This window comes from Allobaculum sp. Allo2, from assembly GCF_022701175.1.
GTDB lineage: Bacteria > Bacillota_I > Bacilli_A > Erysipelotrichales > Erysipelotrichaceae > Allobaculum > Allobaculum fili.
In genome coordinates this window covers 2,037,727-2,261,760 of the sequence record NZ_CP078088.1, presented here as the reverse complement: position 1 = coordinate 2,261,760, position 224,034 = coordinate 2,037,727, and the positions used below count along the sequence as shown (strand labels likewise).

General features: G+C 50.9%; 244 protein-coding genes, 3 tRNA genes, 42 pseudogenes, 1 riboswitch and 1 other annotated feature (1 of these 291 only partly in view). Of the genes and pseudogenes, 195 read left to right on the top strand and 94 right to left on the bottom strand.

Annotated features, from left to right (window positions below; genetic code table 11):
• Positions 1-101: 101 nt before the first annotated feature.
• The 4 genes from KWG61_RS12935 (at position 102) to KWG61_RS12920 (ending at position 2,336) form a co-directional block, all read left to right on the top strand.
• Positions 102-245: a hypothetical protein gene (locus KWG61_RS12935; RefSeq protein WP_242744162.1), complete on the top strand. Its 144-nt coding sequence runs from the start codon at positions 102-104 to the stop codon at positions 243-245.
• A 5-nt stretch (positions 246-250) separates the two neighbouring features.
• Positions 251-724 (top strand): inositol monophosphatase family protein, encoded by a 474-nt coding sequence (locus KWG61_RS12930; RefSeq protein WP_242744161.1) that lies wholly within the window; start codon positions 251-253, stop codon positions 722-724.
• Positions 607-870, top strand: a complete 264-nt coding sequence (locus tag KWG61_RS17790; protein ID WP_367614389.1) for an inositol monophosphatase — start codon at positions 607-609, stop codon at positions 868-870. Before KWG61_RS12930 ends, KWG61_RS17790 begins: the two co-directional genes overlap by 118 nt.
• 410 nt (positions 871-1,280) lie before the next feature.
• Positions 1,281-2,336 carry a transglutaminase domain-containing protein gene (locus KWG61_RS12920; RefSeq protein ID WP_242744160.1) on the top strand — a complete coding sequence of 352 codons (1,056 nt, stop codon included), beginning with the start codon at positions 1,281-1,283 and terminating at the stop codon, positions 2,334-2,336.
• Positions 2,337-2,509: 173 nt separating this feature from the next.
• On the opposite strand, the gene KWG61_RS12915 is transcribed toward KWG61_RS12920, so the two are convergent.
• On the bottom strand, positions 2,510-2,683 hold the full coding sequence (locus KWG61_RS12915; protein ID WP_242744158.1) for a hypothetical protein: 174 nt from the start codon (positions 2,681-2,683) through the stop codon (positions 2,510-2,512).
• 95 nt (positions 2,684-2,778) lie between these two features.
• Here KWG61_RS12915 and KWG61_RS12910 point away from each other — a divergent pair, with 95 nt between their 5' ends.
• The 26 genes and pseudogenes from KWG61_RS12910 (at position 2,779) to KWG61_RS12790 (ending at position 17,264) form a co-directional block, all read left to right on the top strand.
• Positions 2,779-3,036, top strand: a complete 258-nt coding sequence (locus tag KWG61_RS12910) for a hypothetical protein (protein WP_242744156.1) — start codon at positions 2,779-2,781, stop codon at positions 3,034-3,036.
• Positions 3,037-3,264: 228 nt separating this feature from the next.
• Entirely contained in the window at positions 3,265-3,504 is a 240-nt protein-coding gene (locus tag KWG61_RS12905) for a hypothetical protein (RefSeq protein ID WP_242744154.1), read from the top strand.
• A 26-nt stretch (positions 3,505-3,530) separates the two neighbouring features.
• A complete protein-coding gene (locus tag KWG61_RS12900; RefSeq protein ID WP_242744153.1) occupies positions 3,531-4,079 on the top strand; it encodes a hypothetical protein in 549 nt (182 codons plus the stop codon).
• A complete protein-coding gene (locus tag KWG61_RS12895; protein ID WP_242744151.1) occupies positions 4,022-4,813 on the top strand; it encodes a hypothetical protein in 792 nt (263 codons plus the stop codon). The genes KWG61_RS12900 and KWG61_RS12895 overlap by 58 nt, the downstream gene beginning before the upstream one ends.
• 206 nt (positions 4,814-5,019) lie before the next feature.
• Positions 5,020-5,361 (top strand): NUDIX domain-containing protein, encoded by a 342-nt coding sequence (locus KWG61_RS12890; protein ID WP_242744149.1) that lies wholly within the window; start codon positions 5,020-5,022, stop codon positions 5,359-5,361.
• 245 nt (positions 5,362-5,606) lie between these two features.
• On the top strand, positions 5,607-5,975 hold the full coding sequence (locus KWG61_RS12885; RefSeq protein ID WP_242744146.1) for a hypothetical protein: 369 nt from the start codon (positions 5,607-5,609) through the stop codon (positions 5,973-5,975).
• A gap of 357 nt (positions 5,976-6,332) precedes the next feature.
• Positions 6,333-6,947 (top strand): hypothetical protein, encoded by a 615-nt coding sequence (locus KWG61_RS12880; RefSeq protein WP_242744144.1) that lies wholly within the window; start codon positions 6,333-6,335, stop codon positions 6,945-6,947.
• A 682-nt stretch (positions 6,948-7,629) separates the two neighbouring features.
• The gene (locus KWG61_RS12875) at positions 7,630-7,905 is read left to right on the top strand and encodes an FHA domain-containing protein (protein ID WP_242744142.1); all 276 of its coding nucleotides are present in this window, start codon (positions 7,630-7,632) and stop codon (positions 7,903-7,905) included.
• Complete coding sequence (locus KWG61_RS12870; protein WP_242744139.1) at positions 7,898-8,230, top strand: hypothetical protein; 333 nt, start codon at positions 7,898-7,900, stop codon at positions 8,228-8,230. The genes KWG61_RS12875 and KWG61_RS12870 overlap by 8 nt, the downstream gene beginning before the upstream one ends.
• Before the next feature lie 8 nt (positions 8,231-8,238).
• Positions 8,239-8,574 (top strand): hypothetical protein, encoded by a 336-nt coding sequence (locus tag KWG61_RS12865; RefSeq protein WP_242744138.1) that lies wholly within the window; start codon positions 8,239-8,241, stop codon positions 8,572-8,574.
• Positions 8,575-8,612: 38 nt separating this feature from the next.
• Positions 8,613-9,452 carry a hypothetical protein gene (locus KWG61_RS12860; protein ID WP_242744135.1) on the top strand — a complete coding sequence of 280 codons (840 nt, stop codon included), beginning with the start codon at positions 8,613-8,615 and terminating at the stop codon, positions 9,450-9,452.
• A 45-nt stretch (positions 9,453-9,497) separates the two neighbouring features.
• Entirely contained in the window at positions 9,498-11,312 is a 1,815-nt protein-coding gene (locus tag KWG61_RS12855) for a hypothetical protein (protein WP_242744133.1), read from the top strand.
• 239 nt (positions 11,313-11,551) lie between these two features.
• A pseudogene (locus tag KWG61_RS17785) lies at positions 11,552-11,794 on the top strand (FHA domain-containing protein); the annotation flags it as partial.
• Positions 11,795-11,937: 143 nt separating this feature from the next.
• Entirely contained in the window at positions 11,938-12,141 is a 204-nt protein-coding gene (locus KWG61_RS12850; RefSeq protein ID WP_242744131.1) for a hypothetical protein, read from the top strand.
• Positions 12,138-12,965, top strand: coding sequence for a hypothetical protein (locus KWG61_RS12845; protein WP_242744129.1), 828 nt, complete (start codon positions 12,138-12,140; stop codon positions 12,963-12,965). Before KWG61_RS12850 ends, KWG61_RS12845 begins: the two co-directional genes overlap by 4 nt.
• Positions 12,935-13,606 carry an FtsK/SpoIIIE domain-containing protein gene (locus KWG61_RS12840; protein ID WP_242744128.1) on the top strand — a complete coding sequence of 224 codons (672 nt, stop codon included), beginning with the start codon at positions 12,935-12,937 and terminating at the stop codon, positions 13,604-13,606. The genes KWG61_RS12845 and KWG61_RS12840 overlap by 31 nt, the downstream gene beginning before the upstream one ends.
• A complete protein-coding gene (locus tag KWG61_RS12835; RefSeq protein ID WP_242744126.1) occupies positions 13,576-14,148 on the top strand; it encodes a hypothetical protein in 573 nt (190 codons plus the stop codon). Before KWG61_RS12840 ends, KWG61_RS12835 begins: the two co-directional genes overlap by 31 nt.
• An 89-nt stretch (positions 14,149-14,237) precedes the next feature.
• On the top strand, positions 14,238-14,501 hold the full coding sequence (locus tag KWG61_RS12830) for a hypothetical protein (RefSeq protein WP_242744123.1): 264 nt from the start codon (positions 14,238-14,240) through the stop codon (positions 14,499-14,501).
• A 56-nt stretch (positions 14,502-14,557) separates the two neighbouring features.
• Positions 14,558-14,836 carry a hypothetical protein gene (locus KWG61_RS12825; protein WP_242744121.1) on the top strand — a complete coding sequence of 93 codons (279 nt, stop codon included), beginning with the start codon at positions 14,558-14,560 and terminating at the stop codon, positions 14,834-14,836.
• Positions 14,833-15,087 carry a hypothetical protein gene (locus tag KWG61_RS12820; protein ID WP_230266752.1) on the top strand — a complete coding sequence of 85 codons (255 nt, stop codon included), beginning with the start codon at positions 14,833-14,835 and terminating at the stop codon, positions 15,085-15,087. Before KWG61_RS12825 ends, KWG61_RS12820 begins: the two co-directional genes overlap by 4 nt.
• Positions 15,088-15,196: 109 nt before the next feature.
• On the top strand, positions 15,197-15,490 hold the full coding sequence (locus KWG61_RS12815) for a WXG100 family type VII secretion target (protein WP_230266751.1): 294 nt from the start codon (positions 15,197-15,199) through the stop codon (positions 15,488-15,490).
• 103 nt (positions 15,491-15,593) lie between these two features.
• Entirely contained in the window at positions 15,594-15,878 is a 285-nt protein-coding gene (locus KWG61_RS12810; protein ID WP_230266750.1) for a WXG100 family type VII secretion target, read from the top strand.
• Positions 15,875-16,057 carry a hypothetical protein gene (locus KWG61_RS12805; protein ID WP_230266749.1) on the top strand — a complete coding sequence of 61 codons (183 nt, stop codon included), beginning with the start codon at positions 15,875-15,877 and terminating at the stop codon, positions 16,055-16,057. The genes KWG61_RS12810 and KWG61_RS12805 overlap by 4 nt, the downstream gene beginning before the upstream one ends.
• Positions 16,032-16,313: a hypothetical protein gene (locus KWG61_RS12800; protein ID WP_242744119.1), complete on the top strand. Its 282-nt coding sequence runs from the start codon at positions 16,032-16,034 to the stop codon at positions 16,311-16,313. The genes KWG61_RS12805 and KWG61_RS12800 overlap by 26 nt, the downstream gene beginning before the upstream one ends.
• A gap of 5 nt (positions 16,314-16,318) precedes the next feature.
• Entirely contained in the window at positions 16,319-16,798 is a 480-nt protein-coding gene (locus KWG61_RS12795; protein WP_242744118.1) for a hypothetical protein, read from the top strand.
• 229 nt (positions 16,799-17,027) lie between these two features.
• Positions 17,028-17,264: a DUF4176 domain-containing protein gene (locus KWG61_RS12790; protein ID WP_242744116.1), complete on the top strand. Its 237-nt coding sequence runs from the start codon at positions 17,028-17,030 to the stop codon at positions 17,262-17,264.
• Positions 17,265-17,336: 72 nt separating this feature from the next.
• Here the strand turns inward: KWG61_RS12790 and KWG61_RS12785 are convergent, their stop codons facing one another.
• From KWG61_RS12785 to KWG61_RS12775, 3 genes are all read right to left on the bottom strand, one after another.
• On the bottom strand, positions 17,337-17,762 hold the full coding sequence (locus KWG61_RS12785) for an HTH domain-containing protein (protein ID WP_242744114.1): 426 nt from the start codon (positions 17,760-17,762) through the stop codon (positions 17,337-17,339).
• A 209-nt stretch (positions 17,763-17,971) separates the two neighbouring features.
• Entirely contained in the window at positions 17,972-18,202 is a 231-nt protein-coding gene (locus KWG61_RS12780; RefSeq protein WP_242744112.1) for a hypothetical protein, read from the bottom strand.
• An 8-nt stretch (positions 18,203-18,210) separates the two neighbouring features.
• Complete coding sequence (locus tag KWG61_RS12775; RefSeq protein ID WP_242744111.1) at positions 18,211-19,974, bottom strand: peptidylprolyl isomerase; 1,764 nt, start codon at positions 19,972-19,974, stop codon at positions 18,211-18,213.
• Positions 19,975-20,708: 734 nt separating this feature from the next.
• On the opposite strand from KWG61_RS12775, the pseudogene sufC reads away from it, so the two are divergent.
• The 9 genes and pseudogenes from sufC to KWG61_RS12730 all read left to right on the top strand — a co-directional run bounded on the left by sufC (position 20,709) and on the right by KWG61_RS12730 (position 27,903).
• Positions 20,709-21,523 (top strand): annotated as a pseudogene (gene sufC, locus KWG61_RS12770) (Fe-S cluster assembly ATPase SufC).
• A 4-nt stretch (positions 21,524-21,527) separates the two neighbouring features.
• A complete protein-coding gene (locus KWG61_RS12765; RefSeq protein ID WP_230266742.1) occupies positions 21,528-22,316 on the top strand; it encodes a SufD family Fe-S cluster assembly protein in 789 nt (262 codons plus the stop codon).
• A pseudogene (locus KWG61_RS12760) lies at positions 22,255-23,600 on the top strand (aminotransferase class V-fold PLP-dependent enzyme). The gene KWG61_RS12765 and the pseudogene KWG61_RS12760 overlap by 62 nt, the downstream one beginning before the upstream one ends.
• Positions 23,590-24,027 (top strand): Fe-S cluster assembly sulfur transfer protein SufU, encoded by a 438-nt coding sequence (gene sufU, locus KWG61_RS12755; RefSeq protein WP_230266740.1) that lies wholly within the window; start codon positions 23,590-23,592, stop codon positions 24,025-24,027. Before KWG61_RS12760 ends, sufU begins: the two are co-directional and overlap by 11 nt.
• Positions 24,005-25,433 (top strand): annotated as a pseudogene (gene sufB / locus KWG61_RS12750) (Fe-S cluster assembly protein SufB). Before sufU ends, sufB begins: the two are co-directional and overlap by 23 nt.
• A 237-nt stretch (positions 25,434-25,670) precedes the next feature.
• Positions 25,671-25,952: a 5-formyltetrahydrofolate cyclo-ligase gene (locus KWG61_RS17780; RefSeq protein ID WP_367614388.1), complete on the top strand. Its 282-nt coding sequence runs from the start codon at positions 25,671-25,673 to the stop codon at positions 25,950-25,952.
• A 70-nt stretch (positions 25,953-26,022) separates the two neighbouring features.
• Positions 26,023-26,673 (top strand): GDSL-type esterase/lipase family protein, encoded by a 651-nt coding sequence (locus KWG61_RS12740; RefSeq protein WP_230266737.1) that lies wholly within the window; start codon positions 26,023-26,025, stop codon positions 26,671-26,673.
• 406 nt (positions 26,674-27,079) lie between these two features.
• A complete protein-coding gene (locus tag KWG61_RS12735) occupies positions 27,080-27,757 on the top strand; it encodes a hypothetical protein (protein ID WP_242744109.1) in 678 nt (225 codons plus the stop codon).
• Positions 27,754-27,903 (top strand): hypothetical protein, encoded by a 150-nt coding sequence (locus KWG61_RS12730; protein ID WP_242744108.1) that lies wholly within the window; start codon positions 27,754-27,756, stop codon positions 27,901-27,903. Before KWG61_RS12735 ends, KWG61_RS12730 begins: the two co-directional genes overlap by 4 nt.
• Before the next feature lie 148 nt (positions 27,904-28,051).
• On the opposite strand, the gene KWG61_RS12725 is transcribed toward KWG61_RS12730, so the two are convergent.
• Positions 28,052-28,258 carry a cold-shock protein gene (locus tag KWG61_RS12725; RefSeq protein WP_230266735.1) on the bottom strand — a complete coding sequence of 69 codons (207 nt, stop codon included), beginning with the start codon at positions 28,256-28,258 and terminating at the stop codon, positions 28,052-28,054.
• Between the two features lie 663 nt (positions 28,259-28,921).
• On the opposite strand from KWG61_RS12725, the gene KWG61_RS12720 reads away from it, so the two are divergent.
• The 4 genes and pseudogenes from KWG61_RS12720 (at position 28,922) to KWG61_RS12710 (ending at position 32,821) form a co-directional block, all read left to right on the top strand.
• Positions 28,922-30,619: a cellulase family glycosylhydrolase gene (locus KWG61_RS12720; protein ID WP_242744107.1), complete on the top strand. Its 1,698-nt coding sequence runs from the start codon at positions 28,922-28,924 to the stop codon at positions 30,617-30,619.
• 356 nt (positions 30,620-30,975) lie between these two features.
• Positions 30,976-31,128: pseudogene (locus tag KWG61_RS17775) on the top strand (leucine-rich repeat domain-containing protein); the annotation flags it as partial.
• Positions 31,129-31,134: 6 nt separating this feature from the next.
• The gene (locus tag KWG61_RS12715) at positions 31,135-32,352 is read left to right on the top strand and encodes a leucine-rich repeat domain-containing protein (protein WP_242744106.1); all 1,218 of its coding nucleotides are present in this window, start codon (positions 31,135-31,137) and stop codon (positions 32,350-32,352) included.
• A gap of 385 nt (positions 32,353-32,737) precedes the next feature.
• Positions 32,738-32,821 (top strand) — tRNA-OTHER (locus KWG61_RS12710).
• 144 nt (positions 32,822-32,965) lie between these two features.
• Here KWG61_RS12710 and KWG61_RS12705 read toward each other — a convergent pair.
• The 12 genes and pseudogenes from KWG61_RS12705 to KWG61_RS12650 form a co-directional block, all read right to left on the bottom strand.
• Positions 32,966-33,928, bottom strand: coding sequence for a hypothetical protein (locus KWG61_RS12705; RefSeq protein ID WP_242744103.1), 963 nt, complete (start codon positions 33,926-33,928; stop codon positions 32,966-32,968).
• Positions 33,925-34,140, bottom strand: coding sequence for a hypothetical protein (locus tag KWG61_RS12700; protein ID WP_242744101.1), 216 nt, complete (start codon positions 34,138-34,140; stop codon positions 33,925-33,927). Before KWG61_RS12700 ends, KWG61_RS12705 begins: the two co-directional genes overlap by 4 nt.
• Complete coding sequence (locus KWG61_RS12695; protein ID WP_230266731.1) at positions 34,124-34,651, bottom strand: RNA polymerase sigma factor; 528 nt, start codon at positions 34,649-34,651, stop codon at positions 34,124-34,126. The genes KWG61_RS12700 and KWG61_RS12695 overlap by 17 nt, the downstream gene beginning before the upstream one ends.
• A 35-nt stretch (positions 34,652-34,686) precedes the next feature.
• Complete coding sequence (locus KWG61_RS12690; protein ID WP_242744100.1) at positions 34,687-35,535, bottom strand: hypothetical protein; 849 nt, start codon at positions 35,533-35,535, stop codon at positions 34,687-34,689.
• 290 nt (positions 35,536-35,825) lie between these two features.
• A complete protein-coding gene (locus KWG61_RS12685) occupies positions 35,826-36,047 on the bottom strand; it encodes a hypothetical protein (RefSeq protein WP_242744099.1) in 222 nt (73 codons plus the stop codon).
• On the bottom strand, positions 36,044-37,183 hold the full coding sequence (locus tag KWG61_RS12680; protein WP_256460695.1) for a homocysteine S-methyltransferase family protein: 1,140 nt from the start codon (positions 37,181-37,183) through the stop codon (positions 36,044-36,046). The genes KWG61_RS12685 and KWG61_RS12680 overlap by 4 nt, the downstream gene beginning before the upstream one ends.
• Before the next feature lie 38 nt (positions 37,184-37,221).
• Positions 37,222-37,629 (bottom strand): homocysteine S-methyltransferase family protein, encoded by a 408-nt coding sequence (locus KWG61_RS16500; RefSeq protein WP_256460694.1) that lies wholly within the window; start codon positions 37,627-37,629, stop codon positions 37,222-37,224.
• Positions 37,626-38,276, bottom strand: a complete 651-nt coding sequence (locus KWG61_RS12670) for a cobalamin-dependent protein (RefSeq protein ID WP_242745706.1) — start codon at positions 38,274-38,276, stop codon at positions 37,626-37,628. The genes KWG61_RS16500 and KWG61_RS12670 overlap by 4 nt, the downstream gene beginning before the upstream one ends.
• 309 nt (positions 38,277-38,585) lie before the next feature.
• Positions 38,586-39,163: pseudogene (locus tag KWG61_RS12665) on the bottom strand (dihydropteroate synthase); the annotation flags it as partial.
• 122 nt (positions 39,164-39,285) lie between these two features.
• Positions 39,286-40,182: a homocysteine S-methyltransferase family protein gene (locus tag KWG61_RS12660; protein WP_242744097.1), complete on the bottom strand. Its 897-nt coding sequence runs from the start codon at positions 40,180-40,182 to the stop codon at positions 39,286-39,288.
• The gene (locus KWG61_RS12655) at positions 40,172-40,492 is read right to left on the bottom strand and encodes a vitamin B12 dependent-methionine synthase activation domain-containing protein (protein WP_242744096.1); all 321 of its coding nucleotides are present in this window, start codon (positions 40,490-40,492) and stop codon (positions 40,172-40,174) included. The genes KWG61_RS12660 and KWG61_RS12655 overlap by 11 nt, the downstream gene beginning before the upstream one ends.
• On the bottom strand, positions 40,489-40,842 hold the full coding sequence (locus KWG61_RS12650; protein WP_242744095.1) for a hypothetical protein: 354 nt from the start codon (positions 40,840-40,842) through the stop codon (positions 40,489-40,491). The genes KWG61_RS12655 and KWG61_RS12650 overlap by 4 nt, the downstream gene beginning before the upstream one ends.
• Before the next feature lie 138 nt (positions 40,843-40,980).
• Between KWG61_RS12650 and KWG61_RS12645 the strand changes: the two genes are divergently transcribed.
• The 7 genes from KWG61_RS12645 to KWG61_RS12615 all read left to right on the top strand — a co-directional run bounded on the left by KWG61_RS12645 (position 40,981) and on the right by KWG61_RS12615 (position 45,363).
• A complete protein-coding gene (locus KWG61_RS12645; protein WP_230266726.1) occupies positions 40,981-41,430 on the top strand; it encodes a DUF4430 domain-containing protein in 450 nt (149 codons plus the stop codon).
• Positions 41,420-41,833 (top strand): hypothetical protein, encoded by a 414-nt coding sequence (locus KWG61_RS12640; protein WP_242744093.1) that lies wholly within the window; start codon positions 41,420-41,422, stop codon positions 41,831-41,833. Before KWG61_RS12645 ends, KWG61_RS12640 begins: the two co-directional genes overlap by 11 nt.
• Positions 41,834-42,201: 368 nt before the next feature.
• The gene (locus KWG61_RS12635; RefSeq protein ID WP_242744090.1) at positions 42,202-42,378 is read left to right on the top strand and encodes a hypothetical protein; all 177 of its coding nucleotides are present in this window, start codon (positions 42,202-42,204) and stop codon (positions 42,376-42,378) included.
• On the top strand, positions 42,339-43,022 hold the full coding sequence (locus tag KWG61_RS12630) for a sugar-binding protein (RefSeq protein WP_367614387.1): 684 nt from the start codon (positions 42,339-42,341) through the stop codon (positions 43,020-43,022). Before KWG61_RS12635 ends, KWG61_RS12630 begins: the two co-directional genes overlap by 40 nt.
• Positions 43,023-43,601: 579 nt before the next feature.
• Positions 43,602-43,934, top strand: a complete 333-nt coding sequence (locus tag KWG61_RS12625; RefSeq protein ID WP_242744089.1) for a hypothetical protein — start codon at positions 43,602-43,604, stop codon at positions 43,932-43,934.
• 77 nt (positions 43,935-44,011) lie between these two features.
• Positions 44,012-44,674: a CHAP domain-containing protein gene (locus KWG61_RS12620; protein ID WP_242744087.1), complete on the top strand. Its 663-nt coding sequence runs from the start codon at positions 44,012-44,014 to the stop codon at positions 44,672-44,674.
• Positions 44,650-45,363 carry a hypothetical protein gene (locus KWG61_RS12615; protein WP_242744085.1) on the top strand — a complete coding sequence of 238 codons (714 nt, stop codon included), beginning with the start codon at positions 44,650-44,652 and terminating at the stop codon, positions 45,361-45,363. Before KWG61_RS12620 ends, KWG61_RS12615 begins: the two co-directional genes overlap by 25 nt.
• A gap of 214 nt (positions 45,364-45,577) precedes the next feature.
• Here KWG61_RS12615 and KWG61_RS12610 read toward each other — a convergent pair whose 3' ends face one another.
• The 4 genes and pseudogenes from KWG61_RS12610 to KWG61_RS12595 form a co-directional block, all read right to left on the bottom strand.
• A complete protein-coding gene (locus KWG61_RS12610) occupies positions 45,578-46,567 on the bottom strand; it encodes an aspartate-semialdehyde dehydrogenase (RefSeq protein WP_242744082.1) in 990 nt (329 codons plus the stop codon).
• 38 nt (positions 46,568-46,605) lie between these two features.
• The gene (locus KWG61_RS12605) at positions 46,606-47,919 is read right to left on the bottom strand and encodes an aspartate kinase (protein ID WP_230266721.1); all 1,314 of its coding nucleotides are present in this window, start codon (positions 47,917-47,919) and stop codon (positions 46,606-46,608) included.
• Entirely contained in the window at positions 47,920-48,177 is a 258-nt protein-coding gene (locus KWG61_RS12600) for a hypothetical protein (protein ID WP_242744080.1), read from the bottom strand.
• 42 nt (positions 48,178-48,219) lie between these two features.
• Positions 48,220-49,046: pseudogene (locus tag KWG61_RS12595) on the bottom strand (homoserine dehydrogenase); the annotation flags it as partial.
• 107 nt (positions 49,047-49,153) lie between these two features.
• Between KWG61_RS12595 and thrC the strand changes: the two are divergent.
• From thrC to KWG61_RS12560, 10 genes and pseudogenes are all read left to right on the top strand, one after another.
• Positions 49,154-50,524, top strand: a complete 1,371-nt coding sequence (thrC, locus tag KWG61_RS12590; RefSeq protein WP_367614213.1) for a threonine synthase — start codon at positions 49,154-49,156, stop codon at positions 50,522-50,524.
• On the top strand, positions 50,476-50,622 hold the full coding sequence (locus KWG61_RS17770; RefSeq protein WP_367614212.1) for a hypothetical protein: 147 nt from the start codon (positions 50,476-50,478) through the stop codon (positions 50,620-50,622). Before thrC ends, KWG61_RS17770 begins: the two co-directional genes overlap by 49 nt.
• A complete protein-coding gene (locus KWG61_RS12585) occupies positions 50,619-50,876 on the top strand; it encodes a hypothetical protein (RefSeq protein WP_242744077.1) in 258 nt (85 codons plus the stop codon). Before KWG61_RS17770 ends, KWG61_RS12585 begins: the two co-directional genes overlap by 4 nt.
• Positions 50,837-50,956: pseudogene (locus tag KWG61_RS17765) on the top strand (homoserine kinase); the annotation flags it as partial. The gene KWG61_RS12585 and the pseudogene KWG61_RS17765, both read left to right, overlap by 40 nt.
• Before the next feature lie 134 nt (positions 50,957-51,090).
• Positions 51,091-51,489, top strand: a complete 399-nt coding sequence (locus KWG61_RS12580; RefSeq protein ID WP_242744074.1) for a hypothetical protein — start codon at positions 51,091-51,093, stop codon at positions 51,487-51,489.
• A complete protein-coding gene (locus KWG61_RS12575; protein WP_242744073.1) occupies positions 51,482-51,733 on the top strand; it encodes a hypothetical protein in 252 nt (83 codons plus the stop codon). Before KWG61_RS12580 ends, KWG61_RS12575 begins: the two co-directional genes overlap by 8 nt.
• Positions 51,715-51,909, top strand: a complete 195-nt coding sequence (locus KWG61_RS12570) for a hypothetical protein (RefSeq protein WP_242744070.1) — start codon at positions 51,715-51,717, stop codon at positions 51,907-51,909. The genes KWG61_RS12575 and KWG61_RS12570 overlap by 19 nt, the downstream gene beginning before the upstream one ends.
• Positions 51,815-52,225, top strand: a complete 411-nt coding sequence (locus KWG61_RS17760) for a DUF1461 domain-containing protein (RefSeq protein WP_367614386.1) — start codon at positions 51,815-51,817, stop codon at positions 52,223-52,225. Before KWG61_RS12570 ends, KWG61_RS17760 begins: the two co-directional genes overlap by 95 nt.
• Positions 52,144-52,470, top strand: coding sequence for a DUF1461 domain-containing protein (locus KWG61_RS12565; protein ID WP_242744067.1), 327 nt, complete (start codon positions 52,144-52,146; stop codon positions 52,468-52,470). Before KWG61_RS17760 ends, KWG61_RS12565 begins: the two co-directional genes overlap by 82 nt.
• The gene (locus tag KWG61_RS12560) at positions 52,380-52,664 is read left to right on the top strand and encodes a DUF1461 domain-containing protein (RefSeq protein WP_367614385.1); all 285 of its coding nucleotides are present in this window, start codon (positions 52,380-52,382) and stop codon (positions 52,662-52,664) included. The genes KWG61_RS12565 and KWG61_RS12560 overlap by 91 nt, the downstream gene beginning before the upstream one ends.
• 390 nt (positions 52,665-53,054) lie before the next feature.
• Here KWG61_RS12560 and KWG61_RS12555 read toward each other — a convergent pair whose 3' ends face one another.
• The 4 genes from KWG61_RS12555 to tnpB (KWG61_RS12540) all read right to left on the bottom strand — a co-directional run bounded on the left by KWG61_RS12555 (position 53,055) and on the right by tnpB (KWG61_RS12540) (position 55,373).
• Positions 53,055-53,264 (bottom strand): transposase domain-containing protein, encoded by a 210-nt coding sequence (locus tag KWG61_RS12555; protein ID WP_242744064.1) that lies wholly within the window; start codon positions 53,262-53,264, stop codon positions 53,055-53,057.
• Entirely contained in the window at positions 53,261-54,412 is a 1,152-nt protein-coding gene (locus KWG61_RS12550; protein WP_242744062.1) for a transposase, read from the bottom strand. Before KWG61_RS12550 ends, KWG61_RS12555 begins: the two co-directional genes overlap by 4 nt.
• 38 nt (positions 54,413-54,450) lie before the next feature.
• Positions 54,451-54,894, bottom strand: coding sequence for a hypothetical protein (locus KWG61_RS12545; RefSeq protein ID WP_242743428.1), 444 nt, complete (start codon positions 54,892-54,894; stop codon positions 54,451-54,453).
• A 92-nt stretch (positions 54,895-54,986) separates the two neighbouring features.
• Positions 54,987-55,373: an IS66 family insertion sequence element accessory protein TnpB gene (gene tnpB, locus KWG61_RS12540; protein ID WP_230268547.1), complete on the bottom strand. Its 387-nt coding sequence runs from the start codon at positions 55,371-55,373 to the stop codon at positions 54,987-54,989.
• A gap of 337 nt (positions 55,374-55,710) precedes the next feature.
• Between tnpB (KWG61_RS12540) and KWG61_RS12535 the strand changes: the two genes are divergently transcribed.
• Positions 55,711-56,292 (top strand): nucleoside triphosphate pyrophosphatase, encoded by a 582-nt coding sequence (locus KWG61_RS12535; RefSeq protein WP_230268268.1) that lies wholly within the window; start codon positions 55,711-55,713, stop codon positions 56,290-56,292.
• A 238-nt stretch (positions 56,293-56,530) separates the two neighbouring features.
• Here the strand turns inward: KWG61_RS12535 and KWG61_RS12530 are convergent.
• A tRNA-Thr gene (locus tag KWG61_RS12530) sits at positions 56,531-56,604 on the bottom strand.
• Between the two features lie 461 nt (positions 56,605-57,065).
• On the opposite strand from KWG61_RS12530, the gene KWG61_RS12525 reads away from it, so the two are divergent.
• From KWG61_RS12525 to agaF, 17 genes and pseudogenes are all read left to right on the top strand, one after another.
• On the top strand, positions 57,066-57,839 hold the full coding sequence (locus tag KWG61_RS12525) for a hypothetical protein (protein ID WP_242744060.1): 774 nt from the start codon (positions 57,066-57,068) through the stop codon (positions 57,837-57,839).
• On the top strand, positions 57,826-58,137 hold the full coding sequence (locus tag KWG61_RS12520) for a hypothetical protein (RefSeq protein WP_242744058.1): 312 nt from the start codon (positions 57,826-57,828) through the stop codon (positions 58,135-58,137). The genes KWG61_RS12525 and KWG61_RS12520 overlap by 14 nt, the downstream gene beginning before the upstream one ends.
• Positions 58,138-58,294: 157 nt before the next feature.
• Complete coding sequence (locus KWG61_RS12515) at positions 58,295-58,963, top strand: discoidin domain-containing protein (RefSeq protein WP_242744056.1); 669 nt, start codon at positions 58,295-58,297, stop codon at positions 58,961-58,963.
• Positions 58,964-59,173: 210 nt separating this feature from the next.
• Positions 59,174-59,347, top strand: a complete 174-nt coding sequence (locus KWG61_RS12510; RefSeq protein WP_230268265.1) for a hypothetical protein — start codon at positions 59,174-59,176, stop codon at positions 59,345-59,347.
• Positions 59,348-59,431: 84 nt separating this feature from the next.
• Positions 59,432-59,938 carry a CBS domain-containing protein gene (locus tag KWG61_RS12505; protein WP_242744054.1) on the top strand — a complete coding sequence of 169 codons (507 nt, stop codon included), beginning with the start codon at positions 59,432-59,434 and terminating at the stop codon, positions 59,936-59,938.
• Entirely contained in the window at positions 59,935-61,029 is a 1,095-nt protein-coding gene (locus KWG61_RS12500) for a DHHA2 domain-containing protein (protein WP_242744052.1), read from the top strand. Before KWG61_RS12505 ends, KWG61_RS12500 begins: the two co-directional genes overlap by 4 nt.
• A gap of 365 nt (positions 61,030-61,394) precedes the next feature.
• Positions 61,395-62,603, top strand: coding sequence for a peptidase T (pepT, locus tag KWG61_RS12495; protein WP_230268263.1), 1,209 nt, complete (start codon positions 61,395-61,397; stop codon positions 62,601-62,603).
• A 727-nt stretch (positions 62,604-63,330) separates the two neighbouring features.
• Positions 63,331-64,501 (top strand): annotated as a pseudogene (locus KWG61_RS12490) (NADP-dependent malic enzyme).
• Entirely contained in the window at positions 64,494-64,910 is a 417-nt protein-coding gene (locus KWG61_RS12485; protein ID WP_242744049.1) for a patatin-like phospholipase family protein, read from the top strand. The pseudogene KWG61_RS12490 and the gene KWG61_RS12485 overlap by 8 nt, the downstream one beginning before the upstream one ends.
• Entirely contained in the window at positions 64,871-65,002 is a 132-nt protein-coding gene (locus tag KWG61_RS16495) for a hypothetical protein (RefSeq protein ID WP_256460693.1), read from the top strand. The genes KWG61_RS12485 and KWG61_RS16495 overlap by 40 nt, the downstream gene beginning before the upstream one ends.
• On the top strand, positions 64,999-65,190 hold the full coding sequence (locus tag KWG61_RS12480) for a hypothetical protein (protein ID WP_242744047.1): 192 nt from the start codon (positions 64,999-65,001) through the stop codon (positions 65,188-65,190). Before KWG61_RS16495 ends, KWG61_RS12480 begins: the two co-directional genes overlap by 4 nt.
• A complete protein-coding gene (locus KWG61_RS17755; protein WP_367614384.1) occupies positions 65,163-65,447 on the top strand; it encodes a DUF6363 domain-containing protein in 285 nt (94 codons plus the stop codon). Before KWG61_RS12480 ends, KWG61_RS17755 begins: the two co-directional genes overlap by 28 nt.
• Before the next feature lie 13 nt (positions 65,448-65,460).
• A pseudogene (gene rpoD / locus KWG61_RS12475) lies at positions 65,461-66,650 on the top strand (RNA polymerase sigma factor RpoD).
• Positions 66,651-66,804: 154 nt separating this feature from the next.
• A pseudogene (locus KWG61_RS17750) lies at positions 66,805-67,592 on the top strand (HAD hydrolase family protein).
• 194 nt (positions 67,593-67,786) lie between these two features.
• Entirely contained in the window at positions 67,787-68,656 is an 870-nt protein-coding gene (locus KWG61_RS12460; RefSeq protein ID WP_230268258.1) for an aldose 1-epimerase family protein, read from the top strand.
• A gap of 1,182 nt (positions 68,657-69,838) precedes the next feature.
• On the top strand, positions 69,839-71,050 hold the full coding sequence (locus KWG61_RS12455; RefSeq protein WP_230268256.1) for an SIS domain-containing protein: 1,212 nt from the start codon (positions 69,839-69,841) through the stop codon (positions 71,048-71,050).
• Complete coding sequence (agaF, locus tag KWG61_RS12450) at positions 71,050-71,481, top strand: PTS galactosamine/N-acetylgalactosamine transporter subunit IIA (RefSeq protein ID WP_230268255.1); 432 nt, start codon at positions 71,050-71,052, stop codon at positions 71,479-71,481. Before KWG61_RS12455 ends, agaF begins: the two co-directional genes overlap by 1 nt.
• A gap of 251 nt (positions 71,482-71,732) precedes the next feature.
• On the opposite strand, the gene KWG61_RS12445 is transcribed toward agaF, so the two are convergent.
• The 6 genes from KWG61_RS12445 to KWG61_RS12425 all read right to left on the bottom strand — a co-directional run bounded on the left by KWG61_RS12445 (position 71,733) and on the right by KWG61_RS12425 (position 76,549).
• Complete coding sequence (locus tag KWG61_RS12445; RefSeq protein ID WP_242743364.1) at positions 71,733-72,743, bottom strand: transposase; 1,011 nt, start codon at positions 72,741-72,743, stop codon at positions 71,733-71,735.
• Between the two features lie 17 nt (positions 72,744-72,760).
• Positions 72,761-73,090: a transposase gene (locus KWG61_RS16490; protein ID WP_256460690.1), complete on the bottom strand. Its 330-nt coding sequence runs from the start codon at positions 73,088-73,090 to the stop codon at positions 72,761-72,763.
• Positions 73,091-73,127: 37 nt separating this feature from the next.
• Positions 73,128-73,571: a hypothetical protein gene (locus tag KWG61_RS12440; protein WP_242743366.1), complete on the bottom strand. Its 444-nt coding sequence runs from the start codon at positions 73,569-73,571 to the stop codon at positions 73,128-73,130.
• A gap of 91 nt (positions 73,572-73,662) precedes the next feature.
• Positions 73,663-74,049 (bottom strand): IS66 family insertion sequence element accessory protein TnpB, encoded by a 387-nt coding sequence (tnpB, locus tag KWG61_RS12435; RefSeq protein WP_230268547.1) that lies wholly within the window; start codon positions 74,047-74,049, stop codon positions 73,663-73,665.
• Positions 74,050-74,297: 248 nt separating this feature from the next.
• Positions 74,298-75,461: an AraC family transcriptional regulator gene (locus KWG61_RS12430; RefSeq protein ID WP_230267504.1), complete on the bottom strand. Its 1,164-nt coding sequence runs from the start codon at positions 75,459-75,461 to the stop codon at positions 74,298-74,300.
• 812 nt (positions 75,462-76,273) lie between these two features.
• Complete coding sequence (locus KWG61_RS12425) at positions 76,274-76,549, bottom strand: hypothetical protein (protein ID WP_242744045.1); 276 nt, start codon at positions 76,547-76,549, stop codon at positions 76,274-76,276.
• 591 nt (positions 76,550-77,140) lie between these two features.
• Between KWG61_RS12425 and agaB the strand changes: the two genes are divergently transcribed.
• The 26 genes and pseudogenes from agaB (at position 77,141) to KWG61_RS12305 (ending at position 98,494) form a co-directional block, all read left to right on the top strand.
• On the top strand, positions 77,141-77,617 hold the full coding sequence (gene agaB, locus KWG61_RS12420) for a PTS galactosamine transporter subunit IIB (RefSeq protein WP_230267503.1): 477 nt from the start codon (positions 77,141-77,143) through the stop codon (positions 77,615-77,617).
• A gap of 30 nt (positions 77,618-77,647) precedes the next feature.
• Positions 77,648-78,445, top strand: a complete 798-nt coding sequence (locus KWG61_RS12415; RefSeq protein ID WP_230267502.1) for a PTS sugar transporter subunit IIC — start codon at positions 77,648-77,650, stop codon at positions 78,443-78,445.
• Positions 78,446-78,467: 22 nt separating this feature from the next.
• A pseudogene (locus KWG61_RS12410) lies at positions 78,468-79,378 on the top strand (PTS system mannose/fructose/sorbose family transporter subunit IID).
• Between the two features lie 968 nt (positions 79,379-80,346).
• Positions 80,347-80,751: a C1 family peptidase gene (locus KWG61_RS12405; RefSeq protein WP_242744043.1), complete on the top strand. Its 405-nt coding sequence runs from the start codon at positions 80,347-80,349 to the stop codon at positions 80,749-80,751.
• Between the two features lie 36 nt (positions 80,752-80,787).
• Positions 80,788-82,769 (top strand): annotated as a pseudogene (locus tag KWG61_RS12400) (lectin like domain-containing protein).
• A 305-nt stretch (positions 82,770-83,074) separates the two neighbouring features.
• Entirely contained in the window at positions 83,075-83,278 is a 204-nt protein-coding gene (locus tag KWG61_RS12395; RefSeq protein ID WP_242744040.1) for a hypothetical protein, read from the top strand.
• 193 nt (positions 83,279-83,471) lie between these two features.
• Positions 83,472-83,630: a hypothetical protein gene (locus KWG61_RS12390; RefSeq protein ID WP_242744037.1), complete on the top strand. Its 159-nt coding sequence runs from the start codon at positions 83,472-83,474 to the stop codon at positions 83,628-83,630.
• 81 nt (positions 83,631-83,711) lie between these two features.
• Positions 83,712-84,428 carry a glucosamine-6-phosphate deaminase gene (nagB, locus tag KWG61_RS12385; protein WP_230267497.1) on the top strand — a complete coding sequence of 239 codons (717 nt, stop codon included), beginning with the start codon at positions 83,712-83,714 and terminating at the stop codon, positions 84,426-84,428.
• A gap of 309 nt (positions 84,429-84,737) precedes the next feature.
• Positions 84,738-85,484: a class B sortase gene (locus KWG61_RS12380; RefSeq protein WP_242744036.1), complete on the top strand. Its 747-nt coding sequence runs from the start codon at positions 84,738-84,740 to the stop codon at positions 85,482-85,484.
• Positions 85,485-85,923: 439 nt separating this feature from the next.
• Positions 85,924-86,091, top strand: a pseudogene (locus KWG61_RS17745) (zinc-ribbon domain-containing protein); the annotation flags it as partial.
• Positions 86,092-86,199: 108 nt separating this feature from the next.
• Positions 86,200-87,027 (top strand): hypothetical protein, encoded by an 828-nt coding sequence (locus tag KWG61_RS12375; RefSeq protein ID WP_230267494.1) that lies wholly within the window; start codon positions 86,200-86,202, stop codon positions 87,025-87,027.
• An 824-nt stretch (positions 87,028-87,851) separates the two neighbouring features.
• Entirely contained in the window at positions 87,852-88,406 is a 555-nt protein-coding gene (locus KWG61_RS12370) for a zinc ribbon domain-containing protein (RefSeq protein WP_242744033.1), read from the top strand.
• A 199-nt stretch (positions 88,407-88,605) separates the two neighbouring features.
• Positions 88,606-89,025 (top strand): hypothetical protein, encoded by a 420-nt coding sequence (locus tag KWG61_RS12365; protein ID WP_242744031.1) that lies wholly within the window; start codon positions 88,606-88,608, stop codon positions 89,023-89,025.
• A 175-nt stretch (positions 89,026-89,200) separates the two neighbouring features.
• Positions 89,201-89,701: a glycosyltransferase gene (locus KWG61_RS12360; RefSeq protein WP_242744030.1), complete on the top strand. Its 501-nt coding sequence runs from the start codon at positions 89,201-89,203 to the stop codon at positions 89,699-89,701.
• The gene (locus KWG61_RS12355; RefSeq protein ID WP_242744028.1) at positions 89,643-90,275 is read left to right on the top strand and encodes a glycosyltransferase; all 633 of its coding nucleotides are present in this window, start codon (positions 89,643-89,645) and stop codon (positions 90,273-90,275) included. Before KWG61_RS12360 ends, KWG61_RS12355 begins: the two co-directional genes overlap by 59 nt.
• A gap of 3 nt (positions 90,276-90,278) precedes the next feature.
• Positions 90,279-90,584 (top strand): FAD-binding protein, encoded by a 306-nt coding sequence (locus tag KWG61_RS12350; protein ID WP_242744026.1) that lies wholly within the window; start codon positions 90,279-90,281, stop codon positions 90,582-90,584.
• A gap of 20 nt (positions 90,585-90,604) precedes the next feature.
• Positions 90,605-91,144: a UDP-N-acetylmuramate dehydrogenase gene (murB, locus tag KWG61_RS12345; RefSeq protein WP_242744024.1), complete on the top strand. Its 540-nt coding sequence runs from the start codon at positions 90,605-90,607 to the stop codon at positions 91,142-91,144.
• 176 nt (positions 91,145-91,320) lie between these two features.
• Entirely contained in the window at positions 91,321-92,298 is a 978-nt protein-coding gene (locus tag KWG61_RS12340; protein WP_242744022.1) for a cell division protein FtsQ/DivIB, read from the top strand.
• The gene (locus KWG61_RS12335; RefSeq protein ID WP_242744020.1) at positions 92,270-92,419 is read left to right on the top strand and encodes a hypothetical protein; all 150 of its coding nucleotides are present in this window, start codon (positions 92,270-92,272) and stop codon (positions 92,417-92,419) included. Before KWG61_RS12340 ends, KWG61_RS12335 begins: the two co-directional genes overlap by 29 nt.
• A 128-nt stretch (positions 92,420-92,547) precedes the next feature.
• Complete coding sequence (locus KWG61_RS12330; protein ID WP_367614211.1) at positions 92,548-92,892, top strand: Asp23/Gls24 family envelope stress response protein; 345 nt, start codon at positions 92,548-92,550, stop codon at positions 92,890-92,892.
• A gap of 29 nt (positions 92,893-92,921) precedes the next feature.
• Positions 92,922-94,567 (top strand): annotated as a pseudogene (locus tag KWG61_RS12325) (DAK2 domain-containing protein).
• A gap of 309 nt (positions 94,568-94,876) precedes the next feature.
• Positions 94,877-94,984 carry a glutaredoxin domain-containing protein gene (locus KWG61_RS17740; RefSeq protein ID WP_367614210.1) on the top strand — a complete coding sequence of 36 codons (108 nt, stop codon included), beginning with the start codon at positions 94,877-94,879 and terminating at the stop codon, positions 94,982-94,984.
• Between the two features lie 130 nt (positions 94,985-95,114).
• A complete protein-coding gene (locus KWG61_RS16725) occupies positions 95,115-95,309 on the top strand; it encodes an ArsC/Spx/MgsR family protein (RefSeq protein WP_305138076.1) in 195 nt (64 codons plus the stop codon).
• 58 nt (positions 95,310-95,367) lie between these two features.
• Complete coding sequence (locus KWG61_RS12315) at positions 95,368-96,186, top strand: ROK family protein (RefSeq protein ID WP_242744018.1); 819 nt, start codon at positions 95,368-95,370, stop codon at positions 96,184-96,186.
• Positions 96,187-96,704: 518 nt separating this feature from the next.
• Entirely contained in the window at positions 96,705-97,493 is a 789-nt protein-coding gene (locus KWG61_RS12310; RefSeq protein WP_242744015.1) for a metallophosphoesterase, read from the top strand.
• 230 nt (positions 97,494-97,723) lie between these two features.
• A complete protein-coding gene (locus KWG61_RS12305; protein WP_242744013.1) occupies positions 97,724-98,494 on the top strand; it encodes a hypothetical protein in 771 nt (256 codons plus the stop codon).
• On the opposite strand, the pseudogene KWG61_RS12300 reads toward KWG61_RS12305, so the two are convergent.
• Together KWG61_RS12300 and KWG61_RS12295 are read right to left on the bottom strand one after the other, a co-directional pair.
• Positions 98,484-99,457 (bottom strand): annotated as a pseudogene (locus tag KWG61_RS12300) (L-lactate dehydrogenase). The gene KWG61_RS12305 and the pseudogene KWG61_RS12300 overlap by 11 nt on opposite strands.
• Before the next feature lie 351 nt (positions 99,458-99,808).
• Positions 99,809-100,687 (bottom strand): S1C family serine protease, encoded by an 879-nt coding sequence (locus KWG61_RS12295; RefSeq protein ID WP_242744010.1) that lies wholly within the window; start codon positions 100,685-100,687, stop codon positions 99,809-99,811.
• Positions 100,688-101,582: 895 nt separating this feature from the next.
• Between KWG61_RS12295 and KWG61_RS12290 the strand changes: the two genes are divergently transcribed.
• The 6 genes and pseudogenes from KWG61_RS12290 (at position 101,583) to KWG61_RS17735 (ending at position 105,528) form a co-directional block, all read left to right on the top strand.
• The gene (locus tag KWG61_RS12290; protein ID WP_242744008.1) at positions 101,583-101,861 is read left to right on the top strand and encodes a hypothetical protein; all 279 of its coding nucleotides are present in this window, start codon (positions 101,583-101,585) and stop codon (positions 101,859-101,861) included.
• Positions 101,862-101,896: 35 nt separating this feature from the next.
• Positions 101,897-102,280 (top strand): hypothetical protein, encoded by a 384-nt coding sequence (locus tag KWG61_RS12285; protein ID WP_242744006.1) that lies wholly within the window; start codon positions 101,897-101,899, stop codon positions 102,278-102,280.
• A 96-nt stretch (positions 102,281-102,376) separates the two neighbouring features.
• Positions 102,377-103,315 carry a hypothetical protein gene (locus KWG61_RS12280; protein ID WP_242744005.1) on the top strand — a complete coding sequence of 313 codons (939 nt, stop codon included), beginning with the start codon at positions 102,377-102,379 and terminating at the stop codon, positions 103,313-103,315.
• A 127-nt stretch (positions 103,316-103,442) separates the two neighbouring features.
• Positions 103,443-103,718 (top strand): hypothetical protein, encoded by a 276-nt coding sequence (locus KWG61_RS12275; RefSeq protein ID WP_242744003.1) that lies wholly within the window; start codon positions 103,443-103,445, stop codon positions 103,716-103,718.
• Between the two features lie 254 nt (positions 103,719-103,972).
• The gene (locus KWG61_RS12270; RefSeq protein WP_230267472.1) at positions 103,973-104,137 is read left to right on the top strand and encodes a hypothetical protein; all 165 of its coding nucleotides are present in this window, start codon (positions 103,973-103,975) and stop codon (positions 104,135-104,137) included.
• Positions 104,138-104,455: 318 nt separating this feature from the next.
• Positions 104,456-105,528 (top strand): annotated as a pseudogene (locus tag KWG61_RS17735) (NADP-dependent isocitrate dehydrogenase).
• 250 nt (positions 105,529-105,778) lie between these two features.
• Here the strand turns inward: KWG61_RS17735 and KWG61_RS12255 are convergent.
• From KWG61_RS12255 to KWG61_RS16480, 4 genes are all read right to left on the bottom strand, one after another.
• Positions 105,779-106,039 (bottom strand): hypothetical protein, encoded by a 261-nt coding sequence (locus tag KWG61_RS12255; RefSeq protein ID WP_242743998.1) that lies wholly within the window; start codon positions 106,037-106,039, stop codon positions 105,779-105,781.
• The gene (locus tag KWG61_RS12250; protein WP_242743996.1) at positions 106,036-106,179 is read right to left on the bottom strand and encodes a hypothetical protein; all 144 of its coding nucleotides are present in this window, start codon (positions 106,177-106,179) and stop codon (positions 106,036-106,038) included. The genes KWG61_RS12255 and KWG61_RS12250 overlap by 4 nt, the downstream gene beginning before the upstream one ends.
• Before the next feature lie 201 nt (positions 106,180-106,380).
• Entirely contained in the window at positions 106,381-106,734 is a 354-nt protein-coding gene (locus KWG61_RS16485; RefSeq protein WP_256460884.1) for a citrate/2-methylcitrate synthase, read from the bottom strand.
• Positions 106,735-106,787: 53 nt separating this feature from the next.
• Positions 106,788-107,705 carry a citrate/2-methylcitrate synthase gene (locus KWG61_RS16480; RefSeq protein WP_256460692.1) on the bottom strand — a complete coding sequence of 306 codons (918 nt, stop codon included), beginning with the start codon at positions 107,703-107,705 and terminating at the stop codon, positions 106,788-106,790.
• 152 nt (positions 107,706-107,857) lie between these two features.
• On the opposite strand from KWG61_RS16480, the gene KWG61_RS12240 reads away from it, so the two are divergent.
• The 33 genes and pseudogenes from KWG61_RS12240 (at position 107,858) to KWG61_RS12085 (ending at position 133,257) form a co-directional block, all read left to right on the top strand.
• Entirely contained in the window at positions 107,858-109,780 is a 1,923-nt protein-coding gene (locus KWG61_RS12240; RefSeq protein WP_230267466.1) for an aconitate hydratase, read from the top strand.
• Positions 109,781-110,094: 314 nt separating this feature from the next.
• A riboswitch (TPP riboswitch) is annotated at positions 110,095-110,201 on the top strand.
• 438 nt (positions 110,202-110,639) lie between these two features.
• Positions 110,640-110,859: a binding site (T-box leader), on the top strand.
• Between the two features lie 164 nt (positions 110,860-111,023).
• A complete protein-coding gene (locus tag KWG61_RS12235) occupies positions 111,024-112,148 on the top strand; it encodes an ATP phosphoribosyltransferase regulatory subunit (protein WP_230267464.1) in 1,125 nt (374 codons plus the stop codon).
• Positions 112,145-112,779, top strand: a pseudogene (hisG, locus tag KWG61_RS12230) (ATP phosphoribosyltransferase). The gene KWG61_RS12235 and the pseudogene hisG overlap by 4 nt, the downstream one beginning before the upstream one ends.
• Positions 112,772-114,094 (top strand): annotated as a pseudogene (hisD, locus tag KWG61_RS17730) (histidinol dehydrogenase). Before hisG ends, hisD begins: the two co-directional pseudogenes overlap by 8 nt.
• Before the next feature lie 3 nt (positions 114,095-114,097).
• A complete protein-coding gene (locus KWG61_RS12205) occupies positions 114,098-115,192 on the top strand; it encodes a histidinol-phosphate transaminase (protein WP_230267461.1) in 1,095 nt (364 codons plus the stop codon).
• Positions 115,185-115,762, top strand: a pseudogene (hisB, locus tag KWG61_RS12200) (imidazoleglycerol-phosphate dehydratase HisB). The gene KWG61_RS12205 and the pseudogene hisB overlap by 8 nt, the downstream one beginning before the upstream one ends.
• A complete protein-coding gene (locus KWG61_RS12195; protein ID WP_242745746.1) occupies positions 115,759-116,076 on the top strand; it encodes a hypothetical protein in 318 nt (105 codons plus the stop codon). The pseudogene hisB and the gene KWG61_RS12195 overlap by 4 nt, the downstream one beginning before the upstream one ends.
• Positions 115,977-116,402 (top strand): imidazole glycerol phosphate synthase subunit HisH, encoded by a 426-nt coding sequence (hisH, locus tag KWG61_RS12190; RefSeq protein ID WP_242745696.1) that lies wholly within the window; start codon positions 115,977-115,979, stop codon positions 116,400-116,402. The genes KWG61_RS12195 and hisH overlap by 100 nt, the downstream gene beginning before the upstream one ends.
• On the top strand, positions 116,399-117,199 hold the full coding sequence (hisA, locus tag KWG61_RS12185) for a 1-(5-phosphoribosyl)-5-[(5-phosphoribosylamino)methylideneamino]imidazole-4-carboxamide isomerase (RefSeq protein WP_242743988.1): 801 nt from the start codon (positions 116,399-116,401) through the stop codon (positions 117,197-117,199). Before hisH ends, hisA begins: the two co-directional genes overlap by 4 nt.
• Positions 117,129-117,883, top strand: a pseudogene (gene hisF / locus KWG61_RS12180) (imidazole glycerol phosphate synthase subunit HisF). Before hisA ends, hisF begins: the two are co-directional and overlap by 71 nt.
• Positions 117,880-118,143: a hypothetical protein gene (locus KWG61_RS12175; protein ID WP_367614209.1), complete on the top strand. Its 264-nt coding sequence runs from the start codon at positions 117,880-117,882 to the stop codon at positions 118,141-118,143. Before hisF ends, KWG61_RS12175 begins: the two are co-directional and overlap by 4 nt.
• Entirely contained in the window at positions 118,059-118,232 is a 174-nt protein-coding gene (locus KWG61_RS17725) for a phosphoribosyl-AMP cyclohydrolase (protein ID WP_367614383.1), read from the top strand. Before KWG61_RS12175 ends, KWG61_RS17725 begins: the two co-directional genes overlap by 85 nt.
• A complete protein-coding gene (locus tag KWG61_RS16720) occupies positions 118,222-118,401 on the top strand; it encodes a hypothetical protein (protein ID WP_305138075.1) in 180 nt (59 codons plus the stop codon). The genes KWG61_RS17725 and KWG61_RS16720 overlap by 11 nt, the downstream gene beginning before the upstream one ends.
• Complete coding sequence (locus KWG61_RS16715) at positions 118,365-118,517, top strand: phosphoribosyl-ATP pyrophosphatase (RefSeq protein ID WP_367614382.1); 153 nt, start codon at positions 118,365-118,367, stop codon at positions 118,515-118,517. The genes KWG61_RS16720 and KWG61_RS16715 overlap by 37 nt, the downstream gene beginning before the upstream one ends.
• Before the next feature lie 497 nt (positions 118,518-119,014).
• The gene (locus KWG61_RS12165; RefSeq protein ID WP_242743985.1) at positions 119,015-119,659 is read left to right on the top strand and encodes a hypothetical protein; all 645 of its coding nucleotides are present in this window, start codon (positions 119,015-119,017) and stop codon (positions 119,657-119,659) included.
• Between the two features lie 389 nt (positions 119,660-120,048).
• Positions 120,049-120,769 (top strand): annotated as a pseudogene (locus KWG61_RS12160) (response regulator transcription factor).
• A gap of 174 nt (positions 120,770-120,943) precedes the next feature.
• The gene (locus KWG61_RS12155; RefSeq protein WP_242743984.1) at positions 120,944-122,011 is read left to right on the top strand and encodes a hypothetical protein; all 1,068 of its coding nucleotides are present in this window, start codon (positions 120,944-120,946) and stop codon (positions 122,009-122,011) included.
• 88 nt (positions 122,012-122,099) lie between these two features.
• Entirely contained in the window at positions 122,100-123,389 is a 1,290-nt protein-coding gene (locus tag KWG61_RS12150; protein WP_242743981.1) for a sensor histidine kinase KdpD, read from the top strand.
• A 198-nt stretch (positions 123,390-123,587) separates the two neighbouring features.
• The gene (tnpB, locus tag KWG61_RS12145; protein ID WP_230268547.1) at positions 123,588-123,974 is read left to right on the top strand and encodes an IS66 family insertion sequence element accessory protein TnpB; all 387 of its coding nucleotides are present in this window, start codon (positions 123,588-123,590) and stop codon (positions 123,972-123,974) included.
• 91 nt (positions 123,975-124,065) lie between these two features.
• The gene (locus KWG61_RS12140; RefSeq protein ID WP_242743428.1) at positions 124,066-124,509 is read left to right on the top strand and encodes a hypothetical protein; all 444 of its coding nucleotides are present in this window, start codon (positions 124,066-124,068) and stop codon (positions 124,507-124,509) included.
• A 38-nt stretch (positions 124,510-124,547) separates the two neighbouring features.
• Positions 124,548-124,877, top strand: a complete 330-nt coding sequence (locus KWG61_RS16470) for a transposase (RefSeq protein ID WP_256460690.1) — start codon at positions 124,548-124,550, stop codon at positions 124,875-124,877.
• A 17-nt stretch (positions 124,878-124,894) separates the two neighbouring features.
• Positions 124,895-125,905, top strand: coding sequence for a transposase (locus KWG61_RS12135; protein WP_242743364.1), 1,011 nt, complete (start codon positions 124,895-124,897; stop codon positions 125,903-125,905).
• A gap of 524 nt (positions 125,906-126,429) precedes the next feature.
• Entirely contained in the window at positions 126,430-126,660 is a 231-nt protein-coding gene (locus KWG61_RS12130) for a hypothetical protein (RefSeq protein WP_230268456.1), read from the top strand.
• A 259-nt stretch (positions 126,661-126,919) separates the two neighbouring features.
• Entirely contained in the window at positions 126,920-127,417 is a 498-nt protein-coding gene (locus KWG61_RS12125) for a glutamate racemase (RefSeq protein ID WP_242743979.1), read from the top strand.
• A gap of 275 nt (positions 127,418-127,692) precedes the next feature.
• A pseudogene (locus KWG61_RS12120) lies at positions 127,693-129,059 on the top strand (aminopeptidase); the annotation flags it as partial.
• Positions 129,060-129,257: 198 nt separating this feature from the next.
• A complete protein-coding gene (locus tag KWG61_RS12115) occupies positions 129,258-129,539 on the top strand; it encodes a gamma-glutamylcyclotransferase family protein (RefSeq protein WP_242743978.1) in 282 nt (93 codons plus the stop codon).
• Between the two features lie 434 nt (positions 129,540-129,973).
• Positions 129,974-130,213 (top strand): annotated as a pseudogene (locus KWG61_RS17720) (HD domain-containing protein); the annotation flags it as partial.
• A gap of 71 nt (positions 130,214-130,284) precedes the next feature.
• The gene (locus tag KWG61_RS12110) at positions 130,285-130,578 is read left to right on the top strand and encodes a hypothetical protein (protein ID WP_242743977.1); all 294 of its coding nucleotides are present in this window, start codon (positions 130,285-130,287) and stop codon (positions 130,576-130,578) included.
• Positions 130,548-130,748 (top strand): hypothetical protein, encoded by a 201-nt coding sequence (locus KWG61_RS12105; protein WP_242743976.1) that lies wholly within the window; start codon positions 130,548-130,550, stop codon positions 130,746-130,748. The genes KWG61_RS12110 and KWG61_RS12105 overlap by 31 nt, the downstream gene beginning before the upstream one ends.
• Before the next feature lie 103 nt (positions 130,749-130,851).
• Positions 130,852-131,943 carry a Cof-type HAD-IIB family hydrolase gene (locus KWG61_RS12100; protein WP_242743973.1) on the top strand — a complete coding sequence of 364 codons (1,092 nt, stop codon included), beginning with the start codon at positions 130,852-130,854 and terminating at the stop codon, positions 131,941-131,943.
• Positions 131,856-132,695 carry a thymidylate synthase gene (gene thyA / locus KWG61_RS12095; RefSeq protein ID WP_242743971.1) on the top strand — a complete coding sequence of 280 codons (840 nt, stop codon included), beginning with the start codon at positions 131,856-131,858 and terminating at the stop codon, positions 132,693-132,695. The genes KWG61_RS12100 and thyA overlap by 88 nt, the downstream gene beginning before the upstream one ends.
• Positions 132,692-132,949 (top strand): dihydrofolate reductase, encoded by a 258-nt coding sequence (locus KWG61_RS12090; protein ID WP_242743969.1) that lies wholly within the window; start codon positions 132,692-132,694, stop codon positions 132,947-132,949. The genes thyA and KWG61_RS12090 overlap by 4 nt, the downstream gene beginning before the upstream one ends.
• Complete coding sequence (locus KWG61_RS12085; protein WP_367614381.1) at positions 132,946-133,257, top strand: dihydrofolate reductase; 312 nt, start codon at positions 132,946-132,948, stop codon at positions 133,255-133,257. The genes KWG61_RS12090 and KWG61_RS12085 overlap by 4 nt, the downstream gene beginning before the upstream one ends.
• Positions 133,258-133,531: 274 nt before the next feature.
• On the opposite strand, the gene KWG61_RS16465 is transcribed toward KWG61_RS12085, so the two are convergent.
• From KWG61_RS16465 to KWG61_RS12055, 6 genes and pseudogenes are all read right to left on the bottom strand, one after another.
• Positions 133,532-134,053: a transposase gene (locus KWG61_RS16465; RefSeq protein ID WP_256460855.1), complete on the bottom strand. Its 522-nt coding sequence runs from the start codon at positions 134,051-134,053 to the stop codon at positions 133,532-133,534.
• The gene (locus tag KWG61_RS16460; RefSeq protein ID WP_256460689.1) at positions 133,957-134,889 is read right to left on the bottom strand and encodes a transposase; all 933 of its coding nucleotides are present in this window, start codon (positions 134,887-134,889) and stop codon (positions 133,957-133,959) included. Before KWG61_RS16460 ends, KWG61_RS16465 begins: the two co-directional genes overlap by 97 nt.
• A 38-nt stretch (positions 134,890-134,927) precedes the next feature.
• Positions 134,928-135,371, bottom strand: a complete 444-nt coding sequence (locus tag KWG61_RS12075) for a hypothetical protein (RefSeq protein WP_242743428.1) — start codon at positions 135,369-135,371, stop codon at positions 134,928-134,930.
• A 92-nt stretch (positions 135,372-135,463) separates the two neighbouring features.
• Positions 135,464-135,850, bottom strand: a complete 387-nt coding sequence (tnpB, locus tag KWG61_RS12070; RefSeq protein WP_230268547.1) for an IS66 family insertion sequence element accessory protein TnpB — start codon at positions 135,848-135,850, stop codon at positions 135,464-135,466.
• 246 nt (positions 135,851-136,096) lie between these two features.
• Complete coding sequence (locus KWG61_RS12065; RefSeq protein ID WP_242743967.1) at positions 136,097-136,306, bottom strand: hypothetical protein; 210 nt, start codon at positions 136,304-136,306, stop codon at positions 136,097-136,099.
• Between the two features lie 106 nt (positions 136,307-136,412).
• Positions 136,413-137,494 (bottom strand): annotated as a pseudogene (locus KWG61_RS12055) (6-phosphofructokinase).
• A gap of 353 nt (positions 137,495-137,847) precedes the next feature.
• On the opposite strand from KWG61_RS12055, the gene KWG61_RS12050 reads away from it, so the two are divergent.
• On the top strand, positions 137,848-138,390 hold the full coding sequence (locus KWG61_RS12050; protein WP_230268453.1) for a hypothetical protein: 543 nt from the start codon (positions 137,848-137,850) through the stop codon (positions 138,388-138,390).
• Positions 138,391-138,662: 272 nt separating this feature from the next.
• Here the strand turns inward: KWG61_RS12050 and KWG61_RS12045 are convergent, their stop codons facing one another.
• The 17 genes and pseudogenes from KWG61_RS12045 to KWG61_RS16455 form a co-directional block, all read right to left on the bottom strand.
• Positions 138,663-139,427, bottom strand: a complete 765-nt coding sequence (locus KWG61_RS12045) for a DUF1905 domain-containing protein (protein ID WP_230268452.1) — start codon at positions 139,425-139,427, stop codon at positions 138,663-138,665.
• Between the two features lie 82 nt (positions 139,428-139,509).
• Entirely contained in the window at positions 139,510-140,103 is a 594-nt protein-coding gene (locus KWG61_RS12040; RefSeq protein WP_367614208.1) for an ABC transporter ATP-binding protein, read from the bottom strand.
• The gene (locus KWG61_RS17715) at positions 140,100-140,369 is read right to left on the bottom strand and encodes an ATP-binding cassette domain-containing protein (protein WP_367614207.1); all 270 of its coding nucleotides are present in this window, start codon (positions 140,367-140,369) and stop codon (positions 140,100-140,102) included. Before KWG61_RS17715 ends, KWG61_RS12040 begins: the two co-directional genes overlap by 4 nt.
• Before the next feature lie 18 nt (positions 140,370-140,387).
• Positions 140,388-141,124, bottom strand: a pseudogene (locus tag KWG61_RS12035) (FecCD family ABC transporter permease).
• Entirely contained in the window at positions 141,117-141,353 is a 237-nt protein-coding gene (locus tag KWG61_RS12030; protein WP_242743965.1) for a hypothetical protein, read from the bottom strand. Before KWG61_RS12030 ends, KWG61_RS12035 begins: the two are co-directional and overlap by 8 nt.
• Positions 141,346-142,349, bottom strand: a pseudogene (locus KWG61_RS12025) (FecCD family ABC transporter permease). Before KWG61_RS12025 ends, KWG61_RS12030 begins: the two are co-directional and overlap by 8 nt.
• A gap of 2 nt (positions 142,350-142,351) precedes the next feature.
• Positions 142,352-142,654 carry a hypothetical protein gene (locus KWG61_RS12020; protein ID WP_242743963.1) on the bottom strand — a complete coding sequence of 101 codons (303 nt, stop codon included), beginning with the start codon at positions 142,652-142,654 and terminating at the stop codon, positions 142,352-142,354.
• On the bottom strand, positions 142,642-143,310 hold the full coding sequence (locus KWG61_RS12015; protein ID WP_242743961.1) for an ABC transporter substrate-binding protein: 669 nt from the start codon (positions 143,308-143,310) through the stop codon (positions 142,642-142,644). Before KWG61_RS12015 ends, KWG61_RS12020 begins: the two co-directional genes overlap by 13 nt.
• A 487-nt stretch (positions 143,311-143,797) precedes the next feature.
• On the bottom strand, positions 143,798-144,589 hold the full coding sequence (locus tag KWG61_RS12010; RefSeq protein ID WP_242743451.1) for a transposase: 792 nt from the start codon (positions 144,587-144,589) through the stop codon (positions 143,798-143,800).
• Positions 144,586-145,029: a hypothetical protein gene (locus KWG61_RS12005; RefSeq protein ID WP_242743450.1), complete on the bottom strand. Its 444-nt coding sequence runs from the start codon at positions 145,027-145,029 to the stop codon at positions 144,586-144,588. The genes KWG61_RS12010 and KWG61_RS12005 overlap by 4 nt, the downstream gene beginning before the upstream one ends.
• A gap of 273 nt (positions 145,030-145,302) precedes the next feature.
• On the bottom strand, positions 145,303-145,812 hold the full coding sequence (locus tag KWG61_RS12000) for a nitroreductase family protein (RefSeq protein WP_230268281.1): 510 nt from the start codon (positions 145,810-145,812) through the stop codon (positions 145,303-145,305).
• A gap of 187 nt (positions 145,813-145,999) precedes the next feature.
• Entirely contained in the window at positions 146,000-146,452 is a 453-nt protein-coding gene (locus tag KWG61_RS11995; RefSeq protein ID WP_242743960.1) for an NYN domain-containing protein, read from the bottom strand.
• Between the two features lies 1 nt (position 146,453).
• Positions 146,454-146,927: a hypothetical protein gene (locus KWG61_RS11990; protein ID WP_242743957.1), complete on the bottom strand. Its 474-nt coding sequence runs from the start codon at positions 146,925-146,927 to the stop codon at positions 146,454-146,456.
• 19 nt (positions 146,928-146,946) lie between these two features.
• Entirely contained in the window at positions 146,947-148,017 is a 1,071-nt protein-coding gene (locus KWG61_RS11985) for a hypothetical protein (RefSeq protein WP_242743956.1), read from the bottom strand.
• Between the two features lie 94 nt (positions 148,018-148,111).
• Positions 148,112-148,570 carry a GTP-binding protein gene (locus KWG61_RS11980; protein WP_242743953.1) on the bottom strand — a complete coding sequence of 153 codons (459 nt, stop codon included), beginning with the start codon at positions 148,568-148,570 and terminating at the stop codon, positions 148,112-148,114.
• Positions 148,567-148,989: a histidine phosphatase family protein gene (locus tag KWG61_RS11975; protein WP_256460688.1), complete on the bottom strand. Its 423-nt coding sequence runs from the start codon at positions 148,987-148,989 to the stop codon at positions 148,567-148,569. The genes KWG61_RS11980 and KWG61_RS11975 overlap by 4 nt, the downstream gene beginning before the upstream one ends.
• The gene (locus KWG61_RS16455; protein ID WP_256460687.1) at positions 148,986-149,210 is read right to left on the bottom strand and encodes a histidine phosphatase family protein; all 225 of its coding nucleotides are present in this window, start codon (positions 149,208-149,210) and stop codon (positions 148,986-148,988) included. The genes KWG61_RS11975 and KWG61_RS16455 overlap by 4 nt, the downstream gene beginning before the upstream one ends.
• Positions 149,211-150,001: 791 nt before the next feature.
• Between KWG61_RS16455 and KWG61_RS11970 the strand changes: the two genes are divergently transcribed.
• Positions 150,002-151,117 (top strand): hypothetical protein, encoded by a 1,116-nt coding sequence (locus KWG61_RS11970; protein ID WP_242743951.1) that lies wholly within the window; start codon positions 150,002-150,004, stop codon positions 151,115-151,117.
• Positions 151,118-151,510: 393 nt separating this feature from the next.
• On the opposite strand, the gene KWG61_RS11965 is transcribed toward KWG61_RS11970, so the two are convergent.
• Positions 151,511-151,586: transfer RNA gene (locus KWG61_RS11965), tRNA-Lys, on the bottom strand.
• Between the two features lie 294 nt (positions 151,587-151,880).
• On the opposite strand from KWG61_RS11965, the gene KWG61_RS11960 reads away from it, so the two are divergent.
• The 3 genes from KWG61_RS11960 to KWG61_RS11950 all read left to right on the top strand — a co-directional run bounded on the left by KWG61_RS11960 (position 151,881) and on the right by KWG61_RS11950 (position 152,991).
• On the top strand, positions 151,881-152,099 hold the full coding sequence (locus KWG61_RS11960) for a hypothetical protein (protein WP_242743950.1): 219 nt from the start codon (positions 151,881-151,883) through the stop codon (positions 152,097-152,099).
• Complete coding sequence (locus KWG61_RS11955; protein WP_242743948.1) at positions 152,066-152,308, top strand: hypothetical protein; 243 nt, start codon at positions 152,066-152,068, stop codon at positions 152,306-152,308. The genes KWG61_RS11960 and KWG61_RS11955 overlap by 34 nt, the downstream gene beginning before the upstream one ends.
• A 137-nt stretch (positions 152,309-152,445) precedes the next feature.
• On the top strand, positions 152,446-152,991 hold the full coding sequence (locus KWG61_RS11950) for a peptidoglycan bridge formation glycyltransferase FemA/FemB family protein (RefSeq protein ID WP_242743946.1): 546 nt from the start codon (positions 152,446-152,448) through the stop codon (positions 152,989-152,991).
• A 525-nt stretch (positions 152,992-153,516) separates the two neighbouring features.
• On the opposite strand, the gene KWG61_RS11945 is transcribed toward KWG61_RS11950, so the two are convergent.
• The 3 genes from KWG61_RS11945 to KWG61_RS11935 form a co-directional block, all read right to left on the bottom strand.
• Positions 153,517-154,752: a hypothetical protein gene (locus KWG61_RS11945; RefSeq protein WP_242743944.1), complete on the bottom strand. Its 1,236-nt coding sequence runs from the start codon at positions 154,750-154,752 to the stop codon at positions 153,517-153,519.
• A 65-nt stretch (positions 154,753-154,817) separates the two neighbouring features.
• Entirely contained in the window at positions 154,818-155,063 is a 246-nt protein-coding gene (locus KWG61_RS11940) for a hypothetical protein (protein WP_242743941.1), read from the bottom strand.
• A 64-nt stretch (positions 155,064-155,127) separates the two neighbouring features.
• Positions 155,128-155,640 carry a hypothetical protein gene (locus KWG61_RS11935; RefSeq protein WP_242743938.1) on the bottom strand — a complete coding sequence of 171 codons (513 nt, stop codon included), beginning with the start codon at positions 155,638-155,640 and terminating at the stop codon, positions 155,128-155,130.
• Positions 155,641-156,155: 515 nt separating this feature from the next.
• Here KWG61_RS11935 and KWG61_RS11930 point away from each other — a divergent pair.
• From KWG61_RS11930 to rplT, 10 genes and pseudogenes are all read left to right on the top strand, one after another.
• Entirely contained in the window at positions 156,156-156,602 is a 447-nt protein-coding gene (locus tag KWG61_RS11930; protein ID WP_230268287.1) for a hypothetical protein, read from the top strand.
• A complete protein-coding gene (locus tag KWG61_RS11925) occupies positions 156,562-157,062 on the top strand; it encodes a LamG domain-containing protein (RefSeq protein ID WP_242743935.1) in 501 nt (166 codons plus the stop codon). Before KWG61_RS11930 ends, KWG61_RS11925 begins: the two co-directional genes overlap by 41 nt.
• A gap of 5 nt (positions 157,063-157,067) precedes the next feature.
• Complete coding sequence (locus KWG61_RS11920; protein ID WP_242743933.1) at positions 157,068-159,779, top strand: alpha-L-arabinofuranosidase C-terminal domain-containing protein; 2,712 nt, start codon at positions 157,068-157,070, stop codon at positions 159,777-159,779.
• Between the two features lie 463 nt (positions 159,780-160,242).
• On the top strand, positions 160,243-160,629 hold the full coding sequence (tnpB, locus tag KWG61_RS11915; protein WP_230268547.1) for an IS66 family insertion sequence element accessory protein TnpB: 387 nt from the start codon (positions 160,243-160,245) through the stop codon (positions 160,627-160,629).
• Between the two features lie 92 nt (positions 160,630-160,721).
• Positions 160,722-161,165, top strand: coding sequence for a hypothetical protein (locus KWG61_RS11910; protein WP_242743428.1), 444 nt, complete (start codon positions 160,722-160,724; stop codon positions 161,163-161,165).
• Between the two features lie 37 nt (positions 161,166-161,202).
• Positions 161,203-162,135 (top strand): transposase, encoded by a 933-nt coding sequence (locus tag KWG61_RS11905; protein WP_242743932.1) that lies wholly within the window; start codon positions 161,203-161,205, stop codon positions 162,133-162,135.
• Positions 162,018-162,560, top strand: a complete 543-nt coding sequence (locus KWG61_RS11900) for a transposase (RefSeq protein ID WP_242745692.1) — start codon at positions 162,018-162,020, stop codon at positions 162,558-162,560. The genes KWG61_RS11905 and KWG61_RS11900 overlap by 118 nt, the downstream gene beginning before the upstream one ends.
• Positions 162,561-162,972: 412 nt before the next feature.
• Complete coding sequence (infC, locus tag KWG61_RS11895; RefSeq protein WP_230267834.1) at positions 162,973-163,572, top strand: translation initiation factor IF-3; 600 nt, start codon at positions 162,973-162,975, stop codon at positions 163,570-163,572.
• 15 nt (positions 163,573-163,587) lie between these two features.
• Positions 163,588-163,782, top strand: a complete 195-nt coding sequence (rpmI, locus tag KWG61_RS11890; RefSeq protein ID WP_230267835.1) for a 50S ribosomal protein L35 — start codon at positions 163,588-163,590, stop codon at positions 163,780-163,782.
• A gap of 27 nt (positions 163,783-163,809) precedes the next feature.
• A pseudogene (rplT, locus tag KWG61_RS11885) lies at positions 163,810-164,165 on the top strand (50S ribosomal protein L20).
• Positions 164,166-164,390: 225 nt separating this feature from the next.
• Here the strand turns inward: rplT and KWG61_RS11880 are convergent.
• Entirely contained in the window at positions 164,391-164,936 is a 546-nt protein-coding gene (locus KWG61_RS11880; protein ID WP_256460882.1) for a restriction endonuclease PLD domain-containing protein, read from the bottom strand.
• Positions 164,937-165,245: 309 nt separating this feature from the next.
• Positions 165,246-165,734 (bottom strand): thiol peroxidase, encoded by a 489-nt coding sequence (gene tpx, locus KWG61_RS11875; RefSeq protein WP_230267838.1) that lies wholly within the window; start codon positions 165,732-165,734, stop codon positions 165,246-165,248.
• A gap of 355 nt (positions 165,735-166,089) precedes the next feature.
• On the opposite strand from tpx, the gene KWG61_RS11870 reads away from it, so the two are divergent.
• The gene (locus KWG61_RS11870; protein WP_242743931.1) at positions 166,090-166,386 is read left to right on the top strand and encodes a hypothetical protein; all 297 of its coding nucleotides are present in this window, start codon (positions 166,090-166,092) and stop codon (positions 166,384-166,386) included.
• 212 nt (positions 166,387-166,598) lie between these two features.
• Here the strand turns inward: KWG61_RS11870 and purB are convergent.
• Both purB and purC read right to left on the bottom strand, forming a co-directional pair.
• Positions 166,599-168,034: pseudogene (gene purB, locus KWG61_RS17710) on the bottom strand (adenylosuccinate lyase).
• Positions 168,031-168,745, bottom strand: a pseudogene (gene purC, locus KWG61_RS11855) (phosphoribosylaminoimidazolesuccinocarboxamide synthase). Before purC ends, purB begins: the two co-directional pseudogenes overlap by 4 nt.
• Positions 168,746-169,670: 925 nt before the next feature.
• Here purC and purE point away from each other — a divergent pair.
• From purE to KWG61_RS11800, 10 genes and pseudogenes are all read left to right on the top strand, one after another.
• The gene (gene purE, locus KWG61_RS11850) at positions 169,671-170,147 is read left to right on the top strand and encodes a 5-(carboxyamino)imidazole ribonucleotide mutase (protein ID WP_305138094.1); all 477 of its coding nucleotides are present in this window, start codon (positions 169,671-169,673) and stop codon (positions 170,145-170,147) included.
• A gap of 204 nt (positions 170,148-170,351) precedes the next feature.
• A complete protein-coding gene (locus tag KWG61_RS11845; RefSeq protein ID WP_242743929.1) occupies positions 170,352-171,851 on the top strand; it encodes an AIR synthase-related protein in 1,500 nt (499 codons plus the stop codon).
• On the top strand, positions 171,833-172,297 hold the full coding sequence (locus tag KWG61_RS11840; protein ID WP_242743928.1) for a hypothetical protein: 465 nt from the start codon (positions 171,833-171,835) through the stop codon (positions 172,295-172,297). The genes KWG61_RS11845 and KWG61_RS11840 overlap by 19 nt, the downstream gene beginning before the upstream one ends.
• 125 nt (positions 172,298-172,422) lie before the next feature.
• A complete protein-coding gene (locus KWG61_RS11835; RefSeq protein WP_242743927.1) occupies positions 172,423-173,040 on the top strand; it encodes a hypothetical protein in 618 nt (205 codons plus the stop codon).
• A pseudogene (locus tag KWG61_RS17705) lies at positions 173,037-173,857 on the top strand (phosphoribosylformylglycinamidine synthase subunit PurQ). The gene KWG61_RS11835 and the pseudogene KWG61_RS17705 overlap by 4 nt, the downstream one beginning before the upstream one ends.
• A 278-nt stretch (positions 173,858-174,135) precedes the next feature.
• Positions 174,136-175,167, top strand: a complete 1,032-nt coding sequence (gene purM, locus KWG61_RS11820) for a phosphoribosylformylglycinamidine cyclo-ligase (RefSeq protein ID WP_230267845.1) — start codon at positions 174,136-174,138, stop codon at positions 175,165-175,167.
• Positions 175,164-175,742: a phosphoribosylglycinamide formyltransferase gene (gene purN, locus KWG61_RS11815; protein WP_230267846.1), complete on the top strand. Its 579-nt coding sequence runs from the start codon at positions 175,164-175,166 to the stop codon at positions 175,740-175,742. The genes purM and purN overlap by 4 nt, the downstream gene beginning before the upstream one ends.
• Positions 175,743-175,827: 85 nt before the next feature.
• Positions 175,828-177,360 (top strand): bifunctional phosphoribosylaminoimidazolecarboxamide formyltransferase/IMP cyclohydrolase, encoded by a 1,533-nt coding sequence (purH, locus tag KWG61_RS11810; RefSeq protein ID WP_230267847.1) that lies wholly within the window; start codon positions 175,828-175,830, stop codon positions 177,358-177,360.
• Between the two features lie 311 nt (positions 177,361-177,671).
• Positions 177,672-178,905, top strand: a pseudogene (purD, locus tag KWG61_RS11805) (phosphoribosylamine--glycine ligase).
• Complete coding sequence (locus KWG61_RS11800; RefSeq protein ID WP_230267849.1) at positions 178,905-180,572, top strand: formate--tetrahydrofolate ligase; 1,668 nt, start codon at positions 178,905-178,907, stop codon at positions 180,570-180,572. The pseudogene purD and the gene KWG61_RS11800 overlap by 1 nt, the downstream one beginning before the upstream one ends.
• A 175-nt stretch (positions 180,573-180,747) precedes the next feature.
• Here the strand turns inward: KWG61_RS11800 and KWG61_RS11795 are convergent, their stop codons facing one another.
• The 3 genes and pseudogenes from KWG61_RS11795 to KWG61_RS11785 form a co-directional block, all read right to left on the bottom strand.
• Entirely contained in the window at positions 180,748-180,999 is a 252-nt protein-coding gene (locus KWG61_RS11795; protein ID WP_242743921.1) for a hypothetical protein, read from the bottom strand.
• Positions 181,000-181,382, bottom strand: a pseudogene (locus KWG61_RS11790) (MATE family efflux transporter); the annotation flags it as partial. It lies immediately after the preceding gene.
• Complete coding sequence (locus KWG61_RS11785) at positions 181,379-182,146, bottom strand: MATE family efflux transporter (protein ID WP_242743916.1); 768 nt, start codon at positions 182,144-182,146, stop codon at positions 181,379-181,381. The gene KWG61_RS11785 and the pseudogene KWG61_RS11790, both read right to left, overlap by 4 nt.
• Before the next feature lie 262 nt (positions 182,147-182,408).
• Between KWG61_RS11785 and KWG61_RS17700 the strand changes: the two genes are divergently transcribed.
• From KWG61_RS17700 to KWG61_RS11765, 6 genes and pseudogenes are all read left to right on the top strand, one after another.
• Positions 182,409-182,522, top strand: a complete 114-nt coding sequence (locus tag KWG61_RS17700) for a LysR family transcriptional regulator (protein ID WP_367614380.1) — start codon at positions 182,409-182,411, stop codon at positions 182,520-182,522.
• Complete coding sequence (locus KWG61_RS11780) at positions 182,489-183,244, top strand: LysR family transcriptional regulator substrate-binding protein (protein ID WP_242743914.1); 756 nt, start codon at positions 182,489-182,491, stop codon at positions 183,242-183,244. The genes KWG61_RS17700 and KWG61_RS11780 overlap by 34 nt, the downstream gene beginning before the upstream one ends.
• Before the next feature lie 310 nt (positions 183,245-183,554).
• The gene (locus KWG61_RS11775) at positions 183,555-183,884 is read left to right on the top strand and encodes a hypothetical protein (protein ID WP_242743911.1); all 330 of its coding nucleotides are present in this window, start codon (positions 183,555-183,557) and stop codon (positions 183,882-183,884) included.
• Positions 183,881-184,399, top strand: a pseudogene (locus KWG61_RS17695) (serine protease); the annotation flags it as partial. The gene KWG61_RS11775 and the pseudogene KWG61_RS17695, both read left to right, overlap by 4 nt.
• 143 nt (positions 184,400-184,542) lie before the next feature.
• On the top strand, positions 184,543-184,959 hold the full coding sequence (locus KWG61_RS17690; protein WP_367614379.1) for a hypothetical protein: 417 nt from the start codon (positions 184,543-184,545) through the stop codon (positions 184,957-184,959).
• Between the two features lie 287 nt (positions 184,960-185,246).
• Positions 185,247-186,188 carry a magnesium transporter CorA family protein gene (locus tag KWG61_RS11765; RefSeq protein WP_230267853.1) on the top strand — a complete coding sequence of 314 codons (942 nt, stop codon included), beginning with the start codon at positions 185,247-185,249 and terminating at the stop codon, positions 186,186-186,188.
• A 106-nt stretch (positions 186,189-186,294) separates the two neighbouring features.
• Here the strand turns inward: KWG61_RS11765 and KWG61_RS11760 are convergent, their stop codons facing one another.
• The 12 genes and pseudogenes from KWG61_RS11760 to KWG61_RS11715 form a co-directional block, all read right to left on the bottom strand.
• Positions 186,295-187,122: a hypothetical protein gene (locus KWG61_RS11760; RefSeq protein ID WP_242743907.1), complete on the bottom strand. Its 828-nt coding sequence runs from the start codon at positions 187,120-187,122 to the stop codon at positions 186,295-186,297.
• A gap of 10 nt (positions 187,123-187,132) precedes the next feature.
• Positions 187,133-187,276, bottom strand: a complete 144-nt coding sequence (locus tag KWG61_RS11755; protein ID WP_230267855.1) for a hypothetical protein — start codon at positions 187,274-187,276, stop codon at positions 187,133-187,135.
• Positions 187,277-187,598: 322 nt separating this feature from the next.
• Complete coding sequence (locus KWG61_RS11750; protein WP_242743905.1) at positions 187,599-187,853, bottom strand: hypothetical protein; 255 nt, start codon at positions 187,851-187,853, stop codon at positions 187,599-187,601.
• Positions 187,854-187,927: 74 nt separating this feature from the next.
• Complete coding sequence (locus KWG61_RS16445) at positions 187,928-188,281, bottom strand: NPCBM/NEW2 domain-containing protein (RefSeq protein ID WP_256460881.1); 354 nt, start codon at positions 188,279-188,281, stop codon at positions 187,928-187,930.
• A complete protein-coding gene (locus KWG61_RS11745; protein WP_256460684.1) occupies positions 188,215-192,957 on the bottom strand; it encodes a right-handed parallel beta-helix repeat-containing protein in 4,743 nt (1,580 codons plus the stop codon). The genes KWG61_RS16445 and KWG61_RS11745 overlap by 67 nt, the downstream gene beginning before the upstream one ends.
• On the bottom strand, positions 192,851-193,105 hold the full coding sequence (locus tag KWG61_RS11740; protein WP_242743903.1) for a glycoside hydrolase family 55 protein: 255 nt from the start codon (positions 193,103-193,105) through the stop codon (positions 192,851-192,853). Before KWG61_RS11740 ends, KWG61_RS11745 begins: the two co-directional genes overlap by 107 nt.
• A 528-nt stretch (positions 193,106-193,633) precedes the next feature.
• A complete protein-coding gene (locus KWG61_RS11735; RefSeq protein ID WP_242743901.1) occupies positions 193,634-195,028 on the bottom strand; it encodes a Calx-beta domain-containing protein in 1,395 nt (464 codons plus the stop codon).
• On the bottom strand, positions 195,025-196,296 hold the full coding sequence (locus KWG61_RS11730) for an alpha-L-fucosidase (protein ID WP_256460880.1): 1,272 nt from the start codon (positions 196,294-196,296) through the stop codon (positions 195,025-195,027). Before KWG61_RS11730 ends, KWG61_RS11735 begins: the two co-directional genes overlap by 4 nt.
• Before the next feature lie 235 nt (positions 196,297-196,531).
• Positions 196,532-196,657: a hypothetical protein gene (locus KWG61_RS16440; protein WP_256460683.1), complete on the bottom strand. Its 126-nt coding sequence runs from the start codon at positions 196,655-196,657 to the stop codon at positions 196,532-196,534.
• Positions 196,658-197,110: 453 nt separating this feature from the next.
• Positions 197,111-197,572: pseudogene (locus KWG61_RS11725) on the bottom strand (DDE-type integrase/transposase/recombinase); the annotation flags it as partial.
• Complete coding sequence (locus tag KWG61_RS17685) at positions 197,473-197,955, bottom strand: IS3 family transposase (protein ID WP_367614290.1); 483 nt, start codon at positions 197,953-197,955, stop codon at positions 197,473-197,475. The pseudogene KWG61_RS11725 and the gene KWG61_RS17685, both read right to left, overlap by 100 nt.
• A gap of 10 nt (positions 197,956-197,965) precedes the next feature.
• On the bottom strand, positions 197,966-198,403 hold the full coding sequence (locus KWG61_RS11715) for an HTH domain-containing protein (protein ID WP_242743897.1): 438 nt from the start codon (positions 198,401-198,403) through the stop codon (positions 197,966-197,968).
• Between the two features lie 687 nt (positions 198,404-199,090).
• Between KWG61_RS11715 and KWG61_RS11710 the strand changes: the two genes are divergently transcribed.
• The 4 genes and pseudogenes from KWG61_RS11710 (at position 199,091) to KWG61_RS11700 (ending at position 201,228) form a co-directional block, all read left to right on the top strand.
• Entirely contained in the window at positions 199,091-199,378 is a 288-nt protein-coding gene (locus KWG61_RS11710) for a hypothetical protein (protein WP_242743894.1), read from the top strand.
• 217 nt (positions 199,379-199,595) lie between these two features.
• Positions 199,596-200,317: pseudogene (locus KWG61_RS17680) on the top strand (aminopeptidase).
• The gene (locus KWG61_RS16430; protein ID WP_367614378.1) at positions 200,215-200,799 is read left to right on the top strand and encodes an aminopeptidase; all 585 of its coding nucleotides are present in this window, start codon (positions 200,215-200,217) and stop codon (positions 200,797-200,799) included. Before KWG61_RS17680 ends, KWG61_RS16430 begins: the two are co-directional and overlap by 103 nt.
• Before the next feature lie 57 nt (positions 200,800-200,856).
• Positions 200,857-201,228: a hypothetical protein gene (locus tag KWG61_RS11700; protein WP_242743891.1), complete on the top strand. Its 372-nt coding sequence runs from the start codon at positions 200,857-200,859 to the stop codon at positions 201,226-201,228.
• On the opposite strand, the gene KWG61_RS11695 is transcribed toward KWG61_RS11700, so the two are convergent.
• Complete coding sequence (locus tag KWG61_RS11695) at positions 201,194-201,385, bottom strand: hypothetical protein (RefSeq protein ID WP_242743888.1); 192 nt, start codon at positions 201,383-201,385, stop codon at positions 201,194-201,196. The two genes, KWG61_RS11700 and KWG61_RS11695, sit on opposite strands and share 35 nt — an antisense overlap.
• On the opposite strand from KWG61_RS11695, the gene KWG61_RS11690 reads away from it, so the two are divergent.
• Together KWG61_RS11690 and KWG61_RS11685 are read left to right on the top strand one after the other, a co-directional pair.
• Positions 201,378-201,752, top strand: coding sequence for a hypothetical protein (locus tag KWG61_RS11690; RefSeq protein WP_242743885.1), 375 nt, complete (start codon positions 201,378-201,380; stop codon positions 201,750-201,752). The two genes, KWG61_RS11695 and KWG61_RS11690, sit on opposite strands and share 8 nt — an antisense overlap.
• Positions 201,749-202,642 (top strand): DUF2812 domain-containing protein, encoded by an 894-nt coding sequence (locus tag KWG61_RS11685; RefSeq protein ID WP_242743883.1) that lies wholly within the window; start codon positions 201,749-201,751, stop codon positions 202,640-202,642. The genes KWG61_RS11690 and KWG61_RS11685 overlap by 4 nt, the downstream gene beginning before the upstream one ends.
• A 167-nt stretch (positions 202,643-202,809) precedes the next feature.
• On the opposite strand, the gene KWG61_RS11680 is transcribed toward KWG61_RS11685, so the two are convergent.
• The gene (locus KWG61_RS11680) at positions 202,810-203,316 is read right to left on the bottom strand and encodes a C-GCAxxG-C-C family (seleno)protein (RefSeq protein ID WP_242743880.1); all 507 of its coding nucleotides are present in this window, start codon (positions 203,314-203,316) and stop codon (positions 202,810-202,812) included.
• Positions 203,317-203,620: 304 nt separating this feature from the next.
• Here KWG61_RS11680 and KWG61_RS11675 point away from each other — a divergent pair, with 304 nt between their 5' ends.
• A complete protein-coding gene (locus KWG61_RS11675; protein WP_242743878.1) occupies positions 203,621-204,223 on the top strand; it encodes a hypothetical protein in 603 nt (200 codons plus the stop codon).
• 122 nt (positions 204,224-204,345) lie between these two features.
• Here KWG61_RS11675 and KWG61_RS11670 read toward each other — a convergent pair whose 3' ends face one another.
• Complete coding sequence (locus KWG61_RS11670) at positions 204,346-204,816, bottom strand: winged helix-turn-helix transcriptional regulator (RefSeq protein ID WP_242743876.1); 471 nt, start codon at positions 204,814-204,816, stop codon at positions 204,346-204,348.
• Between the two features lie 287 nt (positions 204,817-205,103).
• On the opposite strand from KWG61_RS11670, the gene KWG61_RS11665 reads away from it, so the two are divergent.
• Complete coding sequence (locus tag KWG61_RS11665; protein ID WP_242743875.1) at positions 205,104-205,304, top strand: hypothetical protein; 201 nt, start codon at positions 205,104-205,106, stop codon at positions 205,302-205,304.
• A 21-nt stretch (positions 205,305-205,325) separates the two neighbouring features.
• Here the strand turns inward: KWG61_RS11665 and KWG61_RS11660 are convergent, their stop codons facing one another.
• From KWG61_RS11660 to KWG61_RS16420, 3 genes and pseudogenes are all read right to left on the bottom strand, one after another.
• Positions 205,326-205,547, bottom strand: a complete 222-nt coding sequence (locus KWG61_RS11660) for an MATE family efflux transporter (protein ID WP_242745685.1) — start codon at positions 205,545-205,547, stop codon at positions 205,326-205,328.
• A pseudogene (locus KWG61_RS11655) lies at positions 205,547-206,322 on the bottom strand (MATE family efflux transporter). The gene KWG61_RS11660 and the pseudogene KWG61_RS11655 overlap by 1 nt, the downstream one beginning before the upstream one ends.
• Before the next feature lie 334 nt (positions 206,323-206,656).
• Positions 206,657-207,696: pseudogene (locus KWG61_RS16420) on the bottom strand (3-deoxy-7-phosphoheptulonate synthase).
• A 480-nt stretch (positions 207,697-208,176) separates the two neighbouring features.
• Between KWG61_RS16420 and KWG61_RS11645 the strand changes: the two are divergent.
• The 10 genes and pseudogenes from KWG61_RS11645 to KWG61_RS11600 all read left to right on the top strand — a co-directional run.
• Positions 208,177-208,458, top strand: a complete 282-nt coding sequence (locus KWG61_RS11645; protein ID WP_242743873.1) for a hypothetical protein — start codon at positions 208,177-208,179, stop codon at positions 208,456-208,458.
• Entirely contained in the window at positions 208,398-208,946 is a 549-nt protein-coding gene (locus KWG61_RS11640; protein WP_242743871.1) for a hypothetical protein, read from the top strand. Before KWG61_RS11645 ends, KWG61_RS11640 begins: the two co-directional genes overlap by 61 nt.
• 193 nt (positions 208,947-209,139) lie before the next feature.
• Positions 209,140-211,142 (top strand): annotated as a pseudogene (htpG, locus tag KWG61_RS11635) (molecular chaperone HtpG).
• Positions 211,143-211,591: 449 nt separating this feature from the next.
• Positions 211,592-212,071 carry a queuosine precursor transporter gene (locus tag KWG61_RS11630; RefSeq protein ID WP_242743869.1) on the top strand — a complete coding sequence of 160 codons (480 nt, stop codon included), beginning with the start codon at positions 211,592-211,594 and terminating at the stop codon, positions 212,069-212,071.
• On the top strand, positions 212,020-212,268 hold the full coding sequence (locus KWG61_RS11625) for a VUT family protein (protein WP_242743867.1): 249 nt from the start codon (positions 212,020-212,022) through the stop codon (positions 212,266-212,268). Before KWG61_RS11630 ends, KWG61_RS11625 begins: the two co-directional genes overlap by 52 nt.
• Before the next feature lie 227 nt (positions 212,269-212,495).
• Positions 212,496-213,766, top strand: a pseudogene (gene tgt, locus KWG61_RS11620) (tRNA guanosine(34) transglycosylase Tgt).
• Between the two features lie 450 nt (positions 213,767-214,216).
• Complete coding sequence (locus tag KWG61_RS11615; protein ID WP_242743865.1) at positions 214,217-214,690, top strand: BspA family leucine-rich repeat surface protein; 474 nt, start codon at positions 214,217-214,219, stop codon at positions 214,688-214,690.
• Entirely contained in the window at positions 214,687-215,670 is a 984-nt protein-coding gene (locus tag KWG61_RS11610; RefSeq protein WP_256460877.1) for a BspA family leucine-rich repeat surface protein, read from the top strand. Before KWG61_RS11615 ends, KWG61_RS11610 begins: the two co-directional genes overlap by 4 nt.
• Positions 215,619-216,140, top strand: coding sequence for an InlB B-repeat-containing protein (locus KWG61_RS11605; RefSeq protein WP_242743863.1), 522 nt, complete (start codon positions 215,619-215,621; stop codon positions 216,138-216,140). The genes KWG61_RS11610 and KWG61_RS11605 overlap by 52 nt, the downstream gene beginning before the upstream one ends.
• A pseudogene (locus KWG61_RS11600) lies at positions 216,110-216,655 on the top strand (InlB B-repeat-containing protein); the annotation flags it as partial. The gene KWG61_RS11605 and the pseudogene KWG61_RS11600, both read left to right, overlap by 31 nt.
• Positions 216,656-216,937: 282 nt before the next feature.
• Here KWG61_RS11600 and KWG61_RS11595 read toward each other — a convergent pair.
• The 4 genes and pseudogenes from KWG61_RS11595 to hisS all read right to left on the bottom strand — a co-directional run bounded on the left by KWG61_RS11595 (position 216,938) and on the right by hisS (position 221,678).
• Positions 216,938-217,390: a hypothetical protein gene (locus KWG61_RS11595; protein ID WP_242743859.1), complete on the bottom strand. Its 453-nt coding sequence runs from the start codon at positions 217,388-217,390 to the stop codon at positions 216,938-216,940.
• Positions 217,391-217,392: 2 nt separating this feature from the next.
• Entirely contained in the window at positions 217,393-217,923 is a 531-nt protein-coding gene (locus KWG61_RS11590; protein ID WP_242743857.1) for a toll/interleukin-1 receptor domain-containing protein, read from the bottom strand.
• 367 nt (positions 217,924-218,290) lie between these two features.
• Positions 218,291-220,143 (bottom strand): annotated as a pseudogene (gene aspS / locus KWG61_RS11585) (aspartate--tRNA ligase).
• A gap of 182 nt (positions 220,144-220,325) precedes the next feature.
• A complete protein-coding gene (gene hisS / locus KWG61_RS11580; RefSeq protein WP_230267874.1) occupies positions 220,326-221,678 on the bottom strand; it encodes a histidine--tRNA ligase in 1,353 nt (450 codons plus the stop codon).
• A 790-nt stretch (positions 221,679-222,468) separates the two neighbouring features.
• Here hisS and KWG61_RS11575 point away from each other — a divergent pair.
• Positions 222,469-224,013: an ABC transporter ATP-binding protein gene (locus KWG61_RS11575; protein ID WP_242743855.1), complete on the top strand. Its 1,545-nt coding sequence runs from the start codon at positions 222,469-222,471 to the stop codon at positions 224,011-224,013.
• On the top strand, positions 224,003-224,034 hold the beginning of the coding sequence (locus KWG61_RS11570) for a hypothetical protein (protein ID WP_242743853.1). Its footprint extends 121 nt past the window's final position; only the first 32 of its 153 coding nucleotides appear in the window; it begins with the start codon at positions 224,003-224,005; the stop codon falls past the right edge of the window. Before KWG61_RS11575 ends, KWG61_RS11570 begins: the two co-directional genes overlap by 11 nt.

The window sequence follows — 224,034 nt, the reverse complement described above, 5'->3', positions numbered from 1 at the left end:
GAAACGGAACGGATCGAGTTTTTAAAGAAATACCACCACGATGTGCTTATGCTGAATCGGGCGGACGATGGAACTGCCGAATTCTGAGGGAGGATCAAGAGATGGACTATTCAAAAATTATCGACGCAGTTAAGGAAGCTGGAAAATTTGCGCACCAGGATCATCTGCAGATCGCAATGAAAGGGGAAGCGGATTTTGTCACGCAGGTTGATCTTTCGATCAGCGAGTTTCTGAAGAAAAACTGAAAGAAATGGCACCGGAAGCCGGCTTCTTTTCGGAAGAAGAAGAAGGAAGTCTTTCAGATCCCTGCTGGATTCTTGATCCGATTGATGGAACGACCAACCTCGTTTACGGGTTCAATATGAGTTCGGTCTCCTTAGGTCTGTATCAGAACGGCGAGATTGTGTTCGGCGTCGTCTACAACCCGTTTACCGACGAATGCTTTACGGCAGAAAAGGGAAAAGGAGCCTGGCTCAACGGATCCAAGCGCCTGCATGTGAGCAATCGGGAACTTAAGGATGCGCTGGTCGAATTTGGAGCCGGCTCTACGCATAAAGATCAGGCAGACGCCAACTTTGATCTGGCCAAAAAGTCTTTAAGGAATGCATCGATGTCCGCCGGATCTGCTCTTCCGCACTCGATCTCTGCTATATCGCGGACGGCCGCATCGACGGCTATTTCGAAAAGGTTCTTAAGCCCTGGGATATTGCGGCAGGCTCTCTGATTTTAAGCGAAGCCGGCGGTGCAGCCAGCAACTACGACGGACGCCCGCTTCAGTTTGCCAGACCGACTTCGGTTATTGCCGGAAACGGAAAGACCAACGCCCGCCTTTGTGAAATTATCCAGGAACACAGCCGCACAAAGGACTGAAAACAAAGGCTTTCGCCCTTTGAATTCCATTTGCCCTTAGACAGGCAGGAATAGACAATCCTTGAAAAAATAATCAGAAAAGACGATTTTTACCGAACCGGATTCGGAAAATCGTCTTTTCGTTTATTGAAACCGTCCGTCCATCACAGCCGCACGGATCGGAAAAGGGCGGCTTCGATTTTCTGTATTTTTACCCCTATCTCTATAGAAACGATCATTCTGAATAGAATGCTCTCAAAAGATACAGTGTCGAAAAAGCATTTCGTTAAAATAAAATCAAACGCTTCCTCAAATGGGCAGTGAGCCTCTGCATGGAGGCTTTCGAAGAAGCAGAACTGAGCAGAGAGAGAAGAGGAGGACAGGAAAATGAGAAGAACCGGAATGTACGATTACCACGGAAAAAAGGGGCTTTGAAAAGCCTGGCCGTAACTGGAATTGCCTGTTTATTATCCATTACCGTTCTGGCCACGCCGTATCTTTTTCGTTATTACGACAGCACATTTACCAGTCCGCTCGCATCCAGTGGAACTCCCGCGCTTCCCGCAAACGGCGGAAGCGGCGGCACATCCGGCTTAACGGCGCCTTCCAATGGCGGAAATGGAAACGGCGGGTCATCCGCAAGTGCCCCGACCAGCCCTTCTTCCCAGAATCCTGGCTATGATCTTTTAGGAACGGTCATTCAGGACAACCCGACTAATGCCAGACCGCTCATGAAAAGCAATGAATATTACTACTACAGTCTGATGTGCGCTGCAGATCAGGAGATTTATAACGATATGCTTTCGGGTCTGTACGCATTCGATCCCGATATTTCTGTGGTTACGGATGACAGCGATCACGTCTTTAATATTTATATGTGTCTTCTCAGCGAGCATCCGGAAATTTACTGGGTGGATACCGGCGGCAGCTATACCGTCATGGGGAATCAGACCACCTTCACGTACCGCTACAACCGGGCTTTGGATGCCGTGACGGCGATGAACAGGGAACTCGAACAAAAGCTGCAGACCGTTCGGAGTGAAATTGGCAGTCCGGCCAATGAATATGACCGTCTGAAAGCGGCCTACAGTTATGTCGTGGAACACGTGGAATATGTTGCCGGCGCACCGGATAACCAGAATCTGATCAGTTCCATGATGAACGGGGAATCGGTATGTGCGGGCTATACACAGATGATGACGTACCTGCTTCAGGACCAGGGCATTCAGGCATTTATGGTTACCGGCAATGTCTTTCCCAACGGCCCCCACGGATGGAACGTCATCCGAATCAACGGCAATTACTACCAGTGCGATTCGACGTATGGGGATCCCGTTTATATGAGCCAGAACGGCCAGACGGTATCGGGCGCAGCGGATTATGACTACATGATTACTTCGGATGAGTTCATGCTTAAACGCCGCTCGTATGATCCGACCGAGTATCACGCGCCTGCCTGCACCGATACGCAATACGATCCCAGCTAAAGACGAAAGCGCAAATTCGCAGGCAAATTCGTAATAACATGGATTTCGAAAAAGACTGAAAGTTTCCGTGCTTCAGCATGCAAAGGAAAGGAATCTGCATTCATGTATATCCAGAAAATCTGTGATACCCCGCTTTTCGCTTATCCCCTCGATGAGCATCATCCAAAAATCCGTCAGCTGCTTGAGGAGAAAAACTGATCCAGCTGCCGGATGGAAGCTTTGAAGTCTTTTCGCAGGAAACTAAAGGACAGGCGCATGGCCAGCATGCCAGCGCCGGCGATTACATTAAGATCGATGGCGCAGGCTATCCGTATCCGAACACGCGGGATTTCTTCCTCGCACATCACATTCCCGCAGCCAGGGAAGATACGTTTTTCAGAAGCCGGAGACCCGTCAGGCCTGGCAGGTCGGCGAGCCGTCAAACGATCTGATCGAGTATCTGGTGAAGCATGGAAAACTGGAAATTCATCCGGAAGATGAAGACCATTACTTTCAGGCGCAGCTCTGGGGAACCCTGGAAACGGCAGCCAAAGACGCTCTTGTTGTGATCTATGAAGCTGAGCGCAGCGAAAAGCAGGAGATTTTGTCCGTTACGTTCAATCTGCTGACCAGAGAAGAGTTTGAAAAAACGTACAGGGAAGTAAAAACGACTGAATTGCTTTCCAGGCTATACGTTTTTAACAAAATTCGGATTGCCTGAATCGTCCGCTGCATCGGTTTTCTCGTCCCTCTGGAGTCATTTTTCATAGGGGAGGAAGGAAAGCCGTCAGGCTGTGCGGCAGTTCAAAGGCAGTCTGCAGGCAACCAGTGAATTCGTTCGAATTTCAGGGTGCCGGATCCGAATGACAATTTTGAAAATCGCCAATTGGGTCTGGCCCCTTTTTCTGTGGATTCAGCCGTCCAGAATACCGGAAAGGGAACAGGAAAAATGATTGTGCGTACAGGCGGCAAGAAAGATCGGAAAGAGGCGTTCCGTATTTTCCTGCTCTCCTATCCAGTGTTTGCCTGTCGCGGCAATCGACTTGGCTTTTCTGGTGCGGTGTGTCGGAATAAAATGAATACCACAATTTCACATCATCCATTAGGGAATTTTAGACACACGATCGGTTTTCGTCTTTTATACTTGTGTAAGGTATTATTTGAGATTCTCATGGACTCGCTCTTTTGAGAATCGAGTGTTAGAGAGGTTTTTTCATGTGGAAATATAACTGCAAGCGGCAGCTGCTGATATTGTTCGGCGCTTTTCTGATCGGCTTTCTTACCACATATTTCTTCAGCTCCAGCGAACTGTTCTGGAGCATGGCGAAGGATATGCTTCCGGCTGACGTGCTGAAAACGGTCATGGAACAGCCGCTCCTGATCTCCCTTGCCGGCGGAATCGGTCTGATGGGCATGGCGAATGTGATTACGGTCGCCAATGTCGTTTCTGCCTATTACAGCGGTTCCATCTTCATCGTTCTGATGTTTCTGATGTTCATGCCCGACTGGGTTGTCCTGATCGGCATTCTCAGTCTTCCCGTTACGATCATCGTATGGATTTACGGCTGGGCCACGCTCAACCGTTCGACAAGCAAAGCCCTTCGCCAGGCCGATATTACCGGCGATGATGAAATCGTCCGTATTTACACGATTCATCACCCTCTGGATGAAAGCTATAAGGCACTGGGGAAAACGTTCGCCGTACGATGCGTACGATTCGTTTCGCGTTTGTACTCGGTCTGGTTGCGATTGGATGCTCTCTAGTCTTCATCGACAACTTCTGGATTCTGATTCTTCTGCTGACCGTCTGCATGGTCGCCATGCAGTTTCTGTCCCGCGTACGGATGCAGGCATTCAACTCGATTGCCATGCTTCTGTATCAGGAGTGCAATCCGGAAGCCTGCATGTCTGCGCTGCTCTACTATTCAAAACGCGGCAGCCACTACAAGCTGGCTAACCGGGCGCTCATGGCAAGCTGTCTGATTTATCTCGATGAGCCGGAACTGGCGCAGGACGTTCTGATCGCCTATCGCCGTCCGAGCTTCTCCGATCAGCTTCAGTACTATCTGCTCATGGGCAGCATTTACTACCAGCTGAAAGACGAATCCGGCGTTCAGCGCTGCATCGACGCCGTGGAGAAAATGCGTTTTCCGCGCGGTCAGATGGGCATGATGATGAAGGATTCGCAGCTGAGCATGCTGGAAAATAAGCTGAATCTGATGCACGGCGATTTCAACGAAAGCAAGAAATACTTTCTCATGTCTCTGAAAGCGTCCACTAGCCGCCTTCAGAGTGCGGAATGCGCCTACTATATTGCGCTGATCTCTTTTGTTCAGCAGGATTACGTACTGGCGAAAATGTATTTTGAAAAGACGATCAGTCAGGGCGGCAGCCTTTACTACGTTGAAAACGCGCAGAACTATCTCGCAAAAATTCAGCAGAGTCATCTGCTCGATGAGCCTGACGAGTACAGTTCGTCTCAGGAAAACGAAGCCTGATCAGACTTTCCGGATACAAAAAACGGTCATGCAAGACCGGTAAAACGATAGGACGTACGTCCGAGTGAAATCTGGAGGAAATTCTATGTCAATGGATCTTGGCTTTTCCTGCAAGAACAAATGGTTTCGCTATCGCGCTGCAGCCATCCTCATTGAGGATGGCTGTGCTCTTTGCGGGCAATGCCAGAAGCCCGTACTGCTATTCCGTGGGCGGCGCCGTCCAGCATGGAGAAACCGCGCAGGAAGCGGTCTGCCGCGAAGTGCTCGAAGAAACCGGCGTGGCGTATGAAGTCGATCGCCTGGCGATCATTCATGAAAGCTTTTTCTGCGATACGCAGTTTGGCCAGGAGCAGGAATGCCACGAAATCTGCTTCTACTTTCGGATGAAACCCAGAGGCAGCCAGAATCTGAACAGCCACAGCTATTCGCAGGGCGTCCGTGAGTATATGTACTGGCTTCCGATCGACCAGCTCGATCAGTACCGGGCATATCCTTCCTTTTACAGGATTACCTCAGTCAGGATCATTCGGAAATTCTGCACATCGTAACGGACGATCGGCCTGTCCAAAAGAGAAAGCAGACATCTGAAGCCCTGGGCTGCTGTCGGATTGAACGCGCCTCAACGCAATCGCTGTGTTTAAAACGGCCAGAATTCAAATCGAAAAATCTCCAGCTGATCCGCATTTCTCATCAATAGAGAATGCGGATTTTTTGGTCCGTTTCGTTTTCGTAGACGAAAAACAGGGACCGGCCAAAGCGATGCAGCAACATCACGAGCCGGCGTCCCGCGAAAATGTTCGAATTTTCCAGACCAGATACACAGGGAAGCGCAAAGAAAGAAGAGTTCGCAATACAGACTGACGGACTGGCTGAAGGCCATCAAAGCCAGAGATCCCGCCGCTATCCCGATCATTCCCTGCGCGGCTTGTCGAAGCGCCCGGCTGCTCGTCCAGGAGAGCGCCGCATACAGCCAGAGCAGAAGAATCCCGCAAAAAGCAAGCGGACAGAGAAACAGGTGCAGGCTGCTGAGCAGACCCCAAAGCAGGTTTACGCTCACATCCTGCCAGGGAAGCCATGCGCCAATCCAGCCGATTCCCCAGAACAAAAGGGAAAGCCGGGCCAGACGTGTTTCTTCGCACTGACGAAACACGCGATCCGTTAAACAGGCGTTGAACAGGCAGGCAAAAGGAATAAACCCGCCCGCACTCATCCATTTATGGTCGATCCAGACCAGACCCGTCAGATTGTCCCGCCAGGGATTGCAGGATAAACAGAGACCAAGCGCCCACAGACACAGAAGGAGGCAAAGTCCCCAAAGCCAGAAAGAAGAAGGTAAGCCGCGTCCATCCGAGCGCGTTTTTTATGCGACATGCTCTCATTATCGCTGTTTCTTTCGCCCGTGTCTTCCGGCTCCATCCATCTTTTGACTCTCGCATGACGTCGAAATCAATTCGGTTTTCCTTTCGTAGGCGATCGCTCGTATAACACGACGAACGCCACGGGAAAGGAGAGAGAAAAGATGCTGATGGAATGTACAGAAATTGTTTATGGACCGAATCGCCTGCAGGTGCGCGTCAAAGAGCGCGAACTGTATGACGAGCGGGTTATGGAAAATGAGGAGGATGAAAGCTTTCTTTCCTTAATTCGCCTCGATCCTGTTTCCTGCAGCGCGTACTACAGCCTGGAAGAGCGGATTTCTCTGCACGATTTTCTCGTGCAGAGCCATTTGGAAACCCGACTGGCGTGTCAGTTTCTGCATGGATTGCTTGAACAGGTTTTAAAGGCGATGCAAAGCCAGCCGGTTCTGCTTTCCGCCCGAACGATTTTTCTGTCCCTTCGCGGTGACGCGTTTTACTTTGTCCGGGCCCCGGTTCATTTTCGAGCCTGGATGAAGCGGCAGGAGGAACTGCTTCATTTGTATCGGGAACTGCTGGACTATTTCGATCCGAAAGCGAGCGCCGTCTGCGGGCTGCTGTTTCTGGCGGCGAATGGCCGGCTGGAAACGGATGCTCTTCTCCAGGAGCTTGAAACGCTTTTTCTGTCCAGAAACCGTCTGTTCGGATTTTGTCTGAAAAAGACATACCGCCTTATGTCCGGTCCAAACCGCTTTATCCGCTTCGCGGCGATGGGATGAGCGGTTTGGAAGAAAAGGACGATCTGGTGTGGACCGAGTCGGAAGAAGAGGATACGAATACGGATCCTCTGAATGAAGAGAAGACGTCCTTTGCGGCGTGCTCTCCTCTGTTTCCCCGGGCTGAAAAGGCAAAGCCCGAAAGTTTTGACGGAAAGCTTTCCCCGCTTGATTTTTCCCGGGAAGAAAGCGAAGGATTGCCATTCGATCCTTTTTCCGACACGTCTTCAAAGAGAAAGCGCATCTTCTCAAGCTTGAACCAAATCCGCAAGGAACCGATGATTCCAATCCGAAGAAAACAGAAAAACGGAAGAAAGCAAGGAAAACGAGAAAAGACGATCCGATATCTCACAGCGTTCCAGAAAGCAACACGCCTTTTGGCGGTTCGGTTTCGCTTTACGGTCTTGAAGAACCTTCCGCCCTTTCGGTGCGCGAAGAACCGCTTCTTACGCCTTACGGCAGCCCGCATGAGAGCCCGCTTGCCCCTCGTCCGCTCTGGCCCGATTCGGGGCATTCAATCCTTCATCCCAGCCCGATCTGTCAAAACGAGAAGAACAGGTATCCGAATCTGCTGTGCAGGATCAGAAACCAGAACGCAGCATGACGCCAAAAGAAATTCTTCGACTTCCAAATCCAGAAAAGGAGCAGTGCCTGCGAATCCGACGGTTTTGCTGGAAGAACTGGCGTGCCCTGCGTTTCTGGATCTGGAAGGAAGCGGCTGGACCTGGAGGGAGCGGACATTGTTGTTGGCCGTCGGGCAGACTGTCCCCTCGTTCTGATCGATCCCACGATTTCACTGACCCATGCCCGGCTGACGCATACGCAGGGAAAGTGGTACATCCAGGATCTGAAATCGACCAATGGCACATGGCTGAACGGAAAGCGGGTCATTCGGAAAATGCGCCTTCATGACGGAATGGAAATTCGGCTGGGCAGCCGGACGGTGATTTTCCATGAGTGAATCCTGGATCTGGATCGAAACGCTCAAGCAGACGCCGCATGGCCAGACCGATCTGGTAATGCATCCGCTCTCCCAAAAGAAAGCCGTGCGCAAAAGCGTTCCGATCGATGCGCCCTCCGTTGTTCTGGACGCTTTGCGACGGGAAAAAGACGTTCTGGAAAAGCTCGATTCGATGTGGACTCCTTCTTTAGTGGAGTATGGATCCGATTTGTATGCCCACACGCTGGTGGAAACCTGGTTTGAGGGCTGTTCGTTAGAGGAATGGCTGCACGAACGCCCCTCGCGAAAGGCGAAAAAGAAATCTTCCTTCAAATTCTTGCGCTGATCGAACAGGTGCATCAGGCCGGATATCTGTATCTCGATTTGAAAGGCGACAACGTCCTGGTCCACAACGGACATGCCGTACTGATCGATTTCAATGCCTGTCTGCCGATCGGGAGCACGCGTCCGGTCTTCGTCAATAAAGACGCGCTGCCGCCTGAAGGCGCGGACGGTGCACGCATGGATGAGCGAGCGGATCAGATCGGGTTGGGCCGTCTGTATCTGCATATGTTTGGACCTTCGCTCATTGCGTGGACAGCACTGAGTACCGATCCGAGACGGCGATTCTCGTCGTTGAAGGCCATGAAAAGGCCGTTAAGAAATCGCGAAAGAAAAGCGCGCTGCTGATCCTGTCCCTTTTTCTGGTCGCGTGCTGTTCGGTATTGATGCTCGTGCTGCCGATTGGAATGTCTTCCCAGGCAGGCGAAAATGAGCGGCTGGCGTATGCGCTCGACTCGTCGAACGGACTTCCCGAAGCCTCGGTTTTGTGCGCCCAGTATGCCAGACTTCTGGAAGAAAACCCGCAGCGCAAACTGAGCCCGGCGGAGTGGAGTGTGGCGGCCAAAGCGGCTTTGCGCGAAGAACATCGCAGTCTGGCCGGCTTCTGTATGGATCATCTGCCAGACGATACGAACTATTCGATCCGCTTTTCAAAGGCGATGCTGGAGCTTTTAGTGTATGGCCTGATCCCGCAGAAGCAGCTGGACGATCTGCTCGAAGAACTCCCAGACCAGAGCGGATGGCAGGAACCGCTTGAGCTTATGGCGCAGATGGTCGCCCTTACGCCGGATGCGGTCGCTCCAGATCGGCTCGAACGCCTTCTGGCAGAGATCGAAACTCCTGAACAGATGAGCGGAGAGTGTGCGCGTTCGCTCGTGTACATGCTGATTGGAAAACGGCAGAACGGACAGACCCTTTCTTTAAACGAAACGATGCAGAACGCTCTGGCCAAACGCGCCCCGGATCTCTGGAAACTGTATTTGCACTGGCAAAGCGCAGATTCAGACGATGCTGCTTCCATAGAGGAAATTCAGAAAGAGGATCTCTTTTCGATTTTCCTCTGGTTACGAATTCCGCTCTGGAAACCGATCGCCAGGAAGATGAGAAAAACAATTCGTTTTTGTGGAAACTATCCGATGACTTTTCCAGCCTGGAATGATTTTCGAGAAAACAAAAGCCGTCTCAAATTTTCGCTCTCGACAATTCAGGCTCGTATGAATAGATGAACCGCAGCCGTCATCAACGGCATGTAAAAAGGCAGGTGAATGAATATGACTGTGGTTACAACGGTGATGCAGACTTGCAGCGCCAGTCTTAGTCCAGAAAATCCTGCGAATTCAGTATTCGCTGAGGCGCGGGTGGTCTGTTATCCGCAGGTCGACCGGCACCGGTCGATTTTCTGTCTCGATGGTTCGCGTCTGCACGATCTGGATCTTCTTCTCGATGAAGGATTTCATGTTCTTTCCTATGAATTGCAGGATTCAGACGGACACATTCTGGAAAGCAGCGAAATCGCCCTGTCCAAAGACAGTCCCTTCTTGCTCAGCCCGTATTTACGCCTTCAGCGCATGTCTTCCGCCAGCCAGCGACAACTGCAGGAAGAAACGGAGAGTATCGACTGGCCGCTTTCCATGCCTCAGGCGCCTTTTGCTACGCCGGGCGAACGGATTTTATCGGATACCGAACTTTGTCTGAGACTGAATGACGACACTGGGCAATGCGTTCTGGAAATCGAGGATGAAGAGGGAAGGCGAGAAGTGTACGCTCTGGGCGATTCGTTTCGCTTCTCGCTGAAGTATCCGCATAGCCGGCTTCGGCTGATCCATGTACCGACGGGTGCCGCACTGGAATGGAGCGTCTATAGTCCTTCCCTCGAAAACAAGGACGGGCAGCCGGATGCTGAGCCGGATACCGGATATTCAGAGTCGTTCCATTCTCCAGCGGAAATCGAACGGCTCAGTCCGCTGGATGTATCCTGGGCAGCTGGAGGATTTTCTGCCAGTGAATTGTCTCGTCCCGAATCCGATTTTTCCTATAGTGAAAATACTTCTCAGGACGGCTCTCTGGAGGATGACTTGCCAGAGGAAGGAGGAAACGACAGTTCGGATTTTGCGGTGTATGAACATCCCGATACGCCTCAGCCCAATCCGCAGACGAACGGCACAGATCTTTCGGATCCATCCGTTTTAAATGTCGAGAATGCCTTCACGTATCAGGACGCACCTCTCTCTGATTCCAGCTGGAATTCTTCGGCTAGTTTTTCGTTTATGCAGGATCGGCCATTCGCTGAGCTGACCGCTTCGGTTTTTACGGATTCAAATTCCGCTTCTTCCAGCGTATCGCTTCTCGACGATCCGCTGCTGTATTCGCCTTTTGCGCCGACCGGACGACAAAATCCCGGAGCCGTTCTCAGCGCGGATCCGGAAAAGAGCCTTCGCCCTTCCAGCCGCAAATACGGGGATTCTCTTCTTCAGACCGCTTTGAAAGGAAATGAAAAAGCGTATAAACCCGGTGAGCTGATTTTTACGTCCTCCGCTCAGGATCTGAAAGTCGACGTTCAAAACGGGACGCTTGAAGCATTTACTGTACAGTCGCTCGATACCCAGAAAACGTACGAATCGCTCGAACAGGCGTTTGATGCAGAATCGAATTCTGCGTTTCAGATTCAGGCGGTTTTTCTGGACGCCAGACAGCAGAAGGTGGATCAAAGCTGGACCGTCATCGATTCGGGGAAGATGTTTCAGGAGCAGATCCAGCTGCCGGGGCTGCGTTTAAAACGCTTTTGTTCCCTCGATGAAAACGGCCGGATGATTCGCAGGGATGCGCTTCATCGCAAGGAAGTTATGCTTTGCCGAGGGTTTGTCCAAACGGATGGAACAGACATTATGCCCTGCGAAGCGCTCCGCCTGTATGTGGATGATCCTTCGGCTTCCTATGCCCTTCAAATCGATGGAAAAGAGCAGCCCGCAAAACTGAAGGAAGATGAGCTGGGGCAGCCGTATCTCGAACTGTACAGCGCTCGAAAAATCAGAGGGTCGAAGTATTCAAAGACGGTCAGAAACTCGACACGCTTACCCTGCATGTGAAACCTGCATCGGCCATGGGAGGACTGATTCTGGCCTGCGGACTGCTTGGCGGCTTTGCTGCGGATGGAAAACGCAGACGATTGCGGAACGCTTCTCTTCGTTGAGCCAGAACGGGCCGTTCTCTTCGAAGCGGCCAAGACAGACGAGAAGACAGACTCTACTATGGAGGCCCCCTTTTAGCTGTTCACGAATTCCATCCCTGGTCTGGCGGTTACCTGTGTCGGGTGAATACGCGCTTTATGGCGCTCGATTTGGATCCGGAAGGTTTTGCGTTCACGGCCTCCGCAGATTTCCCCTACGCTTCGCCGCTCCATTTTCGAATCGAGCTCGCAGGCCGTACGGAGGATGATGGAGAGATCTCTTCAGAGCCGGTTGAGACGGCCTTTGGAGCGGATTCGCCCGGTCTCTGGAAACTGGAAGATTTTTCCTGCAACGGAACGTATGTGAATGGTCAGCGCGTTGAAAAATCCTGTCTCTTAAATCGAGGCGACTGGATTTTTGCGGCAGGTGCTCTGTTTATGTTCTGGAATCGACTGCTGCTGGCTCCTCCGGCTTTTTCCGATGGCCCCAGTCGAGAAATGGCCAACGTACACAAACGAGATGCACCCTCGGGGAAAAGGAAATTGTGCCGTATGCCTTTCAATCTCCGGAGAAACCGGCGGAATTTGAACTGGAAGCGTTCGTTCGGGATGAATCCGACGAATATACGCGCATGCCCTCTCCCGCCGGAATGATGGTGATCAGCTCGCTGGTGTCGGCACTCAGCGGTGCACTGCTCAATCCCGGTGACTGGAAAACGCTGGGGCATCTCTTGTCGGGGCGGGAATGAGCGCAGCTGCATTTGGCGGATGGTATGGCTGGCAGGGCCGCAAGCAAAAGCAGAACATTTTTCGAAAAGCGCAGAAGACGCAGGAAAGCTATCTGGCGTACTTAAACCGGGTAGCAAACGAAATGGAAGAACGGCGCCAAAAGAAAACAAGCGCGTTTCAAAGCGAAGCGAAAACACTCTGTCTTCTCGAAGACACGCTTCGTCATGGATGTCTGCGAAAGGACTGGGCCATTCCCGCCGGCGTTCAGTTTTCCTCGTGCATCACGCTTCGAAAGCCGAAAATCAGCTGGCAGACCGAAAATCCCAAAGCCCTCGAAGCCGTCCATCGACTGGAAGAGATGTGCTTCAGCGCACCATCCTGGTCTTTTCTGGAACCAGGCAGGACGATCACGCTTTCGGATTTGGACGAATCGGCCCTGCTTGATCTTTTTCTCATATGGTGCCATATGGTCTATTCTTCCGGACGGCGTTTTGCGTGGATCGGTTTTTCTCTGGAGCAGATGCCGGTTCATTCCGCCTGCTTTTTCGAACAGACACCGCTCTGCTTTCCGCATGTGCAGGCATTTTCTCGTTTTGCCACTCTTCATCCGTCTTTGGAGTGGACGATCTGTTCGCGCCAGAAACTCTTTGCAAGCCAGCTTCCTGCAAATGCTGCATGTATTGAATTTCTTCCTTGTACTTGCAAGACGTCTCTTTCAAAACCCGAAGGGAGACGGCCCCGATTCGCCTGTCGCTGGATCGAACGCAAAAACGGCAGAAACTGCGAGCGAGCGGCTTTGGTCTGGCATCCGATTTGTTCAGTCTGCCGGTTCCCAGCACAGTAAACGAACCGCTCTGGAGCTCGAGCAATCTGAATTTGCGCATTGAACTGGCGCCAGGCGTGTTCTGGGACCTGGTTCAGGATGGCCCGCACGCGCTCGTTGCCGGAGCGACGGGAAGCGGAAAAAGCGAAGGATTAAGTACCCTGCTGCATTTGCTGGCATGGCAAAATCCGCCCTCTCGGGTTCAGTTCATTTTGATCGACTTTAAAGGCGGCGCGTTTGGCGGACCGCTTCTGGCGCTGCCGCATACCGCCGGGTTGATGACCAATCTTCAGGCGGCCTCGATTGAACGTATGGAAAAGGCTCTAGAAAATGAGCTGAACCGGCGCCAGAAAGTCATTGCAGAACAGATACAGCAGCAGGCGGCAGGAACAGAAACGGCGCCATTTCCTTTCAGCCATCTGTTCATCTGCGTGGATGAATTTGGTCAGCTGAAAGCCCGCTGTCCAGAGTTCATGAAATCGCTGCAGGAAACGGCACGAATTGGAAGAAGCCTCGGCGTCCATCTGATTCTTTCCACACAGAAACCGGCCGGTCTGGTGGACGAGCAGATCTGGGCCAATTCCAGAAGCCGCCTCTGTTTTTCCGTTCTGGATTCCGGAGATTCCAGGAAGTGCTCGGGCATGACGGGGCGGTGCATTTAAAGCAGCCGGGAGAGTTCATTCTTCAAGTGCAGGGAAGTGCAGAAAAGCGCGGGCGCGTCTTTTATCTCAAGGCGCCGGCGGATCAGAAAAGTTCCGTCGAATATCTCGATGAAAACGGCCTGTGGGCTTTGCAGCCAAGAAGAAGCCTGCAGGATCAGATCGGCGAGACGATTGCCGCCAGGGGACTGCCCCATGAATGGATTCTCTGTCCCGATCCGCTCGAAGAGAAAGAACACTCAGATCAGATTCTCATCGATGAAATCCATCGAACGATTCCGTTTCGACTGCCGTGCGGACCGATGGCCATGGCTGGAAAAGAAAAGACACTTCGACACGCTTTATCGCTCCTGGTATCGAAGGAAGAAAGAGCGGTTTATTCCACCCTGAATTTTGAAGGGGTCGATCAAGTCATTGCGCCGGAATGCCTGGACGCCCTGCCGGAAGAGATTGGTCCTGCGATTTTCGTCCTTGATGATCCCGCCGGCTTTGAATCCGCTATACGTCAGATCGATCGGCTGCCGCAAAAGCGGCCATCACTCTGATTCTGGTCTTTACGACCGTCCCTTATGCGCGGTCTTCCTTTATCGGCACACTCGACTGTCGCATTCTTTTCGATCTGGCCGATCGGGAAATGCGCGCTCTCTTTCTGGGAACCAGCGTACCGGGTCAGGTTAAGGAAAACGAAGCGATTGCGAGGATCCAAGGCGAAAAGAAGCGGCTGATTCTCGGTCAGAAAAGGGCGCAGCAGACCATTCGGCCCTGGTTTTATCGCCTGCCCGAATGCCGCCTGCGACTGAAAGCTGACGAGATTGAAGAAGAACCGGGTGATCTGTTCATGGCTATCGATCTTTCCAGTCGATCCCCTTTGTTTTATCGAGGGCAAAAACGACTCTGATTATCCTGACGCCGGCAATGGGGAAAGCCGCCCGTTGTTTGCAGCGAAGACTGTACATGCAAAATCCGACGGCGGTTCCATTTGAACAAAACGGATCCGCTTCAAACGGAACGAATTTTGAATGTCTGGATTTAAGCCGGGCGGATTCTGTCCAGATCCAGGCCGTTCTTCAGGAAAAAACGAGGCAGGGAACTGTGCTCCTGTTTGGGCACCCGGAAAACGAATGGATGTACAGTCTGGGCCTTCGCCTGCCGTATCCGTGTGAAGGCAATGCGCTCTGGATCGAAGACGGACAGGTTTTCGATGTGCAGACCGCCGCACTGGACGAGCCATGATTTTGCATCTGACCCTGACGGATCGAAAGACGTATCTTCTTCGAATAGCAAATCCAGCCTGTCTGGTGCTGAACGATCTGCTCGATTTTCTGCCCTTTCTTTCAGGCTATTCGCGCGCGGAAAGTGCCTGGTATCTCGAAGAAGAACACGGACTTGTGGATGGGGAAACGAGACTGAGCGATCTGCCGATCTGCGATCAGGATCATCTGCTTCTGTTTCCAATCACGTCCTGCGAATCTGACCGGAAATAAAAGCAGAATCCCCCTCAGCAAGAGCAGAAAACCAAAAGCGGCCGCACACAGCGGCCGGATAAATGAGAAAAACGAATGGGAACACGGATGTGTTCAGAAAGGATAGCGTATGCGAATTGTTGCGGATTTTAATGAGATTTCCCGGACCGGAAGAACGCTCAAAAGCCGGGCCGGCGAATACGAAACGCTGCTGAGCCAGATGATTCAGACGATGAATGAACTGCAGAGCCAGTGGCAGGGCGAAGACAGCGCAGCCTTCATGGCAAGACTTGAAGAACTGCGTCCGAAAATGCTGCAGCTGAAAAACGCGATGGACGCTTATGGCGACCGCCTGCTCCACGACGGGGAAGCGTATCGCGCACTGCAGGAAAATCGTACGCTCAATGCCAGAAGACTCGGCTGAGATTACGAAACACGAGACAGCTTCCAAAAGGACAGACTCATATGACCGAAAGGGAAGGTCTTCAGCTTAATCCATACATAACGAAAAAGAGGAGGAGAAAGTCATGTCATCGATTACCATCAGCGCGGATCAGCTTGAAAGCTGTGCCGCTCGCGTAAGCACTCTGAAAACCGAGATGGAAAACACGTTCAACAGTACGCGTTCCCTGATTCAGGGCATGAATGCCTACTGGCAGTCGCCTGCCGCAAACGACGCGTTCGCGCAGTTTGAACAGCTCAGCCCCATTTTTCCAAAATATATCGAACTGGTCAGCGCCTATTGCTCGTTTCTGAGCGACACCGCGATGAGCTATCGCCAGAACGAGGAAGCGCTTGGCGGCAAAGCATGAAAGAAGCGTATTATCGCTCGCTCTACTGGAGTCTGAGTCAGCTGAAAAACGCATTGCCATCTTCTTTGGAAAGCGCCGAGCGCGAGGCCGTTCTGCGGCGAATTCACCTTCTCCAAAACCAGATCCAGGCACAGATTCAGGAGCTGAACTGGAATGACCTTCGACACCCAGGACTTTAGAGCCCTTGCTGCGTCCATACGGGCACTGAAACAGTCAGCTTCCTTTACCAGTCCAATTCTCAACAGCCGCCACGCACAGATCATGAATTCTCTCGACCAGCTTGCGGCTTTCTTTGAGCGAACCGCCGATCTGATCGAGAACAACGAAGCGTCGCTGTACGATCGCCGCGTGGTCTATGTGGCCAATACCCCCGGCTGGAACACGTCCTTTGTCACCCATGGAACGGGTGCCGGTCTTCTGAGGGGAGAACGGTAAACGCCGTGATGGGTGCCAATTACGCGTATCAGGCCGGCGGCTGGACCTGGAGTCAGGACCATCTGTACGCGTATGCGAATTACGACTGGCTGTCGATCGGAATTTCGGGAAACGTTGGATTTCGACTGATGAAAAACAATCAGATCAATCCGCGGCTCAGTCTGCAGACGCAGGGACAGGCCCATCTCTTTGGAGCAGAAACCGCTGCAGGTGTGGATCTGGGGCTGTTTGATGCGTCGGTACGCGCCGCAGGAGAAGTCGGCTCGGTCCGCGGAGAGGCGAAATGCGTTTTCTCCGTCGACGAGCAGGTAATTTCCGCTCAGGCTGGGGCTGCCCTGGCACGCGGTGAATGCGAAATGGCTTTCGATCTGGCAGGCCTTACGATCACGATGGGCCTTTCCGGCTCGGTAGGCAGTGTAGAAGCCGGCTTTGAATACGCCAATACTCCGGGGTCTGGGGAGTCAGCGTTAACGGCGCGCTTTTAGCTGGTGCCGGTCTCAGCGTTCGCGTTGAATACAACTAGGTAAGTCGAAACCGGTTTGAGAGATTCACTACAGAGTAAATTTCGAAAGAGGAAACAGCTATGGAAAAAGAAGAAAGCAAGCCGCAGGATCGAACGGACACTTCAAAGTCGGAAAAACTGTCGTCACCGGGACTGAAGCCCTTTTGCCTCTGGGCAGCATCGTTTGCCTGAAGGAAGGGGATAAGCGGTTTATGATTATCGGTCGCGCCCAGCAGGATGTCACTACGGGCCGACTGTATGACTATGCGGCTGTTGGCTGGCCAGAAGGACTGATCAGTGCGAGGCAGACGTGCATGTTCAATGCACCCGCTATTCAAAGTCTGGTTTTTATCGGCCTGCAGGACGAAGAAGAAATCCAGTTTCGCAGGCAGATGGACCAGAAGTGGGCAGAACATCTCAAAAACTCTGTGTCCACTGCAGCATGCTGAACGGCGAAAAAACAGACAAAGCCGGCAGGCCTTTCCAGGATCTGGAAGCTTGCCGGCTTTACTTTACCTCTTTTAGGGTTTCTTCAGCTCTTTTGTATGCAGCTTTTGGGGAAGAGCATCCGATGCCTGCTCAGATTCGATACTTTCTGGCATCAGTGATACGGAGAATTCTTTTAGCGAATCAATCTCACGTCGTAAGGCCTCAGCTTCCGCCAGAGCCTTCTGATACTTCCAAGCCGGAACGGTATTGTTCTCGCGCGGTTCTCGCTGCTTTTGAAGTTTTTGAACGAGATTGTCGATTCTTCGCTGACCAATCCAATTCAGATCGTAGCCAGCTTTTTCAAAAACATCACGCGGATTCTTACCGCTCTGAACGTACTTCCAGAGCTGGTCCTTAAACGCAGGCGTAAATCGAATGGAGTGCGCAGACACAAAATCTGTGTTTGGATTTTCGCTCAGAACTTTCACCTGATCTTGTGTGAAACAGGAACGTGGCATACTTGATCTCTCCTTACCGCTCGCGTTGACGGTAAACCTGTTGTCGCATGTTCGGATCATCCGGGAAACCGATCGATTCCAGAGAGGGAGAGTGACAGGAATCCTTTTGCGAGAGTTTTCGCTTTCTTGCAAATCCGGATTTATCCATCCAGATGGGTACAAAAAAACAGCCCTCTTTTCAGAAGGCTGTGGGATTGGAAACGTACGATTTAGGCAGCTGCGGACTGGCTGTCATCGGATTCAGTAAGATCCGGACGGGTTACCAGATATTCTGGAGAGTTGGCTTTGAAGGCATCGAAGATTTCCTGATCGTGCACTTCGAAGGCATATTTCTTCAGGTAGTAAATCTGGCAGTCCTTGGCAACGGTCTGGTTGCTGGAAAGTGCGCTGATGATGTCCTTGAGGTTGGCGTCGTAATCGGTGGATACAACGGAAGCCACGTAATAGGTCACATCGTCGGTCGACGTGTCGCTGGTGAAGACCTGATCGAGCAGGCCGTCTTTGCTGGCGTCGAGAATGGCGTTGCGGAGCGTTTCCGGAAGGCCGCTGTCCTGCGTGGAAACGATCTGTTCGCTTCCGGTATAGGTGGCGTCGGCCTTGGCGTACTGCGCGCCGACCTTTCCGGCGTCTTCGCCTTTTTCAGGGCTTCGAGCGCCTTGTTGGCGTTGTCTTCGGAGTCGGTTTCAATAATGAAGGCTTTCACCGGATCGAATTCCTGAATAATTTCTTCTTTGGCATCGGTGAAGTACTTTTCTGTCAGCTTGGTGGACTGGATGTTGGGGATCAGAACTTTGTTGATGAAATCCTCAGCACTGTCGTAGCCGTTTTCCTTGAGCTGATCTTCAAAGCCGTCTACTGCGGTGTAGGTATCAAGCGTGTTCTGCGCTTCTTCCTTGATTTCATCGGTTACGCCGATTTCCTTGTCCGCAATCTTGCAATTGGCAATGGACAGGACGCCGTTGGTTCCGGAAATCTCTTTAAATACGTTATATTCGTCGCCTTTGGTAAAGGTCGTCTTGCCTACGGTCATCAGTTTCGCAGAAGATTCTGGAACGGATGTATTGGCCTGGCATCCGGCAAACGTCATGGATGCGCAGAGGGCGGCAAGCAGAAGCGGTGTTTTGTATTTCATCTTATTCACCCTCCTGAGTCTTTTTTCGCTGCTGGCGGCAGAAGACTGCTCGCTGGATTCTTTTGCGGCGCTTTCAACTTCGGCTTTCTTTGTTGTCTTCGCACTTTCAAAGGCGTCGAGCTGTTCCTTAATCGATTTTTCCATCTTTTCCTTTACGGAATCGTCTTCGTAGGTGATATCGAGCTTGGATGCTGCGTCTTCAACAGCGGCAGCTTCCAGTCCGTTTACGCTTCCGGTCAGGGAAGTCACGATGGCTTCGATCACATCTTCGTCGCCGCTGTCCATCATGGCTTTCGGATCGGTTTCGTTTACATACACTTTGTAGAGGGTAACCATTTCCATGCCGTCAGGCTGAACGGTGATCCAGTCGGATACGCCGCCTTTGGACAGGGATTTTGCAGCGGAGAGCACATTGGAATCGAGATCGGTTGTGTTCTCGTCAATGTAGCCATAGAAGCCGCCGTCTTTTGTGTTGTCGCTGTCGGAGTATTCCTCAGCAACTTCCGCAAAGTCTTTTCCTTCATCGAGGGCTTTCTGGATGTTGTCCTTCTTTTCCTGCGATGCATCGGAAAGAACGTCTGCGTTTGGTACCTGCATGGTGATGATCGAAATGGTTCTTCCGCTTTCCGGAACGAACATGCTCAGTTCATCAAAGTGTTCCTTGAGGTAATCGGCGTCAAGCTTGCGGATCTTTTCCGCCGTCATGGCGTAATTATAAGGCGCATCATCTCCTGTAAACCCGTAGGAAGCCAGCGTCTGAAGAATGGACTGACGGGTTTTGCCGGTGCTGTCCGACTTCATGTTGTTTTCAATGTTTTTGGCGATCTGTTTCGCGTTGGCTTTCATTTCCGAATCGGCTTCGACGCTCTGGTCTACAACCGCGTTGCGATACATGTTGTAGAGAACGTTCGAGGAGTTCGAGGAAAGCTCATCGTAGAGATCTGTACTGGTGATGTCGCCGAAATTCAGGGAGGCAACTACATCCTGGCCGTCGACTTTGCGGGAGTTTACGTTATCCTTGTTCAGATCGATGACGAAGTAAACAAGTACACCAATAAACGCGATCGCAATCAGTGTCACAAACCAGTATTTTCTTAAGAATTCTGACATTGCGTTTCGCTGCAAATCTCTTCCGGCTGCAGCTGAATCCTTTCTTTTTCTGTGATCCGGAAGAGAGGAAAAAGGCGGGCAATAGAACCGGTTCCTTTTGAGAATCAGTCAAAATTATACGAAAGGCCTCTATAAAAAGCAATGTACCGGCCAAAGAGGGAACAGGGATTGCCGATGTCCCTGTGTGAAGGCGATGTCCTGAATGGGCGCCTTTTTATGCTCATTCTGCGCTTTTGAAAAGCCTTTCGAAGTGCCTTTGGCTTTCAGACTGCCAGCCGAGCGTAAAAGGCGGATTAAAACCGGTTTTCCAAACGGGTAAAGTCCTCTATTTACTTTGCGTCCTGCCGGAATGCTTTCCGCCTTCCAGAAATGGATCCATATTATTAGACGAAAGTATTTAACGAGCAGTTTTAAGAAGACGTTCGGAAGCAGAAAGGGGCACGATCGTTTTTGAGACTGTATCTGCCCGTTTTGAGACTGTATCTGCCCGTAAGGAAATACGCTGATCCGCTCCATGCTTTTATTTACCCGCTCGCTTTTCAAAGGAAGAATGCGGCAAGTTACACCTCCTGGTGCGAGTGTAGGAAGCCCGGTTTTTATAAAGATGAAAAATAACTCACAAATACAGCTTGCCGGTTCGCTCTTAAAGGGGATAAAACGGTTTTAGAGTATACTGATTCTGTTAGTGAAATGAGGTATCAAAAATGTCAACATTGGAAATTAGAGATCTTCATGTCAGCGTTGAAGGCAACGAAATTTTAAAAGGCATTGACCTGACCGTGAACTCCGATGAAATGCACGCATTAATGGGTCCCAACGGCAACGGTAAATCCACCCTGCTTGCCGCAATCATGGGCAACCCGAAATATACAGTCACCCAGGGCAGCATTACGCTCGATGGAAAAACGTTCTCGACATGCCTGTCGACGAACGTTCCAAGGCAGGCCTGTTTCTGGGCATGCAGTACCCGAGCGAAGTCGCCGGCGTAACCAATTCCGATTTTCTGCGTACCGCGATTAACGCACGCAGAGAAACCCCGATTTCTCTGTTTCAGTTTATTAAGGGAATGGACCATGCGATCAATGAGCTTCACATGAAACCGGATCTGGCCCATCGCTTTCTGAATGTCGGTTTTTCCGGCGGCGAAAAGAAGCGCAATGAAATTGTGCAGATGCTTTTGCTGAAACCGACGATGACGATGCTCGATGAAATTGACTCCGGTCTGGACGTCGACGCTCTGCGCATTGTTTCGGAAGCCGTTTTGAAGGCGAAAGAAGAAGATCACATGGGCGTTATCGTAGTTTCCCACTATGCCCGCTTCCTGGACTATCTGAAGCCGACGCACGCTCACATTCTGGTCGACGGCCGCATTGTCGTATCCGGCGGACCGGAACTGATTCATAAAGTCGACAGCGAGGGCTACGACTGGATCGAAAAAGAGTACCACGTTCACGCCCGCAAGGAAGAAAAGCCAAACCCCGTCCTGCTCGAAAACTGCGGCGCCAAGAAAACGGAGTAGGCCCATGGAGAGGACATACAGAAACCGGTTTGAAGACCGGATCGATTTGCATGAGGATGTCCGTCTTGTTTTTGATGCGCATTCACAGGGCAGTATCCTTCTTTTCGTCGATGCGAAAGAAGATACCCTTTCTCTGGATTTTGAAGCCGAACCTTCAAGCCAGGTCCGCGTTTTTATTCAGAACGTAACGGAGCATGCCCTTCGACTCGATATCACGGCGCGCTCCAAAGCCGATTCGAACGTAAAAATCGGTCTGCTCGATCTGCAGGACGAACCCTGCGAAATTCATTTTGACGGGGATCTGATCGAACAGGGAGCCGATCTGGATTTCTATACTGCTCAGCTCTGCCTGCGCGACAAGTTCAAGAAAGGCGTTCTGAATCTGAACAACCTCGTGCCGCATACTTTTGGCAACATGCACAACTTTGCGGTCTGCTTTGACGGTGGCAATTACGAAATGGCCGCAGCCGGACGGATTGTCAAAGGCGCTTATGCCAGCGAATCCCATCAGGAAACCCGCGTTCTGACGATGGGCAAGGACCACAAAGCTGTAGCAATACCGATTCTTTATATTGATGAAAACGATGTAAAAGCATCCCATGCGCTGACCATCGGTCAGCCGGATGCCGAACAGCTGTACTATCTGCAGTCCCGCGGTCTGTCAACAAGACAGGCAGTCGGTCTGCTTTCCATCGGCTATTTCAAGCCGGTCATCTCTCTGATTGCAGACGATGACGTGCGCAGTGAAATTGAAGTTCAGATGGAACAGAGAGTTGGTCTATATGAATATTAAAGAAAATATTGAACAAATCCGTGCCGAGTTCCCGATCCTGAAGCGGACGATGAACGGTCATCCCGTGGATTATCTCGACAGCAGCGCAACGACCCTCAAGCCGCAGTGCGTCATTGATGAAGTCGTTCGCTATTACACATACCTTGGTGCCAACGCCCACCGCGGCGACTACGAAATGTCCGCCCAGGTCGATCATGCCTTTGAAGGCGCACGAAAGACTATGATGGAATACATTCATGCCGCCCGTAAGGAAGAAATTGTCTTCACGTCCGGAACGACCGAATCGCTGAATATGGTCGCGTTAATGGTCGTTCGCGAAATGCTCAAGGAAGGCGATGTTATCCTGACATCCGAAACCGAACACGCTTCCTCGATTCTGCCGTGGGAGCAGGCCGGCTGTGAAAAAGGCGTCGAGACCAAGTTCATGGAACTGACTGAAGACGGCCGTGTGACCATCGAAAACTTCCAGAAGGCGCTCGATGAAAATCCAAATGTAAAAGTCGTTGTCATCGCCCAGGTTTCCAACGTGCTCGGCTATGCTGCGCCGGTAGAAGATATGGGAAAAATCTGCCACGACAAGGGCATTCTCTTTGTGGTGGACGGCGCACAGTCCGTTGCCCATCTGCCCATCGATGTGCAGAAAATGAACTGCGACTTCTTCTGCTTCTCCGGCCACAAGATGTGCGGTCCGACCGGTGTCGGCGTACTGTACGGCCGCTTTGAACTGCTCGACAAGCTCACTCCGGTGTTCTACGGCGGAGAAAGCAACGCCCGCTTTTACAAAGGTTGCGATACGCTCGTACTGCGCAAGACGCCTTTGAAATACGAATCCGGCACCCAGCCGATTGAAGGCGTCATGGGTATGGCCACGGCAGCGCGCTATTTGAAAAAATCGGGCTTGAGGATATTCATGCGTATGAACTCGAACTCAAGAAGCATTTTGTCGAACGTGCCACCAAAGAGCTTAAGGACAAAATCAAGCTTTACAATGCCGATTCTCCAAGCGGCATTATCACCTTTAACGTCTACGACAAGGGTCAGCTGATCTTCCCGCAGGATATGGCCAGCTATCTTTCGTCCGCAGGCATCGCCGTCCGCTCCGGCCAGCACTGCGCCAAGCTGATGGGCGATATTATTAGGAACCGGGCACCGTCCGTGCCAGTCTTTATTTCTATAACGATCTTGAGGATGTCGACCGTCTCGTGGATGCCATCAAGGATGCCACCGTCGAGAAGTGTCTGGATATTTTCTTCTAGGAAAGGCGGAATTTACGATGTCGATTGATCCTTCTTACTACCGGGATATTATCCTGGACAACTACAGCTATCCCCATAACAAATCGCTTTCCGATGAGGCGGATTACCATTCCCGCCACATGGCCAGCGATTCGTGTATTGACGATATTACCGTGCAGGCCAAGTTCAAGGACGGAAAAATTGAAGACGTCCGCTTTGACGGAAAAGCCTGTGCGATTTCTACCGCGTCTACTTCCATTCTGACCGAACTGCTCAAAGGCAAGACGATTGAGGAAGCCCAGAACATCATCAACAACTACAACCAGATGATTCAGGGCAAGCCCTACGATCCGCAGGTGCTCGATGAAGCCGTCGTTTTTGAGGGCGTTTCGAAGCAGCCAAACCGGATCGGATGCGCAACCATCGGCTGGAAGGCGGTGCAGGAAATGATTGATGAAGAGGAGGCCGGCAAATGAGCGATCTGAAAAAGAAGAAGTGCAGGCGCTCCAGGATACCGACTACAAATACGGTTTTCACGACAGGGACACGTCGGTATTCAACACAGGCAAAGGACTGAACGAAGAAGTCATCCGTGAAATTTCGGCGATCAAAAAGAGCCGGAATGGATGCTGCAGCGGCGTCTGGATGCCTACCACTGCTTTGAAAAATGAAAACCCGGACTGGGGTCCGGATCTGAGCCATATCGATTTTGATGAGTTCACCTACTACATCAAACCGAGCGAACGGCAGGAACAGAGCTGGGACGAAGTTCCGGAAACGATCCGCGATACGTTTGAAAAACTCGGTATCCCAGAAGCCGAACAGAAATATCTGGCCGGCGTTTCCACCCAGTATGAATCCGAAGTTGTGTACCACAACATGCTCGAAGAAGTACAGGAAAAGGGAGTTATCTTCCTCGATACCGATTCCGCGCTTCGCGAACATCCGGATCTGTTCAAAAATACTTTGGAAAAATTATTCCGTATTCCGATAACAAGTACGCGGCGCTGAACACCGCGGTATGGTCGGGCGGCAGCTTCATTTACGTGCCAAAAGGCGTAAAGCTCGAAAAGCCTCTGCAGTCCTACTTCCGCATTAACTCGCAGGCTTCCGGTCAGTTTGAACGGACCCTCATCATCGTCGATGAAGGGGCGGATGTGCATTACGTGGAAGGCTGCACGGCCCCGATTTATTCCAAGGATTCTCTGCATGCGGCCGTTGTTGAAATTTACGTACACAAAAACGCCAAATGCCGCTACTCGACTGTACAGAACTGGTCGACCAACATCATCAACCTCGTAACCAAGCGTGCCGAGGTGCGTGAAAACGGTCATATGGAATGGATTGACGGAAACATCGGTTCGCATCTGAACATGAAATATCCGTCCTGCGTACTCGTGGAACCGTACGCGAAAGGCACGACGATTTCGATCGCCGTCGCCGGCAAGGAGCAGATTCAGGATGCCGGTGCGAAAATGATTCATCTCGCGCCGCATACGTCGTCTACCATTATTTCCAAGTCCGTAGCCCGCAGCGGCGGGAAGTGAACTACCGCGGCTGGGTCGTTCATGGAAAGAAAGCCGACTATGCGAAATCCAAAGTCGAGTGCGATACGCTCATTCTCGATAAGATTTCCCGTTCCGATACCATCCCGCTGAACCGTCAGCTCAATCAGACTTCCCAGATCGAACACGAAGCAACGGTTTCTAACATTTCCGAAGAACAGCTGTTCTATTTGATGAGCCGCGGCCTTTCGAGAGCCAAGGCGACGGAAATGATCGTCATGGGATTCCTGGAACCCTTTACCCGCGAGCTGCCGATGGAATATGCGGTTGAGCTCAACCAGCTTCTCAAACTGGATATGTCCGATTCGATTGGCTAGATTTTACGATGATCGACCGATCCGAATGGATAGAGAAAAGAAAGCAGATTTCGTCGCGCGATCTGAAAAACGAACAGATTGCGAGGCGGATTCTGCCTTTTTAAAAGCCTCTTCGTGCATCGGGTATTTTTATCCAGTACGCCAGGAAGCGGACATTTTCTCGCTGCGGGATCCGGGCTGGACCTTTGTCCTGCCGCGCGTACTCGATAAGACGAAGATGGCTTTTACGATTCCACAATTTTAAAACCCGGCGGGTTTGGCATCCCGGAACCCGTTTCCGATGAGGAAATTGTCCCGGACGTTCTTGTCATTCCTTTACTCGTATTCTGCGATGGATACCGGATCGGATATGGCGGCGGCTATTACGATCGCTATCTGGAAAAGCATCCCGAATGCCTGCGCATCGGAATTGCCTTCGATGAGCAGGAAGGTCAGTTTGAGCCCGAATCCTGGGATCAGCGGCTGGACTGGATCATCACGCCGACACGAACGCTGCACTACGATCGAAACGGCCAATAAATCCGTCAGACCGCCAGTTTGTTTTGTACAAATGCGTTTAGATGCGTTTGGAAGAAAGGAGAAGCACTGTATGGCAGACCGCAAAAACAGGAAACGGATCCTGATTTTCGGGGATTCCAATACGTGGGGCTGGGATCCGCAGACCGAGGATCAGCGGCATGACCGCTTTGTGGAGCGCCTTCGAAGCGACTGTCCCGAATATGAAATTCTGGAAGAAGGCATGAATGGCCGGGTGCTCGATGGGCCGGGCTATTTGGGTCCTGAATCCGGATCCGCCTCGATACGAAAAGCGATTGAACGAAATCTCCCGCTCGATCTGATTGTGATCGCTTTAGGAAGCAACGACGCCAGACGGATGTATTCACCCTCCATCCGCGTCTGGAAAGCGAATCTCGATGCGTTTTTAAACGCCTTAAACGCGGCGAGAACTCTGTGTCCGCATACGCCGGGGCTGCTGGTGAGTCCGCCTTTGTTAAATGCAGAGGCGATTGACAGGGAAATGCTTTCGACCTTTTCGCAAAGCGGTCAGCGCATTCTCGAACAGGCCCAGAGCGAGATCCAGAAAGCGGGAGAAGAAATCTGCTTTTATACGTTGATCAGCAGTGAGATCGGTCTGTATGGAGGCGGCTATGACGGCATTCATCTCGATGCCAGCGGGCATCTGCGACTTGCCAAAGCTCTGGAAGAGAAATTTCATACGATTTTTGCCGATTCGAAATGATTCTCGATCAACGCGATAAATGCGAAAAAGAATTTCACGGATTCTGCTCGAGCGCATTGTCCAACCTGTGACGGGCAAACGAGCGTTCAAACAGACCGGCGTGAAATATGCTGGAAAGGAAGACTGGACAAAAGTCCGGTCTGGCCAAGTGAACTGGAAAGAAGAATGAACATGAGTGTACTTGATCAAATTCATGCGTTCTGGGCACGGTTCTGTGATGAAGAACCAGCGCTTCTGAAGGCATTGCAGGAAAAAACTATGATCAGCTTTCGGAAATTCTCGATACGCTGAATTCGCTGTCCTATGAAATCAGCGGCGCGCATTTCTTTGTAGAAGATCGTGCGGAAGAGCCGGAAATGACCTTTGATACCGGTCCGGATAAAACGACGCAGCTGATCTGCGAAAAATGAAGGAACTTGCACCAGAGTCCGTAAAGAAAACCTGGATCATCAACGACACGCTGCCGCCGCTCTCGCAAAAGGCGATCGAAGCCTCTTTGCAGATTAAGGAGGAACGCTATTCGCTTTTTGACATGACGGTCTTTTATCAGATCGATGAGAAAAACCATTCTTTTGTCTGCAAAGTGTACTGCCCTGGCTTCTCGCTGGTCGACAATACCGAATACAAGCGGGAAATGTCGATCTATCTGGTGGAACTGGCCATTGGCGAGAAAGAACTTGAGGCGTATGTCGGGATCGTAGACTATGTCGACGAGCCGGAAAACGGCGTCGATTTCTGCAATCTGACGGAGCTGTATGAAGTCATTCTCGACACAGCGGAAAAACGGAAATGGCCGCAGTATGAACATCCGACCGATATTTATACCGTCTTCAAACCGCACGAAGATTTTGCGAGCGATTCGCTGCGCAAGGATATGAAGATTATTTTCACCACCCATCCTTCGCTGATCGAAGAATCGCTGGGAAATAAGAGCGATGTTTCGCTTGATATTAAATCCAGAGAAGGGAGTACGGCTACATTTATTACGCCAACCTGTTCGACGCTAAGGAAGACGCGTCGTTCCGGCAGGCCCTTTCGACTCAGATCGAAAATATTCTGGCGCCGCTTCACTGCGCCAAGGTGATCGGCGGAGCCATCGGCAAGTCCTATTCGTATATTGATCTGATTCTTTACGATGAGCCGATGTTCCAGAAGGCATTTGCGCAGATCCAGCAGCAGCTCAAAAGCAAAGTGGATCTGCATTACCGCAGCTTTGGACAGGAAGCCTAACGGACCAGCGGACCGCTCAATTCAAATGTAAAAACACTGGACAACAATAGAAAACACAAGGGAGAGCTGTCGACTCAGCGTCGATAACTCTCCCTTTTGAACGAAAAAGAGCGCGGATGCGCTCAATTTTTTCATTTTTCGGTTGTGATTATTCAGCAACAGGTGTCACGTTAGCTGCCTGTTTTCCACGATCGCCTTCAACGATGTCGTAGGTAACAGTCTGGCCTTCCTCGAGGGAACGGTAGCCTTTCTGGTTGATGGAAGAGTAGTGTACGAATACGTCTTTTCCATCTTCACCAGTGATGAATCCGTAACCCTTTTCGGCGTTGAACCATTTCACTTTTCCAGTGTTCATGTTTTACCTCCCGGAATAGATTGGAAGATTTTATTATTAAAAGAGAGCTTTTAATGCGAACCTGGAAAACGAAAAAGCTGCGAATATCCAGTTTCTAAAAATCAGTATGAAATCTATCCTTTACATCAGCAATTATATAGACTTTGGATAAAAAGGTCAAGCAGGTTTCTGTTTTCAACAAACACGAAATATGTCATTTAACAATGTAAAAAATACAAATATACTTTATATAAAGATCATATATCTATGGGGCATGCTTTCAAAAAACTTTCACTGCCTTTCGCAGGGCCGCTTGAGTGTAGAGAAAACGTTTAAAATCCGCTGTGAAAAGGCAAAGGTTTTTCCATGCGGCTGGCGATAAAACCGCGTGAGCTTTCCTCTGTTTTCAGCGCTGAAGGAAGGCGTGTCTTTTGATCGGGCACGGAATTGTCTCAGCGTGGCGAAAGGGTGTTTTCAGCCGCCTCGATATAATGGAAGCATGAAAAAACAAATCGTTTGCTGAAATCGATCGATCGAACCTTTGAAATTCTTCTTGCTTCGTCGATCGTACTTTCCTTGTCCTCACTGCCGGTCTGGGCCAATACGGACTCTTTCGACAGGTCTTTGGATGAGCAGACTCAGTCCCAAGGGACAGAGGAGGATGCAACAGACTCAAGTACACAAATGTACCGGCTGTATAATCCAAACTCTTCAGAACATTTTTATACGGCGGATCTTCATGAAAAGAACGCGCTGATCTCATATGGCTGGCAGTACGAGGGAATCGGCTGGTTTGCTCCGCAGAGCGGAGAGCCGGTGTATCGTCTGTATAACCCGAATGCGGGCGATCACCATTACACGCTCAATCTTCACGAACGGGATGCTTTGGTTCAGCTCGGCTGGCGATACGAAAAGATCGGCTGGTATTCCGATACCCAGAAACGCGTGCCGGTCTATCGCGAATACAATCCGAACGCGAAAAGCGGTGTGCACAATTTCACCACAAGCCGGCAGGAAGATCAGGCTCTGGTCCGCTTTGGCTGGAAGGCGGAAGGAATTGCCTGGTATGCGGAGAAGGAAGGCGTGCCGGTCGATCGCTCCTTAAAAGCGCTCCACGTTTCGGGAACGAAGCTTCTCGATGAGAACAATCAGGAAGTCGTTCTGCAGGGATTCAGTACGTTCGGACTGAACTACATGCCGCAGTACGTAAATGAAAATGTATTCCGCTTTCTGTATACCCAGATGAACAGCCGAGTGATCCGGCTGGCGCTGTACACCCAGGAATACGGCGGTTACTGCTCCGGTGGAAACCAGACCGAACTGAAGGCGATCATCGATCGCGGCGTGAAGGCGGCCAAAGCCACGGGGCAGTATGTCATTATCGACTGGCATATTTTGTCCGACGGCAACCCCAACCAGCATATCGATCAGGCAAAAGTCTTCTTTGATGAAATGTCCGCTAAATACGCCAGCGAGAAGCACGTTCTGTATGAAATCTGCAACGAACCGAACGGGACGGACTGGGCTTCCGTAAAGGCCTATGCCAATACGATCATTCCGATCATTCGCCGGCACGATCCCGACGCGGTCATTCTTGTCGGTACGCCGACCTGGTCTCAGGATGTAGACGTTGCCGCCCGCGATCCGCTTCAGGGCTATTCGAACATCATGTATACGCAGCACTTTTATGCAGCGACGCATAAGGAGCCGATCCGGGATAAGCTGAAAACGGCGCATGCGCTGGGCCTGCCGGTATTCGTAACGGAATTTGGAATTTCTTCGGCGGACGGCAACGGAACGATCGATCCGGCCTCTGGAAATGCATGGATCGCTTTGCTGAATGAATACGGAATCAGCCGCGTCGGCTGGGCGTTAAGCGATAAGAACGAAACGTCCGCGCTGTTCAAGCCCGGAACGACGACATCCCTCTCGCTGTCTGACCTGACCCCATCCGGAGAATGGTTTTATGAGACGTATACGCATCATTATCCAGCGCATCTGCCCAATCCAAATCCAGGACTGCCGCAGCCTTCGGATCCCGTTGAGCCGGATCTGCCAAAACCGGATACTCCGTCTTCCGGACAGAGCGGCTTTTTAAACTGGTCCCTGAAAACGATAAACAGCTGGTCAGAAAACGGGGAATACTACGTACAGTATGAACTGACGCTGACTAACAAGGAAAATCACGATGTAAACGGCTGGAAAGCGGAAATTCCATTGAATCAGGATTTCCGTGTGCAGAGCGGCTGGAACGCCGTATTCAGCCAGAACGGCCGTACGCTCATAGTGCAAAACGAAAGCTACAACGCGTCGATTGGCGCTGGACAGAGCATTGGCGGCATCGGAATAATCCTGCGATCCAGTCAGCTCTGGACCAGCTGAAATAAACAATAAACATACAGAAGCCATGGAACCGGTCGAAAACACGATCGAAGTTTCATGGCTTTTTGCAGTTTCAGGACGGAAAAATCAGAACGGGTAAAAACGGGGAAATAAGAAAAACCAGTCTTTCAGGAACAGTTTTTCTGCGCAGAAAAGAAGATTGGAAAAGGGGCAATGCAAGGGTCTTCTGTACGGCTGCTGGGAAATGCTAAATCGCCCGGATTGAAATCATCCCGTGTGGTGGATCATGTATAATAAAGGAAATCAAGCCATCGAATTGGAGGGAAAAACATGTTTATTCGCAATGAAGCTTTAGCGGAAGTGATTGCCGGCACTCTCCACAAAACCCCGAGACGCTGCAGAAAGAAGATCTTAAGGAACTGATTTCGCTCGACGCCTCCGATCGCGATATTGATACGATCGAAGGTCTGCAGTATGCCGAAAATCTCGAAAAGATCAATCTGTCCAACAATGCACTGACGAGCATTGAAGCGCTTCGTCCTCTGTCGAGCCTGGTGGACGTCAATCTGTGCGGAAACCGGCTGCGTGACATTGAACCGCTTAACGCCCATTACCAGATCAAACGACTCAACCTGTCCCGTAATAATCTGTACGTTATGGATATTTCCGCGGTTGGAAGCATGATCAACCTGGAAATCCTCAATCTGAGACGAGCCAAAATCGACTCGCTCGATTATGTAGAAAGCTGCAAGCACCTCAAGGAAATCCGGATCAATACCGAAAACGGACCGTTCAACTATTCGGTTCTGGGCATGCTTCCGGAACTTGTCCGTCTCGATATGTCGGGCATGCGCCGCTACTATATTGAAGATCTGTCTTTCCTTCGCCACATTGAAGAACTGAATCTGTCCACCAACCTGGTATCGGATATTTCTTCGCTCTCGGCGATGGAACACCTCAAGAAACTCGATGTTTCCAATAACCCGTATTTGAAAGACTACGATCCGCTGAAGGATTTCCCGTCGCTGGAAATTCTCAACCTCGACTACAACAATCCAAATGACTTTTCTTTCCTGGCCAAGCTGAAACATCTGCGCGTGCTTTCCATGGAACAGACCGGCTTTACGGATATGCGCGAGCTGAATCATATTAAGGAACTCCAGGTTCTCAACCTGTCCAAAAACGAACTCGAGCACGTCGACGAATTTACGAATGTCGAACACCTCAAAGTGCTCCATGCCGAGTTCTGTCTGCTCGATCATGTCGATTTCCTCGCGAAAGCCAAGGAACTCGAAGTCCTCGATCTGTTCACCAACCGCATCACAAGCATCGACTGTCTGCGCGACGATACCGAACTGGTGGATCTGAACGTGGGAAGAAACCAGATCCGCAGCATCGAGTGCCTGCGAGACATGCACAATCTGAAAATCCTTTCGCTCGAAAACAACAATATTTCCGACCTGTCTCCGCTGGAAGGTCTGAGCGAACTGTGCGATGTCGACCTTTACAACAACAACATCTCCGATCTGCGCCCGCTGGCCGATCTGACGTTCATTTCGTATCTGCGTCTCGATCACAACATGATCCGCGATCTCTCACCGCTTTCCAACCTGAAGTTCCTGCGCCAGCTGACGCTGAAAGCCAACTACATCAGCGATGTCAGCCCGCTCAAGGATCTGCCTCTGCTGCAGGCCCTGCGTCTGGAAGACAACCCGATTGCGGATACGTCTGCACTCGAGAAAATGGCCTTCTACGACAAATTTACGGAGTAATCCAGTTCATTCAAGACATTTGGTCCCTGAAGCAATTCGGGGACTTTTTTGCGCAGAGAACGCTGTGTTCGCCATCCGTTTGAAAGCGGGGAAGAAGAGAGACCGGCATTTTCTTTCGGAACCGTTTCGAACGGCACATGCGCATCTTCGCTGGTCCCTGGCTTTCATCTCGAGGCTTCGTTTCTCTCTGATCCTGCCTTCAATTCACCCTTCAATTCACCGCATCTGGGAAATTTTATAAATTTTTAAAAAGGGTTGCATTTCGTTTCAGGAGGAGTATGATTACACATGTTCGATGAACGCGGCGATCAAAAAACCTTCAAATCGTCAGTCAGTTTCAAAGAAATTGACACGTTCAAAGAACTGTGTTAAAGTATTCAAGCCTGAGGTCGTGGTGGAATGGCAGACACGCTACTTTGAGGGGTAGTGAGCTTAGCTCGTGTGCGTTCAAGTCGCATCGACCTCACCATTTGAAAATTCGCTTCCGCAAGGAAGCTTTTTATGCCTTGTCGGTCTGCCTGTATCCTGCAGGCGCTGACCCGACATGGACAAAGAAAAACGGTCCGGAGGAAAACCGTCTTCGAATTCGAAGAGGTTCATCCGGACCGTTTTGTCATTTTTCGGCCTGTTTCAAATATTCGGGCTGAATCGCGCAAAGATCAAAGGCTTCATAGCCGTCGTACGTCTGGCTCTTTACATAGAAACGATAGTACGGCATCAGCCAGGTACCCGTTGCATCGCTTTTCCAGATCCGCCAGATGCGATCGCTTTGCGGCGCTTCATAGCCTGCGGGCGTTTCAAATGCCCGAATGGCTTCCTCCAGACTTAAAACCGGATAGTCCGCTTCCCAGTCGGCGGTATCGAGCGGGTAGACAATGGCCTGTACGCCTCCCTTGTTTGCATAAATCGTAATGGGTCGGGCTTCGCTTGTGGAAAGCCGATCGCCTTCCGCTTTTTCTCTGGCATACACAATGAAGGTGTACGTCGTCTGCGGTTCCGTCGTACGGACGGGAATCGATTCAATGACCGGATTTTCGATTGGGAAAAGAGCGGAATAGCTTTGAACGATCTGTTCGATCTGGGCTTTTGCTTCGTCGAGGGATGACGCCGAGAAGGAAATCGCTCCGTTGACGAACAGTTCTCCCTGATCGCTGCCCACCAGATCCAGACGTCCCCAGGGCGTATCAGCCCAGATGGAGGAATTCATCAAATACGGATCGATATCGCCAATTGTCCATTGCGCGTCGATCTGCAGCGCTTTGGCAAAGGGTTCCAGCTTTTCGAGCATGCTTTCCTGATCGTCTGGGTTCAGGCGCCGCTGCTCTATGGCCTCATGCCAGCGATACACCGGAAGCGTTTCTGGCCATGCCTCGCTGGCGGCTGGATTTACGGTCTGTTCGTACCATCCAGCCGTGCCCAGACCGCCCGCATTCAGAACGGGAGTTTCACCGGAAGCGGGATTGGGCAGCGGCGTCAGATCGGCTGTGCGAACGTCCGGATTGGGACTGGCGGATGGAGTGGGCAGTACCCATCGATTCGAGTTGGGAAAGGAAGTCAAGGTAAGCAGAAGAATCATAGCCAGAGCCAGTCCCGAAGCCAGTACCGGCTTCCAGGTTCGATTAAAGAAGGACGGGCGTTTTTGATTTTCGCGTTCCTGCGTCTGGCTTCCCTTATTCTGGTCTGCTCTTCCTTCATTGCAGAAATCAGGTCCTGCTTCTGTTTAGAAGAGAGAACGGCCTTTTTCATCGTGCTGCGATATTCTTCCAGATACTTATCTTCTTCTGTCATGCAAATCCTCCTTTCCATGCTCCCTGGACAGGATGACTTTTAAATGCCCTCGACCGCGGGAGAGCAGGGAATAGACCGTTCCCGGGCGGCAGTTCAGAATCTGCGCGATCTGATCGGCAGAAAGGGATTCGTAATAGTGAAGGTAGAGGACACTTGCTTCTTTGGATGGAAGCGAGCGGACCAGATCGAGAATTTCATTGTTTTCTTCATTAGCGGGTGCCGGATCGTTTCGCGGATAGTCGGTGCGCATCTTCTGCCACCAGCTGCGATGGTAGTCCTTGCACAGATTGATCACCACCCGGTACAGCCACGCTTTGCGGTGGTCTCCATCGTGAAACGCCTGATCCGAGCGCATATAGCGAAGGAAGGCTTCCTGCACAATATCCTGCGCCTGGGCACAATCGCAGTAGCTCAGCGCCAGACGATACATGCCATCGCCGCACTCTTCTACTGCAGACTCAATTTCTTCATCGGTTTTCAGTTTCGCCTGCCTGGGCGGTTGATCGTGCATACGTACTCCTGTCTAAAATGGGCGGCCAGAGAATTCTAGATGGTCTGATAGCTTTCGAGCTGCAGAACATACCCGCGGTCGTCCTGGGTCAGTGTTCCGCCAAGAATGGCGGGGCAGCCGCCGATGGGGATGTTTCCGTCAAAACGGAGCTGGCTTCTGGAATTGGAGGTCAGCCAGAGAATCGGACGTCCCTGCTCGTCACGCGGGGCGTTCTGGCCAAGATTGCCGCTCACTTCGATGTACTGATCGAGCAGCGAAGGCGCGTTGGCGAGAACCGTCTCGACATCATATACCGTATTCGTATTTTCTTCTACGGGTGCCGAATACGGGAGCGCATTCACGCCGGAAGCCGAAAGCTGTTCGGCCGAATCGGCATTGAGGACGTACTCGCCGTTGAGTGCCTGCAGCGTTCCGGTAAGTCGTGCTTTGCAGGAACCGAAGTTCACGCAGCCCGTAAATCGCAGAGCGCTGCCGTTATCGGACAGGATGTATGTGGCGTAGCCGCCGTTTCCATCCGGCATCGCCGCCTGCGGCAGATTGCCGATGACCGAGATGCGCTGACCGATCAGCGAAGCGCCCTGAGCCAGAACGGTGTCGACGTCGTAGTCAGCGACCGGATCCGCAGCGGGCTGTTTGCTCGCTTCCTGTACGGAAGGAGCTGAAGACGCGCTGTCGTTTTTCTTTTGATCGGAAGCGTCGTTCTTCGAGTTTTTCTTTGCATCTTTTTCGTGCTTTCCTTTTTGGCTGTCGTCTGGCTTTGCGAAGCGCTCATGGACGAGCCGTCGCTCTTTGCGGCTGAAGACGGAGAAGACGGCGAAGCGCAGCCGATGGGCACAAGGGAAAGCAGACAGAGTGTGAGAACAGATTGAACAGGTTTCATACAAGAGAACCTCCTTTACTTCAAACACGATTAAGATGAGAGAATCCTTGCATAAATTTGGATATTTTTCTTTTTCGATTATTTCTTTGAAAAAAGGACAAAAAAGATATCGGACGGCTTCGAAAAGGAGCAAAAAGGGCTCTTGTTCCAGAGAAGCCGCAAAAACTTTAGCAGCGAGCAGGAAAAAGAAGAAAAACGCAAGAATCAGGAATCTGGCGCAATCCAAAAACAGCAGGAAAGTTCTGCAGGCGTTCTGTCGGTTCTCCAACATACGCCTGAGGGCTTTCCTGCTGTTTATTCTGTAAGCAGCGGTTCGAGCGCTTCAATGAGCGAGAGGATCAGCGAGACGCGTCGAAAGGGCGTCATCAGATAAAACCCGTCGCAGAATTTGGCCGCCTGTCGGGCTAAATCCTGGCAGACGCGCAGAGAAATGGCTTCGCATTCCTCCCGGTCCTTATTTTCATATAAAGCGGCCAGCTCATCGGGAATATCCATGCCGGTAATTTCGTTTTTCAAAAGAGGGCATTGCGATGGCTGACGATCGGCATCAGCCCGGCGTAAATCGTGCCATGAAGCTGTGCGCGGGCGGTTTGAAGATTTTCAATGGCCCGACGGGAAAAGATGGGCTGTGTCAGAAAGCCTTCAATGCCGTCAGCTTCCTTTTCTTTGGCGATGCCGAGCTGGACGTCAAAATTTCGGGCGTTCAGATCGAGCGCGGCCAGTTTATGAAACGGCTGGCAGAGCCCTTCGTCTTCGAGTGTCTGGACATACGAAGCGAGCGTACGGGAATTGAACGAGAACACCGCTTTGACTTCATCCCGGCTTTCTCTGGGCAGCGGATCGCCAGTGACGAGAAGCACCTGATGCACGTCTTCCATCGAAAGCCCCAGAAGCAGAGCTTTGATGGCGTTGAGGTTGCGATCCCGGCACGTCATATGGGGAAGAACGTCCAGTTCGGTTTCGCGATGAATTTTGCAGGCGAGCAGGGAGGAGTCCGCACGCGGCCGTCCAATCGGATTGTCCGCGATCGTAAGCATGTCGATGCCCGCCTGTTTCAGGCGAACCGTATCTTCTAAAAACGGGACGATATGATCGTTGGTGGGCGGATCGAGTTCGACCAGAATCGATTTGCGTCCGTTTCGCAAATTGAGATCCAGCCGGTCGGGATGCCGGCGGCGCTGCACCGATCCTCTCGAATCTTCCGGCGATTTGGCCGCAGAATCCGTTTTCTGGAGGGCGCAGTCCGCATCGAGCACGGCTTTGAGTGCCGCAATGTGGTCTGGGGTCGTTCCGCAGCATCCGCCAAGAATCCGAGCTCCTTCTTCCTGCATCGCCTGCATGGTCCGGGCAAAATAGTCCGGCGTTCCGCTGTAAATGGTGCGTCGGCTGGTCACAAACGGATAGCCGGCATTGGGCATGACGAGCATCGGCTTGGAATAGTCCGGCAGATCCTGCAGCAGCCGAAGCATGTGAGACGGTCCGCAAAGACAGTTCAGACCAATCCAGTCGATGGCGGGTGCCTGATCGGCTTTTTCCAGAAGCATCCTTGCGGAACAGCCGTTCGGACTGAGTCCGTCCGGACCAGCCGCAAAACTGATCGCAATGCGTGAAGCCGGACAGAGATCGCGAATCGCTTGCGAAATGTCTTCCATCTCGCGAAAATCCGGCTGGGTTTCCAGCAGAAAGTTCGTTACCCCTCGTCCAGAAAGAGACGGGCAAGCGGTTCAAACACCAGACGAGGATTTTCCTGTTTCGAAACCGGACCAAGATCCGCGAACAGCAAAACATCGCTGCGTCCGGATTTTTCGATCGCCGCGTTTGCGGTCTGTACAGCCTGATGAATCAGATGCGCCGTCAGATCGGGATTTTGGGTATACAGGCCAGGAACGGAAAAGGTACACGTCTTGATCGCGCTGGCGCCACCCTGCAGGTATTCAAGGTGAATGGCTTCGATGCAGGCAGGATCGCCCAGAAGTGCCTGATCGACCTGATCGGTGGGATTGTGCGTTTTCGCAGCATAGTACGTCCCGTAGGCGCCGTCAAACAGCACGGGATAGACAACGTCTTTCGCGAATTTTGAAGGCTGGGGATCAGTCATGTGCGGATGTCTCCTTTTGTCGGATTCTCGATTTTCCTTTTCAAAAAGGTTTCCGCAATCTGAACCGAAGCTCTCGCATCGGGCGCGTACCAGTCGGCCTTTATGTTTTTCGCGGCTTCTTCGGTCAGAACCGCGCCGCCGACCATGATTCTGGGCGGATTGTCGAGCGTGTGAAGAAGGGCGATGGTCTCTTCCATCGCTTTGAGCGTAGTCGTCATCAAAGCGGAAAGACCGACCAGACGAATGTTTCGTGAAACGACCGCATCCAATACGGCTTGCGGGGAGACATCGCGGCCCAGATCGATGACGGTAAAGCCATAGTTTTCCAGCAGCGTCTTGACGATGTTCTTTCCAATGTCATGGATATCGCCCTGCACGGTAGCCAGAACGATTTCACCGCGCGATTCCCGGTTTTTGCCGGACGCTTCGAGCGACTGGGCGATCACTTCAAAAACCGCCTGCGCCGCGCTGGCTGACTGGAGCAGGGAAGGCAGATACAGAACGCCTTTTTCATAATCCGTACCGACGCGATCGAGACACGGAATGAGCAGTTCAGACGTGAGTTCGATTTCGTCTTCGCCTTCGCGCAGAAGGTCTTTAGCGGCCTCGGCTGCCTCGCCGGAAAGACCTTTATAAATGGCATCCATCAGACGGGCGCGGGAATCACAGCCGCCAGACAGCGGTGCAGCATTCGCGCCGCTTGTCAAAGCGGATTCGGCCGACGGATTTACTGGGCTCGAAGTTTGAATCGACGCCGCAGCGGATGTCGCTGCCGGTTTCTGCGTTTCGAGAAACTGCCTTTGCGCAAATCGTTCGATGTAGCCGCGGCAGCCGTCATCGATCTGGCGAAGGACTTTGAACGCCGCAATCGTATCCATCAGCGGTTCCAGAGACGGGTTGATGATCGCAAAGTTCAGACCGCACTGCAGCGCGGCGCTCAAAAATGCCTGGGTCAGAATCGGCCGGCAGGGAAGACCGAAGGAAATGTTGGAAACACCAAGGATCGTTCGCGTATCGGGTTCTTTGTTCAGTTTTTCGATTGTTTCCAGACTGCATTGTGCCTGATCCTGCTGAGCGCTGACGGTCAGCGTCAGCGCGTCAAACCACAGATCGCCGTGGGCAATGCCGTATTTGGCGGCTTCCTGTTCCAGGCGACGGGCAATTTCCAGACGGCCTTTTGTACTGTCGGGAATTCCGGCATCATCCAGACAGAGGGCAACGACTGGCGTGCCGTATTTCTGGGCGAGCGGGAAAATGGAATCCATGCTTTTTGCGAACCGTTTACCGAATTGACGGCGCATCGGCCCGACGCCTGGCGCAGTCCGGCTTCAAGCGCTTTCGGATTGGAAGAGTCCAGAAGCAGGGGCAGATCGCAGACGCTTTGAATCGTACGAATGACCAGCGGCATCAGGCGAACTTCGTCCACATCCGGCGCGCCGACATTCACATCCAGAATGTTTGCGCCGGCTTCTTTCTGTTCAATGGCGAGGCGGGCGATGAAATCAAAATCTTCCTCGCTCAGCGCCTTCTGCATGCGCTTTTTCCCCGTCGGGTTAATGCGCTCGCCAACGACCTGAATCCCGTCACACAAAGTGAACAGACGATCCGAACAGATGGCGTCCAGCCGCTTTCCGGCTGGCCGCAGCGGGTGGTTTTTCAAGGCTTTTGAAAGCCGGGAAATGGTGCTGGGGTCGTCCCACAGCAGCCGCCGATGGCTACCGCACCGGCTTCGACGATTTTTCGGACAAAGCGAACAAAGTCTTCGTCCGAAAGATGGTAGTGTCCGCTGATCGGATCGGGCAGACCGGCATTGGGCTTGCACAAAATGGGCAGGCTGGTCACGTCATGAAGCCTCTTGACCAGATCGACCAGCTGATCCGGACCGAGGGAACAGTTCAGACCGATCGCATCCGCGCCCAGGGACTGCAGGGTAATGGCGGCACATTCGATGCTGGTGCCGGAAAAGGTCCGGCCGCTCTGTTCAAACGTCATCGTGACCGCAACGGGCAGCGAACTGTTTTCTTTTGCGGCCAGCAGGGCAGCTCTGGCTTCGGCTAAATCGCTCATCGTTTCAATGACAATCAGATCCGCGCCGGCACTTGCGCCGGCTTTGACCATCGCCGTAAACTGCGCATAGGCTTCGTCAAAGGTGACGCTGCCCATCGGTTCCATCAAAATGCCAAGCGGACCAAGATCGAGCGCGACTTTGGAGGAGGTTCCTGCAGCGGCATTTCGGGCGAGCGCCACGGACTGCTGAATGATGACTTCATACGATTCCGGTTCGTCCTGGAATCGATCCGGAGAAGCGCCAAACGTATTGGCGTAAATCACATTCGCGCCGGCTTCGATATACTGGCGGTGAATGCCTTCAATCACTTCGGGGAACAGAACGTTGTTTCGCTCGGGATGACGAAGCAAAGGCAGCCCGGCTTTCTGGATCATTGTTCCCATGGCACCGTCCAATACGATCAGTCGGTCCGGTTCAAACAGAGTCAGAAAGCGATTGGAAGTGTCTGTATTTTGGTAATCGGGAGATGTCGTTTCAGTTTTCATAGCAGCGAAGTCCTCCTTTAAGATATTTGCAGTCTGGGCGAAGCGGGCAGTACGCGCAGCCGCGGATTTTTGCAGGAAGGGGCGTGCGGCTCAGCCCGATGAATGCGGTAACGGATTTGGTCGGAACCATCATGCGGGAAGGCAGAACGTGTACGCCAATCGTCTGTGCAAGCTTTAAGAGTTCAGCCAGATCGCTTTGTAAAGAAAGCGGCAGATCGCCGTATCCGCACGAAAAGCGATCGCTGAAATACCAGCCAGGAAGCTTCTGCTGCAGCTCTTTTGTGCAGGCGTCGAGTTCTTCGTCGATCAAAGCGCTTCCAAGTGCGTCAAAACCAGAGCTTTCGCACTGTTCTGTACTTCAAATTGAGAAAGCTGCCGGTCAAAATCGCCAGAAAGCGTTGCCCCGAGAATCAGAACTTTCTCGCAGTGTGCAAGCAGACTCTGAGCCATACGGCCGCTCAGGACGATTCGCCCCTGATCTACAGAGATCGAATCTCCATTGCGTTCGAGATCAAAAACGCGAAAGATAAAGCGAAAATGCGTATTTTCCTGCAGCGGATGCCGCAGCTCTTCTAGCAGCGGTTCATAGCGCGAAACGGCCGCTTTGGGTACGTGACAATAGCGCAGGGCCGTCTGCTTCAAATTTTCCGTCCATTTCATGAATTCCATTATAATGAGCATGGTTTAAACAGGCTAACTCTTGTAGAAGCCGACGGCGTACGAAAATCTGCAGACGATGTCTGCAGAAGAGAGTGAATTTGTTCTGGAAAGCCGTGTCTTTGGAAAGGAATCTTCGTTATGAAAAAATCTGTCCTTCGCACATACGGTGCGGGTGTTCTTCTTTGTGCTTCGCTGCTTATGGGCGCCTGTTCGCATGCAGAATCCGCTGCGGATTCGTATGCGGTTCGTTCATCGTCCCTGCAGGAAAGTTCGAGTACCTCCCTTTCAAGTAATGCCCCGGTCAATGAGACGGTTACTTTTACCATGCATGTGATGCATCAGGATGGGACAGGCAAGCAGATTCAGCTCACTACGAATGCCTCCAATCTGGCCGACGCGCTTCTCGAGCAGGGATGGATTGCGGGCGAACAAAGTCAGTACGGCCTTTTTGTGACCGAAGTCGATGGGGAAAAGGCCGAAAAGGGTGCCTGGTGGAAACTGCAGATCAACGGCGAAGACGCCCAGACGGGCGTAAGTTCGATTCAGCCGGAAAACGATGCCGTCTACACATGGTCCTATGAGCAGTAAGTCCCGCACCCTGCTTTACGATGCCTGCTTTGGCGCGCTTTACGGCGCTCTGATGTTCGCTCTGAAAATGGCGATGGCGTCCCTGCCCAATATTGAACCGGTTACGCTGCTCGTTCTGGTGGCCGGCTGCTGTCTGGGAAAGAAAGGCTTTCTGGCGATCTGTGTCTATATCGTCTGCGAACTGCTCGTCTGGGGAGCCGGCGTCTGGAATATGGGCTATGTCCTGGTCTGGCCGCTTCTCTTTGACGTGGCCTATGCCTGCCGTCGCATCCGATCGATCTGGTTCTGGAGTCTGCTGGCTGGCGTTTTTGGCTTTTCCTTCGGGTTCTGGTTTGCGCTGATTTTTGACTGTTCAATGGCGTATCCGCTGCCTTTTCGTGGTGGGTGGCGGGTCTTCCTTTGATCTGGTCCATGGCGTGGCCAATATGGTCGTGACGTTTTTCTGTTTCTGCCGCTTCGCGGGCTGTGTAAACGATTCGACCGGCGCGCTCCGGCAGGGCGCCGCTAAGCCAGAAAAAAGCGATGTGCTGAATTTTTAATGTATACCTTTTGAAAAAATCATAAGGCAAAAGAATCAAACAAATTGGATGATAATGTCTTAACATAGGTTTTTAAAATGTCTATATATGGCGATTTATATGGCGATTTTTGGCGATGCCTTGGATTTTCAGTGGCTTCTTTGGTCACTAAAATGGAATAGTCAGAAAACGCTTACAGGTGTTGAAGAGGCGCACCTATACTAGGGGTAAGAAAAGCAGGAGGAAAAAGAAAATGAACACTCTGCGAAAACTTACTCTGGGCGCCGGCGCGCTGCTGCTTCTTGCCGGCTGCTCTACAACGCCGGCGGCCAAAACGCCGACCGACGCTTCAGCTTCGGAAGGAAAGGAAAAGCGGCCGTTTCCGCTGCCATTCCAAACCAGGCCACCACGCCGCACTATGATGTCGTAAAACGAGACGAAGCAGCGACGATCGACGGCAAGATCGACGAAGACGTCTGGTCGAGCGTACAGAATATCTCCGGATCCTTCTTCTATCCATGGGCAGATAAAGAAGCGCCGGTAACGGTATTCGAAGCGTACAACGACGGAACCGATCTGTACTTCATGTTTGAAGTTACCGATCCGGAAGTCCTCGTGGAAGAAGACTGGAAAGACGATGAAAGTACAGTCGATGCGGAAGACCGCGTAGAAATCTTTCTCGCGCAGGGACCGGTAGACCTGCCGACACCCAAAGGCATGCCGCTCTACTACGGTGTAGAAATCGACCCGAAGGGACGCGTTCATGACTATTCCATCGAGTACTATCGCCACTTTGACGGAACCTGGAATCTTGAAGGTCTTGAAACCGCTGGCGTACAGACCGACGATGGCTACGTTGTCGAAGGCAAAGTGCCGCTGAGCACGCTGAAAGATCTGAACCTTCTTAAGGAAGATGGAACGATGCGCACAGGCGTATACCGTGCCGAATTCTCGTCTCCGGAAAAAGAAGGCGACGATACCGTCATGGAATGGATTTCCTGGGTAGATCCAAAAACCGAAGAACCGGACTATCATGTCGATTCTTCCTTCGGTGAATTCCGTATCCTGAAATAGCACGATCTGTTCCAGACCGCAGACGGCCTGTCGTTTGAAATACATCCACAAGGCAGTCCTGACCGTTTTTCGGAAGGGCTGCTTTTCTTTGGTCGAGTTTAAAATCAGAAACCGGTTTGAAAAGGAAGGACGAGCCGGAATACACGTTTCGGATTCTGAACCGTATAACGGTACAGAAACCCGGAACGTTTTCTTTGGTCCTCTCAGAGGGTGAAAAAGCGGGTCTGATAATAAAGTTAAAAATAATTATGAAGGCACAAATGAATTACGATAGTGACAATGTGTATACTAAATTTTTAAAAGATCAACCAATTTAACAAATCGGGTGGAATAATAGAGAATCTTAGTTAAGAAATGTCCGAATTGCTCATAAAATCAGGTTTAGAGATGTCCGCAACGAATTAAAAGTAATGCCATAATTCCCAGCCAGAAAAGGAAAATCCGGGCAGATTTTCCCGAAAATGGACGCGAAGAACGGTTCGCCGCGCCATTTTCCGAAAATGCAACAATTTTTGTACAGGTCAGATGATTTATTTCCAATCCATAATCTGACCTGTCTTTTTGACAGGAGAAAGATGTATGAAGTATCCGATTCTCAAGCGACTGGCCCTCGTTCTGATGAGTGTTTCGATGGCGCTCAGTCTGGAAATTTCTCCCGCGCTCCAGAGTCATCGAATGCAGATTCAGGCCAAAGAAGACGATTCAGGACTGACGTATGCGTATCCCGAACCCGTTTACAATATCGATGCGAGTCTTTTAGGGGAAGAAGATCGAAAATTTGAATTTTCCAGCCGGGAAAAAGACGTACAGCCGTATGAAGGGACGTTCGAAGAGCGTGTGAATCAGCTGCGGCGGGATTTGCCGCAGGGGCGCTGCTGGAACCATTTCAGTCCGGATTCGGCCTATTCCTGACCAGTACGACGGACGTTCCGTGTTCGGATCATGGTTCGCGCAGCGGAAGCGTCAAATGCAACAGCTTCGATCAGGGCGTGCAGTGCGCCGGCTTTGCCTACCTCTGTTATTACAAGTGCCATGGCTATTTGCGCAGCTCGCGGATCGGTACCCGGTATGTGGTTGGAAACGAAGGCATTCGGGCAGGCGATGTGATCCGTATGAGCGGGCATACCGCCTTTGTCTGGAACGTAAACGGCGATCAGCTGTCGATTCTCGAAGCCAACTATGGAGCCTTGTGCCGGATTGACCATTCCCGTACGGTCCGCGCCTCCGAAGTTCTGCATTACTGGACACCGAAGGCGTATGTCCTTCATTACAATGCCAACGGCGGACAGGGAAGTCCGAATGCGAAAATCGTTCCGATCGATACGCCCTATACGCTCGGAGACGGTGCGCTTTGGCGCCCTGGCTATCAGTTCGCAGGATGGACGGTATCCAGGCTCACCAGCAGCGAAAGTCTGTACGAGAAAAATGGAACCCGGGCCTATTTTGCAGATCCTGTGCAGGCGCAGCAGGAAGGCTGGAAACTGGCTGTCGTCGCTTCGTGGGAAAGTCTGACGCCCTCCGATTTCGGGCAGCCTTTAGCCCAGAGCGGCGATGACATCGAACTGCGTGCTGTCTGGAAGGAAAAACACGGACGCTCTCGTTCGATCCGGGCATCGGACAGGGAACCATGGAGCCGATTTTGGTTTCGCTAGGCGAGGGCGGTACGCAAATTCCCGCCTGTACCTTTATCCATGACGCGATGGCGTTTAACGGCTGGCTCGTTTACCGTCCCAACGGACAGATTCTCTGTTCCAGTGACGGCACCCTTCGGGGAGATCTGCGCTATTTCGACACCATTCCAAATGCGCGCGGTGCCGGCTATTCTCCGGTACAAATCCCGGATGGCGCCGTGATCCATACGCTTGGTGACGACAGCGAAGAACCGCTTCGTCTGGAAGCGCAATGGACCGGCTACTCCAGAGCGAGCGCGGAGCGGGTGAATCTGCAGCGCCTGTACAACCCGAATTCTGGCGAACACTTTTATACGGAAAGCGCGGTGGAGCGCGACGCCTTAGTGCAGATGGGATGGACGTATGAAGGAGAAGGGTGGACGGCCCCTGTGCAGTCCGAGCTGCCTGTCTATCGTCTGTACAATCCGAACGCGGGCGATCATCATTACACGCTCAGTGAAGCGGAAAAAGACGGTCTGGTGCGAGCCGGCTGGATTTACGAAAAGATCGGCTGGTATTCCGATCCCGCCAAAGGCGTCCCGATTTATCGGCAGTACAATCCGAACGCGAAAGCCGGTGCGCACAATTTCACAAAGTCCAGTCAAGAAAATCAGGCGCTCGGCCGTCTTGGATGGGTCGCAGAAGGCATCAGCTGGTACGGGACGAAATAAAACTGGTTCAACACCAAGGGGAAAAAGGACTGCGTGAACAGCGCACTCGTTTTTTGAATTTCAAAATCGGCAGACACAGGCAAACGGCCGGAGAAAAGGACCGGCGGTCGCCTGGATCTGCGGATTTTTCTGGTCTGGGCTGTATTCGGCCAGACGGTCAAAGAGATAAAACGGCGGCATCCCGCGCAGGGATACCGCCGTAAAGTGTTTAAAGTTAAGCCTGTTCGTCCATTTCCATCAGTTTCTTGAGAATCTGAACGGCGTTGGAGGCAGCGCCTTTGCGGATCTGGTCGCCCGCACAGAAGAGCGAAACGGTTCTGTGGGTCGGATCAGCTGGATCGTAGCGCAGACGGCCGACGTAGACGAGATCCTGATTGGATGTGTCGATCGGCATCGGGTAGACGTTGTTTTCCGGATCGTCCTGCAGCTTTACGCCTTCGGAATGCGACAGACGTTCTTTTAAGGCATCGAGGTCGACCGGTTTTTCAGTACGGATTGTGATGGATTCGGAATGGGAACGCCATACGGGTACGCGTACGCACGTGCAGTTGACGTTCAGCTCTGGCGCGTGAAGAATTTTGCGGCCTTCATTCTGCATTTTCCATTCTTCGCTCGTAATGCCGTTTTCATCAAAGCCGCCGATCTGCGGGATGACGTTAAAGGCGATCGGATGAGCGAACGCTTCCGGTGTCGCTTCGGGATCCTTGAGCTGGTTTTCCAGATCGCGCAGACCTTTGACACCGGCGCCGCTTACAGCCTGAAATGTAGTGCAGATGACATCCTGAATGTTGTAGAGCTCGTGCAGATCGTGCATGGCCATTAATGCGATAATCGTGGAGCAGTTCGGGTTGGAAATGATGCCCTGATGCTTGCGGATATCTTCGGCATTGATTTCCGGAACGACCAGAGGAACATTTTCATCGAGACGGAAAGCGGAGGAGTTGTCGACGACAACGCAGCCGGCTTTCTGGGCCCACGGCATCCATTTTTTGGTGACATCGTTTTCGCAGGCACCCAGGACATAGTCGACGCCTTTGAACGAATCTTCGGTCAGTTCTTCAACGGTCCAGTCTTCGATCTGTTTTCCGGCGGATCGAGCCGAGGCGAGAAGTCTGATATTGGCTTCAATGCCCTGTTCGTGCAGACATTCGAGCATCTGCGCGTTTACAGCGCCGGTTGCACCGGCAATGGCGATGGTTTTCATAATCGTATTCCTTCTTCCTGATTCAAATGTAGAGCGGTTCAGTCAACGACAAATTCGTTGTAAATGACTTCGATCGTGCGGGAAAGGTCTTTTTCGCTGACGCCGACGGTAATGTTAATTTCGTTGGAGTCCTGCGCGATCATGACAATGTTGATGTGTTCGCGGCCTAAGGCTTCGAACAGACGGCCGGCGTTGCCCGGCTGATGGGACATGCTTTTGCCGACGGTGGAGACGAGCGCGATATGGTCCTGCACCTTGATTTCATCCGGTGCAACCTGACGCTTGATTTCGTGGAGAATCTCGTAAAGGCTGTCTTCAACTTCAGCTCCGTTGACCAGAACGGTAAAGGAGTCGATGCCGCTTGGAATGTGCTCGATCGAAACGTTGTAGCGTTCCAGAACGCTGAGCACTTTGCGCATGTAGCCGACTTCGTTGGACATGTGCTTCTTATAAATATAGATGGACAGGAAGCCCGGCTTGCCGGCCAGACCGGTAATCGGGTACTTGCGCGGCACGAGGGACGTTTCCTGAATGATCGTGCCGGCATCCTGCGGGCGGTTGGTGTTGAGAATATGAATCGGAATGTTGTTTTCCTGCGCGGGGAAGACGGCGTCTTCGTGAAGCACGGACGCGCCCATGTAGGAAAGCTCGCGCAGTTCGGAGTAGGTAATGTGGGTGATAGGCTGCGGATTGCGAACGATGCGCGGATCGGCCATCAGGAATCCGGAAACATCGGTCCAGTTTTCGTAGATATCTGCTTCCATGATGTTGGCCAGAATGGCACCGGTCACATCGCCGCCGCCGCGCGAGAAGACCATGATCTTGCCGTTGGCGGCTGTGCCGTAAAAGCCGGGGAATACGAAATGTTCGTGTTCATTCATGATGGCTTTCAGACGGGCACGCGTCGCTTCCCAGTCGATGGACTTGTCGTGGTTGATCCGGATGACATCGGCCGCATCCACAAACGGGAAGCCGAGGTATTCGGCCATGAGCTTGGCGCAGAAGTATTCGCCGCGCGATACGATTTCCATTTCACTCATGGAAGAAAGGCTGGCGTACATCGTGTCCAGCTCTTTTTCGATCGGCTGCTTGAGGCCGAGGGTGTCGCGGATTTCCACGAAGCGGTCGCGGATCAGCTTGTAGACGTTGCTGGCATCGACATGATACTGACGATGCGCGTCGAGCAGGTAGAGCAGATCGGTAATCTTGGAATCATTGCTGCAGCGCTTGCCTGGTGCGGAGACGACGACATAACGGCGATCCGGATCGGCCTCCACGATTTCTTTTACTTTTCGAAACTGGCTGGCCTGGGAAACGGAGCTGCCGCCGAATTTCGTCACTTTTAAAGCCATTTATTTCCTCCATACTGCGAGCATGGCCGATGGATCGATCGCCTGGATCTCTTCGACAAGAGAAAGATCGCGATCTTTAATCAGCCAGAGACTGTCTTCTTCAAAATAGGTGGAATCTGCGTTCTTTACAGAATCGAGATTTTTGCACGTGCGTACAATCCAGTCTTCGCGGATACCATCCTTGCAGAATGTGGCGTGCTGATCGAGCGAAATTCTGCGAACGGTACCGTTCAGCAGGTTGATCGCGTCGGCGATCATAGCCTGCGCGGTCGGACTGCCGCCGGCTCCGGGGCCATAATAGCCTAAACTTCCAAAAGAAGAAGCTTCGATTTTTTGCGCGTTGTAATTCTGACCAACAGAAGACAGATAATCGCTCGCATTCAGGAAAACGGGTGCGATCAGAGCCGAAAAGGATCCGCTTTCATTTTTCAGAATTGCAAGATGGCGGATTTTTTATGATGTTTTTTCGCCAGCGCGATCTCGTCTATGCCGATACTGGAGATGCCGATCGGATCGGGGAGAGTGGTCACAGGCGATTTTGTATATAAAGAGGAGACGAGCAGCGTTTTGTACCAGACATCTCTTCCTTCCACATCGTTGGTGGGGTCCACTTCTGCAAAGCCGAGCTCCTGTGCGCTGCGCAGCGCATCGGTAAAGGACGTGCCGTTTTCTTCCATGGAACTGAGAATATAGTTGCAGGTTCCGTTGAGAATGCCTTCAAATCCCTTGAGCTCTTCAGCGGCAGAAAGTTTGAGAATTCCGTCAATTAAAGGGATTCCACCCGCTACACTGGCCTCAATCTGAATCGATCCGCCATATTTGTCAGCCAGTTTGATATACTCAGGCAGATATGTGCTTAAAACCGCCTTGTTGGAAGAAATCACATTCTTTCCATGTTCCAGGGCGATACGGATAAGGGTATTGGCCGGTTCCAGTCCGTTGAGGCATTCAAATACGATCTGAACGTCCTGCCGCGAAACGAGCGCTTTTCCATCTGCGGAAAAGTACGGTTCGCGCGCTTTGGCCGGGCGGACAAATACGCCTTTCATTTCCAGACCGTCAATGCCGCGGCATAAACGCTCTACGTTCTGTCCCACTGTACCGTAGCCAAGAAGGACACAATTCATCGTTTTCATTGCTTTGTACTCCTTTTGTTCTTGTCTAATATACACTTGTCTTAAAAACTTGCACATTGTATCATAGGGCATATGCGATTTCAAGGAGCCGAAAATTTATGAAACCTTATTATCAGTCAACCCGTAAAAACGCGGATCCGATCAGCGCCAAGGAGGCGGTGCTGCAGGGAATCAGTCCCGATGGCGGACTGTTTGTCTGGCCCGGACTCGGCCAGGAAAAGCTGAATCTGAACAAGCTGATTCAGCTCGATTACAAAGGCATCGCCAAGGAAGTGTTCACGGCGCTGCTTTCGGGCTATACCAGCGAAGAACTCGATGACTGCATTGAAAATGCCTACACCGGCAGTTTTGAAAGCGATGAAATTACGCCGGTAAAAGACGTTGACGGCATTTACATTCTCGAGCTGTTCCGCGGACCGACCAGCGCGTTCAAGGATGTCGCGCTGACCATTCTGCCGTGGTTCTTATCCAAAGCTCTGAAAGATACCGGCAAGAAAGCGCTGATCCTCACCGCGACCAGCGGCGATACCGGGAAGGCGGCCATGTCCGGCTTTGAGGACGTGGACAATACCGGCATCTGCGTCTTCTATCCCCATAACAAAGTTTCCGCCGTGCAGTACAAGCAGATGGCTACCCAGTCGGGCGGCAACGTGAAAGTGTTTGCGGTCGAAGGCAACTTTGACGATGCGCAGAGCATGGTCAAGAAGCTGTTCCTCGATGAAGATCTGAAGGAAAAACTCGCCCAGGACGATATCGTTCTTTCTTCGGCGAACTCCATTAATATCGGACGTCTCATTCCGCAGATCGTGTACTACTTCGATGCCTATCGCCAGCTCGTAAACAAGGGCGTCATTCAGACGGGCGACAAAGTATCCTTCTCGGTACCGACCGGAAACTTCGGCGACGTGCTCGCCGGCTACTACGCCATGCAGCTCGGTCTGCCGGTCGAAAAGTTCTACGTCGCCAGCAACGCCAACAACGTTCTTACCGAATTCCTTGCCTGCGGAACCTATAATCGCAACCGTCCGTTCATTCAGACGATTTCGCCAAGCATGGATATCCTGATCTCGTCCAACCTCGAGCGTCTGCTCTACTACGCATCGAATAAAGACACCGAAAAAGTTGCCGGCTGGATGAAGGATCTGGCCGAAAAGGGAAGCTATACGCTGGATGAAGACACCTTTGCGGAAATCTCCCGTCTTTTTGAAGGCGGCTGGTATGACGACGCGCAGCTCAAAGCCACCATTAAGGACGTCTTTGACAAAACCGGCTACGTGCTCGATCCGCATTCGGCGGCCGCGTATGCGCTTGCGAAAAATCCGAAACGCCGGTCATCGCGCTGTCCACGGCGAGTCCGTACAAATTTACTCAGGACGTTCTCGATTCCCTTGGACAGAAAGAAGACAATCCATGGCAGGCGATGCGCGATCTGGAAAAGATCAATGCCGACGCCATTCCGCATCCTTTAGCCGTTCTCGAACGTCTCGAAATTCTGCACGATGCGGTAATTGATCCTGAAGCGATGAAAGAAAATGTGCTCGACGCTTCGAAGGAGATTTTTGCATGATTACGGTGAAAGTACCGGCGACCAGCGCCAACTGCTCCGTGGGCTTTGATACTCTCGGACTTGCGCTGAACTGGTACTCTTCCATTACGTTTGAAAAAGCGATGAGCTGCTCATCAGCGGCTGTCCCAGGGAATACGCCACTGCCGACAATCTGGTTTGGACATCCTTTGTGTTCGCCTGCCATAAGTGCGGCAAGCCGGTTCCAAACGTACACATCGACATTCAGTCCGATATTCCGTTTGCCAGAGGCCTAGGCTCGTCGAGTCAGTGCGTCGTCGCCGGCATTCTTGGCGCCAACGCGATCGCCGAACTGGAGATGGATCACGATCAGCTGCTGGCGTGCGCGGTGGAAATTGAAGGCCATCCCGACAACGTTGCCCCGGCTCTGAACGGCGCGCTTTCCGTTACGGTGGAAGGTACCCGCTCGCTGATCGGCGTCAATCTGGGGCCAACGGCTGGAAAGCCCTTGTGGTCATTCCGCCGTATGAAGTGTCCACCCCGATGGCGCGCAAGGCGCTGCCAGAAGAAATTCCTCTTCACAATGCAGCCATGCAGGCCGGCCGGGCCATGCTCTTTGAATACGCCTGGACGCATAAAGACGAAACGCTGCTGTTTGAAGCGTGTCATGATCTGCTTCATGAGCCAAGCCGCTCAAAGCTGATTGCTCACTATCCGGCGATGCAGGAAATTGCGGCACGAAATTCCGTACCGTTCTGGATTTCCGGATCCGGATCTACCATGCTTTTTGTAAGTCAGAACAAGGACACTCTTCAGGCGCTGAAAGAGGAAATTAAAAACGCACATCCCGAACTGGATGTACGTCTGTCTGAAGTTTCAGAACATGGAGCGGAGGTCATTCATGGATAAATACTATCTGGTCAATTCTTCGATTCTTCCCGATGTCATTGAAAAAGTCGTCGAAGCGCAGAATCTGCTCAATTCCGGCAAAGTCCGCCGGATCTGCGAAGCGGTACGCGAAGTCGGCATTTCCCGGGAACGTACTATAAATATAAGAATTCCATTTTTCAGTTTGAGCCCAAGGACGCAAGCCGCCGGGCGATTCTTTCACTCGTCGTTCAGGATGAAAAAGGCGTGCTTTCCATCATCCTGACCCGTATTGCCCAGCTCAACGTCATCGCCATCAACCAGACCGTCCCGATCAATCACGTTTCCAACGTGACGCTGACTCTCGATATTACCGAGCTCGAACAGAGCATCGAAGATCTCGTGGACATTTTGCGCAAGACCGACCGGGTCTCCAGCGTATATCTGGTTACCGTCGAATGACGCGCAAGGTTTTACCTGTTCTTTTGGCTTTTCCTTTCTGATCGCCGCCCTGCTTTCGAGCGTCGCGGCGGTCGTTTTTGATCACGGCTTTTACATACGTCTGTATGACAAGCTGAATCTGGCACAGACCGTTTCGGTGTCCGATGAAGATCTTCAGAATTCCATTTTCATGATGACGGATTACGTCGAGGGCAAACGCGACAATCTCGACGGCAAGGTATTCTGGAAAACGAAGTGCGCGATACCTTCAATGCCAAAGAGAAAAAGCACATGGTTGATGTCCGGCAGCTGTGGCAAAACGCCAGACTGGTCATGATTGTTTCCTGGTTCGTCTGTCTGATCAGCGCAGGCTGGCTGTTCTGGAAATTCGGATCCAACGGAACCCGCTGTCTCGGAATTCTGATGACGGGGATCAGACAGGCCGGCGCCTGTCTGCTGGTCGTACTGATCTTTTTGCCTTCTGGTATTTCATCGACTTCACCGGCTTATGGACCTGGTTTCATACCCTCTTCTTTGCGGGAAACATGGACTGGCTGCTCAATCCGGCGACAGATTTCATGATTGTCATCTGTCCGGAAGCCATGTTCTCCACCATGATCGCCAAAATCGCGATCAAACTCATTCTGGCGGTTCTCGGCTTTTACGGCGGTATGGCTTATCTCAAATCCCGTCTGCAGGAACAGCGATACCTGCAGCGGATCGTTCCCCAGAGTCATCTGCATCCGCAGACGGATTCTGAATCCGTCGGACGCTGAACAAACGATAAAGGTCGCGGAATTTGCGGCTTTGCACCATTCGTCGAATTCCTTGATCCAAGGGAAAAGGGAAAAGCGGAAGTGCAAATTCAAAATACGAAAGAAACGAAAACAGGGCGGTAAGGATTCGCTGGTTGTAATTCCGGCGGATCGATACTGCCCTGTATTGTTTATTAAAAGACCGGATTTGAACAAATTCAGAGGGAAAGAAAGATACCGCAGGAGAAAAACATTTTGGATTGGATGCACACGCAAATGAGACGTGAAATCTCTTCTTTCCACTCTCTTCCTACATAAAAGGTAAGTGTCAAACAATCGACGGGTATACGCGAGACTGAATATTAGATACGCTAAACGGGATCCCTTTCGAGATCCCGCTTGGCGTATTTTTTATTCTTCATCGTTTTCTTCATACTTCGGATCCGGTCCACGGTATCCAATTCGAAGATATTCAGGTAAATCCTTTGAATACGGCAGAAGTGACTTCAATACATCTACCGCGATTTCATCGTCTTTGAACCATTTGAGTTCATCCAGAACGTACTCCATGTAGCGCTCTGGATTTAAGTCGTTCATTTCAGCCGATCGAAACAAAGTCATAAACGCTGCGACGACTTCCGCACCTTTGATACTCTTCGTAGTCTGGAAGTTTTGCGATTGATCACGAATGGCTTTACGGCTCTTTCTGCCACATTATTGTCGATCGGATAATCACCGTCTTCCAGGTACCTTCCCAACGAGTTCGCTCGATCCATGAAGTACTTGGCTGCTCTGTAGGCGGTGCTTCTTTCCTCGAATCCACTCTGAATCTCCATCATGACTCTTGTGAGTCTTTCAAAGCAGGGCTTTGAAAGTTCCTGCCGAACTTCGGTTCTCGCCTCGTGCGAGTAAGAAGCAACGTGGGATTCGATGTGGTAGAGCTTCCCGAACAGAGACAGGGCTGTGAGCAGAATCTGGAGACCCGGACTTGGTTCGGGTCTCTCTGTTTCGTCCAGCTGGGCTGCCGCTTCTGCGGCCTCTTCGTCGTTCTCCAGTGTGGTCTTTTCCCACTTCAGGACGTCTGCCTGATACTGCGCGAAGTCTGACCGGACTTTGATGGCTTCGAAGATCTTTCTTCTCGCATGGGCCATACAGTTGAGCTTTCTGCAGGGGCCATAGTAGTTGGCATATGCATAAAGCCCGTCTGTCATAAGGGCATGACGAAAAGAACCGCCAAGGAGGGCGATTACGAACTCCTGTTTCTTGTAAGGGAAAAACTTATAGACAGCCATCTGGTTCTCTTCATAGATTCCGCTGACGGCGACAACCATAGAAGACTGTTTTCGATCTTTAACCTCCGTGCACTTTAAAACCGTCTCATCCATATGGACGACGTTACAGTTTGGGAGATCCTCAATCATTTGTTTTACGAGGGGCTTCAGATAAAGATCGTAAGTTTTTTCCAGGATGTTGCCCATGGTCTGACGGCTGATCGGCAGTCCCGTGAGACTCAGGTGCTTTTCCTGACGATAGGCCGGGGTTCCCATTACGAACTTATCGTAGGCAATTCCCGCGACCATAGAGGAAGTTGCGACACTCTTGTCGATCAGTGCAGGCTCGTCAGGTTCGGCGGTGCGGATGATGGCTTTCCCGTTTTCATCCGTACACTTGTTTGGGCACGCGACTGTCTCACGCAGCACTTCTTCCAGCCTATAGCGAGCGGGAATCCGATGAATCCTATAGTGACGTTTCATTCCAACAGTTTTCATCTCACAGCCGCAAACTGGGCAAATGCGCTTTTCCCCTTCTACACTGAAGGTAGTGGTTTCTTTGACCGCTTCCTGCTTTCTGCACTTGGTGGAAGGTTTTTCTTGCTTCCTTCAACAGAACTGAGCTTTAAATCTTCAGCTTCTTTACGATAGCGGTCTCCCTCTTCCTGATATTTCGCAGCCCGGTTAAAACAAACATCGGCTTTCAGATCAAGCTGAGCCAGCTGTTTATTCAGAATATTGATATCTGGGCCGCCGTCCTCGTTTTCAGAGTAATCCAGTTTCAAGGGAACCATCTTTTCCGTAGAAGGACCAAAGCGGCCGCTTTTCACGGCTTTATTGATTTCTTTAGCGAAATAGAGATCCAGGTACATATCCTCAATAAATTTGTCTTTCTCTTCTTCCGTCATGGTGCTGATCTGATGATGAAGATCTTCGAGGAGCTCGTTGCGGATTGTCTGGTAAGGGTTCGGCACATTCATGTATTAATTTTAACATATTTAGAGCGATAGATAAAGTAAATGGGATGATTTATCTTGATATTCCTTCAAGAAAATCATCCTTTTAAATTGGTTTAAACATACTTATAAGTTCGTGGCAGAAATGCCGGCTGGGGAACAATCGACAGACCGGAAAGCAGAGAAGCCAGCTGCGAACAGTCAATTCGCATGAAGTCGGACTGGTCAGTGCTGACAGGCCACTGAAGGGAAGATCTGGAGAGTCGCTTATAAACAAGCCAGAATCCATTTCCGTCACGAAGGATACCTTTGATCTTGTTCTTCTGTCGATTAACGAAGAGAAAGAGGGATCCATCCAGCGGATCCAGAGCGAGAGGTCCTTGAACCAGGGAGACGTAACCGTCAATTCCTTTGCGAAGGTCAGCAGGCATCTGAGCCAGATAGATGTTTTTAACTTTGGAGAAATCGATACCGAGATCGATTGCAGGGATGATTGATTCCATGAAAAAGCCTCCTTGAATAAAGGAATTATCCCAAGGAGGCGGTCGAGAAAATACCCGTCTTTTATTTGACGCTTACATAAAAAGGCCTCTGGCTGGAGACCCTTTTACACGTATAAGTTTCGTAGAATTCCTTGTCGTTCTTAGTACCTGCGCAATACGCAAAACGGAAGCTTTCGTCAATGGATTCGGTTCGAAATCCATAAAACCGACGACTGCCTGAGAAAAAGAGAAGGATACTGTACCTGAGGAGCTGGCAGGGAGAAAGAGTCGAACGTCGAAAAGAAAATGCGATAGGATAGGGAAAGAGAAAATCGCATGAACCGAAAGGAGTTTTCTTATGTCCAGACTGATTCTTGCCAGCCAGTCGCCCCGGCGCAAAGAGCTGCTGAAAACCATTGTTTCCGATTTTGAGTGCATTCCCGCAAAAGGGGACGAAGTCTTCCATTCTGGTCCGATCGATGAAGCTCAGCGCGATGTAGCGCTGGCTAAAGCCAGAGAGGTATTTCAGGCTCATCCCGAATCCATCGTTCTTGCCGCGGACACGATCGTTGTGGACGGCAGCCGGATCCTGCAAAAGCCCAAATCGAAAGCCGAAGCTTTTGAAACGCTGCGCTCTCTTTCGGGCAGAAGTCATGAAGTGAAAACCGCAGTCGTTTTAATGGAGGAGAAGCAGACGATCTCGACAGTGGAAACGACGGTTGTCCATTTTCGAAATCTGAGCGATAAAGAAATTCAGGCGTACGTCGAGCAGGGAACGTGTCTGGATAAGGCGGGAAGCTACGGGATTCAGGATGTCGATTTTGTTGACGGCATTGACGGATCCTACACGAATGTGGTCGGACTCCCGGTGGAACTCGTTCGAAACTGGCTGGAAAGCCGATCCCTCGCCGATGTGCCGCAGACAAATGCGCAGGCATGATCCAGCTGCTTGTACCGAAAAAGAAAAGACAAAAAGAAAAAGCGAGCCGGCAGGCAGAGAATGCGAAAAGCATTTCAGTCTGCAGCGGCTCGCTTTTGATGAAAGGCGTCTGGAACGCAAAGCTGATCCAGACGCAAATCCGAATGGATCGACAGCCAGATCGAAGTCGAACGATCGAAACCGATCACGAAAAATCTGGACAATAAAAAACCGCTCATTTGAGCGGTTGATTTTCAAATGGTGCCGGCACGCGGAATTGAACCACGAGCTCATCCTTACCATGGACGTGTATTACCATTATACTATGCCGGCGTCTTGACCTGACTTACTTATATTACCAATTCCCTGTAGGGAGTCAACAAATTCAGAAAAACTTTTTCAGAAATTGTTGTAGAGTGAAACTGGGTTAAAAATAGCTGAGAACAGATAATAACTGAGGCAATCCAGACACTGGACGCAGACGGTATGGACCGCCCGCTTTTCCCGAGGAATGGATCGGCGTTTTGAAGAGAAGCTCTTCAAGCCTCATGCAAGAGTATACGACAGAGTTTCTTTTCTCTCCAGTCCCAGGGCCGCCAAGCCTTCAAAAAACGGCCGGACAGTTTGCCGGAATAGACGATTTCTTTCCTTATACGGGCAAAGACTGCAAAAAAGCCAATGGTAAATTGAAACCATCAAACGTCGGAAACGGCACAGGCAAAGCAGAAACCTGCGTCCATGAAGGTTCAGTCCGGCGTACAAAATGGAAGAAGAGAAAACGAAGAGAGGAAACTATGAAGCAATTCAGAAAACGGCTGGCGGCAGGATTTCTTGGAATGAGCCTGAGCTGCTCGGCGTTTGGCATGCCCGTACTGGCGGCCAACGATGCCCCGACGCAAAACCCGAGCCTGTACGGATTTGTTGCCGGAAGCGATCAGGGAACGAGCGACATGATTGAAAAGACCGGCCTGCAGCAGCTCGACTATACCGATGAAAACGGGGTGACCCTCAGCTATTGGCTGTACGTACCCAAAAATGCGGACGGAAGCGTTGAAGAAGATCTTCCGCTTGTCGTTCACATGCACGGCTATTCCGACGGCGGGAAAACGAGAACGGTCGTCAACCGTCATTATGGCATGGGCTATCAGCTTTTGGCGGATCGGGACAATCCGGTTCGCAAGGCAATCGTTCTGATGCCGCAGACACCACAGGCGACGGTGAACGGAACGTATTTAAACGACGGCAATGAACAGGACCGCTGGGTCAATCTGCCGGGGCTGACGGTAAACGGCAATTACTGGAAGCGTTCGAACTGGGATATGCAGGAAAGGGAACGCTCTCAGAATCTCGACGCGGCGTATAACCTGATCAAGCAGGTACAGAACACATACCATACCGATCTGGATCGCACGTATCTTTCCGGCGAATCCATGGGGGATGCGCCACCTGGGATCTGCTGCTGCGCGATGACGAATATCTTTTTGCGGCGGCTATGCCGATGTGCGGAATCGGGGATCCGACACTCGCGGAAAATGCCTCAAAACCCAGATTCGCATGTACCACTGTAAAAACGATCCGACCATTACCTCCGCTGCGGGAAGGGTAATGTACGAAGCGATGGCTCCGTATGGAAATGTGACGTATACCGAATACGACAGCACTTCCCACTTCTGCTGGAACTACGCCTGGAGCAAGACGCTCGACGATGACGGAAACGGTGTCTCCAATCTCGAAGATGCGATCGACTGGATGTTCAATCAGTCTCGCAAGGGAACGCTCGATCATACGGTCGATAAAGCACCGTTAAAACAGCTCATGAAAAAGCCGAAGCGGCTTCGGCAGCCGATTACGATCCAAAAACATTAGAGAAAATCGCCAGACTGGCGCAGGAAGGCGAAACGCTGCTGGCCAATGCGGCGGCAACGCAGGAAGAGACAGCCAGACTGTGCGAAAAAATTGCCGAATGGCTTTCCCGCAAATCGTCCAGTCTCTGTTTTGAACAAGGGGTCTATCCTTCCCAAACGTGGGGGATTCCCATGCCTGGCTTGCGGTGGACGGAAATACATCGACGTTCTGGGACGGCAGCTCCAATACCTTGAATCCGTGTGTGGATATTCAGCTCGATCATCCCGTTCTGCTGGATTCGCTTACGGTGACGACCCGGATTAACGCGTCGAAATACTATAAATATGAAGTGTACGGATCACTCGATCGCAAAACCTGGGAAAAGATCGGGGAAAAGACCAGTACGGCCGCTTCAACGGAATCTGGCGATACGTATACGTTTGACGGAGACCGGCTGGTTTCCTGGATCCGTCTGAAAGGCGTTGAAAGCAATGTGAACAACTCGTTCCATATTGCGGAAATCAGCGCGACAGGCAGTCATGCCTTTCTCGATTTAAAAGAGCGCATGGAAACGATTGATGCGATTCTTCAGGAAGAAGAAGAAAAGAACGTCCTTCCTTCTTCTTTGAAAGAACAGCTTGAGACGCTCAGCGATTCGTGGCAGAACGTTCAGCTCACCGTCGATACAACGGACGAGCAGATTGAGGCGCTCATTGAACAGGCGGACAGCCTGATCGAAACTGTCCGTTCTCTGCCGGATATGTCTTTGTTGAAATGTGCTCTGAACAAAACCCATACGTTGCAGCTGAATGAATTTGCGGAGGGGAAGACAAAACGAATCTTCTGACACAGGCCGAAGCAGCGCAGGATCTTCTCGATACTGTAACTGCGCAGCAGACGGTCAATGCGATGACCAGAGATCTGGGAAATCGTCTTCTTGCACTGCGCCGGCTTCCGGACGCTTCCCGTCTTCCGGCTTAGACAAAATCGCTTTTTCGTGTTTCGTGCGAGAACGGATCATCAAAGAAGATCACCCACAAAGGACAGCTTTAAGCCAATGACGCAGGATCCAGGCGCTTCTGATCCTGCGTTTTTCCTGGGAAAGAAGCCGAATCGGGAATTTGAAACCCAGTTGGTTTGCCGCTCTTCATCCGCTGCTCTTTTCCTCAAAACGATGAAAGGGATTTCGAATGCCTTTTCTAAAAGTGCAATCGTTGAAAAAGGTGTCTGAATCAGACACGGGGGCAAAAAGCGGGTATCCTGTTCATGCTATACTTGAAACGAAAAATCATACAGTAAATCATGAGGAATGAATATGAAACAGCCCGTATATGTAATTGGTCATAAACGACCCGACACGGATTCGGTATGCGGTGCCATTACTCTGGCGGCTCTGAAACAGAAGCTGGGGGAAAATGTAGTACCGGCCCGTCTGGGTCATCTGAATCCGGAGACGAAATACATTCTGGACAAAGTCGGCGTACCTGCGCCGATCCGTCTGTCGACGGCCAAGAATTCGCTGGAAGAAATTGAAATTGACCAGGCAACGCTGATCAATCAGAACGACACGCTGCGCTACGGCTGGGATCTGATGCTGGAAAATAATGCGAAAACCATTTACGTGCTCGATGACGAAGCCCGTTATGCCGGCATGGTTACCCTGGCCGATATTTCCAAAATCCAGATGCAGGATCTCAATATCACCCGCGAGCTGCTCAAGGATACGCCGGACGAAAATATCCAGGACGTTGTTCACGGTGAAATCCTTTTAAAGGAACCCGCGCCAAAAGCGGCGATGTTCGCATCGCGGATAAGAAGATGATGGAGCGCGACCTGACCGGCGCGATCATGGTGCTCAACGATCATGAAGACGACATGATCAAGGCGATGGCCAAAGGGGCCGCCATGATCGTCATTGCCGAAGGCTTTGTCCCCAACGACTACATTTTTGAAATGGCGAAAGCGATGGGGGTTACGCTGATCAGTACGCCGTACAACCTGATGAAGATCATTCAGATGATCTACCGCTCGATTCCGGTGCGCATGATCATGACGCCAAAGGAAAAAGCCGTGGCGTTCCATCCTTCTGAATATCTCGAAGACGTCGAGAAGAAGATGCTGCAGACGAGGCATTCTTCCTATCCCGTTGTTGTCGGAAACCAGATCGTCGGTGCGGTAGCCCGCTACCATCTGCTCAAGGCCGAACCGAAGAAGTTTATTCTGGTCGACCATAACGAAAGCAAGCAGTCCATCGACGATCGCGAACAGGGCGAAATTCTCGAGATTGTCGACCATCATCGCATCGGCGATATTGAAACGACCAAACCGATCGTGTTCCGCAACATGATCGTCGGTTCTTCCAATACGATCATTGCCCTGATGTATCAGGAACTGAATATCCGCATGGATGAGAAAATCGCCAAGCTGGTTCTGTATGCGATGATCAGCGACACCATGAACTTCAAATCTCCGACCTGCACGATGACCGACCAGATCACAGCTCGTAACATTGAACAGGAGTACGGTCTGAACGCCGCGGAAATGGCCGAAGATCTGTTTCGCCATACCGCCACGATCGAAGGCAAGGAGTTCAAGGAAATTTTGTATCAGGACTGCAAGGAGTTCGATCTCTCCGGTGTGAAGACGGAAATCAGTCAGGTACTGGTGTTCGACTATTCCGATGTCGAACGCATCCGCGATGACTTTGAAGAATATATGGAAAAGGAAGCCCGAAACCGCAAGATCGGTCTTTGGGTCATGGCCTTTACCAATGTGGAAGGAAGCGGTTCGCACTTTATCGCTGCCGGTCCGGAAGCCGCCCGAATCCGTCCGATTCTCAAGGAATTTGAAGAGCTCGGCTACGTCTCCAGAAAGAAACAGTTTGTTCCTGGTCTGAGCGCGGCTCTGCGCTGATGGACAGGATTTTAGAATTTGTCTGAAGTTTTAAAATCGATAAAACAAAGCGGTCTTCCGCTCACCGGTGATCTATCGTCCAGGGAGCGTTAAGACCGCTTTTCTTCTGCTTTCTTCTGCTTTCTTCTGGTTCAGACGGTTCGAAGCAGCCAGACAGCTGCTCTGAGCGCAATTTCAGGCGTTTAGAAATAACTGCCTATAATAGAAACTATAAAAGCAGAAACTGTCTGCGGAGACTGTACGATTCGTCAGCGGCTCAAAGAAAATCCATTTCTTTCTGTCGCAAGACGAAGTGCAGGAAAGCTCATCCTTTTCAGAACGGGAAGGAGGAAGCGAATCCCGCAGAGGAAAAGAGGGAGAAAAGCATGAGTGTAACCGATAAATTTCTGGATTACGTTTCTCTGGATACACAGTCCGATGAAACGTCCACAACCGCCCCATCGACGAAAAAACAGCTCGTTCTGGCCAGAAAACTGGAAGAAGAGCTGAAGCAGATCGGCGTAAGCAACGTGGAACTTTCTGAATATGGTGTCGTTTATGGAGAAATTCCGGCTACCCAGGGATTTCAGGGCGATGCCATCGGTCTGATTTCGCATATGGATACCGCTTCGGAACTAAGCGGCGCCAACGTTCATCCGCAGCGCATCAGCAAATATGATGGCGGAACGATTGCCTTAGGCAAGGACTATTCCATGAATCCGGAGATGTTTCCTTCGCTGAAGGAAGTCATTGGCGATGACATTCTGGTCACTGATGGAACGACACTGCTCGGCGCGGATGATAAAGCCGGCTGCGCCATTATTATGGAGACGCTCGAACAGCTGATTCAGTCCGGCAAGCCGCATGGAAAAGTCATGGTGGCCTTTACCCCGGATGAAGAAATCGGCCGCGGCGTGGCGCATTTCGATCTGAATCGCTTCCCGGTCGACTACGCTTATACAGTCGACGGGGCAGAAATTGAAAATGTCGATTATCAGACGTTCAATGCCGCAATGGCTGAGATCCAGTTCAAAGGACAGGCCATTCATCCTGGATCGGCGAAAGGCAAGATGGTCAACGCAGCAGCGGTTGCTGTCCAGTTCGCGTCCATGCTGCCGCAGTGGGCCCGCCCGGAATTTACCGAAGGCACCGAAGGCTTCATCCATCTTCTGGAAGTGAAGGGCGACTGCGATCAGGCGTCTCTCCAATATATTATCCGGGATCATAACCGGGAAAAATTCGAACAGAAAAAACAGCTGATGAAAGACATGACCAATGTGATCAATGAAATGTGGCCAGACTGCGCCACGATCACGATGCGCGATCAGTACTACAACCTCGAAGATGCCATGCATGGTGACATGCGCGCGGTTGAGCGCGCCAAGGCGGCTCTGAAAGCCTGCGGCATTACGCCGAAAAGCGATCCGATCCGCGGCGGAACCGATGGAGCCAGTCTGACCTGGAAAGGCCTGATTACGCCAAACCTTGGAACCGGCGGCAATAACTTCCACGGACGCTATGAATTCGTCTCCATCCAGAAAATGGAAAAGATGACAGACGTGCTGCTGCACCTGCTTGAAGGCAATCTGGACTAGGTCGTACACGCAGACATCTGAGAACGAAGAACCGGATTCCAACCGATCTTCCAGATGTCGTCAGTGCTCTGCCTTGCGAACGTCAGAAGAGATTTCGTTCAGAAAAAATTGATCAACACAGACAAACCGAAAAACACACAAGGCCCGACCCGACTCGGGCCTCTGTTTTTGACAGAAGGCGAAAAATAAAGAAGAGAAACCCGGTTTTACATCCGTCGGTCAAACACTCTGGACAAAAGGTTCGCTAAAACGCAGATCCAGTGAACGGGAAACGGTTTCAAAAGCCAGAAAATTGAATTTTCGGTAGAAAGTAATAAAAAGTGCAAGCAAAACGGGCGCTTTGAATACAATAGAAAGTACAGCTTGCTAACACACTCTTGTCGCAAAGTAAAGCGGCTTTAAAGCCTTACGACGCTTTGAACAGGAACCGTCGTCAAAGAAAAGACAGAGGGAGTATTGCACACGTGGAGAATATCCATCGCCGCAAATCCAAAAGCACAGGAACTTCTTCTTTGCAAGGAAAAACGAGCAGGCTGAAAATTTATTGGAAAAATCAATCCAATAAAGTGAAATTCAAAGAAAAACAGGCCGTTTGTGCTATGATTGAGTGCCCGTACCCAAAAATGAATCGATGGGCAAAATCAGAACATCGGCCGAACAAACGCGGGCGAAAGCCTTCGTTTTGGCTGGAAAAGACTGTTAAGAGAAAAACTGGAGGAGAGAAACCATGGATTACGCAAAGAAGGCGCTTGAAGCTCATAAAGCATGGAAGGGAAAGGTGGATATCGTTTCCAAACCGACTCTGAAAACCCATGAAGATCTGGCTATCGCCTATACCCCCGGCGTTGCCGCTCCTGTCTGGAAATCGCAAAAGATCCTATGACAAGCTTTGAATATACCGGACGTTCGAACACGATTGCGGTTGTTTCGGATGGATCGGCTGTACTTGGTCTTGGAAACATCGGCGGACTGGCCGGCCTTCCTGTTATGGAAGGCAAGTGTGTGCTGTTCAAGGAACTGGGTGATGTCAATGCGATTCCTCTGGTTCTCAATGAGCAGGATCCCGATAAGATCATTGAAATTGTCGCTGCGCTCGAACCGTCTTTTGGCGGAATCAACCTCGAAGATATTTCCGCTCCAAACTGTTTCTATATTGAGAAAGAACTGCAGAAACGCATGAGCATTCCGGTCTTCCACGATGACCAGCACGGAACCGCCTGCGTCGTTCTTTCCGCTCTGATTAACGCCCTGAAACTTGTGGGTAAGAAAAAGAAGACGTACGCGTTGCCTTCTCCGGCGCCGGTGCCGCGGGATGCGCCATTGCCGATCTGCTCGGTCAGTACGGTTTCCGCCACATCGTTCTCTGCAACTCCAAAGGTATCGTGACCAAAGAAAACGCCCGCAACGAAATGCAGAAGGAACTCGCCGAAAAATATAACCCGGACGGCAAGCCGGGTACGCTGCGCGATGCCATGAAAGGCGCCGATGTCTTCATTGGCGTTTCGGCTGCCGGTCTGGTGGACGAAGACATGGTTCGTTCGATGAACGACGACGCGATCGTATTCGCCATGGCCAACCCGGTTCCGGAAATCGATCCGGCTCTTGCTAAGAAAGCCAGTGCCCGCGTGGTAGGTACGGGACGTTCCGATTTTGACAACCAGATCAATAACGTTCTGATTTTCCCGGCGCTGTTCCGGGGTGCTCTGGATGCCGGCGCTCTGCGCATTACCGACGGCATGAAACTCGCGGCTTCTGAAGCGCTGGCTTCGCTGATCAGCGATGAGGATCTGAAGGAAGACTATGTCATCGTCAGCGCCCTCGATCCGCGCGTAAAAGACAAAGTATCCAAAGCAGTAGCCGACCAGGCCAGAAAAGAAGGCTGCGTTCGGAATGTCTGAAAAACAGTATAAGTACAAATGCGGACTGGTTGTAGAAGGCGGCGGAACGAAAATTGCCTACAGCGCAGGCGTTCTGCAGACTTTTCTCGAAGAGAAAATCTACTTCCCGTACTCCGTCGGCATTTCCTCGGGGTCGGAAGTCCTTCTGGCTTACGTATCCCGTCAGATTGACAGACTGAAAGTGACCACGATTGAAGCGGCGGATCAGAAGGGCGCTATCGGCATCGTTCCCCTTTTAAGGAAGGCGGACTCTTCGGTCTGGAAGCCACCAATAAATATATTGAAGAACATGCACCGCTCGATTTCGAGTCCTTTTTCCAATCCTCTACGGACATGGAAATCGGCGTGTATGACATGGATGAAAACAAAGTGGAATACTTTGGAAAGCCCTATGTCGATCAGAGCATGACGCTGATCAAGGCCAGCTGCGCACTGCTGCTTCTGGCCAAACCGTATCGCTGGAACGGCAAAAATATTTTGATGCCGGTCTGGTCGATATGATTTCCGTTCAGCAGGCTCTCGACGCAGGCTGTGAAAAGGTAGTTATCCTTTCCACAAAAGAAAGAGGATACCGCCGCAAGCCGGCACCAAAATGGCAGGTCTGGCTTGCCCGGCTGATTTATCGTGATCCGGTCATTACGGATCATCTGAAAAACGGCACATCCGCTACCAGGAACAATGGGACCTGATTGACCGGCTGGAAGATGAGGGACGCGCGCTTGTTCTTCGCCCCTCAAAAGACATGCATATTACCCGCTATACTACGGATCCGAACAAACTGAAACCGTGGTACGAACTGGGCATAGAGGAGACCCGCCAGCGTCTGCCGGAGATCCGCAAATTCTGCGCGGGGATGAATCCTTGCGAAGAATCTACTGGTGCATCTGCCGAATCAAACCAAACGATCTGTGCCAATATGGTAGTAAACACGTTAGAACAAGTCTGAAAGGAAGATTTGAATGGCCGCAAAGAAGAATAAAAAGCGACTGAGCTTTTCGTCGATTGATGATGTCAAAATGGTGCTCGAAGCGTCAAAAGAAGCCGGGGCGAAACTCGATCAGAAAGAGTTCATGGAAGCTCTGAACGAGCTGAATCTCTCGGACAGCGATCTGAATTCTCTTATCCTCTGGTGTCAGAAAAACAAGATCAGCATCAATGGATCCGACAGTGACGATGACGAAGACATCGAAGAACTGGACAGCGATGACGATTCTCTTGACGATGGAGAGGACGAAGATTCGGAAGATTCAGAAGCCAGCAGCCGAGAGGAAGAACTCGCCCGTCTGGAACGTACTTTTGCGGATACAAGCAATGCGAAAACCAGCGACCCGGTAAAAGCCTATCTGAAAGAAATCGGTGCCATTCCTCTTCTTACTCCCCAGCAGGAAGTGGAGATTGCCAAACGAATTGAAGCAGGCGATCAGGAAGCCAAGCAGATCCTGATTGACTCCAACCTTCGTCTGGTTGTATCGATTGCGAAAAAATATGTCGGCCGCGGACTGCTCTTCCTGGATCTGATTCAGGAAGGAAACATCGGTCTGATCAAAGCCGTAGAAAAATTCGACTATACGAAGGGATTCAAGTTCTCGACCTACGCCACATGGTGGATCCGTCAGGCAATCACCCGTGCGATTGCCGACCAGGCCAGAACGATTCGTATCCCGGTTCATATGGTAGAAACCATCAACAAGATGACGCGAATCCAGCGTCTGCTTGTTCAGGATCTGGGCCGTGACCCGATTCCGGAAGAAATCGCGGAGAAGATGGAAGACATGACCGCCGAACGCGTAAACGAAATCCAGCGTTCTGCCCTCGATCCAGTTTCCATGGAAACGCCTGTCGGCGATGAAAACGACACCTTCCTGGGCGACTTCATCGAAGATAAGTCCACCGTCACCCCGGAAGAATACACACATAACCAGCTTCTGAAAGAGACGATCGAAGAAGTTCTGTCCACACTGACCGAACGTGAAGAAAAGTCATTCGTCTGCGTTTCGGCCTCGACAACGGCCGTACCTGGACACTGGAAGAGATCGGCAAGAAGTTCAATGTTACTCGTGAGCGAATCCGTCAGATTGAAGCCAAGGCAATCAAGAAACTGAAAGGACCGCAGAGAGCCAAACTGCTTTCTGTCTTCCACGAAAACTAAGCTTAAACTCAGGTTCAAATAGAAATGGCGAAGCGCAACGCTTCGCTTTTTTGTAAATGTAAATTAAAATGGTCACAAAGGCCTTGTCTGCGCATGCAGAAGAGTCAGCATCGAAGATGTTTTCAAGAACATCTGAAAGGGACAGAAAATCCAAATGAAACATGTCTATTTGTTTGATATAGATGGAACGCTCTACAACAATAAATTTCATGAAATTGATTCGCATTTAACGGAAGAGTTCCAGTATCTGGTCGATCAGGGCGATCTGATCTATCTGGTCAGCAGCCGTTCGCCTTACGAAATGGCGCATCTTCCAGCGGAATTCATTCGTTTTCCTTTTTCCGGAATGATTCTGGAAGGCGGTGCGGCCATTTATGACGAGAACAAACAGCTCGTCGATGCCCGTCTGATTCGAAACAGCGATGTAAAAACGATTCGCAATTTCTGCAGGAAAACCATCTGCTCTGGCGCTATTCCGGACCCGACGGCAACTTCTTTAATTCCGAAGCGCCCAAGGAAGTCCGCCACCACTGGAGAAAGCTGTATATGGTTACGCCAAAGACGAAGGAATGGGTCGGCGATGACGTATGCAACATCATTATCTGGACAGACGATTCGCGAACACGCGATGCGATTGCGGCTTTGCTTCCAGACAGCTCCAAGGTGTTCTACAGTAAATGTGTAGAAATCCGGGCGCCCGGCATTTCCAAAGAGTCGACGCTGGAAAAACTGTCCCGTCACCACGAACCCTGCATGACAATTGCGGTAGGCGATGGTCTCAACGACGTGAAGATGATCAAAGCCGCCGGATATGGCGTAGCCGTTGGCAACGCCAAAAAGCAGCCAAAGAGGCCGCCGATGAAGTCATTGGAAGCGTTCAGGAAGAAGGCGTATCCAGCTGGCTCAAAAAGACGTCTCAAACGCGCCGGAACCGGATTGTAGAGCGCAAATGCAGTCTGCCTTTTGAACGTTCATCTGTCTCTCCATATACTCCATATAGAAAAGGCCATGTGTCTGTCCGCTAACAGGTGAACAGGCTTCAAAAGGGAGGAACCGTTCGCAGGATGCGCCTTCAGGGGCCAGACTGTTCGAGCACAGCGCTTTTAACTCATCAGGAGAACGGAAAGGAAATTTCAATGAATCCATTAAAAATTGAAAACGAACGCATGCTTCTGCGCACCGATAATCCAGGGGCACAGATGATCAGCCTGTTCGATAAGAAAGCAGGCCGTGAACTTCTGTATCAGGCCGATCAGGGCTGGTCGGGCCGCAATCCCTCCCTCTTTCCGACCATTGGAAAGACATGGAAGAACGGGGAATACGAAATCGAAGGCAAAACGTATGCGATGAAAAACCATGGACTGGTTCGCTATGAAAATCTGGATGGCAGCATTCAGGATGACCGTATTGTCTATGTCCTCGATTCGAATGGGGAAACTCTGAAGAAATACCCATTTGATTTCCATTTTGAACTGATCTATACGCTCCTCGAAAACGGTGTACGTGTGCAGTATGCGATTACCAATACCGGCGATAAGACGATGCCGTTTTCCTTCGGTCTTCATCCAGCGTTTAAAACCGTACAGAACGCCGACGAAGTGTTTGAAGATTTCTCCATCTCCTTTGAACCCAAATCCATGGCGGATCAGATCGTCTTTTTCCCGGATCTTTCGCCTGTAAAACGTGTTCCGGTCATTCTCGATACATGGAAATGCAATCACGAAGATATGGATCAATACGCGACGCTCGTTTTTGATCAGATCGAAGCCCGGGAAGCGACGCTTTTCTATAAGGATGAACAGCGCCTGAAAATGAGCTTTGCAGGTTTCCCGACGGTAGCTCTGTGGAATGCGGATCGCAGCAGCGATTTCATCTGCATCGAACCCTGGTTTGGCCATACCGATTTTGAAAAGGTCGACGGCCCGTTTGAAAAACGCGAAGGCACACTTTCTCTTAAGCCGGGAGACACGTTCAATGCGCAATATACCATTGAAAGTCTGACGTAAGTTCACTCCATACGCAAAACAATCAGAAAGAATACAAAAATCCGCTCGGATCGCCCGGGCGGATTTTTCATTGGATGGGTTTGGCGTCAGTACAGGGCAGGAAAGAGCCGTACCCTGTTCTTTATTCTTTGGAGATCGGAACAACATGATGAGCAGGTTGATCGCCATGTAAACGCAGACTGCCAAACCGCACCAGCAGAGGATGATGACTTGCTGCGAATAGTGGGACTGGTAGGCATTTACGACCAGCAGAACACCAAGAACAATAAAGAGAATGATTTTGAGCCAGGTCTTCGTCCGCATATCCGAAGAAATCACGGAGCTTACCGTTGGCGTAGCTTTGGATGGGTCGAAATCACTGACGACGGTCAGGCCTTTCTGGAATTTGTAGAAACTCCATTCAAAACCGGCAAAAACTAAAGCGCCCAATACAAAAGCGATCCACATAGGCATCTTGAACCAGTCGGTCAATGCCGAACCGCAGATCATGATCGTAGCGACGGCGACGATAAAGCGGGAATTGTAGCGGTTGAACCGCTTGTAGTCGTATTTTGGAAGATACAGATTTTTGTGAAGCAGCGGAGAAACGTAAATCAGACGTCTCTTGTTATCGAAAAACAAATGTTTACCAACGGGCTGTTCGGGATCGATCGGTGCAGAGACCGTACGTCCTTTACGGCTGGCTGATGATTTCTGAGCCATAGAGCAAGCTCCTTTCATTGAGTTCTATTATAGCCAGAGAAGCAAACATAAGTAAAAGCTATTTTCGGCAGACCGTACGCTCGCCTTTGCGCAGATCGGGCGCAGCGCAGATTTTTTCTTTTCTTTTGTTTCTGGAAAATGCCTCCGTCAAAAGAAGAGACGATGCTTCACCGATCCGGACGGGCAGCGAATAGAAACAGGAACTGTCGGTGAAATCAACCAATCCGATCGAGACGATAAAATCAAAATACTGGAAAAATGATGTACTGGATCCGGATAAAAGGGGCAAAAACTCAAAAAATATCCGTTCAGGGGTTATTTCTTGCTCAAATCCGGCTTGAGACAGAGTACGATATTAGGGAGGAATGGACTTCAAAAATCCGTTCGCTGATTTGCACTTTTTAAACAAAAATGTCGTCGGATAATCGTAAAAGTGTAAATCAAAGTATAATGAAACCAACTTTAAAGGAGGAATCAAACATGATTTTTGGTCATGAAGAGAACTTCTGGGAAAGCGCAAACGGCATCTGGACAGCTCGGGAAATCTACCAGCAGCCGAACACCTGGAAGAAAACACTCAAACAGATTAAAGAAAAGAAAGACGAAATTAAGGCATTCATCGATCCGCTTCTGGAAGATCCAAACCTGGATATCATCTTCACCGGTGCTGGAACCAGTGAATATGTCGGCAATGCCCTCTATTCTTTCATCAACACCTGCACAGGCTTCCGCGCAAAATCCTATGCATCGACTGACCTGGTAGAAACTCCAGAAAACTACCTCGACAAAAACCGCAAGACTCTGCTCGTCAGCTTCGGCCGTTCTGGCAACTCTCCGGAATCCGTAGGCGCAGTTCAGGTAGCAGACGCGGTATGCGGCAAGAACGTTTACCATCTGTTCATCACCTGCAACAAGAACGGCGCACTCGCAAAAGCTGCTGCTGCACGCGACAACGCCCTCGATATCAACCTGACGGAAGAGACTCACGACCAGTCCTTCGCCATGACCTCCAGTTTCTCCAACATGATGCTGGCTGCTATGCTCTGCTTCAACCTGGATCACCTGGTAGAAACTGAAGCTCGTCTGGAAGACGTTATCCTCAGAGGACAGCACTTCCTCGACCATGGCTACAAAGCCTGTGAAGATCTGGTTAAATCCTATGACTTCAACCGTATCGTTTACCTTGGCGCAAACGTTCTGAAAGGCATCGCTCAGGAATCCCAGCTGAAGATCTGCGAACTGACTGCAGGCCAGGTTACAACAACCTTCGATTCTCCGCTTGGCTTCCGTCACGGACCAAAATCTGTTGTTAACGACGAAACCCTGACCGTTATCTACATTTCTGATGATCCATATCAGAGACAGTATGAATACGACCTGGTTAAGGAAATGGCTTCCCAGAGAAAGGGCAACAAACTGGTAGCCGTAGCCGCTCGTAAATACGAAGACATCGAAAAACTCGTTGACCTCTATATCGACTTTGGTCTGCTCTTCGCAAAAGACAACATGTACCTTGCCTTCGACTACATCCTGGCTGCTCAGGTAATCGCACTGTTCAAATCCATCTCTCTTGGCATCACACCGGATAACCCATGCCCAACTGGCGAAGTTAACCGCGTTGTTCAGGGCGTTACCATCTATCCTTACGAACTCAAATCGGAAACTGAAGTCACTGTGGAGGAAAACGCATAATGATTGGACTTATCGTAACCGGACATGGACACTTTGCGTCTGGTCTGACTGAAGCTTTAAACGTTATTGCCGGACCGGCCGAAAACTACTATGCGGTAGATTTCAACCTGACCGATTCGACCGATGATCTGGCTGCTCATCTTGAAGAAGCCATGAACAACCTGAAAGACTGCGAGTCTGTACTCGTACTGTCCGACCTGGCTGGCGGTTCGCCGTTCAAAGTCAGCGTAGAACTCGGCTTCCCAAGAGGCTATGAAGTTGTAGCCGGTACAAACCTTGGCATGCTCGTAGAAATCAACCTCGTTCGTCAGTTCATGGATGACATTCATCAGCTGGCAAAACAGGCGATCACAGTCGGCAAAGACCAGGTACAGGCTTTCGAATTCAAGGCTCCTGCAGCTGAATCCGACGATTTCTCCGACGGAATCTAATTCCCGGATTCGCTCGTTTCCTCAGGGCAAACTCAAAGAGAAAACAGAGCATCCGCAACGACGACATTTTTCTGTATAGCAAAAGAGCACGCATCTTCCGTTTGATGCGTGCTCTTTTCTTCGTTCAGTAAAGGACGATATTTGATTTGGACAACGAAAAAGTAAGTGTCAAACAATCGACGGGTATACGCGAGACTGAATATTAGATACGCTAAACGGGATCCCTTTCGAGATCCCGCTTGGCGTATTTTTTATTCTTCATCGTTTTCTTCATACTTCGGATCCGGTCCACGGTATCCAATTCGAAGATATTCAGGTAAATCCTTTGAATACGGCAGAAGTGACTTCAATACATCTACCGCGATTTCATCGTCTTTGAACCATTTGAGTTCATCCAGAACGTACTCCATGTAGCGCTCTGGATTTAAGTCGTTCATTTCAGCCGATCGAAACAAAGTCATAAACGCTGCGACGACTTCCGCACCTTTGATACTCTTCGTAGTCTGGAAGTTTTTGCGATTGATCACGAATGGCTTTACGGCTCTTTCTGCCACATTATTGTCGATCGGATAATCACCGTCTTCCAGGTACCTTCCCAACGAGTTCGCTCGATCCATGAAGTACTTGGCTGCTCTGTAGGCGGTGCTTCTTTCCTCGAATCCACTCTGAATCTCCATCATGACTCTTGTGAGTCTTTCAAAGCAGGGCTTTGAAAGTTCCTGCCGAACTTCGGTTCTCGCCTCGTGCGAGTAAGAAGCAACGTGGGATTCGATGTGGTAGAGCTTCCCGAACAGAGACAGGGCTGTGAGCAGAATCTGGAGACCCGGACTTGGTTCGGGTCTCTCTGTTTCGTCCAGCTGGGCTGCCGCTTCTGCGGCCTCTTCGTCGTTCTCCAGTGTGGTCTTTTCCCACTTCAGGACGTCTGCCTGATACTGCGCGAAGTCTGACCGGACTTTGATGGCTTCGAAGATCTTTCTTCTCGCATGGGCCATACAGTTGAGCTTTCTGCAGGGGCCATAGTAGTTGGCATATGCATAAAGCCCGTCTGTCATAAGGGCATGACGAAAAGAACCGCCAAGGAGGGCGATTACGAACTCCTGTTTCTTGTAAGGGAAAAACTTATAGACAGCCATCTGGTTCTCTTCATAGATTCCGCTGACGGCGACAACCATAGAAGACTGTTTTCGATCTTTAACCTCCGTGCACTTTAAAACCGTCTCATCCATATGGACGACGTTACAGTTTGGGAGATCCTCAATCATTTGTTTTACGAGGGGCTTCAGATAAAGATCGTAAGTTTTTCCAGGATGTTGCCCATGGTCTGACGGCTGATCGGCAGTCCCGTGAGACTCAGGTGCTTTTCCTGACGATAGGCCGGGGTTCCCATTACGAACTTATCGTAGGCAATTCCCGCGACCATAGAGGAAGTTGCGACACTCTTGTCGATCAGTGCAGGCTCGTCAGGTTCGGCGGTGCGGATGATGGCTTTCCCGTTTTCATCCGTACACTTGTTTGGGCACGCGACTGTCTCACGCAGCACTTCTTCCAGCCTATAGCGAGCGGGAATCCGATGAATCCTATAGTGACGTTTCATTCCAACAGTTTTCATCTCACAGCCGCAAACTGGGCAAATGCGCTTTTCCCTTCTACACTGAAGGTAGTGGTTTCTTTGACCGCTTCCTGCTTTCTGCACTTGGTGGAAGGTTTTTCTTGCTTCCTTCAACAGAACTGAGCTTTAAATCTTCAGCTTCTTTACGATAGCGGTCTCCCTCTTCCTGATATTTCGCAGCCCGGTTAAAACAATCATCGGCTTTCAGATCAAGCTGAGCCAGCTGTTTATTCAGAATATTGATATCTGGGCCGCCGTCCTCGTTTTCAGAGTAATCCAGTTTCAAGGGAACCATCTTTTCCGTAGAAGGACCAAAGCGGCCGCTTTTCACGGCTTTATTGATTTCTTTAGCGAAATAGAGATCCAGGTACATATCCTCAATAAATTTGTCTTTCTCTTCTTCCGTCATGGTGCTGATCTGATGATGAAGATCTTCGAGGAGCTCGTTGCGGATTGTCTGGTAAGGGTTCGGCACATTCATGTATTAATTTTAACATATTTAGAGCGATAGATAAAGTAAATAGGATGATTTATCTTGATATTCCTTCAAAAAATCATCCTTTTAAATTGGTTTAAACATACTTATAAGTTCGTGGCAGAAATGCCGGCTGGGGAACAATCGACAGACCGGAAAGCAGAGAAGCCAGCTGCGAACAGTCAATTCGCATGAAGTCGGACTGGTCAGTGCTGACAGGCCACTGAAGGGAAGATCTGGAGAGTCGCTTATAAACAAGCCAGAATCCATTTCCGTCACGAAGGATACCTTTGATCTTGTTCTTCTGTCGATTAACGAAGAGAAAGAGGGATCCATCCAGCGGATCCAGAGCGAGAGGTCCTTGAACCAGGGAGACGTAACCGTCAATTCCTTTGCGAAGGTCAGCAGGCATCTGAGCCAGATAGATGTTTTTAACTTTGGAGAAATCGATACCGAGATCGATTGCAGGGATGATTGATTCCATGAAAAAGCCTCCTTGAATAAAGGAATTATCCCAAGGAGGCGGTCGAGAAAATACCCGTCTTTTATTTGACGCTTACCGAAAAAGGGCCGGGACAGCCCTTTTTCCAAGAAAGTTTAAGAAAGGGAATTTGATTATGAAGCGAGCCTTCTTAGCTCGCTTATAAAATACAAACTCCGTAAAAAACATCTATTGTTATGCCTGATTTCTCATAGCCTGGAAATACATCCAGTACCTGCTCGATCCGGCGATCAAGGATGGATCGACTTGGAGTAATCCGTCGGGGAAAGACCGTACTGCTTTTTGAACTTTCTCGAGAAGTAGTGAATGCTGGTGAAGCCAAGCATGTCGCTGATCTCGGAGATCGTACGGTTGTGTTCCTGAATCAGAAGCTTTGCGTGATTCAGCTTGAGGTTGGAGATGTACTGTTTCGGACTGATGTGCAGGTTGGTCCGGAAGAGGTTTTGCAGGGAAGAGCGCGAAACCGAGAACTTAATGCACAGATCCTCGACCGTAAATGCCGAACAGATGTTGTTGTTGATGTAGACCAGAATTTCGTTGAGCAGAGTGTGTTCATAATGCTGCTGCATCGGGTTGATGCCTGCATCGACTTCTTCTTTATGGTCGAACTGGTGCAGCAGAATGATGACTTCCTTCAGATAGAGGATCGCAAGTTCCTGGTTCAGATAGTCTTCCGTTTGTACTGCCTTCATGAAGGAGCAGAGGACCTGATAAATATCTTTGCGTGTATGGAAGACACGATTGCACAGCGAATCCGCCAGCGTGTCATCCATCTTAAAGATAACGGTCAGATACGAACACGTCTGATCATGTTTTGTGTAGTGCGAGTGGAACTGTCCTGGGTAGTAGAGCATCAGATCGTACATGCTCAGGGAGTAGGCTTTGCCATCCACGTCCATTTCCATGGATCCGTGGTCAATATAAACAAGTTCATAGTACGAGTGCGCTTCACCCGGGAAAACGTAGTCTTCTTTTCGAACCTGATAAAAGGTGGTCAGGATTTCATGAATATGAAGATTGGTCACCATCGGGCTGAACGTAACTTCGTGCGCAGCCGGATGAATTTCCAGATTTGATTTACGGTAGCAGATATCAATCTCGGCATCATCTGAGATCGAAATGAAGTTAAAGAAGGTTTCGGGATTCGTTTTGACAATCCGATGGATGACAAAGTTTTCAAAAGTATCCCCGTCTTTTGAAACAGCCATCAGCACAATGCCCGATTTGCACTGGATGTAGCAGGGTTCGTTCGAAGAGTACACATGCGAGAAGCTCTTAGCCGTCAGTTTAAGAGCGTTCTGCTGGTAGTCGGCATGCTGTTCAGCCACTTCGGACAGATCGTAGAGGATCGAGCCATACGGCTGAAACTGATAATGCGTTGTTCTTTTGAGCATATTTCACCACTATTCCAAATTTTCAAGGCAAAAGTCTTCAAATACTGTTTAGAGCAACAAAGAGACTATTTTGTCTTGTTAACGCTTTCTAATACAAAAAGTATATCCAGCGTTTGATGGGGTGTAAATGAGCCGGAAATTAAAAGGGCAAATTTTGTAAATTTCGGTCGATATTTCACTAAAAAGTTCAAATCTGTGGAGTAAATCGATATTTCCGTACATTAAGATTGAATAAATTAGTTCGAAGGCGAGGTGGATATTTTCGATCAATGCAAAGCAAATTTCAAAAACGGATGTTTTTCTTATTTGTATGGACAATTCTGGGCCAGAACTTGCGTTATAAAGAGAGCAGAGCTTATAAAAATACGGTCGTTGCAATTGCTAAAAACCTTAGTTTAAAACAGTAAATATTTATGGAATCTTTATGTGATGGGTGGCAGTAAACAGGGGTTAACGGTTGTAAGAGCAGATGTTCAGTCTGTTAAAGGGAGGGGACGATCTGGCTGTCCCTTCTTCATCAGACCTGGTTTTGTATGGACTTTTCCTGGCTATGGCTCCGAAAATCCGAGATTCTGTACTTTGCTGAACGCGTAACGATCAGGGCTTTCCTTATTTTCAAAGAAGCTAAGGATAAGATAAAGGTCTCGAGTCGGACTTGGGCAGGGACCTGCAGAGAAGCAGAGAAAGAAGAATCTGCAAGGGCCTGATCCAGGAATTCATTGAGCGCGTTTCCAGATCGGATCAGGCAGTAAAACGATCTGTACTCTTTCTGTCTATACGATCTGTACTCTTTCTGTCTATATGGCTGAGGTTCAATACTGTTCGAGTTCATTCGCAGAGATTCGCTGCATTCCGAATCTGCATGCATTTCGAAGTCTGTATTCCATATCCGGTCTGAATGGACAGAAAGCGCTGCGCGCCCGGTTCTGTCTGATCCAGGAACGCGAAAGCCGGGTGCTCTTTTCAGTATTGGTTTTGATCTGTGTTTCAATATCGACCGATTCCATGCAGAAGCGGATATACCGTTTGCAGAAAACGATTGAGCCGGCACTCGGATCCAGAAGGCAGGCTGCAGTATAGAACTGCACTGTTGCTTCCAGAATCTAAGATGCAGGCATTTAAGAATACTGCAGAAATACCAAATTGTAGAAAAATTCAACATTCCCCGATTCCGATAACGTTTACATTTCTTCGGATGTACCTGGGAAAGCGTTTGCCTGAACGGACGCAAAAGATTCTACTGATATTTAAATAAATCAATTTGAAAATATTATCCCAAATTATCACAAAATGTTTGGAAATTGCGGCTGTTTGTTAGATAATCCTTGTGTCATCATTCCATCCCAGATTGAAACCTTCCAATATGAATTGTTGATACAGGATAAGACGATTTGTATAAGATTGCTGTCTAAAAGAAATGATTTTTAATCGGGTGGAAATGGGCTGACTGGCATACTCTTTTCTTTTCATGAAAAGCTATGCCAATCCCTGTCTGCGAGCCCTGAGCTTTGCGTTAATTCTTCGGCATTATTTCGCAAATTTTCCGTCAAATTTGGTTTATTTGAACGAAAAATCTAAATCTTGATCCAATTTGTGCAAATGATATGGGAATGCATTGTTTATAATCGTAGATAAGAGAGTGCTTTCACAGCATAGCTTGACAGAAAGGAGAGATATAAATGCCAAACATTGTTGCGACTCGAATTGACAACCGTCTGATTCACGGACAGGTTGCAACACAGTGGGCCGGGGTGGTTGGAGCAAACCTGCTTCTCGTTGCAAACGACGCAGTTGCGAAAGACCAGTTCCGTCAGGGCCTGATGAACATGGCTGCTCCAGCTTATGCACAGACTCGTTACTTCAGCATTGATAAAACGATCGCTGTCATCAGCAAAGCAAGTCCTGCTCAGAAAATCTTCCTGATCCTGGAAACTCCTCAGGACGCGTTACGGCTCGTCGAGGGCGGCGTGCCAATCGATGTTCTGAACATTGGAAACATGCACATGCATGAAGGAAAACGCCAGGTAGCTACGAGTGTTGCGGTAGACGATGACGACGTCGCCACATTCAAGAAGCTGCAGGATCTCGGTGTTAAACTCGAAATCCAGCGCACACCTAACACAGCTAAAGAAGACGTTTCCAAACTCTTTAGCTAAATTGCACTAACAAAACAAAGGAGAAAAATTATGCAAGTCGTTTTGTTGGCAATCGTTACATTCCTGTTCGCGATTGACCAGTTTTCCCTGACTGAGATTATTTACCGTCCAATCTGCGCTTGCCCGATCATCGGTGCAATCCTGGGCGATGTAAATACCGGTCTGGTACTTGGCGGAACATACGAACTGATGATGATTGGTTCTATGCCTGTCGGCGGCGCACAGCCCGCAAACGTAGTTATCGGTGAAGTTGTTGCTATGATCTTCGCCTGCCAGACAGAGATGTCCGTAGACGCTGCTCTCGGTTCTGCTGTAATCTTCTCTGTATTTGGTACTTATGTAGTAACCATCGTGTTCACAATCGCTTCTTCCTTCAACGCATGGTGCGATGACACCTGCTCCAAGGGTGAAACAAAAGGTGTAACGAATGCTGTCCTCGCTGACGTAGCTCTTCTTGGCGGTCTGTTCGCAGTTATCGCTATCCTGGCTTACGTAGGCGGCGCTGCTATTCAGCCTGCAATGGAATCCCTTTCCACTAACGCTTCCTGGCTGATGAACGGCGGTCTCGCTGTTGCCGGCGGCATGATGCGTTTCGTCGGATTCGGCGTTCTGCTGAAAATCATGCTTTCCAACGATATGTGGGGCTACTTCCTTTCTGGATTTGCAATGGCTCTGGTTATTGGTAACATCCCAGCAGTGGCTTCCGCTACTCTCGTACTGATTGCCTTCATCGGTATCGGTATCGCATGCAGCAACTACTTCACTTCGATCAACATTAAAGAAGCTGCATCTAACGCAGGTTTAGGAGGATTCTCTGATGGCATCTAATACAGATCTCAATCTGCAGGATATGCAGTATTACACAGATCTGACTCCAGCACCAAAACTGGATAAAGGAACCCTGACGAAAATGATCTGGCGTTCCTGCAACCTTCAGATCTGCTTCAACTACGAACGTATGCAGGCTATCGGCTGGCTCTGGTCCATGCTCCCTGGTCTGAAAAAGATTCACACAAACAAAACTGACCTCTCGATGTCCATGTGTCAGAACCTGGACTTCCTGAACACGCACCCCTTCCTGGTAACATTCGTTATGGGTCTCGTTCTCTCCATGGAACAGAACAAAATGGATATCCAGACAATCCGTGCTGTACGTATCTCCACTGCTGCTCCTCTGGGCGGTATTGGTGACGCTCTCTTCTGGTTCACACTTATCCCAATTATCGCTGGTATGACTTGCGGTATGGCTATCAACGGATCGATGATGGGTCCAATCCTGTACTTCGTTGTTGCCTTCGGCATTGAAATGATTCTTCGTTACGTCCTGATGTACTGGTCTTACAACCTCGGTCTGGATGCAGTTAAGATGATGACAGCTAACGCTAAAGAATTCACACGCGCTGCTTCTATCCTTGGTGTATTCGTTGTAGGTGCTCTTACAGCTAACTACGGCGGCGGAACCACAACTGGTATCGTATTCGCTAACGGCGAAAGCCCAGTCGTTCTTCAGGATTACCTGAACCAGATCCTGCCTTGCCTTATTCCTCTGCTTCTGACTCTGCTGATGTACTTCCTCCTCAAAAAGGATGGACACCAATCAAATGTATCCTTCTGCTCCTCGTTATCGGTATCGTAGCTGGTATGTTCGGTATCCTCGGATCCGGATATGATCCACTGATCCCAGTACCTTGGTACACATCGAAAGATGCAGCTCTGCTTGCAGCAGGCATCGACCCAGCAGCAACTGGAATGCTCTTCTAATATTTGTTAACTTGACTCTGCCGATCACTCGGCAGAGTTTTGTTTTTGCGGCTTTGAACTCGATCTGCCGTTTTCAACGGAAACGCACGAAATTTCAAAGCCGTTTTTTTCTGTCTTCCCTCGATCTCGTATTTTTAAGAGGATGTAACTTTTGATTTTGAAGAAGGCAAAATCCTGACATAAACAGTAGATACAAAAGGAGAAGCTTTTAAAACATTCCACGCTGGAAATTCCAATCCTCAATCCTGACGATAAAATGAGACCAAATCCTTTTCCCCAGCCAAGAGACTGGCGTTGGCTTCGAGTAAAAGAAAAAGGAAGTGAATCAAACGCTTTAAAGCGAGAAGAAAGGGAGAAATCAAATGAAGGCTTCGAAATGGTTAGCCCTGCTGATCGGACTGTCGATAAGCATCGGGCAGCAGCCTGTTCAGGCAAAGGAGAGCATGGAGGATTAGGGTCAGACCATTCCCCAAAGTCCGGTCGCCGATCGACTCGATCCATCCGCTTTTAATTCAGAATATTTGAACTGGCTCAAAGATCCGCATGGACAGGCTCCTTCTTCGATGGATCTTTCGTATCTTTCCGATCATTATGCAAGGCAATATCGCAAGAATCAGAAGACGAAAACCTCGGCTAGAACGCTCCCGTTCAGATTCAGTCTGCGGGATCAGGGAAGATTGCTTCTCGTGGAAGATCAGGGATCGCTTTCGACCTGCTGGGCAATTACCGGGATAGAGGAAGCTGCGCAAACGCTATATGATCAGGAACATGGACTCCAGCTTTCTTCCTTGCATGCAGCATGGTATACGCTGACCGGGAAAGAAGAAGAGATTTTGCAGATGAATGGGGATCCGTACGGGAATGGGGAAGCAGCAGTCTTCTTGCACCGTCATTAGCCGCCTGGAAAGGACCGATTCGGGAAGAAAAACTGCCTATGTCTGATTTTTGATCGTATCCCTGACGAAAGCATGCGCTATGAAGCGGACTTTCATCTGCAGGATGCGTTCTGTCTTCCTACCTCAGCGTACGAAGATCCGGATCGAAATACTGTGGACCAGCAGATCATCAAACAGGTTGTCTATGACTACGGACCAGCCGTCATTAACGTAAACGTCGGCAACTACAGCGGCTACATCGAAGAAACGAATGCCTGGGATAACGAACCGGGACATCTAACTGATCATGTCGTACAGATAATCGGCTGGGATGACAGCTTCTCCAGAGAAAACTTTAACGAAAGTGCGCAGCCCGAACATGACGGCGCCTGGCTCGTTCAAAACAGCTGGGGGTACGACTGGGGAGAAAACGGAACTCACTGGCTCTCCTACGAAGACAGCGCAATTTCCTTTGGTACAGTTTTCCTTCTCGAATAAAATGACAACTATCAGCGCAATTATCAATACGATACCCTGGGGTGGTACACCTCCCTGGAAGGCAGCAACAATAACCCGTGTCTGGGAAAAGCAGCCAATATTTTCAGTGCGAAAGAAGATGAACTTCTTGAGGCTGCTTCGTTTTATACGACGGACGCTGGTACAGCCTATACCCTTTCGGTCTACACGGAGGTGCAGGGGAAAATCCGGAAAACGGAAGGCTGGTCAGCCGACAGAGCGGAAGCGAGCAGTATACCGGCTATCATACGATTGAGCTCGAACAGCCAGCCGTTCTTCACTCCAATTCCCAGTTCAGCATCGTTATCGAATTTGATAATCCGGAATACGAGAATCCCATTCCTGTAGAAACGTATGGCTGTGAAGACCCGGAAGAAGACTTTGTGGAAGAAATGGGAACGGGACACGAAAGCTACGTCTACGATTATGAAAGCGCGCAATGGGAAGACGTTTACGGGATGGCCGACAGTTTTGTCCTGACCAACGTCTGCATTAAAGGCTTTACCAATCCGCTGCCAGAATCTAAAGAGGAGCTTAGCACCGTTCGTTCTTCGCAGATGGACGGGGAAGTCAACGATGGAACCCTTCTGGAACTTTCCAGTGCAGGAAATGAACCGATCGAATATTCGATGGATGGATCGGTGTTTGCCAAATACACTGCGCCGATCGAACTGCGCTTTGCTTTGCCGGACCAGACGCATATACTGCTGGCTCGCACGGTAAACGAAGAAGGTCAGACAGGAAATACGGTTACAAGAACGTATTCCAAAGCATCTGCGCAAATCGGGACGAATCGAGTTGACTCCGCACGCGCCCGACAGATCGTTTCCTTTGAAAACGGCAGCGCGACGATTGAACTTCGCAATGACGAAGAGGACATTTATGTCCAGACCATCAGTCCGGATTCGATTGCTGTAAACGGCGAGCCCGCCGAACGATTCGCCTGGTCCGATCCGATTGAACTGGAAGAAGGAGAAGAAGTAACCCTCCAAATCAGTGCAAGCGCACCAGGCAAGAAAAATTCAGAAGCAGCCCTCCATGTCCGTCGTTCGCCTCTGCACTTTGTCTATCGCAGCGAAACGATTTCGTTTGATTCGAAATATACCGTCAGCACGCTAGATGGCGATCCCATTCCGAACGGCGATTCGATCGGCCGTCTCATTGACGACGAACTTCCGGCGCCGCTGCTGCTGACGTATACAGCTGCTGACGTATACAAAGGAAGAGGGAACTTCCGTTACAGAAACCTGGACAATTCCAGCTCGATGGTCCTGGCCGGTGATCGGAATCGATTATGCGAACGAGCGGATCAATGCCATTTTTCTCCAGGCATTCGTTACGGCTATACTCCAGATCTCAGCGATGGAATCGAATTCACCTATGATGAGATGCTTTCCGTAAAGCCTGGGGTCGATGTTTATCTGCAAAGGGATGCGACAGACTATGACTTTGCTTCTGCGATTTATCGCTTTAAAATTCCCGAACGACCGAGCGCTCTTAAACTGAAAATGGATCTGGTGACTTCCTCCACTCTGAGCGTTCAGAAAGTTGACGGCGGTATCTACGCGATTGTAAAAGCGCAAGAAGACATGAAGGATCCGGATCTGGATACCCTCGAATGGCAGGGCAGTCCGGCTTTCGTCCCTCTCGAACCCGACACGTCCTATCGGATTTACGCGTATACGCGGCCAGTGTTTAATGCGTTTGCTTCTGAGGCAGCGAGCCTGGAGGTTCGAACAAATCCAATGCAGGATCTTCTGGATACGGTATTTCGCAAAGGAGCCGTTCTGATGCAGACCAGCGAATCAAGCGCACAGTTTGGTCTGTATGAAGAAGAAATTTTTATCCATCTCACAGACGCTATCGAGATTCTGGAAGATCGTTCGTCCCATACAACGGAGCAGGCGCAAATCTGTATAGATACTTTGCATCAGGATCTGCTGGAACTGCGGCTTCTTCCGTCCAAAGAACGCCTGGATGAGCTAAAGCAAACCAGCTAAAGGAAATGGAATGAATGCTGGCAGGAAAAAGTTGAAAACGGCTGGAGCAGAACCTCCCGGAACGGGCTGAATTTCTGCTGCAGCCGTTTTTCTGTTTATCCCTGATTATCCCCGATTCTGCTGCTTTGCATACGCCGTTATGGAATCCGCCGCCAAGTCGAAAAAGCCCGGTGAGTGGCATTTTTGCATATCCTGTTATGGTGATCATGAATGAAAGCGCATTATGTTTCTTTTACAGTCCAAAACGGATTAATAAGAAGGAAAGAAGCGCTGCGTTTTCGCATAGAAAGCAGGTGAACGCAAATATGGAATCCCAGACAAACGATCTGAAAATTCTTCCTTTTGAAGAAGACTGTAAATACCGTACAGAAATTGAAACGCTGTACCAGAACTCTTTTCCCGATTCGGAGCGCAAGCCGTTTTCGATGATTCTCGATGGAAAAAAGAAGGAAAAATGGAGCTCTTTTACGCCGAACTTCATGAAAAGCCGGCTGCCCTCATTTTTCTGATTCGAAATAAAAAGCGGACATTCTCGACTATCTGGCCGTCGATCCGACGATTCGAGGCCATCGGATCGGATCTCGCATTCTGACCTGGCTGCAGGAAGTTCGAAAGCATCCGTTTATTGTTGAGATCGAAAGCACCAAGGCGCCGACAACCGAAGAAGCTGTGCGCAGAAAGCGGTTTTATCTTTCTTCTTCCATGAACGACTGCAAGACTACGATTACGCTCTTTGGCGTGCCGATGGAACTGTTAAGCTGGCCAGTACCGGTGCATTATGAGTTTTACGAATCCATTCTGGCGGACTATTTTGGAAACGATCTGATTCGCTACGTATCCAAAGGCGACGCGTCAAATTAAGCTTTTGTTTCGTTTTATCAATTTCGAAGATTCAAACGGAAGGAATCCTTTTATAATAGATGTACCTAGGAGGAAAATACTGTGAAAGTAATTGTTACAAAAGACTATGATGAGCTTTCCAAAGAAGCGTTCAAAGTCATGAAAGAAGTCCTGGATGCACGCCCAGATGCAGTCCTCGGACTGGCTACCGGCAGCTCTCCGGAAGGCCTCTATGCCGAAATGGTAAAGGATCACAAAGAAAACGGAACTTCCTACAAAGACGTTCATACCTACAATCTTGACGAATACGTAGGCATTGACCGCAACGATCCGCAGTCCTACTACACATTCATGAACGATCATCTGTTCAGCCACGTGGACATCGATCCAGCCAACACGCATGTTCCTTACGGAAGCACTGCAGAAGATGCAAAAGCCTATGACGATCAGGTAAAAGGCGTAGATATCCAGCTGCTCGGTATCGGCCGCAACGGACATATCGGATTCAACGAACCGGGCACACCGTTCGATGAAAGAACGCATATCGTTGAACTTACCGAAAGCACACGCGATGCCAACAAGCGTTTCTTCGATGACGACATCAACAAAGTACCGACACATGCTATCACGCAGGGTATCGGTACCGTTATGGATGCGAAGAAAATCCTTCTCGTAGCCAACGGCGAATCCAAAGCGGATGCAGTAAAAGCCATGGTAGAAGGACCAGTAGACACAGCCTGCCCGGCTTCTGTTCTGCAGAACCATCCAGATGTAGTCGTAATCATAGACGAAGCGGCTGCGTCCAAACTCAATCGCTAATCACAGACTTCAGTCGATCTTTCCAGATTCTGCCCCAACACTCAGATTATTCGGCAGAACCAGTATCCTATAGACTGTATACGTTCCGGCAGGCGAAAACCTGCCGGTTCTTTTTCGTTTGCGGCCAAGAGAGGCGGCTGGCGCCTTCCGTCCTTTTCTGCCTCTGTAAAATTCGCTAAGATAATCGAAGATTCAGATTCGCCCGCTGCGCTCACAAAAGAGAGCAGACGATAAGGATACAGATAAAAAGAGACCGCTCTTTTGCTCCTTTTGGAAACTCAAATTCTGGCGAATCGGAAAGGAAAAACTATGGATCAGAATAACCGTCCCGCTGTGGACAGCACGAATGATAATTCTGCCGCACCGCGCCGATCCAGAAAGAAAAAAGTTACGCAGATCATTCTCTATATTCTTATGGCGGTCTGCGTAGTCGTTCTTGGCGTGAGCGGCTATAAGATTTACGAAACCTGGAACGAAGAACGAACCATCCAGAAAGAAACGGATGCCTTTAACCAGTACGTTACCGGAAATAATGCCGCCGGCGATGAAAACGGTCAGATGAGCGAAGAGGCGCCTTCATTTACCGTCGACTGGGAAGGTCTGAAAGCGGCCAACCCGAACATCAACGCCTGGATTCTCGTTCCGGGAACCGGAATTTCCTATCCGGTCGTTCAGGCCATGGACAACGATTATTATTTGAATCACTCGTTCAACGGCGCCTACAACCGTCTGGGTGCTGTATTCCTGGACTGCACGCAAAATCCGGACTACCAGAACCAGAACTCGATCATTTATGCCCATACGGCTGACGTCGGCGGCATGTTTACCAACCTCAAGGATTTCAACGATCTGGAGTTTTTCAATGCCCATCCGTATTTCTGGCTGCTGACGCCGTCGCAAAACTATCGGTGCACGATCAACGCGTTTTATGCCGGAACGGATGATTCACCCATTTACACCACCGACTTTGGCGACTACCGCAAGGACATTCTTGATGAAATCCAGAATGTCTCCTCTACTACCGTCCGCTCGAATACCGCAACCACAACTTTGTGACGCTTTCCACCTGCAACATGGATTTTGGCGTACACAGCGATCAGAGGTTTGCGCTCATGGGCATGATGGAAAAATGGAGCGCCCCCATTCCGGCACCCGAAGAAAACTAAGCCGGCAAAATTCACGAAGAATACCGTTTTGGAAGTATCCGTTCCAAACCGGTTTTGCCAGAAGATGGAGTTTATGATTCCGTCTTTTTTGCTTCCAGTTCCCGTTTTTCAGCCGAACCGGCTAATTCGTGAAGTCAAAACAACACGTCAATTGCACTTTTCGCAAAGACGAATCACAGAAGGAAACGATGAGTAAACTAAAAACAGCGGATGAAAAATGATCTGCCCATCGGTTCAGACCGATTGAATTCTCTTATACCCAGAAAAGAAGAAAGAACTGCGAAAAGAAAGATTATTGGATAAACGAAAATCCAGAAAGGATCCTTACGATGAAAAAGTGTCCAAAATGCGGTACGGCGAACCGGGAGGACAGCCGTTTCTGCGAGCGCTGCGGTACAGATTTAGCAGAGGCTCCAAAGCCGGAACCGACGAAATCCGATCGCCCGCTCATCTGTCCCAACTGCAATACCCCAAACCGATCAGACGATGCTTACTGTAAACGCTGCGGTAGCGCTCTGCCAAAGCGGTCCAAACCGAGAACAGCGGCAGCGCGTCCTGTACAGGCTGAGTCAAATCGGACGCAGAAGCCTGCAAATCAAAGCGTCATGCTGACGACTTCAAAAAACAAAAAGAAAACGGGTCTGTACGCGGGCATTGGGATTGCTGCTGTATTTGTGGCGGCTGTTCTGATTGGCGTATTCGTTTTTGGACGAAATTCGAATGCGTCCACTGAAAATCCTTCCGCCCAGACAGCCGCAGTAAACAAAGATTTCGAGAACAAGCAGGAAGATCGCAAGTCCGAAGAAGAGGAGTCTTCGAAGTCAATCCATTCCGATCGGGAAGATCCGGCTGAAAACGTGGCGAGGGAAGACGAACCTTCCTCTTCGCCGATTGATTCCACTCCGGACGATGTATTCGAGAAATCTTCTAGCTCAGAGACTAAGCTGCCGATAGCGCACATTACCCGGGAAAAATCCAATTACAGCGGTCCGGCGGCTGCACAGATCATTCTCGAATCCAAAGGAATCATTTCCAGTCAGGAAGAAATCGCCAATGGCATCATGATCAATGGCGTCAGCGATTTCGAAAGGCTGGCGAGCTATCTGACCCACGCATTTGACGTCAATGGCATAAGCGCACAATATACCGGCGTATATATGGACCTCTCGCAGCTGACCGTGGCGCAGGAAGACGCTCTGTTCAATTCGATCGATACGAATCTGAGCACAGGGTATCCCACGATCGTCTGCGTGAATTTCCAGACTGGCCAGCCAAGTACGTACGGTCTGATTTGTGGAAGCAAAAGCGATAATGCTGGCAGCACGATCTATACCCTGTATATTCCTGATGAAGCAGGTCATACATACGACGTGACGAAAGACGATCTCATTCAGCTGATGACCGGCACCGGCTTTTTCTGTTACCTGTATTAAAACGACAAGTATCCAAACGGCAAAGAAGCGATCCGATCCTTGCATTGACATTGAAGACATTTTAAATGGATATACACCCCCGGCGTAACTGGATAATCGCCGGGGATTTTCTTTGAGCAGCGCTTGATCGATAAGGGAAGGGGACAAGGACAAGGCAGGAGGGAATTGCTACAGTCCGCTAAGACTCTGGCAGTCTCTGTTTTCAGAGGATATACTCCGGTCTTTGCCGGTTTTTCGGGCTAAAAAGGCGGTATCAGCTTTATCTGAAACGGATACCGCCTTTTGGTTTTATACCGATCTGCTGCGCTTTTTGTTATTGTCTTCTCGTAGACCTTTCTTCATTTGTCTGGCGGTGAGGACGGCTTTGTTCAGCTCGAATGAGATTCATTCGGCCAGGCTTCGAGTGCGTTCTGCTGGTTCAAATGCATACCTGTATCCCTGGTCAGACCGGTCATAGAGGTAAAACCCGCAAACACCCGCATGAAGAAAACCAAGCACCAGAAATTTACAAAGGAAAACGGTCTGGAATCATTCGTTCCAAATCGAGCTGAAAAGAGATGGAGTTTACGATTCCATCTTTTTTCGCTTCCAGTTCACGTATTTCAGGCAACCCGTCCATTTTTTGAAGTCAAAACTACACGTCGATTGCATTTTTCGTAAAGACGAATCGCAAAAGGAAACGATGAGCAAGCTAAAAACAGCGGATGCTAATGCGATCCGTCGATCGATTCAGACCGATCGAACGCTCTTGTGATCCAGAAAGAATAGAGCAAGACGAAAAGAAAGGCTATTCAATAACCGAAAATACAGAAAGGATCCATACGATGAAGAAGTGTCCAAATTGCAGTACGCCAAACCGGGAGGACAGCCGTTTCTGCGAGCGCTGCGGTACGCCTTTCGCGCAGGCTTCAGAGCCAGAACAGACGAAATCCGATCGGCCGCTCATCTGTCCCAACTGCGATACCCCAAATAATGCAAACGATGTTTACTGCCGACGCTGCGGAAGCGCTCTGCCAAAGCGGTCAAAACCGCAGCAGCCCTCTCAGGCCAGTCCGCGTGCAGCTGCAGGGCGCCCTGTACAGGCCGCGCCAAATCGGGCGCAGACATCTTTGAACCCACGCGCCATGCCAGCGACTTCAAAGACCAAAAAGAAAACAGGTCTGTATGCGGGCATTGGTATTGCGGCATTATTTGTGGCGGCTGTTCTGATCGGTGTATTCGTTTTTGGACGAAATTCGAATGCGTCCAGTGATCATCTTTCTGACCAGACCGCAGCCGTAAACAAAAACTGGAAAGTCAGCAGGAAGATCGCAATTCCGCACAAGAGGAAACGTCGGCGTTCATTCCTTCCGATGGGGAAGATCGGACAGGAAACGTGACGAGTGCAGAAGAGCCTTCCTCTTCGCCGAATGATTCCAATCGTGACGATTCGTATGAGAGTCCTTCCAGCTCGGCTGACACGCTGCCGCTGGCGCATATCACCCGGGAAAAATCCAATTACACAGGTCCGGCGGTCCCCAGATCATTCTCGAATACAAGGGCATCGTTTCCAGTCAGGAAGAAATCGCCAATAGCGTCATGATCGATGGCGTCAGCGATTACGAGAAGCTGGCAGGCTATCTGACCCGTGCTTTTGATGTCAATGGCATCAGCGCAATGTATACCGGCGTGTATCTGGAACTCTATCAGCTGACCGCGGCGCACATAGAGGCTCTGTACAATTCGATCGATACGAATCTGAGCATAGGCTATCCCACGATCGTCTGCGTAAATTTCCAGACCGGCAACTCGAACATGTACGGCCTGATTTATGGTAGTGAAAGGGATGAATCCGGATACATGACGTATCGTCTCTATGTCCCCGATGAAGCAGGTCATACGTATGATTTGACGGAAAACGATCTCATTCAGCTGATGACCGACAGCGGCTTTTCTGCTGCCTGTATTAAAACGATATATATCAACAAAGAAGCGATCCGATCCTTGCATCGGCGCTGAAGAAATTTCGAATGGATACATAACCCCGGCGTGCCTGGATGCACGCCGGGGGTTGCGCTGTATCGTTCGATCGGTAAGGAAGGGGACAAGGCAGGAGGGAATTGTTACAATCCGCTAAGACTTTGTCGGCCTCTCTTTTCAGATGATATACTAAGCCCGATCCCTATGAAAAAATATGTATAGTCACCGGGGAACGGGAGGACACATTTATCCCGCTTTAGCCCTCGCTCAAATATGGAAAGAACAGGAACCGGATACCGATATTTTCTTTATCGGAAACGATGACCGCATGGAAGCGCAGATTGTCCCTGCAGCCGGCTATCGCTTTTTGCCAGTTCACGCCTCCGGTCTGGCCGGCAGCTTTGTCAATAAGATCAAAGCTGTTTTAAAGATGTTCAAAGCCCGTTCGAAAGCAAAAAAGTATCTGAAAGAAGAAAAGCCCGATCTGGTGATCGGATTTGGCGGTTACGTGACCGCACCGGCGGCTATGGCCGCTTCCTCTTTAGGCATTCCGTTCATGCTTCATGAGCAGAATTCCGTCATTGGAAAAGCCAATAAGCTGGTGGCTTCCAAAGCTGCCGGCATTGTCACGTGCTATGACAAGGCGCAGAAGGAGTTTGGCGATAAAAAGCCTGCCTGCTCGGCAATCCGCGCGCCAGTCTGGCTGCTCGCGTGAAAAAGATGAAGCCTACTTTAAGGAACTGAATCTGGATCCGAGTCTGCCGACGATTCTGATCGTCATGGGCTCGCTTGGCAGTTCTTCCATCAACAAACTGATGAAAGAGGCGCTGTCGAAAGTTGATCCGTCGCTGCAGATTGTCTACGCCTGCGGCAAGGACAACGCCGACGCGCTGCATTCGTTTGATGAATTCAAAAACGTTCATACGGTTCCGTATGTGGATGCGCTTCGTCTTTACGGCATGCTGGACGGAATGGTCTGCCGCGCCGGCGCCACAACGCTTGCGGAACTGACCGCTCTCGGCATTCCGGCTGTCATTATTCCCAGCCCGTATGTGGCGGAAAATCATCAGTACTACAACGCGAAAATGTTAGTAGATGAAGACGCCGCCATCATGCTGGAAGAAAAGGACCTCAATGCCGATAGCCTTTCCAAAGCGATTGAAACGGCGTTTCTCGATGAGAACAAAAGACAGTCTCTCAAAGCGCATGCCCTTAAAGCCGGCAAGCCGCACGCAGCACAGGATATGATCGCATGGGCCAATTCGATTATTTCCGGTCAGGAAAAATAAGCCATGATCGAAGAATCTGTGCTCGCGGCGTTTGGACGAGTCAAATGCGGCGAGCCGCTGTGCCGCCATACCACGTATAAAATCGGCGGGCCCGCTGATTTTCTCGTGGAAGTCGATACCCAGAATGATCTTCAGAATCTCGTTTCGCTTTTAGACGAAAAGAAGATTCCCTGGATGGTTCTGGGCAACGGAAGCAACGTACTGGCCTCGGATGCGCCCTATCACGGGGTCATTATCAAACTGACCGGCGAATTTTGCGCCTACGCCTTTCATGGCGAAATCCTGAAGCCAGGGCCGGATGCTCGCTGATCGCGATCAGTCAGTCGGCGATGAAAGAGTCGCTGACCGGTCTGGAATTTGCCTACGGCATTCCCGGAACGCTTGGCGGCGGTGTCTATATGAACGCCGGCGCCTATCGCTCGGATCTTTCGCGGCTGATTGAAACGGTCACCATTCTCGACGGGACCCAGATCCGGGTGCTGTCCAAGGAAGAGATCGGCTTCGAATACCGCCATTCCATTTTCCAGAAAAAGAAGCACTGGATTGTACTTGGAGCCACTTTGCGTCTGGAAAAAGGGGATCAGGAAGAAATCCGTGCCCTGATGGATTCGCGAAAGCAGCGCCGTCTGACGAGTCAGCCGGTATCCAAGCCTTCCGCCGGATCGGTTTTTCGCAACCCTTCGATCGGGTCCGCCTGGGAAGTGGTGGACGCACTGGGATTTCGCGGAAAATACTGCGGCGGCGCCAAAGTCAGTGAAATGCATTCAAACTTCATTATCAACGAGGAGGGAAAAGCGACTGCGCGCGACGTGGATACGCTGATTCGCTCCATTCAGCAGGCGGCCCTGAAAAACTGGGCGTCCAGCTGATTACCGAAGTAGAAAGGATCAATTGGGATGCCCAGCTCGAGCTCGAAACCAACACCCAGAGTGGATCCTGATAAACACACCAGCATTATGAATAAGGGAAAGCCTTTCTCGAATCGCTGCGAAGCCATGACGAGGAAGACGACTATAAACCGCACAAGCCAAAACCCAGACGCAATGTGAACTGGGTATGGGCTGCGTGGGCGATTTTTGCGATGGCAGCCGTCTGCATCTTCCCGTTTACGCGGGCCTTTGAGGTGCGGGTGCTGTCCTGCGAAGGAAACTACTACTATTCCAAATCGCAGATTTACGCGCTGGCCGATGTATCAGAAAGCGGGCTGATCGGTCTTTCGTCGCCTAGCGCGATTGCCACCCGGCTCGAAGAAAATCCGCTCATCCGCAGCGCCGATGTCACCAAAAACGGAAACGATATTCGCATTGCCATAGAAGAAGAAATGATTGTCGGCTATACGCAGGACGGCGATCAGGTCACGCTCATTACCGACCAGAATGAAAAGATTCCGGTAAACAGCGATGCACTCTATAAAACGCTCGTCCACTATCCGCTGCTCAGTTCCTTAAGCGACGAGACGATTGAATCGCTTTGCGAGCAGGTGCGAAAGTATCCGAAGCAGCTCACCCGCCAGGTGTTTGACCGGATCGCGGAAATTCAGCCCTGGGCCGAGACGTATGACAAAAACATGCTGAAGCTCGTGCTCAAGGACGGCAATACCGTTTTTACCGCCCTTCCTTCTCTGTTCATGATGACGACGTACAATCAGGTCCTTGAACATTTGCAGGGCGAACAGGTCTGCCTCATTCTCGATGGGGAAAACTCCGTCGTAAATAAAGTTTCCTGTTCGTACCTGTACCTCTCTCCGGAAGAACGCGCCGGAAACCGCGAAATTCCAAAGAGCGTAATCGACCCGAATTATTCCTCCAGCCAGTCCAGCAAGGAGGACGACAAAAAGACGAAAACAAGGATTCTCAAAAGAAGTCCGAAGACGACAAAAAGAAGATTCCGAAAACAGGGACAGCCAGGCCAGCTCCGAAGATTCGGTGTATACCTATCCGTATGTTCCGGAACTGTACAGCGGCATTCAGACCATTCAGACGCCAAACGGCACGATGCAGGTGAACGTTGCAGCGATCAATGACTGGGAGCCGAGCGCGGTCGATAACATTCAGTATTCGCCGTCTACGAATCTTTTCCGTGCGATGGACTCGGGAACGGTTTACACGTATGACGCCGCTTCGGATACGTTCTATCCGATCTGATGTCAAAAATGACGGTCCAGCGGTTTTCTTCGCCGGTCTGTAGGATTTTTATTTCCAATGAAAAGTCGATATAATGACAGCGGTGCAGCATGCACCGCTTTTTCACATGGAAAACAGGAGGCAAAACTATGCCGATTCATAAATCTACAGAATACGGAGAGATTGAAATTTCTCTCGACGCCATCGCCAATCTCGTGGGCGGTACGATCAATGAATGCTACGGAATTATTGGCATGGCCAGCCAGAAGCTGCTTAAGGACGGCTGGGCTGAGTTGCTCAAACGGGACAACTACTCCCGCGGCGTCATCGTGCGTCAGGATGGAAATTCTCTGATTCTCGATATCTATGTCATCGCCATGCAGGGCATCAAGCTTTCCGAAGTGATGCTTGCTGCGCAGCAGCGCGTGCGCTACGTACTGGAAAAACCCTGGAAGTTAAAGTTGAAGCAGTCAATATCTTTGTTCAGGGCGTGAAAGCAATTAAGTAAGGAGCCTTTAGAACAATGGAATTTATTGACGGCAAACTCTTTCGGGAAATGCTGCGTTCGGGCATGAACAATCTGGGCAACAACCAGGCCAGAATTGATGCGCTGAACGTATTCCCGGTTCCGGACGGCGATACCGGAACCAATATGTATCTCACTTTTTCAAACGGAGTTAAGGAAGCTCTCAAATCCGATGCCAAAGGTGTCGGCGCGATCGCCAAAGTGCTCTCCCGCGGCCTGCTCATGGGCGCACGCGGAAACTCCGGCGTTATTACTTCTCAGATTTTCCGCGGCATTTATCAGGCCGTAGAAGATCTCGATGAAATCGATGCCATGCAGCTCGCGCAGGCTCTGGTGAACGGAAGCCGTGTCGCCTACAAAGCCGTTATGCGTCCGGTCGAAGGAACCATTCTGACCGTCGTTCGCGAAGCTGCCGACTATACGTACGCCTATACCGCGACCGAAGGCATCACCGACTGTGTCGATGTCATGCGCAAAATGGTCGAAGAGGCGAAAATTTCTCTGGATACTACACCTGACCTGCTCCCTGTCTTAAAGGAAGTCGGTGTCGTTGACTCCGGCGGTGCCGGTCTTCTGGCGATTTTTGAAGGTATGCTTCTTGCTATGGAAGGCAAGCCGGTCGAAGCCGAACAGTCGACTGGATCGTCTTCGGAAGCCAGCCAGACCAAGATCGAGGGTGAAGGCGAATACGGATTCTGTACCGAATTCATTCTTCAGCTGTCCGATCGCGGCATGCGCAACTTCTCGGAAGAAAAATTCCGCGATGAGCTGTCCACCATCGGCAACTCGATCGTCTGCGTACAGGACGAAGACATTGTCAAAGTTCACGTACATACCCTGACCCCGGAAGTGGCTGTGAAAATGGGCCGCCGCCAGGGACGCTTTGTGAAGCTGAAAGTCGAAAACATGACCGATCAGCACGAAGAAATTCTCGATCAGGAAAACGAGCAGACCCATACCGCTGCGCCGAAAAAACAGGCGGAGCATAAAAGTACGGTCTGATCGCTGTCGCTGCCGGTGACGGCATCCGCGATATGTTCAAGGATCTGCGCGTGGATAAAGTCATCTCCGGCGGACAGACGATGAACCCGTCCACGGAAGACTTCATCAGCGCCATCGAAGAACTCAACTGCGATCACGTTCTGATTTTCCCGAACAACTCCAATATCGTCATGGCCGCTCAGCAGGCCGGGGATGTTCTCGAAGACCGTGACGTTCATGTTCTTCCGGCCAAAACGATCCCGCAGGGCCTTTCCGCCTGCGTCATGTTCAACCCGGAAGCGGATCTGGAAGACAACCTGTCCGATATGAACGAAGCCATCGCGCACGTGAAATCCGGCGAAGTCACCTACGCCATCAAGGATACGACGTACGAAGGTCTGCCGATCAAAGCCGGTCAGTACATGGCGATTTTAGGCAAGGCCATCGTGGAAGCCAATGAAAACGAAATGGATACCGCCAAGGCGCTCCTATCCAAAATGCTCGCCGACGACAGCGAACTCGTTACGCTGATTTACGGCGAAGACGCCACGAAAGAACAGGCTGATGAGCTGGCTGCGTTCATTACCGATCACAGCGACGCGGAAGTAGAAGTCTACAGCGGCAGGCAGCCGGTCTACTCCTTCATCATCGGCGTAGAGTAACGGTTTATAAACCGCTCGCATCGATTGGATTTGAAATTCACAGAAAATAAAATTTCTGCATTTTCGAACCGTCAAAAGGAGCGATACCAATCGAAGAAAACACAAAGAGGCAGGAAGTTCCTGCCTTTTTCGTTTTTGAGCAGAAAAGCCTCTGAATGGCACGAAAATAGAAATAGATGTATTCTCTAATCTTATTTAGTCACATTCCCAAACATGTACGGATTATGGTGTTACCATTAACATGTAAATTTGATCAAGGGAAAAGCCAGCGCATGCAGGTGAACACCAGATCAAAAAAGCGAGGTTCTTATGGTCATTGTCTATACATCCCCTGGCTGCGCCAGCTGCCGGAAAGCAAAACGCTGGCTAACAGAAAATCACATTTCCTATCTGGAAAAAACATCTTTTCCAACTTAATGCTCGAATCCGAAATCAAATATCTTCTTTCACGGTGTGAAAACGGTACGACGGATATTATCTCGACCCGTTCCAAGGCTTTTCAATCTTTGAAAAAGACATTAACGATTACACGGTTCGCGAGCTGATCGTGCTCATTCAGCGCAATCCGTCCATTTTAAAGCGGCCGATCATGCTTTCGGAACGCACAATGGTCGTCGGCTACGATGACGACGAAATCACCGCGCTCATTCCGCAGGGAAACCGCGAATCCCAGCGCGACGAAATGCCGGGAACGCTCTCTCTTCCCGCAGCACAATGTACGTCCGGCGTTCGCCGAATTTAATTCCCGGCTCGTCTGGCTATGTTAAACTGATCATAGTCAGCCCAAGGAGGGACATTTTATGAAATATGCTGTAGGCATTGATATCGGCGGCACCAATGCGCGTGTTGCTCTTGTGGACGAAAACCTCAACCTTGTGGAACGCGTCCAGTTCCGTACGAATACGGAAGATCCAAACGAAACCTTTTCCAAAATTGCAGAAACCATTAAAGGCTTTGGCAAGGACATTGTCGGTGTCGGCATTTCCTGCCCAGGACCGCTCGATCTGAAAAACGGATGCATCCTTACGACGCCAAACCTTGGTCAGGCGTGGTGGGGATTCCCGATTCCGCAGACCATTTCTGAAGCCACTGGCCTTCCGGTCTATCTGGAAAATGACGCCAACCTGGCCGCACTGGCGGAAGCGGTTGTCGGCGAAGGCAAGGACAAACGCTACGTTCAGTATCTGACCATTTCGACGGGCGTCGGATCCGGCCAGATCATCGATAAGAAAATTTACGACGGCGCACATGGTTTCGCCCATGAAATCGCCAACTGCATTCTCTGGAAAGACGGTCCGCAGCACGGACGTCTGCTCAACGGTGCAGTCGAAGCCATCTGCTCTGGTACCGCGATTACAACTCGTGCCCAGAAAGCCAACCTCGAAGTGAAACACGCCGGCGAAGTCAACGATCTCGCCGTTGCCGGAAATCCAGTCGCTCAGGAAATCATGGAAGACACCAAGGATTACCTGGCCAACATGATCGCCTGCCTGATCGCCGTCACCGACCCGGAAATCGTCATCCTCGGCGGTTCGGTTGCAACCAAGATCAAAGGCTTCACGAAAGACGTCGAAGACCGCGTGAAGAAAAAGTTCACGGACCGGTTGTTCCTTACGTAGACGTGCGTACAACAACCCTTTCCGAAGACTCCGGCCTGATCGGTGCAGCCTATCTGGCGTTCTCCAAAGCCGAAGAAAACGCATAATCCGGATTCAGAAAAACGCCTGTCGTTTCAGCAGAATCCATTCGGTTCAAAACCCATACCCAATCGATCGAACGAAGCTCCGAACGCCCGACGGTTTTCGGGGCTTTTCCTATCGAATGGTCTCTCACCAAGACAGGGGCAGAATTTGTTTATCATACGCCTGGCGGTCCAAGCCGTCTCTTAAAGGATCTGGATGGAACGGCGTACCGGCTGCGGCCGTTCGAGTTTACGTTCAGAATCCGACATTCCTGATGCGCAAATCGGATCGGAATAACAAAATTCAGTCTTCTGAATGACAGCGCTTACCGAAAGCAACGCGCGCCGATTGTCAAGAATGGTAAGTGCTTACATGAGAATTTTGTGCAAAATGTGTAAAAAGGGGGACATTCGCTTTTTTTCGCTATCGTTATATCGATCTTCACTTTTGGAGAGATGGAGTGCGAAAAGAATCATGGTTTATGTAACAAGCGATCTGCATGGAGCCTTCGATATCCGGAAAATCAATCCGAGAGAATCGGAAGTCGCCCAGAAAATGCAGGCGGGGATTATCTCATCGTCTGCGGCGATTTCGGATGCGTCTGGGACGGGGCGTCCAATGACAACTTCTGGCTTAACTGGCTGGAATCTCTGCCCTGGACAACTCTGTTCATCGACGGCAATCACGAAAATTTCAGTATTCTCAATGCCTACCCGCAGGAGGAGTGGAACGGCGGAAAAATCCACCGCATCCGTTCAAATGTGATCCATCTGATGCGCGGCGAAATTTATCATTTTGACAATAAGACCTGGCTCGCCTTAGGCGGCGGCTACAGCCACGATCATGCCTTTCGCAGCGAAGGCGTGAACTGGTGGAAGCAGGAAATCATGAATCAGGAAGAAGCGCAGCACGCGCTCGACAACCTGGCCAAAGCCGGCTGGAAGGCGGATGTGATTCTTTCGCATGACGTGTACGCCTCCCATCCTTTAGCCAATACGTATGAACTCGAGCTCGAACGCTATGAAGCCGATCAGGTTCAGCAGCTCGAATTCCTGGAAGAAATCCGTAAGAAGACAGACTACAAAATCTGGCTTTGCGGCCATTACCACAAGGATCTGCTGACGTTTACCGACGGCCGTCCCTGCCGCATGCTCTTTGATGACGTGCGTACGATCGATGAACTGCTTGAAGAAAGCCAGAAAGCCGCTTCGGACAAAAAGCCGAATGCCCCTCGGAGAGCGTAAAGCCGGCGGTTTCAAAAGGCAGCGCGCTTGCTTCGTGCTGATGCATGTAAAGCCAGCTGGCCAAATCCAAATCGAAATCCCATTTTATTTCCATACCCGCATATCAAGGACAGACGCGAATTTTGCTCTGTCCTTTTTGTCTGGTCCTTTTGATCTGGCAAGGGATCTGACGAAAATCATACAAGGGCACCCAGAAGAACATCGTTTTACGCGCGTGCTAGTCTGAAATCATGAATACAGATTTATACCAGACACAAGAACGTCCGGGCTGGACCATCGCGTTTGTAAGCCGCGGATGCCGCAAGTATCTGCAGAAAAATCCTGCGCTGACTTCGAAAATCGCGGATGTTCTTTCCCGTCAGGGTGAAAACGGCTTTTATCACGCCAAACTCGCTTCCAGAAAGAAATGGCAGGATCTGCCGGTTCTGGAATGTCGGATCAACGATCCCGCCGTTAAAGCATGCCGGGCCGCATTTGCCGTTAAGGATTCCACGATTTATGTTCTCTATCTTTCCGGAACGCTTCTGAAAAAGAGTTCACGCAGGAGATGGATTCCTTTTGAAAGGGGAAGCGGCATGAAAATGATTTCCGTACGTGAAGCACAGGTGAAATGGATGAACGCTCCCAAATCGAGCCGGCTTTCCTCGCTTCGCCTTCTCACGTTTAAAAAGGACCGCTCGGTCTGCCTGAAAAAGAAAACGGTCAGTTTCTTCTTGTTGAAGACGGCTATCTTCATCAGGAAATCGAACTGCCTGCTGACGGCTATAAGAAACTTCTCAAGCAAGCCTTTGCCCGGGAATTCCCGCGCAGCAGCCGGCTGTACATTCAGGAAAACTGAACGAAGGGATCCCCAAATCATTCATAGCGCTGTATGCAGAAACAGGCCGCCTCTTTTCGAAAGAGACGGCCTGTCTGACTTTATGGATAGTGAACTTGTGATTTGGATGGAACAGGGAATGAATCATGAACCGCTGGATTCAGCTCATGCGTTTAGTCGTTGAGATCGATGATGTCGCCCAGGTTTTCCTGAATGGTCTTGACCAGCGTATCGAACGAATTGTTGAAGCGATTCTGATCGTTTTCGTTTAACGGCAGCGTCAGAATCTGCGTCGCTCCGTCGGATCCAATGACGGTTGGCGTACCGATGAAGTAGCCGGACTTGCCGTATTCGCCGTTCTGATAGGAAGAAACGGGGAGAATGCAGCGCTCGTTGTTGAGGATCGCCGTAACGATTCGGCGCAGAGCCAGGCCGATTCCGTAATACGTTGCTTTTTCAGATCAATGATTTTGTACGCCTTATCGCGGACGTCTTCATAAATAGTCTGCAGACGGGCGAGAGAAATGTTCTTTTCATCGAGGTATTCGAGCAGGGACTTGCATCCGATGTAGCTGTTGGTCCAGCTGATGAAGGACGAGTCGCCGTGTTCGCCCAGAATGTAGGCGTGAATATTGGATGGCGCAAAGCCCAGTTCATCGCCGAGTTCTACTCGCAGGCGCGCGGTATCGAGAACGGTACCGGAACCAATGACGTGTTCCTTCGGCAGCCCGGACGCTTTCCAGGCGACGTACGTCATGATGTCGACCGGGTTGTTGGCAACGAGCAGAATGCCGTTGAATTTGTTTTTCTTCAGTTCTTCGCAAACCCCTTTGGTGATCTGCGCATTAATTTTTACCAGTTCCAGACGGGACTGTCCCGGACGCTGCGCTGCGCCGGCGGTCAGAACGACCACGTTGCAGTATTCCGCATCCGCGTAGGAGCCGGAGTAGACTTTCATTTTTGTGTCGGCATAAACCAGACCGTCGGTCAGGTCCATGGCTTCGCCTTTCGCCTTGTCCGCATTCACGTCCACCAGAACCATTTCGTCGATTCCTTTTTCATGAAGCATGGAATAGGCGAAGGACATTCCGACAAAGCCGGTTCCGACCAGCATAATTCTTCGTTTTGAAATCAGATTGTCTGCCATGAGTTAACCTCCCTTAATTACTGACTCCATTATAAGTCCGGACAAACTTCTGATCGTCCAAGTGCCCGCCTAAACGACACGAAACGTGAAATAATTCACAATTCAGTGGATTTCCGGGAAATGATAAACGCTTGCCCAGTGAGTAAAAACAACACTTCCCGATAAAATTTCTGCACAGGTCGAAAAAGGAATTGTCCGAACAAAGACAATTGAGGAGATTCGGGAAGGAAGGCTGCTGCAGGTCAAATGCATTCAGAACCGATCAAAGCGGGTCAAAGAAAAAGCCATTGGCAGCGCATAGCCGCCAATGGCAGGAAGGGATGAACAGCAGGGTTTATGTAAAGGGAAGGGTTAGTCTGCGGGGCCCTGGAGCGTGAGCTTCAGCGTCTGCTGCTGGCCGTCGCGTTCAACGACAATTTCAACTTCATCGCCGATTTTATGGCGTTTGAGGATGTTGCGTACATCCGAGGAAGAAGAAATTTCTTCGCCGTCAAACGAGATAATCTTGTCGCCGTATTTCACGCCGCCGGCATCTGCGGTTCCGCCCGGAACGATCTGTACAACGTATACGCCTGGATCAAGCGAGTTGTAGTTGAAGTAGCTGTCGGTGATGTCCTGCAGGCTGACATTCAGAACTGGACGGGAAGTGACTTTACCGTTGCTGATGAGATCGTCAATGACGTTGGTGACATCGCTGATTGGAATGGCGAAGCCAAGACCTTCAATACCGGTATCGGACTGCTTGGCGTTGACAATGCCGATCAGATTGCCGTTGGCATCGAACAGACCGCCGCCCGAGTTGCCCGGGTTGATGGCTGCGTCGGTCTGGAGCAGCGTCATCGTTTCGTTTTCAATCGTGATTTCACGGCCGACTGCGGAAATGATGCCGGTTGTAACAGTGCCGCCCAGCGAGCCGAGCGGATTGCCGATCGCGATTGTCGCTTCGCCGACTTTAATGTCATCGGAATTGCCGATGGTGGCTGCCGAAAGGCCCTGCGCATCGATTTTGATGACGGCGATATCCGTCTGCGGGTCGGTGCCGCAAAGGGTAGCCGGGTATTCCTTGCCGTCAAAGGTCTTAACGGTAATCGTATCCGCATCTTCCACAACGTGGTTGTTGGTAACGATGTAGCCGTCTTCGCTCAGGATAACGCCCGATCCGGCGCCCTGCGCGGTGTACTGGCCGAAGATGGAGTTGCCGGAGCTTACCGATTCCGTCGTAATTTCCACAACGGAAGGACGGAGCCTGGCCACAACATCCGATACATCGGTTACGGTGTAGCCGGCTGTCGAGGTTGAACCGTTCGAGGACGAATTTGCGGTATTGTCCGAAGTTTTATAAGCCGGCTGCGAAGGCTGGCTTGCCGCATTTCCAAAATAGGAACCCGCAAAGCCTGCCGCGCCGGAAAGAAGAACCGTGCAAAGGCCGATGACCGCTACACTGGTGTAAATCTTACGGTTGGAAGACTTTCTGTTCGGTACTCTTGGGGTGTGTTATTTGCCATACTAAACTCCTTTCGATATGAATTTTTCCTTGGTTATCTTTGATGGTTTCAGTATATCGCTCTGTTTTAAAGCAAGCTTAAAGATGCCCTTGAACCATTTTGTAGGAAAAAATAATCTTTCACGGTACAATGACGTTCTGTATGCTTTTCGCATCACGCCTGTAAAAACATACTGCAAGTCCCCGGTGCGCAAAACCCCAGAAGCGGTTTGTGAAAACGGGAGTTTGCAGCGGTACGGACGGGCGATCCGGCCGATAAAGAAAGGCGTTTCGCGCTTTTGCGATTTGTTCATGTGAGAGTGCAAAAATGGCGAGAATGATATACTAATAAGGAAAGAATGGATTGGAGGCTACGTATGTCCAAAAGATACAGCTGCGAACAGCACTGAAGAAATTGTAAAACCAGAGCCTGCCGCAAAAGCGAGTGCCGCTTCGAAGAAAAGCACCCCGCAAAACCGGCAGCTTCCAGAAAAGCTCCCGCAAAAGCATCTGCCAAGGAAGCCGCAGATTCCGATAAAAACCTGTAAAAGCCGCAAAAGCGCCAGCGAAGAAAGCTGCTGCTGAAAGGCAAAACCAGCCGCGAAAAAGACGGCTGCCAAGAAAGCCGCAAAACCGGCTCTCGTGGAAAACAGCGATCAGACCCAGGCAGAAATCAATGCGAACATTGATATGCTCAAGGCCGAAACCGCAGGCGGCGTTGCCTACGAAAAGGCTGTAGATGCCATCGTAGACAAACAGCAGGAAAAGGTGGCAGAAAAAGCTGTTGCCGCAAGCGATCAGACCGTTGCCGAAGTGAATGCTGCCAAAAAGTTCTCGCTGAAGAAACCAAGGCCGGCGTGGAAGTTATGGAAGGCATCGCAGCGGAAGCCAAAAAGTCGCTGCGGAAACCGTTATTGCTGATGAAGCCGCAGACGGTGTAAAAATCATGGAAGGCATTGACGCCCTGGCCGAGAAGAAAGCTGCTCCAAAAACAAAAAAGCCCCCGCAAAAAGGCTGCTGAAAAGAAAGCCCCCGCTAAGAAAACGACAAAGAAAGCTGCCAAAGCATCTGCCGCTGTCGTAGAAGCGTATGAAGAAAGTCAGAGCGATCAGACGAAAGCGCAGATCGAAGCCGGTCTGAACGCCACAGGCGCCGAAGTAAAAGCCGGCGTGGAAGTCATGGAAGGCGTCGCGAAACTCACCGCAGAAGAAACTCCAGTCCGCGCAGAAGACGCAAGCCGTAAAGTGCTCGCGGCCAAAGCGGCTGCCCATACGTTCGGTCAGGTAAACCTCGCTGCCCGCAGCGCCAAGCGATTCTGCCGAAGCCAGGAAAACCTTTAAGAAACCGGCACGCAAAGCTGCTAAGAAAGTCGAAAAACCGACAAGGAAGCCGCTGCGGAAGCCATTAACAAGCTGATTCCGGAAATTGTATCCAACATGGATCCGGAAACTGCCGCCAAACGCTGTGAAGAAGCCGCTATGGCCAGCCGTAAAGTGCTCGCTTCCAAAGTGCGCCCGGCCAAAGGCGCTGCCAAAGCCGCTATCACACATATGAGCGCGGAAGAAAAAGCGTTCTACGATACGCTCGATGACAATACGCTCATGGATATGATGTCCGCTGTAGGCGTCGATATGGATCTCGATACGCTGCTTGGCGAACTCACCCGTGCCAAGAGCATTGAAGAAGCCGTAGACGCGTACGAAAAACTCGCCGACAAGACCGAAAAGAAATACGTATTCGAAGTCGACGGATTCTCGAAAAACGTGATCGAATACCTCTGCGACCGTCTGACTGCCCGTATTCCGAATAAAGCCGAAGACAACCGCAAGCTTGCTGAAAAGATCGCGAAGGATGTCGATCGCATGCTGATCAACGAAGGCATCAACGACTCCGCCATTTACAAGGATCTGTTCGATGATGTACGTCAGGTTCTCGTCTATGCCCAGCAGAACGGCATCGAATCCCTCGAAGAAATGGAAACCATTATCCCGGCGGATCTTCACGGCCTGCTCGACCGCTTCATGACCGTTGCCTACACGATCCTGGCCGGCTGGCAGTACAACGATGTGAAGTACTACGAAGGCTTCCTCTATGGCGTCATGGCTCAGTTTGAAGACCTGGCGTCCTGGCAGAACCGCGCCCTCATGGATATCGCCGACCTGTACATCAAGCACGGCGACTACGCCAGAGGAAACGACGGCTACTCTTACGTTCTGCGTGAGAACCAGCTCAAGGATCAGATTTACTACCGCTTCGCCAGCGTTTACGAATCCTTCGATCTGCAGAGAGCCAAAGGCATCGTCCGCGATGCGCTCCGCGTCATTGACGGCCGTTACGACTACTATCCAAAACTGATCGAGATTCTCGAGAAGTAATATTTTCTCATTCTGAAATCCCCAGTGCCGGACAGAATTGCGTTTCTTTCTGTCCGGTTTTTCTTCAATGTGGGGTACACTTAACACGACACGCAAGTCCGAACACAAATTAACAGGAGGTCAGATCATGTCCACTTCAAGTTCAAGCAAGATCCCAGCCTGGATCATTTCCTGCCTGGAACAGTATGGAAACTGTGCCTGTGGCTACCGCATTACCAAACAGCTTGGCAAACAGGGGCTTCTCGATACCCTTGAATCCATGGGATATCCCTATGAGCTCGAGATTATCGGCGAGCCCAAGGAAGATGAAGAACTCCCCGCAGACGGAACGTATATTCTTACCCTGCACAAACCTTCTTCTGCTTCAGAAGAATCCGAAGAGGAAGAGGAAGCGCAGGAATAGCGATCTCACTGCTCCCACAAGAAAAGAGACGGTCTTCGGACCGTCTTTTCCTGTGGGCGGAAACGCGCAGCGGGGAGATCAGGAAGGCATTGCCGGGCAGACTTTCGATCGTGTCCGTAAGGGCGCCCCGAATCATGGTAAAATGAGCGAAGACAAGTTTGCAAAAGGATCTTTCCAATCCGTCCTGCGGACCTTCCAATCGAAGATCTGCTGGAATGCATACAGAACGAAAAAACGGAAAGCGGGGAGAGTATATGGCCGAGCCGAAAACCAAAATGGAAAAGGATCTGGAACGAAATGAAATCGAACTTCTCAAAGAAGAAGTCGCTTCTTTGAAAAAGGTAAAAACCGGATGGATGATCGCAGCCATTATCAGCTTTGCGCTCTTCGCCATCACGCTTGGCATTCTCTTTGCGTAGGCGATCCAGTCCGAAAACAGACGTTTAATCTCAGGAAAGAAAGGCGGACCAGAACGGCCCGCTTTTTGTATTTTGGAAAAGAGTACTCAAAACCCATGGAAAGCCAGTCGAAACAATGGAACCGGCCCCGGCAGGTTTGAAAACCATTTTCACTCTGATTAGAATAAATGCGTTGTGAGGAAAATTTATGAAAATTCAGATGAAAATACCGCTGGTCGAAATGGACGGCGATGAAATGACCCGCGTACTGTGGTCTCAGATTAAGGAGATCCTGATTCTTCCGTACGTGGATCTGAAGAGCGAGTACTACGACCTTTCCTGGTCAACCGGGAAGCGACGAAGGATCAGGTCACCATCGATGCAGCGCTGGCTAACAAAAAATACGGCGTCAGCGTCAAGTGTGCGACCATTACCCCCAATAAGCAGAGGGTTGAAGAATACGGCCTTTCCGAAATGTGGAAATCGCCGAACGGTACGATCCGTGCCATTCTGGATGGAACCGTCTTCCGTACGCCGATCATGGTCAGCTCCATTAAGCCGGCTGTTCGCACCTGGGAAAAGCCGATCACGATTGCCCGTCACGCTTTTGGCGACGTGTACCGGGCTTCGGAAATCCGCGTAGAAGAACCCGGCGTAGCCCGTCTTGTCTTTACCGGCGATTCCGGCATTGAAATCGAAGAAGAAATTGCCCGTTTTGAAGGCCTGGGCGTTTTGCAGGGTCAGTTCAACAAGGATTCTTCCATTTATTCCTTCGCGCGCAGCTGCTTTGAATTTGCGCTGTCCGCCAGACAGGATCTCTGGTTTTCCACAAAGGATACGATTTCGAAAAGTACGATCACCGCTTCAAGGATATTTTCCAGGAAGTGTACGACCAGGAATACCGGGCCCGGTTTGAAGCGGCTGGAATTGAGTATTTTTACACGCTGATCGATGACGCGGTTGCCCGTGTCATCCGCTCGAAAGGCGGCTTTATCTGGGCGTGCAAAAACTACGACGGCGATGTCATGTCCGATATGGTTTCCACCGCGTTTGGCTCGCTGGCCATGATGACGTCCGTTCTGGTTTCTCCGGACGGCAACTACGAATACGAAGCTGCACACGGTACCGTCACCCGGCATTACTATCGCTATCTCAAAGGCGAAGAAACGTCCACCAACCCGGTGGCTACCATTTTTGCCTGGAGCGGTGCGCTGCGCAAACGCGCGGAATTCGACGAGATTCCCGAACTGATTCATTTTGCGGACGATCTCGAAGAAGCGACGCTGCAGACGATTGAAGACGGCGAAATGACCGGCGATCTGGTCGCGCTCTGCGACCGTCCGGCCACTAAGCTGAACTCGACCGAGTTCCTGCAGGCGATTGGCCGCCGTCTCGAAGCCCGCATCGGCTAAAACGAAAAGATTAAACGCCCATTCGAACGCAAAACGACCGCGACCCGGAACAGTCCGAAATCGCGGTCGTTTTTCTATGTGCAGAGGGTAAAACAAAATCCAGAACGATGGAAACGCCATGAAACGCAGGAAACCGCCGTATGGATTCGGCCGCTCTTGCATGCCGCTGTACTAATGAATCGTTTTTCCAAATTCGAGAAGTGCGCGCATTCCATTTTCGTGATAGGGCAGATTTTTTCCTTCTTGTTAATCATCCAGACGTATTTTTGCCGGCTTTGGTCGTGATGGTAATCGCGCGGGCAAAGGGCAGAAAGCCGTTGGCGGGACGGTTTTTGAAGGAAGCGATGTCTTCGCGCAGAAGACGGATGCCTTTTGTGGTGGAAAGATCCATGCGTGCTGCCGCGAACACGCCGTCGCGCTTGTTTTTGCGAACCAGCGGAAGCAGGTTCAGGCCGTCATCGCAAATCTGCACCAGATAGCCCCCGTAGGCGGAATCGACATCCGAAGTCATGGCTGTGCCGGCGCCCCTAAAATCATGGCTGTCGTAGGCCAGGTCGAATAAACAATCAGATAGTCTTCCTTTCCTTTGGGAAGATGACTGCTCTTAAATAAGTCTTTGATTTTCTCTTCAGTATTAAAATCGTCAAGCATAATAAATCCGCCTTTCGTACTCTGACCAGTATAGCAGAAACCAACGGCCAGAAAACGTCTGTTTTCCATCGGTAAGCATTGCCAGGATGCATCCAGACGAGGCCGCAAAAATCCTTTTGTCTTCGAAAAACTCTGCCTTTTCAAAAGAAAAACGCATCGTCTTTTCCTGAGAGTTCCGGGACTGGACGATGCGTACGAATTTTACTGGGTTTCGCCGGGCTGTTTTGTCCGCGCCTCTTGCAAGACTTTCGGAACACGGTGTTCGCCGACATAAATGTTGGCTGGTCGAATCAGCTTGCGATTGTTCTGCCGGTTTTCCAGATGATGGGCAATCCAGCCGGCGCAGCGGCTGGTCGCAAAGAGCGGGGTAAAGAGCGACTGGTCGATGCCAAGCATGTGATAGGCAAAGCCGGAATAGTAGTCGACGTTGGCGCAGACGTGCGTGCCCTTGCGCTTTTTCATCGTGGCGACCGCCGCTTTTTCAAAGCGGTCCATCAGTTCGAACGTTTCCAGTTCGCCTTTTTCCTGCGCCAGCCGGCGGACTTCTTCCTTGATCAGCTGACAGCGCGGATCGCTTTTCGTGTAAATGGCGTGGCCGATGCCGTAAATCAGACCCGAACCGTCGCCTTCTTTTTATCGAGAATGTCTTCGCAAAGCTGAAGCACGTCTTCATCGCTCGAATCCTTGTTCAGCTTTTTCAGAAGCATCTGCGTCTGTGCGCCGACTTTGCCGGCGGCACCGCCATGCTTCGGTCCCTTGAGCGAGCCGATGGCCGCGGAAATGCACGAGTAAATGTCGGTACCGGTGGAAGAAATGACGACATCCGCGAAGGTGGAGTTGTTGCCGCCGCCATGATCCGCGTGCAGCATCATCAAAACGTCCAGCACTCTGGCTTCCTGCTTCGTGTAGGGCTGGTTGTCTCTGGCCATCCAGAGCACGTTTTCCGCAAAGCCGGCGGCGGGAAGGGGATAGGAAGAAATTTTCTTATGCGAGTAGACCGAGAACACGAAAAGAGGCAGAGAAGAAAGAATGCAAAGTCCCTTCATCATGCGGTCCTCCAGCGTATCGGTATCGGGGTTGTGATCGAGGCCGTACAGTTTGAGAACTTCGATCTGCATGGCGTTAAGCAGATCCTTGGTCCGGTACGTTTCAAAAACGAGACTGCTCGAAAAGTGATGCTTGATCGCGTACTGAAATTCTCCGAGTTCCGCCGGGCTGGGCAGCTTTCCGAAAATGAGAAGAAAAGCGGCGGTTTCGTAGCCGCGGATTTTTGAATCGAGCTTTTCCATGGCGACCAGATCCTTAATGGAGTAGCCGCGGTAAATCAGCTCGCCGTCGATCGGGCGCTTATGGTTTTTGACCATCTCGTAGCCGATGACATCGCAGATGCGGGTCAGGCCGACTTTGACGCCGGTGCCGTTTTCATTTCGCAGCCCCTGCTTCACGTGATAAATGGAATACAGATCCGGCTCGATCGAATTGTCCGGCAGACAGTCGCGATAAACTGCTTTCAGAGAAGTGCTCATAAAAAGACCCTTTCTTCGCTCAATGTTTGAGTCAGTATAACAAAGTGAAACACATTTCAAACATTGAAAACGGGAAATCGGGTTTTTCAGAAAGAAAAACTTCCGTTTACAACCGATTTGATATCATTAGAAGAAAAATGGAAGGGACGACTATGAAGAAGACTCTGACTCAAAAAATTCTCGATTCACACGTACTCAACGATGCCCATACCCCGGGCACACCCGCGGATCTGCGCATTGATCAGACCCTCACCCAGGATGCAACCGGCACGATGGCCTACATTCAGCTCGAAGCCATGGGCGTAGATCAGGTGCAGACGGAACTTTCCGTTTCGTATGTCGATCACAACACGCTCCAGTCCGGTTTCATGAACGCGGATGACCATGCCTATCTGCAGTCTGTAGCCGCTAAGCACGGCGTTCTGTTTTCCAGACCCGGCAACGGGATCTGCCATCAGGTACATCTCGAACGGTTTGCCCGTCCGGGCAAGACGCTGATCGGTTCGGATTCCCACACCCCGACGGCCGGGGCCATGGCCAGCTTTGCGATGGGCGCCGGCGGCCTCGATGTTGCCAAGGCGATGGCGGGTCTGCCTTATACGATTGCCTATCCAAAAGTCGTTGAAGTGCGCCTGACGGGAAAGCTTCCCCATGGCGTTTCGGCCAAGGACATCATTCTTGAACTTCTGCGCCGCCGCAGCGTAAAGGGCGGCGTAGGCAAAGTGTTTGAATATACCGGAGACGGCGTAAATTCGCTTTCGGTTTACCAGCGCGCGACCATTACGAACATGGGCGCGGAACTCGGCGCAACGACATCCATTTTCCCTTCGGATGAACGCACCCGCGAATTTCTGAAGCGACAGAACCGGGAAGAAGACTGGATCGAACTGAAAGCTGACGAAGGCGCCGTTTATGACGACGTCGAAATCATCGACCTGTCCACGCTGGTTCCGGCTGCCGCCTGTCCAAATTCTCCGGACGCGGTCAAATCCATCGAAGAGCTCGCCGGAAAGAAAGTCGATCAGGTCGCTATCGGCTCCTGCACCAACTCTGGTTTTGAAGATCTGATGAAAGCTGCTGCCATTCTTGAAGGCAAAACGATTGCGCCAAACGTTTCACTCGTCGTTTCGCCGGGCAGCCGTCAGGTTCTCATTAAGCTGATGGAAAACGGTGCGCTCCAGACGTTTGTCAAAGCCGGCGCGCGCATCCTCGAATGCACGTGCGGTCCCTGCATCGGCATGGGCCAGTCTCCAAAAAGCGAAGGCGTCTCTTTGCGTACGTTCAACCGCAACTTCTACGGCCGTTCCGGAACGAACTCAGCGGGCGTTTACCTCGTTTCGCCCGAAACCGCCGCGGCCAGCGCGATTGCCGGCGTGTTCGCCGATCCGCGCGCGATCGACTATCCGGACAGCGATTTTATTGAACCCGTTTATATCGACGATTCCATGATTCTTGCGCCAAGCGAGCATCCGGAAGACGTGGAAATTGTACGCGGCCCCAACATTAAGCCGCTTCCGATCAACGATCCGCTGCCGGATGCGTTCGAAAAGAAAGTCGTCATCAAGCTCGAAGACAACATTACGACCGACCACATCGCTCCAGCCGGTGCGGAAGTGCTGCCGTATCGTTCCAATATCGAAAAGCTGTCGACTTTCGTGTTCCGCAACAATAAGGAAGGCTTCGACAAAATCTGCAAAGCCAATAACGGCGGTATTATCGTAGCCGGCGAAAACTATGGACAGGGAAGCAGCCGCGAACATGCGGCGCTCGCCCCGATGTATCTGGGCATCAAGGCGGTTCTGGCCAAATCGTTTGCGCGAATTCACCTGGCCAACCTCATCAACTTCGGCATTCTTCCGCTCACCTTCCAGAATCCGGAAGACTATGACGATATCGACGAGATGGACGTGCTCACGTTCGAAAATCTGCACGACCTCGACCCAGAACAGGGACTTCGCGTCATCAACCAGACCAAAGGCCATACGTATGTTCTCAACAGTCAGTTTGGACTGGAAGATCTGCCTACGCTCTATGTGGGCGGCACGCTGAACTATATCCGCTCCCAGCAGAAATAAAGAAGACTCTGCAAAGCTCAGAAAAATGCGTCGGACGTTCATCCGGCGCGTTTTTTCTGGGCTGGACAAGCCATCGCCCAATCGCTCGATTTTTCGGTTTTCCGTCTGTCCGGATTTTGCCTTCACGGCTTTTCTGTGGTATCGATTCTTTATCCTGTCCGATCCGCTTTGCGGAGGGCATGATTTGAGACGTACGGATTATGATGTCTGCTGCACTGTCAGAGAAAGCGCTTAGAACGGCGACCGCCGCTCGGGAAAGGCTGTATGGTACGCAAAGCCTTTCCTTTTTCACATAGAGCCTACAATAAAGAAAACGAGAACAGCACGGGAGCTCACAAATGAGCTGAGAGGGAGCTGGGCGCTCCGACCGCTAACCTGATTTGGATAATGCCAACGGAGGGAATTCTGCAGAAATAATCGCGGAGACAGCCGAAGGCGCTGTTTCCGTTTTTTCATGCAGAAAGGAGGCGTACACCCGGCTTTCGCACACGCGAAAGAGAGAAATAAAACGAGAAATCGATAGCCTGTCCCCGCTTCTGCTGCTTTCGTGCGGCCGGATCGCACTGAAGACAGACTTTGCGCATATTTTTACTGCCTTTAAAAGAAAGCGGCCAGAAGGGCAAAGGGAAAGCGTCTTTGCCTGAGGGAGAATCGATTTGTTCGAGCAGGAAGTTCTCAGCCTGGGAACTTCTTTTCTTTTGGATGGAAAGTGAAGACACAGCGGTCAAAACGTCTTTGAAGAACGCACAAAGCGTCTGAAAAATGTAAGAAAATGAAACATTCGCCGGAAGACCTTTGTAAACTGCGGGAGGGAAAGTTGACACCGCACAGGGCGATTTATAAAATCTGGAATAAATTCACAAAGGCGCAGAAGGGCACCAGTACATCTTTGAACTGAGCAGAGAGCTTCCGTACGGTGAAAGGAAGACAGAGACAGGATGGAATCACAGCCCGGAGCCGGATTCAGGAAATGGGATCCCGGATGTCTCCGTTAAAGGACAGACTGTCTTTTCAGTTGCAGAGGCGTTCTTCGCGAGGAGAACGTAAAAAGGTGGGATCACGATACTTTCGTCCTTTGGGGTGAAAGTTTTTTGTTTCTACGGCTGGATTTTGACGGATTTGAAAAATTCAAAACCGTCTGGACAGTCAGAAATTTAAGCCAGAAACGCCAGGAATGGCGTAAACCCGTAAACGATCAGAACAAAGGGATGGATCTTTAGATCCATTCCGGAAAGGATTTGTCATGGAACTGAGAACCCCGTTTGGATGTCGAGACGCGCTCTCGCGCGATGTGCGCAAGCAAAAAGCCTTATGTTCGCAGATTCTCGATGTCTTTGATGCCTTTGGCTTTGAAGAAGTCAGCACGCCGGCGATGGAATACTACCAGACGTACAATCAGGCGTTTTCCAATCTCGAAGACCGGCAGATGGTCAAGCTGTTCGACGAAAACCAGGATATTGTCACGCTCCGAATGGACATGACCATTCCGATCGCCCGCATCGCCGCGACCGCCCTGAAAAACGCGGCTCATCCGCTGCGTCTGTCCTATTTGAGCGATGTGTGGAAACTGCGCAAAGCCTATACCGGAAAAGCCATTCAGACTCTTGACTGCGGCGTCGAACTGATCGGCAGCACCGACGATCTGCAGGTTCTGATCTGCGCGCTGGAATCGCTCAAGGCGCTGCAGTCGTACGGTCTGAAAGACTGGCGTCTGGAAATGTCGGATGCGCGTCTGCTTTCCGACGCGGCCCGTCTGGTTTTTGATGACGAAGACGATATTGCGACGCTCGCGGATCTGAGTGATAAGAAGTCGATGGTCGAACTGCAGAACTTTCTCGATGAAAAGCATCTCGACCAGAACATACGGCGCTATTTCCTGCACCTTCCGCTGCTCGACGGCGGGTTTGAAACCCTTGAAAAAGCCAAGGCACTCGCCTTCGATCCGTCGACTGTAGCCGTTCTCGAAGAGCTCGAAGCGACTGGTCGTTTTCTGGAAGAAGCCGGCTACGGCGAGATGATCGGCTTTGATCTGGGCAAGCTGCCGCATCTCAACTACTACACCGGCATCATTTTTGAAGCGTTCGTTCCCGGCGCTTCGAACGCGGTGCTTTCCGGCGGCCGTTATGACAATCTGATGAGCGCTTTTGGAAATTCGATGCCCTCCATCGGATTCGCCTTTAAAATCAATCCGTTAGTGGCTCTCCTTCCGGATCAGGAAGAGCGCCGCAAAATCGTGCTGGCCTATCCGCCGCACAAAGCCAGAGAAGCCTTTGCGGAGGCGGCGCGCATCCGCAAAAATTTCGCCGTTTGCCTGCTGGAAGAAGAAGGCCTGGAAGACATTGAAACCCGAATGGAGGTACGCCCATGAGTCTGACGATTGCGCTGACCAAAGGCCGGCTCGAAGACAAAACGCTGACGATGCTCGAAGAAGCCGGCTACGGAACCGAAAAAGTTCGCAACAAAGGACGGGCGCTGATTTTGCCCGATACGGTACACGACATTCGCTACGTGCTCGTGAAATCCAACGACTGCATTACGTACGTCGAGCACGGCGCCGCCGATCTGGGCGTCGTCGGCAAGGATACGCTTCTCGAAAACCCGGCGGACTATTACGAAATGCTGGATCTGAACACCGGCAAGTGCCGCTTCATTGTCGCGGCGCTGCCCGATTCGGATCTGTTTACCAAAAAGGACGCGTGCGCATCGGTACGAAATACCCGCACGTCGCCCGAGAATACTTTCTGAAACGCAACATGGACGTGGAAATCATCAAGATCGACGGGTCGGTAGAACTTTCGCCGCTGATCGGTCTGGTGGACGGCATCGTCGACATCATGGAAACCGGCAGCACCCTGAAAGCCAACGGCCTGCAGGTACTCGATACAGTCTGCGAGATTTCCGCGCGGGTCATTATGAACAAAGCCAGCTGGAAGCTGAAGAAAAAGGAAATTGAACAGGTCCTTCTGGATCTGCAGAAAGCGGTGAGTGAAAATGCTTAAAACCATTGGAAAAGACGACCGGGCTGAACTGAAAGCCTACCTTCAGAGCCGTGCGTATGAAATTTCGCCGGACATGCTGGTGAAGACCAGTTCCATCATTGAAAAAGTCCGTTCCGGCAAAAATCAGGCGCTCCACGATCTGACCCTTCAGTTTGATCGCATCGATCTGGACGATCCTATCGTTTCTAATGAAGAGCTCGAAGAGCAGGCGGCCAAAGCCGATCCGCAATTTGTCGCGGCCATGCAGGAAGCCGCCCAGAACATTCTGGCTTACCACGAAACGCAGGTGCAGACGCCGCAGTCTCTGGAAAAAGAAGACGGTGTATACCTCGGCTGGCGGGTGCTGCCGCTCGATGCGGTCGGCATTTACGTCCCCGGGGTCGGGCGCAGTATCCTTCTTCCGTATTAATGAACGCGATTCCGGCCAAAGTGGCCGGCGTTCGCCGCATTGTCATGACGACGCCTCCGGGAAAAGACGGAAAGATTTCACCCAACCTGGCGGCCGCGGCGAAAATTGCGGGCGTCACCGAAATTATCAAAGCCGGCGGCGCGCAGGCGGTCGCCGCACTGGCGTATGGTACAGAAACGATCGCGCCGGTCGATAAAATTACCGGCCCTGGAAATATGTACGTCGCTGCAGCGAAAAAGCTGGTTTTTGGAAAAGTCGATATCGACATGATCGCCGGACCCAGTGAAATTCTCGTCGTTGCGGACGAAAACGCCAATCCGGATCATGTCGCTTCCGATCTGCTTTCCCAGGCGGAACACGACCCGATGGCATCCTCGATTCTGGTCACCACCAGCGAACCGCTCATCGAAGCGGTCAATCAGGCGCTGCGCGAACAGACGGACGTTCTGCCGAAAAAGAAATTATTGAACAGTCCCTGGCTTCTTTTGGAACCGCCATTCTGACCGATACGATGGATGAAGCCATTGAAATTTCCAACGAAATCGCACCGGAACACCTCGAACTTCAGGTGGAAAACGCGATCGACTATTTGCCGCTCGTTAAAAACGCCGGCAGCGTCTTCCTCGGCTATACGACGTGCGAAAGCATCGGCGACTACTTCGGCGGCACCAACCACGTTCTGCCGACCAGCGGCACAGCCCGCTTCTCTTCCGCTTTAGGCGTCGACGCGTTTACCAAAAATCTTCTTATATGTATTACTCCGATCAGGCCCTTCAAAAGAATGGACACAAGATCATTCGCATGGCGCAGGAGGAAGATCTCGAAGCGCACGCCAACGCGGTGCGCATCCGCGTGCACGACGCGTCCGAAAACCAGGATGAGATCGAGCGCGAGGAAGGGGAGTAAGCCATGGGCTATACCTATGAAGCGCACAGCCACCAGGGCGTCCTGCTCAATGCCAACGAATCGTCCAGACCCTGGGATTCCCGCATCCTCGATACGTTTCACGCGCTGCTTCAGGAGAGCGCGCTTAACCGCTATCCCGATGACGACGCCATCGAACTGCGCAAGGCCATCGGGAAGCAGACCGGTCTGAAGCCGGAAGAAATTGTCGTGGGTAACGGCAGCGACGCGCTGCTGCAGCTGATGATTACCACGCTTTGCCGGGATGGAAAAACGCTGGTCATGCTCAATCCGGACTTTGGCATGTACCGCTTTTACGCCGGCTGCATCCAGTCCGATACGTGTCTGTATGATACCGCGTGGGACGGTTCGTTTGATCTCGACGATTTTGTCCGCTTCGCTAAAGAACACAATGCAGGACTTGTCCTGCTTTCCAACCCGAACAATCCGACCGGGCATCTGTTAACCCGCGAGGAAATTGACCGGCTGGCGACTATGCTCGATCCGATTGTTCTGGCTGCGGATGAAGCGTATATGAACTTCTGTGATCAGTCGGCTCTGAATCGGATTGAAAAACATGACAATCTGATCGTCACGCAGACGCTTTCCAAAGCCTGGGGTGCCGCGGGAATTCGGCTGGGCTATCTGAGCGCTTCGCCGCAGCTGCTCGAGAAGCTGGCTTTGTATAAAATCGTCTATTCGATTTCGACGCTTGATCAGCTCGCCGCACGTGCTGTTCTGGCCCATCCGGAAATCATGGAAGACTATCTGAACGTCATCGTCGACGAGTCGAACCGCATTCAGGACGAACTCAAAGCCCTCTCCTCTCTGGAAGCGGGCGAATTTCACGCCAATTTTTATGCGCTGCGTCCAAAGGACGATCCAAAATCGATTGAAGCGCTCGAACAGGCGTTTGAAGAGGCTGGCATTACCGTTCGTACGTACGGCAATAAGGAGCGCATCCGCATTACGATCGGCCTGCCCGAAGAAAACGACCAGGTTTTAGCCATTCTTAAAGCCTTTAATGACAGAAACGCAAACCATTCAGAACTTTCGAAGAGCGAAAATTTCGAATTTTCCAAAGGAGAAGAGCATGCGTAAATCGAATGATCGCCGTGTTACAAAAGAAACCCAGATCGAGATCGCGCTCGATCTCGATGGAACAGGCGAAGCCTCCATTGCGACGCCCATCGGCTTTTTAACCACATGCTTGAGCTGTTCGCCTTTCATTCCGGCATGGATCTGCGTCTGAAAGCGGACGGCGATGTCGATGTGGACGACCATCATCTGATCGAGGATACCGGGATTTTATTAGGAAGCCTCGTTCGAAATGCCCTGGGCGACAAGCGCGGCATTGCCCGCTACGGAAACTGCCGCCTGCCGATGGACGAAAGTCTTGCGCAGGTCGATCTCGATTTTTCCGGACGCCCGTATCTTGTACTGGACGTACAGTTTCACCGGGAATCGATCAACGGCTTTTCCACGGAAATGATTGAAGAATTTCTGCGCGCCTTCGCCTTTAACGCGGGGCTGACGCTGCATGTCCACGTGTATGGCAAAAACGATCACCACCAGATCGAAGCCATTTTTAAAGGACTGGGCCGGGCGATCCGTCAGGCCATCCGGATTGAAAGCGACCGTCTGCCGTCGACGAAAGGGGTGCTGGAATGATTGGAATTATTGATTATGGAATGGGCAACCTCCATTCCGTGACGTCCGCCTGCAGCCATCTGGGTCTGGAGACGAAAATCGGTTCTTCGCCAGCGGAGCTCGAAGACTGCTCCAAGCTCATTTTGCCCGGGGTCGGCGCGTTTGAAGACATGATCGGCGCTCTGCACAAAAACGGCCTGTATACATGGCTTCTGAAAAAGTCAAAGAAGATCGCATCCCGCTGCTCGGCATTTGTCTGGGCATGCAGGCTCTGTACGAGCGTTCGTTTGAATTTGGCGAACACGAAGGTCTTGGCCTTCTGCAGGGAAGCGTGAAAGCCATGGAGCCGATTGAATTTCATGAAGACGGAACAGCGATTACGCTGCCGGTTCCGCAAATCGGCTGGAACCGTCTGTACTGCGCTTCGAATTTTCCAATCGCGAAAGAAATCGAAGCCGATCCGTACGTATATTTCGACCACAGCTACGCGGGTATGGACTGGAATCCGTCCGAGCTGGCGGCGTACTGCAGCTATGGACCGTATACGGTTCCGGCCATCGTATGGAAAGACAACGTTCTGGGCTGCCAGTTTCATCCGGAAAAATCCGGAACGACGGGACTGCGTATTCTGGAATGGTTTGGAAAGGAGTTTGGCGCATGATTATTTTTCCAGCCATTGACATTCTCGGCGGCAAGCCGGTTCGCCTGCGTCAGGGCGACTACAATCAGGCCAGTCAGGTCGCTGCCGATGTGCTGAGCACCGCCGCTTCGTTTGAAAACGACGGCGCCGAGTTTATTCATCTCGTCGATCTGGACGGCGCCAGAGCCGGTCATCCCGTCAACGATGAACTCATTTTAAAAGCCGCAAACGCACTCCATATTCCAGCGGAAGTGGGCGGCGGCATCCGAACAAAAGCCGATGCGAAACGCTACCTCGATCATGGCATGCACCGCATCATTCTGGGCACAGCGGCTCTGGAAGATTTGCAGATGGTCAAGGACCTTTGTGAAGAGTACGGCGATCGGATCGCCGTCTCGCTTGATGCAAGAGACGGCCGGGTCATGGTCGCCGGCTGGCTCGAAGATGGCGGCATCGAACTCGATGACGCCGTAAAACAGATGGAAGAGGCTGGTGTTCAAACTTTGATCGTTACGGATATCCGCAAGGACGGCATGCTCATGGGCCCTTCCTTTGATCTGATGGAGCATCTTTCTTCCTTTACAGACTGTCAGCTGGTCGCTTCCGGCGGCGTCAGTCAGCTGAGCGATATTGAGCGTCTTGCAAAGCAGAATCTGTATGGCGCCATCGCCGGCAAGGCGATTTATTCCGGATCGCTCTCCTTAAAAGAGGCGATTGCGGCCGGAAAAGGCGTGGGGAGGATGCGTCATGTTAGTGAAACGAATCATTCCCTGTCTGGACGTACGCGATGGCAAAGTCGTCAAGGGCGTTCATTTTGAAGGCATTCAGGAAGTCGGGGATCCGGTGGAGCTGGCCAGAAAGTATAACGACCAGCGTGCGGATGAGCTCGTCTTTCTCGACATTACAGCCACCTGGCAGGGCCGCAAGACGATGGTCGAAACCGTAGCCCGCGTGGCTGAACAGGTTTTTATTCCGCTGACCGTAGGCGGGGCATTTCCTCGATCGAACAGATCCGTGATCTGCTCAATCACGGCGCGGACAAAGTGTCTCTGAATTCCGCCGCGCTCGATCATCCCGAACTGATCGAACAGGCCGCGCACATGTACGGTTCGAGCTGTATTGTGCTGGCGGTCGATGCCAAGCGGCAGCCCGACGGTTCCTGGCACTGCTACAAAGCCGGCGGCCGGATCGATACCGGACGCGACGCGATCGAATGGATTCGAGAAGGCGTGCGTCTTGGCGCCGGAGAAATTCTTCTGACGAGCATGGATGCGGACGGCACAAAGCAGGGCTTTGACCTCGATTTGTGCAAAGCCGTTCGAAAGGCCGTCAGCGTGCCGCTGATCGCTTCGGGCGGCTGCGGCAAGCTCGAAGATTTTGCGACAGTCTTTGAAGAAGACGCCGCGGATGCTGCCCTGGCTGCGTCGCTTTTTCACTACGATGAGCTGAGCGTAACGGATGTTAAAGACTATTTGAAAGGAAAGGGGATTGCGGTTCGATGACGGGCAAGGATTTCGATCTCGATTTTGAAAAAGGCGGCGGACTCATCCCGGCCGTTGTGCAGGACGCCAAAGATGGCACCGTTTTAATGGTCGCCTGGATGAATGAAGAAGCGCTGGAAAAGACGCTGGAAACGAAAAAGCAACCTTCTGGTCCAGAAGCCGCAATGCGCTCTGGATCAAAGGCGAAACGTCCGGCAATTTCCAGATCGTTCAGTCGATGTACAAGGACTGCGACGGGGATACGCTGCTCGTTCAGGTAGAAAGTACCGGTCCTGCCTGTCATACGGGCAATCGCACTTGTTTTTATCGCAAGCTGGAAAGCTTTGAGGAGAAAGAGCATGAAGAATAACGAAATGCAGGAACTGTACGAAACCGTCATGGATCGCAAAGCCAATCCGGAAGAAGGCTCGTATACGGCGTATCTTTTTGGAAAAGGCGAAGAAAAGATTCTCAAAAAGTCGGCGAGGAGTGCACGGAAGTCATTATCGCCTCGCTCAGTCAGGACAAGGAACATCTGATCGGCGAAATGGGCGATCTGCTGTATCATCTTTGCGTGCTGATGGCACAGAAGGATGTCAGCTGGCATGAAGTCGAAGCCGAACTCGCGAAGCGTTCGCTTAAAAGCACAATCTGAAAGCCGAACGCCGCCCGGTTGAAAACTACTAGGCATCCAGTTAGACTATCTATTCCAGACAAGAAATAATCTAGAATCGGAAGCCGTACAAAAGTGCCCGATTTCATCTCGTCTGTACAGAGAGCAAGACTCCTCTCTGAAATCCTGCGCGTTTCCCCGGGAAATGCGCTTTTCACGATACCGGCCTGCCTTGCAGGCTGCCGGAAAAAGCGGTACAGACAATCTTTCAAAATTGATAAGAATTTCACAGGATAAGTTTTGACACCAGACAGTAAACTGGAAAGCGAGGTGAGCGCATGGACTCGGCAATACAAAAAGACAAATCCTAAAGCGGTCTACAACGGATCAAAACGCCGGTCGGCTCCGTCCGCTTCGTCCTGGCGCGCAGGATGGAAGAAATTTTGTGACCGGACGCGCTTCTGGACAAGGCACTGCAGCCGAAATATAAAAAGTACTGGAAGAGCTCGCTGTTCTGGTTTGGCGCCGGCAATGTCGGCATGGCCAGCGGCCTGCTTCTGGCTTCCGGGGAAGGATCCCGGATCCCGTTTACAATTCTGATCAGCCTGCTGCTTTCCTTTCTCATGGTCTGCGGCCGCTTTAAATTTGAAGAAGCGATGCGAAACCTTGTCCTGTGCGTCGTTGGTCAGATATTGGCCGGTCTGCTCATGGATGTTTCGAGCATGATCACCCTGGTATTTTGCGGACCGATCGTTTTGCTGGTGAGCTATCCGTGCTGGTTCTGGCTCACGCGCTGCGACTGGGAAGCGAGCGCCGGCCGGTGGGGGCTGTACTTCGTTTTGCTTCTGCTCGGTCTGCTTGCCGTACCGGAGCGAAGACTCGTTTTCATTCTTTTACTGATCGTGCTGATAACCGGCGTCCATCTGTTCTGTACCGGCGGCATGCGGCCGATCCGCTTTCGCCGCCCGGTCAGAAGCGCCGAACGAGTGCATGCACCAAAGTCGAAGCATCGAAACCGTGCGAATGCGGGTCTGGAACATACCTCGCTGCAGAGCGTCATGCTCGAGCGGGCCAGACGAAAGGCGATGGAAGATCGAGCGCGCCGGCTGGCCGGTCTTTCGGATCTGCAGGAAAACCGGACCGGGGAAAAGAAAGCCGTACGCAATAAAACGGCGGTCCGATAAGGGCAAAAAATGCGGATCGAATCCCTGGATGGTCCTGCTTTATGAAGCGCTTTTGCTCCGCAGTCTGCGGGGCTTTTTTACGGAAATCGGCAAGAATTCTCTCCAACTGGAGAGTGTTTGGAGAAAGCTATCTGCAGCCTTGCATCGCATCTGGTCCATCCAGAGGGCTTCTGGAAAAATTCTTCCGGCCATCTGAAGGTTTTCTTAAAAAAGCGCGCAGATGCATACGGCGCTTTATACTGAAAGCATAGTGTCTGCTTAAGAAAAGCCTGTGCAGACACCAGAATTAGAAGATAAAACCAGACTGGAAGCTCTGGCGCGAACATACGCGGCAGGCAAACGGGAAATTCCGATCCGTCTGGAGACAGGAAAAGAAAGAGGGGAACACGATGAACCATACGATTCTTGTTGTTGAAGATGAAAAGGGCTTCGCGATGCGATTGCGATTTATCTTCGTTCACAAAACTACGAGGTCCTGCTGGCCGCCAACGGCGCACAGGGCCTGGAAGAGCTTGGCAAAGCGGGAGACAAAATTCATCTGGCCATCGTCGATCTGATGATGCCGGTCATGGACGGTCTGACCATGATTCAGGAAGTCCGTAAAATTATGATTTCCCGATTATTATCCTTTCGGCAAGATCCGAAGAAGTCGATAAGATCAACGGCCTGACGATCGGTGCCGACGACTATCTGACCAAGCCGTTTTCGTCCATGGAACTGCTCGCCCGCGTCAAGGCGCAGCTGCGCCGCTACGACAGTTTTCTGGAAATGAAAAACGCCAAGGATGAACCCGATAACGCTTCGCTCGTCAACCGCGATCTGTCTCTGAATCCGATGACCAAGGAAGTGTTTGTCCGCAATGAGCCGGTGCATCTTACCCCGAAGGAATTCCAGATTCTTGAACTGCTCATGCGCCATCCCGAGCGTGTCTATTCCGCAGCCGAGATTTATGAGCTGGTCTGGAAAGAAGATGCGATTTCGACCGAAACCATTACCGTCCACATTCGAAAACTGCGTGAAAAAATCGAAGAGGATCCGAAAAAGCCGCAGTACATTCAGGTGGTCTGGGGCCTCGGCTACAAAATGCGCAAAGATCCTCTGACGGCATGATAAGCGGAGCCCGGCTGATCGAGCCGGCTTCGACGGCAAGTCTGGACAGCACGCAGAGCGCGCCGAATACAGCCTTTGAAGACGAGCCCAAAAGCAGCACCAGCTTTCAATCGGCAAAGCCGGAACTGAAAAAAGCGGGAAATCGAACGGTGCGAAAGTGTTTACCTGCCTGCTTTGCATTTTGCTGCTCATCCTGAGTACGCTGGCGACCAAACTGACGTCCAAAATTACCCTGCAGGGGAAGAAACGCTCGATGTCTTTACCGAAGCGCTGGCCCCGTCGCTCGAAGCCATGGCGGTGGTCCGGGCCAGATCGCTAGTTCCGGGCACCGAATGGCTGAAAACGGATGAGGAAACCGATTCGACGATACGGCAGTACATCGAGGAAAACGCCGGCAACAGCATTCGCTCTTCCGCCGAATCTCTGGCGCGCGATTCCAACCTCGCCTGGATTATCCGCTACGGCGGAAACGAGTATTCCCACAACTGGAAAGATTCGTATAACCAGACCGACGGTGCACTCGACTACACGATCCGCTCTTCCGCGGGCGGCATCACGTATTCCGGGGCAATTCAGCCGGACGTCTCCTTTTCGAGGGCGCGTTCGATTCTCGTCAATCCGGCGCTCGTTCCCGAAGAGCGGCGCAATTCGCCAAGCGGCTGCGAATACGCGTATTCGCTGGTGCTCCCGGACGATTTTTCCATTCATTACTACGTACCCAAAACGCTGCAGCCCAACGGCGGCGTAGTCGCCCGCGTCGCTGCGGACGTCAACCAGACCGGATTTGATTTCTGTATGTTATACGGATCCATCGTCGTGGTTCTGTTCGTCCTGCTCTTTCGCTACCGGCTGGAAGAAGGGCTGCCTTTACTGACACAGCTCAGCCGGATGAAGGCGCTGTTTGCGATTCTCGTTCTTGGCGGTATGTACGCGATTCTTTCCCCAGGCCTGAACCGTGTCACGATGAATTTTGCGAACGGTTCGCTGAAGGCGCAGTACCTTTCCTTTGCGATGAACGACTGGCAGGCGGAACTGGTCGCCTGGGCGACCGTCATTCTGCTCTGGTTCCTGGTTTTTATGACTGTCGCGTTGATCGCGCTCTACATTAAGCGCATTTTCAAAATGGGTCCGGCAGCTTTTGTGGAACAGGATTCTCTTTGCTACTGGGGTTATGTGCATGCCCAGGACTGGATTCTGAAAGCTTCTCTTCGCAAAACCGGCACATGCCCGTATTCCGTCTGACGATACTATCTGCTTTATGGATCGTTCTGACGGGAGCATTCATGCTTCTTGGCGTCCTGTTTTTCGACCTTTTGGACTGATTGCGGCTGTGCTGATCAGCTGCCTGATCGCCATTCTTTTTGCAGTCGGCATTGCCAAAGCCATCTCGCAGGATTTTCAGCACGTTCTGGATGCTTCGCATTCTCTGGCCATGGGCAACTACAGCGAGTTCAAGCCGGAAAAAGCCGGCATGTTCAATCCGATCGTCAGTGATCTGGTCCATATTGCGGGCAATTACGAAAACGCGCGCAACGAAGGACTGGCCAGCCAGGTGTCCAAGTCCCAGCTGATTTCCAACGTTTCGCACGACTTGAAGACGCCAGTAGCGGGCATTCAGAGCTATTCCGAGCTCATCAGCATGTCCGACAACATGGACGATATTCATCATTACGCCAGCCATCTTCAAAATTATTCCGCCCGTCTGGCTTCGCTGATTGAAGACCTGTTTGATATCACCAAGGCGACCAGCGGCGATATCGTACTCGATCTCGTTCACATCGATCTGTGTGAACTGGTCGAACAGGTGCAGGCCGAATGGATCGATACGCTGGCGGAAAAACAGCTCGAAACGATTATGAATCTGGACGGACCGGTCATGATCGATCTCGATCCGAACAAGATGGTCCGCGTCATCGACAACCTGTTTTCCAATATCCGCAAGTATTCGCTGCCCGGCTCCCGCGTATTCATTACCCTGATCAACCGCGGTTCGAGCTGCGAGCTGATTTTCCGCAATACGTCAGCAGACATTCTCGACTTTGATCCCGAACAGATCATGGAACGTTTCGTACGCGGCGATGCCAGCCGTCACGAAGCGGGAAGCGGTCTGGGTCTGGCGATCATCAAAAGCTTTGTCGAAGTCCAGAACGGCGACTTCATCATTCAGACCGACGGCGACATTTTCAAAGCCATCATGAGCTTCCCGCTCGATCCGGCCGAAAACATTCCGCTCGCCGATTCGAAAGAGAAGAGTGCGGTTCGTGCGGATACCGGCAAAGCGGAGCCTGTCCTGGATGACGAATCGTCCGTGCAAAACGGGGAAGCCGTCGACGACGTTTATGTTCAAGAAGAACCGGCCAGCCCGTCTGTTCTGGAAGAAGAACTTACTGGAAAAGAACCTGCACCCAAAAAGCCTTCCAGTCTGGAAGAGACCATGCAGGCCTCATCGAAACCGGAAACAGCCACTGTACCGCTGCCCGAAACAAAGACGGAGGAAATCCGGACTTCCAAAACGACGAATCCAGTAAGCGTCAATCCAGAGACGGATCCGCTGCTTCTGGCCTCGATTACCAGTCTTCAAAAGAAGGCCGGCTGTCTGCCGATTCCGAAAAAAGAATGAGGAGAATGCTCCGGGCTATTCAGACGGGAAATAATTCTGGACTCTTAAATCAAGCCGAATTCGAAAAGTACACGAATTCGGCTTTTCCTTTCGCTTTTGAAAAAATGAATGTTAATAAATACGTAAGCGTCAAATAAAAGACGGGTATTTTCTCGACCGCCTCCTTGGGATAATTCCTTTATTCAAGGAGGCTTTTTCATGGAATCAATCATCCCTGCAATCGATCTCGGTATCGATTTCTCCAAAGTTAAAAACATCTATCTGGCTCAGATGCCTGCTGACCTTCGCAAAGGAATTGACGGTTACGTCTCCCTGGTTCAAGGACCTCTCGCTCTGGATCCGCTGGATGGATCCCTCTTTCTCTTCGTTAATCGACAGAAGAACAAGATCAAAGGTATCCTTCGTGACGGAAATGGATTCTGGCTTGTTTATAAGCGACTCTCCAGATCTTCCCTTCAGTGGCCTGTCAGCACTGACCAGTCCGACTTCATGCGAATTGACTGTTCGCAGCTGGCTTCTCTGCTTTCCGGTCTGTCGATTGTTCCCCAGCCGGCATTTCTGCCACGAACTTATAAGTATGTTTAAACCAATTTAAAAGGATGATTTTTTGAAGGAATATCAAGATAAATCATCCTATTTACTTTATCTATCGCTCTAAATATGTTAAAATTAATACATGAATGTGCCGAACCCTTACCAGACAATCCGCAACGAGCTCCTCGAAGATCTTCATCATCAGATCAGCACCATGACGGAAGAAGAGAAAGACAAATTTATTGAGGATATGTACCTGGATCTCTATTTCGCTAAAGAAATCAATAAAGCCGTGAAAAGCGGCCGCTTTGGTCCTTCTACGGAAAAGATGGTTCCCTTGAAACTGGATTACTCTGAAAACGAGGACGGCGGCCCAGATATCAATATTCTGAATAAACAGCTGGCTCAGCTTGATCTGAAAGCCGATGTTTGTTTTAACCGGGCTGCGAAATATCAGGAAGAGGGAGACCGCTATCGTAAAGAAGCTGAAGATTTAAAGCTCAGTTCTGTTGAAGGAAGCAAGAAAAACCTTCCACCAAGTGCAGAAAGCAGGAAGCGGTCAAAGAAACCACTACCTTCAGTGTAGAAGGGGAAAAGCGCATTTGCCCAGTTTGCGGCTGTGAGATGAAAACTGTTGGAATGAAACGTCACTATAGGATTCATCGGATTCCCGCTCGCTATAGGCTGGAAGAAGTGCTGCGTGAGACAGTCGCGTGCCCAAACAAGTGTACGGATGAAAACGGGAAAGCCATCATCCGCACCGCCGAACCTGACGAGCCTGCACTGATCGACAAGAGTGTCGCAACTTCCTCTATGGTCGCGGGAATTGCCTACGATAAGTTCGTAATGGGAACCCCGGCCTATCGTCAGGAAAAGCACCTGAGTCTCACGGGACTGCCGATCAGCCGTCAGACCATGGGCAACATCCTGGAAAAACTTACGATCTTTATCTGAAGCCCCTCGTAAAACAAATGATTGAGGATCTCCCAAACTGTAACGTCGTCCATATGGATGAGACGGTTTTAAAGTGCACGGAGGTTAAAGATCGAAAACAGTCTTCTATGGTTGTCGCCGTCAGCGGAATCTATGAAGAGAACCAGATGGCTGTCTATAAGTTTTTCCCTTACAAGAAACAGGAGTTCGTAATCGCCCTCCTTGGCGGTTCTTTTCGTCATGCCCTTATGACAGACGGGCTTTATGCATATGCCAACTACTATGGCCCCTGCAGAAAGCTCAACTGTATGGCCCATGCGAGAAGAAAGATCTTCGAAGCCATCAAAGTCCGGTCAGACTTCGCGCAGTATCAGGCAGACGTCCTGAAGTGGGAAAAGACCACACTGGAGAACGACGAAGAGGCCGCAGAAGCGGCAGCCCAGCTGGACGAAACAGAGAGACCCGAACCCAGTCCGGGTCTCCAGATTCTGCTCACAGCCCTGTCTCTGTTCGGGAAGCTCTACCACATCGAATCCCACGTTGCTTCTTACTCGCACGAGGCGAGAACCGAAGTTCGGCAGGAACTTTCAAAGCCCTGCTTTGAAAGACTCACAAGAGTCATGATGGAGATTCAGAGTGGATTCGAGGAAAGAAGCACCGCCTACAGAGCAGCCAAGTACTTCATGGATCGAGCGAACTCGTTGGGAAGGTACCTGGAAGACGGTGATTATCCGATCGACAATAATGTGGCAGAAAGAGCCGTAAAGCCATTCGTGATCAATCGCAAAAACTTCCAGACTACGAAGAGTATCAAAGGTGCGGAAGTCGTCGCAGCGTTTATGACTTTGTTTCGATCGGCTGAAATGAACGACTTAAATCCAGAGCGCTACATGGAGTACGTTCTGGATGAACTCAAATGGTTCAAAGACGATGAAATCGCGGTAGATGTATTGAAGTCACTTCTGCCGTATTCAAAGGATTTACCTGAATATCTTCGAATTGGATACCGTGGACCGGATCCGAAGTATGAAGAAAACGATGAAGAATAAAAAATACGCCAAGCGGGATCTCGAAAGGGATCCCGTTTAGCGTATCTAATATTCAGTCTCGCGTATACCCGTCGATTGTTTGACACTTACATAAATACAATACGCGTGCCAATTTGGACAGATAAGCAACCAGTTAAGACCATTATGGAAAAGATGCAGGCGGCAAGGCGGTATTTGAATCCGGCTGTGATAGGCTATAGCCATCCAAACCGATGAGCGAAGGCCAAAAAGATGACTGCCATCAAGGAAGCTGGTCCAGAAGAAGGATCCCTGATCTTTCCCTGACGTCTGATCCCACCTGCATTTGGCGATGCAAAGCGATCCTTGACAAGACTGAAATACCAGCCGGAAAATGATTCCCTTCCAGGAATTCAAGGAAGCCTGCCATACGGTTAAGGGCTCTTCGGAGCCCGTTTTTCGAATTAAAGCGAATCGATCAGGGTAGCGAACAATTTGGAACGGCCAGACGATCTGAACCGGTAGAAACCGTTCGCCTGCGATTCGCGGCAGAAAGGGGAAAAGCGATGACAAACAAACGCTGGATTTTGAATCTGGTCGTGATCGCGGCAGCGCTGATCGGCATCGTCGCCAGTCTGTTTGCGTGGATGTACGCGGCCATCCCGGCCAGAACGGCACAGGCCATTCTGTTAGGGGTGACGATTGCGGCCGTCCTGATTCTGGCCGGAATTAACTATGCGTACAGCGCGTACGGCAAACGCTTTCACAAAGTCTATCCCGACAGTCACAATCACTGACGGATTAACCGGATTTAACCAGGTTTAAAGGAAACAAAGAGACGCCCCTGCGGCGTCTTTTCTTTACGTCTGGAACACGTTCGATCCACGCCTGGCAGAACAGAAGCAAAGCAGCGCTCTCGTAAAGTGCAGGCGAAAAGCGAAAGCCCGATGAATCACGATGGAAAAACGGAAACATGAAGAATCTGTCCGCATATGGGGAAAAGAGGGAAATTGGGCGCTTCTCTGGTCTCGTTGTATAGTTATAGCGGTGATGAAGATGAAACCCTGTGATCCAATTGGCGTATTTGATTCCGGACTTGGCGGACTGACCGTCGCGGCGCAGATTCGAAAGGAACTGCCCAATGAGACGGTTCTTTACTTTGGCGATTCCGCCCGCAATCCGTATGGGGAAAAGCCGCGTGAAGTCGTCGAGACGTATTCGATGGAAATTGTCGAAGCCTTTGCCAGACAGCACGTCAAAGCGGTGGTAATCGCCTGCAACACGGCGACCAGCGCTGCCGCCCCGCTGCTGCGCGAACACTTTGATTTCGACATTATTGGCATGGAACCGGCTCTCAAAGTCGCTGCCGATCTGAAAACCCCGTCGATCATTGCGGTCTGGGCCACGAACCTGACGCTTCATCAGGAAAAGTTTGAGCGGCTCAAAACCGTTTTCAAAGCGGCCATGAGATCATACGGGTACCATGTCCAGGACTCGTCCGGCTTGTGGAAGAAGACCGTCTGGACGATCTGGAGGCTGTCGACGCGGCGCTGAGAGACTATCTGGCGCAAAGCAGGAACGCAGAGTTTATCGTTCTAGGCTGTACGCACTTTCTGTTTTTCAAGCAGCGCCTGCAGCAGCTCGCCGGTCCGAACGTCAAAATTGTGGACGGAAATGAAGGAACGGTGCGCCATCTGAAGCATCTTCTTGAAGAGAAGCATCTGCTCAATCCGGATTCTTCTCACAGGAAGACAGGCTGCAGATCGACAATTCCGATCCGAGTCAGATTGACCTGTCCTGGAAACTGGTCCATCGAATGGAGGAAACGTATGAGTAAAAATAAAAACGCCTGGCTTGCCTGCGATGACAGGACGCTTGGCGAAATCATGACGTTTGCCCAAGGCTACATGAATTTTCTTTTCCTTGGAAAAACCGAACGCCGCTGCGTCAGGCAGGCGATTGCGCTTGCTGAAGGTTTCGGCTATCGCAACATTAACGAATACGCCGAAAACGGCAAGAGCCTGAAGCCGCAGGACAGAGTCTATTTCAATATGATGGATAAAGCCGTTGTGCTCTTTCACATCGGCAGCGATCCGATCGCCAAAGGCATGAACATTGTCGGCGCGCACATCGACTCGCCCCGTCTCGATCTCAAGCAGCATCCGCTCTATGAGCAGGACGGCATCTGCCTGTTCGATACCCATTACTATGGCGGCATTAAGAAATACCAGTGGACGACACTTCCGCTGGCGATGTATGGCGTGGTTGTTCTGAAGGACGGCACGCACATGGATATCGCCATCGGCGATCATCCGGAAGACGAAGTGTTCTGTATTACCGATGTCCTGCCGCATCTTGGCAAGGATCAGGCCAGCAAGCCCACATCCAAAGCCATCGAAGGCGAAGCGCTGAACGTCATCGCCGGTTCCATTCCGCAAAAGGAAGACGGCGACGAAAAAGCTTCCGATCCAGTCAAGGCGAACATTTTGCGTCTGCTCAAGGACCGCTACGGCATTGATGAAGATGACTTCATCAGTGCCGAACTCGAAGTCGTTCCGCAGGGCGAAGCCAGAACGTGCGGCCTCGATCGTTCCATGGTTTTAGGCTATGGACAGGATGACCGCGTCATGGCCTACACGGGTCTGATCGGCCAGCTCGAACTCGCGAACGAAACGCTCGAGCGTACCGCCGTATGCCTGCTTGTGGATAAGGAAGAAATCGGATCCGTCGGCGCGACGGGCATGCAGTCGCATTTCTTTGAAGACCAGGTGGCTGAAGTGCTCTCCTTACTGGGCGAGTACAGCGAACTGAACGTTCGCCGGGCTCTGCGTCATTCCACGATGCTTTCGTGCGATGTTTCCGCAGCTCATGATCCCAACGTACCGGAAGTTTCTTCCCTAACGGCAACGCCGCGCAGTTTGGATGCGGTATCGCGATTTCCAAGTACGTCGGTTCCGGCGGCAAGAGCCATTCCAACGACGCTCGTGCGGAATACATCGCCGCGCTGCGCAAACTGCTCGATGATCACGATGTCGTCTGGCAGACCGCGGAACTCGGCAAAGTCGACCAGGGCGGCGGCGGAACGATCGCCTACATTCTGGCCAACTACGGAATGGACGTCATCGACGCTGGCGTGGCGCTGATGTCCATGCATTCTCCGTTTGAACTGAGCTCCAAGGCGGATGTGTATGAAGCCTTTGCTGCTGCAAGGTTTTCCTGCAGTACATGCGCGATCTGCAGGCCAATTCGCTTTAAGATTGATTCCCCGAAGATTCGGGGATTTTTTCGCTCTGTGGTTTCGGCCACTCCCTTTACGCTTTTTGACGAATTTCCAAAGACGTTTTGAAGGGAGAGGAAATATTGCGTATGGTGGAGGAAGCCAAGGAGAGCGAATATGAAATACTATGCAGCTTATGGAAGCAACCTCCATCTCGAACAGATGAAAGAACGATGCCCGAACGCGATCCCGATCGGAACCGCCCGTCTTGCAGACTGGAAGCTCGTCTTTAAAGGAGACAAGGGAGAGTTTTATCTCTCGATCGTCCCAAAGCAGGGGCTTTTGCGGATGCGGGCATCTGGCAGGTGGACGCTCAGGACGAAGCCGCGCTTGATGAATACGAGGAATATCCCGCGCTGTACAAAAAGTTCACGCTGGATTTGCCCGTCAGTTTTTTGACGGACATCGCGAATCTCTTCCTGTGTTTCTTTACGCCATTCCCTGGGCTTTGCGGATGGCAGGCCAGAAGAAGAGTACGTACAAATCTGCGAAGCGGGCTGTCACGACTTTAGTCTGGATCCGGCGCCTTTGTTTGCGGCTCTGGAAAGGGTGCCGGCGCAGACCGGCCAGAAGTCCTGAGCCTGGAAAGGAAAGAAGATCCGACAGGGCAGCGTGGCCCGAACAGCAGCCCTGAACAGGAAACCAGACGATCGCTCTGTATGAAACAGGGCGTTTTTTTCAGGCGAAACGAAAAACGAACACCGATGCAAATCTGACCCAGATTGGCTGATTCGGCCCATTTCTGGCCGCATGATATAAAATAGGCATGCGCAAACCGGCGCAAGAAACAAAATCGGTTTGACGGATCGTCCGTCAGGAAGGGAAGAAGAACCATGCGTGAAGAAGAGCGTTTTACTGAGTACGTGCAGAACTACAATCCGGAGGATTCACAGATTCGTCTGAAAATCATCCATACGTGGAAAGTCGTTTCAGCCGCGGATCAGATTGCCGAAAATCTGAACCTGAGTGAAGAAGAAAAGAAGCTCGCCCATCTGGGAGCGCTGTTTCATGACATCGGCCGCTTTGAACAGGTGCGCCGCTTTCATACGTTCATGGATGCGAAAAGCGTCGATCATGCCGCTTTAGGCGCTGAAATTCTCGCACAGGAAGATTTCTTAAACGAGCTGTCCAATCAGGAAAAGAAATGGTCATTCAGGCCGTTTCCGTTCATAACAAGCTTTCCATTCCCGATATGGATACCGGCTTTCAGCGCGTTCTCGATCAGATTTTGCGGGACGCCGACAAAGTGGACATTTTCCGGGTCAGCGCAAAGGAAGATCCCATGGATACGACCGGCGCCCCTTTATCCGCTCTCAAAACGCAGACGATCACGCCCGCCGTTTACGAGGCGCTCGTCGAGGACGAAGCGTTGATCGTTCGAGCCGGATTACCAATCTCGATTTCTGGATGTCCTTTCTCGGCTTCATTCCTGATCTGAACTTCCCAGTTTCGTGCCGTATCGTGCTGGAACAGGGATTCTGGCGTGAACAGCTGGACCGTATGGTCAATGAACAGCTGGTCGAAGACGAAATGACAAGAGAACAGATCCAGACACTGCTTGACCTTTCCGCAAAGCGTCTGGAAGAAAAAGCCGCTCTCGCCGGTTAAGCTTTATAAATCCGAAAAACAAAACGGCTTTTCGAAAAGGCATATTCTGCGAAAAGCCCAGCGACAGATCAGGCGGCAAAGCGCCTGAAAAAGGAGGAGGCTTATGAAACCCGTAACGCTGATTGCGGTCGATGTCGACGGCACGCTGCTCAATTCGCAAAAGAAGCTCGATGAGAAAACCCGTCAGGCCGTAAACCGCCTGAAAGAATACGGAATCCTGTTTGGGATTATTTCCGGACGCCCGGTCGAAAGCGGCGTCATTCTCAGCCGCCAGTGGGGCATTGAAAATTCGATCAGTTTTTTAGTCGGCATGAACGGCGGTGCCATTTACGATATGCGCACAAAAGAAAAACAGACCTTCGCGCATCTCGACGGCAAACTGGTCTGGCAGATCTGTGAAATTTTCCGGGAAATCCCCGGCATTCATTTTGAACCGATGATCGGCAACCGCCGCTATGTGGAATTTTCCACACTGGAAACGCTCGCCATTGCCGAGCAGTTTGGCGAAGAGGAAATTATTGTCGATCTCAAGGAGTTTCTGGAACATCACGATGTGGACAAGCTGGTCATTCGCAGCCGCGCCGAAGATCAGCCGCGCATTAAGGAAATCGCAGCAGCGCATCCGTTTGAAGGGGTAGTGAGCTTTCCCACCGCGGACGTTCTTTACGAATACGTCGATCCGAAAATCAATAAGGGATTCGGCCTGGACCGCATTTGCGAACATTATGGTCTGAACGAAGAAAACGTCATCGCTTTTGGCGATGAAAGCAACGATATTGAAATGCTTCAGAAAGCCGGAGTCGGCATCGCGATGGGCAATGCCACGCCGCCGGTCAAGGCGATCGCGGATGTGGTTCTGCCCTGGACCAACGATGAACACGGCATTGCCCGCTATCTGGAACAGGACGTTCTTCCAGAACAGACCGGCCGCCTCGAAGTGCTCCCGGCATCGACGTACACTTCGTTGCGCGCCCCAGAAATGCCGGCAAATCCAGAAGCCGATACGCCTGCGCAGGGAGGGAAACTGCCGCTGCAGGCGGCAAAGAAGAAAACCAGCAGAGAAAGGGGAAAGGGAATGTCTAAATGGGATGAAATTTACTGCGGCCTTTGCGAGACGATTCTCAGCGAAGGAACGATCGTTTCCAACCGTACAGGCGTGGATACGAAAAAATTCCGTTTGCCCACTTCACGCTGAATGTCGGCGAAGAATTTCCGATCCTGACCGTCAAGCAGCTGTTTTTACGGCAGGCGGTTCTGGAAATGTTATGGATTTATCAGGCGCAGAGCAACGATGTGCGCTGGCTTCAGGAGCGCAATGTGCACATCTGGGACGAATGGGAAATCGATGAAAACGGCGACTGGCTGGAAGTAAATACCGGCCGGGTGCTCAAGCATTTCGATCCGTCCATGGCGCATACGATCGGTACGGCGTACGGCTACATCGTTCGCAAGTACCATCTGATCGACAAGCTGATCGATTCGCTTAAAAACCATCCGGAAGACCGGCGCCGGGTCATGTCTTTATGGCAGGATGCGGAACTCGATACGGCGGTTCTGCCCAGCTGCGTCTGGAGCAGCGAATGGGACATTACCGATGGAACGCTTAATGTACTCGTCCATCAGCGCTCGTGCGACGTCGGTCTGGGTCTGCCGTTTAACGTTACGCAGTATGCGGTACTGATGTGCATGATGGCTCAGGTGTGCGGACTGAAAGTCGGACGCCTGGACTGGTCGATTAAGGACGCGCACATTTACGTCAATCAGCTCGAGCAGATGCAGGAACTTCTGCAGCGCTGGCACACGAATGAGCCGCTGCCGGCACCGAAGCTCTGGCTCAACCCGGAAGTGAAAAACTTTTACGACTTTGACAGTTCGAAAGAACTGAAGGACGTGCATCTGGAAGGGTATCAGCACATGGGAAAACTGCGGATGCCCATTACCCAGTGATCCGCCTTGACGCCATCGCCGCAGTGGGCAGAAACGGCGAAATCGGCTGGAAGGGCGATATGCCCTGGAAGCGCGGCCTTAAACAGGATCTGAAGTTTTTCCGTAAGGTGACAATGAAGCGCCCGGTCATCATGGGCTGCAACACGTGGAAGTCGCTGCCTGGACTGCTTCCCGGCCGTCTTCATCTTGTGCTCACGTCCCATGAAATCAATCGCGAAGGCGTGCTGACCTTTCCACAGTCGAAGACTGCCTGAAGTGGCTGGACGCGTATAAAAAGCAGAATGTACATGTACCCGAATCCATAGCACTGGATCACGGTACGGTATTTGAACAGCCTGACGCTTTTGTGATTGGCGGGGCTTCGATTTATCGCGCCTTTCTGCCGTACTGTTCGCGCCTGATCCTGACGGAAATCGATGCGGACTTTGAAGCCGACACGTATTTTCCGGATTTTGATCGAAACCAGTATTCCCGCCAGGTTCTCGATGAACAGGAAGACGGCAGCTATCACACCCGTCATGTGGTGTGGATGCGAACGACAGATCCTGCAGGCGAAGAATAAGAAGCGCCGGAAAACCAGTCGGGGAAATCCGGATCGAGAATCTCGAACCGGATGATGCAAAGCCCGATGTTTAAACTTAAGAAATGCATGCAAAGGCTGCCTTCCTTCGAAGAAACCTCTTCGTCGTAAGGCAGCCTTTGTGTGTTGAATCGATTTTAGAATCGGGTTTATAGAACGTTCAGAAGTAAGTGTCAAACAATCGACGGGTATACGCGAGACTGAATATTAGATACGCTAAACGGGATCCCTTTCGAGATCCCGCTTGGCGTATTTTTTATTCTTCATCGTTTTCTTCATACTTCGGATCCGGTCCACGGTATCCAATTCGAAGATATTCAGGTAAATCCTTTGAATACGGCAGAAGTGACTTCAATACATCTACCGCGATTTCATCGTCTTTGAACCATTTGAGTTCATCCAGAACGTACTCCATGTAGCGCTCTGGATTTAAGTCGTTCATTTCAGCCGATCGAAACAAAGTCATAAACGCTGCGACGACTTCCGCACCTTTGATACTCTTCGTAGTCTGGAAGTTTTTGCGATTGATCACGAATGGCTTTACGGCTCTTTCTGCCACATTATTGTCGATCGGATAATCACCGTCTTCCAGGTACCTTCCCAACGAGTTCGCTCGATCCATGAAGTACTTGGCTGCTCTGTAGGCGGTGCTTCTTTCCTCGAATCCACTCTGAATCTCCATCATGACTCTTGTGAGTCTTTCAAAGCAGGGCTTTGAAAGTTCCTGCCGAACTTCGGTTCTCGCCTCGTGCGAGTAAGAAGCAACGTGGGATTCGATGTGGTAGAGCTTCCCGAACAGAGACAGGGCTGTGAGCAGAATCTGGAGACCCGGACTGGGTTCGGGTCCTCTGTTTCGTCCAGCTGGGCTGCCGCTTCTGCGGCCTCTTCGTCGTTCTCCAGTGTGGTCTTTTCCCACTTCAGGACGTCTGCCTGATACTGCGCGAAGTCTGACCGGACTTTGATGGCTTCGAAGATCTTTCTTCTCGCATGGGCCATACAGTTGAGCTTTCTGCAGGGGCCATAGTAGTTGGCATATGCATAAAGCCCGTCTGTCATAAGGGCATGACGAAAAGAACCGCCAAGGAGGGCGATTACGAACTCCTGTTTCTTGTAAGGGAAAAACTTATAGACAGCCATCTGGTTCTCTTCATAGATTCCGCTGACGGCGACAACCATAGAAGACTGTTTTCGATCTTTAACCTCCGTGCACTTTAAAACCGTCTCATCCATATGGACGACGTTACAGTTTGGGAGATCCTCAATCATTTGTTTTACGAGGGGCTTCAGATAAAGATCGTAAGTTTTTTCCAGGATGTTGCCCATGGTCTGACGGCTGATCGGCAGTCCCGTGAGACTCAGGTGCTTTTCCTGACGATAGGCCGGGGTTCCCATTACGAACTTATCGTAGGCAATTCCCGCGACCATAGAGGAAGTTGCGACACTCTTGTCGATCAGTGCAGGCTCGTCAGGTTCGGCGGTGCGGATGATGGCTTTCCCGTTTTCATCCGTACACTTGTTTGGGCACGCGACTGTCTCACGCAGCACTTCTTCCAGCCTATAGCGAGCGGGAATCCGATGAATCCTATAGTGACGTTTCATTCCAACAGTTTTCATCTCACAGCCGCAAACTGGGCAAATGCGCTTTTCCCCTTCTACACTGAAGGTAGTGGTTTCTTTGACCGCTTCCTGCTTTCTGCACTTGGTGGAAGGTTTTTCTTGCTTCCTTCAACAGAACTGAGCTTTAAATCTTCAGCTTCTTTACGATAGCGGTCTCCCTCTTCCTGATATTTCGCAGCCCGGTTAAAACAAACATCGGCTTTCAGATCAAGCTGAGCCAGCTGTTTATTCAGAATATTGATATCTGGGCCGCCGTCCTCGTTTTCAGAGTAATCCAGTTTCAAGGGAACCATCTTTTCCGTAGAAGGACCAAAGCGGCCGCTTTTCACGGCTTTATTGATTTCTTTAGCGAAATAGAGATCCAGGTACATATCCTCAATAAATTTGTCTTTCTCTTCTTCCGTCATGGTGCTGATCTGATGATGAAGATCTTCGAGGAGCTCGTTGCGGATTGTCTGGTAAGGGTTCGGCACATTCATGTATTAATTTTAACATATTTAGAGCGATAGATAAAGTAAATGGGATGATTTATCTTGATATTCCTTCAAGAAAATCATCCTTTTAAATTGGTTTAAACATACTTATAAGTTCGTGGCAGAAATGCCGGCTGGGGAACAATCGACAGACCGGAAAGCAGAGAAGCCAGCTGCGAACAGTCAATTCGCATGAAGTCGGACTGGTCAGTGCTGACAGGCCACTGAAGGGAAGATCTGGAGAGTCGCTTATAAACAAGCCAGAATCCATTTCCGTCACGAAGGATACCTTTGATCTTGTTCTTCTGTCGATTAACGAAGAGAAAGAGGGATCCATCCAGCGGATCCAGAGCGAGAGGTCCTTGAACCAGGGAGACGTAACCGTCAATTCCTTTGCGAAGGTCAGCAGGCATCTGAGCCAGATAGATGTTTTTAACTTTGGAGAAATCGATACCGAGATCGATTGCAGGGATGATTGATTCCATGAAAAAGCCTCCTTGAATAAAGGAATTATCCCAAGGAGGCGGTCGAGAAAATACCCGTCTTTTATTTGACGCTTACGTTCAGAAGGATATGTTCAGGATAATCCGGTCAGCGCTTAGTGACGGCCCTTGACCTGCGCAAGCTTGCGGATCATGTCCTTTTCTCCTGCTCAAGCTGGAGTTTCGCTTTTCTGGCTTCTTCTTCCAGTTTGCGTTTGCCCTTCACAGCAAGGATCACTGCGGCGCCGGTCAGCGCGGCAACGGCGGCAGAAGCCATGGCGATACCGAACAGACGGTCGTCTTCTTCTTTTTCATGGCAGCGCGATGATCGGCTTCCAGAGGAATCATGGAATTGGCTACATGATTTTCTTCCGCGCGCAGAAGATCGATGAGCAGTGCTTTGCGGGCATCGCTGCGCAGATTGAGCGCTTCGTTTTTAACTTCGTTGAATTTTGACATAGGGGTACCTCCTGGAGGATCAACACCTCTCCTGTTTCTTCGTATACCTTCAGTTTAGCCGGGACAGGGAATATAGCGTACGGCTTGACTGAAAGAGAACACGCCGCTATTTATCGCCAAACGAAATGCCAAGCATTCTGGCTTCCTGAATGATGCTGGAATCGGGATCGACGAGCTTGAGCTTGCCGGCGATTTCGGCAAGCGGCACTTTGACGATTTCGCGGTTGCGATAGGCGACCATGAAGCCGTATTCACCCTGGCAGGCCATGCGTCCGCCCTCAGCGCCCAGACGGCTGGCGAAAACGCGGTCGTAGGCGTCCGGCATGCCGCCGCGCTGGGTATGACCTGGAATGGTTACGCGGACTTCTTGCCGGTGGCTTCTTCAATTTCTGCGGCCAGTTTGTAGGAAACGGACGGGAACGTGTAGCTCTGCAGGCGCTTCTGGTATTCCTTCTTGGACAGCTTCTTGTCTTCGATCGAAATCGCGCCTTCGGCAACGGCGAGAATCATGAAGCGGCCGTGGTTATTCGTTTTCTTTTTCTTAACGACATCGAGAACGACGTTCAGATCGTAGGGGATTTCCGGAAGCAGAATGATATCGGCGCCGCCGGCCAGTCCGGCGTTGAGCGGCAGCCATCCGGTTTTGTGGCCCATGATTTCGACGATAAATACGCGGCCATGACTCGAAGCAGTCGTGTGAATTTCATCGATCGCGCGGGTCGCAATATCGACCGCGGACTGGAAACCGAACGTCATGTCGGTGCCCCAGAGATCGTTGTCGATCGTCTTCGGCATGCCGATGACATTCAGACCTTCCTGGGAAAGACGGTTGGCGGTTTTTAAAGAGCCGTTGCCGCCTAAAACGATCAGGCAGTCGAGTTCGAGCACATGATACGTTTGCTTCATGAGCTTGACTTTGTTATTGCCGTTTTCATCCGGCTTGTCGAGATCCTTGAACGGCACCCGGCTCGTACCGAGAATGGTTCCGCCGCGTGTCAGGATGTCGTTGAAATCGGCACTCGTCAGCATGCGGTAGCGGTTGTACATCAGGCCTTTATAGCCGTCTTCGAATCCGTAAAACTCTACGGGTTCCTTAGCGTTGTTCATGGCGGAAAGGTAGATGGCACGCATTGTGGCGTTCAGCGCCTGGCAGTCTCCTCCGCTCGTAAGCATTCCAATTCGAAGCATTGATAATCCTCCTCACTCTGTTTTCAGCTGTAATTCTTTCTCTATTTTAAAACGAATCGATTCAAACCGGGGACCGGATGTATAGTTTTTCAATCCTGTCGAAAAATCACGATTTTTTAAAGGAAATCGCGTAGGCAGAAGAGTATGCGATTTGACGTTGTAAGAAAAGGCGGTCATCAAAGCCGGGAAAACGCTTCCTCTACTATTAAATGAAAGTAAAGAAAGATGTACCTGAACCAGTCGAACAGCCCTTCAAGTTTTACACTTGCAAAAGACATGTCCCTTCGTTCCAGGTCCGGGCAGAATGTACTGCCTAATTCCGGGCAGAATGTACTGCCTAATATGGAGGTAATATGAAAACAAGATCACTTACAGCGCTCGCGCTGCTGTCTGCGTTAATGATTGCGGGATGCTCTTCCGCTCCGGAAACAAAAACCGAATCTTCGGCTTCCGAACCTGTATCTTCCGTTGAAGAATCCAAGGAATCCAAAACGGAAACGTCTGCTGCTTCTCTTGAAGACATCAGCATGGCCTTCTCGAACGCCGGCTACAGCGTCAGCGATGTCGTAACCGAAGGCGACAAGACGACCTTTACCGCCGAAAACGACAACGGTTCCTTCCAGGTTGAAGGCCAGAACTTCGAAAACGAAACCGAAGCGTCTCAGACCTACGAAACCAGCGCTTCCCAGCTTGAAGACGACGGCTATCTGGAAGTCGAATCCTACGATGCCGATCAGAAGCAGACCCGCGTACTGCTCAACGACTACAACACCGTATACGGCGTAGCCGCCATTAACCGCGAAGCCAAATCCGTAGTCACTCTGCAGGACATCCCGGAACCTGCCCTCGACGGCGCCAAGAGCGTTCTCGAAATGCTTGGCTACCCTGTTAAATAAGCGTCTTTTTCTCCTTTGACTTTTGAATCCGCGCCATAGACAGGCGATCTTATCAAAGACGCCGAGTCGTTTGCGGATCTTCGTGCAGACCCTGAAATCCTCAGGGTCTGTTTTTTTGGCGCTTTTCAAACCGCACAAACGCTCGGAAAACGGAAGCAATTCAACGTCCGGCATTCAAAATTCCAAATTCGGAATCTTCCCAATAAAAAGCCTCCGGTGGTTCGGAGGCAAAAGAAAATCGTCAGGCAAGGCTCAGAACGCAGAGGGGACGATTATCTGGGTTTAACGGATTCAGGTTTCAAAGCGGCATCGACGGCTTCCTGGTTTTGCAAAGTCCATTTCGCAATGGCGGAAACGAGCGCTTCATCGATTTTTCCATACCGAATCTGAATAGTGCCTTTACTCGTCTTATAGCCGTTGAGTTCGTTTTTAAACTGTTCGATCGCTTCTGGGCCTGGATACAGACCAATATGGTTTTTGAAGCCCGCAAAGTGAATAAGGTTTCGCTTTTTCCAGAATGTCGGCATGCTCCATGAAATCTTTTCGATCGTATTCGGCATTGCCTCACGCAAAATGCGCTGCATCGTTTTCAGATCCGCCTGCCAGGATTCAGGCTGCCTCTGAATGTATTCGTCTACGGTTTCCGGTTTGGATCGAACCGGCGTCTTTTTGTCCCTGGAGGAGGCAGGTCTGGTTTGCTTAGAAACAGGTTTTTCTTCCTTAACGGAAGATGGATCTGTCTGTATCGGTTCAGAAGAACGATCGGTTTTCTTCGACATCTGCCGGTCTTTTAAAACGACGTGCACGCGATCGCCAAAGCTCTTTCCCAGTGCTTTTCTTACCTGCTTGTTCAGGCCGATCAGATAAAACGGCGTTTTCATGGGCACGACCTGACCGGAATAGGGAACGTTATCAAACCGGGCGTCGACCAGCCAGCGGTCTTTTTCCGTCCGTTCGCGTATGTCATAGGGCACTTCAATATAGGCAGCATCCATCGTTCCGTTCTGCAAAATAACGGCATCAAATTCAATTTCCATTAACGATCACCTCATCCATCACAACTAGAGAGTACTCACAAAAAATCGGCTGGACATCCGGCCGATTTTTTCGATTTCAAAATCAGGATCCGGAAAGCAGCCGATACGAAACCATGGTCGGCTTGCCGGTCCAGGGATCCTTTTCGATCAGGGCGTCCAGACTGAAAACGTCTTTCAAAACCGGAGCACTCATGATCTGTCCCACATTTCCTTCGTGCAGGATCAGTCCGTCTTTCATGGCGACCAGATAGTCGGAAAAGCGTGCGGCCATATTCAGATCGTGGATGACGATGACGATTGTCTTCTGCTTTTCCTTATTCAGCCGTTCAAGCAGTTCGAGAATTTCCAGCTGATGCGCCATATCGAGATACGTCGTCGGCTCATCTAACAAAATGAGCGGTGTATCCTGCGCCAGAGCCATCGCGATCCAGACGCGCTGGCGCTGTCCGCCGGAAAGCTGATCCACACTGCGATCGGCCAGTTCCAGCGTCCGGGTGTCTTTCATCGCCTGTTCGACGATTTGGCGGTCTGTTTCGTTCATCGTGCCAAACCCTTTCTGGTACGGATAGCGGCCAAAGCTGACGAGCTCACGGACGCTCAGACCGGCCGGCGCCGTCGGTCCCTGCGGCAGAAGGGCGAGCTGACGGGCGATTTCCTTCGTCCCCATATCTTTCATGTTCTGATTGTGCAAAGGACTTCACCGCCCTGCAGCGGAAGAATGCGCGCAAGTCCCTTAAGCAGAGTGGACTTGCCGCAGCCGTTTGGGCCGATGATGCTCGTGATCTGCCCCTGCGGAATTTTTACGTTCATTTCGGGAATGATCGTTTTATCGGAATAGCCGATTTTCAGATGCCGGCCTTCCATCGCGTACGCAGACTTCGAATCGGAAGACTTCAAGGTACGATCCGGCATAGATGGATTTACTGTTTCGTTGTGTTCCATAAAGAGACTCCTTTTGGCTTATTCCTTGACGAGCAGGTACAGGAAGTACGGTGCACCCAGCACGGCAGCGGTAATGCCGACCGGCATTTCGTACGGTAGAAACCAGGTACGGGAAATGATATCCGCAAACACCATCAGCACACCGCCGCCCAGCGCGCAGGCGGGAAGCAGATGGCGATAATTCGGACCGACCAGCCGCCGGCAAAGGTGCGGGGCAATCAGACCGACAAAGCTCAGACCGCCGCCGATGCTCGTGCAAAACGCACTCAGCGCAATGGCCCCAATCAGAAACAGACGGGAAGACTTTTTCGTGTCGATGCCAATTCCTGTCGCCAGCGCTTCCCCAAGCATCAGCCCGTTCAGGGTTCGTGAAAAGTAGAAGATCAGCGCCCCGACTACAGTAAGACCGATCGCCAGACGGATGACGTTTGGCCAGTCGGCGCCCCAGATGCTGCCCGCAATCCAGTTTTGGACGAAGGCGTACTGCGAATCGGGCATTCGCAGCATGAGGATGGTCGTCAGGAAGTGACGGCCAGGGAAATGGCGACACCCATCAGCAGGAGCTTTTTAGGATGAATGCGCCCATGGCTGTACGCCAGACGGTATTCGATCCAGAAAACGCCGCCTGAGCCCAGAAAGGCAAGGATCGGCATCATCAGCGACCAGTTCGTATTGCCGCCCTGATAGAAGACGATAAAAATCGCGATGGCCAGACCGGCTCCGGCGTTAATGCCAAGAATGCCCGGTTCAGCCATATCGTTGCGGGTAACCCCTGCAAAACTGCTCCGGAAAGGGAAAGTCCGGCACCGACCAGAACGCAGGCGAGAACCCGGGAAGACGAATATCGAGCAAAACGGGATTGCCCGCAAACAGCTCCGATAGGGGAATCTGCGCGTAGCCGGCATTCAGATCGAAAAGAATGCCCAGAACGAGCAGAACGGCCATGAGCAGAGGAATCCAGATTTGTTTCTGTTTTTTACGCATCGGTTTCTTCCTCCTTTCGGCTGATCCAGATGAAAGCCGGAACACCGATCACCGCAAAGATCAGGCCGACCGGCGTTTCTGTCGGCGCATTGAGGGTACGGGACAGAATGTCCGCCAGAACCATCATCAAGGCGCCAAGCATCATGGAGCAGGGAAGAATGGCTTCATACCGGCCGCCCGCAATGCGGCGGACGATATGGGGAACGAGAAGACCGACAAAGGCGACCGGGCCAGCAAGCGCAGTACTCGTACCCGCCAGAAGCAGGACGACCAGAATCGTCAGCAGCCGGGAGCGATTGAGATTCAGACCGAGCGAGCGGGCTGCTTCTTCGCCAAGCGAAAGCAGGAAACCTGTCGGGAAAGCAGAAGGGCCGCAATTAATGCAGCAATTAGGACCGGTGCCGCGATTTTAAGCTGATCCATGCGGATACCCGCCGTACGGCCGGCACTCCAGAAGGTCAGCGACTGTCCGGTATTCGTCAAAATGGAAATGCCCTGGGTCAGCGCGGTTAAGAACATGCTTACCGCAAGACCGGCCAGAACGAGGCGGGTTGCATCCAGTTTTCGATGCTTCAGTAATAGCAGACCGAACACCAGAAAGACGGAAACGGCCGCCCCAAGAAAGGAGACAAAAATCGTCAGACCAAACGTGACATTGGAAAAGAACGCCAGACAGAGCGCCACACCGAAGGAGGCACCCGCGTTAATGCCAAGCAGACCGCTGTCCGCTAAGGGATTTCGCGTCATGCCCTGCATGAGCGCGCCGGCACTGGCCAGACCGGCCCCGACAAGAAGGTCGCCGATCGTTCGCGGCAGGCGCAGTTCCACGACGGCGATTTGCTGGTGACTGGTCAGATCCGGGCGAAAGAGCGCTTCGAGTACGGTCTGCCAGGAAATGTCCGTACTGCCCAGAAAGACAGAAAGGATCGCAGCGAAAACCGCTGCGATCGTAAGAATCACCAGAAAGAAGATCGTTTTCTTCGTACTGGTCTGCATCATTAGTTCTCCTGGAATTTCTCGAAAAATTCGATGAACAGATCGGCCTGCTTATTGAGCGTAATCGGATCGCGATGCATGAAGGCTACCTGTTCATATGGGAACGTCTTGCCGTTCTGTACGGCCGGCAAAGAATTCCAGAGATTGGAAGACGTTACGAAAGCCGGATCGGTACCGTCCAGTACGCCATACAGAACGAAGTCGCCGGCATACTCGGGCAGAGCTTCCAGAGAAATGACTTTATACGTTTCGTCCCCGTCGACCATGGTGCTCTGAATAGGTTCTGGGGCTTTCAGTCCCCACATGTCATAAAGGATGGATCCGCCCCGGGCAAAGTGAGAGCCCATGGTGTAAATCTGCTGCGGCCAGACTTCGAGAATCGAAACGGTCTGATCGCCGACGATGTTCTGGATTTCTTCCTTTTGGAATCCACTTTTTCATTGAAGGCTGTGATATAGTCTTCCGCTTCTTTGGATTTGCCTACAAGATCGGCAACGTAGCGGAATGTATCTTCATCGCTGCGCTTGCCGTCCTGAATGTAAACGGTCGGCGCAATTTTTGAATACTTGTCGTAGTCCGCTTCGGTAATGGTGACAATCAGATCCGGCTTGGCTGCCGTAAACTGCTCGAGTGTCGTTTCCGCGGAAGTGATGTTCATCGGTTCGATGCCGTCTGTGAGGCCATCCAGATACGGATTGTTTAAAGCGTACGGAGAAGCAATCACCGGTTTCACATCAACCGCAAGAAACTCGCCAAGATAGTAGTCGCTGACAATGCGCTGCGGATTCACGGGAATTTCCACTTCGCCCTTATCGGTCTGAACCGTGCGCATTTCGGAAGCGGCTGTCGAATTCGAATCATTCGAACTCGAGCATGCGCCCGCAAACAGAGCCATGGAGGCGACAACGAGCAGAAGGATCGCATTGCGCATGACTTTTTTGAATGGGAAGGCTGAACTCATAAATTTACCTGCTTTCTATTCTTTTCTTTTCTGTTTTATCGATCGACCAGAAAAGAGCTGGTTCAGACGATCCCTGCAAAACGTTACTGTTTTGCCTGCCTGACGAGCGGAATCGATTCCGTCCGTTCAAATCCAGAATGGTAAAGATCAGAATGAAAAACCGTTCTTTTCGGCCGAAATTTGCCTTGGATTGATGATTAGCATCGACTAACTATTTTGGAAAGTCAAGCCCGAAGACTTGTTTTTAAATCTCCTCTTACCAATGTCATTAAGTTAAGGAGGGATAAAAATCGTATACCCTGTTCATGAGCGTTGTTATTTCTTATATTTTGCGTCTCAGGCATGACGAAAAGGATGATTTTCTACCTGTTGAAAAAATCATCCTGATGACTTTTCGGTTTTCAAATCTGTCACTTCTTCTTTCTGGTATCAGCTCTTCCTTCTCTGATCGGAGATATCCTGGCCAGAAGAAGATCTTCCAGTGTACTCAAGCTGATTCTGGCTTTTTGAACAGCCACTGTTGAATCGTTTTGATGATGAATCCGAAATCTGCCTTCTGCTTGTGCTTTTTGGCCTGAGCGATGCGCTTCTGGTGCTGACGAGATCTTTCTACCTTGTTGCGCAAACGGGAACAAAGATTGTAGAGAGTCATTTTGGCATAGATCTCTGCCTGGACCAGATCAAGCTTCCTTGAATGAGTCCATTCAAGATCGGTGTTTCGTTTCAGTCCCCTGAAGCCGACTTCAACCTGCCAGCGCAGACGGTAGATCTGCTTGATGTCCTCGGTCCCAAACTCAGCTTCCGACAGATTGGTGCAGACGGTAATGAATGATTCATTCCCTTCGCAGGCAGCTTTGAACCTCACAACCCTGATATTTAAAGGGAGTTCAGTCGTTTGACCGTCAAATTCAGGCTGCTTCCTGTACGAAGAGATGTACTTATAGACATCCCAATGGTCTTTGACATGCCTGTTGTTTTTACTGGTCAGAATCACATTGAAAGGAATGTCATACTCTTCTGACTCGGGAGTCTTATAGTACTTGAGAATGCTTGTAGATGATGTCTCGTCTTTGATACGTATGACAAAAGGGACATGTTCCTTCTGCAGGCGATAGAAAGACATAAGAGCTTCGTATCCCCGATCAGCGATGAAGATGGCTTTCTGAAATGAAGAACGCTGAGCGAGTTCAAGAAGAGCTGAATCTTCATTCTTCTCAGAGCCGGGTTGAAGCAGCGCGTCAGTAAAGACGGAGTTGAGGGCGTCGAATTCGGCATTCAAATGAACAAAGTGCCTCTTCTTGCCTTTTTAGAAGCGCCATAGGTGATGTCATTGTCCTGTTCAGGAAGAACTTGAATCTCGCTTCCATCTACAGCGAGGAGGCGATAACCCTTGAAGGTTTTAACATCAGAGCTGGAAGTTGCCTTGTTAAACCGATTGAAGACGTTTTTATAAAGTGAAGAGTTGATTTTGGAACGGGCCTGAGACACAGCAGAGGCTGAAACAGATGATCCGCCCTTAAACAGGATCCAGGGAAAGGAAGCAGCGAGGGATTCCTCTGTCAGCTGAAACGGAAGGAGGACAAGCTCATGCAGGTCAATCTGCCGCTTACGGGTGAAGGCGGACTGAGAAGTAAAATTGGCAGGGTTCGCCGTTTCTGAGCTGATGATATTGAGGAAGGTGTTTCTGAAGAAAGAACATTCTTTGGCGATAGCAGTCATAGGGAAAACTCCTTTAAGTTCTCCCCATCGGCTGCGAAGCAGCTGCGCGGCGGCAGAAATTTGTCAATAGATTTTTAGAAAAAGTGAAAAACTCGAATCATTCGAGATTTGACTTGAAGAGTAGAAAAAGACCACATCACTGCTTAACGCTGATGTGGTCTGAGAAATCTTAACTTAATGACATTGCTCCTCTTACCAGAAAAAACTCCGCAGAATTCAGTGACCTGCGAAGCAAAAATGATAGTCGTCTTTTTAGAAAGCGAAGAACGCCGGCTATTCGATCCAGCGAATACGCTCTGGATCAAAATGTTCAGTTACATGAACGTCCTGCTTTGGATAGCCAAACGGAACCAGCGCAATCGATTCTAAAGTTTCATCCAGCTGAAGAACATCCGCCATATACTTCATTCGGTCTTTCAAAGGGGCTACGCCAAGGCAGACGCCGCCCAGACCGAGCGCTGTGATTTCCAGAAGCAGGTTTTCGATGCAGATGCCCATGTCGATTTCATTGTAGGGCGGACAGCTGTTCTCCTTGCGACACAGAACGGCAAGCAAAACCGGCGCGCCGGCCGCAAAATGCGAATATGGAGAAATGCCGGCCAGTCGGGTTTTCATTTCCGGATTGGTGATAACTGCAAATTCCCAGGGCTGGCTGTTCATGGCGCTAGGCGCCTGCATGCCGGCTTTGAGAACATCGATAATCTGTTCGCGCGATACGGGCTGATCGGTCCACGCCCGCACGGAAGCGCGTTTAAAAATTGGATTTTCACTGCAGGATTCCATAAGGTTCCTCCCCGGCTCCTGAGGAAATGTCGCAATACGGTAAGAACTGCAGAGCGGCAAAAACGTGCAGGAGCTTCTTTTTTCTTCAGTATAGTTATCGCGCAGGCAAAGCGCAGAGGGAATGAACGAAAAGCACAGACGAGAACGGCGCCTGGAAAGGCGCACGCAGATTGTTTTCAAGTGCTCTCTATCCTGCGCAAAGAAAAACGATGGCCTGTTCTGTCATCGACAGGCCATCGTTTTTAATGCTTTTAAGTGCTGCAAAGGCGCTTTCGTTGACGGAGAGAACTGCGCGTTCGAGTTCTCTGGCGGAAATTCTTGTGGCGCCATGGGAGAAGACGGAGTTCTGAATGAGGCCGTCGCTCGTGGCGGCAATGCAGTGAAATTTGCCTTTGAGATCCGCGGCCTTCTTTTCAATCCAGGCATCTGCGCTGATGCCGGATGGCGTGTACACAATCGAAGCGGATCCGTTTTTGGAAGAGGAGCCGGGATTGCCTTTGCGGCGGTTGCCGTCAAAGACCACGATCAGCGAATACCCTTTGTACCCCTGGTAGTTGATGAGCAGACTGATCAGCTCTTCGCGCGCATCCGATAAAGAATGCGAGGAAATTTCGCGCAGAGACGGCCATGAGTAAATCATGTTATACCCGTCGACGATCAGAACCGTTGGCAGATGCGAGAAGGTCGTAACCTGCGTTGGTTCGAGCGACAGGTCGGTTCGTTTCTTTTGGATGGACCGGCTTTTTCGCGTTCTGGTTGCTGCCGCCGGCGTTCTGGAAGACGCGGTTCAGCTCCTGCGCGGAAACTTTGGACGAGTTGATCGAAATCGAAGAAACCGTCTGGGTATTGTCCACGGGCGGAATGTGCAGGTGGTCTTCCACCTCATCCCATTCGATCGTAAGGCCGACACCGTTCGAGCAGAATACCGATCCCGAAGGATAGAAGCGGTCGAGGCTTTCGTCGTAGCCGATCTGTTCGATGACTTCCTCGGCGTTTTCGCAGCGGTCGTAGCCGTCGTTTTCCACGGAAATATCGGCACGCCCTTTGGAAAGGGAGGCAAGTGTCGTATTCAGATTCATCAGCGTGCTGACCGGACCGCGTCCGGTAATGCGCATTTTCCCGATTCCATTTCTTCTACCTGAACTTTGGCGCGTCGGGTTTCGAGTTCGTACAAAATGCGGGAAAGATCTTCGGCAGGCGTTGTGATTTCAAAACGGAAAAACGGTTCCAGCAAGACGTTCTGCGCCTTTTCAGGCCCTGGCGCATCGCCCGGGATGCTGCCTGACGGAAGTCCCCGCCCTGCGTATGTTTCTGGTGAGCGCGGCCGGCGATCAGCGTGACATGAATATCCGTCAGCGCGGATCCGGTCAGAATGCCTTTCTGGACGTGATCCGAAAGGGAAGAGAGGATGAGCCGCTGCCAGTTCAGAGACAAAACGTCGCGGGGAACTTTGGACGAATACGTCATGCCCGATCCGCGTTTGCCCGGTTCGAGCATCAGGTGCACTTCGGCATAGTGGCGAAGCGGTTCAAAATGGCCGTAGCCAAAGACGGTATCGTCAATCGTTTCCTGGTAGACGATTTTCCCGTTTCCAAATTCGCATAAAATACCGGTGCGTTCGTAAATCCGGTTTTTGAGAATTTCTTTCTGAATTTCGCCCATCAGACGGATGGAAATCGTCTGGGACGCTTCATCGAATTCGATCTGAAGCATCGGATCTTCCATCATCATCTGCCGCAGCGGCGCCATCATCGTGACCGGATCTACACCGGCCGGCAAAATCAGTGCGTAGCACAGGGAAGCGCTCAGCTGCGCTTCTTTGCGCGACGTCTCAAAACCGAGTCCGTCGCCAGGTTTCAGATTCTGAAGCCCTTTGACCAGAACGATATCGCCCGCCGAAGCTTCCTTGACGGGACGAATGGACTGTCCGTTCGCCATGAAGAGCTGATCGGCTTTCTGATCGCCGCGCTCATCGTGAATTACATCTTTGGCGTGGAGCGTTCCGCCGGTCAGCTTAAGATGGGCAATCGGCGCCTTGGCGGAATCGAGCGTGATTTTAAAGACGCGCGCCCCAAATTCTTCTGGATATTCCTGTTCTGGCGTATAGGCAAGCAGAGCATCGAGCAGTTCGCTGATGTTTTCGTTTTTCAGTGCGGAGCCAAACAGCACCGGAAATGCCTTGCGCTCCTTGACGGCCTGCGCCATGGACGCGGGGAGAGGGTTTCGGTCTGTACAAATTCATCGAGCAGCTTTTCGTCGAGCGCCGCAAACTGTTCGATCCAGTCGTCCACGCTCAGATCTACGATTCGGGTATCCAGATTTTCTCAATGTCCGAAAGCAGTTCTTCTTTGGAATAGGACGTCGCGTCCATCTTGTTGACAAAGAGGATGGACGATACCTGATACGCATCCAGGCATTTCCAGATTGTGCGGGTATGCGACTGTACGCCATCTAATGCACTGATCAGAACGATGGCCGTATCGAGAATGGAAAGCGAACGTTCCATTTCAGCGGAAAAGTCGGCATGGCCCGGCGTATCGATGACATTGATCGTTGTATCCTTCCAGGTGAAGGAAGCCTGCTTGGAATAAATGGTAATTTTTCGTTTTCGTTCCTGCTCGTCAAAGTCGAGAAAGGCGTCCTGATGATCGACGCGTCCAGCCTTGCGGATCTGGCCGGAGGTCAGAAGCATGCTTTCAATACAGGTGGTCTTTCCGGCATCGACATGCGCAAGAATCCCGGTTGTGATGGTTCTCATTTGCATCTTCCTTTCTCTCTATCTTTTTCTTCATGCGCATCGTCATCGCGGACACATGAAGACGGAGTCAGCGGCTGCAGGCTGTCCCGGTGCAGCGTATCGGTATCGAATACCTTCACCTCACAGTTTTGATAGAATGCGCCGGCATAGGCTTCATTATCCATGCCTTTGAAATAGTTTTCAATCACCCGGCAAATTCCGCCGTGCGTTACGAGAAGAACATTATGCGCCTTTGACGGATACTGTTTCTGAAGCTCGTCGAGAAAGGTGTATACCCGGGCGGCCACATCCAGAAACGATTCCCCGCCTTCAAACGGCTTGAAGTACTGATGCTTTTCTTTCTGGTATTCGGGATCATTGCGCAGAGCGCCTTCAAAAACGCCAAAGTTCTGTTCGATCAAAGCCGGGGCGATTTTCATCGCAAAAGGAAAGCTCGTGTTTTTGAAATGGCCTCTCCGGTCTGCATGGCCCGTTTCATGGGCGAGCAGTACACAGCGTCAAAGGCAATGTCTTTCAGTGCTTTACCTGCCTGATCGGCCTGCTTTAAACCCGTGTAATTGAGCGGTTCATCCGTTCGGCCCAGAACGCGGTTCTGATGGTTAATATTTGTTTCTCCGTGACGAATCGTATAAATTTTCATGATAAAAGTTCCTTTCTGTCATCGGCTTTCGTCGACGGCCGCAGAGGAATATGGAATTGACTGCAGGAAGGACAAACGCCGTACAAAAGCGGCTCTGGAAAACGCAGTCAGTTTATAAGGCTGTTTCAAAGACGTTGCTTCATCTGTTTTTAAGGAAAACCGGCAAAATCAGAACGGTCCTTTTAAGCCGGCGAACATTTTGGGACAAAGCGCATGGTCAGCCACCTGACAATCCGTTCCTGCAGGGACTGGTTCTGTTCTTTACTATAACCGGTTGAAGAAAGGCGTGCCGTTTCAAAAACGAAGAAGCCGGCTTGTGCCAGACGGGCCCAATCGAACAGGCCCGCAAATTTTGAGCAAGTACATGAAGGAGGGAAAAAGATGAGAGATTCACACAACGATTTTTTGGCGGTACCCAATCGTCAGAAGATACAAAGAAAGAAACCGTGTATGAAGAGGATCTGCGTGAAGAAGATCTTTATCTTTTGAAGATCCGAAAACGGCGACATCTAACGACATAAATTCAGCTGCTCAGCCGTCCAAACCGGTCGTTTTGCGTCCTCTGCCGCAGCAGGCAAAACCGGATCTGTCCAGTACTGCTTCCAGAGAACAGCCAAAACGAAGCGTACCCCAGACGGATTTCCGCTCGCGCAGGGATATGCCGGATATTCCGGCTGATGCGCAAAGCAGCCCATATGGGAAGACATCCAGATCTTCGGACTTTGCAGAAGAAATGGACGAGTATTCAAATCCCTCTTCAGGTTATGATGCAGACCACTGGGATCCCGCCTGTGACGAAGATCGTTACGACATCCATACCGGTCAGGATTCTGACTTTGACGATGCGCCGTACGAAGACGATCAGCCTCTCCTGCAAAGAGAATACACAGAAGACGACAGCCGTTCGCGAAGAAGCCGCCGCTCTTCCAGACGTTCCCGCAAAGACCGGGATCGGGACGATCGCCGCTCATCCAGAGCGCAGGATCGAAAGGAAGCCCGTGCAGCCCGCCGCCGCGAAGACGACGAAGATAAGGAGGACGCATACTTCAATCATCGCCAAAACAGAGAATATGTACAGGACAACGATCCAGAACCGTCTTCACGCAGATCTCGCAGTCGAACAGCGCCATCCGATGAATATGATGACGAGTACGAGACGCATGCCCATTATGAGGACGACCCTCGAGACTCCAGAGACCGCTCCGGCCGTCGAGGGAGGCATTCCATGGATTTTGCAGGCGGTACTCTATTCGGCTTTAGGTCTTGGCCTCGGCCTTTTTGCCCGCTATATTGATCTTCATCCTTCCGACAGCACGATCCAGTCGCTGGCCGTTTCACTTTCGGATCTTCCGTTCTGGATGATGTGTGCCGTCGGGATCAGCGTCTATTCCAAAAACGGCCTGGCGGCGTTCGCGAACGTTCTGCTGTTTTTCTCCTTCATGGATATTGCCTACTACTGGTATTCCTATCAGTACGATGGAACGCTTCTGATGAAGCTCTTCGTCTTCTGGGGTCTGCTGGGGGCGGCGAGTTCGCTGCTGGCGCCATTTGTGCATTACGCCAAGTCGAAGGGCGTATTCGGCTTTGTGCTTTCTGTACTGATTCTTGCGGTGCAGGCGATTCTGACCGGCTGGTCGGTGATCGGCTGGAACTTTCTCTGGTTCGTCGGCTCGATGCTGTTTCTTTCCCGCAAATCCATATTCATGACGCTGCTCATGGGTCTGGCCGGCGGTCTGCTTGGCATTGGCGTCTGGATGTATCTGCATCAGATCGGCGTGAGCAGTCTGCTTCGCCATTCCACAAGGACCGGTGAAGAATCGGCTTTTATGGTCTGGATTAAGCAGACGGATCTGAGTGTCTGGCTCGAACAGCTTCTGTACCGTCTGGGCATGGTTCCTGGTCAGTAATCAAAAACAATCGGAAACTATCTCTTATTGGTTAACGTTTTCCCTTCGATTTTCTCCCTGTTCTTTCGTTTTTCTGCCCGCTAGTGTGCGCCAGGCACATACAGCGGGCTTTTTAACGGCACAAAAAATCCAGCCGCAAAAGGCGACTGGATTGGAAAGTTTCTGAAACCGATTTTTTCGTTATAGCCGTTCGTAACGGACAAAGGGAACCGCCAGGATGAGGGAGCAGCAGACCTCAGCGGCGAAATAGAGCGCACGACTCGGCACGGTCTGAAAAAGACCTTCCCCGGAAGGAGGCTGCAAAGGAAAGCAGGATGCTAAGGAAAATGGAAAGTCTCGCTCAAAAAAGCGCAAAAAAATCGAACACTGCGAAGTGTTCGATCTGGTTTCAAGTGGTGGATCCTTAGGGATTCGAACCCTAGACCCACTGATTAAGAGTCAGTTGCTCTGCCAGCTGAGCTAAGGATCCATGATTTGTTTTGTCATGAGAACTTGCGCCCTCGTGACTGCCTGAACATAATAACACAGCTGGGCCGGAATGCAATTCCAAAAACAAAAAATGAAAAAAGTTGATTTTCAACGGGCGTGTAAAAATTAAGGCGCGTTCGATTCGAACACAGAACAGACACAAAAGAAAACCGATGCATTTGCAATTGAAGAAAGGCTGCCTAAAATGTTAGTTCGTTCGCCGTCCCCTCAAATTGGAAGAGATATTGTGACAGGGTATAATGAAGGCGCGTTTATTAAAGATTGGAAGATATTCATGCGAATTGAACAGATTACTATTGAACAATATGAAAAATTTATCGAAGACAGCCAGTTAGGCTTTGTCTTCCTGCAGATTCCCTCGTACGCGAAACTGTATGACCGTTTCATTCTGGCGGGAATCAATGACGAAAACCGCATTACCCATGCCGTCATCGTTGAACCCAAACCCGCTATGAAGATGTGGAAGTTTGCGTATACTGCCGGCGGCTTTTAAGCGATGACCGCGCTCATGACGCGGACTTCCTGGAAGAAGCTTCCGAGTATCTGAAAAAGGAAGGCTTCATTCTATGGCGTATTGAATCGTCTGTGGAAGTAAAAGAATACGACCGCGAAGGCGCCGTTGTGGAAGGCGGCTTTGACAACACGAAAGAGCATCTCGCTCTCGCCGAAAAAACGGATTTCACTGGCACGAATCGCCGTTAGGCACCGATACGAGCCATCAGATTACATGGCAGTCGGTCGTTGAGCTCAAAGACGGCATCAACCAGCACCACAAAGGCTATCAGGGCAAGCTCACTCCGGAAATTCCAAACCGGGACATTGCGGATATCGACAAGCTGATGTCCGGCAGCTCGAGAAAGTATACCCATAAGGCCGAACGCGAAGGCTTTACGCTGACCATCAAGAATCCGTCCGAAATGGAAGAGCAGGACTGGGCCGATATCGAAGGCATGCTTGACAAGTCCGGCGAATACAAGAACTTTGATACCGGATCCGGCGAAAAGCGCCGCGATCTGGCCAGCGTATCCGACGGTTACTGCAAGCTCGTCAAAGTCCACAATGCGGATGGACAGCTGGTTTACGGCGGCTACTGGTACGTAACCAACATGGAAATGTTATGTTACTTCGGCGGAATTGACCGCAGTGCCGTCCGCTATAACCTTTCCGGCTTCATCCATCATGAGATGTATAAGCACGCCCTTGAACTCGGTCTGGAACGCTACAACTACGGCGGAATCAGCGGCTACTTTGAAAAGGGTCAGGACGGCTACGGCAGCTTCTTTTTCAAACGCGAACTCGGTGCGACCGTTGTTCGTACGTTCGGCATTTTCGACAAACCGCTCAACGCGATGGGCAAAATCTTCGAACAGCGCCTGAACAAGTAAATCCGAAAGAAATTCAGCCGGCAATACAGTTCAATCCGGAATACAGGAAGAAACGGGAGCAATCGACAAGCGCTCACGTTCAGACGATTCGCTTTATAAAGCCAGTCGTTTCGATCCTGCAAATTCACAAATCCGATTCACAGAACAGACTTAGAAATCCAGCGGGATGGTCAGTCACACAGGACAGGCCATCCTGCTGCTTTTTATACCCAGACGAAATAAATACGAATATCCGCTTTCGACATTCATCCCGCAACCGTGTTTCGCTCAATAAACGTGCATCCTCCGGCACAGAAATTTGTCGATACGAATTGGCAGAAGGGGCCGTGTCGAAGCGAATCGGCGAGACAAATGTGTCGAAGCAAATGGGGCGAAGGGAGCGAGCAAAGCGGAAAGCAGCATACGGATAGCAGAATACGGAAAGCAGAAAAAATCCCTGTTCAAGTCGTGAACAGGGGAAGAAAGAACGAAGCAAATTTCTTGCGGGCTGTGGTTGATATGCAGCCAGGAAACGAGGTGTACGGACTAGTCGAGGATCTGGTAAATCACGTCTTCGGTATTCTCGTCATCGTAAACAATCTGGTAGGAAATGCCGCCGGCGTCGAGAACCTGCGCATCGCGCTCCGTACCTGCGATGTAGTCGATATCCCAGTTTTTGAGCATCGAAACGGGCAGATTTACCTGTACTACGTCGCCCGAAGGGCTGGCAATTTCCAGATCGCCATCCGGAATCAGGGAAACGTAAATGTGCGCGTAACGGTTAATTTCGTCTTCAAACTTGTGCTCCGGATCGATGAGTTCCCATTTTTCGAAATCCGGGTAGAAGTTGACGCCGTTAACGACTTTGACGCCATTGGCCATCATCAGCGCCTGACGCAGATCGTTTTCGGTCGTCAGCCACCAGGAGTCAGGATTTTCTTCACGAATCTGTACAGCGGCCTGTGCCATGGGGTATTCGGCAACGCTCGCCGTTCCCTGCATGATCGGGTTGACAAGCATGCCGCTGCCGGCTGTCCATGCCAGCATGCCGCAGAGGGTCAGCTGACGATAGCGGGTAAAGGCCAGCCAGAACAGGAATGCCAGACCGATTGAGAAGACATAGAACATGGCCCGCGATCCAAACAGCCGCAGGAAGTTTGGCAGGATCATGTAATGCGTAACCATAGCGGCAAGAACGGCGTAAATGGCGCAGGCGACAAAGCCGGAGAGCGTTTTGTGCGGGAACTTGGTGTCCTGCACTTTGTAAATCGTCCAGACGGTAAAAATCGTGCCGGTATAGCCAAATACGGTCTGCATGCGGTTGCAGGAAGAAAGCAGAGTCACTTTCGCCAGCCATACCGGGATTTCAAAGTGCAGATAAAACGCCTGGAACAAAAGGGAAAGGAAGAGAACCGTTCCGATCCAGCGGGAGCGGTCTTTCTTCTTTCTCAGCCAGTAGAAGAGATACGGATAGTACAGGCAGCAGGCAACGCCAAACTGCGTAAAGCTCGAGATTTCACTGTTGTTAAGCAGATCCGGATCGGTATACGTCTGCAAAAGGCTGACCGGGTTGATAAACAGCATCCACGGTGCGCCGGTCGCCCCATGAACGACGCGATCGCCCGGATAAACGGTATCGTTGGCCATCATCAGCGCATCTTTTGCCGAAAGCAGTGTCGGCACCAGAACGATGCAAAGACCGCCGATGACCGCGATTACGTTCCAGATGTTGCTCTTTTTCCATTCCAGCTCATCTTTATCCCGATAAAGACAGGCGCACATTAGGAAGAAGGCGAGCAGTCCGCAAGGAACCTGCAAAGAAGGGAAGAGGGCCAGAACAAAGCCGTCTAACGATGCAATAGCCAGAAGCGTGAAGGCCCATTTTTCCAGCCCTGCGCGCGGAAAAACCAGTAGCCGACCACAAAGAGCGTACTCGCCCAGAAAATCGCATCGTAGAAATGGGGCGAGAACCACCACTGCATGCCCGGCGCAAACGTCAGGATAATGGCACCAAAAACGGAAAGGTATTTGTTTTTCGTCAGGATGTGGAACATCTCGATCGAAACCATCACCATCAGAATCGTTTTGGACAAAAGTACCAGGAAATGCCGTAGGCGTTTCCAAACAGAATGTAGCCCCAGACAAACGGCTTGCCGATCAGGAGAGCGACAGAACCGGGGAGTTGTAGCCGACGATCATATCCTGACCGCCGATCGACATCTGATGGGAAATCTGGGCGTAGTCGTTGTAGTACTGGGAGAAGTAATACGGAAGCTGTACCGCATACTCATCGGCCCGCGGAATACGCGGACGGCCCATTAAAATGGACTGTTCCACTTCCGGATTTGCGGTAAACGAGTACATGTAGCAGGCCGCGTTGGACGTGTGGATCTGGAAACAGAGCAGAACCACAAACACAATCGCCGCAATCAGCCAGCGCCAGCGATACATTTTCTCGAACACCCCGTTCAGGAATTTGGAATAGAACAGGCGAAGCAGGTTGATGATCAGAACGAGCGTTCCGCACACCGCGATGATCGTCGTTTTTGTGAAGAAAACAGAAGTGAAAATGGTATAAGCCAGAATCAGCAGCGATTCCAGAAGAATCATGATGACTTTGGATCGCGGCAGTCTGGTTCGATGAAGACGGAGCGTAGAGGACGTACTCATATCGCCCGACCTTCCTTTCGTCGATGGGTTTCGCTTTCAGAACGCCATCGCTCGAATTCAAAACAGCCTTGATCAAACAGGCAGACAGACATGGCAAAACTCCTTTCTTGCGTCTCCGGTTTTGAATGAATATTCGCAGAGAAAATCGATGTATAAATGAGGACTCTAAATAATCAGATCCTGTACACACAGAAACACCTCAGAAAAATCTGAGGCCAAATCAGAAGAAACGGGTCATTAAATCCCGCAGGACTGTAACGATTCTGTGTCCAATCGATCCTGTCCGTTCAGGACAGTCAGAAAGATATTAACATTTCTGGATTTGAAATCGTCCTTTCATCCGGAACTAAAAAGACAGGAACAGGATCCGTACAGTTTCACATGTGGAAAATCGTGCTGCATTTTGGCCAGACGGAATTTCAGAAGGACTGAGGGAATGCAGGAAAACCGAAAACCATAAAGGACCAAACGGAACCGAAAGAATCCATACGGTATACTGAAAGAGCTTACACAGGATGGGAAAATTCGACGCGGAAATTTTCCTAAGCAGTCCGACGGAACTGAGAAGACTCACTCAGCCAAAAAGACGGCATGAAACGGGCAATTGTGCCGTCTGTCAAAATGAATGGACAGCGCTTTTTCATCGGAAACGGGCATACAGATCGAAAGAAAAAGAAAAACATGCGTCGAAAACCAGTTCAGGAATACAGGATAAAAACAGGATAAAATATGAAACGGAAAGGAACAAAAAGCTTGCTGTGCGCCTTTCTGGCTTTAAGTTCACTGAGCAGCGCGCCGGTTTTTGCCGCGCAGTCATCCAGCGATTCGGCCGTCAGGATGATCCGATCGACCGACAGAGTTCAGAGAAATTACAGCGCCAGAAAAGCTGCGCCAAATACAGCCGTCGCTTAAACCGCACAAATGCCGGCGGCCGAGCATCTGAAAGATTACTGGGATTTTGAAGGGAATACCCCGCTTCAGTCCAAAACGAGTACCCATACCGCACTTACCGCAGTTACTGCGCAGACCGCTTCGGCAGAAAACAGCCTGTTTGGTCAGGTTTATCGTTTTCCGAGCGATCCTTCCCAGCATGCGTGGCTGCAGGCCTCGAACTATATCAATACCGGTCAGGGCCGCATGACCTTCGCCTTATGGTACAAATACGATCCAAGCCAGGACAGTGCGGACGGATCGTCTGTCGTACTGCTTCAGCATACGGGAAGCGGAAGAACGATTCTCTCGCTGCGCGCAGACGGCCATTATCACACGTATCTGAACGCCACGGATGTGTTCTCAGAAGGAACGGTTGCTAAAGGCGAGTGGCAGCACGTCGCGATCAGCTTTGATCAGGACGCGAAAAAGTTCGCTTCTACATCAATGGAAAATTTGACAGTGAAAAGGATCTGGGCAATACGGTTCTGAATCAGATGTTTGATCTGCGGATCGGTCACCATAAAAACGATACAGGAACCAACCCGCACGGTCTGCGCGGCGATCTGGATGAACTTTGCGTGTACGACACGAAGCTTTCGGATGCCGATGTACTCGAACTGTACGCGCAGAAAGGAAAAGGACTCCTTCTGACGGATCTTGAAGAGTGGGTCGCAAAAGGACAGACTCTCTGCGACGACAGCAAAGTGAGCCCCTCGGCAAAAACAGCCGTGCAAAACGCGCTGGATGCAGTGGAAGCGCTCGATCCCGAAACGGTATCCATAAATGAACTCCAAAACGCCTGCGAAACCTTGAAAACGGCATGTCAAAATGCGGAACAGTCTCGTCCGGCCATTCTGCATGTGGAAGACGAGATTCTTCGAACGATCGATCCGGATTCCATTTTCGGCATCAACCATCGCTATGCGTTTAACGCGTATGGAACCTTTGATGACGAAACGATGCAGGTTAAGGACGAGTTCAAAACGCTGTACAAGGATGCAGGTTTTGGATCGATTCGCTATCCCGGCGGATCCATTTCCAACCTGTTCAACTGGAAAACGACGCTGGGTCCAAAAGAACAGCGCAAAAAACAGGTTCATGCCTTTTATAACAATGGAAGACAGACCGGCATCGATCCCAACTTCGGACTCGAAGAAATTGCCAGCTTCGCCGATGAAGTCGATTCCGATATCGTTTATGTGTACTCGCTGGCAAGAGGCAGTGCGCAGGACGCATCCGATCTGATTGAATTTCTGAATGCGAAAGTCGGAACCAATCCAAACGGCGGCATCGACTGGGCGAAGGTGCGCAGCGATTACGGCCATCCGGAACCGTACAACGTACAGTTCTTTGAAATCGGAAACGAAATCCAGCAGTGCTGCGGCATTAACAACGACGGCAAGACGACCCAGGGCTACTGGATCGATTACCGTTCCGACGGATCCGATGCGGTTCACGCCTTCACCCTCGGTGCGCCAACCGCTTATAACCGGATTTATGCGGCCAACCCGGACAACTGGGACGAAAACGCCTCCCGCTCCGACGGATCGAAAAACATGGTTCGTCAGCTGCGTCACGTCAATACGAACACCATGCTTTACGAAGACGGAAAACTCCGCATGGATCCGGATTTCCAGGCACTGGAAAACGGTGCCCACGTCTACGTCGGTCAGAACGCGGCTTCCGCGACGGAATGGACGATTGTCGATTCCCTTGAAAATGCCGGACCAAACGATCAGAAGTGCACGCTGAACTATTCCACAGGCGAAATCACATTTGGAGACGGAGTCCATGGCGCCGTTCCTGCCAGCGGTCATGGCATATACGCGTCCTACAGCGTGAATCATGACGGCTTTAACGATGTATCCGAAGCGATGCGCCAGACCCAGTCGCGCATCAATGAACTGGAATCCAAAGAGCATGACGTGAAAATTTATACGGCCTGGGAAAACGTCAACTTCGTCAATCTCGAAAATCAGCTTGGCAAAGCGGACCTTTACGACGGCATGACGATTCATCCTTACTCAGGAACCGTCAACGAAAGTTCAGATGAAGCTTTCCTGCTTGATGTGATGGCCAAAGCGCAAAACTGCAGAAACCGCGTCGTGAACTACTTAAACCAGATGCCGGAAGACAAAGTCCCGGCCATTTCGGAATTTGGCATTTACTACAACACCAGCGGACGTACGCGTTCCCAGCTGCACGCTCTGTATGTCGCCCGCTGCATTATGGATTATGCCGAACTGGGCTCGCCCTACATTCAGAAGCACTGCCTCTCGGATTACTACACATCCGGAGCCGATGCCTTAGGTCCAACGCAGCAGGCCGTCATTCAGGTTGTGCCGCTGGCCGGCTCAGATACGGCCACAGGCAAAGGCAATTTCGGTTACTTTGCGACGCCAAGTGCGCACGTCTTCCAGATTTTCAACGCCGGATTTGGAACCGAACTGCTCAATTCCTCCCTGTCACAGGACTACACGCTGTCCAACAACGTCAATTCCATTTCTGTTCTGGCCAGCCGCGATGAAGAGCACAACTATTCCATCGCCATCGAAAACGCGGATCCGACAAATGCGCGCGAGATCCAGATCGAACTGCCGGAAACGGTCGAAAACGCAGTGATCAAGGCGCAGCGTCTGGAATCCAATGGTCTGGCGGATGAAAACAGCCTCACCAGTCCCGCAAACGTTACGGTCCGTACAGATGAAATTCAGACGGATGAAGACGGACGCGTTTTTGTAACCGTACAGCCGCATTCGTTCCTGATTCTTCGCGTGTATGAACCGGCCGATAAGACGGAACTCAATTCGCTCATTGAGCTGGCGAAAAATGTGAAGACCGATGGCAGTGCGAAGTTTACCGATCTGAAAAACCGCCTGGATCAGGCGCAGATCGTCAGCCGTAATGAATTCGCCCGTCCGGCTCTCGTTCAGGAAAAGAGCGAACAGCTCAGCTACGCCCTCGAACAGCTTCTGGATCCTTCTTTATTAGAGACGGCTGTAAACAAAGCCGAAACGCTGAAGGAAGCCAGCTATGCCAAAGCAGACTGGACGTCCCTGCAGGAAGAACTGAGCGAAGCAAAAGAGATTCTTCGTACTTCTGTATCGCAGGCGCAAGTCAATGAAACCGCTATGGAGCTGAATCAGACACTCCTTGCCCTGCGCAGACTTCCGGATCCGGCAGCTCTGGAAGAAATCCGGGATTAAACTTTGCCGCCCTTTCTCTGGGTATTCCTCCTTTCAGACGATCGATACAGGCTGGATTTGTGATTTCGTCGATTTCGCCTGTACGGCTGAAAAATCCGGAAGCCAGTTTCCAGAAATTCTCTTTCAGGAAAAGAAGGGGAGGCGTACCGAAGCGACCAAATCGCGGCGGTCTTTAAGGGAGGTCTGTAACGGAGGATTGCCTGAAGCAGCCTTAATTCCACACGCAAAAAGCAGAGATTCTTACCCTCTCTATATCAGGGAGGATGGAATCTCTGCTTTTTATTTGGAAAATAATTTGCGAGAAGGCTGCGGGCGGTCAGAAGCCGCACAGAAACTGGACTGGACAGGAAACAAAATGGGAAACACAGAGGATGGGCGCGTTTTTCCGTAAGCGTCAAATAAAAGACGGGTATTTTCTCGACCGCCTCCTTGGGATAATTCCTTTATTCAAGGAGGCTTTTTCATGGAATCAATCATCCCTGCAATCGATCTCGGTATCGATTTCTCCAAAGTTAAAAACATCTATCTGGCTCAGATGCCTGCTGACCTTCGCAAAGGAATTGACGGTTACGTCTCCCTGGTTCAAGGACCTCTCGCTCTGGATCCGCTGGATGGATCCCTCTTTCTCTTCGTTAATCGACAGAAGAACAAGATCAAAGGTATCCTTCGTGACGGAAATGGATTCTGGCTTGTTTATAAGCGACTCTCCAGATCTTCCCTTCAGTGGCCTGTCAGCACTGACCAGTCCGACTTCATGCGAATTGACTGTTCGCAGCTGGCTTCTCTGCTTTCCGGTCTGTCGATTGTTCCCCAGCCGGCATTTCTGCCACGAACTTATAAGTATGTTTAAACCAATTTAAAAGGATGATTTTCTTGAAGGAATATCAAGATAAATCATCCCATTTACTTTATCTATCGCTCTAAATATGTTAAAATTAATACATGAATGTGCCGAACCCTTACCAGACAATCCGCAACGAGCTCCTCGAAGATCTTCATCATCAGATCAGCACCATGACGGAAGAAGAGAAAGACAAATTTATTGAGGATATGTACCTGGATCTCTATTTCGCTAAAGAAATCAATAAAGCCGTGAAAAGCGGCCGCTTTGGTCCTTCTACGGAAAAGATGGTTCCCTTGAAACTGGATTACTCTGAAAACGAGGACGGCGGCCCAGATATCAATATTCTGAATAAACAGCTGGCTCAGCTTGATCTGAAAGCCGATGTTTGTTTTAACCGGGCTGCGAAATATCAGGAAGAGGGAGACCGCTATCGTAAAGAAGCTGAAGATTTAAAGCTCAGTTCTGTTGAAGGAAGCAAGAAAAACCTTCCACCAAGTGCAGAAAGCAGGAAGCGGTCAAAGAAACCACTACCTTCAGTGTAGAAGGGAAAAGCGCATTTGCCCAGTTTGCGGCTGTGAGATGAAAACTGTTGGAATGAAACGTCACTATAGGATTCATCGGATTCCCGCTCGCTATAGGCTGGAAGAAGTGCTGCGTGAGACAGTCGCGTGCCCAAACAAGTGTACGGATGAAAACGGGAAAGCCATCATCCGCACCGCCGAACCTGACGAGCCTGCACTGATCGACAAGAGTGTCGCAACTTCCTCTATGGTCGCGGGAATTGCCTACGATAAGTTCGTAATGGGAACCCCGGCCTATCGTCAGGAAAAGCACCTGAGTCTCACGGGACTGCCGATCAGCCGTCAGACCATGGGCAACATCCTGGAAAAAACTTACGATCTTTATCTGAAGCCCCTCGTAAAACAAATGATTGAGGATCTCCCAAACTGTAACGTCGTCCATATGGATGAGACGGTTTTAAAGTGCACGGAGGTTAAAGATCGAAAACAGTCTTCTATGGTTGTCGCCGTCAGCGGAATCTATGAAGAGAACCAGATGGCTGTCTATAAGTTTTTCCCTTACAAGAAACAGGAGTTCGTAATCGCCCTCCTTGGCGGTTCTTTTCGTCATGCCCTTATGACAGACGGGCTTTATGCATATGCCAACTACTATGGCCCCTGCAGAAAGCTCAACTGTATGGCCCATGCGAGAAGAAAGATCTTCGAAGCCATCAAAGTCCGGTCAGACTTCGCGCAGTATCAGGCAGACGTCCTGAAGTGGGAAAAGACCACACTGGAGAACGACGAAGAGGCCGCAGAAGCGGCAGCCCAGCTGGACGAAACAGAGAGCCCGAACCAAGTCCGGGTCTCCAGATTCTGCTCACAGCCCTGTCTCTGTTCGGGAAGCTCTACCACATCGAATCCCACGTTGCTTCTTACTCGCACGAGGCGAGAACCGAAGTTCGGCAGGAACTTTCAAAGCCCTGCTTTGAAAGACTCACAAGAGTCATGATGGAGATTCAGAGTGGATTCGAGGAAAGAAGCACCGCCTACAGAGCAGCCAAGTACTTCATGGATCGAGCGAACTCGTTGGGAAGGTACCTGGAAGACGGTGATTATCCGATCGACAATAATGTGGCAGAAAGAGCCGTAAAGCCATTCGTGATCAATCGCAAAAACTTCCAGACTACGAAGAGTATCAAAGGTGCGGAAGTCGTCGCAGCGTTTATGACTTTGTTTCGATCGGCTGAAATGAACGACTTAAATCCAGAGCGCTACATGGAGTACGTTCTGGATGAACTCAAATGGTTCAAAGACGATGAAATCGCGGTAGATGTATTGAAGTCACTTCTGCCGTATTCAAAGGATTTACCTGAATATCTTCGAATTGGATACCGTGGACCGGATCCGAAGTATGAAGAAAACGATGAAGAATAAAAAATACGCCAAGCGGGATCTCGAAAGGGATCCCGTTTAGCGTATCTAATATTCAGTCTCGCGTATACCCGTCGATTGTTTGACACTTACGTTTTTCCTGCAAAATCTCTGAAAATCCCGTAACCGTATACAGCTGCGCTCAGCACAGAAAAGGTTTTACATAACAGAGAATTGCGATAAAATAACCGATATTGGATTTCTCGGGAGGCAGCCGCCCTTTTCTTATGGGAAAATGAGGCGCATGCTTGACACAAAAGGTCGGTTTTGATAAACTTGCCAAGTAAGAAATGGAAAGAAGAAGCCCCTTCTCACCTGATGCATACGGATGCATGGGTTAATGCCAGTTCGGAATCGATCAGAATTCGAAACCAGCAGGATTAGGGTGCGCTCTGCGCCCATTTTTTATGGATTCATGAAAGGAAGGTATTCAATTATCAATAATCGAAAAGTAGCCCCGAACAACGTAAATGACGATCTGTTCAATGAAAAGATTCCTTTCCGGGAAGTGCTTGTCATCGACGCGAAAGGAAATCAGCTGGGAGTCAAATCCAAGCGCGAAGCGCTGGAACTCGCATATCGACAGAATCTCGATCTGCTCTGCGTAGCTCCCAAAGCTCGTCCAGCCGTCTGCAAAATTCTCGACTATGGCAAATACCATTTCGAGCAGCAGAAAAAAGAAAAGGAAGCCAAACGGAAACAGCACGTGGTGGAACTCAAATCCCTCCGTCTGTCGCCTGTCGTGGATACGCACGATTTTGAAACGAAACTCCGCCAGGCTCGTAAATGGATCGAGCAGGGGATGAAAGTCAAAATTGATATGAGATTCCGCGGACGTATGATGACCCGACAGGATGTCGGACGTCAGATTATGAACGACTTTCTCGATAAAGTGAAGGATATCGCCCTTGTAGAGAAAAAGCCTTCCCTGGAAGGAAACACTATGTCTCTCGTGCTGGCTCCTCAGAAGAAGAAGCCGGCAGCGCAAGCCAGCGAGCCGAAAGAGAAACCATAAAAGGAGGAGAAAATCATGCCAAAAATGAAAAGCCACAGAGGTCTGGCCAAACGTGTGAAAAAGACCGGATCGGGAAAACTGAAAAGACATCACGCTTATACTTCTCACCGTTTCCACGGCAAGACAAAAGATCAGAGACGTCATCTGGCCAAAGCCGGAATGGTTGACGCAACTGACTACAAGCGTATCAAAGACATGCTTGTGAAGTAATTGAGGATAACAGGAGGAGAATAGAATATGCCAAGAGTAAAAGGCGGAATTGTTTCCCGCAGAAGAAGAAAAAAGTCCTTAAGCTTGCGAAAGGTTATTTTGGTAGCAAACACACTCTGTACAAAACCGCGAATGAGCAGGTAATGCACAGCTTCAAATACGCTTACAACGACCGTCGTAAACTGAAAGGCAACATGCGTAAGATCTGGATCGCTCGTATCAATGCGGCTGCACGTATGAACGATATTTCCTACTCCAGACTGATGCACGGCCTGAGACTGGCTAACATCGACATCAACCGCAAAATGCTGTCGGAAATGGCCATCCATGATGCAGAAGGCTTCGCTAAAGTAGTAGAAGAAGCTAAAGCTGCTCTCGCTTAATCGCAGAACGAAATCTCAAATTCAAGACGTCAAAGGAAATCATTCCTGAGACGTCTTTTTTGTTTGGAATGGTGAAAGCAGTGTAGGAGGAAAACCAGTTACGCGATGCTGGATGCGCTCCTATATAGGGTTCTTTCTCTGTATGGAATATTTCTCTTGCTCTGAGAGGAGTTCAAAGATAAGAGGGAGGAAACAGCCTTATCTGGACCAGGAAGGGCAGCTATACTACGTAAGCAGGGTGAGCTGCTCTGGTCGCACATCCAGAAGATTGACGGAATGGATCGGTTTAGCAAGTTCCTGAATTTCCTCTTCCAGAGATTGGAGATCCTCTGGCTTTCGCGTGGATATAGACAGCTCGTATGGCCAGTCGGCGGCAGGGAGGGGATCCAGGATGCATAAATTTCCGGAGCCGACACATGCGATGAAAGGATTTGAACCGGGCCTGGAATAAAAGCAATAGACGTTTCCAAGGTAGTCAACGGAATGAACCAGGCGAATCTCTCCAATTCCTCGCGCTTTCCATTTGACCGCCAGACGCAAAGCTTCTTCCAGAACGGCTTTCGGGGCTCCATTGTTCCAATAGGTGCGAAGAATCAGTATCACGTTTTCGATCTGGTTCTGATCTATGATGTGATCCAGCTCACGCAGACTCTCTACGGAAGCAGCATCGACCGCGATCGCCAGACCTCTGGATTTTGTTACTTCTTCGTCAAATTGCTCCCGGAATGTTTTCTTTGGCTTTTTGCGGGCATGGTTGGAGTGTTTGTATATTGCAAAGCCATAGCGATACTCCTTTCTATCGTTCAGTCCGAAATTTCTCTATGCTGCTGGGCAGATGGATTGTGTACGCGAATCGGACTGCTTATATTTTTCTCCAGCTGCTGATCCGTAAGACATATCCGTTACAGGGTTATGCAGCAGAACATATCTTCAGTTTTGGCTGCAATACGAAAAAATCAACTCCCTCCCTGGATTCCGCGAAAAACAGCTGCATCCAGAGAGACCAAATAAAAAAGCGGAATGAGATCCGCTTTTTGTACGCCAGTAAGGCATTAGAAATTGCTGAGAAGGGAAGCGCGCTTACTGCAGGCCAGCAGCTTCGAGCAGAGCCACATAATCCGGTTCGTTTGCGACTTCGGAGACGTATTCGTCATAGATGATCTTTCCGTTTTCGTCGACTACGAATGCTGCGCGGCAGAGCAGACCGTTCTCTTTCATCTTCGTGCCGGTCTTGGCACTGAAGTCTTCAAGATGGAAGTTCGAGAGCGTTTCGATCCGATCGTTTTCATGATCGCGGTTCCATCTGGCGAGCGCGAAGGGAAGATCCTGAGAGACGGAGATCACGCGGACCTCAGGTTTTCCATTCATGAAGTGAAGGAACTTGCCCAGCTCGAGCGAGCAGACGGGTGTATCGATGGATGGTACCGCAAGCACGATGGTCTTGCCAGACTTGCTCATGGGTTCAACTTCGTTGAAGTCGGCATCGAGCGCTTTGAATGACGGGAAGGTATCGCCGGTTTTGATCGGCGTGCCCTCGAGTGTAACCGGTTTAGAGCCAAAGGTAATCATAGATCCTCCTGTATTTAAAAATATAACTATTATATTTTCCCAGAAAATTGTATGAAAATCAGAAGATTGCCCTAATAAGTTGTGATTTCATAGAATTTTGTGTGGAATACAATCTTTAATGATTTAAATAATAAGCGTAAAATTAAGATTACAGCAAGCTGAATGTATAGTCACACGTATGAAAAGGTAAGCTCTTATTTTTGGGCAAATCATTTCATCTCTGCACTATAGTTCAGTATACTGTGGTTTTTAACGGCTCAGAAGAAGACCCTCCTCGCTCTTCTTGGCAAAAAAGATAAAGGAATAAGGAAGTAACCGCTATGAACAAGATTCTCTCCAAAAGGAATTCGAAATTATGATGACCATGTGGCAGCTGGATAAACCAGCTTCGTTCAGCGATATTCTTGAGGCGAACCCGAACCTGAACCGGAATACACTGCTCGCCGCCATCCGGCGTCTGATCAGTGAAGGAATTCTGCGCGTAGATGGTTTTGATTACCACAAGAATTCCCTGACACGCCTCTTCGTCCCCGTAGTATCGATGTACGACTATTTCGCACAGTTCATGAGTCCGACCCAGAAGGAAGGCATGATCGGCTATCTCAAGGAATCGCTCGAACCTGGTCAGGTTTCCGCGAAAGCGCAGAGATAAGGGCAGCCGCGAAATTCGTCCACATAAATTTCGGCCCAACCCCACACACTCAGAACCACGTGAATACACACAAAAACACCGGAACAATCCTGAAGGATCTGGCGCAGGCCAGATTCTAGGAGGGATGCTCCGGTGTTTCCTTTATACGTTAGTGTTTTTGTGCCAGGTGATTTTAAGTCTGAGATTTCGCGCAGATCCGAACGATCCTTCGATCAGACATTGATCTCGGCATCGAGCTGTTCGGCTTCCGGATGCTTAGCGAGAATTGGATCGACGACGTTCTTGAAGAACTCTTCGGTCTGTTCCGGCGCACGTCCAACGTAGAGGGAAGGATTCATGCGGGCTTCGAGTTCGTCCATCGTCAGCGGGAAACGATCGTCTGCCGCAATGCGTTCGAGCAGATCGTTTTCACGGCCGAATTCCTTAACCTGACGAGCGGCTTCCATGGAATGAACACGGATAGCTTCGTGCAGTTCCTGACGGTCGCCTCCGGCTTTTACCGCATCCATCATGATGTTCTCGGTCGCCATGAACGGCAGCTCGCGGCGCAAGTCAGCTTCAACGACTTTCGGATAAACGACCAGACCGTCGGTGATGTTCAGGTAGAGGTCGAGAATGCCATCGGTGGCCAGGAACGCTTCGGCTACGGCGATGCGCTTGTTGGCGGAATCGTCGAGCGTACGTTCGAACCACTGTGTAGAAGCAGTAATAGCTGGGTTCATCGTATCCGCAAGAACGTAGTTGGCCAGGGCAGCCATGCGCTCGCTGCGCATCGGGTTGCGTTTGTAGGCCATGGCGGAAGAACCGATCTGACCTTTTTCAAAAGGCTCTTCCATTTCTTTCTTATGCTGGAGAAGACGCAGGTCATTGGAGAACTTGTGCGCGGACTGCGCTACGCCAGAGAGCGCCTGCAGCACGCGGGTATCGTATTTTCTCGGATAGGTTTGACCGCTTACCGCAAACCAGTCATCGTAGCCCATCTTCTTGCAGATCAGCTCATCGATGCGGGCGGCTTTTTGGAATCGCCGTCAAACAGTTCCAGGAAGGAAGCCTGTGTACCGGTCGTTCCTTTCTGACCGAGCAGTTTCTTATGTTCGAGCAGCCAGGTGATCTCTTCGTAGTCCATGACGAGATCCTGGGCCCATAAGGAAGCGCGCTTGCCGATGGTCGTCGGCTGTGCGGGCTGGAAATGCGTAAAGGCAAGCGCCGGCATGTCCTTGTATTCCAGGGCGAATTTTTTAAGACGGGCAAGAACCGCCGCAATTTTGGCCTGAATGAGTTCGAGGCCTTCATGCATGACGATCAGATCCGTGTTGTCGCCGACGTAGCAGCTGGTAGCGCCCAGGTGAATGATTCCCTTGGCTTCCGGAGCCTGCAGACCGTAGGCGTAGACGTGAGACATGACGTCGTGGCGAACGATTTTCTCACGGGCCTTGGCATCTTCGTAGTTGATGTCCTTAGCGTGTTCTTTAAGCTGAGCGATCTGCTCATCGGTAATATCGAGACCGAGTTCCTGTTCGGCTTCGGCAAGAGCGATCCAGAGCTTTCTCCACGTCTGGAATTTCTTTTCTTCGGAAAAGAGATATTTCATTTCCGGCGATGCGTAGCGCTGGGAAAGCGGGGACTGGTATTCTGTATGGCTGCTCATTCGGCGTCAAACCCCATGCGTTTGAAGACTTCCTGATAAGCGCCTTCCGGATTGCCAAGGTCGCGGCGGAACGTATCCTTATCGAGATGTGCGCCGGTCTTCATATCCCAGTAGCGGCATGTATCCGGAGAGATTTCGTCGGCCAGAACGATCTGTCCGTCTTTTGTTTTACCGAATTCAAGTTTGAAGTCGATGAGTTCGATGCCGATGGAGGCAAAGAATTCTTTCAGCACTTCGTTGACCTGGAATGCGTACTTGGTGATGGTTTCGATTTCTTCCTCTGTTGCAGCTCCGATGGCGCGGGCCATGTAGGAGTTGATCAGCGGATCGCCCAGATCGTCGTCCTTGTAGCTGAATTCAAGGGTGGAACATTTCAGTTCGCTGCCTTCCGGGATGCCCAGACGCTTGGAGAACGAGCCGGCAGCTTTGTTGCGGATAATGACTTCGAGAGGGATGATATCCACTTTCTTTACAACCGTTTTGCGGTCGTCGATTTCTTCGACAAGATGAGTGGGAACGCCTTTGGTTTCCAGAATCTTCATCAGGTAGTTCGTCATGCGGTTGTTGATGGCGCCTTTGCCTTTGATCGTTCCTTTTTCAGACCGTTGAACGCGGTCGCATCGTCCTTATAGTCGACGATGACCAGATCGGGATCCTCACAGGCATACACTTTTTTGCTTTGCCCTCATAGAGCATTTCTTTTTCTTCCATAGTTCCTCCTTAACAAACGCCTACATTATAGCCGGCCCCCATCTTCTTTCAACCAAACCCTGTTTGGATTGGCCGGACCGTTTCCATTTTTCATTCATTTCCCATTACCCGCAAAGGAATGAAACGATTTCATGAAAGTTGTATGGAAAAATTTCAGTACGAAATTCAGTACGAAATTCAGTAAAAGACCGATGTGCCTTTCCTCTCTCTGCTATCCGGTTTTGCGCATTTGGAATCTGGCTTTGAAATATTGGTAAAGGAGGGAACAGGCGGCAAAACCGGTAAACCGCATCCATATGTGTTTTATGTCTATTCGATATTCTTTCCAGATTTTCGGATCTTCCCGATCACTTTCTGGATTTTCCCGATCTCTTCTGTGCCTTCTCTATATTCTGAACGGTATTTCTGAGCTGGTCTTTAAAACCTTTTGCAGGATGTCTGGTATACGGCCTGTTCCAGGAATGGCGTACGGCCGATTCAGCCGGTTCACAAAAAAATCGCCCGTCTGGGCCAATGGAAGTGCTGCGGCTTCTGTCGAATCTTTTCTGAGGGTGTCGATAAAGCGGAGGTGTCCGGGAAGAAAACCGGTGTGGAAAGAAAAACGCACGGCTATGAAAATATTTTCATAAAAAACGTAAGCGGTATATTTTTGGATCAAATGTAGGGATTTCAGTTTTTTGCCCGAATTCTCCCTGTTTTGCCGGCTGGCCCAATCAGATGCCGTTGAAAAGAATTTTCCTTTTGCATACCATAACCTCGCAAGGGGTCACCCCATGCGGCTTTTGGAGGATTAAGGTTATGGTCATGACTTTAGTGAACAAAAGTAAAAACGAAAACGCTATTTTCAGCATGCCGCTCAAACAAACCCGGCATGCTTTTTCATTGCCCACAGGGGCGGGAGGAAATGTATGAACGATAAAAAGTCCTGGTTGTCATGGGAAGCCGTTCGGATCTGCCTGTCATGCAGGCGTGTCTGGATCAGCTCAAGGCACTGGAAATCCCGTACGAAGTCCGCGTACTTTCTGCACATCGTACGCCGGATGCGGTTCTCGAGCTGTCGCGCACAGCGGCTGAGAAGGGAATTCAGGTCATTATTGCTGCTGCAGGCGGTGCCGCGCATTTAGCCGGCGTACTCGCCAGCTCGACCATTCTGCCGGTCATCGGCATTCCGATGCAGACTTCGGCATTAGGCGGCATGGACTCGCTGCTGTCCACCGTTCAGATGCCGGCCGGCGTTCCGGTTGCTACGGTTGCCATCGGTAAAGCCGGGGCGAAAAACGCGGCTGTGCTCGCTGGACAGATGCTGGCGCTGGCCGATCCGAAAATGGCCGAAATCATCACCCGCTTCAAGGAAGAGCAGAAAGCCACTGTGCTCGCTGGATCCGTTCTGGAGGAAGAATAAAGAAATGAATACCCGCCGATTTATTCGCAAAAACCGGCTTTTCAGGTCGAAAGCCGGTCGCTGGAAGAAACGCTGCGCACCGATCTCGGTCTGCGCGACGATTTCCATCTCGATCAGTACGTCATTTACGACATTTTCAATGCCGATGACGACGATCTCGCCCTTCTCGAAGGTCAGGTTATTGCTGAACCGGCAATCGACGAAGTGCTCGATCATGTCGATACCGAAGGCAAGTACACGCTGGCCATGGAATATCTGCCCGGTCAGTATGACCAGCGTGCCGATTCCGCCATGCAGTGTCTGATGCTGCTCAACAGCCGTCAGGATGTACGCATTCACTCCGGAACGCTGCTCGTCATGGAAAACCTCGACGACAAGCAGGCAGAAGAAATTGAAGCCTACATGATCAACCCGGTCGAAGCCCGCAGGAAGAACATGGATGTGCTCGATGACTCCCAGAGCATCGACATTCAGGACGTACCGACCGTTGAAGGCTTTACCAAAATGAGCGAAGAAGAACTCGAGGGTCTGCGCGAATCGCTTGGTCTGGCCATGTCGCTCGAAGATCTCGTTTTCGTTCAGTCCTATTTTAAAGAGGAGGAAAAACGCGATCCGTCCCTGACGGAAATCCGCGTTCTTGATACGTACTGGTCCGATCATTGCCGCCATACGACATTTGAAACCATTCTTCAGTCGGTCGATTTCAAAAACGATACGTTTGGAAAACAGATTGAAGACGCGTGGAACCAGTATCTGGATCTGCGTGCCGAAACCGGACGGGAAGAAAAGCCGATTACGCTGATGGATCTCGCTACCATCGCCGGCCGTACGCTGCGCAAGCGCGGCAAGCTCGACGATCAGGAAGTGAGCGATGAAATCAACGCCTGCTCCATTGAAATCGAAGTCGACGTCAACGGAACGAAACAGCCCTGGCTGCTCATGTTCAAAAACGAAACCCATAACCACCCGACCGAAATCGAACCGTTCGGCGGCGCCAGCACCTGCATCGGCGGCGCGATCCGCGACCCGCTCTCCGGACGCAGCTACGTTTATCAGGCCGTCCGCATTACCGGTGCCGGCGATGTTACCGCACCGCTTGCTGATACGCTCGAACACAAGCTGCCGCAGTCCAAAATTTCCAAAACCGCGGCCAAAGGCTATTCCTCCTACGGAAACCAGATCGGTCTGGCGACCACCTACGTTGAAGAACTGTTTGATCCCGGCTATACCGCCAAGCGCATGGAAGTCGGCGGTGTCATCGGTGCCGCCCCGAAAAATCATGTCAAACGCGAAAAGCCGCAGCCGGGCGATGTGATCATTTACATCGGCGGCGCAACCGGGCGCGACGGCATCGGCGGCGCGACCGGATCTTCCAAAGAACACAATGACCAGTCTCTGGATACATGCTCGTCCGAAGTACAGAAGGGCAACGCGCTTATGGAGCGCAAGCTGCAGCGTCTGTTTTCCAATCCGGATGCGACCCGTCTGATCAAGAAAGCCAATGACTTTGGCGCCGGCGGTGTTTCCGTCGCAGTCGGCGAACTGGCTGACGGCCTCGATATTGATCTCGATGCGGTACCTGTAAAATACGCCGGCCTCGACGGCACAGAACTGGCGATTTCCGAAAGTCAGGAGCGCATGGCCGTCTGCATTGCTGCCGAAGATAAAGAAGCCTTCCTGAAAGAATGCGAAAGGAAAACCTGAACGCCGTTCAGGTCGCCACCGTAACCGATACAAACCGCCTCGTTATGAAATGGCGAGGCGATACGATCGTCGATCTCGACCGTTCCTTCCTCGATACCAACGGTGTCCGTCAGAAAGTTGATGTCACCATTCTCGAAGGCGAAAGCGAATGCAATCCATTCGTTTCCAGTGAGAAAACGCTTGATGAAGCGCTCGCCGAAGACAATACCGCAAACCAGCGCGGTCTTTCCGAAATGTTCGATGCTTCGATCGGCAAGAGCACCGTGCTCATGCCGTTTGGCGGAAAGACGCAGCACACTCCGGAAATCGGTTCCGTACAGAAACTGCCGGTACGCGGATTTACGACAACGTGCTCAGCGATGACCTACGGTTTTGATCCGAAGCTTTCCGCTTCTCGCCATGGCTTGGCGCGCAGTACTCCGTTGTCGAAGCCCTCGCCCGTCTGAGCGCGCTCGGCTTTGATCCGCTCACTGCCCGTCTGTCCAATCAGGAATACTTTGAACGTCTCGGTTTCGATCCAGACAAATGGGGCTATCCGCTGCAGGCGCTGCTCGGTCTGGTCAAAGCCGAAATGGAATTTGAAACGCCGGCCATCGGCGGCAAGGACTCGATGAGCGGTACGTTCAACGATATTCACGTTCCGCCCACGCTGATCACATTCGCCACAGCCGTTACCGATACCGATCATGTGATCTCTTCCGCCTTTAAGGAGCCGGGTCATCTGATTTATCTGGTTCGTCATATTCCTGAAAAGGACGGCAGCCCGAACTACGAACAGCTCAAGCACAATTTCGCCTCCATTCAGGAAGAAAACGAAAACGGCCATATCGCTGCAGCCCGCATCGTCAAGGATGGCGGTGTCGGGGCCGCTCTGGCGATCATGGCGTTTGGCAACGAAATCGGCGTCAATGCCAGTGTCGACGATCCGTTTGGATTTGGCATCGGCTCGATTGTTGTCGAAACGACGGAAGACATCGACCGCGACAACTGGATTCTTTTAGGCCATACGACCAAAGCCCAGGACATCACGCTCAATGAAAAACGGAAAGCCTCGCGCAGGCCTATGCCGCCTGGAGCGAACGCTACGCCCGTCTCTATCCGACTGAAGCGCCCGCCAGAACAGAAAAAGACGCACAGAAAGCCAAAGCCGTTTCAACCTATTCTTCTGAGAAGCGCTATTCCAAAGTGAAATACGATAAACCGCTCGTTGTCATTCCGGTCTTCCCAGGACAGAACTGCGAATTCGATACCGCGGAAAAATTCCGCCGCGCCGGTGCGGAAGTGCAGACGATCGTCTTCAACAACCTGGATGTCGATCACATTAACGAATCGATCGACATGCTGGCCAAAGCCATTGAAAAGGCGCAGATCTTCATGATCGTCGGCGGCTTCTCGCTGGCCGATGAACCGGACGGCTCCGGCAAGTTCATCGTTTCCGTTCTCAAAAACGAAAAATCAAAAACGCGCTCGATACGATGCGTGCCAGCGAAGGTCTGATTCTCGGCATCTGCAACGGATTCCAGGCGCTCGTCAAATCCGGTCTGCTTCCGTTTGGCGATCTGAACAAAAACGGCGAAGAGCTCGCTACGCTTTTCCGCAACGACATCAACCGCCACGTTTCCCGCGTTGCGCGCACCCGCATCACCTCGAATAATTCTCCGTGGCTGCAGGATTTCGATGCCGGCGACACGTTCTCGATCGTGCTCAGCCATGGCGAAGGCAAATTCATGGCCGACCCTGAACTGCTGCAGGAGATGATCGACAACCACCAGATCGCGACGCAGTACGTTGATGAAAACGGCGAACCGTCCATGAATGTGGAAGACAACCTCAACGGATCAATGCTCGCCATCGAAGGCGTCCTTTCCAAAGACGGCATGATCTTCGGAAAGATGGGCCACAGCGAACGCTACGAACCGGGTCTGTTCCAGAACATTTCCGGAAACCGCGATCAGGACATCTTCGCCAGCGGCGTCCGGTTCTTCACCCATAAGGAAAAAGACTAGCCCTCCGCTGCAAACCTCGCTTGCGATAATCCACATAAAAATAGAAAGAAAAGCTGCTGTCCTGCAGATTGCAGAATGCGTGCCTGTCCGATTTGAACCCGGATATCCGACATCGCAAACTGCGATCCCTGGCCGGCGGCTGGCCTGCCCTCCTGTCCGGCTGACCAAAGCGATCCATCCGAGCGATCGTCTTCTGGAGGAAATCCCGGACAGAGTAACCAGAAAAATTTCAACAACGAAACATTCCTTCCTCACGGAATAAAGAAAGGAAAATGAAAATGGCTGATCAATATAAAGAAGCCGGCGTCGATCTCGAAGCTGGCTACGACAGTGTCCGCCGCATCAAATCCCATGTTGCCCGCACGAAAGTGCCTGGCGCCATGGATTCCATCGGTGCGTTTGGCGGCATGTTTGACTTAAAGGCAGCCGGGTTCAAGGACCCGGTGCTCGTATCCGGAACCGACGGCGTTGGCACCAAGCTGATGATGGCCTTCGAAATGGATAAGCACGACACCATCGGCATCGATGCGGTTGCGATGTGCGTCAACGACGTACTCGTCCAGCAGGCGTCCCCGCTGTTCTTCCTCGACTACATCGCGGTAGGCAAAAACTATCCGGAAGTCATCGAAAGCATCGTCAAGGGCGTAGCCGACGGCTGTGAGCTTTCCGACTGCGCGCTGATCGGCGGCGAAACCGCCGAAATGCCGGACATGTATGACATTCATCATTACGACATTGCCGGCTTCTGCGTCGGCGCAGCCGATCGTGAAAACCTGCTGACCAATACGAAAGTCAAAGCCGGCGATATCCTGATCGGACTGCCGTCTTCCGGCATTCACTCCAACGGCTTCTCGCTCGTTCGTAAAGTGCTGTTCAAGGACAACCACCTCGATCCGCACGAAAGCTTTGAAGAACTGGGCGGAAGAAAGCTCGGCGACGTACTTCTGGAACCGACCCGCATTTACGTCAAGCCGGTCAAGGCGCTCTTTGGCAAAGCGGATCTGCACGGCATGGCTCACATTACCGGCGGCGGATTCTTTGAAAACATTCCGAGAATGCTTCCCGAAGGCCTTGGCGTTTCCATCGATCTCAATTCGTTTGAACGTCCGGCCATCTTTGACTTCATTGCGAAGCGCTCGACCATTTCCGAGCAGGAACTGTACAACGTCTTCAACATGGGCATCGGCTTTGTGATCGCCGCTCCAGAAGAAGAAAAGGACAAAATTCTTTCCATCCTGGCTGAGCACGATCAGCCGGCGTATGAGATCGGCGAAGTGACGGATTCCGGAAAGGTTGAACTCCACCGATGAACGCCGTCGTGTTCGCTTCCGGATCGGGCACAAACTTTGAAGCCCTGATGGAAGCACAGAAGGACGGCCGCCTCGATGTGAAAATCGACGCGCTGTTTTGCGACAAGCCCGGCGCCTATGCGCTCGAGCGCGCGAAAAACTGGAATCTGCCGTCCAAATGCATCGCCTTAAAGGACTGCGAAAATAAAGCCGACTACGAACGACAGATTTTAGACTGGCTCAAAACGTACAATCCGGATCTGCTCATTTTGTCCGGCTACATGAAAATCGTCTCCGATACGCTGCTAGGCGCATATAAAGGCCGCATCGTCAATCTGCATCCGGCGCTGCTTCCCAGTTTCAAAGGGGCGCACGCCATTCAGGATGCCTATGAAGCCAAAGCGAAAGTGACCGGCGTTACGGTGCACTTCATTGATGAAGGCGTCGATACCGGTCCGGTGATCTTGCAGAAGGAAGTGCCGGTCAATCCAGACTGGTCCTTGGAAGAGCTGGAAACCGCCGTGCACGCTGCGGAATACGAGACGTTTTATAAAGGCATTAACGAGGCCGTAAAGATTCTTTCGGCAAAAGACTGAGTCTTCGAATAGAAATTCACAAAAATTCAGGACAGAAGCGACTGTCCTGAACAGAGATTGATTCGAGAAAAATAAAGGAGAAAAAATGAAACGAGCACTGATCAGCGTTTCGGACAAAACCGGTCTGACCGATTTTGCCCAGGGATTAAAAGATCTTGGCTACGAGATCATTTCCACCGGTGGAACCCGTCGGACTCTTGAAAATGCGGGCATCGAAACCATTTCGATTTCCGATGTCACCGGCTTTCCGGAAATTATGGACGGCCGTGTTAAAACCCTGCATCCCGCCGTTCACGGCGCCCTGCTTTGCGTACGCGACAATCCGGAACATGTCAAAGCCATCCGCGATCTTGGCATTGAAGACATCGATTTAGTCTGCGTCAATCTGTACCCCTTTAAGGAAACGGTACAGAAAGAAGGCGTAAGCCATGCCGAAATCATCGAAAACATCGACATCGGCGGTCCAAGCATGCTGCGCTCCGCATCCAAGAACTACCGCTTCATTCCGGTTCTCTGCGATCCAGCCGACTACGACAAAGTTCTCAATGAACTGAAGGAAAACGGCGAAACGACGCTCGATACCCGTGAAAAGCTCGCGGCCAAAGTATTCCGTCACACTGCACGCTACGATGCGATGATCGCTGACTACCTGACTTCACGTACCGGTGAAGAATTCCCGGAAAGCATGACGATCACCTTCGATAAAGTGCAGGATCTGCGCTACGGCGAAAACCCGCACCAGAAGGCCGCCTTCTACAAAGGCATGAAGCCGCAGTATTCGCTGGCCAACGCGAAACAGCTGCACGGCAAGGAACTTTCCTACAACAACATCCAGGACGGTAACGCAGCCATCGAAGTTCTCAAGGATTTCGAAGGCCAGAAAGCGGCAGTCGGCCTGAAACATATGAACCCCTGCGGTGTCGGCATCGGCGCCACGATCAACGAAGCGTGGGATAAAGCCTACGATGCGGACCCGGTTTCCATCTTCGGCGGCATTGTCGCGCTCAACGACGTAGTCGATGCGGAACTTGCAGACAAACTGTCCAAAATCTTCCTGGAAATCATCATTGCACCGGGCTTTACGGATGAAGCCATGGAAATTCTGACTCGCAAGAAAAACATCCGTCTGCTTGAACTCGACACCACCCTCGAGCCCAGCAACACCCTCAAGTACACGAACGTCAACGACGGTCTGCTCGTTCAGGAAATGGATACCCATCGCCTGCGCGTTGAAGATCTGACATGCCCGACAACCCGTAAACCGACCGAAGAAGAACTCGAACAGCTCCTCTTTGGCTGGAACATCGTAAAGCACGTGAAATCCAACGCGATCGTTCTCGTCAAGGACAACCAGACGATCGGCGTCGGTGCCGGACAGATGAACCGTGTCGGCGCGGCGAAAATCGCCATCGAACAGGCCGGCGAAAAGGCGAAAGGTTCCGTTATGGCTTCCGATGCCTTCTTCCCGATGCCCGATACCGTGGAAGAAGCGGTAAAAGCCGGCGTGACCGCCATCATTCAGCCGGGCGGATCCATCAAGGATCAGCTGAGCATCGACGAATGCAACCAGCACGGCATCGCGATGGTCTTCACCGGCATCCGTCACTTCAAGCACTAATCTTTACTCAACTTAGGATTCACAAAGACAGACCGGGCCAGACGAGGATTTGATCGCGGCCTGCTGCCTTTACCATTTACACAGGGAACTGAAGCGTTCAGCTCCCTGTGTCTCTCATTCTGGCCGTCTTCCATCGTCTTTCCGGACAAATTTCCAAAGCGAAACCGGGAGAAAACCAGAGGTGAGAAGAGAGTCTCCAGAACAGAGTGTCTGATCTGAATGAAAACCAGACCGTCCCGCGTTCTGGCGGAGCGGTTAAAATGAAAACTTATCTGCAGTTTCTGCAGATCCTGCTAATATGAGGTGATTTTATGAAAGTACTCGTCATTGGAACCGGCGGAAGAGAGCACGCGCTCGCTCTGGCCGCTTCCAAATCGCCGCTTTGCGAAAAACTGTACTGCGCACCGGGCAATCCGGGCATGGGACAGATCGGCGAAAACGTGAACATCAAAGCCGATGACGTAAAAGGACTCGCGGACTTTGCGCAAAATAACGGCATCGATCTGACCATTGTCGGCCCCGAAAATACGCTGGCTGCCGGCCTGGCGGATGAATTCCTCGCCCGCAATCTCAAAGTGTTTGGACCGACCCAGGGCGCAGCCCAGGTGGAATCGTCCAAGGACTTTGCCAAGTCGCTGATGAAAAATACGATATCCCGACAGCGGCGTACGAAACGTTCCACGATCTTGAATCCGCGAAAGCCTACGTGCTCGAACACGGCGCCCCAATCGTCATTAAGGAAAACGGTCTGAAAGCCGGCAAAGGCGTGACCGTAGCCATGAATATCGAAGATGCGCTTGAAGCGCTGGAGATCGCCTTTGCGATCGAAGACAATGCAGTCGTTATTGAAGACTATCTCGAAGGCTTTGAGTTTTCCCTGATCGCCCTGGTTAACGGCGATCTCGTCGTTCCGCTCGAATGCGCGCAGGACCACAAGCGCGTAGGCGACAACGATACCGGTCCGAACACCGGCGGCATGGGCAGCTATTCTCCGGTCCGCAAAATTACGCCGGAGCTCGTCAACACCACGATGGAAGCGATCATGAAGCCGATGGCCAAAGCGCTGCAGGCCGAAGGCGTTCCGTTTACCGGCTTTCTGTACGGCGGTCTGATGGTTACCGAAGACGGCATCAAGACAATCGAATTCAACGCCCGCTTCGGCGATCCGGAAGCCGAAGTCATTCTCTGCCGCCTGGAAAGCGACTTCCTTCAGGCGATTCTCGATGTTATGGATGGCAGAAAACCGGAACTGAAATGGACCGACAAAACGAGCCATGGTGTCGTTCTGGCCTCCACCGGCTATCCGGCTTCGTCCACCAAAGGCGCCTTGATTGAAGGCCTCGAAGATACCGATTCTCTGATTTACCACATGGGAACGAAAGGAGAAGACGGAAACCTGTACACCAACGGCGGCCGCGTACTCATGCTCGTCAACCTCGCGGATACGCTCGAAGAGGCCATGGAAAAACGTACGCGGACTTGAAACATGTGAAATCCGATGCGCTGTTCTATCGAAACGATATCGGAAGAAAGGATCTGGACTAATGGCTAAAAGCGATCTGGAAATTGCACAGGAATGCGTCCTGGAACCGATTGATGTCATTGCCGCAAAAGCGGACATCGATCTCGATGCAATTGAACCGTATGGAAAAACGAAAGGAAAAATCGATCTGAATACGCTCGATCTTTCCCAAAATAAAGACGGCAAGCTCATTCTCGTTACCGCCATCAACCCGACGAAAGCCGGCGAAGGCAAATCCACCACGACCGTCGGTCTTGGCGATGCCCTCAATCGTTTAGGCAAGAAAACGATGATCGCCCTGCGCGAACCGTCCTTAGGTCCGGTTTTCGGTCTGAAAGGCGGCGCGGCTGGCGGCGGCTATGCTCAGGTTGTTCCAATGGAAGATCTGAACCTGCACTTTACCGGCGACATGCATGCGATCACGACCGCGAACAACCTGCTTTGCGCGATGATCGACAACCATATGTATCAGGGCAACGAACTCGATCTCGACAAGGATCGCATTACGTTCAAGCGCTGCCTCGACATGAATGACCGCACCCTGCGCGAAATTGAAATCGGCATGGGTTCCAAAGTCAACGGCATCGAACGCAAGGACGGTTTCAACATTACTGTTGCCTCCGAAATCATGGCCGCGCTCTGTCTGGCGGACGATCTGATGGATCTGAAAAAGCGCTTTGGCGACATGCTCATCGGCTTCAACCATTCCGGCGATCCGGTCTATGTCCGTGATCTGAAGTGTGAAGGCGCCATGGCTATGGTCATGAAAGACGCCGTGAAGCCAAACCTCGTACAGACGCTCGAACACAACCCGGTTCTCGTTCATGGCGGCCCGTTCGCGAATATCGCTCACGGATGCAACTCCGTTATCGCAACGAAAACGGCGCTGAAACTGGCTGATTACGTCGTAACCGAAGCCGGATTTGGCGCGGATCTCGGCGCGGAAAAGTTCCTCGATATCAAGTGCCGTCTGGCCGATCTTCATCCAAACGCCGTTGTTCTTGTTGCTACGATCCGTGCTCTTAAGCAGCATGGCGGCGTAGCCTTTGAAGATCTCAAGGAAGAAAACATTCCGGCTATGCTGGAAGGCTGTGCCAACCTGGCTAAGCACATCGACACGATCCATCAGTTTGGACTGCCGTGCATTGTCGCCATCAACCAGTTCGAATCCGATACGCCGGCTGAAATTGCGGCACTCGAAGCATGGTGCAACGAAAACGGTCATCCGCTCTCCCTTTCCCAGGTATGGGCCAAAGGCGGCGAAGGCGCGCTCGATCTGGCCGAAAAGGTAGTGGATCTCTGCGATCAGGAAAACGACTTCCACGTACTTTACGACGAAAAGGATTCGATCGAAAACAAGATCACGACCATCGCACAAAAAGTGTATGGCGCCGATCATGTCGAATTCACCGACGAAGCCAAAGCGCAGATCGAAGAATTCAAGAAATACGGCTGGGACAAGCTGCCCGTCTGCATGGCCAAGACGCAGATGTCTCTGACCGACGATCCTAAACGCATGGGCGCACCGAAAGGCTTTGCTATTACCGTGCGTGAGTTGCGTCCGTCTCTGGGCGCCGGATTTGTGGTTGCTCTGACGGGCAAGGTTCTGACGATGCCGGGTTTGCCGCCGCATCCAAGCGCGCTCGATATGGACATCGACGAAAACGGCAAGATCAAAGGGCTGTTCTAAGCCAAATAATTCTCGCAGCCTAACGAAGATACGAAACTGGATCGAGGAAACCGATCCTCGATGAAATCGATCTTCGAAGGGACCAAGAATTCAAATTCAATACGCAAAAGAAAATGCAGTTTCGACGGACGCAAAATCCGCGAAACTGCATTTTTCGTTTGGAAGAAAACCTGCCTCACTCAATCGCCAGCTCGGTTTCGGTCGCTTCGATTTCGTCTTCGAGGGTATCGTTTCCTTCTTCGTACTTACCGTGTTTAAACCAGGGCCCATTGCGGTAAAAGAGCAGGGAAAGAACGGCACCGGCCGACCAGCCAAACGGCCACGCCAGCCAGATGCCGGTTGAACCGAGAGCGGTGGCGGAAAGAATGAGTGCCAGACCGACGCGCAAAATCAGATCCGCAAACGTGGAAATCATGAATTTTCCCATCTGGCCCGCTCCGCGTAAAATGCCGTCGGCGACGAGCTTGGCGGAAACGATGAAGTAGAACGGAGAAAGAATGCGTAAAATTTCGATGCCCGTCTGCATCGCTTCGCCGTTTGGATGCTGGAGAAAGAGCAGAAGCAGCCGGTCGCCGATGAAAAAGTACGCCAGAAAGAGGGAAGGCAGATGCCCCAGACTAGACGAAGCCCGGCGTTGAAGCCGGCGCGAATGCGATGAAGCTTGTTTGCGCCGATGTTTTGCGCCGTATAGTTGGAAATACCGTTGGCAAGCGTCGTCAGAGAGGTGATGACCAGATTGTTCAGCTTGATCGAAGCGCTGTAGCCGGCCATGACACTGGCGCCAAACCCGTTGATCGCGCCCTGAATCACGATGTTGCCGACCGAAATGAAGCTTTGCTGGAGGATGCTTGGAATGGCGATGACGGAAATCTGCTGAAGAATGCGCCAGGAAAAGAAGGGGCTTTTCCCGAATGAGGAAGTGTATGAAGCCGCTTGAAGACATATACAATGGCGAGCACGCAGCTGACACCCTGGCAGATCAGCGTCGCCCAGGCCACACCGGCTACGCCCATGTCAAAGGCCGTTACAGACAAAATATCGACGGCGATGTTGCTTAAGGAAGAACCGGCCAGAAAAAGAAACGGCGTTTTGGAATCGCCCAGCGCCGAGAAAATGCCGGTCGCAACATTGTAGTAAAAGACAAAGGGAAGACTCAGGCAGTAAATGTCGAGATACACCATGGAATCGGCCATGACGCTTTGCGGCGTGTTGATCAGCTCGAGCAGAAACTGACAGCCGACAAAACCGATCAGCATGAGTACCGCACAAAGCACGCCGCTGGCGGCAATCGTTGTCGTGACAGCCGTTTTTAAATCCCGGTACTGCTTCGAGCCGAACAGACGGGAGACGACGACCGAGCAGCCGATATTGCATCCGAACGCGAACGCGATGAAAATGAGCGTGATTTCGTAGCTGTTGCCGACTGCGGCCAGCGCGTTTTCGCCAATAAATCGTCCGGCGACAAAACTGTCGGCGATATTGTAAAGCTGCTGAAACAGAATGCTTCCAAACAGGGGAAGACAGAACTGCCAGAGCACTTTCGACGGTTTTCCGACCGTCAGATCCTTGTTCATACGTTTCAATTCCTTTCTTTCCATACCTTTCTTAAAGGATTTTTCAAACCCGTTACTCATTATCCAGAAGAAAAGCCATATGTAAAATATTGTATTGATATTCAAGCCATATCAAATTGATATGGTTTATGAAATAGAAAGCCAGTCGGGAGAAAAAGCCATGACCAAAAGAAACCCAGACGTTCAGAACCGTCTGAAAAAGAAAAAATGCGGTGAATTTTGAGTATTATCGGATTTTTACTGCGTCGCCAGATATTCCAGTCTGACCAGAGCGGCTGAACATCTTTTCAGCAATCAGCCAAACGTTTCGCGCGTCATAAAATCGCTCGAACAAAGTCTTGGATGCGATCTTTTATCCGCTTTCATAAAGGCGTAAAACTCACCCCCGAGGGAGAACGGCTGTATGCGCATGTCAGAATTGCGATGGAACACATTCAGGCAGCCCAGAACGAACTGCAGGAAATGAGCGCGCTGCAAGCCGGCGCCGTTTCGATTGCGGCCAGCGAAGTGGCCCTTCGCTGTCTGCTCCTTCCGGTTTTAAATGCCTTTCGCTCGCGCTATCCGCAAATCCAGATTCGAATTTCTAATCATACGACGCCGCAGGCACTGTCCGCCTTAGAAAACGGATTCGCGGATCTGGCGGTCATCACCAGCCCATGCCATCCGGCCAGTCAGATCGAATGGGTCCGTCTGCGCGACTTTCAGGACTGTGCCGTCTGTTCGAAAAAACTGGCCAGATCGATCGAACAGCCGCTTTCTATTTCGGATCTGAGCCAGATGCCTCTCATTGTACTGGGCAGCGAGACGGCTACCCGGCAGTTTTACGAAGAGGTGTTTGCCCAATACGATCTGCATCTGAATCCCGATATTGAAGTGGCGGCAACCGATCAGATTTTGCCGGTGGTGCGCAATCATCTTGGCGTCGGCTTTGTGCCGCAGGAATTTCTTAGCGAAGAGGCACAGACGGGAGATCTCTGTACGCTCTCGCTGGTCGAAACGATTCCGCCGCGCTCCATTTATCTGGCCAGAAACCGGGATGTCCCGATGAGTCGGGCCGCCAGGGCTCTCGAAAAAATGATTCTGGATCTGCGCGAATAAACAAATATTCATGATGTGAAAAATAAAAACGAATGGATGCATTTGAACCTTCCGATTCAGTTTTTGTCTCATTTCATCAGATTTCCCAGGGATTGTGAAAAAGTTGTTCCATTAGTGTTACCATGGCCATAACTTATACCGAATCTATATAAATACACCGACAGACTGAACCAGACGGCTTGCGTTCTTTTTCGATTCGAACGTACGATTTGGATTTGTATTTGTCACAGCTTTGGATTTGGGGAAAGAAGGCAGAAGGGCAATCCTGCCGCCTTTCTGAGAAGCAAAATTATGAACAGGAGAAAAAGAGATGAAACGCAGTAAAACCCTGAGCGCTGTATTGAGCGCATCGCTTTGCGCCCTGCTGCCGGCAGCTCCAATTCTGGCTGCAGAATCCGACGTGGATACGCGTCCGGCAGAAACGGTGAACCAGATTGGCTCCAGCCGCCGTGCCAGAACGAAAAACACCTTCGAGTTTATTCGCCCGAAAACGTTTGAAAAGGAAACCCGCGAGGGCAGTGACATTCTGCTCGAACGGCTCCCGCTTTCCGAACGCAAAAAGCCAGCTGGATCGATGACCGCACGACAGTCAGCGATACGACACAGTTTCCGTACAATGCCATCTGCAAGCTGTACATGACCTTTGAAAACGCCCATGGCGAAGAAGAATACTTTGTGGGCAGCGGCTACATGGTTTCCCCGACCGAAATGATGACATGCGCCCATTGCCTGTTTGCCCGACCGGAAGAAGGCGGCTATGGTATTGTAACCCGTCTGGTTGTGGAGCCGGCGGTCAATGGAGACTTTTATCCGTTCGCCCGCTACGATTCCGACGAGGAAGTCTCCCGCTATTCGATGCCCGCGCTGTATCAGGATCCGTCCACGAGTGAAGAAGACTCCTTCATTTACGATTTTGCGCTCGTGCAGTTTCCTTCGCCGCTGACCGACGGATCCTTTATCCGTTTGAATTCCCCATCGGGAACAGGTCCCGTTCACGTGTCCGGCTATCCTGCAGAAGTTCGAGGCGTTTCCAATGAGACAAACCAGTATGAAGACTGGGGAACCTATTCGTACATGGACGGCCCGTTCCTGGAACATGACACATCCGCCAGCGGCGGACAGAGCGGTTCGCCAATGCTCAATCGCCGCGATGAAGCCGTAGGCGTATACGGCTACAGCTACGAAGATCGGATCACCGGTGAACAGTCCGGAATCGGCGGCGGTGTGGCGATGACGCTGTCCGTTCTCGATTATGCGGACCATGCTTTAGAAAACGAAGACGGCACGGGGATAACTTCATTGAAACGCCGGTTTACCGCGTATACAATCCAAACTCCGGCGAACACCTCTATACGAAGAGCGCCAACGAAACCGCGTTCCTTTCCCGCGTCGGCTGGACGTATGAAGGGGTTGCCTGGAGAAATGCGGAAGGCGAAAATCTCACCGAAGTATACCGTCTCTACAACCCGAATGTCGGCGACCATCATTACACGGTCGATCAGAATGAAGCCAGGTTCCTCGTTTCTGTCGGCTGGAGAAACGAAGGCGTAATCTGGAGTGCTCCGCAGGCCAGCGACGCGTTCCAGAACGTATATCGTCTGTATAACCCGAACGCAAGAACCGGCGCACACCATTTCACCACCGATCAGAACGAATACAGCTTCCTTTCCAATAACGGATGGAAAGCTGAAGGCAAAGCGTTCGACGCCAGGTAAGCTTTCCCAGAATTTCCGTTCTTTTCGGAAGATTCCTGCTTTCCACCCGAAAAACAGCGAGCTCAGACCCAGTCGGTCCGGGCTCGTTTTCATTCTGGAAAGAACAGCCAGTCCGACTCGTGTACGGTACCTGAGCCGCGTTTTGAAAACCTTCCGGAATTCGGATTTCTGAGTGTTGAAAACGAGTATACGAATTCCTCTCGCTAAGATAAAAGAACAGAGCGTAATCATTTGCAGGTTCGTACTGCGGCTTTGTATAGGGGATAAGAAAGAAGCGAGATGAGAAAATGATTCAGTATTTTAAAACGTCAGGATCCGGAACGCTGGAAGAAATCGATCAGCCGGTTCGCGGATGCTGGATCAGCGTAGTGAGCCCGACTCAAGTAGAAAAACAGCGCCTTCTGGATGAGTTCCTTATTCTTCCGGAGTTTTTGCGCGCGGCTTTAGATGAAGAAGAATCGTCCTATATCGACCGTTCTGAAGACGACAATCAGACGCTGGTCATTATTGACTATCCCGAAAAGGATCAGACGACACGCAAAAGCATTGAAACGTATATCACGCTGCCGATGGGCGTCGTCCTGCTCGACAAAATGATCATGACGATTTCGACGCGGGAAAACTCGACGATTGAATCCCTGATTCAGGGAAAGGTGAAAGATCTCGATACCCGTTATAAAACGCGGTTTCTTCTGCAGCTCATCCTTCTGATTTCACAGGAGTATTTAAGCGCGCTGCGTCTGATCGACCGCTTCAGCAACCAGACGGAACAGAAGCTGTATAAGCACATGAGTAATTCGAATCTGATCGACATGCTCGTTCTTGAAAAGAGTCTGATCTATTTTTCGACATCCTTAAAAGCGCTCGAGCAGACGCTGCGGCGCATTCTTCGATCGCGACAGATTCCGATGTATGAATCCGATCGCGGCCTTCTCGATGATGTTCTGATCGAGGTTAAGCAGGGCATTGAAATGTGCGAGATTTACTCGGATGTCATGGATCGCAGCGCGGACGGCTTTACCAACGTCATCAACAACAACATGAACATCATCATGAAGCGGCTGACCGTGATCACGCTCGTCCTGTCCATCCCGAATATGGTCTACGGCTTTTACGGCATGAATGTTACAGGCCTGCCCTGGCCGATGGCCTGGGTACCGCTGCTCATTTCGATTCTTCTCTGCCTGTTTGCGTGGCTCTATTTCCGTCACAATTCCAGCTATAAATGAGTCCGGCATTTTCATGAATTTATGCCGTTAAAAAGGGAAGTCCTTCTGGGCTTCCTTCGTGCGTTTATCGTCTTTTTCGTGGTGTGAAATCGTTCGATCCAAAGTTTCAGAGAGGGCGATTTCTGTATCGCAACCGGACGGCTTTTTTACTGTGCAGCCTTTTCCATGTCCAGTTTCTGATCCTGATAGAGAGAATTCGAAAGAATTTCCGTTTTTCCCCGGCAAACGCCTTTGCGGCGTCCAGATCGTCCTGCAGCTGCGCCATCAGCCAGGCGGTGACGTATCCGTCCGCTTTATACAGGATGTCCCCGTGCGGCGTATCGACACGGCGCATCATGACTTTCTGTCCGGGAAGTTTTGCATAAATTTCTTCAAGCTGCTCCTTGTTTACGACAGGATCATCGCCTCCGCCTGCACCGCTGATGAGCAGAGTCGGAATAGGAACCAGAGATGGATCGTACGCCCATTCGAGATTTTCCGCCAGTTCCAGATTGGTCGGCGAAAGCGCGACGATCGTTTTGAAAACGTCATGATGAGGCTGAACGCTCGCCGCATTCATGGCGCCGACACCGCCCTGGGAATGACCGACCGCGCCGATCCGGTCGAAATCGACTTTGTGATAAAAGACGCTGTTCTGATCGCCGATCTTTTCGTTTTCGTCCAGCCGCTCCAGATGACGCAGGGCCATTTCAGCGCTACATCCATTCCACGAATACGCTTCTTCGCTGCCGATGACGATAAATCCCCAGGAGGCGTAATGTTGCGCGATCGCCGCATAACGGGAAAGCGGTACGCCCGTCCCGTTACAAAGAACGACAACCGGCCAGGTACGATCGCTCGTTTCCAGTTCTGCGGGATAGAAAATTTCGTATTTTGAAAAGTTCTGCAGGGCGTGATCTTCCTGCTTTTTCACCGCATACGGGCCATTTTTCATGTATTTGGATTCAATGACGCCTTCGACCTGTGCTTGAATAGTCTGCAGGAACGGCACGGCGCGTCTGCAGCCATTTAAAGCTCATCGCAAGCACAAGGCCAAGGACGATCAGCACGATCAGGACAATCGAAAGAATTTTCCAGTAATTTCTCATAGCTTCTCCACAATATTTTTCCTATCCTATCACTATCCAAAAGAGAGTCTTCTTCCATAACGAAAGAGAAAGATAAGCGGGTTTGAATGTCAATTCGTCTTTCCTCTGGCGGGAAAATATCGCCATCCTCATGATGTGTTTTTCAGCTGTAAAGAAACGATCGCATAAGAAAAGCAGAGTCCGCCTTGGATAATTCCAAGAGGCATGGACTCTGCTTCATTTTTTGTTCCGAATGGAGACTTTACTTCGCCATCAGAAAAAGACAGGTCTGGGACGCAGGGATCTGCGATCCAGTCATCAGCTTTATCTGGTTTCAATCGGCTTACTTCAGGCCGTCCAGCTTTTTGGAGTCGGGTGTAAAGCGAAGGGCAAGCAGGGACGCATGAAGGGCTTTGGCCTGCGCGTTGATGTGCGCCTGATCGAGCGCCTTGTTGACAAGGGCTTTAGCACTGGCAAGATCCTGCGCGAACGTGCCTTTGGATGCATCCGTTACTTCATTCAGATCAATCGTTTCAGCCGTTTTGATCAGCAGATTGAGCTGAGTGTAGTCCAGGACAGCCGGCGTTTCGCCGAGCATGGCCAGACGCGCATTGCGGATGGCTGCGGCCGCATTGTCGATCTGCAGCTGGGTTACGGTGTTCTGGGCATTGCTCAGTACATCTTTTTCAGCGCGGATCCGGTTTCAATTGCGGTGATCCAGGCGGCTTTCTTCGCCGCGTCGACCGAATCGAGGCGAACGTTTGGAAAGGTTTCGATTTCTGCGGTGAGCATAGTGAGATCGAGGTTCGTTGCCTGCATCTGCGGCATGGTCATTTCGAGCTTGCAGTCCGCAAAGTCCGCGTGACCGTCCCAGTTGTTGGACGGCTGCGTGGCATTGAGTGTGATCTGGGTAACGCCATCGAGCGGTACGCTGAATTCTTTAAGCGGTGTGGTACCGGTCATGGAACCCGAATTGAAGGCTTCCTTCGAGCCGGTAAGAATCTTAAAGGTGATATTGGCGTAAATCGAATTGTGCTTCGTGTAGTCGACGCCGACGGCTCCCTGAGTGCGGAATACGTATTGGCCGGGATACTGAAGATGATGTTTGTGTTGACGTGCGATCCGATGCCTTTTTCGTATTTTCTGCCGTTCTGCTCTTCATCGCAAAGGGTAATGGCAGCTCCGCTTGAAGCCTTGTCCTTTTGAATCGTGTCGTAGCCGACGGTCGAATTTTCGGACCAGGTCAGATCGGACAGATAGGCGGCCATTTCAAAGTCCATCGTTGAAGAATGACTTTCGGTTCCGTCTTTGGAAAGCACGAACACTTTGACCTGATGGCTGTTTTCAAAGAGAGAAACGTTCAGACTTGCTGATCCGGTACCGATTATACGGCTTACTCCGTCATCGAGAATGACGGTCGCATCGGGATCCATCGCCTGCGCACGGACTTCAAAGTTCGATTTGGAAATCGTCTGGGCATACGTTTCGGCCATTGGATCAGAGACGGTTTTGCCGTCCACGCTCAGCGCGTACAGATCGGCGTTAGCGGGATCGGCGGCGTACAGTGTATACCTTTCCACGGCTCTGGAAATGCCGTCAGCGGCAAGCACTTTGACGATCAGCTCATTGACGCCCGGCTTGATCTCGCCAAGCAGCGAATGACCCTGCGCATCGAAGGCGAGTTCTTTTCCGTTGAGATACGCCTGACGGCCTGCGCCCATATACGCGGCGCTCAGTACCGCTGTGCTTTCATCGGAAACGACATTCGGTTCTTCTTTGGAAAGAACGGCATCGCCCAGTTTCACGGACGTTACCTGTGCAGTCGTATCGGGTGCGTAAAGAATATGAACAAGTTTCTTGTCCAGGTTGATGCCGTCTTCGGCATGGCTGGCCACGATAAAGGAGTTCATGCCGGTTTTGAGCGTAACGCTGGCCGAGAGAGTTTGGCCCGCTTGTGCCGTTGCGAGCGCAGCCGGATTGAGGGCGCTGTACAGCGAAAGGGAAGCTGTATCGTCGCTTGCAGCCGAGATCGTCATCGTATTGGACCCTGTCCAGGTCATGACGCTGTTGGCGCTGAAGGCTTCATCATTGACCTTCAGATCCTTAATGGCACAGCGGCTGTCTTTGGCCTGTTCAATGTTCAGCGTTACCGGCGTAGAACCATCCGCATTGGCAATTGTCCACTCGGTTTTGCCGGAGAGACTGAGAACGGCCGAAGCGGTCGTCTGTGCTGTACCATCCAGTTTCCATCCGGAAGCGGCGCCTTCGACGCGGATTTCGGCTTTTTCGCCGATGGCCGGAAGCGCAATCGATGCCGAATCCGGAGCAGTGCCCGAAGCGGTCCAGACGGTTTGACCATTGACCTGAATGGAGCGGATGGAAGAGGAAGCCGGCGTCGTAACGGAACATTCGGCTGTCGCTTTCGGCTCTGCGGGAATGCCCCAGGCCGACGTCAGGTAAACGGTCGCAGTAAGTTTGCCAGGCTGTGCAGGCGTATACGTCGTACTGTCGCAGAGCGTTTGCGAGAGAATCTTGCCTTCGTCGTTTTTGAGCGTCCAGAGAACCTGCGCGCTGCTCTGTCCGCCATCCGGATTGGTCGCGTCATAGCTTACGCTTACTGGACTGCCGGCTTCTGCAGTTTCTGCCGAAAGCTGTACGTTAGAAAGAACAGGTGTCGCGGCATTTCCATGTTCAAAGGAAACGGAGGTCTCCTCATTCAGATCGCTGAGAGTTGTTGTATTGGCTTTGAAGCGGAAGTCCTTGAAAGTAACAGTTTTGCCGCGGGGATTTGTATGCCAGCCCGCAAAGCCGATGCGTACGCTTTTGCCCGTTAACATCGTAGCGGAAAGATCGCGAACGGAAGTGTACGTCTTGCCGTCTGCGCTCCAGTACGTGTGTACAGTGTTTCCTTCCTTGACAAAAGCCAGCCAGGCATCGGAAAGGGCGTTCTGTGCGGCATTGTCTCCAAGCTCGGTTGCGCTGCCGCCGGTTTCCGAGACGGTCGCAATGCCGTCGTAATGGGACTTCTTGCCAAGCGAGAGGTAGTTGTCCGCGTCACCAAAGACGAGGAAGCTTGCGGTATCCCACTGTCCGCTTTCCCGAATCGGAAGACCGGTGACATGAACGGAAGTTGCAAAATTTTCCGTGTCTGCGGGGATATCGTAAAGAATCAGGTTTTTAACCGAGTTGTTTTCCTCATACAAGTCGCCCTTTTCGAGTGCGATCGTCGCTTCGGTTTCGTTCAAAGTGAGATTCGTATTCGAATTCGTTACGGAGATGCCCGGAGTAAGGGAGGCGGATTTTCCGGTGTTTACCAGAACGATGCGCGAATCCGAACCGGAAGCGCTGGAGGCGATGACTTTGTAAATGCCGCTCTGGGCGTTAAGCTCGCCTGCGCTTGTGATCGAGGCCTGATCCGTGGCAGTTCCATCGAGTGCCGTAACCGACCAGGTGACGGTTTCGCCTTCCGGTGTCTTAGCCGTAAAGTTCGATGCAGCGCCGACTACGGTGTTGTCCTTCTGATCGATCGTGACGGCAGAACCGGTCGTGCTTTCCGAAATTGTCACTTCGATCGGATCGGAATAGAGCAGCGAATGATCCCATTTTGTCCAGGCGTATACCTGAGTCGTACCAGCGGATACGCCGGTGATGTTTCCAGAATCATCCACGGAAGCGATCGCGGGATCGGCGGACAGATAATGAATGGCGCCTGCAGAAGCTGAAGCTGCTCCGGGTTTGGACGTCGTCAGCGTAACCGCATCGTTGGTAATGTGAATCTGATCTTCCGGGGTGTTGTCGCGATAGGCGTACAGTTTCTGGCCGTTGTCGTACGTATTCGAGTCGATGACTACGTTTTTCGACTTGGCGAACTCGTACATGTTTTCCGTATTGCCCGTGCGGGAAGATCCGCTAAGCGTGACGGATGACTGCGTGCTGGCTCCGGCAGCAAGACGGATGTGCTTGCTGAGGTCGCCGATTGTGAAGGCAAGATCCGGGTTGGTTCGCAAAATCGTGTTGTTTCGAATCGTCAGATTTTCAACGCTTTCGGCTTTCACGACGGTATCGGAATCCATGTGGAACGTATTGCCTTCGATCGTGATGTTTTTATGAATTGGATTTTCATAGCCCGGCAGTCCGCCGTTTTTGGTTACCGGATGAATATAGATTGCGGAACGGTATTCCCAGCCGCGTTCGCCGGAATCCTTAATGTAGAACGTGTTGTTTCGAATGGTCATGTCGCGGATCGGACCGGATTCATACCACTGATCGGAGTCGTTGGACAGGAAGATCGTAGCCATCGACGTGTTGTAGAACGTGTTGTTTTCGATCAGCGTTTTCTTGCGCGTCGTGCACAAAATGGCACGGGCTGCCAGGTCGCGGAACGTATTGTTTCGGATCGTGACTTCCGGGGTGTACGTAATGTTTTCCGCAACGTATTTCGGTTCGGATCCGATCTTATCGGTCAGATAGGAAGGCAGTTCTTCATCAAATTCAATGACCATCGTCTTGAGATCGTTGCCGTCTTCGCCTGGATTGGAGATGACGTTTTTAACGGTATAGACCGTTTCGTTATCCGCCGACTGAAGCAGGTCGCGAGAGAAGAATTGAACCTGGTCGCCGACATGAAACTGCGGAAAGCCGCCCTGCTGGGCATGAATGTACTTGAGCTGGAGCCTGTGGTCGTCCAGTTTCTGCTCAACGCGGGTGAAGGTTCCGTGAATGTTGATCGGATCATCGTGCAAAGCCGCAAACCGGCAGTTTTCAATGACGAGCTTGCCGGCGGCACCGGAAGCGTGAATGCCGTCCGCGTAGCTCGCGACGATATGACCGGAATTGGCTCTGGGTTCCATGGAACATTCATAGAAATAGACGTCTTTGGCCATCTGGAGCAGCCAGCCAAACCCGTGCATGTAATGGACATGCACTTTGCGCGCGGTAACGTTTTCGGATTCCCAGATCAGGGCACCGGCGGTTTCACGAACCGCAGCGGAGTTGAACTGCAGGGTCATGCCGACTTTCTGCATGGACGGACGGGAAGAGTTATAGACGAATTTCAGAATGGTTCCGTCGGTTCCTTCCACCGGCGTAATCGAGGTTACGTTATTGAACGGGTTTTCGGCATTCGTGCCAAAGCGGCGGGTAAATTCGCCAGTCGCGTCGGTCGCGGAAATCGCGTACGTATTTTCGTGAATGCCGGTTTTCGTCCAGTACGTCTTTCCGGTATAGGGAGAGGGTTCGCTCGTCCAGCGGAACGTGGTTCCGTCGATCTGATACGGGAAGCACTTGGGAACGTAAAATTCCGTGACATCCTTGCCGTTTTCGCTGTACATGCGCGAAACGGTCATTTCGGATGTGGTTGGTACCGCAAAATCCCAGGAGAAGTCATGCAGGGTAATGTTTTTGGAATGAGTGACCGCAAGAGCCATCATGTTGCCGTGCATCATGAAAAGCGATCCGTTGCCCTCGAGAGTCAGATCCTGCTGATCTTCAATGAGAATGCCGATTGTCTTGGTCGGATAGTCGGTGGAACTCGTATTGGACGTGTGAATTTCACGTGTCGCCGCAAAGTCCCTGTAAATCTGGTATTCGCCCTTTTCAAAGGAAACCGTAACCGGCTTTCCGGACGTTTCCCGCAGTTCTTTGCGGCGGCAAGTGCTTTTGAATCGCCTGCGTCGAGTCTTTCGTACCGGTTGGATCCGCACCAAAATCGGAAGCGTGAATGACCTGCGCTTCATCGCTGTCGTTGGCGTAAAGCGGGAGGATCAGGCTTTCACTTAACGGCAGCACCGTACTGGCGGCTACAGAGCTCAATAACCCGAGCGAAAGCATCAGGCGTCCTGGTCGTTTCATAAGTTTTTCCTTTCTTTTCTTTGCAGGCAAAAAACAGCCTGCTTTTTCATTTTTCTCTTTTTGCCGGCTGGATACAGCCGACGATCGTTTACGCTGATTTGCGCAGCGTCTGTATTTTGGCAGGCTAGACTGACTCTTGAAAAAGCAGAAAAGCCAGTGCAGCATCTGAATGTTCATTGAGCGTGAACGGTTTTTCCTTGAAACTATGGATATGTAGGCCCGAATGTGAACCGTGTCAAGCTGGGGAGAAGAGACTTTCTTTTTGCCCGAAAAGAAGCCGCTTGTGCGGGGAAACAAACTGTATTTTCATACAAACGCTTACATTTCCTATTCATCTTCTATGGTTTTTGGCGGTTCGTCAAACCAATTTTTAAGACGAATGCTTAAAAAGGCGAGTGCCGCTGATGCCCAAAAGAGAGCAGGAAAGAAAGAAAAGCGCCCGGAATTGGACGCTTTTCCAAGAGTTCAAAGGGGATTTGTATCTCTGGATTTCCTGCAGGGCAGATCGGAAAGGCGATCGCCTGGAAATCAGTGCAGAGAGGCAAGAAGCGTTTCGTCGGGAAGCAGACGAACTTCAAGCCATGCCTGGTTGAGTGCTTTGGCGGCCTGATTAATTTCTTCCTGACTGTTCGGATTATCAAATACGGCTTCAGCGCTGGTCAGCTGGGCATTCAGTGCCTGCACGGCTTCGCCTTCGCCAAACGCGGATGTATCTTCCGGGATCGCGTCGATTGTGGTTTTCAGAACGGTTTTGTCGAGGAGGATCTCTGGCGCTGTGATATCGAATTTATCCATCTGCGGAGCCTTGTTTGGCCCAGCTGCAATTTTCAGAACGCCGGCGCCTGGTTTGAGGACGGTCAGCGTAAAAGTTTTCGTATGGGTCGCGCTTGGGCTATCCGCACCGGCCGTAACGGAACCGGATGCGATTTTTCCACTAGCTTCCGACCAGGCGATTGCGTTGGCGTTCGCGCCGGAACGATAGGAAAGCGTAAAGGTGTAGTCGCCCGTCTGCTCGGCCACGTACGGAATTTCGATGTAGTCGTTTTCGTTGCAGGAGTCGACGTATTTTCCGTTGCTTGCCCAGTCGGCCTGCGCAACGTTCAGCTTCCACTGCTCATCCGCTGCGCCGGTGTTGGTAAGAATGGCGTGTTCGGCTTCGAGCGTGGCCTGCTTGCCGTTGGTCGGGAAGACGAACGGATTGGCTTCGGTATAGTTTTCAAAGTTCGATTCGGTATCGAGAATGGTAATCGCGGCTTTGGAGTTGAAGCCGAGAATCATGTCGGGATCGGCACTCGTCAGTTCAACGCTGAACTGCAGGTTTCCGGTCTTATTCGTGTTGCGGCGGGTAACCACGGTAACGTTCTTTTCCATTTCATCCTGCGCAAAGTGCACCTGATGAATCAGTTCGGTGTTGAAGTCATCCTGGATGGCGGTACCCGGGTTTGGCGAGAAGGTCACATCGACTGGAGCCGTTCCGCCTGTGCGGACGAGCTTAACCTGAAGCGTTTCGTTTTCGCCCATCGTATAGGCAGCCTGTTCGATGCCGACCATGCCCTTGTTTTCGTTGTTGATCGAATAGAAGGCTTCGATGCCAGTCGCGCTCGTTTTCGGCGTGATTTTTACGGTGTGCGTGCCGGGTTCTAACGTATCGGTTTCAAAAAGAATCTGGCCGACTTTACGCGGAGACTTGGACATGTTGATCGTAACGGCGGGCTTTCCGTCTACTTCGACATCGGCGGTTCCATGTCCGGGATCGAGGGTGCCGACGATGCAGCCTTTGGTTCCGGTGAACGTCCAGGTCATTGTGGCGCCGCTGCCGGCGTTGACCCATTTGTTCGTGTTGTTCGTATACTGCATGCCGGTTTCGGCGTTCCAGCTGCCAGTAGTCGTTACGCTTGGGCTGGTGACATCCGTCACGATCATGCCGGTCGGAGCGCCTCCGTTTTTTCCATGTCTTCGTTGAGCTTATAGGCACCGATTTCACTGAGAACCGGAGTTTTTCCATCGGGCGTCGAAACGGTGATTTTCAGTTTCTGCGTACGAAAGGGCGTGGAGCGGATCAGGCGTTTTGGACCGACGGTTACGCCGGATTCGAGCGTGTTCCAGTCACCGCTGGCGTTCTGGTATTCCACCTCATAGTGATTGATGCGCTGGCCGTACTGAATGGCTTCTTCCAGGCTGACGCAGTCCATCTCGCGGGTTTCGCCAAAATCGATCAGCAAGGTACCCGATGATGTACCGTCACAGGTCGACCAGACACTCTGATCGTCTTCATCGACAAGCAGATCCGGAGAATAGCTGGTCGAATTGCCGCGGACATTGTCGGCTTTTAACGTTACGCCCTCGGCCTGCATCAGGTTGTTGTCGAAGGAATCGCGGATCATCTGGCCAAATTCCAGCGTGCGCGTGTTAATGGCTTCATCGAGCGCGCCCTTGTCGTTCAACGGAATGTTCAGCAGCAGGGTAGCGCCATGACCGACGGAGCCGAAATACATATTGGAAAGATCGGCAAGGCTCTTTGGCGTTTTCTTGGAGTTGCCCCAGAACCAGCCGGAGGTAATGCGCGCGTCGGCTTCCGGAACGGCCCACTGGTTGCCGTTTTCAAAACCGAGAGAATAGCCGCCGCTCTTGTTGTCGCTCATCGTGTTGTGCTCGCGGTCGACATTGACTTTGGACCAGGTATCCTGGCCGGCGTAGCCGTTTTCGTTGCCGATCCAGCGTACGGTCGTATAGGATTCCGCCCCAAAGAGCATACAGTCGGCGTCAAAGCCGGCTTCCACGCCTTCGTTTTTCTGGATGGTCGCAAACCAGCGCTGAAAATCGTATTCCTGCGCGTTGGCGCCAGATCCTTTGGCGCCGTCCATCCACACTTCGACGAAGTGGCCGTTGTTTCCATATTTATCGCTGCCCAGAATTTCTTCGAGCTGATTGTTGTAGTAGTCGTTGTAGTCGAGGACGTCGTTTTCTTCCGTGGTCGGATTGCCGTTGGCGTCCTTATAGCCGTAGCTGGGATCGTGAATGTCCCATGGCGAGAGGTACAGACCCATATCGAGGTCGTATTTCGTGCAGGCAGCCGACAGGTCGGCGAGCACATCGCCCTGTCCGTTTTTGTAGCCGGCTGTCGCGCAGTTATAGGTTGAATAGGCGGTGTTCCAGATGCAGAAGCCGTCATGGTGCTTCGCGGTGACGATCAGCTTTTAAAGCCGGCGTCCTTGAGCGTTTTTACAAAGTTATCCGCATCGACATCACGGTCCAGGCGGAAAATATCCGACGGCGCGCGATTGCCGTAGCTTTCGCCCCATTCAATTTCATTGAACGTATTGGGTCCAAAGTGGCAGAAGGCAGCCAGTTCATCTTTCTGATAGCGGAACTGGTTGGCGTTGGGAAGTACATCGTCTTTAGCGGGTGCAGCCGTTTCGGTATCGCTCAGATTTGCGGATCCGATCCAGGTTTCTTCATCGCCCGCAGCCAGCAGCTGGAAAGGGAGCAGAGCAGACTGGCCGAGGAAGCCGCCGCAAGCATCCAGGCGGTACAGCGTTTCGAAAATTTCATAAGCATCATTCCTTTTTCTCAGTCAGAGGGAGTGTGCTTTCTCATTTGCCCGAAGGAAGAAGACCCGGCAAATGCGTGCCCGGCAGACCAAATGCTTCTTCGTGGAGAAAGCGCTTTCCAGTTTAAGCTTACCATGAAGTGTACCCCATGTCAAGGACACGATAATTAGAGAGAACCCTTTGTTCGGACACGTTATCCCTATTATCTGTTTGTCTGTTGTTTGAGCAGGATTTGTGAACAAATCCGATGAAGCGATGCGCTCAGAGTTTTTCTGAAGCGCTCCTTTACAGAGGGTTGCCCCTGGTACACTGCTGAGCCTTCAGCTGAATGGTGAACCATTCACTTTTCTGCTGAAGGCGGCTTTTGTGGGTCCAGGGGCAACGGCCCTGCTGTCAAGGACGGTCCCGCAGGGACCGAGTGGAAGAAAAATTCTGCGCGCCCCTTAAATCCCATTCACTCTGAAAGAGGATATCGGCCGGTTGTTACGTATTTGTAGAACTCATCTGGTGACAGCTTCGCCAGATCCCACTGATACCGCTCTTCATTGTAGTAGCGGATCTGCTCGTCCAGCAGCGAACAGATCTCCTGGAAAGTCCGGCACTTCTTCAGATCATCACGGATCTCGTCCTTCATATGGCCGAAGAAGCTTTCCTGAGGAGCGTTGTCCCAGCAGTTTCCTCTGCGTGACATCGACTGGCGCAGTTTCTTCTGACGGAGCAGTTCCCGAAACCCGACACTTGTGTAGTGACACCCCTGATCTGAGTGCACAATCACATCTGTTTCCAGCTCGTCTCCGTGATTCTCCACCAGCTGCTTTACTGTCTCCAGAACAAAGTCAACCTTGAGATTGTCGCTGACTCTGTAAGCCAGGACCTGTTTGGTGCAGGCATCAAGAATCGTTGAAAGATAGGCAAACTTCCCTGGTAAGGGATGTAAGTAATATCAGTCAGCAGGATCGTTCTGGGCCCGTGCTCTTCGAATTCCCGACGGACAAGGTTCTCACTGACATTGTCCGTACGCAGCGCCTTCGCCATACGGCGGTAAGGATTCGCTTTACGTATCGGACATTCCAGGTTGAACTTCCTCATGAGCCTCCGGATCTTTTTCATGTTGAACCTGATACTGGGGCTTTGATGGAGAAGGATCATCTGGATCTGTCTGGCACCGGCATGGCCGCGCGCTTTCCGGAAAGCCTGCCGAATCAGTTCGAAATCTGCTCTGTCCCGGGCTTCTCTTTGTTCACGGCTTTCTGTCTGAGCACACCAGCTGTAGTAACCTGAACGACTGACACCGTTCATTGCACACAGCTCAGTCACAGTCAGGACATTTTCCGGATCCATAATGACATCCTGAATCAGCGCGTATTTTGAAGCAGGCCTGTTCATCATGAGCGACCTGGCTTCCTCGAGTTCGCCAGTGCAATAATTTTTTTAGCGTATCGAGCTCTTTGCGCAATGCCCGGACTTCGCCTTCCAGTCTGGCTAATTCATCTCCTTTATCACCGGTCTTTTTCTGGCTCTGGGAGATGAGATAGGCAGTGTTGGACATTCTGCTCTCCCCGATGATTGCCGGATCATATCCGAGCTTCACAAAGATCTCCCGTGGAAGGCAGCCCTGGTTGTAAAGGCGAAGGAACTCGGCCTTGAATTCGTCAGTGAATTTGAGCGTGGTTGGAAAGACAGCCTTTGTGTATGGATTGGCTGCCAGAGCTGACATCTGTTCTTCGCTGAAGCGATTTCTGTTCATAATGGTCTCCTTTGGGGATTTCCGTCACGAACAGTATGCGGGCTGAAAGTGATCAGCGAAAGAACGTCGATTAGAAAGTGTCCGCAATTAGGGAACAGATCAAAACGATCGTCCAGTAGTTGGGGTCGCTGCTAATCGGGTGTCCTTGGAATAGGTTGACTCTAAAAAATTGTCCACTTTCTGGGGTACAGTTTACCATCTGCCAGGAGCACGGTCTTTGTGAAAATATATCTTCTCTTTGTGATTTTAAGTCCTTTATAAAGCAATAAAACATGCGGAAATGATAATAAAAACAATGTACAAATTATTTTTCAGAAAACTCTTACATTTTTAAAAACTGTTTTCGAAAAACCGATTCTGAAATAATGAAGGAAAGAGATTTTATGCAACAGCCGCTCCCGCCCGGGCATCCAACCGAGGGAGACACGTCGTGACAGTATATATATGGATGAGAACTTCAAACTATGGATGAGAACTTCAAACGAAAAAGTGATTTTTAAAGAAAACGCCCAGATCTGGCTTTCGATGTCCAAGCCCGCCAGAAGGTATGTCTTACGGCAGGAGCAAGCACAGTTTCTGCGGCGAGTAATCCATACGACTGTATGCAGGCAAGGAGGAAGGGTATGAATTTTGCAGACTGGATTGTAATTCTGATTCTGGTCATTCTGGCGATTGCCGGATTCAGGAATGCAAAAAAGACCGGACTGTACTGGCGACTGCATGAACTGCAAATCGTCCTGCTCGCCGCACGACGAAAAAACGCCGGCTTTTGTGGACCGCTACTACAGGCGGCAGGCCGCAAAAGGAAAGAAAGCGGGACGATCGGATTCATATACAGATGCCCGGCTTTCAAATAAGCGGACTGTTTCCAGAGCGCAGGCTATGCAGGCGCTGGCCAAAGATTCCACCGAGAGCGAGAGCGCGCCTGAGGGCGCATCGAAGCCGGCAGGCGATTTGGACAGAAATCTGCAGTAAGTCAGTATCTGTCCGCATACGCCTCAAACCGAAAAGTTTCGAGACGACCCGGTTTCGGGTTCGAAGCCGGATCGGTAACGATGAGAAATAGAAATACGATACATATAGAAAATATGAAAGAAAAACACGGAAAAGGAGCAGGGGATATGAGTGATCCAAAACGAAAACCAATCCAGGCAAACGGGAAGAGCAGCTGAACCGTCTGGCTAATGCCGCTGTGCATGCGGGCGTGAAAGTTCAGCCGGGACAGCTGGTCATCATCCGCGCGGAAACGGAAATGCGCGATCTGGTCCATGCCATCTCCCGAAAAGCCTGGAACGCCGGTGCCGGCGATGTGCAGGTGTTCTGGAGCGATGAAGAATTAAGCCGTCAGTTTTACACGCACGCCAAAGACGATGTTCTGGAAACCATTCCGGAATGGATGAGCGTTCGCTACGAAGAAGCGGCGCGAAAAGGTGCGTGCTTCATTGCGCTCGACGGCGATGATCCGGACGGATTCAAGGATGTAGATCCGCGCAAAATGACCCGCCGTTCGCTGGCGATGCGAAAGAAAACGCAGCTCTATCGTTCCGGCATTGACGAAGGAAAAATCGCCTGGACTGTTATTCCCTGCGCGACGAAAGCCTGGGCGAAAAAGTCTATCCCGAATGCGACGAAGAAGAAGCGGTGAATCGTCTGTGGGACGATCTGATGTCCATTTGCCGGATTGAAGACGACGGACGCGAAGCGTGGGAAACCCATACAGCCAGTCTCGAGAGAAAAGCTGCGCGCCTTAACGAAAGAGGCTATAAAAATTTCACTACACCTCTTCGAACGGGACCGATCTCTGGGTCGATCTGGTCGATGGCTCGATTTTTGTCGGCGGGGATACGAAACTCGCCAGCGGGCTGTCCATCAGCTGCAACATTCCGACTGAAGAAATCTTTTCGACCCCGCTGAAAACCGGCGTCAACGGTACGCTGGAAGCCGTGATGCCGCTCAACTGGAACGGCATGCGCATCGACGGTTTCGGCTTTACGTTTCAGGACGGCAAAGTTATCGATTTCCATGCCAGAGAAGGATACGAGAGTCTGAAAGCCCTGCTGGAAAGCGACCCGAACGGCAAATACTTAGGCGAAATCGCGATTGTCGATAAAACTTCGCCGATCCGTCAGAAAAACCGGATTTACTACAATACACTGCTCGATGAAAATGCCGCCTGCCATTTTGCCTTTGGTCAGTCGTACATGGAAACATTGCCCGCACTCGAGGGTGCATCTTGTGAAGAACTGGAAGCGCACGGCATGAATCAGTCGGATATTCACGTTGATTTCATGGTCGGAGCCGAAGATCTGCACATTACCGGGGTACGCGCGGATGGAACAGAAGAGGATGTGTTTGTCAACGGCCGCTTTTCGCCGTCGTTTGACCGTATTGCTTAATTATGGTTAGAATGGAACGAAAGGCTCAGGGTTCATCCTGAGAACAAGGTGATGAGCATGTCCGAAGAACAGAACAAAATCGAAGAAACCGTTTCTGAATCCGCAGCTGCAGAAAACGCAGAACCCTCCACTTTGCAGGATGAAAACACGACGGCTTCCTCGAATACGGCATCACAGCCGGAAGAATTTGTCATTCATTCCACAATCGTAAAAGAAACCGCTATGGAAGAAGAGCCGGCCGAATCCGCCAAAGAAACGGAAAAGAACGCGGCGCCGGAAGACGATGGGATTTTTTCCGATCTGCTTCGCGATGCCCCGATTTCTTCTTTGAATATTGAAGAACCTGAATTTGGAACGTTCGATGTCAACGCGGCTTTAGAAGAAGCGCGTACGATTACGAAAAAGCCAAAGAAAAAGGCAGCCGCTTAGGCAAGCGTCTGCGCCAGACGTTTGGGGCCTCCAAACCGGAAGATGAAAGTACCCCGAAGGAAAAACCGGAAGAAAAGCCAGCGGAAGAAGCCAAACCAAAAATCGAAGAAACACCCGCTGAAACGCCGGTAAAAGAAGAAATTTTACCGATGTTCATGCCGGAATCTTCTTCGCGCAAGGAAAGCACGGCTGCAGCCCGTCAGGCGAGCACCGAAAGCTTTTATTCGAATCTCGAAAGCATGGAAGATCTGATTTCAAACGATCCCCATAAAGCCAAGCCGGGCGACGGACTGAATCCGGAAGTGGAAAAAGAGCTTAGCTTTGAAGAACTCGTCAATTCCAATGAGCTGTTTGGCAATGAGAAAAAGCCGACCAGCTTCAGTGAACTGCTCCATTCCGGCTTTGGACAGCCGGAAACGGAAATCGCGGAAGAAGACATTCTGGTTCATACCGAAAAGGATAAAAACAGCGAAGCCGAACTCGCAAAACCGCCGCTGCCGATCCTGCGGATGCGCCGGTTGTGATCGGCCGTACCCACTCCATGCCTTCCCTGACCGATCAGGTCCGGGAGATGGAAGAGCAGAAAAAGGCGGAAAAAGAGCGAAAAGCCAAAGAACGTGCTGCCGCAGCCGCCAAACGGGAAGCCGAGCGCAAGCGTAAAGAGGAAGAAGACAACGCTGTTTACGATCCAAAGGCATCGCTAGTCGATGACTACCGCTACGACGAATACCTCGATAAGAAGCGCTTCCTGCTTTCCGACTACAAGAAAACCGAAGAATACCTCAACACCCAGTCCCGTCAGGGCTTCCACTACGTTCACCATGAAGGCAAGAAGTTCTACTTTATCAAAGGCAAACCGCACGATTTCTATTACAAGATTCTCTACTTTGCCAAGGAACCTTCCGATGAATACTGGGATTCTCTGGAAGAAGAAGGCTGGAAAGAAATCGATACGTCTCCAAGCCGCAACAAGCGCGACGCGGGCTGGTACGTTGTCCGCAATGAACGCAAGGACGGCGACCTGACAAAAGTCATTGAAAACGAAGCCGAGAAATATCGCTATTTCACGAAATTTTCCTCGTCCTGCCGCTCGACTATGTTCCTGCTCTTTGTGGTTATGGTCTGCTCGGCGGTATCCCTGTTCTTCCAGTGGTGGTTCAAGGGATTCAAGGCCGTCATGATCGCTTCGGCGGTCCTGTTTGTCATCGCGCTCTGGGTATTCCTGGTGTATGCACGACTTCTCAATAAGTCGCGCAAACAGGCATCCCTGCTGGCCGCAAGACTGCGTCTGGCGGAAAACGATCCAAAGTATAAAGCCATGCTTCATGCCAAGGATACCGACGAAGAACTCGAAGAAGCCTGGGATGCCATCGACGCCAGAGAAGACGACGAAGACGATGAGGATGACAAGTAATCCAAATTGGATGTATTAAATTCGACAATTAACACAAAGACCTCTTTTCTGCTTACGTGTCTGCGCACGTGAGCGAAAGAGGTCTTTTTCAGTACTGGGCAGTCGCAGATCCTTTCTTTATTGCGGATCGCGTTTCGATTCGGACAGAGGAAAGGGAACGCAGCGGGCTATTCGCTTTTCAGTTCGGCCGGCAGCTGCAGAACGCCTTTTTCCTGAAGCTCGGCAACCGTCTGTTCCATGACCTGAGCGGCCAGAGTCACCGTCTTGAGACAGCGCTCTTCTTTGGAATGATGAAGCATTTTGCATTTGGCACACTGCGTATCGCCGACATGATTTTTAAAGTTTCGAACGAGGGCTGCCTGACTGGCGCGCAGCGGTTCGCAAAGATGCGCCTTGTCTTCAACGAGAAGGCAGGAAAGCGCGGCGTTGCAGGCGCACAGCGCGCCGCATACGTTGCCGGTATACAGACCGGAACCAAAGCCGGACATGAGAATGGATGCCTGCTTTCTGGGCAGACCAAGCTGGTAAACTTCATCGCAGGCCAGAATCAGCGTTTCGGCACAGTTGGTGTTTTCGCAGAGATAAATGCGGCGAACGGTTTCTTCAAGGGAGGGTAATGACATATGCAATATGCCGCACGCAGACGCAAATGCGGCTTTTCCTTTCTTTTTCACATCGCGTTTTTCATCGACATTCCTCTGAAAAACTCTTCAGGAAAGCCGAGAATGCAAATTTTCTGGTTTGCCAGGCGATGTATTGGAAGTATACCGGATTCAGGTGCTTTTGATCCAATCCTGTCCATATGGACGCAAATTCGTCCGGTTTCTTTGCGCCGGATGCTTTAGCCGTTAGAATCACTGAAGTGTTCCTTTCGGATGCAGAGATGAGGAACAGAGAAAAGAGAGGAAGTATGAATTCAAAACCGATGAAGGAAGAAATGGACAGTCTTGCGGGGAACTTCTTGATCAGGAAGTTCTGATGGTCCTGCCAAAGCGGGTCATCCATCAGGAAAGCCCGCTTCCTGATGACTGGAATGTGGACTGGATCGATCAAAGCGCGATCCTGAAAAACGGAGAAGAAATCATCGCCGAAGCCCGGCTGACGGACGCCGATGACTTTGGCTTTCTGCGCCCGGCGATCTGCTTTGAAATGAGCGGGGAAAAAGAAGACGTGATGAAGGCGTTCGAATCGCTGATCAGCCGGCTTGCACTCGACTATGAGAAAACGCCATCCCGCAATCCGCTTTACATTAAGCTGAGTGCCCAGGATCTGGAACTGATCGCGAAGGCGAGCCGGATGGGCTTTATTTCCTATTTTGGGAGTGGAAACAGGCCGATCCGGATGAATCGGAAGCGCTGTGGATCCAGATCACCGAAGATCTGCGCCGCCGTTTTCCTGGATAATCCCAAATCGACGCAGAAAGAAATGGACGCTGTCTTTGTCTGCCCAGACAAGAGCAGCTTTTTCTGCGCGAACGATTTGAGGAGAGTCGGTGAAAAGTACCAGACAGAAAGAAACCCGGCACCTTCAGGAAGCTGCCGGGTCTGTATTGGTTCTGTAAAGGAAAAACAAACGAGCTAAGCCCGAAAAGTACAGGCTGCGCACAGATTGAACAAAGAAATGTCCGATACTGGGGCGTCCCCAAGATGGAATGCGGAACAATTATTCGTCCGAATCGGACTTGATCGTATCCAGAAGACGTTTCATTTCGCTCTGGAAAGTAAGGGTATAGGCATGAATCGAATCGAGCATGGCTCTGGCCTGCTCTGGATCGAGCGAGGCAAAGGCATTGGTCTCCGCCTGATGAATGCCTGCCAGTACCGGATGGAATTTTTCCGGCCCGCTTGAGTCAGTTTGACGCCTTTGGCTTTCTGGGAGCCGGGAATCGGTACGAAGTCAATCCATCCTTTTCGGTTCATTTTGGACAGCGCGGAATTCAGAGTCTGGACCGGGATGTGAATGCGTCTGGCGATGTCGGCCTGACATAAAGGAGGATCGGCATCGAACACCTCGAGCAGAACCCACAGCTCATTTTCCGTAATCTGAAGCGTTTTGGCAGCCGTAAGGTACGTAGCCCAGTTGTCCGATTCAAGATCGACAAGTTCGTTATACAGCTCCGGCGCACAGCGTCCGTTTTTCGCTGGGATACTGCTGCGCTTTTTCGTATCATCCATGACTCATTTCCTCGCTTAGGACCAGATTTGGCAGTTACATTCGATGCCGTCTTCCGGATCAGGCAGGAAGCGGAATTTTTCAAACTTCGATTGTCTGGCATCATATCGGTCTGGTCTTCTTCCAGTTTACCATTGTCGCGGGAGCCCAAAACGAGCGGCGTCTCCAGCCGGATGCGTTTTAGATCGCATGGGCGTTGGGCTCCATCGGGCCGGATTTCTGTTCATGCGAGAAATAGCCGTATTTCTTACGGCAAAGGCAGAGCAGAAGAAATGCGGTAAGCATCGCCATGGCTTCGGCACACGGCATGGAAAACCAGATGCCGTCGACACCCCAGACGGCTGTGAAAATCAGAATGAAACCGACCTGGAACACCAGCGAGCGTACGACGGAAATGATGGCCGAAACCGGACCGTCATTGAGCGCGGTAAAGAAGCCGGATCCAAAATCGAAAAGCTGGAAAACAGGAACACAGGCGAGAAGATGTTAAACGCCTGAATCGTAAGGGCCATCAGTTCGGGATCGTAACCCGCAAAAGACGGGCAAGCGGGGCAGCCAGCAGTTCGGTGGAAAGAAACATGCCCACAGATCCCACGGCCACAATCCACAGCGATTTACGGGTAAGGCTGGCGAGCTCCTGCTTATCGCCCCGTCCATACTGACAGGAGACGAGCGGCGCGCAGCCGACGGTATAGCCCATGGAAACGGCCATGAAAATCATCGATACGTACATCACGTTCCATACACCGCTACGCCGTCTTCACCGGCAAACCGCATAAGCTGATAGTTGTACAAAATGGAAATCAGAGAAGACGCGCAATTGGAAAACAGCTCGGAAATTCCATTCAAAGCCGCCTGTCCAAATTCCTTAAGGCGAATGCGGCTGGCCGTAAAGTAAAGAACTTTGTCCTCTTTCAAACGAAACGGTTTTTTCGCGGGAGAAAGAAAGCAGAGGATTGAAAGCGCAGCGCAGAGCAGCTGTCCAAGGGCAGTGGCGATCGCTGCACCAGGAGCACCCCAGCCCAGAACGCCCACAAAAAGAACGTCCTGCACAATGTTGAGCATGCCTCCCGCAAACGTGACCGCGAATCCGGCCTGCGGAATTCCGGCGGTTACGAAGATGCTCTGAAAGTACATCTGAATCATGTAGAGCGGAAGAGAAAGCTGAAGAATGGATCCGTACTGCAAAGCGTAAGGCATCATCTGTTCGCTGCAGTCCATCCATTCCAGCAATGGCCGCAAAAGACCAAGCCAAGAACGGACAGGATCATTCCGAGAATCACCGTGGCTGTGAGCAGACTCGTCATCTGCTTTCTGGCTTTTTGGGGATTCTGTTCGCCGAGCGTCTTGCCGACCAGGACGGAAGAACCGGCGCCCATCATAAAGTCGAAACTGGCGAGAATCATGAGAACCGGCATGATGAAATTGACTGCCGCAAAAGCGGTTTTGCCGGCAACGCTGGATAGGAAATAGCCGTCTACGACGCCATAGATCGATGTGAAAACCATGACAAGAATCGTGGGAAGCGTGAAGCGCAGCAGCTTTGGAATCGAATAGTGCTGCGCAAGCGTGTTCGTCATATAAACCTCCTAAAATTTATCCGAAATCGGACAAAATAGAATATATCCGATATCGGATAAAATGTTAAGGCAGAGGGATCTTCCAAAATTTCACATAGTCTTTCTGAAGCGCGAAAATCCGCTGCGGCAGGTGAAGACAGCGTTTCTTTGCTTCTGCGTTTATTCGATCTGCTCAATCAGGCGAAGACGAAAAAACGCCGGAAATTGGCAAATTTCCGGCGCGATTTTTGTTTGGCAGGCAGAATGCCTGGAAAACATCGGCTTAGTATTCTTTGGTTTTGGCGTAAATATCGAGGATCAGACGCTTTGTATCTTCCCAGCCCAGGCACGGGTCGGTAATGCTCTGACCGCGCACATAGTTTTCGCAGATGTCCTGACGGCCTTCAATGAGATAGGATTCGATCATGACGCCTTTAACAAGCTTGCGGATTTCTGGATGATACTTGCGGTTGTGCATGACGTCCATGACGATGCGGATCTGCTCCTTGTATTTCTTATCGGAGTTGGAATGGTTCGCGTCCACGATGACCGCCGGGTTGGCGAGACCGGCTTTCTTGTACAGATCGCTGACGATTTTCAGGTCTTCGTAATGGTAGTTCGGGATGGTCTTGCCGTACTTGTCGACGCCGCCGCGCAAAATGACGTGGGCGAGGGATTGCCGTCGGTCTGTACGTCATAGCCGCGGTAAATGAAGCGATGAGGATGCTGGGCAGCCGTGACGGAGTTCATCATGACGGAAAAGTCGCCGGATGTCGGGTTTTTCATACCGACCGGAATGTCGATGCCGCTGGCGACGAGACGATGCTGCTGGTTTTCGACCGAACGGGCACCGACCGCTTCGTAGGACAGAATATCGTCCAGAAAGGAACGGTTTTCCGGGTACAGCATTTCATCCGCTGTGGAAAGGCCGGTTTCTTCAATGACACGCAGATGCATGCGGCGAATGGCTTTCAGACCTTCAAGCAGGTCGGGCTGTGCGTTTGGATCCGGCTGGTGGAGCATGCCTTTATAGCCGTCTCCAGTCGTTCTTGGCTTATTGGTGTAGACACGCGGAATGATCATCAGACGGTCTTTAACAATTTCGTTCAGACCGGCGAGCTTGTGGCAGTATTCGAGAACGCTGTCTTCATTATCCGCGGAGCAGGGACCGACGATGACGATAAAGCGATCGTCCTTGCCGGTGAAAATGTCCGCAATTTCCTTATCTCTCTGGGCTTTGATGGCTTTGGCTTTGTCCGACATCGGGATTTCTTCTTTGAGAAGGTCGGGATCGGGCAGCTGATGATTAATATGAATCGACATACGTATTGATTTCCTCTTTCAATTTGTTACATAAAATTTCATTCGGTTTTCAGTATAGCATTGCACGCTGTAATGAAAAGGAAAGCGTAAAACTCCCAAAGGAGTGCACGAAAAACGTCAGAAAATCGACGAGGAATCCCTGATCCTGTCCGACATCGCCCCCGCATGCAAGATCGAAATGTTACGGACAGAGCTATGTATAGATCCAGCTTTCTGTATAAAACAGAAGGCGGCAAACGGCGAAGTCAAAGCGAATAATGAAATCCCGCTCTTTCTTACAGGATCACCCGTCAAAAATCGAATCCTTTTCATGCTTTCAGAGAACGGCCGGACGGGTCAAATGAGATGCCCAGAGCCGGCCGATTCGGACAAAATCGTATCAAAGAAAGGATTTGCATAACTTGGTATGGATTAAGGGGATGTTTAAAAATGGATTCTTTTTCTGTATCATAGACAAATAGATATGAGGTGAATTTGATTATGAAAACCTACGAAGTTCGACTGGGTTCGAGCGAAGGAGAAAGCACAGCTCCTTTTAACGGCAAGTCCTTTCGCAAACTGAGCGACGCATCGGCACAGATGAAGCGAATTGTCGCAATGCTTCAGGACGACAACAGCCTGATTTCCGACGATCTCGGAATCTGGATTATTCGAAAAACGCCCGCAAAAATGAGCCGGGAACGCAAACGGAACTGGTTCAGATGCTCTGCGGACTGGATGAAGATACCAACGAATTCTGCTACGAAGGCATTTATCATTTGACAGCCTGCACCGATTTTGAACGCATGATTCTGATCGGCGAAAAGAAAGGCAGCTGGCTGGGCGACTACAGCGTGCAGATCGCTTCCCAGGGCGTAAGCGAAGTCTGCTTCTTCTCGGATCTGGAAATGATTCTGGAATCCGTTAAGGATCTCAAAGGTACGCCGGACCAGATTCGCAACCGCCTGCTGACGATCTACCGTCGTGTCAACGACAAGGAAGCCGAGCCGATTGCGCTGTTCCTCTACACGCTTAAGGACGGCGAGCTCGTTCTGCAAAGCCGCGTGAACGTCGCCGGTGAAGATCGCGACTTTGAAATGCTCGATCAGTTCATTTTGAGCGAGCAGAATCTGCCGGTTGTAGATGCCGAAAACGAAACGGCCGAAGAAGCTGCAGAAAAAGCGGAAGAAGCTGCCTTGAAAGAGGAAGCAGAAGAAGCAGCAGAAGAAACCAAAGAAGAAATGATCGAAGCGGTTTCGGCTCAAGCGTAATTCTCTTCCAGTACAAAATCATTATTATTCAGGCAAAAAGTCGGTGAAAGCCGGCTTTTTCTGTTGGAATAAATCCGTTGGAAAAGCACGGTATTGAGCTTGCAAACGAAAGTATAGAGAACTATACTGTTAGCAAGCTTAGAGATTAAGTGCTAATTCGCGTATACGCGCGAGTTCGATTATGGAGGTCTGAATGTCTGAACGAAAAGAATTCAAGGCGGAATCGCGCCGCCTGCTTGATCTGATGATCAATTCCATTTACACGCACAAGGAAATCTTTCTGCGTGAGCTGATTTCGAATGCGTCCGATGCACTCGATAAATACTATCTGGATTCGCTGAAAAACCATAAGATTCCAGAAAAACTGGCGATCCGCATCGATTTTGATGAAAACGCAAGAATGCTCACGATTTCCGATAACGGAATCGGCATGACCAAAGAAGAACTCGAAGACAATCTGGGTACCATCGCTAAATCCGGCTCGCTTGCCTTCAAGGAAGAGCTCAAGAAGGAAAAGGAAGCCGGTGAAAACCCGGAAGCCAGCAGTGACTCCGAAGCGGCAGCCAATTCCGATGTCGACATCATCGGTCAGTTTGGCGTCGGCTTCTATTCCGCATTCATGGTCGCGTCCAAAGTCACCGTCGTTTCGAAGGCGCTCGGCAGCGATCAGGCCTGGAAGTGGGAATCCGATGGAACCGACGGCTATACGATTGAAGAAGCCGAACGGGACGATCATGGTACAACCATCACCCTGCTTCTGAAAGAAGATGACGAAAACGAGAAATACTCCGAATATCTGAATTCCTGGAAACTGGAGATGCTCGTTAAGAAATATTCCGACTATATCCGCTATCCAATTGAAATGGATATCACGACGCAGAAACCGGTAAAACCGGATGAAGAAGCGAAGGAAGCGGAAGAGCTGGCAGAACCGAAATTCGAAACGGTTACCGAGACACGCACCCTGAACTCCATGATTCCGCTCTGGAAAAACAGAAATCGGAAATCACGCAGGAAGAATTCGATCAGTTCTATCAGGATCATTTCAACAACTACACCAAACCGCTCGATACGATCTTCTTCAATATTGACGGTTCGATTTCCTTTACCGCGCTGCTGTACGTACCGTCCAAGCGTCCGGAAAACTTCTACTCCAGCACTTTTAAACCGGGTCTGGAACTGTATTCGCGCGGCGTACTGATTGAAAGCCACTGCGAGAGCCTGCTCCCGGATTACCTGCGCTTCATGCAGGGTCTGGTCGATTCGCAGGATCTGTCGCTGAACATTTCGCGTGAAATGCTTCAGCACGATCATCAGCTGCGCTTCATCCGCAAGCAGACCGAACGTAAAGTTCTTTCCGCTCTGGCAAGCATGCAGGAGAAGAAACCGGAAGACTATCTGAGCTTCTGGAAAAACTTCGGAATCAGCCTGAAGATCGGCATTTACAATTCGCAGGGCGCTGACACCAGCAAGCTGGAAAACCTGCTCATGTATCCGACCAGCGATGACGGCAAGTACAAATCGCTCAAGGAATTTGTCGCTTCCATGCCGGAAGAAGATAAGGACATTTACTATCTGTCTGGAACGAACATCGATACGCTGAACAAGCTGCCGGCAGCGGCTAAGCTGAAAGCCAAAGGCTATCCGGTTCTGTATCTGACCGATGAAGTCGATGAGTTCATCATCCAGATGATCAGCCAGTACGACGGCCACAGCTTCAAGAACGCCGCTCAGGGCGATCTCGATCTCGATACCGAAGAAGAAAAAGAAGCTCTGAAGACTCAGAACGAAGAAAACAAGGACCTGCTGACGTACATGAAGGACGTACTGCCTGAAGTCAGCGAAGTCCGTCTGTCCAACCGTCTGGTCGATGATCCGGTTATGCTCGTTGCCGGCGACGGCCTCTCCTTTGAAATGGAGCACATCTTTGATGTCTTTGCCAAACAGGCTGGCGAAGACACTAACCCGGGTCTGCAGGCTTCCCGTATTCTGGAAATCAATCCGAACAACCCGATCTGGAACGTCCTGCGTACAGAGTATGTAACCGATAAGGACAAGGTTAAGGAAATCGCGCAGATCCTCTACGATCAGGCGTGCCTGATTCAGGGCTTTGCCATTAAGGATCCAGTCGAATACTCCCGCAAGGTCGCTTCGCTGCTGTCGACAATGGCGACTGCCGATGCGAAAAAGGACTAAAGGGCTGAATTGAGAATTCGATGATTCTCGTTTAACCAGACAACCCAGTTTCGTCTTTGAATCCTGATTTAAAAATCCAGCATCATCAAAACCGATTTGAATCTCTGCGCAGACGCAGAACCAGAACAGCTCTGGTCAGGCGTCTGCGTTTTTATATGGCAATTTTTGCCGCGCCTTTTGCTGCCTTCCAGGCCGCTTCCAGACGATCGGAATGGCTTCGTCTTTTGAACAGAACCCCGTTTTTATATCCGTGTCATTCTGGAGTATGGATCAGAGCAGGAAAAAGCAGAAAAATGTATACTTTCAAAGGCCGCACCTTCTTGGAAAGGTTCGTTCGCATTTTGTATTTCTCTGTCCCAGAAATCGGATAGGAACGCTGGCAATACTGGTTTCCCTGTCGATCCAGCCAGTGCAGGCGGCCTGCCCAGGAAAAGAAGGATTGATTAAACATGAATCAGAAACAACCTAAACAGGCACAGGAAACCTTCAGCTCGAAAAAGTTCAAGCTGATGATTTACATGACCGCGCTGAGTGCCGGCGCCCTGCTGATCTCCAATCTGGCAGCGGTAAAGCTCTGGAATATGGGCGGAATCGCCGTCGATGGCGGTCTCGTTCTCTTCCCGCTGACGTATATACTCAGCGACCTGATTGTAGAACTGTACGGAAAAGACCGTTCCCGCAGCGTAATCTATGCAGGCTTTCTCGTCAACGTGATTGCGGCACTCGTCTTTTATGTCGTAATCGCACTGCCGCCGTATCCCGGCTGGGATATGCAGGAAGCGTATGCGATGGTGCTTGGTTTTTCGCCCCGCATTATTCTGGGAAGTCTTAGCGGCTATCTGACCAGCAGTCTTCTCAACAACTATCTCTTCGAAAAATGCGCGCGTCCTCCGGAATCTTTGCCCGAAGCTTTATCGCGCGTGCGCTGACCTCTTCGGTTTTTGCGCATATTCTCGATACGATCGTATTCGAAACGATCGCTTTTCTCGGCGTTCTCTCCTTCCAGGAATTTCTGATGCAGGCTCTGTTTGCCTATATTCTCGGAATGGGACTGGAGTTCGTTCTCTCGCCCGTCGAAATCGCCATTGAAAAAGCGCTGAAAAAATGGCTGAATGAAAAGCAGTAAACCGTTCGAAAACGTACCGGAAAATTCGCATCTCCGATCGAAACAAGAGACGAAGCCCTTCTTCCAAAACGCATGAACCGGATGGAAACATCGAGACTTTCGTCCCAAGCAAGGCTTTAAACGAAAAAACAGTCCAGAAGATGCAGTCTTTCTGGACGTATCGTGAATACACAGAAAGGCAGGTTATGAATATGGATCAGACATCCGTTTCTTCTGCAGAAGACAGAATGGAAACAAAAGATACGACCCAGCAAAGCTTTCCCAATCGCTTTTCCTTTGAAATCCTGGAGAGAATTCCAGGCCATCTGGGTCGCGCAGGAATTATTCACACGCCGCACGGGGATATTCATACACCTGCATTCATGTGTGTTGGAACCCATGGGGAAGTTCGTTACGTCAGCATGGAGCAGCTGAAGGAAATCTGCGCGCAGGCGATGCTCTCCAACGGCTACCATCTGCGCGGCCGTTCGCAGGAAATCGCAGATGCCGGCGGTCTGGCGAAGTGGTCCGGCTGGAACAGTCCGACGCTGACGGACTCCGGCGGCTTTCAGGTCATGTCGCTTGGAAGCGGCATCGGCAAAGTCGTCAGCATGGACCGGGAAAGGAAGTCGTCAACGCGCCGAAAAAGGAGCGTCTGGCTATTGTCATGGAAGACGGCATTCAGTTCCACGATCCATTCACCGATCAGGATGACTTTATCGGTCCGAAAGAATCCATGGAAATTCAGTGCCGGATCGGTGCGGACATTCATATGGCGTTTGATGAACTGACGTCTCTGGCCGATACGTATGAATACAATAAGGAAGCGCTGGAGCGTACGGAACGCTGGGCGCAGATTTCTCTCGATGTCCATAAGCAGCACCGCGACGATCTCGGCTATCGCCAGTCGCTTTACGGCGTACTGCAGGGCGGTCGCTGGGAAGATTTGCGCCGCTCGACCGCGAAAAAGCTTGGTCAGATGGACTTCGATGGATATGGCCTTGGCGGCGCGTTTCTCAAGAGCGATCTTGGAGAAATTCTGAAATGGTGCAACGAAGAACTGCCGGAAGGTAAGCCTCGCCATCTGCTTGGCCTATCCCGGCCGGATGACATTCTCATCGGTTCGGAAAACGGAGCCGACACCTTTGACTGTGTCGCCCCCACCCGCGAAGCGCGTCATGGCCGCCTGTATACGAAGTACGGCTACATCAATATCGAAAAGTACGCAGGAAGTCTCGACGTCATCGATGAACACTGCGACTGCCCGGTATGCCAGGCCGGCTATACCCGTGATGAACTGCGCGCGCTTCTCAAAAGTCAGGATCCAGAAGACCGGGAGAAGTACTTCACACTGGCCAGCATCCATAACCTGCGTTTTACGATCCGCCTGACGGAAGAAATTCGACAGGCTATTCTGGACGGCCGCTTTGAAGAATACAAGCAGCAGTTCATGAAAGACTATTACGGCTTCTCGCCAAAAGGCGCAGCCAACGAGAAGAAAAATACGAATAAACAATAAATTCAGAATCCGGTAAACACTTTGCAGACGGTGAACCGGAATACGAACAGAAATGATTTACGAGCAGAACGTACCGTCCAATTCGTCCGTTGCGCGGATTACTAAGGGCACAGTTCTGCTCGTTTTTTCATGTCTTACAGAAACGGGGAAAGTACAGAAAATGTGTACGTATTGCTCCGTTTTAATACAGACAAATATGGTATACGACTAGATTTTTAAATAAAACAGAGGATTGAAAAAGTAACAGAAAATGAAACAAAACTGTAATTAAAAATACAGGGAAAAACGACATTTTCATGTTGATTTTCCCCACTTTGGGAAAGTGGTTCCATATAGCTCCTACACTGAAAACAGAAAGGTGCAGGTTCGAGTCAGCTGGTCAGATCGGGCAGTCTGATCATTCGGGTCATTCTCGAACTTCGCACATTTGCTTTGCACGAAGGAGTATGTATGAAAACAAAGCAATCAATGAAGAAGCTGCTGTCGCTGGCTTTATGCCTGAGCGCGCCGGTTTCGATGATGATCTCCATGCCGCAGACCGTTCTGGCACAGGAAGCGACGACCGCGCCGCAGGAACTGCCAGATGTCTCGGATAAGAAAGAAAATGGAACCTGGGGAACAGTAAAATACTATCTTCTGGATGACGGAACCCTGTATTTTGGACCTGGTCAGACAGCCACCACCCCAAAGAAATTTTATCTGGCAAGCTCTGTTACACGCATCGTCTGCCATCCCGATTTTGATTCCAGTCCGCTGACTTCCATGTATGAGATGTTTTATAACTATACAAAACTTGAAGACATTTCCGGACTGGCAGAATGGGATATCAGTAATGTAACTACCATGTACGGTGCTTTTGCGAATACAAAAATTAAAAATACCGATGCGCTTTCCTCCTGGGAATCTTCTAAACTAGGGGACTGAACAGTACGTTTTCCGGCTGTACGGAACTCACCGATTTAAGCGGACTGGCTAATCTTGGAAAAAGCGGCTCCATTCGCGACATGAACGGCGCTTTCCTTGGCTGCACAAGTCTGGAATCTCTGCATGGACTGGAAGACTGGTTTTCCGCGGAAGAATCCAGTCTGGATTCCATGTCCTCAACGTTTGAAGGGTGCACGAAGCTGAGCGATGTATCTGCTCTGTCCGGATGGAACACCATGAACGCGACCAACCTCTGCCAGACGTTTAACAGCTGTCCGATTTCCGATCTTTCGGTCTTTTCCAACTGGAACGTTTCGAAAGTCAGCGGCTTTGCGGGAACGTTTACCGGAAATACTGCTCTTACATCCCTGAAGGGACTGGAAAACTGGAATACAGCCAGCGCCAGTTCCTATGCGCAGATGTTTGAAAACTGCACAAATCTGAAAGATGCGAATGCGATGAGCCACTGGAAAACCGAAAAATGGTTCAGTGCGGACAATATTCTAAACAATACTGCTGTCACTCATCTGGATTTATCGGGCTGGAATACCGCACAGATGTTTTTCAGTGATACATCGAGTTATTTGTTCTCCAATCCGCTTACCGCAATCCGACTTTCTGCAGATTACCTGAGCATGATCCGCCCGAATAAGCAGGCGCTTGTCAAATCGAAAAACAGCGACGCCTACGGGGATTCCTGGGTCAGCCAGAACCTGCACGGACCGTATACGTCCGCAGAACTGACTGATGGAACAGTTACATGGACCGAAGATATGGATGGCTGGTGGGGACGAGCCAAAACGGCGACTCTCGTCGACGAAGCGCATGGTTTGACCAAAACGATTTCTCTTCCCGCCGATCTGGAAGTCAGCCTTCCGCTTGGAACGGGCGCCTTTGACGGGAGCCCATTCCATGCCAGAGTCATCGGGTGGAAAAAGCCAATAGTGAAGAAACCATCACGAAATATACAGCTGGACTGAGCGAAGAAAATATTGAACTCAACCCGGTATGGGAATTCGAGCTGCATGCGAACACCTGGACGTTTGATGCCAACGGCGGTACTGGAACGATGGATTCCATTGAGGTGAGCGTACCTTCGGATACGTCCGCTCGCGTTCCAGACTGCTCGTTTACCCGCGAAGGCTACACGTTTACCGGCTGGAATACAAAAGCCGACGGCAGCGGTGATAATATCGCGGTTGGCGATACGATTGACGTGGATTACTCCATTGACCAGTTCACCGTATACGCACAATGGAAGAAAATTCCTTCGCATCAGGTTGCCTTTGAAGCCAATGGCGGCACAGGCGATATGGAGACGCTGATCTGGAATGGTGAAGAAGATCACGCTTTGCCAAAAATGGCTTTACCCGAACGGATTATGAATTCACGGGCTGGAATACGAAAGCTGACGGTACGGGTATTACCTACGCGGATGAAGCGCAGCTGAGCGGCGGTGAAGAAGACTCTGAACTTACGTTATATGCTCAATGGAAAAAGATACCGTCTCATATGGTAACCTTCGCTGCAAATGGCGGAACCGGCACTATGGAACCTCTGCTCTGGAAAGGAGAAGAGGGAAATAAACTGCCCAAAAATACCTTTACCCGATTCGACTGGATCTTTACCGGCTGGAATACAAAGGCCGATGGTACTGGTACCGCTTATGCCGATGAAGCCCAGCTGACCGGCGGCGAAGACGATACGGAAATCACGCTGTATGCCCAATGGAAGGCTGTCCTGCATTACGATCTTCTCGATCAGGCGATTGAAAAAGGCGAGTCAATCGCTTCGAAATCGTTCAAATCAAATCAGAACGAGACACTCAATGCGGCGATTGCAGAAGCAAAAACGGTTCGAACACAAAGTGAATCGCAGATCGAGATCGACCAAGCCGCCAGAACGCTCAATCAGGTACTTCTGTCTCTTCGCCTGACCACGGATACAGCACTGCCGAGTCTATAGAGCGCCATTTCCGCTTGGAAATGATAGAGGAGATCCGTTTTTGAGAAAACGGAATCCGACCGATCCTAAACAAACGGCACCAAAATGAAAAGTCCGCTAGTGTCGGAAAACCAGATTTGGCTCCGACCTGGCGGACTGTTTGTTTGTACGAGGATTGAGCAGGGAAAGAAAAACAGGCTGCGATCATTCCTTTCTCAGGAAGAAACTGCTGTTTAGCAAAAGAACCGCGTTACCTGTTTTACTCAAACGAGGAGGCTATGTCCTCGGATTGTTCACGTTCTTTCAAAAAGTCTGCCAGAGGGGTGCACAGGTGATTCCACATATAATTGAACTCAGTGCGATATGCCTGGTACATTTCCCAGTCTTTTTTGCTCCATCGAAAGTAAATGATTCCTGATTATCACTTGAACCATCACCATAGCGGTAGTTTTTTAAAGAAAGCGAACCCGTTCCGTCTTTTCGATGGACGAGGTAGGTTCGATGTAAAATCGGCAGCGAACATACGCGTACCTCTAGCAGTTCTGGGTAATTGGCGCTTCGTTCTCTCCAGATATTGAAGTTGTTTTCTAAAGGGATGTACCACTTCATTTGTTTACGCATATGCTGAACGATCTCTTCCGAGGTGTATTCAGACTGAATGATGACTCGTACCGGTATGTGATGCTCCATTAGCTTCTGCAGAATGTCGATCTTTTCATTATTTAGATACCAGTAAGAACCGACATGAAAGGCCATATCTACACCGCTGACGTTTTGAGAGGAATCCAGAGAATACTTAAAAAATCAGCAACATTTTGGCCAATGTTTAATCCTAGAGAAATTGTTCCAGGAGCTAGAAGGAGAAAGCTTACCAGACGATCAACAGAGGCTTCGAAATATTCTGTTGAAAGGATAACTGAATTTAGCTGTTCAAGAATTTGCAGAGAAGGAGGTAATAGCGAGGACAGCTGACTGGACCAGACAAAACCGTGCAGCTGAACGGGTATAATAGTCTTCTTCAATTCCATAGCGGCTTCAATTTCCTGTCGGACCCAGTCTTCTTCATGAACGCAGCGATCGAGAGCGGCAGGGGAAAGAATCAGAATAAAATTTTCACAGTTCGCAATAGCATTCTTGATTCGATTGTTTATGTTTCCTGCTTTGGACTCTTCCAGATCGAGAAAACAGGAAATTCCCAGAGATTCGAGCTGATCGCGAATCATTTTGGCCGCAAAAACCGTCAGCGCGGCGATAGCTGATAAAACAGTCCACAGGACTGGATCCGTCATGCAGCGGATCGGGCTGGAAATGGTTCATAAGGATCTGCACCTCCGTTTCTTTTTCTCGGGTCCAGAAAGAAGCTTCTAAATCAGGGAATGATGTCTTCTTCCTTGGGATTGATAACTGTTTTCAATGCTCGTTGTATTGGAATGTTTCTGTTCATTCAGAATAGGCAAAGAAGGACAGACGTGCAATATCTGTTGGATTTCTTCGCATTTTCGATTGCGTTTTCCACAGATCTGTATCATTTTTCACATACAAAAATCGGCCGGTTTTCTGCAGCCGTTTCCGAAGGGAAACAGACTGCAGAAGACCGGCCGTTTTGAGCTGATCGTTAATCCAGAGGATTTCTTGAAAAATTATCGTGAATCGGGATTAGCGGTTTTCTTTCCAGGCGCGGATTTCGTCAAGGGAGACGTTTACAACGCTGCCGTCGGAAAGGGTAAGCGGAAGGGTGCCTTCACGCAGGCTTTCGAGAACTTCACGCTCTTTGGGTTCTACGTTTACCGCCAGTTCGAGCTCATCAAGCTGGAGAGGATCGACGGTATTTGGTGCATCGGACATCGGGTCGCGGGCGGAAGCGTTTTTCGGGAAGGCGATGACATCACGAATGGAGTCTGTTCCGCACAGCAGCATGGCGATACGGTCGAGACCGAAAGCCAGTCCGCCATGAGGAGGTGTTCCGTACTGGAAGGCATCGATGAAGAAGCCGAATTTCTGCTGGGTCTGTTCCGGGGTAAAACCGAGAACTTCGAAGATTTTGTCCTGCAGTTCCTGTTCATAAATACGCATGGATCCGCCGCCGAGTTCATAGCCGTTCAGTACGCAGTCGTACGCGTTCGTTTTGACTTTGCCAGGATCGGTGTCCAGCAGAGGAATGTCCTCGCGTTTTGGCATCGTGAACGGGTGATGCTGGGAAACCCAGCGGTTTTCCTGTTCGCTCCACTCAAACATAGGGAAGTCGACAACCCACAGGAAGGAGAATTCGTCTTTTTCTTCAGACCCTTTTCGGAAGCGATATCGTTGCGCAGAGCACCGAGGGCCGTGCAGGCTTTGAGCCATGGATCGCTGACAAGCAGAACGGTGCCGCCGTCTTTTACGCTGGATGCGTCTTTTAAAGCATTCAGTTCTTCTTCCTTGAGGGATTTAACCGCGGAGCCGGAGAAGACACCGTCTTTGTATTTGAGAACGACCAGACCGCTGGCGCCGTTTTTGCGGGCTTCCGAGGTCAGACGCTTGATTTCCTTGTTGGAAGGCTGGAAGTCTTCTACGGTAATGCCTTTGATCACGCCGCCGTTTTCAAGGGCGTTATGGAACGGAACGAATTCGGCTCCCTTAAACGTTTCAGAGAAATCCTGCAGTTCCATGCCAAAGCGGTTGTCCGGTTTATCGATGCCGTAACGGTTCATGGCATCTTCCCAGGTGATTCGCTCAAACGGGGTCGGCAGATCGACGCCTTTGACGTCTTTCATCAGTTTCTTCAGCATCGCTTCCGTCAGCGTCAGAATCTGATTTTCATCGAGGAAGGACGTTTCGATGTCGAGCTGGGTAAAGTCGGTCTGACGGTCTGCACGCAGGTCTTCGTCGCGGAAGCAGCGGGCAAACTGGTAGTAGCGCTCCATGCCGGAAATCATGAGCAGCTGCTTGTACAGCTGAGGCGACTGCGGAAGGGCGTAGAACGTACCGGGTTTCCCGCGGAGGGCACGAGGAAGTCACGGGCGCCTTCTGGTGTCGAACGGCCCAGAACCGGCGTCTCGATTTCGACGAAATCATGGGTATCGAGGAATTCACGCAGGGAACGGACGATGGCTGCACGCGTCATGAGATTTTTCTGCATGACGGGACGGCGCAGGTCGAGATAGCGGTATTTCATACGGGTATCTTCGAGCGCGTCGGTTTCATCCGCAATGATCAGCGGCGTAACTTTTGCCGGGTTGACGATCTCAAAATCGGAAACGATGACTTCGATATCGCCCGTAGGAAGCGCCGGGTTCTTGTCCTGGCGTTCTTTACAACGCCTTTTACATGAAGAACGTATTCCTGACGGACTTCTTTCAGGCGATCGTTGAAGCTTTCGTCAAATACGAGCTGCACGATGCCGGAGCGGTCGCGCAGGTCGATAAAGTTCATAGCTCCAAAGTTTCTTTTTTGGAAACCCAGCCGACAAGTTCAACTGGAGTGTTTTCGTTCTCCAGACGAAGCTCGCCGTTGTGATGGCTTCGATTCATATCAGATAACCTCCTTAAAGGGAAAAACAAAAGGAATTTGAAAATTAAAGGAATTGGAAAAGGGAATATAGACGGCAAAACGGGAAGGGAGGCTGCGATTCAGACTTTCTATACGCATTTCGCAGGCGTTATGCCGTTTTTGGATAAGGAAATGGATTCAGGTCAGGACGGGTAGTGTCAGCTTAGTCCTGATGATCGTGCGCTTCGTGCTCGTCATGGTCATGATCGTGCTCATGATGATGATCGTGACCGTGCTCATCGCCTTCTTCGAACTGACTGTCCATGAAGTCGATCAGCTCATCCGCATTCAGACTGGTCTGTTCGCGGGTCTGCGCGTTCTTAATCGTAACAGTGCGGTTTTTCGCTTCGTCTTCGCCGATCAGCAGCGTGAATTTGGCATGGGCGCGGTCTGCAGCCTTAAACTGCCCTTTGAACGATTTGCCCATGAAGTCCATGTCAGAACGGAATCCGTTGGCGCGCAGTTCGGTCAGAAGTTCAAACGCATAGCTGCGGGCTTCCGGATTGAGAACCATGACGTACGCATCCAGAGGCGGCTTTTCGCCAAGTTTAATGCCTTCCGCTTCCAGCGCGAGCAGAATGCGCTCTTCGCCAAGCGCCCAGCCGATGCCGGACATTTCCGGTCCGCCAAAATAGGGGATCAGGTTGTCGTAGCGGCCGCCGGCAAGAAGCGTAGCCTGGGCACCCATGGAAGGCGATTCGCTGACAATTTCAAAAACAGTATGCGTGTAGTAGTCGAGACCGCGAACCAGAGAAGGATCGACACGATACGGAATGTTCATTACATCGAGCAGATCAGTAACCGTCCTGAAGTATTCGCGGCTTTCCTCGTTGAGGTAGTCAGCCATGGACGGCGCGTTTTTCATGCAGTCCTTGTCGTGATCGACTTTGCAGTCGAGAAGACGGAGCGGATTCTGTTCATAGCGGCGCTTGCAGTCGGAACAGAGATCATCGACATATGGTGCGAAGTATTCTTTTAAAGCGCTTCGATACGCCGAGCGGGATTCGTCATCGCCAAGGGTATTCAGCAGAATGGTAATATGGTCAAGGCCAAGGGAACGCAGAATGGAGTAGGCGAGAACCATCGCTTCTACGTCCGAATACGGGCTCTTCAGACCAAGAGATTCGATACCGAACTGGTTGAAAATACGCAGACGGCCTTTTTGCGGACGTTCATGACGGTGCATCGGGCCGATATAATACAGCTTTACCGGAAGATCCGGCAGAGCGTACATTTTGTTTTCTACAAAGGAACGGACGACTCCTGCGGTTCCTTCCGGACGCAGAGTCAGGGACGTCGAAGAATTGGGAAGAGTAAAGGTGTACATCTCTTTGTTGACCATGTCGCTCGAATCGTTTTCGCGCTTGAAGACATTGGTGTGTTCAAAGATCGGGGTACGAATTTCATCAAAGTTGTAAAGAAGACAGAACTGACGGAATAAAGTTTCGAGCTGCTGCCAGGAGTAGCTTGCTTCTCCGTAAATATCCTGCGTTCCTCTCGGAATTTGGTAACTCATGTTTTCCTCCAGTTGACGGGCAGTTCAGCAGGGGCTGAACCGTACACTAAATCTTACTATATTTATTACGGTCATATAGCCTGAATTGAACAGACTCTGAAAAGGTTTTGCATTTTGTTCATCAAAACGGAAGGCCGTTTCCTTTCCGTCCGAAGATACTTCAAAAAAGCGGCAAGGAAACGGGGCGAGCCCGGCCTTCCAAAACTCCTGTTCAGAAAGGGCCTGTCCGCCTGCGGAATACCGAATTGAGGGAATGAAAAGCGAATTTCTTACCGTTCTTGCGTATTCTAAATACAGTTCTGTATTTTGGCGGTTCCAGCTGACAAACAGTCTGCTTTTAAAAACTGACGGAAGGCGGAACGAGCGCACCGTCCTGGACATCGTCAGTCTGTACACCGACAGATTGACAATTCAGAAAACGGCATAACCGTCTGCGCGCCTGTATACGAAAGAGTCAGCAGGCAGGAATCAGCAGACAATAGATAAGAATAGAAACATTATGAGCGGCCGGGTTCCGGCTTTTCATCGAAAAGCAAAAGATAAAAATCCAGAGCACAAGGATGCTGAGCGCCAGAATAACCGGCCTGAAAAGAGGGGATAGGATGAATGGTTCAGCGATTTTTAAACTGACAAGAAGTGCGCGAAAAGATTTTATTCTCGCCGTGATCTATGTTGCCATCGAGACTTTACTTGAAGTCATCACCCCGGTTTTGATGGCCGATATTATCGATATTGGCGTGATGCACCGGGATACGTCCATCTTTGTCAGCCGCGGTTTGGGGATGCTCGCTTGTGCAGCGGGTTCACTTCTTTTGGTCTGCTCTATGCCAAAGCGGCAGCCCGGGCTGCGGCTACGGTCGCCAGCCAGATTCGACAGGCGCAGTTTGATCAGATCGAAAAGTTTTCGTTTGAAAACATCGACCGCTTTGAATCGTCGGGACTGATTACCCGACTGACGAGCGATGTCATGGTTTTGCAAAATACGATCACCAACGGCATTCGACCGATCGCGCGCGGCCCACTGATGCTCATTCTCGGCATCATCATGTGCTTTATCATCAGCTGGAAACTGTCCATCGTCTATCTGATCGTTTCGCCGATCATGGCTCTGCTGCTGATCTGGATCGTTTCGAAAGTCGCTCCGCAGTACCGGTTCATTCAGAAGACGGTCGATGCGCTCAATGAGGCAGTGGAAGAAAACCTGATTGCCATTCGTCTGGTGAAATCCTTTGTTCGTGCGGATTACGAAACAGACCGTTTCGACCGGGTCAACGAAGATCTGGCGTCTTTAATGCAGAAGACAAACCATCTGGCCTTCTTGAACCTGCCGCTCTTTCAGGCTTCGATGTATATCACGATTCTGGTTTTGCTGGCCATCGGTTCGATGATGATTGTGCAAAGCATGCTGGCTGTCGGTCAGCTGACCGGCATCATGTCCTACGTTCTGCAGATCATGAATGCCTTTATCATGATGTCCAATATCTTCCTGCTGCTGACCCGTTCCGCGGCTTCGATTCATCGCATTGAAGAAGTGCTCGACGAAAAGATTACAATGCACTCGCCCGAACAGGGAAAGCTGCTTCAGGACGGTTCGATCGATTTTGAAAACGTCAGCTTCAAGTATTCGAAAGAAGGCAGGGAAGACGTTCTGAGCGATGTGACGCTTCATATTCCTTCAGGAAGCCGGGTCGGCATTATCGGAGCTACCGGATCGGCCAAATCGTCTCTGGCCATGCTCATTCCGCGACTGTATGACGTATCGAGCGGCACTCTGAAAGTCGGTCAGGAAAACGTTCATGATCTGGACTTGAAGGCGCTTCGCGAAGATGTTGCCATGGTTCTTCAGAAAAACACGCTCTTTTCCGGAACGGTTCGCGACAACCTGAAATGGGGCAATCCAAACGCCAGCGACGACGAAATTCTGAAAGCGATCGATCAGGCTGGAGCCAGCGAACTGATCGCCCGACTGCCCGGCGGTCTTGATATGGAACTCGGCCAGGCCGGCGTCAACGTGTCCGGCGGTCAGAAGCAGCGTCTGTGCATTGCCCGCGCGCTGCTGAAAAAGCCGAAAATTCTCATTTTTGATGACTCGACTTCGGCAGTGGATACGAAGACGGATGCGCTCATTCGTAAAAATCTTGCCGAGATTCACGGGCTTACGCAGATCATCATTGCACAGCGCGTCTCTTCAATTTCACACTGCGATCAGATCGTGGTCATGGATCAGGGTCGTATTGTACAGACCGGCACCCATGACGAACTTTTGAAAACCAGCCCGATTTACCGGGAAATTTATGAAAGCCAGCAGGGAGGAGGTCAGCCGGATGAACAGTAAATCAAATGCATCCAGACCCAG

What these genes read in the sequence shown, in the direction of transcription:
- KWG61_RS12935 (WP_242744162.1), top strand. Translation starts at nt 102, where the DNA reads ATGGACTATTCAAAAATTATCGACGCAGTTAAGGAAGCTGGAAAATTT.
- KWG61_RS12930 (WP_242744161.1), top strand. Translation starts at nt 251, where the DNA reads ATGGCACCGGAAGCCGGCTTCTTTTCGGAAGAAGAAGAAGGAAGTCTT.
- KWG61_RS12905 (WP_242744154.1), top strand. Translation starts at nt 3,265, where the DNA reads ATGATTGTGCGTACAGGCGGCAAGAAAGATCGGAAAGAGGCGTTCCGT.
- KWG61_RS12900 (WP_242744153.1), top strand. Translation starts at nt 3,531, where the DNA reads ATGTGGAAATATAACTGCAAGCGGCAGCTGCTGATATTGTTCGGCGCT.
- KWG61_RS12895 (WP_242744151.1), top strand. Translation starts at nt 4,022, where the DNA reads ATGCGTACGATTCGTTTCGCGTTTGTACTCGGTCTGGTTGCGATTGGA.
- KWG61_RS12885 (WP_242744146.1), top strand. Translation starts at nt 5,607, where the DNA reads ATGTTCGAATTTTCCAGACCAGATACACAGGGAAGCGCAAAGAAAGAA.
- KWG61_RS12880 (WP_242744144.1), top strand. Translation starts at nt 6,333, where the DNA reads ATGCTGATGGAATGTACAGAAATTGTTTATGGACCGAATCGCCTGCAG.
- KWG61_RS12870 (WP_242744139.1), top strand. Translation starts at nt 7,898, where the DNA reads ATGAGTGAATCCTGGATCTGGATCGAAACGCTCAAGCAGACGCCGCAT.
- KWG61_RS12860 (WP_242744135.1), top strand. Translation starts at nt 8,613, where the DNA reads ATGCTCGTGCTGCCGATTGGAATGTCTTCCCAGGCAGGCGAAAATGAG.
- KWG61_RS12855 (WP_242744133.1), top strand. Translation starts at nt 9,498, where the DNA reads ATGACTGTGGTTACAACGGTGATGCAGACTTGCAGCGCCAGTCTTAGT.
- KWG61_RS12845 (WP_242744129.1), top strand. Translation starts at nt 12,138, where the DNA reads ATGAGCGCAGCTGCATTTGGCGGATGGTATGGCTGGCAGGGCCGCAAG.
- KWG61_RS12830 (WP_242744123.1), top strand. Translation starts at nt 14,238, where the DNA reads ATGCGCGCTCTCTTTCTGGGAACCAGCGTACCGGGTCAGGTTAAGGAA.
- KWG61_RS12825 (WP_242744121.1), top strand. Translation starts at nt 14,558, where the DNA reads ATGCAAAATCCGACGGCGGTTCCATTTGAACAAAACGGATCCGCTTCA.
- KWG61_RS12820 (WP_230266752.1), top strand. Translation starts at nt 14,833, where the DNA reads ATGATTTTGCATCTGACCCTGACGGATCGAAAGACGTATCTTCTTCGA.
- KWG61_RS12815 (WP_230266751.1), top strand. Translation starts at nt 15,197, where the DNA reads ATGCGAATTGTTGCGGATTTTAATGAGATTTCCCGGACCGGAAGAACG.
- KWG61_RS12810 (WP_230266750.1), top strand. Translation starts at nt 15,594, where the DNA reads ATGTCATCGATTACCATCAGCGCGGATCAGCTTGAAAGCTGTGCCGCT.
- KWG61_RS12805 (WP_230266749.1), top strand. Translation starts at nt 15,875, where the DNA reads ATGAAAGAAGCGTATTATCGCTCGCTCTACTGGAGTCTGAGTCAGCTG.
- KWG61_RS12800 (WP_242744119.1), top strand. Translation starts at nt 16,032, where the DNA reads ATGACCTTCGACACCCAGGACTTTAGAGCCCTTGCTGCGTCCATACGG.
- KWG61_RS12790 (WP_242744116.1), top strand. Translation starts at nt 17,028, where the DNA reads ATGATTATCGGTCGCGCCCAGCAGGATGTCACTACGGGCCGACTGTAT.
- KWG61_RS12785 (WP_242744114.1), bottom strand. Translation starts at nt 17,762, where the DNA reads ATGCCACGTTCCTGTTTCACACAAGATCAGGTGAAAGTTCTGAGCGAA.
- KWG61_RS12765 (WP_230266742.1), top strand. Translation starts at nt 21,528, where the DNA reads ATGGAGAGGACATACAGAAACCGGTTTGAAGACCGGATCGATTTGCAT.
- sufU (WP_230266740.1), top strand. Translation starts at nt 23,590, where the DNA reads ATGTCGATTGATCCTTCTTACTACCGGGATATTATCCTGGACAACTAC.
- KWG61_RS12740 (WP_230266737.1), top strand. Translation starts at nt 26,023, where the DNA reads ATGGCAGACCGCAAAAACAGGAAACGGATCCTGATTTTCGGGGATTCC.
- KWG61_RS12735 (WP_242744109.1), top strand. Translation starts at nt 27,080, where the DNA reads ATGAAGGAACTTGCACCAGAGTCCGTAAAGAAAACCTGGATCATCAAC.
- KWG61_RS12725 (WP_230266735.1), bottom strand. Translation starts at nt 28,258, where the DNA reads ATGAACACTGGAAAAGTGAAATGGTTCAACGCCGAAAAGGGTTACGGA.
- KWG61_RS12720 (WP_242744107.1), top strand. Translation starts at nt 28,922, where the DNA reads ATGTACCGGCTGTATAATCCAAACTCTTCAGAACATTTTTATACGGCG.
- KWG61_RS12705 (WP_242744103.1), bottom strand. Translation starts at nt 33,928, where the DNA reads ATGATTCTTCTGCTTACCTTGACTTCCTTTCCCAACTCGAATCGATGG.
- KWG61_RS12700 (WP_242744101.1), bottom strand. Translation starts at nt 34,140, where the DNA reads ATGACAGAAGAAGATAAGTATCTGGAAGAATATCGCAGCACGATGAAA.
- KWG61_RS12695 (WP_230266731.1), bottom strand. Translation starts at nt 34,651, where the DNA reads ATGCACGATCAACCGCCCAGGCAGGCGAAACTGAAAACCGATGAAGAA.
- KWG61_RS12680 (WP_256460695.1), bottom strand. Translation starts at nt 37,183, where the DNA reads ATGGAAGACATTTCGCAAGCGATTCGCGATCTCTGTCCGGCTTCACGC.
- KWG61_RS16500 (WP_256460694.1), bottom strand. Translation starts at nt 37,629, where the DNA reads ATGACTGATCCCCAGCCTTCAAAATTCGCGAAAGACGTTGTCTATCCC.
- KWG61_RS12670 (WP_242745706.1), bottom strand. Translation starts at nt 38,276, where the DNA reads ATGGATGCCATTTATAAAGGTCTTTCCGGCGAGGCAGCCGAGGCCGCT.
- KWG61_RS12660 (WP_242744097.1), bottom strand. Translation starts at nt 40,182, where the DNA reads ATGAAAACTGAAACGACATCTCCCGATTACCAAAATACAGACACTTCC.
- KWG61_RS12650 (WP_242744095.1), bottom strand. Translation starts at nt 40,842, where the DNA reads ATGAAATGGACGGAAAATTTGAAGCAGACGGCCCTGCGCTATTGTCAC.
- KWG61_RS12645 (WP_230266726.1), top strand. Translation starts at nt 40,981, where the DNA reads ATGAAAAAATCTGTCCTTCGCACATACGGTGCGGGTGTTCTTCTTTGT.
- KWG61_RS12640 (WP_242744093.1), top strand. Translation starts at nt 41,420, where the DNA reads ATGAGCAGTAAGTCCCGCACCCTGCTTTACGATGCCTGCTTTGGCGCG.
- KWG61_RS12635 (WP_242744090.1), top strand. Translation starts at nt 42,202, where the DNA reads ATGAACACTCTGCGAAAACTTACTCTGGGCGCCGGCGCGCTGCTGCTT.
- KWG61_RS12625 (WP_242744089.1), top strand. Translation starts at nt 43,602, where the DNA reads ATGAAGTATCCGATTCTCAAGCGACTGGCCCTCGTTCTGATGAGTGTT.
- KWG61_RS12615 (WP_242744085.1), top strand. Translation starts at nt 44,650, where the DNA reads ATGGAGCCGATTTTGGTTTCGCTAGGCGAGGGCGGTACGCAAATTCCC.
- KWG61_RS12610 (WP_242744082.1), bottom strand. Translation starts at nt 46,567, where the DNA reads ATGAAAACCATCGCCATTGCCGGTGCAACCGGCGCTGTAAACGCGCAG.
- KWG61_RS12605 (WP_230266721.1), bottom strand. Translation starts at nt 47,919, where the DNA reads ATGGCTTTAAAAGTGACGAAATTCGGCGGCAGCTCCGTTTCCCAGGCC.
- KWG61_RS12600 (WP_242744080.1), bottom strand. Translation starts at nt 48,177, where the DNA reads ATGATCGCCGACGCGATCAACCTGCTGAACGGTACCGTTCGCAGAATT.
- thrC (WP_367614213.1), top strand. Translation starts at nt 49,154, where the DNA reads ATGAAACCTTATTATCAGTCAACCCGTAAAAACGCGGATCCGATCAGC.
- KWG61_RS17770 (WP_367614212.1), top strand. Translation starts at nt 50,476, where the DNA reads ATGCGCGATCTGGAAAAGATCAATGCCGACGCCATTCCGCATCCTTTA.
- KWG61_RS12585 (WP_242744077.1), top strand. Translation starts at nt 50,619, where the DNA reads ATGATTACGGTGAAAGTACCGGCGACCAGCGCCAACTGCTCCGTGGGC.
- KWG61_RS12575 (WP_242744073.1), top strand. Translation starts at nt 51,482, where the DNA reads ATGGATAAATACTATCTGGTCAATTCTTCGATTCTTCCCGATGTCATT.
- KWG61_RS12555 (WP_242744064.1), bottom strand. Translation starts at nt 53,264, where the DNA reads ATGACTTTGTTTCGATCGGCTGAAATGAACGACTTAAATCCAGAGCGC.
- KWG61_RS12550 (WP_242744062.1), bottom strand. Translation starts at nt 54,412, where the DNA reads ATGAAAACTGTTGGAATGAAACGTCACTATAGGATTCATCGGATTCCC.
- KWG61_RS12545 (WP_242743428.1), bottom strand. Translation starts at nt 54,894, where the DNA reads ATGAATGTGCCGAACCCTTACCAGACAATCCGCAACGAGCTCCTCGAA.
- tnpB (WP_230268547.1), bottom strand. Translation starts at nt 55,373, where the DNA reads ATGGAATCAATCATCCCTGCAATCGATCTCGGTATCGATTTCTCCAAA.
- KWG61_RS12535 (WP_230268268.1), top strand. Translation starts at nt 55,711, where the DNA reads ATGTCCAGACTGATTCTTGCCAGCCAGTCGCCCCGGCGCAAAGAGCTG.
- KWG61_RS12525 (WP_242744060.1), top strand. Translation starts at nt 57,066, where the DNA reads ATGAAGCAATTCAGAAAACGGCTGGCGGCAGGATTTCTTGGAATGAGC.
- KWG61_RS12520 (WP_242744058.1), top strand. Translation starts at nt 57,826, where the DNA reads ATGTACCACTGTAAAAACGATCCGACCATTACCTCCGCTGCGGGAAGG.
- KWG61_RS12510 (WP_230268265.1), top strand. Translation starts at nt 59,174, where the DNA reads ATGACGCAGGATCCAGGCGCTTCTGATCCTGCGTTTTTCCTGGGAAAG.
- KWG61_RS12505 (WP_242744054.1), top strand. Translation starts at nt 59,432, where the DNA reads ATGAAACAGCCCGTATATGTAATTGGTCATAAACGACCCGACACGGAT.
- KWG61_RS12500 (WP_242744052.1), top strand. Translation starts at nt 59,935, where the DNA reads ATGATGGAGCGCGACCTGACCGGCGCGATCATGGTGCTCAACGATCAT.
- pepT (WP_230268263.1), top strand. Translation starts at nt 61,395, where the DNA reads ATGAGTGTAACCGATAAATTTCTGGATTACGTTTCTCTGGATACACAG.
- KWG61_RS12485 (WP_242744049.1), top strand. Translation starts at nt 64,494, where the DNA reads ATGTCTGAAAAACAGTATAAGTACAAATGCGGACTGGTTGTAGAAGGC.
- KWG61_RS12480 (WP_242744047.1), top strand. Translation starts at nt 64,999, where the DNA reads ATGATTTCCGTTCAGCAGGCTCTCGACGCAGGCTGTGAAAAGGTAGTT.
- KWG61_RS12460 (WP_230268258.1), top strand. Translation starts at nt 67,787, where the DNA reads ATGAATCCATTAAAAATTGAAAACGAACGCATGCTTCTGCGCACCGAT.
- KWG61_RS12455 (WP_230268256.1), top strand. Translation starts at nt 69,839, where the DNA reads ATGATTTTTGGTCATGAAGAGAACTTCTGGGAAAGCGCAAACGGCATC.
- agaF (WP_230268255.1), top strand. Translation starts at nt 71,050, where the DNA reads ATGATTGGACTTATCGTAACCGGACATGGACACTTTGCGTCTGGTCTG.
- KWG61_RS12445 (WP_242743364.1), bottom strand. Translation starts at nt 72,743, where the DNA reads ATGATTGAGGATCTCCCAAACTGTAACGTCGTCCATATGGATGAGACG.
- KWG61_RS16490 (WP_256460690.1), bottom strand. Translation starts at nt 73,090, where the DNA reads ATGAAAACTGTTGGAATGAAACGTCACTATAGGATTCATCGGATTCCC.
- KWG61_RS12440 (WP_242743366.1), bottom strand. Translation starts at nt 73,571, where the DNA reads ATGAATGTGCCGAACCCTTACCAGACAATCCGCAACGAGCTCCTCGAA.
- tnpB (WP_230268547.1), bottom strand. Translation starts at nt 74,049, where the DNA reads ATGGAATCAATCATCCCTGCAATCGATCTCGGTATCGATTTCTCCAAA.
- KWG61_RS12430 (WP_230267504.1), bottom strand. Translation starts at nt 75,461, where the DNA reads ATGCTCAAAAGAACAACGCATTATCAGTTTCAGCCGTATGGCTCGATC.
- agaB (WP_230267503.1), top strand. Translation starts at nt 77,141, where the DNA reads ATGCCAAACATTGTTGCGACTCGAATTGACAACCGTCTGATTCACGGA.
- KWG61_RS12415 (WP_230267502.1), top strand. Translation starts at nt 77,648, where the DNA reads ATGCAAGTCGTTTTGTTGGCAATCGTTACATTCCTGTTCGCGATTGAC.
- KWG61_RS12405 (WP_242744043.1), top strand. Translation starts at nt 80,347, where the DNA reads ATGCGCTATGAAGCGGACTTTCATCTGCAGGATGCGTTCTGTCTTCCT.
- KWG61_RS12395 (WP_242744040.1), top strand. Translation starts at nt 83,075, where the DNA reads ATGGAATCCCAGACAAACGATCTGAAAATTCTTCCTTTTGAAGAAGAC.
- KWG61_RS12390 (WP_242744037.1), top strand. Translation starts at nt 83,472, where the DNA reads ATGAACGACTGCAAGACTACGATTACGCTCTTTGGCGTGCCGATGGAA.
- KWG61_RS12380 (WP_242744036.1), top strand. Translation starts at nt 84,738, where the DNA reads ATGGATCAGAATAACCGTCCCGCTGTGGACAGCACGAATGATAATTCT.
- KWG61_RS12375 (WP_230267494.1), top strand. Translation starts at nt 86,200, where the DNA reads ATGCTGACGACTTCAAAAAACAAAAAGAAAACGGGTCTGTACGCGGGC.
- KWG61_RS12370 (WP_242744033.1), top strand. Translation starts at nt 87,852, where the DNA reads ATGAAGAAGTGTCCAAATTGCAGTACGCCAAACCGGGAGGACAGCCGT.
- KWG61_RS12365 (WP_242744031.1), top strand. Translation starts at nt 88,606, where the DNA reads ATGATCGATGGCGTCAGCGATTACGAGAAGCTGGCAGGCTATCTGACC.
- KWG61_RS12360 (WP_242744030.1), top strand. Translation starts at nt 89,201, where the DNA reads ATGTATAGTCACCGGGGAACGGGAGGACACATTTATCCCGCTTTAGCC.
- KWG61_RS12350 (WP_242744026.1), top strand. Translation starts at nt 90,279, where the DNA reads ATGATCGAAGAATCTGTGCTCGCGGCGTTTGGACGAGTCAAATGCGGC.
- murB (WP_242744024.1), top strand. Translation starts at nt 90,605, where the DNA reads ATGAAAGAGTCGCTGACCGGTCTGGAATTTGCCTACGGCATTCCCGGA.
- KWG61_RS12335 (WP_242744020.1), top strand. Translation starts at nt 92,270, where the DNA reads ATGCAGGTGAACGTTGCAGCGATCAATGACTGGGAGCCGAGCGCGGTC.
- KWG61_RS12330 (WP_367614211.1), top strand. Translation starts at nt 92,548, where the DNA reads ATGCCGATTCATAAATCTACAGAATACGGAGAGATTGAAATTTCTCTC.
- KWG61_RS17740 (WP_367614210.1), top strand. Translation starts at nt 94,877, where the DNA reads ATGGTCATTGTCTATACATCCCCTGGCTGCGCCAGCTGCCGGAAAGCA.
- KWG61_RS12315 (WP_242744018.1), top strand. Translation starts at nt 95,368, where the DNA reads ATGAAATATGCTGTAGGCATTGATATCGGCGGCACCAATGCGCGTGTT.
- KWG61_RS12310 (WP_242744015.1), top strand. Translation starts at nt 96,705, where the DNA reads ATGGAGTGCGAAAAGAATCATGGTTTATGTAACAAGCGATCTGCATGG.
- KWG61_RS12305 (WP_242744013.1), top strand. Translation starts at nt 97,724, where the DNA reads ATGAATACAGATTTATACCAGACACAAGAACGTCCGGGCTGGACCATC.
- KWG61_RS12280 (WP_242744005.1), top strand. Translation starts at nt 102,377, where the DNA reads ATGGATCCGGAAACTGCCGCCAAACGCTGTGAAGAAGCCGCTATGGCC.
- KWG61_RS12275 (WP_242744003.1), top strand. Translation starts at nt 103,443, where the DNA reads ATGTCCACTTCAAGTTCAAGCAAGATCCCAGCCTGGATCATTTCCTGC.
- KWG61_RS12270 (WP_230267472.1), top strand. Translation starts at nt 103,973, where the DNA reads ATGGCCGAGCCGAAAACCAAAATGGAAAAGGATCTGGAACGAAATGAA.
- KWG61_RS12255 (WP_242743998.1), bottom strand. Translation starts at nt 106,039, where the DNA reads ATGACTTCGGATGTCGATTCCGCCTACGGGGGCTATCTGGTGCAGATT.
- KWG61_RS12250 (WP_242743996.1), bottom strand. Translation starts at nt 106,179, where the DNA reads ATGCTTGACGATTTTAATACTGAAGAGAAAATCAAAGACTTATTTAAG.
- KWG61_RS16480 (WP_256460692.1), bottom strand. Translation starts at nt 107,705, where the DNA reads ATGAGCACTTCTCTGAAAGCAGTTTATCGCGACTGTCTGCCGGACAAT.
- KWG61_RS12240 (WP_230267466.1), top strand. Translation starts at nt 107,858, where the DNA reads ATGAAGAAGACTCTGACTCAAAAAATTCTCGATTCACACGTACTCAAC.
- KWG61_RS12235 (WP_230267464.1), top strand. Translation starts at nt 111,024, where the DNA reads ATGGAACTGAGAACCCCGTTTGGATGTCGAGACGCGCTCTCGCGCGAT.
- KWG61_RS12205 (WP_230267461.1), top strand. Translation starts at nt 114,098, where the DNA reads ATGGGCTATACCTATGAAGCGCACAGCCACCAGGGCGTCCTGCTCAAT.
- KWG61_RS12195 (WP_242745746.1), top strand. Translation starts at nt 115,759, where the DNA reads ATGATTGGAATTATTGATTATGGAATGGGCAACCTCCATTCCGTGACG.
- hisA (WP_242743988.1), top strand. Translation starts at nt 116,399, where the DNA reads ATGATTATTTTTCCAGCCATTGACATTCTCGGCGGCAAGCCGGTTCGC.
- KWG61_RS12175 (WP_367614209.1), top strand. Translation starts at nt 117,880, where the DNA reads ATGACGGGCAAGGATTTCGATCTCGATTTTGAAAAAGGCGGCGGACTC.
- KWG61_RS16720 (WP_305138075.1), top strand. Translation starts at nt 118,222, where the DNA reads ATGAAGAATAACGAAATGCAGGAACTGTACGAAACCGTCATGGATCGC.
- KWG61_RS12165 (WP_242743985.1), top strand. Translation starts at nt 119,015, where the DNA reads ATGGCCAGCGGCCTGCTTCTGGCTTCCGGGGAAGGATCCCGGATCCCG.
- tnpB (WP_230268547.1), top strand. Translation starts at nt 123,588, where the DNA reads ATGGAATCAATCATCCCTGCAATCGATCTCGGTATCGATTTCTCCAAA.
- KWG61_RS12140 (WP_242743428.1), top strand. Translation starts at nt 124,066, where the DNA reads ATGAATGTGCCGAACCCTTACCAGACAATCCGCAACGAGCTCCTCGAA.
- KWG61_RS16470 (WP_256460690.1), top strand. Translation starts at nt 124,548, where the DNA reads ATGAAAACTGTTGGAATGAAACGTCACTATAGGATTCATCGGATTCCC.
- KWG61_RS12135 (WP_242743364.1), top strand. Translation starts at nt 124,895, where the DNA reads ATGATTGAGGATCTCCCAAACTGTAACGTCGTCCATATGGATGAGACG.
- KWG61_RS12130 (WP_230268456.1), top strand. Translation starts at nt 126,430, where the DNA reads ATGACAAACAAACGCTGGATTTTGAATCTGGTCGTGATCGCGGCAGCG.
- KWG61_RS12125 (WP_242743979.1), top strand. Translation starts at nt 126,920, where the DNA reads ATGAAACCCTGTGATCCAATTGGCGTATTTGATTCCGGACTTGGCGGA.
- KWG61_RS12115 (WP_242743978.1), top strand. Translation starts at nt 129,258, where the DNA reads ATGAAATACTATGCAGCTTATGGAAGCAACCTCCATCTCGAACAGATG.
- KWG61_RS12110 (WP_242743977.1), top strand. Translation starts at nt 130,285, where the DNA reads ATGGTCATTCAGGCCGTTTCCGTTCATAACAAGCTTTCCATTCCCGAT.
- KWG61_RS12105 (WP_242743976.1), top strand. Translation starts at nt 130,548, where the DNA reads ATGTCCTTTCTCGGCTTCATTCCTGATCTGAACTTCCCAGTTTCGTGC.
- KWG61_RS12100 (WP_242743973.1), top strand. Translation starts at nt 130,852, where the DNA reads ATGAAACCCGTAACGCTGATTGCGGTCGATGTCGACGGCACGCTGCTC.
- KWG61_RS16460 (WP_256460689.1), bottom strand. Translation starts at nt 134,889, where the DNA reads ATGAAAACTGTTGGAATGAAACGTCACTATAGGATTCATCGGATTCCC.
- KWG61_RS12075 (WP_242743428.1), bottom strand. Translation starts at nt 135,371, where the DNA reads ATGAATGTGCCGAACCCTTACCAGACAATCCGCAACGAGCTCCTCGAA.
- tnpB (WP_230268547.1), bottom strand. Translation starts at nt 135,850, where the DNA reads ATGGAATCAATCATCCCTGCAATCGATCTCGGTATCGATTTCTCCAAA.
- KWG61_RS12065 (WP_242743967.1), bottom strand. Translation starts at nt 136,306, where the DNA reads ATGTCAAAATTCAACGAAGTTAAAAACGAAGCGCTCAATCTGCGCAGC.
- KWG61_RS12050 (WP_230268453.1), top strand. Translation starts at nt 137,848, where the DNA reads ATGAAAACAAGATCACTTACAGCGCTCGCGCTGCTGTCTGCGTTAATG.
- KWG61_RS12045 (WP_230268452.1), bottom strand. Translation starts at nt 139,427, where the DNA reads ATGGAAATTGAATTTGATGCCGTTATTTTGCAGAACGGAACGATGGAT.
- KWG61_RS12040 (WP_367614208.1), bottom strand. Translation starts at nt 140,103, where the DNA reads ATGAAAGATATGGGGACGAAGGAAATCGCCCGTCAGCTCGCCCTTCTG.
- KWG61_RS17715 (WP_367614207.1), bottom strand. Translation starts at nt 140,369, where the DNA reads ATGGAACACAACGAAACAGTAAATCCATCTATGCCGGATCGTACCTTG.
- KWG61_RS12030 (WP_242743965.1), bottom strand. Translation starts at nt 141,353, where the DNA reads ATGCGTAAAAAACAGAAACAAATCTGGATTCCTCTGCTCATGGCCGTT.
- KWG61_RS12020 (WP_242743963.1), bottom strand. Translation starts at nt 142,654, where the DNA reads ATGTGGGGACTGAAAGCCCCAGAACCTATTCAGAGCACCATGGTCGAC.
- KWG61_RS12015 (WP_242743961.1), bottom strand. Translation starts at nt 143,310, where the DNA reads ATGAGTTCAGCCTTCCCATTCAAAAAAGTCATGCGCAATGCGATCCTT.
- KWG61_RS12005 (WP_242743450.1), bottom strand. Translation starts at nt 145,029, where the DNA reads ATGACTGCTATCGCCAAAGAATGTTCTTTCTTCAGAAACACCTTCCTC.
- KWG61_RS12000 (WP_230268281.1), bottom strand. Translation starts at nt 145,812, where the DNA reads ATGGAATCCTGCAGTGAAAATCCAATTTTTAAACGCGCTTCCGTGCGG.
- KWG61_RS11995 (WP_242743960.1), bottom strand. Translation starts at nt 146,452, where the DNA reads ATGATTTACTCATGGCCGTCTCTGCGCGAAATTTCCTCGCATTCTTTA.
- KWG61_RS11990 (WP_242743957.1), bottom strand. Translation starts at nt 146,927, where the DNA reads ATGCGCATTACCGGACGCGGTCCGGTCAGCACGCTGATGAATCTGAAT.
- KWG61_RS11985 (WP_242743956.1), bottom strand. Translation starts at nt 148,017, where the DNA reads ATGGCGCAGGCCGTCAAGGAGCGCAAGGCATTTCCGGTGCTGTTTGGC.
- KWG61_RS11980 (WP_242743953.1), bottom strand. Translation starts at nt 148,570, where the DNA reads ATGAGAACCATCACAACCGGGATTCTTGCGCATGTCGATGCCGGAAAG.
- KWG61_RS11975 (WP_256460688.1), bottom strand. Translation starts at nt 148,989, where the DNA reads ATGAAAATCGCCCCGGCTTTGATCGAACAGAACTTTGGCGTTTTTGAA.
- KWG61_RS16455 (WP_256460687.1), bottom strand. Translation starts at nt 149,210, where the DNA reads ATGAAAATTTATACGATTCGTCACGGAGAAACAAATATTAACCATCAG.
- KWG61_RS11960 (WP_242743950.1), top strand. Translation starts at nt 151,881, where the DNA reads ATGCGAATTGAACAGATTACTATTGAACAATATGAAAAATTTATCGAA.
- KWG61_RS11950 (WP_242743946.1), top strand. Translation starts at nt 152,446, where the DNA reads ATGTCCGGCAGCTCGAGAAAGTATACCCATAAGGCCGAACGCGAAGGC.
- KWG61_RS11945 (WP_242743944.1), bottom strand. Translation starts at nt 154,752, where the DNA reads ATGTGCGCCTGTCTTTATCGGGATAAAGATGAGCTGGAATGGAAAAAG.
- KWG61_RS11935 (WP_242743938.1), bottom strand. Translation starts at nt 155,640, where the DNA reads ATGAGTACGTCCTCTACGCTCCGTCTTCATCGAACCAGACTGCCGCGA.
- KWG61_RS11930 (WP_230268287.1), top strand. Translation starts at nt 156,156, where the DNA reads ATGGGAAAATTCGACGCGGAAATTTTCCTAAGCAGTCCGACGGAACTG.
- KWG61_RS11925 (WP_242743935.1), top strand. Translation starts at nt 156,562, where the DNA reads ATGCCGGCGGCCGAGCATCTGAAAGATTACTGGGATTTTGAAGGGAAT.
- KWG61_RS11920 (WP_242743933.1), top strand. Translation starts at nt 157,068, where the DNA reads ATGTTTGATCTGCGGATCGGTCACCATAAAAACGATACAGGAACCAAC.
- tnpB (WP_230268547.1), top strand. Translation starts at nt 160,243, where the DNA reads ATGGAATCAATCATCCCTGCAATCGATCTCGGTATCGATTTCTCCAAA.
- KWG61_RS11910 (WP_242743428.1), top strand. Translation starts at nt 160,722, where the DNA reads ATGAATGTGCCGAACCCTTACCAGACAATCCGCAACGAGCTCCTCGAA.
- KWG61_RS11905 (WP_242743932.1), top strand. Translation starts at nt 161,203, where the DNA reads ATGAAAACTGTTGGAATGAAACGTCACTATAGGATTCATCGGATTCCC.
- infC (WP_230267834.1), top strand. Translation starts at nt 162,973, where the DNA reads ATGAAAGGAAGGTATTCAATTATCAATAATCGAAAAGTAGCCCCGAAC.
- rpmI (WP_230267835.1), top strand. Translation starts at nt 163,588, where the DNA reads ATGCCAAAAATGAAAAGCCACAGAGGTCTGGCCAAACGTGTGAAAAAG.
- tpx (WP_230267838.1), bottom strand. Translation starts at nt 165,734, where the DNA reads ATGATTACCTTTGGCTCTAAACCGGTTACACTCGAGGGCACGCCGATC.
- KWG61_RS11870 (WP_242743931.1), top strand. Translation starts at nt 166,090, where the DNA reads ATGATGACCATGTGGCAGCTGGATAAACCAGCTTCGTTCAGCGATATT.
- KWG61_RS11840 (WP_242743928.1), top strand. Translation starts at nt 171,833, where the DNA reads ATGCGAAAGGAAAACCTGAACGCCGTTCAGGTCGCCACCGTAACCGAT.
- KWG61_RS11835 (WP_242743927.1), top strand. Translation starts at nt 172,423, where the DNA reads ATGGAATTTGAAACGCCGGCCATCGGCGGCAAGGACTCGATGAGCGGT.
- purM (WP_230267845.1), top strand. Translation starts at nt 174,136, where the DNA reads ATGGCTGATCAATATAAAGAAGCCGGCGTCGATCTCGAAGCTGGCTAC.
- purN (WP_230267846.1), top strand. Translation starts at nt 175,164, where the DNA reads ATGAACGCCGTCGTGTTCGCTTCCGGATCGGGCACAAACTTTGAAGCC.
- purH (WP_230267847.1), top strand. Translation starts at nt 175,828, where the DNA reads ATGAAACGAGCACTGATCAGCGTTTCGGACAAAACCGGTCTGACCGAT.
- KWG61_RS11800 (WP_230267849.1), top strand. Translation starts at nt 178,905, where the DNA reads ATGGCTAAAAGCGATCTGGAAATTGCACAGGAATGCGTCCTGGAACCG.
- KWG61_RS11795 (WP_242743921.1), bottom strand. Translation starts at nt 180,999, where the DNA reads ATGGGAAAATTCATGATTTCCACGTTTGCGGATCTGATTTTGCGCGTC.
- KWG61_RS11785 (WP_242743916.1), bottom strand. Translation starts at nt 182,146, where the DNA reads ATGAACAAGGATCTGACGGTCGGAAAACCGTCGAAAGTGCTCTGGCAG.
- KWG61_RS11780 (WP_242743914.1), top strand. Translation starts at nt 182,489, where the DNA reads ATGCGATCTTTTATCCGCTTTCATAAAGGCGTAAAACTCACCCCCGAG.
- KWG61_RS11775 (WP_242743911.1), top strand. Translation starts at nt 183,555, where the DNA reads ATGAAACGCAGTAAAACCCTGAGCGCTGTATTGAGCGCATCGCTTTGC.
- KWG61_RS11765 (WP_230267853.1), top strand. Translation starts at nt 185,247, where the DNA reads ATGATTCAGTATTTTAAAACGTCAGGATCCGGAACGCTGGAAGAAATC.
- KWG61_RS11760 (WP_242743907.1), bottom strand. Translation starts at nt 187,122, where the DNA reads ATGAAAAATGGCCCGTATGCGGTGAAAAAGCAGGAAGATCACGCCCTG.
- KWG61_RS11755 (WP_230267855.1), bottom strand. Translation starts at nt 187,276, where the DNA reads ATGAGAAATTACTGGAAAATTCTTTCGATTGTCCTGATCGTGCTGATC.
- KWG61_RS11750 (WP_242743905.1), bottom strand. Translation starts at nt 187,853, where the DNA reads ATGCTCGGCGAAACGCCGGCTGTCCTGGACTACACTCAGCTCAATCTG.
- KWG61_RS11740 (WP_242743903.1), bottom strand. Translation starts at nt 193,105, where the DNA reads ATGAAACGACCAGGACGCCTGATGCTTTCGCTCGGGTTATTGAGCTCT.
- KWG61_RS11735 (WP_242743901.1), bottom strand. Translation starts at nt 195,028, where the DNA reads ATGATCGTGACGGATGTCACCAGCCCAAGCGTAACGACTACTGGCAGC.
- KWG61_RS16440 (WP_256460683.1), bottom strand. Translation starts at nt 196,657, where the DNA reads ATGAAATTTTCGAAACGCTGTACCGCCTGGATGCTTGCGGCGGCTTCC.
- KWG61_RS17685 (WP_367614290.1), bottom strand. Translation starts at nt 197,955, where the DNA reads ATGAACGGTGTCAGTCGTTCAGGTTACTACAGCTGGTGTGCTCAGACA.
- KWG61_RS11715 (WP_242743897.1), bottom strand. Translation starts at nt 198,403, where the DNA reads ATGAACAGAAATCGCTTCAGCGAAGAACAGATGTCAGCTCTGGCAGCC.
- KWG61_RS11710 (WP_242743894.1), top strand. Translation starts at nt 199,091, where the DNA reads ATGCAAAAAAGACCGGACTGTACTGGCGACTGCATGAACTGCAAATCG.
- KWG61_RS11700 (WP_242743891.1), top strand. Translation starts at nt 200,857, where the DNA reads ATGTCCGAAGAACAGAACAAAATCGAAGAAACCGTTTCTGAATCCGCA.
- KWG61_RS11690 (WP_242743885.1), top strand. Translation starts at nt 201,378, where the DNA reads ATGTTCATGCCGGAATCTTCTTCGCGCAAGGAAAGCACGGCTGCAGCC.
- KWG61_RS11695 (WP_242743888.1), bottom strand. Translation starts at nt 201,385, where the DNA reads ATGAACATCGGTAAAATTTCTTCTTTTACCGGCGTTTCAGCGGGTGTT.
- KWG61_RS11675 (WP_242743878.1), top strand. Translation starts at nt 203,621, where the DNA reads ATGGTCCTGCCAAAGCGGGTCATCCATCAGGAAAGCCCGCTTCCTGAT.
- KWG61_RS11670 (WP_242743876.1), bottom strand. Translation starts at nt 204,816, where the DNA reads ATGGATGATACGAAAAAGCGCAGCAGTATCCCAGCGAAAAACGGACGC.
- KWG61_RS11665 (WP_242743875.1), top strand. Translation starts at nt 205,104, where the DNA reads ATGGCTTCGGCACACGGCATGGAAAACCAGATGCCGTCGACACCCCAG.
- KWG61_RS11660 (WP_242745685.1), bottom strand. Translation starts at nt 205,547, where the DNA reads ATGTACGTATCGATGATTTTCATGGCCGTTTCCATGGGCTATACCGTC.
- KWG61_RS11645 (WP_242743873.1), top strand. Translation starts at nt 208,177, where the DNA reads ATGAAAACCTACGAAGTTCGACTGGGTTCGAGCGAAGGAGAAAGCACA.
- KWG61_RS11640 (WP_242743871.1), top strand. Translation starts at nt 208,398, where the DNA reads ATGCTCTGCGGACTGGATGAAGATACCAACGAATTCTGCTACGAAGGC.
- KWG61_RS11630 (WP_242743869.1), top strand. Translation starts at nt 211,592, where the DNA reads ATGAATCAGAAACAACCTAAACAGGCACAGGAAACCTTCAGCTCGAAA.
- KWG61_RS11625 (WP_242743867.1), top strand. Translation starts at nt 212,020, where the DNA reads ATGCGCGCGTCCTCCGGAATCTTTGCCCGAAGCTTTATCGCGCGTGCG.
- KWG61_RS11615 (WP_242743865.1), top strand. Translation starts at nt 214,217, where the DNA reads ATGAAAACAAAGCAATCAATGAAGAAGCTGCTGTCGCTGGCTTTATGC.
- KWG61_RS11595 (WP_242743859.1), bottom strand. Translation starts at nt 217,390, where the DNA reads ATGGCCTTTCATGTCGGTTCTTACTGGTATCTAAATAATGAAAAGATC.
- KWG61_RS11590 (WP_242743857.1), bottom strand. Translation starts at nt 217,923, where the DNA reads ATGACGGATCCAGTCCTGTGGACTGTTTTATCAGCTATCGCCGCGCTG.
- hisS (WP_230267874.1), bottom strand. Translation starts at nt 221,678, where the DNA reads ATGAGTTACCAAATTCCGAGAGGAACGCAGGATATTTACGGAGAAGCA.